The 230,088-nt window shown below is 58.6% G+C and carries 210 protein-coding genes, 1 tRNA gene and 1 pseudogene (2 of these 212 cut by a window edge); 108 read left to right on the top strand and 104 right to left on the bottom strand.

The window, feature by feature from the left end; genetic code table 11:
- Both mutS and fdxA read left to right on the top strand, forming a co-directional pair.
- A protein-coding gene (gene mutS / locus FHL07_RS04865; RefSeq protein ID WP_095003014.1) for a DNA mismatch repair protein MutS crosses the window boundary here: on the top strand, positions 1-2,200 show its 3' portion. 380 nt of this gene lie to the left of the window's left edge; 2,200 of the gene's 2,580 nt are visible here — the last part of the coding sequence; its start codon lies beyond the left edge, outside the window; its stop codon occupies positions 2,198-2,200.
- Between the two features lie 129 nt (positions 2,201-2,329).
- Positions 2,330-2,653 (top strand): ferredoxin FdxA, encoded by a 324-nt coding sequence (gene fdxA, locus FHL07_RS04860; protein ID WP_016779762.1) that lies wholly within the window; start codon positions 2,330-2,332, stop codon positions 2,651-2,653.
- Positions 2,654-2,788: 135 nt separating this feature from the next.
- On the opposite strand, the gene FHL07_RS04855 is transcribed toward fdxA, so the two are convergent.
- From FHL07_RS04855 to FHL07_RS04845, 3 genes are all read right to left on the bottom strand, one after another.
- Complete coding sequence (locus FHL07_RS04855; protein WP_095019809.1) at positions 2,789-3,418, bottom strand: CoA transferase subunit B; 630 nt, start codon at positions 3,416-3,418, stop codon at positions 2,789-2,791.
- Between the two features lie 2 nt (positions 3,419-3,420).
- Complete coding sequence (locus FHL07_RS04850) at positions 3,421-4,119, bottom strand: CoA transferase subunit A (RefSeq protein ID WP_095020417.1); 699 nt, start codon at positions 4,117-4,119, stop codon at positions 3,421-3,423.
- 393 nt (positions 4,120-4,512) lie between these two features.
- Positions 4,513-5,169 carry a TetR family transcriptional regulator gene (locus FHL07_RS04845; RefSeq protein ID WP_095003031.1) on the bottom strand — a complete coding sequence of 219 codons (657 nt, stop codon included), beginning with the start codon at positions 5,167-5,169 and terminating at the stop codon, positions 4,513-4,515.
- 265 nt (positions 5,170-5,434) lie between these two features.
- On the opposite strand from FHL07_RS04845, the gene FHL07_RS04840 reads away from it, so the two are divergent.
- From FHL07_RS04840 to FHL07_RS04830, 3 genes are read left to right on the top strand one after another with little or no spacing between them, the layout of a single operon-like run.
- The gene (locus FHL07_RS04840; protein ID WP_095003011.1) at positions 5,435-6,586 is read left to right on the top strand and encodes an efflux RND transporter periplasmic adaptor subunit; all 1,152 of its coding nucleotides are present in this window, start codon (positions 5,435-5,437) and stop codon (positions 6,584-6,586) included.
- Between the two features lie 3 nt (positions 6,587-6,589).
- Positions 6,590-9,751, top strand: a complete 3,162-nt coding sequence (locus FHL07_RS04835; protein ID WP_095003010.1) for an efflux RND transporter permease subunit — start codon at positions 6,590-6,592, stop codon at positions 9,749-9,751.
- Entirely contained in the window at positions 9,748-11,199 is a 1,452-nt protein-coding gene (locus FHL07_RS04830) for an AdeC/AdeK/OprM family multidrug efflux complex outer membrane factor (protein ID WP_016779756.1), read from the top strand. Before FHL07_RS04835 ends, FHL07_RS04830 begins: the two co-directional genes overlap by 4 nt.
- Positions 11,200-11,281: 82 nt before the next feature.
- On the opposite strand, the gene pcaC is transcribed toward FHL07_RS04830, so the two are convergent.
- The 9 genes from pcaC to pcaR form a co-directional block, all read right to left on the bottom strand.
- Positions 11,282-11,674, bottom strand: coding sequence for a 4-carboxymuconolactone decarboxylase (pcaC, locus tag FHL07_RS04825; protein ID WP_095025909.1), 393 nt, complete (start codon positions 11,672-11,674; stop codon positions 11,282-11,284).
- A gap of 10 nt (positions 11,675-11,684) precedes the next feature.
- On the bottom strand, positions 11,685-12,476 hold the full coding sequence (gene pcaD / locus FHL07_RS04820; protein WP_095003008.1) for a 3-oxoadipate enol-lactonase: 792 nt from the start codon (positions 12,474-12,476) through the stop codon (positions 11,685-11,687).
- A gap of 11 nt (positions 12,477-12,487) precedes the next feature.
- Positions 12,488-13,840, bottom strand: a complete 1,353-nt coding sequence (locus FHL07_RS04815; protein WP_095003007.1) for a 3-carboxy-cis,cis-muconate cycloisomerase — start codon at positions 13,838-13,840, stop codon at positions 12,488-12,490.
- 46 nt (positions 13,841-13,886) lie between these two features.
- Positions 13,887-15,179, bottom strand: coding sequence for an MFS family transporter (locus FHL07_RS04810; RefSeq protein WP_016779752.1), 1,293 nt, complete (start codon positions 15,177-15,179; stop codon positions 13,887-13,889).
- 134 nt (positions 15,180-15,313) lie between these two features.
- On the bottom strand, positions 15,314-16,519 hold the full coding sequence (pcaF, locus tag FHL07_RS04805) for a 3-oxoadipyl-CoA thiolase (RefSeq protein ID WP_178084367.1): 1,206 nt from the start codon (positions 16,517-16,519) through the stop codon (positions 15,314-15,316).
- On the bottom strand, positions 16,516-17,298 hold the full coding sequence (locus FHL07_RS04800; protein WP_169916892.1) for a CoA-transferase subunit beta: 783 nt from the start codon (positions 17,296-17,298) through the stop codon (positions 16,516-16,518). Before FHL07_RS04800 ends, pcaF begins: the two co-directional genes overlap by 4 nt.
- Positions 17,295-18,152: a CoA transferase subunit A gene (locus tag FHL07_RS04795; RefSeq protein ID WP_088379144.1), complete on the bottom strand. Its 858-nt coding sequence runs from the start codon at positions 18,150-18,152 to the stop codon at positions 17,295-17,297. The genes FHL07_RS04800 and FHL07_RS04795 overlap by 4 nt, the downstream gene beginning before the upstream one ends.
- A gap of 156 nt (positions 18,153-18,308) precedes the next feature.
- Positions 18,309-19,655, bottom strand: a complete 1,347-nt coding sequence (locus tag FHL07_RS04790; RefSeq protein ID WP_095003004.1) for an MFS transporter — start codon at positions 19,653-19,655, stop codon at positions 18,309-18,311.
- A gap of 265 nt (positions 19,656-19,920) precedes the next feature.
- Positions 19,921-20,763, bottom strand: a complete 843-nt coding sequence (gene pcaR, locus FHL07_RS04785) for a pca regulon transcriptional regulator PcaR (RefSeq protein ID WP_095003003.1) — start codon at positions 20,761-20,763, stop codon at positions 19,921-19,923.
- A 701-nt stretch (positions 20,764-21,464) separates the two neighbouring features.
- Between pcaR and FHL07_RS04780 the strand changes: the two genes are divergently transcribed.
- Positions 21,465-21,665, top strand: coding sequence for a hypothetical protein (locus FHL07_RS04780; RefSeq protein WP_095003002.1), 201 nt, complete (start codon positions 21,465-21,467; stop codon positions 21,663-21,665).
- 352 nt (positions 21,666-22,017) lie between these two features.
- On the top strand, positions 22,018-23,490 hold the full coding sequence (locus FHL07_RS04775) for an inorganic phosphate transporter (RefSeq protein WP_095003001.1): 1,473 nt from the start codon (positions 22,018-22,020) through the stop codon (positions 23,488-23,490).
- Between the two features lie 255 nt (positions 23,491-23,745).
- On the opposite strand, the gene ccoM is transcribed toward FHL07_RS04775, so the two are convergent.
- The 3 genes from ccoM to FHL07_RS04770 form a co-directional block, all read right to left on the bottom strand.
- Entirely contained in the window at positions 23,746-23,856 is a 111-nt protein-coding gene (gene ccoM, locus FHL07_RS23950) for a cytochrome c oxidase subunit CcoM (RefSeq protein ID WP_016779744.1), read from the bottom strand.
- Positions 23,857-24,003: 147 nt separating this feature from the next.
- Positions 24,004-24,165 (bottom strand): hypothetical protein, encoded by a 162-nt coding sequence (locus tag FHL07_RS23595; RefSeq protein ID WP_095003000.1) that lies wholly within the window; start codon positions 24,163-24,165, stop codon positions 24,004-24,006.
- Positions 24,166-24,244: 79 nt separating this feature from the next.
- Positions 24,245-24,559: an aspartate-semialdehyde dehydrogenase gene (locus FHL07_RS04770; protein WP_138738162.1), complete on the bottom strand. Its 315-nt coding sequence runs from the start codon at positions 24,557-24,559 to the stop codon at positions 24,245-24,247.
- Between the two features lie 172 nt (positions 24,560-24,731).
- On the opposite strand from FHL07_RS04770, the gene rapA reads away from it, so the two are divergent.
- Positions 24,732-27,578 (top strand): RNA polymerase-associated protein RapA, encoded by a 2,847-nt coding sequence (gene rapA / locus FHL07_RS04765; protein ID WP_095019444.1) that lies wholly within the window; start codon positions 24,732-24,734, stop codon positions 27,576-27,578.
- 262 nt (positions 27,579-27,840) lie between these two features.
- Complete coding sequence (locus tag FHL07_RS04760; RefSeq protein ID WP_095039332.1) at positions 27,841-29,829, top strand: putative bifunctional diguanylate cyclase/phosphodiesterase; 1,989 nt, start codon at positions 27,841-27,843, stop codon at positions 29,827-29,829.
- A 155-nt stretch (positions 29,830-29,984) separates the two neighbouring features.
- Here FHL07_RS04760 and FHL07_RS04755 read toward each other — a convergent pair whose 3' ends face one another.
- A complete protein-coding gene (locus FHL07_RS04755) occupies positions 29,985-30,290 on the bottom strand; it encodes a DUF2288 domain-containing protein (RefSeq protein WP_095020413.1) in 306 nt (101 codons plus the stop codon).
- 360 nt (positions 30,291-30,650) lie between these two features.
- Here FHL07_RS04755 and FHL07_RS04750 point away from each other — a divergent pair, with 360 nt between their 5' ends.
- From FHL07_RS04750 to FHL07_RS04710, 9 genes are all read left to right on the top strand, one after another.
- Entirely contained in the window at positions 30,651-31,778 is a 1,128-nt protein-coding gene (locus FHL07_RS04750) for a branched-chain amino acid ABC transporter substrate-binding protein (RefSeq protein WP_095002995.1), read from the top strand.
- Between the two features lie 249 nt (positions 31,779-32,027).
- Entirely contained in the window at positions 32,028-32,951 is a 924-nt protein-coding gene (livH, locus tag FHL07_RS04745) for a high-affinity branched-chain amino acid ABC transporter permease LivH (RefSeq protein ID WP_016779736.1), read from the top strand.
- Positions 32,948-34,204, top strand: a complete 1,257-nt coding sequence (locus FHL07_RS04740) for a high-affinity branched-chain amino acid ABC transporter permease LivM (protein ID WP_095002994.1) — start codon at positions 32,948-32,950, stop codon at positions 34,202-34,204. The genes livH and FHL07_RS04740 overlap by 4 nt, the downstream gene beginning before the upstream one ends.
- A complete protein-coding gene (gene livG / locus FHL07_RS04735) occupies positions 34,201-34,968 on the top strand; it encodes a high-affinity branched-chain amino acid ABC transporter ATP-binding protein LivG (RefSeq protein WP_095002993.1) in 768 nt (255 codons plus the stop codon). The genes FHL07_RS04740 and livG overlap by 4 nt, the downstream gene beginning before the upstream one ends.
- A gap of 1 nt (position 34,969) precedes the next feature.
- On the top strand, positions 34,970-35,671 hold the full coding sequence (locus FHL07_RS04730) for an ABC transporter ATP-binding protein (RefSeq protein ID WP_095002992.1): 702 nt from the start codon (positions 34,970-34,972) through the stop codon (positions 35,669-35,671).
- 294 nt (positions 35,672-35,965) lie between these two features.
- Entirely contained in the window at positions 35,966-36,268 is a 303-nt protein-coding gene (locus FHL07_RS04725) for a BufA1 family periplasmic bufferin-type metallophore (protein ID WP_095002991.1), read from the top strand.
- A gap of 22 nt (positions 36,269-36,290) precedes the next feature.
- Entirely contained in the window at positions 36,291-37,169 is an 879-nt protein-coding gene (gene bufB, locus FHL07_RS04720; protein WP_095032383.1) for an MNIO family bufferin maturase, read from the top strand.
- A complete protein-coding gene (locus FHL07_RS04715) occupies positions 37,166-37,939 on the top strand; it encodes an HvfC/BufC N-terminal domain-containing protein (RefSeq protein WP_138738161.1) in 774 nt (257 codons plus the stop codon). Before bufB ends, FHL07_RS04715 begins: the two co-directional genes overlap by 4 nt.
- Positions 37,936-38,439 carry a DoxX family protein gene (locus FHL07_RS04710; protein ID WP_095024422.1) on the top strand — a complete coding sequence of 168 codons (504 nt, stop codon included), beginning with the start codon at positions 37,936-37,938 and terminating at the stop codon, positions 38,437-38,439. The genes FHL07_RS04715 and FHL07_RS04710 overlap by 4 nt, the downstream gene beginning before the upstream one ends.
- Here the strand turns inward: FHL07_RS04710 and FHL07_RS04705 are convergent.
- Positions 38,436-39,344, bottom strand: a pseudogene (locus tag FHL07_RS04705) (LysR family transcriptional regulator). The gene FHL07_RS04710 and the pseudogene FHL07_RS04705 overlap by 4 nt on opposite strands.
- A 104-nt stretch (positions 39,345-39,448) precedes the next feature.
- Between FHL07_RS04705 and FHL07_RS04700 the strand changes: the two are divergent.
- The 5 genes from FHL07_RS04700 to FHL07_RS04675 all read left to right on the top strand — a co-directional run bounded on the left by FHL07_RS04700 (position 39,449) and on the right by FHL07_RS04675 (position 44,692).
- Positions 39,449-40,048 carry a short chain dehydrogenase gene (locus tag FHL07_RS04700; RefSeq protein ID WP_095002986.1) on the top strand — a complete coding sequence of 200 codons (600 nt, stop codon included), beginning with the start codon at positions 39,449-39,451 and terminating at the stop codon, positions 40,046-40,048.
- A gap of 60 nt (positions 40,049-40,108) precedes the next feature.
- Positions 40,109-40,780, top strand: a complete 672-nt coding sequence (locus FHL07_RS04695) for a COG3650 family protein (RefSeq protein WP_169916891.1) — start codon at positions 40,109-40,111, stop codon at positions 40,778-40,780.
- Between the two features lie 90 nt (positions 40,781-40,870).
- On the top strand, positions 40,871-42,481 hold the full coding sequence (locus FHL07_RS04690; protein WP_095020410.1) for an NAD(P)/FAD-dependent oxidoreductase: 1,611 nt from the start codon (positions 40,871-40,873) through the stop codon (positions 42,479-42,481).
- A 358-nt stretch (positions 42,482-42,839) separates the two neighbouring features.
- Positions 42,840-44,018, top strand: a complete 1,179-nt coding sequence (nhaA, locus tag FHL07_RS04680) for a Na+/H+ antiporter NhaA (RefSeq protein WP_095002983.1) — start codon at positions 42,840-42,842, stop codon at positions 44,016-44,018.
- 74 nt (positions 44,019-44,092) lie between these two features.
- Entirely contained in the window at positions 44,093-44,692 is a 600-nt protein-coding gene (locus tag FHL07_RS04675; RefSeq protein WP_095002982.1) for a hypothetical protein, read from the top strand.
- 73 nt (positions 44,693-44,765) lie between these two features.
- Here FHL07_RS04675 and FHL07_RS04670 read toward each other — a convergent pair whose 3' ends face one another.
- The 7 genes from FHL07_RS04670 to dinG all read right to left on the bottom strand — a co-directional run bounded on the left by FHL07_RS04670 (position 44,766) and on the right by dinG (position 54,658).
- A complete protein-coding gene (locus FHL07_RS04670; protein WP_095002981.1) occupies positions 44,766-45,230 on the bottom strand; it encodes a glycine zipper 2TM domain-containing protein in 465 nt (154 codons plus the stop codon).
- A 190-nt stretch (positions 45,231-45,420) separates the two neighbouring features.
- Positions 45,421-46,068, bottom strand: a complete 648-nt coding sequence (gene pdxH, locus FHL07_RS04665) for a pyridoxamine 5'-phosphate oxidase (protein ID WP_095002980.1) — start codon at positions 46,066-46,068, stop codon at positions 45,421-45,423.
- A 23-nt stretch (positions 46,069-46,091) separates the two neighbouring features.
- Positions 46,092-47,210: an OmpA family protein gene (locus tag FHL07_RS04660; protein ID WP_095002979.1), complete on the bottom strand. Its 1,119-nt coding sequence runs from the start codon at positions 47,208-47,210 to the stop codon at positions 46,092-46,094.
- Between the two features lie 110 nt (positions 47,211-47,320).
- Positions 47,321-48,466 carry a serine hydrolase domain-containing protein gene (locus FHL07_RS04655; RefSeq protein WP_095002978.1) on the bottom strand — a complete coding sequence of 382 codons (1,146 nt, stop codon included), beginning with the start codon at positions 48,464-48,466 and terminating at the stop codon, positions 47,321-47,323.
- A gap of 341 nt (positions 48,467-48,807) precedes the next feature.
- Positions 48,808-49,953, bottom strand: coding sequence for a serine hydrolase domain-containing protein (locus tag FHL07_RS04650; RefSeq protein WP_095002977.1), 1,146 nt, complete (start codon positions 49,951-49,953; stop codon positions 48,808-48,810).
- Between the two features lie 113 nt (positions 49,954-50,066).
- Complete coding sequence (locus tag FHL07_RS04645) at positions 50,067-52,418, bottom strand: beta-galactosidase (RefSeq protein ID WP_130871909.1); 2,352 nt, start codon at positions 52,416-52,418, stop codon at positions 50,067-50,069.
- 95 nt (positions 52,419-52,513) lie between these two features.
- Positions 52,514-54,658 (bottom strand): ATP-dependent DNA helicase DinG, encoded by a 2,145-nt coding sequence (gene dinG / locus FHL07_RS04640; protein ID WP_095002975.1) that lies wholly within the window; start codon positions 54,656-54,658, stop codon positions 52,514-52,516.
- Positions 54,659-54,756: 98 nt separating this feature from the next.
- On the opposite strand from dinG, the gene FHL07_RS04635 reads away from it, so the two are divergent.
- Complete coding sequence (locus FHL07_RS04635; protein ID WP_095019454.1) at positions 54,757-55,221, top strand: CopD family protein; 465 nt, start codon at positions 54,757-54,759, stop codon at positions 55,219-55,221.
- Between the two features lie 132 nt (positions 55,222-55,353).
- Here the strand turns inward: FHL07_RS04635 and FHL07_RS04630 are convergent, their stop codons facing one another.
- The 3 genes from FHL07_RS04630 to FHL07_RS04620 all read right to left on the bottom strand — a co-directional run bounded on the left by FHL07_RS04630 (position 55,354) and on the right by FHL07_RS04620 (position 57,202).
- Positions 55,354-56,112, bottom strand: a complete 759-nt coding sequence (locus FHL07_RS04630) for a collagen-like protein (RefSeq protein WP_138738160.1) — start codon at positions 56,110-56,112, stop codon at positions 55,354-55,356.
- Positions 56,105-56,383, bottom strand: a complete 279-nt coding sequence (locus tag FHL07_RS04625; RefSeq protein WP_095019456.1) for a DUF1145 domain-containing protein — start codon at positions 56,381-56,383, stop codon at positions 56,105-56,107. The genes FHL07_RS04630 and FHL07_RS04625 overlap by 8 nt, the downstream gene beginning before the upstream one ends.
- Positions 56,384-56,509: 126 nt before the next feature.
- Complete coding sequence (locus FHL07_RS04620) at positions 56,510-57,202, bottom strand: OmpA family protein (protein WP_138738159.1); 693 nt, start codon at positions 57,200-57,202, stop codon at positions 56,510-56,512.
- 157 nt (positions 57,203-57,359) lie between these two features.
- Between FHL07_RS04620 and FHL07_RS04615 the strand changes: the two genes are divergently transcribed.
- The 7 genes from FHL07_RS04615 (at position 57,360) to FHL07_RS04585 (ending at position 63,737) form a co-directional block, all read left to right on the top strand.
- Positions 57,360-57,857 carry a DUF6231 family protein gene (locus FHL07_RS04615; protein WP_095019457.1) on the top strand — a complete coding sequence of 166 codons (498 nt, stop codon included), beginning with the start codon at positions 57,360-57,362 and terminating at the stop codon, positions 57,855-57,857.
- Between the two features lie 4 nt (positions 57,858-57,861).
- Positions 57,862-58,338 carry a YchJ family protein gene (locus FHL07_RS04610; protein ID WP_095019458.1) on the top strand — a complete coding sequence of 159 codons (477 nt, stop codon included), beginning with the start codon at positions 57,862-57,864 and terminating at the stop codon, positions 58,336-58,338.
- 22 nt (positions 58,339-58,360) lie between these two features.
- On the top strand, positions 58,361-58,846 hold the full coding sequence (locus FHL07_RS04605) for an LEA type 2 family protein (protein WP_095002968.1): 486 nt from the start codon (positions 58,361-58,363) through the stop codon (positions 58,844-58,846).
- 7 nt (positions 58,847-58,853) lie between these two features.
- Positions 58,854-59,063 (top strand): SEC-C metal-binding domain-containing protein, encoded by a 210-nt coding sequence (locus FHL07_RS04600; RefSeq protein WP_086795965.1) that lies wholly within the window; start codon positions 58,854-58,856, stop codon positions 59,061-59,063.
- Positions 59,064-59,265: 202 nt separating this feature from the next.
- Positions 59,266-59,907: a glutathione binding-like protein gene (locus tag FHL07_RS04595; protein ID WP_095002967.1), complete on the top strand. Its 642-nt coding sequence runs from the start codon at positions 59,266-59,268 to the stop codon at positions 59,905-59,907.
- A gap of 80 nt (positions 59,908-59,987) precedes the next feature.
- Positions 59,988-62,450: a penicillin acylase family protein gene (locus tag FHL07_RS04590; RefSeq protein ID WP_138738158.1), complete on the top strand. Its 2,463-nt coding sequence runs from the start codon at positions 59,988-59,990 to the stop codon at positions 62,448-62,450.
- A 165-nt stretch (positions 62,451-62,615) separates the two neighbouring features.
- On the top strand, positions 62,616-63,737 hold the full coding sequence (locus FHL07_RS04585) for a succinylglutamate desuccinylase/aspartoacylase family protein (protein ID WP_095002965.1): 1,122 nt from the start codon (positions 62,616-62,618) through the stop codon (positions 63,735-63,737).
- Positions 63,738-63,749: 12 nt separating this feature from the next.
- On the opposite strand, the gene FHL07_RS04580 is transcribed toward FHL07_RS04585, so the two are convergent.
- Both FHL07_RS04580 and dcd read right to left on the bottom strand, forming a co-directional pair.
- Positions 63,750-63,956: a hypothetical protein gene (locus FHL07_RS04580; RefSeq protein ID WP_095002964.1), complete on the bottom strand. Its 207-nt coding sequence runs from the start codon at positions 63,954-63,956 to the stop codon at positions 63,750-63,752.
- A gap of 93 nt (positions 63,957-64,049) precedes the next feature.
- Positions 64,050-64,616: a dCTP deaminase gene (gene dcd / locus FHL07_RS04575; RefSeq protein ID WP_016779707.1), complete on the bottom strand. Its 567-nt coding sequence runs from the start codon at positions 64,614-64,616 to the stop codon at positions 64,050-64,052.
- A 352-nt stretch (positions 64,617-64,968) separates the two neighbouring features.
- On the opposite strand from dcd, the gene FHL07_RS04570 reads away from it, so the two are divergent.
- Positions 64,969-65,178, top strand: coding sequence for a cold-shock protein (locus FHL07_RS04570; RefSeq protein ID WP_002554837.1), 210 nt, complete (start codon positions 64,969-64,971; stop codon positions 65,176-65,178).
- Positions 65,179-65,376: 198 nt separating this feature from the next.
- On the opposite strand, the gene apbC is transcribed toward FHL07_RS04570, so the two are convergent.
- Positions 65,377-66,471, bottom strand: a complete 1,095-nt coding sequence (apbC, locus tag FHL07_RS04565) for an iron-sulfur cluster carrier protein ApbC (RefSeq protein WP_095002963.1) — start codon at positions 66,469-66,471, stop codon at positions 65,377-65,379.
- Between the two features lie 181 nt (positions 66,472-66,652).
- Between apbC and metG the strand changes: the two genes are divergently transcribed.
- From metG to FHL07_RS04545, 4 genes are all read left to right on the top strand, one after another.
- Complete coding sequence (gene metG / locus FHL07_RS04560; RefSeq protein ID WP_095019461.1) at positions 66,653-68,704, top strand: methionine--tRNA ligase; 2,052 nt, start codon at positions 66,653-66,655, stop codon at positions 68,702-68,704.
- 204 nt (positions 68,705-68,908) lie between these two features.
- Positions 68,909-69,901 carry an electron transport complex subunit RsxB gene (gene rsxB / locus FHL07_RS04555; RefSeq protein WP_138738157.1) on the top strand — a complete coding sequence of 331 codons (993 nt, stop codon included), beginning with the start codon at positions 68,909-68,911 and terminating at the stop codon, positions 69,899-69,901.
- 58 nt (positions 69,902-69,959) lie between these two features.
- Positions 69,960-70,598, top strand: coding sequence for an endonuclease III (gene nth, locus FHL07_RS04550; protein WP_095002960.1), 639 nt, complete (start codon positions 69,960-69,962; stop codon positions 70,596-70,598).
- 106 nt (positions 70,599-70,704) lie between these two features.
- Positions 70,705-70,887, top strand: coding sequence for a PA3496 family putative envelope integrity protein (locus FHL07_RS04545; protein ID WP_016779702.1), 183 nt, complete (start codon positions 70,705-70,707; stop codon positions 70,885-70,887).
- An 85-nt stretch (positions 70,888-70,972) separates the two neighbouring features.
- On the opposite strand, the gene FHL07_RS04540 is transcribed toward FHL07_RS04545, so the two are convergent.
- Positions 70,973-71,599 (bottom strand): response regulator transcription factor, encoded by a 627-nt coding sequence (locus FHL07_RS04540; protein WP_095002959.1) that lies wholly within the window; start codon positions 71,597-71,599, stop codon positions 70,973-70,975.
- A 992-nt stretch (positions 71,600-72,591) separates the two neighbouring features.
- Between FHL07_RS04540 and FHL07_RS04535 the strand changes: the two genes are divergently transcribed.
- On the top strand, positions 72,592-73,383 hold the full coding sequence (locus tag FHL07_RS04535) for a hypothetical protein (protein ID WP_138738156.1): 792 nt from the start codon (positions 72,592-72,594) through the stop codon (positions 73,381-73,383).
- Between the two features lie 57 nt (positions 73,384-73,440).
- Here the strand turns inward: FHL07_RS04535 and FHL07_RS04530 are convergent, their stop codons facing one another.
- The gene (locus FHL07_RS04530; protein WP_016779698.1) at positions 73,441-74,658 is read right to left on the bottom strand and encodes an argininosuccinate synthase; all 1,218 of its coding nucleotides are present in this window, start codon (positions 74,656-74,658) and stop codon (positions 73,441-73,443) included.
- 127 nt (positions 74,659-74,785) lie between these two features.
- A complete protein-coding gene (locus FHL07_RS04525) occupies positions 74,786-75,691 on the bottom strand; it encodes a flagellar protein MotY (protein WP_095024200.1) in 906 nt (301 codons plus the stop codon).
- A gap of 155 nt (positions 75,692-75,846) precedes the next feature.
- Here FHL07_RS04525 and pyrC point away from each other — a divergent pair, with 155 nt between their 5' ends.
- Positions 75,847-76,893, top strand: coding sequence for a dihydroorotase (gene pyrC / locus FHL07_RS04520; RefSeq protein WP_138738155.1), 1,047 nt, complete (start codon positions 75,847-75,849; stop codon positions 76,891-76,893).
- Positions 76,890-77,564, top strand: coding sequence for a ribonuclease T (gene rnt, locus FHL07_RS04515; protein WP_016779695.1), 675 nt, complete (start codon positions 76,890-76,892; stop codon positions 77,562-77,564). Before pyrC ends, rnt begins: the two co-directional genes overlap by 4 nt.
- 77 nt (positions 77,565-77,641) lie before the next feature.
- Here the strand turns inward: rnt and FHL07_RS04510 are convergent, their stop codons facing one another.
- Positions 77,642-78,244, bottom strand: a complete 603-nt coding sequence (locus tag FHL07_RS04510; RefSeq protein ID WP_095001402.1) for a peroxiredoxin — start codon at positions 78,242-78,244, stop codon at positions 77,642-77,644.
- A gap of 278 nt (positions 78,245-78,522) precedes the next feature.
- Between FHL07_RS04510 and FHL07_RS04505 the strand changes: the two genes are divergently transcribed.
- Both FHL07_RS04505 and bfr read left to right on the top strand, forming a co-directional pair.
- On the top strand, positions 78,523-78,741 hold the full coding sequence (locus FHL07_RS04505; RefSeq protein WP_016779693.1) for a bacterioferritin-associated ferredoxin: 219 nt from the start codon (positions 78,523-78,525) through the stop codon (positions 78,739-78,741).
- Between the two features lie 198 nt (positions 78,742-78,939).
- Entirely contained in the window at positions 78,940-79,410 is a 471-nt protein-coding gene (gene bfr, locus FHL07_RS04500; protein WP_016779692.1) for a bacterioferritin, read from the top strand.
- A gap of 91 nt (positions 79,411-79,501) precedes the next feature.
- On the opposite strand, the gene grxD is transcribed toward bfr, so the two are convergent.
- Entirely contained in the window at positions 79,502-79,843 is a 342-nt protein-coding gene (gene grxD, locus FHL07_RS04495) for a Grx4 family monothiol glutaredoxin (protein ID WP_016779691.1), read from the bottom strand.
- 511 nt (positions 79,844-80,354) lie between these two features.
- Between grxD and argF the strand changes: the two genes are divergently transcribed.
- Together argF and FHL07_RS04485 are read left to right on the top strand one after the other, a co-directional pair.
- Positions 80,355-81,275, top strand: coding sequence for an ornithine carbamoyltransferase (argF, locus tag FHL07_RS04490; RefSeq protein ID WP_095001403.1), 921 nt, complete (start codon positions 80,355-80,357; stop codon positions 81,273-81,275).
- Positions 81,272-82,381, top strand: coding sequence for an ABC transporter ATP-binding protein (locus FHL07_RS04485; protein ID WP_095001404.1), 1,110 nt, complete (start codon positions 81,272-81,274; stop codon positions 82,379-82,381). The genes argF and FHL07_RS04485 overlap by 4 nt, the downstream gene beginning before the upstream one ends.
- A 16-nt stretch (positions 82,382-82,397) precedes the next feature.
- Here FHL07_RS04485 and ybaK read toward each other — a convergent pair whose 3' ends face one another.
- Entirely contained in the window at positions 82,398-82,868 is a 471-nt protein-coding gene (gene ybaK / locus FHL07_RS04480; RefSeq protein WP_095001405.1) for a Cys-tRNA(Pro) deacylase, read from the bottom strand.
- Positions 82,869-83,238: 370 nt separating this feature from the next.
- Here ybaK and FHL07_RS04475 point away from each other — a divergent pair, with 370 nt between their 5' ends.
- The 14 genes from FHL07_RS04475 (at position 83,239) to FHL07_RS04405 (ending at position 97,635) form a co-directional block, all read left to right on the top strand.
- A complete protein-coding gene (locus tag FHL07_RS04475; RefSeq protein ID WP_095001406.1) occupies positions 83,239-84,090 on the top strand; it encodes an MIP/aquaporin family protein in 852 nt (283 codons plus the stop codon).
- An 89-nt stretch (positions 84,091-84,179) separates the two neighbouring features.
- Complete coding sequence (gene glpK, locus FHL07_RS04470) at positions 84,180-85,685, top strand: glycerol kinase GlpK (protein ID WP_095001407.1); 1,506 nt, start codon at positions 84,180-84,182, stop codon at positions 85,683-85,685.
- Between the two features lie 124 nt (positions 85,686-85,809).
- Complete coding sequence (locus FHL07_RS04465) at positions 85,810-86,565, top strand: DeoR family transcriptional regulator (RefSeq protein WP_019823558.1); 756 nt, start codon at positions 85,810-85,812, stop codon at positions 86,563-86,565.
- 286 nt (positions 86,566-86,851) lie between these two features.
- On the top strand, positions 86,852-88,390 hold the full coding sequence (gene glpD / locus FHL07_RS04460) for a glycerol-3-phosphate dehydrogenase (RefSeq protein WP_095001408.1): 1,539 nt from the start codon (positions 86,852-86,854) through the stop codon (positions 88,388-88,390).
- Positions 88,391-88,719: 329 nt separating this feature from the next.
- Entirely contained in the window at positions 88,720-89,649 is a 930-nt protein-coding gene (locus FHL07_RS04455; RefSeq protein WP_095001409.1) for a glutamate/aspartate ABC transporter substrate-binding protein, read from the top strand.
- A 202-nt stretch (positions 89,650-89,851) separates the two neighbouring features.
- On the top strand, positions 89,852-90,598 hold the full coding sequence (locus FHL07_RS04450; protein WP_016779683.1) for an amino acid ABC transporter permease: 747 nt from the start codon (positions 89,852-89,854) through the stop codon (positions 90,596-90,598).
- Positions 90,598-91,272, top strand: a complete 675-nt coding sequence (locus tag FHL07_RS04445; RefSeq protein WP_019823564.1) for an amino acid ABC transporter permease — start codon at positions 90,598-90,600, stop codon at positions 91,270-91,272. Before FHL07_RS04450 ends, FHL07_RS04445 begins: the two co-directional genes overlap by 1 nt.
- On the top strand, positions 91,269-92,003 hold the full coding sequence (locus FHL07_RS04440) for an amino acid ABC transporter ATP-binding protein (protein WP_016779681.1): 735 nt from the start codon (positions 91,269-91,271) through the stop codon (positions 92,001-92,003). Before FHL07_RS04445 ends, FHL07_RS04440 begins: the two co-directional genes overlap by 4 nt.
- A gap of 168 nt (positions 92,004-92,171) precedes the next feature.
- Entirely contained in the window at positions 92,172-94,076 is a 1,905-nt protein-coding gene (locus tag FHL07_RS04430) for a sensor histidine kinase (protein ID WP_095001410.1), read from the top strand.
- Positions 94,073-95,398, top strand: coding sequence for a sigma-54-dependent transcriptional regulator (locus FHL07_RS04425; RefSeq protein ID WP_095001411.1), 1,326 nt, complete (start codon positions 94,073-94,075; stop codon positions 95,396-95,398). The genes FHL07_RS04430 and FHL07_RS04425 overlap by 4 nt, the downstream gene beginning before the upstream one ends.
- An 8-nt stretch (positions 95,399-95,406) precedes the next feature.
- Positions 95,407-95,733, top strand: a complete 327-nt coding sequence (locus tag FHL07_RS04420; RefSeq protein ID WP_169844883.1) for a GlpM family protein — start codon at positions 95,407-95,409, stop codon at positions 95,731-95,733.
- Between the two features lie 179 nt (positions 95,734-95,912).
- The gene (locus tag FHL07_RS04415) at positions 95,913-96,839 is read left to right on the top strand and encodes an arginase (protein WP_138738154.1); all 927 of its coding nucleotides are present in this window, start codon (positions 95,913-95,915) and stop codon (positions 96,837-96,839) included.
- Positions 96,830-97,204, top strand: a complete 375-nt coding sequence (locus FHL07_RS04410) for an EamA family transporter (RefSeq protein WP_095001413.1) — start codon at positions 96,830-96,832, stop codon at positions 97,202-97,204. Before FHL07_RS04415 ends, FHL07_RS04410 begins: the two co-directional genes overlap by 10 nt.
- Positions 97,205-97,215: 11 nt before the next feature.
- Positions 97,216-97,635: a transporter gene (locus FHL07_RS04405; RefSeq protein ID WP_095001414.1), complete on the top strand. Its 420-nt coding sequence runs from the start codon at positions 97,216-97,218 to the stop codon at positions 97,633-97,635.
- 62 nt (positions 97,636-97,697) lie between these two features.
- On the opposite strand, the gene FHL07_RS04400 is transcribed toward FHL07_RS04405, so the two are convergent.
- Complete coding sequence (locus tag FHL07_RS04400; RefSeq protein WP_138738153.1) at positions 97,698-98,462, bottom strand: MipA/OmpV family protein; 765 nt, start codon at positions 98,460-98,462, stop codon at positions 97,698-97,700.
- A gap of 228 nt (positions 98,463-98,690) precedes the next feature.
- On the opposite strand from FHL07_RS04400, the gene FHL07_RS04395 reads away from it, so the two are divergent.
- The 6 genes from FHL07_RS04395 to FHL07_RS04370 are packed head-to-tail and all read left to right on the top strand — an operon-like array spanning position 98,691 to position 105,924.
- Positions 98,691-99,386, top strand: coding sequence for an MtnX-like HAD-IB family phosphatase (locus FHL07_RS04395; RefSeq protein ID WP_095031948.1), 696 nt, complete (start codon positions 98,691-98,693; stop codon positions 99,384-99,386).
- Positions 99,379-100,773, top strand: coding sequence for an aspartate aminotransferase family protein (locus FHL07_RS04390; protein ID WP_095001417.1), 1,395 nt, complete (start codon positions 99,379-99,381; stop codon positions 100,771-100,773). Before FHL07_RS04395 ends, FHL07_RS04390 begins: the two co-directional genes overlap by 8 nt.
- Positions 100,770-101,636 carry an alpha/beta hydrolase gene (locus FHL07_RS04385; protein ID WP_095001418.1) on the top strand — a complete coding sequence of 289 codons (867 nt, stop codon included), beginning with the start codon at positions 100,770-100,772 and terminating at the stop codon, positions 101,634-101,636. The genes FHL07_RS04390 and FHL07_RS04385 overlap by 4 nt, the downstream gene beginning before the upstream one ends.
- A 15-nt stretch (positions 101,637-101,651) precedes the next feature.
- The gene (locus FHL07_RS04380) at positions 101,652-102,776 is read left to right on the top strand and encodes a GNAT family N-acetyltransferase (RefSeq protein ID WP_095019470.1); all 1,125 of its coding nucleotides are present in this window, start codon (positions 101,652-101,654) and stop codon (positions 102,774-102,776) included.
- The gene (locus tag FHL07_RS04375) at positions 102,776-104,536 is read left to right on the top strand and encodes a sensor histidine kinase (protein ID WP_138738152.1); all 1,761 of its coding nucleotides are present in this window, start codon (positions 102,776-102,778) and stop codon (positions 104,534-104,536) included. The genes FHL07_RS04380 and FHL07_RS04375 overlap by 1 nt, the downstream gene beginning before the upstream one ends.
- Positions 104,533-105,924 carry a sigma-54-dependent transcriptional regulator gene (locus FHL07_RS04370; protein WP_138738151.1) on the top strand — a complete coding sequence of 464 codons (1,392 nt, stop codon included), beginning with the start codon at positions 104,533-104,535 and terminating at the stop codon, positions 105,922-105,924. Before FHL07_RS04375 ends, FHL07_RS04370 begins: the two co-directional genes overlap by 4 nt.
- 42 nt (positions 105,925-105,966) lie before the next feature.
- Here the strand turns inward: FHL07_RS04370 and metE are convergent, their stop codons facing one another.
- Positions 105,967-108,279 carry a 5-methyltetrahydropteroyltriglutamate--homocysteine S-methyltransferase gene (gene metE, locus FHL07_RS04365; RefSeq protein WP_138738150.1) on the bottom strand — a complete coding sequence of 771 codons (2,313 nt, stop codon included), beginning with the start codon at positions 108,277-108,279 and terminating at the stop codon, positions 105,967-105,969.
- 107 nt (positions 108,280-108,386) lie between these two features.
- Here metE and metR point away from each other — a divergent pair, with 107 nt between their 5' ends.
- Entirely contained in the window at positions 108,387-109,304 is a 918-nt protein-coding gene (gene metR / locus FHL07_RS04360) for a transcriptional regulator MetR (RefSeq protein WP_138738149.1), read from the top strand.
- Positions 109,305-109,356: 52 nt separating this feature from the next.
- Here the strand turns inward: metR and FHL07_RS04355 are convergent, their stop codons facing one another.
- Genes FHL07_RS04355 through FHL07_RS04345 form a run of 3 tightly spaced genes read right to left on the bottom strand, consistent with a single transcriptional unit; the run spans position 109,357 to position 110,957 of the window.
- Positions 109,357-109,869 carry a GNAT family N-acetyltransferase gene (locus FHL07_RS04355; protein ID WP_095019472.1) on the bottom strand — a complete coding sequence of 171 codons (513 nt, stop codon included), beginning with the start codon at positions 109,867-109,869 and terminating at the stop codon, positions 109,357-109,359.
- Positions 109,870-109,881: 12 nt separating this feature from the next.
- Positions 109,882-110,520 (bottom strand): LysE family translocator, encoded by a 639-nt coding sequence (locus FHL07_RS04350; RefSeq protein ID WP_095001425.1) that lies wholly within the window; start codon positions 110,518-110,520, stop codon positions 109,882-109,884.
- Complete coding sequence (locus tag FHL07_RS04345; RefSeq protein WP_095001627.1) at positions 110,520-110,957, bottom strand: NUDIX hydrolase; 438 nt, start codon at positions 110,955-110,957, stop codon at positions 110,520-110,522. The genes FHL07_RS04350 and FHL07_RS04345 overlap by 1 nt, the downstream gene beginning before the upstream one ends.
- Positions 110,958-111,264: 307 nt before the next feature.
- On the opposite strand from FHL07_RS04345, the gene FHL07_RS04340 reads away from it, so the two are divergent.
- Together FHL07_RS04340 and FHL07_RS04335 are read left to right on the top strand one after the other, a co-directional pair.
- Positions 111,265-112,884 (top strand): FMN-binding glutamate synthase family protein, encoded by a 1,620-nt coding sequence (locus tag FHL07_RS04340; protein WP_138738148.1) that lies wholly within the window; start codon positions 111,265-111,267, stop codon positions 112,882-112,884.
- A gap of 190 nt (positions 112,885-113,074) precedes the next feature.
- Entirely contained in the window at positions 113,075-114,178 is a 1,104-nt protein-coding gene (locus tag FHL07_RS04335; protein ID WP_138738147.1) for an OpgC family protein, read from the top strand.
- Positions 114,179-114,278: 100 nt separating this feature from the next.
- Here the strand turns inward: FHL07_RS04335 and FHL07_RS04330 are convergent, their stop codons facing one another.
- A complete protein-coding gene (locus tag FHL07_RS04330) occupies positions 114,279-115,685 on the bottom strand; it encodes an amino acid permease (RefSeq protein WP_095001428.1) in 1,407 nt (468 codons plus the stop codon).
- 395 nt (positions 115,686-116,080) lie between these two features.
- Here FHL07_RS04330 and FHL07_RS04325 point away from each other — a divergent pair, with 395 nt between their 5' ends.
- The 3 genes from FHL07_RS04325 to FHL07_RS04315 all read left to right on the top strand — a co-directional run bounded on the left by FHL07_RS04325 (position 116,081) and on the right by FHL07_RS04315 (position 120,662).
- Positions 116,081-119,191 carry a transglycosylase domain-containing protein gene (locus FHL07_RS04325; protein WP_138738146.1) on the top strand — a complete coding sequence of 1,037 codons (3,111 nt, stop codon included), beginning with the start codon at positions 116,081-116,083 and terminating at the stop codon, positions 119,189-119,191.
- Between the two features lie 113 nt (positions 119,192-119,304).
- A complete protein-coding gene (locus FHL07_RS04320) occupies positions 119,305-119,883 on the top strand; it encodes a PadR family transcriptional regulator (protein WP_138738145.1) in 579 nt (192 codons plus the stop codon).
- Positions 119,880-120,662, top strand: a complete 783-nt coding sequence (locus FHL07_RS04315; protein WP_095020387.1) for a siderophore-interacting protein — start codon at positions 119,880-119,882, stop codon at positions 120,660-120,662. The genes FHL07_RS04320 and FHL07_RS04315 overlap by 4 nt, the downstream gene beginning before the upstream one ends.
- 156 nt (positions 120,663-120,818) lie before the next feature.
- Here FHL07_RS04315 and FHL07_RS04310 read toward each other — a convergent pair whose 3' ends face one another.
- Positions 120,819-121,460 carry a Pr6Pr family membrane protein gene (locus tag FHL07_RS04310; RefSeq protein ID WP_095018356.1) on the bottom strand — a complete coding sequence of 214 codons (642 nt, stop codon included), beginning with the start codon at positions 121,458-121,460 and terminating at the stop codon, positions 120,819-120,821.
- Positions 121,461-121,467: 7 nt separating this feature from the next.
- On the bottom strand, positions 121,468-121,698 hold the full coding sequence (locus FHL07_RS04305; RefSeq protein ID WP_095001433.1) for a VF530 family protein: 231 nt from the start codon (positions 121,696-121,698) through the stop codon (positions 121,468-121,470).
- Positions 121,699-121,916: 218 nt separating this feature from the next.
- Between FHL07_RS04305 and FHL07_RS04300 the strand changes: the two genes are divergently transcribed.
- From FHL07_RS04300 to FHL07_RS04290, 3 genes are all read left to right on the top strand, one after another.
- The gene (locus FHL07_RS04300) at positions 121,917-123,953 is read left to right on the top strand and encodes a TonB-dependent receptor (RefSeq protein WP_138738144.1); all 2,037 of its coding nucleotides are present in this window, start codon (positions 121,917-121,919) and stop codon (positions 123,951-123,953) included.
- Between the two features lie 285 nt (positions 123,954-124,238).
- Positions 124,239-125,603 (top strand): carbohydrate porin, encoded by a 1,365-nt coding sequence (locus tag FHL07_RS04295; protein ID WP_095001628.1) that lies wholly within the window; start codon positions 124,239-124,241, stop codon positions 125,601-125,603.
- Positions 125,604-125,734: 131 nt separating this feature from the next.
- A complete protein-coding gene (locus FHL07_RS04290) occupies positions 125,735-128,152 on the top strand; it encodes a glucose/quinate/shikimate family membrane-bound PQQ-dependent dehydrogenase (protein WP_095001435.1) in 2,418 nt (805 codons plus the stop codon).
- 65 nt (positions 128,153-128,217) lie between these two features.
- Here FHL07_RS04290 and FHL07_RS04285 read toward each other — a convergent pair whose 3' ends face one another.
- Entirely contained in the window at positions 128,218-130,560 is a 2,343-nt protein-coding gene (locus FHL07_RS04285; RefSeq protein ID WP_095031954.1) for a putative bifunctional diguanylate cyclase/phosphodiesterase, read from the bottom strand.
- 460 nt (positions 130,561-131,020) lie between these two features.
- Between FHL07_RS04285 and lon the strand changes: the two genes are divergently transcribed.
- The 6 genes from lon (at position 131,021) to cmoB (ending at position 137,041) form a co-directional block, all read left to right on the top strand.
- The gene (gene lon, locus FHL07_RS04280) at positions 131,021-133,450 is read left to right on the top strand and encodes an endopeptidase La (protein ID WP_138738143.1); all 2,430 of its coding nucleotides are present in this window, start codon (positions 131,021-131,023) and stop codon (positions 133,448-133,450) included.
- 210 nt (positions 133,451-133,660) lie between these two features.
- Positions 133,661-134,155: a hypothetical protein gene (locus tag FHL07_RS04275; protein ID WP_095001438.1), complete on the top strand. Its 495-nt coding sequence runs from the start codon at positions 133,661-133,663 to the stop codon at positions 134,153-134,155.
- Between the two features lie 75 nt (positions 134,156-134,230).
- Positions 134,231-134,623, top strand: coding sequence for a protease inhibitor I42 family protein (locus FHL07_RS04270; protein ID WP_088379088.1), 393 nt, complete (start codon positions 134,231-134,233; stop codon positions 134,621-134,623).
- 1 nt (position 134,624) lies between these two features.
- Complete coding sequence (locus FHL07_RS04265) at positions 134,625-135,260, top strand: lysoplasmalogenase (RefSeq protein WP_138738142.1); 636 nt, start codon at positions 134,625-134,627, stop codon at positions 135,258-135,260.
- Between the two features lie 84 nt (positions 135,261-135,344).
- Positions 135,345-136,088 carry a carboxy-S-adenosyl-L-methionine synthase CmoA gene (gene cmoA / locus FHL07_RS04260; protein ID WP_095001440.1) on the top strand — a complete coding sequence of 248 codons (744 nt, stop codon included), beginning with the start codon at positions 135,345-135,347 and terminating at the stop codon, positions 136,086-136,088.
- Complete coding sequence (gene cmoB, locus FHL07_RS04255) at positions 136,085-137,041, top strand: tRNA 5-methoxyuridine(34)/uridine 5-oxyacetic acid(34) synthase CmoB (protein WP_138738141.1); 957 nt, start codon at positions 136,085-136,087, stop codon at positions 137,039-137,041. Before cmoA ends, cmoB begins: the two co-directional genes overlap by 4 nt.
- Before the next feature lie 30 nt (positions 137,042-137,071).
- Here the strand turns inward: cmoB and tadA are convergent, their stop codons facing one another.
- The 7 genes from tadA to treP form a co-directional block, all read right to left on the bottom strand.
- A complete protein-coding gene (gene tadA, locus FHL07_RS04250; RefSeq protein WP_130871891.1) occupies positions 137,072-137,560 on the bottom strand; it encodes a tRNA adenosine(34) deaminase TadA in 489 nt (162 codons plus the stop codon).
- On the bottom strand, positions 137,560-138,936 hold the full coding sequence (locus FHL07_RS04245; protein WP_095001443.1) for a multicopper oxidase family protein: 1,377 nt from the start codon (positions 138,934-138,936) through the stop codon (positions 137,560-137,562). Before FHL07_RS04245 ends, tadA begins: the two co-directional genes overlap by 1 nt.
- 233 nt (positions 138,937-139,169) lie before the next feature.
- Positions 139,170-139,445, bottom strand: a complete 276-nt coding sequence (locus FHL07_RS04235; protein WP_095001444.1) for a PTS transporter subunit EIIB — start codon at positions 139,443-139,445, stop codon at positions 139,170-139,172.
- Between the two features lie 2 nt (positions 139,446-139,447).
- Positions 139,448-141,973, bottom strand: coding sequence for a phosphoenolpyruvate--protein phosphotransferase (gene ptsP / locus FHL07_RS04230; RefSeq protein WP_138738140.1), 2,526 nt, complete (start codon positions 141,971-141,973; stop codon positions 139,448-139,450).
- A 59-nt stretch (positions 141,974-142,032) separates the two neighbouring features.
- Positions 142,033-143,256: a maltoporin gene (locus FHL07_RS04225; protein ID WP_138738139.1), complete on the bottom strand. Its 1,224-nt coding sequence runs from the start codon at positions 143,254-143,256 to the stop codon at positions 142,033-142,035.
- A gap of 38 nt (positions 143,257-143,294) precedes the next feature.
- On the bottom strand, positions 143,295-144,938 hold the full coding sequence (gene treC / locus FHL07_RS04220; RefSeq protein WP_095031958.1) for an alpha,alpha-phosphotrehalase: 1,644 nt from the start codon (positions 144,936-144,938) through the stop codon (positions 143,295-143,297).
- A gap of 130 nt (positions 144,939-145,068) precedes the next feature.
- Complete coding sequence (gene treP, locus FHL07_RS04215; RefSeq protein WP_095001447.1) at positions 145,069-146,511, bottom strand: PTS system trehalose-specific EIIBC component; 1,443 nt, start codon at positions 146,509-146,511, stop codon at positions 145,069-145,071.
- A gap of 195 nt (positions 146,512-146,706) precedes the next feature.
- On the opposite strand from treP, the gene treR reads away from it, so the two are divergent.
- Positions 146,707-147,411, top strand: a complete 705-nt coding sequence (treR, locus tag FHL07_RS04210; protein WP_095001448.1) for a trehalose operon repressor — start codon at positions 146,707-146,709, stop codon at positions 147,409-147,411.
- Positions 147,412-147,454: 43 nt separating this feature from the next.
- Here treR and FHL07_RS04205 read toward each other — a convergent pair whose 3' ends face one another.
- Both FHL07_RS04205 and FHL07_RS04200 read right to left on the bottom strand, forming a co-directional pair.
- Complete coding sequence (locus FHL07_RS04205; protein ID WP_095001449.1) at positions 147,455-148,111, bottom strand: trypsin-like peptidase domain-containing protein; 657 nt, start codon at positions 148,109-148,111, stop codon at positions 147,455-147,457.
- A 301-nt stretch (positions 148,112-148,412) separates the two neighbouring features.
- The gene (locus tag FHL07_RS04200) at positions 148,413-148,970 is read right to left on the bottom strand and encodes a hypothetical protein (RefSeq protein WP_095018344.1); all 558 of its coding nucleotides are present in this window, start codon (positions 148,968-148,970) and stop codon (positions 148,413-148,415) included.
- 116 nt (positions 148,971-149,086) lie between these two features.
- Between FHL07_RS04200 and FHL07_RS04195 the strand changes: the two genes are divergently transcribed.
- Genes FHL07_RS04195 through FHL07_RS04185 form a run of 3 tightly spaced genes read left to right on the top strand, consistent with a single transcriptional unit; the run spans position 149,087 to position 150,318 of the window.
- Complete coding sequence (locus FHL07_RS04195; RefSeq protein WP_095018343.1) at positions 149,087-149,398, top strand: hypothetical protein; 312 nt, start codon at positions 149,087-149,089, stop codon at positions 149,396-149,398.
- Positions 149,399-149,423: 25 nt separating this feature from the next.
- Positions 149,424-149,750 carry a hypothetical protein gene (locus FHL07_RS04190; RefSeq protein WP_095001452.1) on the top strand — a complete coding sequence of 109 codons (327 nt, stop codon included), beginning with the start codon at positions 149,424-149,426 and terminating at the stop codon, positions 149,748-149,750.
- 25 nt (positions 149,751-149,775) lie between these two features.
- On the top strand, positions 149,776-150,318 hold the full coding sequence (locus tag FHL07_RS04185; RefSeq protein WP_138738138.1) for a hypothetical protein: 543 nt from the start codon (positions 149,776-149,778) through the stop codon (positions 150,316-150,318).
- A gap of 507 nt (positions 150,319-150,825) precedes the next feature.
- On the opposite strand, the gene FHL07_RS04175 is transcribed toward FHL07_RS04185, so the two are convergent.
- Together FHL07_RS04175 and lldD are read right to left on the bottom strand one after the other, a co-directional pair.
- Complete coding sequence (locus tag FHL07_RS04175; RefSeq protein WP_003443292.1) at positions 150,826-151,854, bottom strand: FUSC family protein; 1,029 nt, start codon at positions 151,852-151,854, stop codon at positions 150,826-150,828.
- A gap of 13 nt (positions 151,855-151,867) precedes the next feature.
- Complete coding sequence (gene lldD / locus FHL07_RS04170) at positions 151,868-153,007, bottom strand: FMN-dependent L-lactate dehydrogenase LldD (RefSeq protein WP_003443295.1); 1,140 nt, start codon at positions 153,005-153,007, stop codon at positions 151,868-151,870.
- Between the two features lie 132 nt (positions 153,008-153,139).
- Here lldD and FHL07_RS04165 point away from each other — a divergent pair, with 132 nt between their 5' ends.
- The 5 genes from FHL07_RS04165 to FHL07_RS04145 all read left to right on the top strand — a co-directional run bounded on the left by FHL07_RS04165 (position 153,140) and on the right by FHL07_RS04145 (position 159,186).
- Positions 153,140-154,015, top strand: coding sequence for a LysR family transcriptional regulator (locus FHL07_RS04165; RefSeq protein WP_010655639.1), 876 nt, complete (start codon positions 153,140-153,142; stop codon positions 154,013-154,015).
- A gap of 1,046 nt (positions 154,016-155,061) precedes the next feature.
- Positions 155,062-156,660, top strand: a complete 1,599-nt coding sequence (locus FHL07_RS04160; protein WP_138738136.1) for a VPA1262 family N-terminal domain-containing protein — start codon at positions 155,062-155,064, stop codon at positions 156,658-156,660.
- Positions 156,657-158,117 carry a hypothetical protein gene (locus FHL07_RS04155; RefSeq protein ID WP_095020377.1) on the top strand — a complete coding sequence of 487 codons (1,461 nt, stop codon included), beginning with the start codon at positions 156,657-156,659 and terminating at the stop codon, positions 158,115-158,117. The genes FHL07_RS04160 and FHL07_RS04155 overlap by 4 nt, the downstream gene beginning before the upstream one ends.
- 501 nt (positions 158,118-158,618) lie before the next feature.
- A complete protein-coding gene (locus FHL07_RS23775) occupies positions 158,619-158,930 on the top strand; it encodes a hypothetical protein (RefSeq protein ID WP_138738135.1) in 312 nt (103 codons plus the stop codon).
- Between the two features lie 49 nt (positions 158,931-158,979).
- Complete coding sequence (locus tag FHL07_RS04145; protein ID WP_010655635.1) at positions 158,980-159,186, top strand: hypothetical protein; 207 nt, start codon at positions 158,980-158,982, stop codon at positions 159,184-159,186.
- A 270-nt stretch (positions 159,187-159,456) separates the two neighbouring features.
- On the opposite strand, the gene guaA is transcribed toward FHL07_RS04145, so the two are convergent.
- From guaA to FHL07_RS04125, 4 genes are all read right to left on the bottom strand, one after another.
- Positions 159,457-161,034, bottom strand: a complete 1,578-nt coding sequence (gene guaA, locus FHL07_RS04140; RefSeq protein WP_095001455.1) for a glutamine-hydrolyzing GMP synthase — start codon at positions 161,032-161,034, stop codon at positions 159,457-159,459.
- 103 nt (positions 161,035-161,137) lie between these two features.
- A complete protein-coding gene (guaB, locus tag FHL07_RS04135; RefSeq protein WP_016779630.1) occupies positions 161,138-162,607 on the bottom strand; it encodes an IMP dehydrogenase in 1,470 nt (489 codons plus the stop codon).
- Between the two features lie 283 nt (positions 162,608-162,890).
- Entirely contained in the window at positions 162,891-163,439 is a 549-nt protein-coding gene (locus FHL07_RS04130; RefSeq protein ID WP_133144814.1) for a sugar ABC transporter ATPase, read from the bottom strand.
- Positions 163,440-163,489: 50 nt separating this feature from the next.
- A complete protein-coding gene (locus FHL07_RS04125) occupies positions 163,490-164,233 on the bottom strand; it encodes a sulfite exporter TauE/SafE family protein (RefSeq protein WP_133144813.1) in 744 nt (247 codons plus the stop codon).
- 80 nt (positions 164,234-164,313) lie between these two features.
- Between FHL07_RS04125 and xseA the strand changes: the two genes are divergently transcribed.
- From xseA to leuA, 3 genes are all read left to right on the top strand, one after another.
- The gene (xseA, locus tag FHL07_RS04120; protein ID WP_095001630.1) at positions 164,314-165,693 is read left to right on the top strand and encodes an exodeoxyribonuclease VII large subunit; all 1,380 of its coding nucleotides are present in this window, start codon (positions 164,314-164,316) and stop codon (positions 165,691-165,693) included.
- Between the two features lie 3 nt (positions 165,694-165,696).
- Positions 165,697-166,521 (top strand): peptidoglycan DD-metalloendopeptidase family protein, encoded by an 825-nt coding sequence (locus tag FHL07_RS04115; RefSeq protein WP_095018339.1) that lies wholly within the window; start codon positions 165,697-165,699, stop codon positions 166,519-166,521.
- Positions 166,522-166,866: 345 nt separating this feature from the next.
- On the top strand, positions 166,867-168,546 hold the full coding sequence (leuA, locus tag FHL07_RS04105) for a 2-isopropylmalate synthase (protein ID WP_095001460.1): 1,680 nt from the start codon (positions 166,867-166,869) through the stop codon (positions 168,544-168,546).
- Between the two features lie 211 nt (positions 168,547-168,757).
- Here the strand turns inward: leuA and FHL07_RS04100 are convergent, their stop codons facing one another.
- The 21 genes from FHL07_RS04100 to trmJ all read right to left on the bottom strand — a co-directional run bounded on the left by FHL07_RS04100 (position 168,758) and on the right by trmJ (position 187,530).
- Positions 168,758-169,549, bottom strand: coding sequence for an amidohydrolase (locus tag FHL07_RS04100; protein ID WP_095018338.1), 792 nt, complete (start codon positions 169,547-169,549; stop codon positions 168,758-168,760).
- Entirely contained in the window at positions 169,537-170,685 is a 1,149-nt protein-coding gene (locus tag FHL07_RS04095; protein ID WP_095018337.1) for a pyridoxal phosphate-dependent aminotransferase, read from the bottom strand. Before FHL07_RS04095 ends, FHL07_RS04100 begins: the two co-directional genes overlap by 13 nt.
- Before the next feature lie 123 nt (positions 170,686-170,808).
- Entirely contained in the window at positions 170,809-172,278 is a 1,470-nt protein-coding gene (der, locus tag FHL07_RS04090; RefSeq protein ID WP_016779615.1) for a ribosome biogenesis GTPase Der, read from the bottom strand.
- Positions 172,279-172,416: 138 nt separating this feature from the next.
- On the bottom strand, positions 172,417-173,568 hold the full coding sequence (bamB, locus tag FHL07_RS04085; protein WP_095018336.1) for an outer membrane protein assembly factor BamB: 1,152 nt from the start codon (positions 173,566-173,568) through the stop codon (positions 172,417-172,419).
- A complete protein-coding gene (locus FHL07_RS04080; protein ID WP_095001464.1) occupies positions 173,561-174,202 on the bottom strand; it encodes a tetratricopeptide repeat protein in 642 nt (213 codons plus the stop codon). Before FHL07_RS04080 ends, bamB begins: the two co-directional genes overlap by 8 nt.
- A 40-nt stretch (positions 174,203-174,242) precedes the next feature.
- Positions 174,243-175,532 (bottom strand): histidine--tRNA ligase, encoded by a 1,290-nt coding sequence (gene hisS, locus FHL07_RS04075; RefSeq protein ID WP_095001465.1) that lies wholly within the window; start codon positions 175,530-175,532, stop codon positions 174,243-174,245.
- Positions 175,533-175,554: 22 nt separating this feature from the next.
- Entirely contained in the window at positions 175,555-176,664 is a 1,110-nt protein-coding gene (ispG, locus tag FHL07_RS04070; protein WP_086795918.1) for a flavodoxin-dependent (E)-4-hydroxy-3-methylbut-2-enyl-diphosphate synthase, read from the bottom strand.
- Positions 176,665-176,667: 3 nt separating this feature from the next.
- Positions 176,668-177,654: a RodZ domain-containing protein gene (locus tag FHL07_RS04065; protein ID WP_138738134.1), complete on the bottom strand. Its 987-nt coding sequence runs from the start codon at positions 177,652-177,654 to the stop codon at positions 176,668-176,670.
- On the bottom strand, positions 177,654-178,412 hold the full coding sequence (gene pilW / locus FHL07_RS04060; protein ID WP_138738133.1) for a type IV pilus biogenesis/stability protein PilW: 759 nt from the start codon (positions 178,410-178,412) through the stop codon (positions 177,654-177,656). The genes FHL07_RS04065 and pilW overlap by 1 nt, the downstream gene beginning before the upstream one ends.
- A 12-nt stretch (positions 178,413-178,424) precedes the next feature.
- Positions 178,425-179,573, bottom strand: coding sequence for a 23S rRNA (adenine(2503)-C(2))-methyltransferase RlmN (gene rlmN / locus FHL07_RS04055; protein ID WP_095001468.1), 1,149 nt, complete (start codon positions 179,571-179,573; stop codon positions 178,425-178,427).
- Between the two features lie 28 nt (positions 179,574-179,601).
- A complete protein-coding gene (gene ndk, locus FHL07_RS04050) occupies positions 179,602-180,027 on the bottom strand; it encodes a nucleoside-diphosphate kinase (protein ID WP_016779608.1) in 426 nt (141 codons plus the stop codon).
- A gap of 94 nt (positions 180,028-180,121) precedes the next feature.
- Positions 180,122-180,322: a Fe-S cluster assembly protein IscX gene (gene iscX, locus FHL07_RS04045; RefSeq protein ID WP_138738132.1), complete on the bottom strand. Its 201-nt coding sequence runs from the start codon at positions 180,320-180,322 to the stop codon at positions 180,122-180,124.
- A 12-nt stretch (positions 180,323-180,334) separates the two neighbouring features.
- A complete protein-coding gene (gene fdx, locus FHL07_RS04040; protein WP_003443365.1) occupies positions 180,335-180,676 on the bottom strand; it encodes an ISC system 2Fe-2S type ferredoxin in 342 nt (113 codons plus the stop codon).
- Positions 180,677-180,679: 3 nt separating this feature from the next.
- The gene (hscA, locus tag FHL07_RS04035; protein WP_095018332.1) at positions 180,680-182,542 is read right to left on the bottom strand and encodes a Fe-S protein assembly chaperone HscA; all 1,863 of its coding nucleotides are present in this window, start codon (positions 182,540-182,542) and stop codon (positions 180,680-180,682) included.
- A gap of 50 nt (positions 182,543-182,592) precedes the next feature.
- Complete coding sequence (gene hscB, locus FHL07_RS04030; protein ID WP_095001470.1) at positions 182,593-183,114, bottom strand: co-chaperone HscB; 522 nt, start codon at positions 183,112-183,114, stop codon at positions 182,593-182,595.
- Positions 183,115-183,122: 8 nt separating this feature from the next.
- Positions 183,123-183,446, bottom strand: a complete 324-nt coding sequence (gene iscA, locus FHL07_RS04025) for an iron-sulfur cluster assembly protein IscA (protein ID WP_016779604.1) — start codon at positions 183,444-183,446, stop codon at positions 183,123-183,125.
- A 68-nt stretch (positions 183,447-183,514) separates the two neighbouring features.
- Positions 183,515-183,901: a Fe-S cluster assembly scaffold IscU gene (iscU, locus tag FHL07_RS04020; RefSeq protein ID WP_007929523.1), complete on the bottom strand. Its 387-nt coding sequence runs from the start codon at positions 183,899-183,901 to the stop codon at positions 183,515-183,517.
- 96 nt (positions 183,902-183,997) lie between these two features.
- Positions 183,998-185,212, bottom strand: coding sequence for an IscS subfamily cysteine desulfurase (locus FHL07_RS04015; protein WP_019823684.1), 1,215 nt, complete (start codon positions 185,210-185,212; stop codon positions 183,998-184,000).
- 49 nt (positions 185,213-185,261) lie between these two features.
- On the bottom strand, positions 185,262-185,753 hold the full coding sequence (gene iscR / locus FHL07_RS04010) for a Fe-S cluster assembly transcriptional regulator IscR (protein ID WP_003443378.1): 492 nt from the start codon (positions 185,751-185,753) through the stop codon (positions 185,262-185,264).
- A 227-nt stretch (positions 185,754-185,980) separates the two neighbouring features.
- Positions 185,981-186,757, bottom strand: a complete 777-nt coding sequence (cysE, locus tag FHL07_RS04005) for a serine O-acetyltransferase (protein WP_095001471.1) — start codon at positions 186,755-186,757, stop codon at positions 185,981-185,983.
- Positions 186,758-186,759: 2 nt separating this feature from the next.
- Positions 186,760-187,530, bottom strand: coding sequence for a tRNA (cytosine(32)/uridine(32)-2'-O)-methyltransferase TrmJ (gene trmJ / locus FHL07_RS04000; RefSeq protein WP_095025426.1), 771 nt, complete (start codon positions 187,528-187,530; stop codon positions 186,760-186,762).
- Between the two features lie 144 nt (positions 187,531-187,674).
- On the opposite strand from trmJ, the gene suhB reads away from it, so the two are divergent.
- Positions 187,675-188,490: a type III secretion system regulator SuhB gene (gene suhB, locus FHL07_RS03995; protein WP_016779599.1), complete on the top strand. Its 816-nt coding sequence runs from the start codon at positions 187,675-187,677 to the stop codon at positions 188,488-188,490.
- 159 nt (positions 188,491-188,649) lie between these two features.
- On the opposite strand, the gene FHL07_RS03990 is transcribed toward suhB, so the two are convergent.
- From FHL07_RS03990 to queA, 6 genes are all read right to left on the bottom strand, one after another.
- Positions 188,650-189,177, bottom strand: coding sequence for a glycine zipper 2TM domain-containing protein (locus tag FHL07_RS03990; RefSeq protein ID WP_095001472.1), 528 nt, complete (start codon positions 189,175-189,177; stop codon positions 188,650-188,652).
- 121 nt (positions 189,178-189,298) lie between these two features.
- Positions 189,299-190,213, bottom strand: a complete 915-nt coding sequence (gene secF, locus FHL07_RS03985) for a protein translocase subunit SecF (RefSeq protein ID WP_095001473.1) — start codon at positions 190,211-190,213, stop codon at positions 189,299-189,301.
- A 9-nt stretch (positions 190,214-190,222) separates the two neighbouring features.
- On the bottom strand, positions 190,223-192,091 hold the full coding sequence (secD, locus tag FHL07_RS03980) for a protein translocase subunit SecD (protein ID WP_095001474.1): 1,869 nt from the start codon (positions 192,089-192,091) through the stop codon (positions 190,223-190,225).
- Between the two features lie 66 nt (positions 192,092-192,157).
- Entirely contained in the window at positions 192,158-192,493 is a 336-nt protein-coding gene (yajC, locus tag FHL07_RS03975; protein ID WP_095001475.1) for a preprotein translocase subunit YajC, read from the bottom strand.
- Between the two features lie 42 nt (positions 192,494-192,535).
- Positions 192,536-193,651 (bottom strand): tRNA guanosine(34) transglycosylase Tgt, encoded by a 1,116-nt coding sequence (tgt, locus tag FHL07_RS03970; RefSeq protein WP_083369874.1) that lies wholly within the window; start codon positions 193,649-193,651, stop codon positions 192,536-192,538.
- 11 nt (positions 193,652-193,662) lie between these two features.
- On the bottom strand, positions 193,663-194,724 hold the full coding sequence (queA, locus tag FHL07_RS03965) for a tRNA preQ1(34) S-adenosylmethionine ribosyltransferase-isomerase QueA (protein ID WP_138738131.1): 1,062 nt from the start codon (positions 194,722-194,724) through the stop codon (positions 193,663-193,665).
- Between the two features lie 106 nt (positions 194,725-194,830).
- Between queA and FHL07_RS03960 the strand changes: the two genes are divergently transcribed.
- Positions 194,831-194,915, top strand: a tRNA-Leu gene (locus FHL07_RS03960).
- 147 nt (positions 194,916-195,062) lie between these two features.
- On the opposite strand, the gene FHL07_RS03955 is transcribed toward FHL07_RS03960, so the two are convergent.
- Entirely contained in the window at positions 195,063-195,434 is a 372-nt protein-coding gene (locus FHL07_RS03955; protein WP_095001477.1) for a hypothetical protein, read from the bottom strand.
- A gap of 145 nt (positions 195,435-195,579) precedes the next feature.
- On the opposite strand from FHL07_RS03955, the gene FHL07_RS03950 reads away from it, so the two are divergent.
- Complete coding sequence (locus FHL07_RS03950; protein ID WP_095001478.1) at positions 195,580-195,909, top strand: hypothetical protein; 330 nt, start codon at positions 195,580-195,582, stop codon at positions 195,907-195,909.
- Here FHL07_RS03950 and FHL07_RS03945 read toward each other — a convergent pair whose 3' ends face one another.
- The 3 genes from FHL07_RS03945 to FHL07_RS03935 form a co-directional block, all read right to left on the bottom strand.
- On the bottom strand, positions 195,910-196,293 hold the full coding sequence (locus FHL07_RS03945) for a c-type cytochrome (protein ID WP_095020368.1): 384 nt from the start codon (positions 196,291-196,293) through the stop codon (positions 195,910-195,912).
- Positions 196,294-196,384: 91 nt separating this feature from the next.
- Positions 196,385-196,945 (bottom strand): DUF924 family protein, encoded by a 561-nt coding sequence (locus tag FHL07_RS03940; protein WP_130871879.1) that lies wholly within the window; start codon positions 196,943-196,945, stop codon positions 196,385-196,387.
- Between the two features lie 29 nt (positions 196,946-196,974).
- Positions 196,975-197,592: a LysE family translocator gene (locus tag FHL07_RS03935; protein WP_016779589.1), complete on the bottom strand. Its 618-nt coding sequence runs from the start codon at positions 197,590-197,592 to the stop codon at positions 196,975-196,977.
- 171 nt (positions 197,593-197,763) lie between these two features.
- On the opposite strand from FHL07_RS03935, the gene FHL07_RS03930 reads away from it, so the two are divergent.
- Positions 197,764-198,216: an Lrp/AsnC family transcriptional regulator gene (locus tag FHL07_RS03930; RefSeq protein WP_095018326.1), complete on the top strand. Its 453-nt coding sequence runs from the start codon at positions 197,764-197,766 to the stop codon at positions 198,214-198,216.
- A gap of 122 nt (positions 198,217-198,338) precedes the next feature.
- Here FHL07_RS03930 and FHL07_RS03925 read toward each other — a convergent pair whose 3' ends face one another.
- A complete protein-coding gene (locus FHL07_RS03925; protein WP_138738130.1) occupies positions 198,339-199,256 on the bottom strand; it encodes a LysR family transcriptional regulator in 918 nt (305 codons plus the stop codon).
- Positions 199,257-199,373: 117 nt separating this feature from the next.
- Between FHL07_RS03925 and FHL07_RS03920 the strand changes: the two genes are divergently transcribed.
- Positions 199,374-200,261 carry an SDR family oxidoreductase gene (locus FHL07_RS03920; protein ID WP_095001482.1) on the top strand — a complete coding sequence of 296 codons (888 nt, stop codon included), beginning with the start codon at positions 199,374-199,376 and terminating at the stop codon, positions 200,259-200,261.
- Between the two features lie 87 nt (positions 200,262-200,348).
- Here FHL07_RS03920 and uxuA read toward each other — a convergent pair whose 3' ends face one another.
- The 6 genes from uxuA to FHL07_RS03890 form a co-directional block, all read right to left on the bottom strand.
- Entirely contained in the window at positions 200,349-201,524 is a 1,176-nt protein-coding gene (uxuA, locus tag FHL07_RS03915; protein WP_138738129.1) for a mannonate dehydratase, read from the bottom strand.
- A gap of 17 nt (positions 201,525-201,541) precedes the next feature.
- Positions 201,542-202,993, bottom strand: coding sequence for a mannitol dehydrogenase family protein (locus FHL07_RS03910; RefSeq protein WP_133144806.1), 1,452 nt, complete (start codon positions 202,991-202,993; stop codon positions 201,542-201,544).
- A gap of 11 nt (positions 202,994-203,004) precedes the next feature.
- On the bottom strand, positions 203,005-204,297 hold the full coding sequence (locus FHL07_RS03905) for an MFS transporter (RefSeq protein WP_138738128.1): 1,293 nt from the start codon (positions 204,295-204,297) through the stop codon (positions 203,005-203,007).
- Positions 204,298-204,434: 137 nt separating this feature from the next.
- Positions 204,435-205,463, bottom strand: a complete 1,029-nt coding sequence (locus FHL07_RS03900; protein WP_095018323.1) for a Zn-dependent oxidoreductase — start codon at positions 205,461-205,463, stop codon at positions 204,435-204,437.
- Between the two features lie 76 nt (positions 205,464-205,539).
- Positions 205,540-206,751, bottom strand: coding sequence for a D-mannonate dehydratase ManD (gene manD, locus FHL07_RS03895; protein ID WP_095001487.1), 1,212 nt, complete (start codon positions 206,749-206,751; stop codon positions 205,540-205,542).
- A gap of 4 nt (positions 206,752-206,755) precedes the next feature.
- Positions 206,756-207,757, bottom strand: coding sequence for a sugar kinase (locus tag FHL07_RS03890; protein WP_095001488.1), 1,002 nt, complete (start codon positions 207,755-207,757; stop codon positions 206,756-206,758).
- Positions 207,758-207,968: 211 nt separating this feature from the next.
- Here FHL07_RS03890 and kdgR point away from each other — a divergent pair, with 211 nt between their 5' ends.
- Both kdgR and FHL07_RS03880 read left to right on the top strand, forming a co-directional pair.
- Positions 207,969-208,754 (top strand): DNA-binding transcriptional regulator KdgR, encoded by a 786-nt coding sequence (gene kdgR / locus FHL07_RS03885; RefSeq protein WP_095018322.1) that lies wholly within the window; start codon positions 207,969-207,971, stop codon positions 208,752-208,754.
- Positions 208,755-208,906: 152 nt separating this feature from the next.
- Complete coding sequence (locus tag FHL07_RS03880; protein ID WP_095001495.1) at positions 208,907-209,749, top strand: hypothetical protein; 843 nt, start codon at positions 208,907-208,909, stop codon at positions 209,747-209,749.
- On the opposite strand, the gene FHL07_RS03875 is transcribed toward FHL07_RS03880, so the two are convergent.
- Together FHL07_RS03875 and FHL07_RS03870 are read right to left on the bottom strand one after the other, a co-directional pair.
- Positions 209,685-210,443 carry an SDR family oxidoreductase gene (locus tag FHL07_RS03875; protein ID WP_095020360.1) on the bottom strand — a complete coding sequence of 253 codons (759 nt, stop codon included), beginning with the start codon at positions 210,441-210,443 and terminating at the stop codon, positions 209,685-209,687. The genes FHL07_RS03880 and FHL07_RS03875 overlap by 65 nt on opposite strands.
- Positions 210,444-210,463: 20 nt before the next feature.
- The gene (locus FHL07_RS03870; RefSeq protein WP_138738127.1) at positions 210,464-211,201 is read right to left on the bottom strand and encodes a sulfite exporter TauE/SafE family protein; all 738 of its coding nucleotides are present in this window, start codon (positions 211,199-211,201) and stop codon (positions 210,464-210,466) included.
- Positions 211,202-211,392: 191 nt separating this feature from the next.
- Between FHL07_RS03870 and FHL07_RS03865 the strand changes: the two genes are divergently transcribed.
- Positions 211,393-212,703 (top strand): aminotransferase class III-fold pyridoxal phosphate-dependent enzyme, encoded by a 1,311-nt coding sequence (locus FHL07_RS03865; RefSeq protein WP_130871875.1) that lies wholly within the window; start codon positions 211,393-211,395, stop codon positions 212,701-212,703.
- Positions 212,704-212,801: 98 nt separating this feature from the next.
- On the opposite strand, the gene pdxR (FHL07_RS03860) is transcribed toward FHL07_RS03865, so the two are convergent.
- Positions 212,802-214,319, bottom strand: a complete 1,518-nt coding sequence (gene pdxR, locus FHL07_RS03860) for a MocR-like pyridoxine biosynthesis transcription factor PdxR (RefSeq protein WP_138738126.1) — start codon at positions 214,317-214,319, stop codon at positions 212,802-212,804.
- Between the two features lie 184 nt (positions 214,320-214,503).
- On the opposite strand from pdxR (FHL07_RS03860), the gene tauA reads away from it, so the two are divergent.
- From tauA to FHL07_RS03845, 3 genes are read left to right on the top strand one after another with little or no spacing between them, the layout of a single operon-like run.
- Positions 214,504-215,502 carry a taurine ABC transporter substrate-binding protein gene (gene tauA, locus FHL07_RS03855; protein ID WP_095001500.1) on the top strand — a complete coding sequence of 333 codons (999 nt, stop codon included), beginning with the start codon at positions 214,504-214,506 and terminating at the stop codon, positions 215,500-215,502.
- Between the two features lie 43 nt (positions 215,503-215,545).
- A complete protein-coding gene (locus FHL07_RS03850) occupies positions 215,546-216,382 on the top strand; it encodes a taurine ABC transporter ATP-binding protein (RefSeq protein ID WP_095001501.1) in 837 nt (278 codons plus the stop codon).
- Positions 216,382-217,251, top strand: a complete 870-nt coding sequence (locus FHL07_RS03845; protein ID WP_095020356.1) for an ABC transporter permease subunit — start codon at positions 216,382-216,384, stop codon at positions 217,249-217,251. Before FHL07_RS03850 ends, FHL07_RS03845 begins: the two co-directional genes overlap by 1 nt.
- A gap of 84 nt (positions 217,252-217,335) precedes the next feature.
- Here FHL07_RS03845 and FHL07_RS03840 read toward each other — a convergent pair whose 3' ends face one another.
- The gene (locus FHL07_RS03840; protein WP_095001503.1) at positions 217,336-218,031 is read right to left on the bottom strand and encodes a CerR family C-terminal domain-containing protein; all 696 of its coding nucleotides are present in this window, start codon (positions 218,029-218,031) and stop codon (positions 217,336-217,338) included.
- Positions 218,032-218,138: 107 nt separating this feature from the next.
- On the opposite strand from FHL07_RS03840, the gene FHL07_RS03835 reads away from it, so the two are divergent.
- The 7 genes from FHL07_RS03835 to FHL07_RS03805 all read left to right on the top strand — a co-directional run bounded on the left by FHL07_RS03835 (position 218,139) and on the right by FHL07_RS03805 (position 228,232).
- Entirely contained in the window at positions 218,139-219,221 is a 1,083-nt protein-coding gene (locus tag FHL07_RS03835; protein ID WP_095018314.1) for an HlyD family secretion protein, read from the top strand.
- Complete coding sequence (locus tag FHL07_RS03830) at positions 219,214-220,803, top strand: MDR family MFS transporter (protein WP_095001505.1); 1,590 nt, start codon at positions 219,214-219,216, stop codon at positions 220,801-220,803. The genes FHL07_RS03835 and FHL07_RS03830 overlap by 8 nt, the downstream gene beginning before the upstream one ends.
- 2 nt (positions 220,804-220,805) lie before the next feature.
- Entirely contained in the window at positions 220,806-222,200 is a 1,395-nt protein-coding gene (locus FHL07_RS03825) for an efflux transporter outer membrane subunit (protein WP_095025439.1), read from the top strand.
- 14 nt (positions 222,201-222,214) lie between these two features.
- Positions 222,215-223,726, top strand: a complete 1,512-nt coding sequence (gene pdxR / locus FHL07_RS03820) for a MocR-like pyridoxine biosynthesis transcription factor PdxR (protein ID WP_095020354.1) — start codon at positions 222,215-222,217, stop codon at positions 223,724-223,726.
- A 282-nt stretch (positions 223,727-224,008) separates the two neighbouring features.
- Positions 224,009-225,307, top strand: coding sequence for a carbohydrate porin (locus FHL07_RS03815; protein WP_138738125.1), 1,299 nt, complete (start codon positions 224,009-224,011; stop codon positions 225,305-225,307).
- An 80-nt stretch (positions 225,308-225,387) separates the two neighbouring features.
- A complete protein-coding gene (locus FHL07_RS03810) occupies positions 225,388-226,848 on the top strand; it encodes an amidase (RefSeq protein ID WP_138738124.1) in 1,461 nt (486 codons plus the stop codon).
- Between the two features lie 40 nt (positions 226,849-226,888).
- Entirely contained in the window at positions 226,889-228,232 is a 1,344-nt protein-coding gene (locus FHL07_RS03805; RefSeq protein ID WP_095025469.1) for a spinster family MFS transporter, read from the top strand.
- A 129-nt stretch (positions 228,233-228,361) separates the two neighbouring features.
- On the opposite strand, the gene FHL07_RS03800 is transcribed toward FHL07_RS03805, so the two are convergent.
- Positions 228,362-229,567, bottom strand: a complete 1,206-nt coding sequence (locus FHL07_RS03800) for an efflux RND transporter periplasmic adaptor subunit (protein ID WP_238705501.1) — start codon at positions 229,565-229,567, stop codon at positions 228,362-228,364.
- 46 nt (positions 229,568-229,613) lie between these two features.
- A protein-coding gene (locus FHL07_RS03795; RefSeq protein ID WP_095025470.1) for a TolC family protein crosses the window boundary here: on the bottom strand, positions 229,614-230,088 show its final stretch. 944 nt of this gene lie beyond the right edge of the window; the window shows 475 of its 1,419 coding nt (coding positions 945-1,419); the start codon falls outside the window, past its right edge; the stop codon is at positions 229,614-229,616.

The following is a 230,088-nucleotide window of genomic DNA, read 5'->3' as shown; positions in this document are numbered from 1 at the left end:
TGAGCGCCGCGACAACCTGATTGCCGCGGTGCTGGGCGATGAGCGTCTGTTTGGCCTCGCCGTGCTGGATATCACCAGTGGCAACTTCTCGGTGCTGGAGATCAAGGGCTGGGAAAACCTGCTGGCAGAGCTTGAGCGCATCAACCCGGTTGAGCTGATGATCCCGGATGACTGGCCACAAGGCCTGCCAGCGGAAAAACGTCGTGGCGTTCGTCGCCGTGCGCCGTGGGACTTTGAGCGTGACTCGGCCCTGAAAAGCCTGTGCCAGCAGTTCTCAACCCAGGATCTAAAAGGCTTTGGCTGCGAAAACCTGACCCTGGCCATCGGCGCTGCAGGCTGCCTGCTCAGCTATGCCAAGGAAACCCAGCGCACGGCCCTGCCCCACTTGCGCAGCCTGCGCCATGAGCGCCTGGACGACACCGTGGTGCTCGATGGTGCCAGCCGCCGCAACCTGGAGCTGGACACCAACCTGGCCGGCGGTCGCGACAATACCCTGCAATCGGTGGTCGACCGTTGCCAGACCTCGATGGGCAGCCGCTTGCTGACCCGCTGGTTGAACCGTCCGTTGCGCGATTTGAGCGTGCTGCTGGCGCGCCAGTCTTCAATTACCTGCCTGCTCGATGGCTATCGCTTTGAAAAGCTGCAGCCACAGCTCAAGGAAATCGGTGACCTGGAGCGGATCCTGGCCCGTATCGGCCTGCGCAACGCGCGCCCCCGCGACCTGGCCCGCCTGCGTGATGCCTTGAACGCGCTGCCGGAACTGCAAGACGCCATGCTCGGCCTCGAAGCGCCGCACTTGCAGCAACTGGCCACGATCACCAGCACCTACCCCGAACTGGGCGCACTGCTGGAAAAAGCCATCAATGACAACCCACCCGCGGTGATCCGCGATGGCGGCGTGCTTAAAACCGGCTATGACGCCGAGCTGGACGAGTTGCAGGCACTGAGCGAAAACGCCGGCCAGTTCCTGATTGACCTGGAAGCCCGGGAAAAAGCCCGCACCGGCCTGTCTAACCTCAAGGTCGGTTACAACCGGGTCCACGGCTACTTTATCGAGCTGCCAAGCAAACAGGCCGAACAGGCTCCGGCCGATTACATCCGCCGCCAGACGCTCAAAGGCGCCGAACGTTTTATTACCCCGGAGCTGAAAGCCTTCGAAGACAAGGCCCTGTCGGCCAAGAGCCGTGCCCTGGCTCGTGAGAAAATGCTCTATGAGGCATTGCTCGAAGAGATGATCGGCCACCTCGCACCGCTGCAGGACACCGCCGCCGCCCTGGCCGAGCTGGATGTGCTGAGCAACCTGGCCGAGCGTGCGCTGAACCTGGACCTGAACTGCCCGCGCTTTGTTGAAGAGCCGTGCATGCGCATCAGCCAGGGTCGCCACCCGGTGGTCGAGCAAGTGCTGACTACGCCGTTTGTGGCCAACGACCTGGGGCTGGATGACAACACCCGCATGCTGGTGATTACCGGTCCTAACATGGGCGGTAAATCGACTTATATGCGCCAGACTGCATTGATCGTATTGCTGGCCCATATCGGCAGTTTTGTGCCAGCAGCCAGTTGCGAGCTGTCGCTGGTTGACCGGATTTTTACCCGGATCGGTTCCAGTGATGACCTGGCAGGTGGCCGTTCGACCTTTATGGTCGAGATGAGCGAAACCGCCAATATTTTGCACAACGCCACCGAACGCAGCCTGGTGCTGATGGACGAAGTGGGTCGTGGCACCAGTACCTTTGACGGCCTGTCCCTGGCCTGGGCTGCAGCAGAACGTCTGGCCCAGTTGCGCGCCTACACCTTGTTTGCCACGCACTACTTCGAACTGACGGTACTGCCCGAAAGTGAACCGCTGGTCGCCAACGTGCATTTGAGCGCAACCGAGCACAATGAACGTATCGTGTTCCTGCACCATGTTCTGCCGGGCCCGGCCAGCCAGAGTTATGGCCTGGCCGTGGCGCAACTGGCGGGGGTACCGAGTGAAGTCATCAGCCGTGCCCGCGAGCATTTGAGCCGCCTGGAGACCACCAGCCTGCCCCATGAAGTGCCACTTGCGAAGCCTGGCAAAAAGCCTGCGCCACAACAAAGCGACCTGTTTGCCAGCCTGCCGCACCCGGTGCTGGATGACCTTTCCAGGGCCGATCTGGACAACATGACGCCACGTAAAGCGCTCGATTTGCTCTACACATTAAAGACACGCCTTTAAAAGCTGCTAGAATCGCGCGCGGTTCGGGATGCTACTGACCTTTTAGCCTGGTCTTTAGATATCACTCCCGAACCCGGCGAACCCGTTCTGGAAGGGCTTCGCTGCCGCCGCCTGAGGAGAGAATTAGAAATGACCTTCGTCGTCACCGACAACTGCATCAAGTGCAAGTACACCGACTGCGTAGAAGTCTGTCCGGTGGACTGCTTTTACGAAGGCCCGAACTTCCTGGTGATTCACCCGGATGAGTGCATTGACTGCGCGCTTTGTGAGCCTGAATGCCCTGCACAGGCGATCTTCTCTGAAGATGAAGTGCCTGCCGGCATGGAGAATTTCATTCAGTTGAACGTCGAGCTGGCTGAAATCTGGCCAAATATCACTGAACGCAAAGACCCTCTGCCGGACGCGGCCGAGTGGGATGGCAAACCAGGCAAGATCGTCGACCTGGAACGCTGATTCACGTTTAAGCAAAAAGCCCCTTTTGGGGCTTTTTGCGTATTTGACCCGGCGAAAACACTTTAAAACTAGAAGGCAGCCGTCTGCGTAGCAGCAGCCTCGTTCCTACGGCACTTGCTACCAGAGGCTTGGCTCCTAACCGTTGATTGCGCAGCCCGTGGCCTCTTGAAGCTGCTCGCGGGTGACTCCCGGCGCCAGTTCCACCAGCTTGAGTCCTTGCCCGGTCACATCCAGCACGGCCAGGTCGGTGATAATCCGGTCGACCACGGCCACGCCCGTCAGCGGCAGATCACACTGTTTAAGCAGTTTATGGGTGCCGCCCTTGGCCGTGTGCTCCATCAGCACGACAACGCGCTTGACCCCGGCTACCAGATCCATCGCCCCGCCCATGCCCTTGACCATCTTGCCGGGGATCATCCAGTTGGCCAGGTCGCCCTTCTCGGACACCTGCATCGCCCCCAGAATCGACAAGTTGATATGACCGCCACGAATCATCGCGAACGAATCGGCACTGTTGAAGAAGCTGCTCCCCGGCAAAGTCGTGATGGTTTGCTTGCCGGCGTTGATCAGGTCGGCATCGACCTCATCGTCAGTCGGAAACGGACCAATGCCCAGCAGGCCATTTTCGCTTTGCAACCACACATCCATACCTTCAGGAATGTAGTTCGCCACCAGGGTGGGCAAACCGATACCCAGGTTGACGTAGAAACCGTCCTGCAGTTCTTGGGCGGCACGATGCGCCATTTCTTCACGAGTCCAGGCCATGGTCAGGCGCTCCGCACAGTGCGATGTTCAATACGTTTTTCCGGCGCAGCGTTGAGCACCAGCCGTTGTACGTAAATCCCGGGCAAATGCACCTGATCGGGCTCGATCTCGCCAACCTCGACAATCTCTTCCACTTCCACCACACACACCTTGGCCGCCATGGCCGCCAAAGGGTTGAAGTTGCGTGCCGTTTTATTGAATAGCAGGTTGCCAGAGGTATCGGCCTTCCAGGCCTTGACCAGGGCTACATCGGCGCGCAGTGAACGCTCCATGACATACCACTCGCCATCGAACTCCCGGGTTTCCTTGCCTTCAGCTACCAGCGTGCCGTAGCCAGTCTTGGTAAAGAACGCCGGGATACCCGCCCCGCCCGCCCGCAGCTTTTCCGCAAGGGTACCTTGCGGGGTGAACTCAAGCTCCAGCTCGCCCGCCAGGTACTGGCGCTCGAACTCTTTGTTCTCGCCAACATAGGAAGAAATCATTTTGCGAATCTGGCGCGTTTCCAGCAGTTGCCCCAGACCAAATCCGTCAACCCCGGCGTTATTGCTGATCACCGTCAGCTCGCGCTTGCCGGTATCGCGCAAAGCCGCGATCAGCGCTTCGGGGATACCGCACAAGCCAAAACCGCCTACAGCCAGGGTCATGCCGTCTTCGACCAGGCCTTGCAAAGCGGATTCAGCACTCGAGTAAATCTTGTTCACTTGTTATTCCTCGAATTGTCCACGACACACCACACCGTCGCAGTCTGTTTGCTTCAGTCGGGAGAGGAAAACAGCCTGGCAGTTGCCCGCTCCCCCGTTGCTGGCAGCTCTGGCCTGAGGCCAAAGCGTTGCTCAAGTGTAGGGGAAGCCAAGGCAGGAAGGGTTGATTGGAAAAAATAACCGAGAAAGATGCCGCCGTTCAGTAATCCTTAATCCGCAATCGCTTAGGATTAATTACATCTGGCTGTGGGACGTTTAACTAAACGATAACAATTTAGCTACAAAATACTTAGCTCGCTAACTTTAAACCCGCGGGCCAGACGTATATAAATGCCATCTGCCATCAAATGGCCCAAAGGGCAAAATCTTCACTCGCCTTATTGCTTGAGCCTACTAGACTCCCTCTCGGATATTGCCGGAGTTTCTTAAAGCTGGGCTTGTGCGCAGCATGTCCAGCCCCGTATCGACCCAGGATTGCGCGTGTGTGTACAGGTCAAAGCTGTCGGGAACCAGCAGCCATTGTCCGAGTATTCCGTCGATATAGGCATGCAGGCAGATGGCAGCACGGCGAACATCCAGATTTTCAGGGAGCTGTTGACGATGAATGGCATTGCTCAGGGCCAGCTCGATCCTGCTGTTGCAATCGAGCATCGCCATCTGGCGTTGAGCCCGTAAATCACACATTTCGTCAGTGAATTCGCACTTATGGAACAAAATTTCATTGATACGCCGAGTTTTTGGGTCAATGGCAACCTGGCGAAACAAGTGAATCAGCAATTGGCGCATGCAGCCAAGCGGGTCGACTTCGTTCTCGCTTTCGCTTGCCCTGGCCATTTCATCCAGAGGCTCATTCAAGCTGTCGAGCATGGCTTGAACCAACTCGGCCTTGTTGCTGAAGTGCCAGTAAATGGCACCACGGGTGACACCCGCCAGTGTGGCGATATCAGCCAGCGTCGTGCGGGCAACCCCGCGCTCATAGAAGGCCTGTTCGGCCGCTTCGAGGATTTTGCTCCGGGTCTCAAGAGCTTCTTCTTTGGTACGACGCACCATGGCAATAAAAACCTCAATCAGAAGGATCCGGGCCTCTACGGTCACTTGCCCGGACCAACATCGGGTGGCGCTTGTTATGCCTTATCCCGGTCTACTACACGCATGAAAAATGGCGCTGTAAGGCTTGGCGAGACAGCGTCCCACTATTTACAAACAGACACGAATGTAAGTATATTACTTAGCAAGCTATTTATCCACCCGGAACAGCTTTCTTTACCCTTCCACTATTCTTGTGCGCTTTCGCGTGCCTGACCCGAGGATCTTCATGCAATTCAAGCCAGCTGTTACCGCTCTGGTTGCTGCCATCGCCCTTGCTTCGCTGCTCAGCGGATGCAAAAAGGAAGAGGCAGCACCTGCCCCGCAAATCCCTCAGGTCGGCGTTGTCACGCTGAAAACCCAGCCATTTACCTTGACCACCGATCTGCCTGGCCGCACCGCGTCATATCGTTCGGCAGAAGTACGCCCGCAGGTAAACGGCATCATCCTCAAGCGCTTCTTTAAAGAAGGCAGTGACGTCAAGATCGGCCAGCAGCTCTATCAAATCGATCCGGCGATCTATGAAAGCGCCGTACTCAGCGCCCGCGCCACCCTGCAATCGGCAAAATCACTGGCTCAGCGCTACAAGCAACTGGTCGCCGAGCAAGCCGTAAGCCGTCAGGAATACGACAACGCCGAAGCCGCCCGCCTGGAAGCAGAAGCCGCGCTGAACACCGCCCAGGTTAACCTGCGCTACACCAAGGTGCTGGCGCCGCTGACCGGCCGCATCGGTCGCTCGCTGTACACCGAAGGTGCACTGGTCACCAGTGGCCAGGCCAATGCATTGGCCGTGATCACCCAACTGGACCCGATCTATGTTGACGTGACCCAGTCCTCGGTAGAAATGCTCGAACTGCGCCGTGACCTGGCCAGTGGCCGTTTGAAGAAGGCCGGTGAAAACGCCGCCAAGGTCAAGCTGACCCTGCCTGACGGCAGCGAGTACGGCCAGGAAGGTCGCCTTGAGTTCGCCGAAGTCTCGGTTGATGAAACCACCGGTTCCGTCACCCTGCGCGCCGTATTCCCTAACCCTGACGAAACCCTGTTGCCGGGCATGTTTGTCCACGCGCAGCTGGAAGCAGGCATCGACAGCAATGCCATCCTCGCACCGCAAATCGGCGTGACCCACAACCTCAAGGGCCAACCGACTGCAATGATCGTCGGGCCGGACAACAAGGTTGAGCTGCGTGTACTGCAAGCTTCGCGCACCGTTGGCAGCAACTGGCTGGTTGAGAAAGGCCTGAACCCTGGCGACCGTCTGATTACTGATGGCCTGCAATTCATCAAGCCTGGCATTGAAGTCAAGATCATGGACAAGCCACAAGGCGAAACCCCGGCATCTGCCCCGGCAACAGAAAAAGCTGCAGGCAGTAAAGGGGAATAAACCATGTCGAAATTTTTTATCGACCGTCCGATTTTCGCCTGGGTTATAGCCCTGGTGATCATGCTGGTCGGGGCTCTATCGATCCTGAAGTTGCCGATCAACCAGTACCCGAGCATTGCACCACCGGCCATTTCGATCTCCGTGACCTACCCGGGCGCTTCGGCGCAAACCGTTCAGGACACCGTGGTTCAGGTGATCGAGCAACAGCTCAACGGTATCGACCACCTGCGCTATGTGTCATCGGAAAGTAACTCCGACGGCAGCATGAGCATCACCGCCACATTCGAGCAAGGCACTGACCCCGACACCGCACAGGTCCAGGTACAGAACAAGCTCAACCTGGCGACCCCCCTGCTACCGCAAGAGGTACAGCAGCAAGGTATCCGTGTAACCAAGGCAGTGAAAAACTTCCTGATGGTTATTGGTGTGGTGTCTGAAAACGGCAGCATGAACAAGGACGACCTGTCCAACTACATCGTTTCCAACATGCAGGACCCGATCTCCCGTACCGAAGGTGTGGGCGACTTCCAGGTGTTCGGCGCCCAGTACGCCATGCGTATCTGGCTCGACCCTGTAAAGCTGAACAAATACAACCTGACTCCGGTGGACGTTAAATCGGCCATCAGCGCACAGAACGTTCAGGTGTCCTCCGGGCAACTGGGCGGCCTGCCTGCCGTCAAGGGTCAGGAGCTGAACGCGACCATCATCGGCAAAACCCGTCTGCAAACGGCTGAAGAGTTCAAAAAGATCCTGCTCAAGGTCAACACCGACGGCTCCCAGGTACGCCTGAGCGATGTCGCAGATGTTGCCCTGGGTGGTGAGAACTACAGCGTCAGCGCACAATTCAACGGCAAACCGGCATCGGGTATCGCGATCAAGCTGGCCCCGGGCTCCAACGCTCTGGACACGGCAAAGGCATTGCGTGAAACCATCAACGGCCTGGAACCCTTCTTCCCGGAAGGTATGAAAGTCGTTTACCCGTACGACACCACGCCTGTGGTTTCGGCATCGATCGAAGGTGTGGTGCACACCCTGGTCGAAGCGGTTGTACTGGTGTTCCTGGTGATGTTCCTGTTCCTGCAAAACTTCCGCGCCACCATCATCACCACGATGACAGTACCGGTTGTACTGCTGGGTACCTTCGGGATCCTGGCCGCTGCAGGCTTCAGCATCAACACCCTGACCATGTTCGGTATGGTACTGGCCATCGGCTTGCTGGTGGACGATGCGATCGTGGTGGTTGAAAACGTTGAGCGGGTCATGTCCGAAGAAGGACTGCCGCCCAAGGAAGCCACCAAGAAATCCATGGAGCAGATCCAGGGTGCCCTGGTAGGTATTGCGCTGGTGTTGTCGGCGGTATTGCTGCCGATGGCCTTCTTCAGCGGCTCCACGGGTGTGATCTATCGCCAGTTCTCGATCACTATCGTGTCGGCGATGGGCCTGTCGGTACTGGTTGCACTGATCTTCACCCCGGCGCTGTGCGCCACCATGCTCAAGCCGATCCAGAAGGGTGATCACGGCGAGAACAAGCGCGGTTTCTTCGGCTGGTTCAACCGGACCTTCGACAATGGCGTGAAACGCTATGAAAAAGGTGTCGGCAGCATTCTGCGGCACAAGGCTCCGTACCTGCTGGCTTATGTGCTGATTGTGGTTGGCATGGTGTTCCTGTTTACCCGTATCCCTACCTCCTTCCTCCCGGAAGAAGACCAGGGCGTACTGTTTGCACAGGTTCAAACACCGGCAGGCACCACTGCAGAGCGCACCCAGCAAGTGATCGACCGGATGCGCGAATACCTGCTGGCCGATGAGTCGGACGCTGTGTCTTCGGTGTTTACCGTAAACGGCTTCAACTTCGCCGGCCGTGGCCAGAGCTCCGGCCTGGCGTTCATCATGCTCAAGCCGTGGGGCGAGCGCGATTCCGACAACAGTGTATTTGCACTGGCTGCACGGGCGCAGAAAGTGTTCTCCAGCTACCGCGATGCAATGGTGTTCGCTTTTGCCCCGCCTGCTGTAATGGAACTGGGTAACGCCACCGGTTTCGACGTGTACCTGCAAGACCGCTCCGGCATTGGCCACGAGAAACTGATGGCTGCACGCAATCAGTTCCTGGGGATGGCGGCTCAAAGCAAGATCCTGGCGGGCGTACGTCCGAACGGTCTGAACGATGAACCGCAATACAAGCTGCTGATCGACGATGAGGCCGCTCGCGCCCTGGGCCTGAGCATTTCGGACATCAACAACACCCTGTCCATTGGTCTGGGTGCCAGTTATGTCAACGACTTCATCGACCACGGTCGAGTCAAAAAGGTATTCCTGCAAGGCGAAGCTGACTCGCGGATGAACCCCGAAGACCTGAAAAAATGGTACGTGCGTAACGATCAGGGAACCATGGTGCCGTTCTCGGCCTTCGCCAAGGGCGAGTGGATCTACGGCCCACCCAAGCTGTCGCGTTACAACGGCGTAGAAGCGATGGAAATTCTCGGCGCTCCGGCTCCGGGCTATACCAGCGGTCAAGCCATGGCTGAGGTCGAAGCCCTGGCCAAGAAACTGCCAGCGGGTGTCGGTATTTCCTGGACGGGGCTGTCTTACGAGGAACGTCTGTCAGGTTCGCAAGCGCCTGCCCTGTACGCTATTTCCTTGCTGATGGTATTCCTGTGCCTTGCAGCACTGTACGAAAGCTGGTCGATTCCAATTGCGGTGATGCTGGTCGTACCCCTGGGGATCATCGGTGCGCTTATGGCCACCAGCCTGCGCGGGTTGTCCAACGACGTGTACTTCCAGGTGGGCTTGCTAACGACCATCGGTCTGGCCTCGAAAAACGCCATTCTGATCGTCGAGTTTGCCAAGGAACTGCATGAGCAGGGACGAAGCCTGGTGGATGCCGCGATCGAGGCGTGCCGCATGCGTCTGCGTCCGATCATCATGACCTCCCTGGCCTTCGTACTGGGTGTGGTTCCACTGGCCATCTCCACGGGCGCAGGCTCGGGCAGCCAGCACGCTATTGGTACCGGTGTTATCGGTGGCATGATCACCGCCACCGTACTGGCCGTGTTCTGGGTACCGCTGTTCTTTGTGGCCGTATCGTCCATTGGCGGCGGCAAGAATAAAGACACGGAAAAGAAAGTGGATCTGACTAAAACTCCAAACCAAGAGGCTGGCCAATGAGCAAGTCGCTTCTCGCAGTAGCTGTTGCAGCGTTTACGCTCGGCGGCTGCTCGCTGATCCCCGACTACCAGCGCCCTGAAGCGCCGGTAGCGGCGCAATACCCGCAAGGCCCGGCCTACTCGCCAACCGAGGCGGCCAGCAAGGCCGCTGCGGAACAGGGCTGGCGTCAGTTTTTCCATGACCCGGCGCTGCAGCAGCTGATCCAGACGGCTCTGGTCAACAACCGCGACCTGCGCGTCGCGGCGTTGAACATCGACGCCTATGCCGCGCAGTACCGCATCCAGCGCGCCGATCTGTTCCCGGCGGTTTCGGCCTCTGGCAGCGGTAGCCGTCAACGTACTCCGGCCAACATGTCGCAAACCGGCGAGTCGAGCATCACCAGCTCTTATTCGGCCACCCTTGGGGTCAGTGCATACGAGCTGGACCTGTTCGGCCGGGTTCGCAGCCTGAGCGATCAGGCGTTGCAGAACTACTTTGCAACCGAAGAAGCCCGACGCAGCACCCAGATCAGTCTGGTGGCCAGCGTCGCCAATGCCTACCTGACCTGGCAGGCTGACAAAGAGCTGCTCAAGCTCACCGAAGACACCCTCAAGGCGTTCGATGAGAGCTACAAGCTCACTTTGCGCAGCAATGAAGTCGGTGTGGCCTCGGCCCTTGAAGTCAGCCAGTCACGCACCTCGGTGGAAAACGCCAAGGTGCAGCTGGCCCGCTACACCCGTCAGGTGGCGCAAGATCAGAACAGCCTCGCGCTGTTGCTGGGCAGCACCATCCCGGACAACCTGCCGGCAGCCCAACCGCTGGCAGCCGACCTGTTGAGCGAAGTACCGGCTGGCTTGCCATCGGACTTGCTGCAACGTCGTCCGGACATCCTTGAAGCCGAGCACAAGTTGCTGGCCGCCAACGCCAACATCGGCGCGGCGCGGGCAGCGTTTTTCCCGAGCATCAGCCTCACGGCCAATGCCGGGACCTTGAGCCCTGACCTGTCGGGGCTGTTCAAGGGCGGCTCGGGCACCTGGTTGTTCTCACCGCAAATCAACTTGCCGATCTTTAACGCAGGGGCTTTGCGCGCCAGCCTGGACTACGCAAAAATCCAGAAAGAGATCACCGTTTCCCAGTACGAGAAAACAATCCAGACCGCCTTCCAGGAAGTTTCTGACGGTCTGGCAGCGCGTCAAACCTACAACCAGCAGTTGCAGGCGCAAACCGACTTCGTCAACGCCAACCAGGATTACTACCGTTTGGCCGAGCGTCGTTATCGGATTGGCATCGACAGCAACCTGACCTTCCTCGATGCCCAGCGCTCGTTGTTCAGCGCGCAGCAATCGTTGATCACCGACCGTCTTTCGCAGCTGACCAGTGAAGTCACGCTGTACAAGGCGCTGGGTGGCGGCTGGTACGAACAGACCGGGCAAAACCGCCCTGTTTCGGATCAGCCACCCAAGGCTTGATGCGTATCGGTTAAACAACAAACCCGCCTTATGGCGGGTTTGTTGTTTCAGGCTAGGGATGCAGATTGATCTGTAGCCGCTGTTACTCCCGCGACTCAACCCCCAACTCATCCCACACTGATTCAGCCAGGTGAAACGTCGCATTGGCCGCCGGGATACCACAGTAAATGGCACTCTGCATGATCACTTCCTTGATCTCGGCCCGGGTCACGCCATTGTTGGCCGCAGCGCGCAGATGCAGTTTCAGCTCTTCATTGCGGTTCATGCCGATCAGCATCGCGATGGTAATCAGGCTACGGGTATGGCGCGCCAACCCCGGACGAGTCCAGATATCACCCCAGGCGTGGCGGGTGATCATTTCCTGAAACTCGCTGTTGAACTCGGTCAGGGCATTGAGGCTGCGATCCACATGGGCATCACCCAGCACTGCGCGGCGTACTTGCATGCCCTCGTTGTAACGTTGTTTCTCGTCCACAAAAAGCTCCTTAGCTTGCCTGCAAAAATTGCAGCACGCGCTGGCTGAAAGCATCGCCCGCCTGCACGTTGGACAGGTGCGCGGCGTAAAACTCGGCGTACTGCGCGCCACGCACATGTTCCTGAATGAAGTGGCTGCCCGCAGGCGGCGTGACGGCATCTTCAGTGCCCGCGATCACCAGCATGGGCACTTCGATTGCACCCAACTGATCGCGAAAATCTGCATCACGCACAGCAGCACAATTGGCGGCATAGCCCTGGGGCGAAGTGGCCGCCAGCATATCGGTGATGCGCTTGGCCTGCCCGGGATTGGCCTGGGCGAAGTCCGCGGTAAACCAGCGGGCAATGGAGGCATCACGCAACCCCGCCATCGCCGCAGCACCCTCACGCAAAACCATCTCGATGCGCGGATTCCAGACCGCAGGCTCGCCAATTTTGGCAGCCGTGTTGCACACCACCAGCTTGTGCAGCCGCGAACCGGCATGGATCCCCAGCCACTGGCCAATCAGTCCACCCATCGACAACCCGCAAAAGTGCGCGCGCTCGATATGCAGCGCATCCAGCAGCGCCAAAACATCTCCGCCCAGTTGTTCAATGCTATACGGTCCTTCGGTCACCAACGACTGGCCATGACCCCGGGTGTCGTAGCGCAATACCTGGAAGTGCTCGGCGAACGCCGCAATCTGCGTGTCCCACATCCCCAGATCAGTGCCCAGGGAATTGGACAGCACCAGCACCGGTGCACCTTGCGGGCCGTCCAGGCGGTAGTTGAGTTCACCTTCAGCGAGTTGTACACGTCCCACGAGTTTCTCCTTTAGAGGACCAACGCAAAATGTTCAGCCCGCGCACGCTCGACCCACGTCGTCGCCTGACCAAGGTAATGGGCCGGATCGAGCAGGCGATCCAGTTCCTGCGCGCTGAGGTGCGCGGTGATTTGCGGCTCTTCGCCCAGCACCCCACGTAAATGGCGCTTTTCGGCCACGGCCCGCTTGCAACACTGCTCCAGCAGATGATGCGCGGTTTCGCGCCCTACCCGCTGCGCCAGCACAATGCTTACTGCTTCAGCCAGCACCAGCCCGTGGGTCAGATCGAGGTTGCGCGCCATGCGCTCACTGTCCACTTCCAGCCCACGGGCAATATTCAACGCCTGTACCAGCGCGCCGGACACCACGCAACAAATCTCGGGGAGGGTTTCCCATTCGGCATGCCATAAACCCAGGCTGCGCTCGTGCTCCTGAGGCATGGCGCTGAACAAAATGCTCAGCAGGCCCGGCACCCGCGTTGCGGCACCGATCAATACCGCAGACCCAACCGGGTTGCGCTTGTGCGGCATGGTCGACGAGCCGCCCTTGCCCGGTGCCGACGGCTCGAACACTTCCGCCGCCTCGGTCTGCATCAGCAGGCTGATATCCCGACCGATTTTGCCCAGGCCACCGGCGATCAGGCCCAGAACTGCGGCAAATTCCACCAGACGATCACGCTGGGTATGCCAGGGTTGCTCAGGCAGACTCAGGCCCAGTTCATCAGCCAACGCCTGTGCCACCGGCATGGCCTGATCGCCAAGGGCTGCCAGGGTGCCGGAAGCACCGCCAAACTGCAGGCACAGTAAACGCGGTTTGAGCTCGTGCAGACGCTGGCGGCTACGGGTCACGGCCCCCAGCCAGCTGGCGATTTTCATGCCCAAGGTCACCGGAGTAGCCTGCTGCAGCCAGGTGCGCCCGGCCAAAGGCGTCGTGGCATAGCGCTGGGCCTGCGCGGCGAGCACATCCGCCAGCTGCGTCATGTCACGCTCGATCAAATCCAGAGCGGCGCGCAATTGCAGGACCAGACCGCTGTCCATCACGTCCTGGCTGGTGGCACCCAAATGCACATAACGTTCCGCTTCGGGCGCGCTGCTGGCAATCTGTTTGCCCAGGGCCTTGACCAGCGGGATCGCCGAATTGCCGGCACTGGCGATCGCCAGGCCCAGCGCTTCAAAATCGTAGAGTTGTGCGCGACAGGCCGCGGTAATCGGTGCAAGCGCAGAGTGAGGAATCACCCCGACCCGGGCTTGTGCCCGGGCCAGCGCCGCTTCGACGTCGAGCATGGCCTGTACCCGGCCATGATCGCAAAACACTTGCTTCATGGCCTCGGCGGTAAAGTACGCATCGAACAGCTGATCACTCATAAACCTTCCTTAGAAAGCGCGCGCCACAGCCGGGCGCGCGGGCACATCACAAATCGTGGTGCAGGTACTTGGGCTGCTTGGGCAAACGGAAGCTGAACAGGAACGCGATGGCCATCATCACCGTCACATACCAGTAGAAGCTGTTTTCCATGCCCATGGACTTGAGGCCCAGTGCCACGTATTCCGCAGAACCACCAAAGATGGCGTTAGCCACGGCATAGGCCAGGCCAACACCCAGCGCCCGTACCTGCGGCGGGAACATCTCGGCTTTGACCAGGCCGCTGATCGAGGTGTAGAAGCTGACAATCGCCAGCGCCAGGGTAATCAGGACAAAGGCCAGGAAGGGACTGCTGATGGTTTTCAGGGTCAACAGGATCGGCACCGTACACAGCGTACCCAGCGCGCCAAACCAGAGCATGTTGTTACGCCGGCCGATCTTGTCCGCCAGCATGCCGAACAGCGGCTGCATGCACATATAAAGGAACAGCGCCCCGGTCATGATGTAACTGGCGGTCTTGGCGTGCATACCGGCGGTGTTGACCAGGTATTTCTGCATGTAGGTGGTAAAGGTGTAGAAAATCAGCGAGCCGCCTGCGGTGTAGCCCAGCACGGTAATAAATGCCGCTTTGTGGTCGCGGAACAACGCTCTCACGCTACCTGCATCCTTGTCCTGGCGGGTTTCGGCGCTGGTGGTTTCTTTCAGGGTGCGACGCAGCAACAACGAAATCAGCGCCGCAATGGCACCGATCACAAAGGGGATGCGCCAGCCCCAGGCCCGCAGTTCGTCTTCTGACAGAAACTGCTGAAGAATCACCACCACCAGCACCGCCAGCAGTTGCCCGCCGATCAGCGTTACATACTGGAAGGAAGCAAAGAAGCCGCGCTGGCCCTTGAGTGCCACTTCACTCATATAGGTCGCAGTGGTGCCGTATTCACCCCCTACCGACAGGCCCTGGAACAGCCGTGCCATCAGCAACAAGGCCGGGGCCCAGGCGCCGATCGAGGCATAGGTCGGCAAGAAGGCAATAACCAGTGAGCCGGCGCACATCATCAGCACCGAGATCATCATGGAATTCTTTCGCCCGTGCTTGTCAGCCACCCGGCCAAACAGCCAGCCACCTATGGGGCGCATCAAAAAACCCGCCGCAAACACACCGGCCGTGTTCAGCAACTGCACCGTAGGGTCATCGGAGGGGAAGAAAGCGGGAGCGAAGTAGATCGCACAGAAGGCGTAAACGTAAAAGTCGAACCATTCGACCAGGTTGCCGGAGGATGCACCGACAATCGCAAAAATCCTTTTTTTGCGCTCCTCTCCTGTGTAGTGAGTTGCTGTTGTCATCTTTATTTACTCATCAGGTTTTAGTTGCAATCAGACACACATTGCAACATCTCGCGCCATCACCGCAATACGCCGAACGACTGAGGCCGTGGGAGCGAGCGGGCTCGCTCCCACAGAGGCAGTATTGAGCGCTATCAGACCCGTTCAATAGCCAATGCCAGACCCTGCCCAACGCCCACGCACATGGTCGCCAGGCCTTTCTTGCCACCGGTTTTTTCCAGCTGATGCAAGGCGGTCATGACGATGCGAGCACCGCTCATGCCCAGGGGGTGACCCAGGGCAATTGCCCCGCCATTGGGGTTTACCTGCGGCGCATCGTCAGCCAGGCCCAGCTCGCGTAAAACGGCCAGGCCCTGGCTGGCGAAGGCTTCGTTGAGTTCGATCACGTCAAAATCACTCACCGCCAACCCCAGGCGCTCCACCAGCTTACGCACCGCCGGTACCGGGCCAATGCCCATTACACGGGGCGCAACACCGGCGCTGGCCATGCCCAGAACCCGACCGCGAGCGGTCAGGCCATGGCGTTTGACCGCCTCGGCCGATGCCAGGATCATCGCCGCGGCGCCATCGTTGACCCCCGAAGCATTGCCCGCAGTGACGGTCTTGTCCGGGCCGTTGACCGGCTTGAGTTTGCCCAGGGTTTCCAGGCTGGTATCGGCACGCGGATGCTCGTCGTGCTCAACCACCGTCTCACCTTTTTTATGGGCAATACGCACCGGCACGATTTCTTCGGCAAAGTAGCCTGCGGCCTGGGCAGCAGCAGTCCGTTGCTGGCTGCGCAGGGCGAAAGCGTCCTGATCGGCACGGGAAATCTTGTACTCGTCGGCCACGTTGTCTGCGGTTTGCGGCATCGGGTCCACACCGTACCGAGCTTTCATCAGCGGGTTGATAAAGCGCCAGCCAATGGTGGTGTCCTCAAGTTTCATGTTGCGCGAGAACGCGGCATTGGCCTTGCCCATCACAAACGGCGCCCGCGACATGGACTCGACGCCACCGGCAATCGCCAGCTCCATCTCGCCGCTGGCAATGGCGCGGAACGCCGTGCCAATGGCATCCATACCCGAGGCACACAGGCGGTTGAGGGTCACGCCGGGAATGGTGTCCGACAGCCCGGCCAGCAACGCGGCCATGCGCGCCACGTTGCGGTTGTCTTCACCGGCCTGGTTGGCGCAGCCGAAAAATACTTCGTCGACTTCGTTCCAGTTCACATTCGGGTTGCGTTCGATCAGCGCCTTGATCGGCGCTGCCGCCAGATCATCGGCGCGCATGCCTGCCAGGCCACCGCCAAAACGGCCGATAGGGGTACGAATCGCGTCACAGATAAAGACTTCGCGCATCATGCTTCTCCCGGAGCCTGACCGTGGGCCAGTGCGGTGCGCGCTTCCAGGTCACGCAAGGCGCTGAGTTCGACGTCGGTCGGGGCCGCTGTTTGCGCCACATTATCGGCAAAGCGAATGGCCCAGCCGGTGGCAGCAATGACTTGCTCGCGGGTCACGCCCGGATGCAGGGCAGTGACTACAAATTCGTTGGTCTGTTCTTCAGGTTCCATGGTGCACAGATCGGTAATGATGCCCACCGGCCCGGCACCCGGGAGGCCCAGACGCTTGCGCGAGTCGCCGCCTTCACCGTGGCCCACCGAGGTGATGAAGTCCAGTTTGTCGACAAAAGAGCGGGCCGACTGCTTGAGGATGATCAGCACGCTTTTCGCCGAACCGGCGATTTCCGGCGCGCCACCGGCACCTGGCAGGCGCACTTTTGGTTGGTGGTAGTCACCGACCACTGTGGTATTGATATTGCCGAAACGATCGACCTGGGCTGCGCCCAAAAAGCCGACATCGACCCGACCGCCCTGCAGCCAGTAACGGAAGATTTCACTGGTGGAAACTACGGTGTCAGCCGTTTCGGCCAGTTCACCGTCACCAATCGACAGCGGCAACACATCAGGCTTGGCACCAATCGGGCCGGACTCGTAGATCAGCACCACATCCGGAGACGAGGTCAGACGCGCCAGGTTAGCCGCCTTGGAAGGCAAGCCAATGCCGACAAAACACACCGAACCGTTTTTCAAACGGCGGGCCGCCGCAACGGTCATCATTTCATTGGTGGTGTAGGTCATTATTTAGCCTCCGAAGCGCGGGCCAGCTTGGCCTGGAACTCACTGAAATTCGCAGTGCCGTGGATGTATTCATTGATCCAGGCAGTAAAGGTCTCACGGTCGCGGGCAATCGGGTCCCACGCCTGATAGAAACGGTTATCGCGCTCGGTATAACCATGAGCGTAGGAAGGGTGCGCCCCACCCGGCACATGACACACTGCGCTCAAGGCCCAGGTTGGCAGGACGCAGGCATTCATTGGCGCTTGCAGGTCGTCGACGATTTCTTCAACGGTGACAATGCAGCGCTTGGCCGCCAGGGCCGCTTCTTTCTGCACCCCCAGGATGCCCCACAGCAGCACGTTGCCCTTGCGGTCGGCCTTTTGCGCGTGAATCACCGTGACATCCGGGCGCACCGCCGGTACTGCGGCCAGTACTTCGCCAGTAAACGGGCAAGTGACGGTCTTGATCAGCGGATTGACCTTGGGTAAATCAGACCCTGCGTATGCACGCAGCACCGCAAATGGCAGGCCCGAGGCACCCGCAACGTAGGCATTGGCCAGGTCGGCGTGGCTGTGCTCTTCGATTTCCAGCGGCTGTGGCCACTGTTTCTCGACGGCATCGCGCAAACGGTGCAGGGAACCAACGCCAGGGTTGCCACCCCAGGAAAAGATCAACTTTCGTGCACAACCGGCACCGATCAACTGGTCGTACACCAGATCAGGCGTCATCCGCACCAGAGTCAGGTCTTTCTTGCCCTGACGGATGATTTCATGACCCGCTGCAGTCGGGATCAGGTGGGTGAAACCTTCAAGGGCAACGGTGTCACCATCGCTCACAAATTGTTTCACCGCGTCGTGTAACGAAATGATGTCTGCCATCTGGGGTAGCTCCCGTTTTTTGTAGGCCACTGCGGTTGAAGAAGGTGCGCCAGGGCGACACCGGATGCTCAGCAGATTAAGCCGCGGCTTTGGCCCAAACAATCCGATAATCGACTATGTGTTCGCTAATCGAACACATAGTTAGCAGGCTGCCTATCAGGTTGCATCAGCGTGGCTGACCATGCCTTTGATAAGCACTGCCGTGGTTGCCAGGGCAGCCGGAATCACCAGCGCGGTCAGCACCTGCTCGAAGTTCCAGCCCAGACCCAGCAGGGTCGCGCCCATCCACGCCCCCAGAATGGCGCCGAAGCGGCCGATGCCGAGCATCCATGACACACCGGTGGCCCGCCCCTGGGTCGGATAAAAACGTGCGGCCAGCGACGGCATCGCCGATTGCGCACCGTTGACGCACATACCGGCCACCAGCACCAGAGTTGCCAGCACGGTGATATTGCCCAGGCTCTGACCAACCGCGTAGGCAAACACCCCGGCCAGCAGGTAGAAAATGCCGATCACTTTGTGCGGGTTGAACCGGTCCATCGCCCAACCCACCCCCACTGCACTCAACACCCCGCCGAACTGGAACAGAGCGCCAATAAATGCCGCCTGCTCCATGCTGGCGCCGCTGTCACGCATCAGCGTCGGCAGCCAGCTGGTCAACAGATAAACGATCACCAGGCCCATAAAGTAGGTGAGCCACAGCAACAGGGTGCCGGTGCTGTAAGTGCCGGAAAAGATCACTGCAAAGACGTTGCGCGCCTTGACGGTATTCTGCTCCGGCACGCTGAAGCTTGACGCCTGGGCCACCTGGGCAGGGTCGATCGGGGCAAGGGTCTTGCGAATACGCTCAACACTGCGGTTGCGCACCACCAGGTAGCGCGCCGACTCCGGTAACCAGAACAGCAATACCACGGCAAGAATCAGCGGCAGCACGCCGCCAATCAACAACAGGCTGTGCCAGCCATACATCGGGATCAACTTGGCAGAGACAAACCCGCCGCCCGCCATGCCGAGGTTAAAGCCGCAAAACATGCTGGTTACCAGCAAAGACTTGTGGCGTTCGGGGGTGTATTCCGAAAGCAAGGTAGTGGCATTAGGCATGCCGGCCCCCAGGCCAAGCCCGGTTAAAAAGCGCAGTACCAGCAGTTGGTCAACGTTGCTGGCGTAGGCCGAGGCCAGACTGAAGCCACCAAACACCAGCACCGCCGACACCAGCACCACCTTGCGGCCAAAGCGGTCCGCCAAGGGGCCAGAGCCCAGGGCACCAAACACCATGCCGATCAGCGCGGCGCTCATCACGGGACCGAGGCTGGCGCGGTCAATCCCCCAGTCCTGGGACAGGGCAGGCGCAATAAAGCCCATGGCCGCTGTGTCCAGGCCATCGAGGAAGACAATCAGAAAACACAGGATCACCACGCGCCACTGGTAGCGCGACAGGGGTTGGGCGTTGATAAAGGACTGCACATCGAGACAGTTGCCGACAGAAGACTGGGGTGAATTCATTATTTTTATACCGGTCAAAAACCAGGGCGAACGAAAACCGGCCAGGGGCCAGCGGCTCACATTAATAGTTATCGGGGGATCAGAAGGGCAGCGGGCGACTGCGCAGTGGCAGCGTCAGGGGGAGTGTCATGGCGTTTGGCCTCTTCTCATTATTATTTAGCCTGCCCGGCAAGGCAGCGCTGAGCCGACATTAATCAGCCCACTGCCGCCATGCAATTCGATAAACGCTTAACTGTGCGTTTATCGAACGCTTAGTTTTCACCCATCAACTAAACAACTGGGTGCTCAGCTCGCGGCTGGCGTTGAGCATGATCGGCAAAAAGCGCTGCTCCAGCTCCGTGCGTGTGACCCTTCCTGCGTGGGTGCTGACATTCAGGGCGGCAAGCACTTGCCCGGAAGCGTCGTAGACCGGCACGGCAATCGAACGCAGGCCTTGCTCCAGTTCCTGGTCGACCACACACCAGCCCTGCTCACGCACCAGTTGCAAACACTCCAGCAGTGCTTCGCGGGTGTGCAGGGTACGACTGGTCTTGGCCTGGAACTCACCGTGGGCTAGGTATTCGTGCAGGGTCACGTCGTCCAGCGCCGCCAACAGAATGCGCCCCATCGAAGTGCAGTAGGCGGGCAGGCGGCCGCCAACCGACAGATCAACCGAAATCAGCCGCTGCGTAGTAGCCGAACGGGCGATGTAGAGGATGTCATCGCCTTCGAGCGTCGCCATGTTGCACGCCTCGTGCAATTGCTCGCTCATGCGGTCCAGATAAGGTTGAGCCGACACGGCCAGCGGCGTGGACGACAGATAGGCATGGCCCAGCGTCAACACTTTGGGCAACAGGGAGTAGGTACGCCCGTCAGTGGTCGCATAGCCCAGCTTGATCAGGGTGTACAAACAACGGCGCACCGCCGCCCGGGGAATTTCCGTGCGGTGGCTGATCTGCGCGATGGTCAGATGCCGCTTGCGTTCCTGAAACGCCTGCACCACCGCCAGGCCACGGGCCAACGACGACATGAAGTCAGGATCACCGGTAAACGCCTGAATACGCTTGGCCGGCGACGCCACAATCGGTGGCGCGATACTGGCAACGGCATTGTGCAGTCGATCATTCATTCCCAACCCCCAGCTTCAGCTATTTATAGTTATGACATGCCGGGCGATTATCGAACCGCTAGTCGATAATCGCAATCAGTGCTGCAGCGAGGTAATGTTCACATGATTTTGTACGATCTTGAATCATTTTAGTTGGATGACATTTTTTTAACCTGGGCTTTATTACAATCAGGCGCATCCGCTCAATGATAGAAAACGTCTGATTAATATGTATTCAGGTCAAGTTCAGCTCTGGCCTTAAACAACTTGATGGCCAACTACCCGGCAGCGAATCAAATAGAGTCACGCGTGCAAAGCGCAGGCTAATTCACAAATATTCATAACACATGTCACGACAGGAAGTTGACGCGCAGGAAGTTATTCAGCGATAGTAGAGGCACTTCTCAGCTATTGAGAACGCGCAAGTTATTGAGAGTACAAGGTCAAGCCCGTACAGCCGATTGGATCCAACCAGAGCGTTGCGTTCGATTGCTACGCGCAGCTTGCCGGCAATTGCATCGTGTGTAGTTTCACCCGGGGGTGAACACTTGAGACGGCGACGCTCATGTTTCTGTAAATGACGTGGCCGAGTGCATAGCGTGGTGTATGTAAGCATGACGTTATTTATAGGCCTTTGTCTTATTGCCTGTCATTCGTCATATGAATCAACCTCCCTGCACGGTGATTCACCAGGTTCAAACTCAACTCAATTAGGTAAGACAGTGACAAAAGACGAACTGCGCGCAGAACTTGAGCGACAGGAACAACGATTCAAGGATCTTTACGGTGGTGAAGTGACCACCTACGCGGCCAAACCCGAGCCCGGACGCAAACCCTGGCGCAAACGGGCCAGCCTGCTCGACCAGGCGTTCACTCAAGAAATCCAGAAGATCGAAAAAGAGCTCAAGGCCGAAGAGCCCTGACCCGCACCTGAAAACGTACCAGAACAGCCCCTGCTGCCTCTTGCGTGCTCGCCATTTGCATGAGCGGGTATGGCTGTTTGCTATATCAGAACCTGAACCAGCAGCGTCGGCCCCTCTGATTTAAGAAATTTCATCTATCCAAATCAGACCTGCGCCACAGCGTGCGCATGCCCCTGGAAAAGCCCTATAGCCTTTGGTATCAGTGGCTTGAAGGGAATTGCCTACGCCTGCTCGCGATGGATTCTTACAGGTTTTTTCATTTATAGATGTTACCAACGGGCAGCTAGTGCATTGATTAGCGGGGTTTTCTGGCATAATCCGCCCCCCTTTATGACCGTGTCAGAAAACCTTCATGATCGATCTATTAAGCGGATTGGACGCCTGGGTTCTTATCAGCCTCTTCTTCGCCCTAGCCTTTGTTCTCGCGTTTGAGTTCATCAACGGCTTTCATGACACCGCAAACGCGGTAGCGACTGTCATCTACACCAAAGCCATGCCGCCTCACCTGGCGGTGTTCTTTTCCGGTGTGTTCAATTTCCTCGGCGTGTTGCTGGGCGGGGTTGGCGTGGCCTATGCCATCGTCCACCTGCTGCCGGTTGAGCTGCTGGTCAACGTAAACACCGGACATGGCCTGGCCATGGTGTTCTCGTTGCTCGCTGCGGCCATCACCTGGAACCTTGGCACCTGGTATTTCGGCATTCCTGCCTCAAGCTCACACACCCTGATCGGTTCGATCCTCGGTGTCGGCCTGGCCAACGCCCTGATCAGCGGCATCCCGGTGAGTGACGGGGTTAACTGGCAGAAGGCTATCGATATTGGTGCCTCGCTGGTGTTCTCGCCAATCGCCGGTTTCGTGGTAGCGGGCCTGGTACTGGTCGGCCTGAAGTGGTGGCGTCCGGGGTCCAAGATGCACAAGACCCCTGAGCAGCGCCGCAAGCTGGATGACAAGAAGCACCCGCCGTTCTGGAACCGACTGGTGCTGGTGATTTCGGCCATGGCAGTCAGTTTCGTGCACGGCTCCAACGATGGCCAGAAAGGCATCGGCCTGATCATGCTGGTATTGATCGGCATCGTGCCAAGCGCTTTCGTTCTGGATCTGAACAGCACCACCTATCAGATCGAACGCACCCGCGACGCCACCTTGCACCTGAGCCAGTTCTACGAGCGCAACAACGCTTCGCTGACCGAATTCCTGGCCCTGGGCAAAAGCGTCAAGGGCGACCTGCCGGATCAGTTCAGCTGCAATCCGCAGCAGACCGAACCGACCATCGCAGCCCTGTTGAGCTCGCTCAAAGGTGTAGCGGACTACCACTCGATCCCGGCTGAAAAGCGTATCGAGATCCGCCGCTACCTGCTTTGCCTGGATGACACCGCGAAGAAAGTCAGCAAATTGCCAGTGCTTGATTCCCGCGAAAAAGCGGACCTCGAGAAACTGCGCAAAGACCTGACCGCCACCACCGAATACGCACCGTTCTGGGTGATCCTGGCTGTAGCCCTGGCCCTGGGCCTGGGCACCATGGTTGGCTGGAAGCGTGTGGTTAAAACCATCGGCGAGAAGATCGGCAAGCAGGGCATGACCTATGCTCAGGGCATGGCCGCTCAAATCACCACGGCTTTCGCCATCGGCATGGCCAATATCTTCTCCCTCCCGGTATCGACGACGCACATTCTGTCGTCGGGCGTGGCAGGTACCATGGTCGCCAACAAAAGCGGCCTGCAGGGCGGTACGATCAAAACCATCCTGATGGCCTGGGTGCTGACCTTGCCGGCTACCATTGCACTGTCTGCAACGCTGTTCTGGCTGGCTTCCAAAGTCCTCGCCTGATAGCGCGCCGCACAAAAAAGGTACGACCCGCACGGGTCGTACCTTTTTTTATGCCCGGTCATTATGCAGACCCTGTGGGAGCGGGCTTGCCCGCGATGGCATCGACTCAGTTTGCCTGACAGACCGCGTTGCCTGCATCGCGAGCAAGTCCGCTCCCACCGCATTCGGGCAAGTCCCATTTATTACAGGCAAAAAAATAGGCGACCGAAGTCGCCCAAAATGCCTTGCGTGCTCATGCCATGGAAAGACCCGGCGCTATTTGCGCTTCTGCGAGTCTTTCCAGATAAAAATGCCCAGACCGGCGAAAAACAAAACCATGAGGCCGACAGTAAGTACTCCGGCGATAACCACATTATCGAGAAACATGACGGCCTCCTGCGCTCTGTTTGTGTGTCTGTTGAAGCTAGATTAACCAGACATGCAGGCGCACAACTTGACCGGGATCAATAGTGACCCACGGCCAGCCGGCAGTTGAGGGGGTTAGTTGACGCAGATCATCGAAAACGCGGCAGTTCAGCGCTTTTTCGGTTTTTTCTTCGGCTTTTTCGCCGTTTTAGCCAACGGCATTGCCTGTTCGAACGCCTTGCGCACCTCGTTCAGGCGCTTTTCATTGAGGTCATGTACCCGTTTGGCGCGCTCGGCGCCCAGGTCAACCAGCTTGGTGTCTTGGCTCATAAGCAAATCAGACCACTGTCAGTATGTTTCAGTACGCCAATAATGCGATGCACATTCGGCCCTGACCAGAAAAAACCACCTAGACCTTGATATCAATCCACACACCCTGGCGCTGCATGCCATCGGCCAAGGGTTCAACCGGCACCTCGTCAACCACCTGCGGGAGCGTACTCCCCTGCTCCCGGGATTCGCGGCGGCGCTGTTCCTGCTGACGCCGTTGCTCCTCACGCAACAATAAAGTGGCCTGGTCGGCATCGCTGTGCTTGAGGTCAATGGCACTTTCGCTGGAGCTGGCCTGGGCCGGCACCACAGGCGGAATGTCCGGGCGCGGGCGAACCGGATCCTGTCCGGAGGTAACCGGTACTGCGCCAAGGGGCAAAATGGACGGCAGCATGGTGATTGTTCTCCTGTCTTCTGGCTATTTGCGCGAACCGGCAATCGTGAACCATTGGTCGATAACCGGGCTGACACCCTGGCAAACCGGACAGCTTTTTTTGAGAGTCCTTTGGACTGAGGCCCTTGATCCGTTAATATACTCGGCTTTTTCAAAGCGGGAGTCAGGCAGCATGGCGCAGCAGTATCAACCGGGGCAACGCTGGATTAGTGACAGCGAAGCAGAGCTAGGTTTGGGCACCGTTCTGGCACAGGACGGTCGCTTGCTGACCGTGCTCTATCCGGCCACTGGCGAAACCCGCCAATATTCGCTGCGCAACGCACCGCTCACGCGCGTACGGTTCTCGCCGGGTGACACCATCATCCACTTCGAAGGCTGGAAGATGACCGTGCGCGAAGTTGAGGACGTTGACGGCCTGATGGTCTACCACGGCCTCAACGAGCGAAACGAAGCCGTCACCCTGCCAGAGACCCAACTGTCGAACTTTATCCAGTTCCGTCTGGCCAGTGACCGTCTGTTTGCCGGGCAAATCGACCCGCTGTCCTGGTTCTCCCTGCGCTACCACACCCTCGAACACACCAGCCGCCAGCTGCAATCGCCGCTGTGGGGCCTGGGTGGCGTACGTGCGCAACCTATTGCGCACCAACTGCATATCGCCCGCGAAGTCGCTGACCGCATCGCCCCCCGGGTTTTGCTGGCCGACGAAGTGGGCCTGGGCAAAACCATCGAAGCCGGTCTGGTGATCCACCGCCAGCTGCTCAGTGGCCGCGCCAACCGTGTATTGATCGTAGTCCCGGAAAACCTGCAGCACCAATGGCTGGTCGAGATGCGTCGACGCTTCAATCTTGAAGTGGCGTTGTTCGACGAAGAGCGCTTTATCGAAAGCGACGCCAGCAACCCGTTCGAAGACTGCCAGCTGGCCCTGGTTGCCCTGGAATGGCTGGTGGACGATCCCAAGGCCCAGGCAGCGCTGTTTGATGCCGACTGGGACCTGCTGGTAGTCGACGAAGCTCACCACCTGGTGTGGCACGAAGACAACGTCAGCCCCGAGTACGGCCTGGTTGAACAACTCGCCGGCGTGATCCCGGGCGTGCTGCTGCTCACTGCAACCCCGGAACAACTGGGCCAGGACAGCCACTTTGCGCGCTTGCGCCTGCTGGACCCGAACCGCTTCCACGACCTGGCCGCCTTCCGCGCCGAAAGCGAAAACTACCGCCCGGTGGCTCAGGCCGTACAGGAACTGCTGGATAAAGGCAGCCTGTCCCCTGAAGCCCATAAAACCATCCACGGTTTCCTCGGCGCCGAAGGCGATACCCTGCTGGCCGCCGTCAATGCTGGCGATGCCGAGGCCAGCGCCCGCCTGGTGCGCGAACTGCTTGACCGCCACGGCACCGGCCGCGTGCTGTTCCGTAATACCCGCGCCGCGATCCAGGGCTTCCCGGAGCGCAAACTGCATGCCTACCCGCTGCCGTGCCCGGCCGAATACCTTGAGCTGCCGTTGGGCGAACACGCCGAGCTGTACCCTGAAGTCAGCTTCCAGGCCCAGCCGGACGCCAGCGATGAAGAGCGTTGGTGGAACTTCGACCCGCGGGTCGAATGGCTGATCGACACCCTGAAAATGCTCAAGCGCACCAAGGTGCTGGTGATCTGCGCCCACGCCGAAACCGCGATGGATCTGGAAGACGCCCTGCGCGTGCGTTCCGGTATTCCTGCAACGGTCTTCCACGAAGGCATGAACATTCTTGAGCGTGACCGCGCTGCGGCCTACTTCGCTGACGAAGAGTTCGGCGCTCAGGTGTTGATCTGTTCCGAAATCGGCAGTGAAGGCCGTAACTTCCAGTTTGCCCACCACCTGGTGCTGTTCGACCTGCCATCCCACCCGGATTTGCTGGAGCAACGAATTGGCCGTCTGGACCGGATCGGCCAGAAGCACGTGATCGAGCTGCACGTACCGTACCTTGAGACCAGCCCGCAACAGCGCCTGTTCCAGTGGTACCACGAAGCGCTGAACGCGTTCCTCAACACCTGCCCGACCGGTAACGCCCTGCAACACCAGTTCGGTCCTCGTTTGCTGCCATTGCTGGAAGCTGCGGACGACCAAGAGTGGCAAGCACTGATCGACGAAGCCCGGGTTGAACGTGAGCGTCTGGAGCAAGAGCTGCACACCGGCCGCGACCGTTTGCTGGAGCTTAACTCCGGTGGTTCGGGTGAAGGTGAAGCACTGGTTGAGGCGATCCTTGAGCAAGACGATCAGTTCACCCTGCCGATCTACATGGAAACCCTGTTCAACGCCTTTGGCATCGACAGCGAAGACCACTCGGAAAACGCGCTGATCCTCAAGCCCAGCGAAAAAATGCTCGACGCCAGCTTCCCCCTGGGTGACGACGAAGGCGTGACCATCACCTACGATCGCGAGCAGGCCCTGTCGCGCGAAGACATGCAGTTCATCACCTGGGAGCACCCGATGGTGCAAGGCGGCATGGACCTGGTGCTGTCGGGTTCGATGGGCAACACCGCCGTCGCACTGATCAAGAACAAGGCCCTCAAGCCCGGTACCGTACTGCTCGAGCTGATTTACGTCAGTGAAGTGGTTGCTCCGCGCTCCCTGCAACTGGGCCGCTACCTGCCGCCGGCCGCCCTGCGCTGCCTGCTTGATGCAAATGGCAACGACCTGTCGTCGCGCGTGGCCTTTGACACCTTGAACGAACAGCTGGAAAGCGTTCCCCGCGCCAGCGCCAACAAGTTCGTTCAGGCCCAGCGCGACCAACTGACGCCTAAAATCAACGCAGGCGAAGCCAAAATCGCGCCACGTCATGCGGAACGCGTGGCCGAAGCCCAGCGCCGTCTGGCAGCCGACACGGAAGAAGAACTGGCCCGCCTGACTGCCCTGCAGGCTGTCAACCCGAGCGTGCGCGAGAGCGAACTGATTGCCCTGCGCAAGCAGCGCGAACAAAGCCTGGCCATGCTTGAAAAAGCCGCCCTGCGCCTTGAAGCCATTCGGGTTCTGGTAGCGGGTTAAAACCCATGAGCTGTGGGAGCGAGCTTGCTCGCGATAGGATCAATGAGGTGAAACTGAATCACCGCGTTAATCCTATCGCGAGCAAGCCCGCTCCCACATTTCTGACAGTCCCGATCTAACGTAACTAACTATAAACCCCCGCCCTAATAACAAAATGATAACCATCATTTTGCCATCACCCCTGTCACAGCCAATCCAGCTTCTATACTCGATCTCAAGCTAGCACCCAACGACTAGCGCATCTGGATCGCCGAGGCGTGCAATGGAAAGTCCGGGGTTGCAACTTTTGGCCGAATCCGCAGAAAACGGGCAACTGCTGTTGATCGGCGGCTATAACCCCTATCTGCTGTTTCTCGCTTGGCTCGTTGCCTGTACTGCCTGCGTGGCCACGCTGAATCTGCTCGACCGCGCAGCCAATGCCGAAAAAACTGCGGCAAGAACCATTTGGCGATGGATAGCTGTCGCTTGCCTGACCATCGGCATCTGGGCGATGCACAGCATCTGCATCCTGGCCTTTGACTCCCCGCTCGAAGCTCGCTACGGCGTTGTTATCGCGCTTGGCTCATTGCTGATTGCCCTGATTATTGTGCAAACCCTCGACAACACTACAGCCTGGCGCCCAAACAGCCGCCTGCTCCATCAGTTATTCAAATATGCCCTGTGCATGCTTGCTGCTGGCGGCCTGCTCAGCACTCACTTGCTCATTGGCAATACACTGGCTGGCAATTCGGATGCAGGCAGCAATAACTGGCAGCCGGCCCTTGTGCTGGCCGTGATCACCCTGTTGCTGATTGGCAGTTGCATCAGCGCCACGATTGTCGACAAGAAACTGCAACTCAAGGAGCACGACCTGCGCCGCGTCAATGCCCTGCTCAGCCAGCTCGACCAGGCGCGCGCATCCTTGCAGCAAGTGGCCCACTACGACCCGCTGACCAATCTGATCAACCGTCGCGGCTTCAATCAGCTGTTTGCTGAAAAACTCATCGACTGCGCCACCAGGAACACCAGGCTTGCGGTAATGTTTCTCGACATTGACCACTTCAAACGCATCAACGACAGCCTGGGTCACGATGCCGGGGACGAATTGCTCAAGACAATCGCCACCCGCATCAAGCTCGCTACCCGCAGCCACGATGACGTTGTTGCACGCTTTGGCGGAGACGAGTTCTGCATCCTGTTCAGCCTGAGCCAGCGCGATGAAGCCCAAGGCATGGCCCAGCGCATCATGCTCAAGCTCAAAGAGCCCATTGAGCTGTCAGGTCGCCAAATGGTCATGACCACCAGCATTGGCATCAGTGTGTACCCGGATGATGGCACCACCAGTGCCGAACTGCTCAAGCATGCCGACCTGGCGCTCTACCAGTCCAAGGGCAGCGGGCGTAACAACCTCAATTTTTTCAGCCCGAGCCTGAAAACCCGAGCCTCGCTGGAGCTGCAAATCGAAGAGGAACTGCGCAACGCGCTTAACGAGGACAAGGGGCTGTCCCTGCATTACCAGCCCATCTTCGACCTCAAGAGTGGCCGGGTCGCCAAACTGGAGGCGCTGATACGCTGGCAGCATCCCGAACACGGGCTGCTCGGCCCTGATCGTTTTATCAGCATCGCCGAGGCCAACGGGCTGATCGCCAGGCTCGACCATTGGGTGTTGCGCAAAGCCTGTCATGATCTCGCCGCCCTCTCCCGCCTGGGCTGGCAGCACCTGGGCATAGCCGTTAACTGTTCGGCGCTGAATCTGGTACGGGTTGAGTTGGCCGACGAAATCGAAAACGCCCTGCGCACATCAGGCGTTGCTGCACACCGGCTGGAGCTGGAAGTCACAGAAAACGCCCTGATGTGCAACCTGAGCAGCACCTCGCAACTGTTACGACAGATCCGTGCGCTGGGTGTATCCCTGTCCATTGACGATTTCGGTACCGGGTATTCGTCCCTGGCCTACCTAAAGCGTCTGCCGCTTAACACCCTGAAAATTGATCGCACTTTTATTCAAGACATCCCGGCCTCCAGCCAGGACATGGAGATCGTTCAGGCCATTATCCTCATGGCCCATACCCTGCACCTGCAAGTAGTCACCGAGGGGGTTGAAACCATCCAACAGTTCGAATTTCTCAACCAGTTCGGCTGCGACTTTATCCAGGGCTATCTGCTCAGCCGGCCTGTGCCCTTTGAGGCGCTGCCAGAGATTCTTCAACAACTCGACAAGCGCCCTGTGCCCGCTCCCGATCACGCCACCTTCGTACTTACCAACCAATAGCGGTACAGCCAGATCCCAGGCACAAAAAAACGCCACAGTGGCGACTGTGGCGTTTCTCTACGGCATATTGCCACTACGTGAAGACGGGTTACTGAGCTACACACTCCGAGCTCTTCACAGCGGTGCAAATAAATGCGCCGGCTTGGTGCGCAGGTTTAATTTTGCGCCCTTTCCTGGACCATCACCCAAGGTGAAACCACCACTGCCCATAGCTGAGGGTCGCGCTCAAGAACGTCTAGCGCCTGCGCCTCAGTCATCCTGCCAAGCACCCCGGATGCCATCCAGGCCGCGACTTTCTCTGCATCATCCTGAGTCACGGCCTGCGCCGCCTCGATCAAGTCCAGAGCGGGTTCGACCCACAGCAAATCCCCTTTGGCGAAGAAGGGTTGCAACGCTTTCCATTCAATTGTTGAGGTCTCGCCAAGCAGCTTGGCATAGAGGGTGCTAGGTTCTTGATTCATGGGTTTCACCGGGGAAAAAAATCGGCGTCATGATAACCCCGCATACCCGGTAGAAAAACCCGGCTTTACAGGTAATAAAACGTGGCAAGAGCTGAGGGCCAAGGTCAAACCGGTTGATATGGCAACATTCAGATAACTATCAACCGATGAATCCGCCGCCATTTTGTCTTTTTCTTACGTTTAAGCGACATTCTCTGTTTTTTCCCTCGCCAGCACGCTATTCAAGCGCTGAAGCGGCGCTCTACACTGTACCGGTACAGTTGCAAGGGGAATTGACCGGGAATTTCGCTACAAGAAGACCCGGTCCGGCTGCCTTGGCTTCCAGGACTATAAAAATTACAACAGAAGAGTGGAGCACCAATAAAGATGGCTACGAAGCAGATTACTAAACTGTTTGCCGCTATGGTTTTGGCCGGGTTCGCCAGCCATTCATTTGCCGCAGACACCATCAAGATCGGTATTGCCGGCCCTAAAACCGGGCCTCTGACTCAGTACGGCGACATGCAGTTTGCTGGCGCAAAAATGGCCATCGAACAAATCAACGCCAAGGGCGGCGTTGATGGCAAAAAGCTAGAAGCGGTTGACTACGATGACGCCTGCGACCCGAAACAAGCGGTTGCCGTTGCCAACAAAGTGGTCAATGACGGTATCAAGTACGTAGTCGGTCACCTGTGCTCCAGCTCCACCCAGCCTGCTTCGGACATTTACGAAGACGAAGGCATCATCATGATTACCCCGGCCGCCACCGGCCCGGAAATCACCGCTCGTGGCTACAAGATGATCTTCCGCACCATCGGTCTGGACAGCGCCCAGGGCCCTGCCGCCGGTAACTACATCGCGGATCACGTCAAGCCCAAGGTCGTTGCGGTATTGCACGACAAACAACAATACGGTGAAGGCATCGCCAGCGCCGTTAAAAAGACCCTCGAAGACAAAGGCATCAAGGTTGCTGTCTTTGAAGGGGTCAACGCCGGTGAAAAAGACTATTCCTCGGTCATCGCCAAGCTCAAGCAAGCCAACGTCGACTTCGTCTACTACGGCGGCTACCACCCTGAGTTGGGTCTGATCCTGCGCCAGGCCAAAGAAAAAGGCCTGAACGCCAAGTTCATGGGCCCTGAAGGTGTGGGCAACGAGTCCATCTCGCAAATCGCCCAGGGCGCTTCCGAAGGCCTGCTGGTCACCCTGCCAAAAGCGTTCGACGCCGATCCGGAAAACAAGGCACTGGTTGATGCTTTCGCTGCCAAGAAGCAGGACCCAACCGGCCCATTCGTGTTCCCGGCCTACGCCGCAGTTGAAGTGATTGCCGGCGGTATCGAGCAGGCGAAAAGCGAAGACCCGGCCAAAGTCGCTGAAGCCATCCACAAAGGTACGTTCAAAACGCCTACCGGTAACCTGAAGTTTGACGCCAAGGGTGACGTGGAAGACTTCAAGTTCGTGGTCTACGAATGGCACTTCGGCAAGCCAAAAACTGAAGTAAGCCCTCAGTAAGGGTCGGTTCCTGACCTGAAAACCAAGCCCACTGCTCAAGCGGTGGGTTTTGTTTTACAGGCCCGCGGTTCATGGAAATGGGGCCGCGCTTTCGTGATCCGAAAGCCTGCCCACCTGAAAATCTTTAAAACCGTCACCAGCGGTTCGCTGGCAGAAGACCTGTGCTCCAAGTGGGTGAAAACCCATACGGCCCGGGCCGGAAAATGACTCCACCAGTGAAATGCGTCTCAGGTTTTTAGGAGCTTTGTAATGCCTGACATCTATCACTTCTTCCAAATGCTGGTTAACGGCCTCAACGTTGGCAGCACCTATGCCCTGATCGCCATCGGCTATACGATGGTTTACGGCATTATTGGAATGATCAACTTCGCCCATGGCGAGGTGTACATGATTGGTTCCTATATTGCGTTTATCGCCATCGCCGGCCTGACCATGATGGGTCTGGACAGCGTACCGCTACTGCTGACTGCCGCGTTTATCGCCAGCATCGTGGTCACCAGCGCCTACGGCTACAGCATTGAACGGGTTGCCTACCGTCCATTGCGTGGCAGTAACCGCCTGATCCCGCTGATTTCGGCCATCGGCATGTCGATCTTCCTGCAAAACACCGTGCTACTGGCACAAGACTCCAAAGACAAATCGATCCCCAACCTGATCCCCGGCGGCTTCACCTTTGGCCCTGGAGGTGCCAGCGAAGTTATTGTCTCCTACATGCAGATCGTGGTTTTCGTTGTCACTTTCCTCGCCATGCTCGGTCTGACCCTGTTTATCTCACGCTCCCGCATGGGTCGTGCCTGCCGCGCCTGCGCCGAAGACATGAAGATGGCCAACCTGTTGGGTATCAACACCAACAACGTTATTGCGCTGACCTTCGTGATCGGTGCTGCCCTGGCCGCTGTTGCTGCGGTGCTGATCAGCGTGCAATACGGCGTGATCAACCCCAACGCGGGTTTCCTGGTAGGTCTCAAAGCCTTTACCGCAGCGGTACTGGGTGGCATTGGCAGCATTCCTGGCGCGATGCTCGGTGGCCTGGTGCTGGGTGTGGCTGAAGCCTTCGGTGCCGATATTTTCGGCGACCAGTACAAAGACGTTGTGGCTTTTGGCTTGCTGGTACTGGTGCTGCTGTTCCGTCCGACCGGCATTCTGGGGCGTCCGGAGATTGAAAAAGTATGACTAGGAATCTTAAGTCGGCGCTCTTCAGCGCCCTGTTGGTCTGGGCCGTCGCCTACCCGGTACTCGGCCTGAAACTGACTATCGTCGGGATCAACATCGAAGTTCACAACACCAGCACCTTTACCCTGAGCGTGATCGCGATCTGCTCCTTGCTGATGTTTGTGCGCGTGTTGTTCAACCAGCAACTGACCACAGCCTGGAGAAACTCCCCCAGCCTGCCGAAAGTGCCCACCAAGGCCACCAACTTCCTGACCCTGCCCAGCACTCAACGCTGGATCATTCTCGGTCTGGTCGTTGTGGCATTGATCTGGCCGTTCTACGGTTCTCGTGGTGCAGTGGATATCGCCACACTGATCCTGATCTATGTGATGCTCGGCCTGGGCCTGAACATCGTGGTAGGCCTGGCTGGCCTGCTTGACCTCGGTTATGTCGGCTTTTATGCCGTAGGCGCCTATACCTATGCCCTGCTCGCGCATTACTTCGGGCTGAGCTTCTGGATCTGCCTGCCTTTGGCCGGATTGATGGCGGCTACCTTTGGCTTCCTGCTGGGTTTCCCGGTGTTGCGCTTGCGCGGTGACTATCTGGCCATCGTGACGCTGGGCTTCGGTGAAATCATCCGCCTGTTCCTGCGTAACCTGACGGACATCACCGGCGGGCCAAACGGTATCAGCAACATCCCGAAACCAACGTTGTTCGGCCTGAGCTTCGACAGAACCGCCGCCGAGGGCATGCAAACCTTTCACGAGTACTTCGGCATCGCCTACAACTCGATCAACAAGGTAATTTTCCTCTACCTGATCGCGCTGGTGCTGGTACTGCTGGTGTTGTTCGTCATTAACCGCCTGCTGCGCATGCCGATCGGCCGCGCTTGGGAAGCTCTGCGTGAAGACGAAATCGCCTGCCGTGCACTGGGCCTGAATCCGACCGTGATCAAGCTGTCGGCCTTCACACTGGGCGCTACCTTTGCGGGTTTTGCTGGCAGTTTCTTTGCCGCACGTCAGGGCCTGGTAACGCCTGAATCGTTCACCTTCCTTGAGTCGGCGATCATCCTGGCCATCGTGGTACTGGGCGGCATGGGCTCGCAACTGGGTGTCATCCTGGCCGCCGTGGTCATGATCCTGCTGCCCGAAATGATGCGTGAATTCAGCGAATACCGCATGTTGCTGTTCGGAGCCCTGATGGTGCTGATGATGATCTGGCGTCCACAAGGTCTGCTGCCTATGCAACGTCCTCACCTGGAGCTGCGAAAATGAGCCGCGAGTTACTGAAAGTCAGCGGCCTGAGCATGCGCTTTGGCGGCCTGTTGGCGGTAAACGGCGTAGCCTTGACCGTCAAGGAAAAACAGGTGGTGTCGATGATCGGCCCTAACGGTGCCGGCAAGACCACCGTATTCAACTGCCTGACCGGTTTTTACAAACCGTCTGCGGGCAGCATCGTCCTCGATGGCGAGTCGATCGAAGGCCTGCCGGGTCATGAGATCGCGCGCAAAGGCGTGGTCCGCACTTTCCAGAACGTGCGCCTGTTCAAGGACATGACCGCGGTTGAGAACCTGCTGATTGCCCAGCATCGCCACCTCAACACCAACTTCCTGTCGGGCCTGTTCAAGACCCCGTCATTTCGCAAAAGCGAACGTGATGCCATGGACTACGCCGCGTACTGGCTCGACAAGGTCAACCTGACCGAGTTCGCCAACCGCCCGGCGGGCACCCTGGCCTACGGGCAGCAGCGACGCCTGGAAATCGCCCGTTGCATGATGACGCGCCCGCGCATCCTGATGCTCGACGAACCGGCTGCAGGCCTGAACCCCAAGGAAACCGAAGACCTCAAGGCGCTGATCAGCGTATTGCGCAATGAGCACAACGCCACCGTGCTGTTGATCGAGCACGACATGAAACTGGTCATGAGCATTTCCGACCATATCGTGGTGATCAACCAAGGCACGCCTTTGGCTGACGGGACGCCGGAACAGATCCGTGACAACCCTGAAGTGATCAAAGCCTATTTGGGGGAAGCGTAAAATGCTGCAATTCGAAAACGTTTCGACCTTTTACGGCAAGATCCAGGCCCTGCACAGCGTCAATGTAGAGGTGCGCCAGGGTGAGATTGTGACCCTGATCGGCGCCAACGGTGCCGGCAAGTCGACCCTGATGATGACCCTGTGCGGCTCGCCTCAGGCTCATAGCGGCAGCATTCGCTACCTGGGTGAAGAACTGGTGGGGTTGAGCTCGGCCCAGATCATGCGCAAAAGCATCGCCGTTGTACCTGAAGGGCGTCGGGTATTTGCTCGTTTGACCGTGGAAGAAAACCTGGCCATGGGCGGGTTCTTTACCGAAAAACGGGAATACGAGGAGCAAATGGACAAGGTTCTGCACCTGTTCCCGCGCTTGAAGGAACGCTTTACCCAACGCGGTGGCACCATGTCCGGTGGCGAACAGCAAATGCTTGCCATTGGCCGTGCGTTGATGAGCAAACCCAAGCTGTTGTTGCTTGATGAGCCATCACTGGGGTTGGCACCGATCATCATTCAGCAGATTTTCGATATCATCGAACAGCTGCGCAATGAGGGTGTAACGGTGTTTCTGGTGGAGCAGAACGCCAACCAGGCACTGAAAATTGCTGACCGTGCCTATGTGCTGGAAAACGGCCGGGTGGTGATGCAAGGCACTGGCGAGCAATTGCTCAACGATCCGAAAGTGCGTGACGCCTACCTGGGCGGCTAAACCTGCCTGCGACACACAACGGCCCTTCGGGGCCGTTTCTTGTTAAACGACGCATAAGCTGTCGAAACTCTGTTGTATATCTAGCCCTATTGTGGGAGCGAGCCTGCTCGCGAAGGTCGTTCGCGAGCAGGCTCGTTCCCACAGGTTTACGTTTTTCCTGTAGCCGCTGACGAGGAGCAAAGGCTGCGATCGGCTACATAAAAATAATTCAGATCAGTTGTAACAACGCCCCCCCTTGCCTCTCTAGTTGGGTAACCCGGCAGCAATCGCTACCGGAATTTCTGGAGAGTCACCATGAAAAACCAAACCACCCGCACCTTGTCTGCCGCAGCCCTGGCTCTTGCTCTGGGGTCGGCTCTGAGTATTGCCGCCCTGCCCGCTCAGGCTGCCGACGACATGGAGAAGTGCTTCGGGGTTGCCATGAAAGGGCATAACGATTGCGCCGCCGGCGCTGGCACTACCTGTGCTGGCTCCGCCAAAACCGATCATCAGGCCAATGCCTGGAAACTCGTCCCAAAAGGGACCTGCGAAAAAACCGCCAGCAACACCTCACCAACCGGCTTTGGCCAACTGGCTGCCTACAAAGGCAAGTCCTGATCCGCGCCGCCGAGTGTTGATAATGCACAGCCCGCTTGCTTCGCTTATCGCGCCTCGTGCGCCCCGGCTCCCGCCTCGTGCGGGGCTGGGGCTCAAGGCCGAGCACTTTGTGGATGTACTTGCGAGCCGCCCAGACATCGGGTTCTTTGAAGTGCATGCCGAGAACTTCATGGTAGCTGGCGGCCCTTTCCACCATTACCTGGGCTTGATCCGCGAACATTACCCGCTGTCAATTCATGGCGTTGGCCTGTCGATTGGCGGCGAAAGCCCGCTCAATACCGAACACTTGCGCCGCCTGAGCCTATTGCTCGAGCGTTACCAGCCGCAGATGTTTTCCGAACATCTGGCATGGTCCTCCCACGGGCCATTATTCCTCAATGATCTGCTGCCTTTGCGCTATGACACCGCCACGCTGCACCGGGTATGCGCGCACATGGACCAGGCACAGGATGTGTTGAAGCGCCAGATACTGCTGGAAAACCCCGCTACCTATATCGAGTTCGACGAGGCCCAATTCGACGAAGCCGGTTTTATTCAGGAAGTCATAAGCCGTACCGGCTGTGGCCTTTTGCTGGATGTAAACAATGTGTATGTGTCATGCATCAACCACGCCCGCGATCCTGTTGCCTATCTCGATGCCTTGCCCCTTCAGGCCGTAGGTGAAGTTCATCTGGCGGGTTTTGCTGAAGAAGCAGACAGCCTGGGTCAACGCTTGCTGATCGATAACCACGGCGCTCCTGTCGATCAAGCGGTATGGGCGCTGTACCAGCAAGTACTGGACCGAATTGGCCCGATGGCCACCCTGATCGAACGCGACAATCATCTGCCCCCTCTCACCGAACTGCTTCAGGAAGCCCGCTTGGCTGACCGCTACCTGTTCAGCGCACAGGTGCAGCCATGAAACTACAAGAAACATTCAGTGCAGCATTGCTCAATCCACACACGCCCGCCCCCACAGGCATTGCCTGCTACAACGGCGACATTGACCGCCGTTTCGCGGTATATCGCAACAATGTGCAAAGCGGACTGATCAACGCGCTGGCCACCAGCTATCCCGTTGTTGCGCAATTGGTGGGCGAGGCCTTTTTTCAGGCCATGGCGCAGATATTTATTCAAAAACACCCACCCGACAGCCCGGTCATGAGCGCCTATGGCAGCCAGTTCGCCGGTTTTATCAATGCCTTTGCACCCGCCAGAAGCGTGCCCTACCTGGCGGACGTGGCTCGCCTTGAGCGTTTGTGTGTGCAGGCCTTTCACGCCGCAGACGTGTGCGCCGTAAACCCCGGGCTGCTGGCTCAGGCGCTCAACAGCCCCGAGGGGCTGCCCCATTTACACCTGCAACTGCACCCCGGTGTCACATCGCTGCATTCACCCTACGCCATAGCGTCCTTGTGGGCGGCGCACCAACGCCAGGGACAGATACAGGGACTGGACCCGCGCCAACCACAAAGCGTCCTGGTAATACGCAATGAATTGCGCGTGGAGGTATTCACGGTCAGCTCAGGGTGCGCAGTATTTGTGCACTTGCTCAAAGCGGGGAATGCCCTGGGGTTGGCCGCGGCCCATGCCCTGGAAGCCGACCCAGACTTTAACCTGGGCCAGGCCCTGGCGCTGTTGATTAGCAATAACACCATCACCGGCTTACAACGCGCCCTCGAGGCCTCGCCATGAATACTCAAACAATAAGCCCCGGCCTGCTACAGCGCTGGATCGGAGGCGCAATCGGGCTGTTGCGCTGCATACCCGACACACTGATCGCCTTTGTCGCACGCTTTTCCATTGCGGCGGTGTTCTGGAAATCAGGCCAGACCAAGGTTGAAGGTTTGGCAATCGATCTGGTTGAAGGCACCTTTCAACTCGGTATGCCGCATCTGTCTGACTCTGCGCTGTACTTGTTCAGTACGGAATACAAAGTCCCGCTACTCTCCCCCGAGGTGGCTGCTCACGCTGCCGCCTTCAGCGAGCATGTTTTCCCGGTGCTGATCCTGCTGGGCTTGGCCACCCGGTTCTCGGCGCTGGCACTGCTGGCCATGAGCATGACCATCCAGCTGTTCGTATACCCTGATGCCTACCCGACTCACGGCACCTGGATCGCGGTCTTGTTGTACTTGATGGCCAAGGGCCCGGGTGCGCTGTCGATTGATCATCTGATTGCACAGCGTTTTCGTTAAAGCAGGTCAATGGCCTCACCATTACTCTGGAACCAGCCCACCAGGAAATTCGCCAATACCTGAGTACGCCTGGGCAAACCGCCTTGATAAGGGTGAACCAGATACATGGGGTTGCTGCGCGTTTGATAGTCACGCAACAAGCCGCGCAGGCGCCCATCAGCCAACTCGCAGCCAAGCATGTACGAGGGCAAGCGGGCGATGCCGGCACCGATCACGGCCGCTTATTTCAGCAGACTGTAGTGATTGCTGGCAAACGACCCCGAGACCCGCACTCGTTGCAGTTCATGCTGGCGGTGGTAGTGCCACTCCTCGCGACCGCTGTAGTGGCTGTTAAGCAGACAGCGGTGCTCGACCAGTTCTTGCGGCGTAACCGGCTCGCCGTATTGCTCAAGATAGGCAGGGCTGGCGCAGGTGATCTCGTGCCAGTTAAGCACCTGCTTGGCCACCAGCCGTTCATGGCTGGCAACCTGCGAGCGTATCGCCAGATCAAACCCTTCCCGCACCATATCGCGATAGCTGTTGTTGAGCTCCAGCTCGATCTGCACCTGCGGGTATTCGCGGGAAAACTCCAGCAACAGCGAATCAAAGAAGGTCTCGCCCAGGGATACGGGCACGGTCATGCGTACCGGGCCTGCAACATCATCCTTTAGCCGGGCAAGTGCCTGACGTGCCCGCTCCACTTGCACCACCAGCGCCTGGGCTTGTGGCAGTAGCGCCGCGCCAGCCGCCGTAAGGCTCAAGCGCCGGGTGGTGCGATGCAGCAACACCACCGAAAACTGCGCCTCAAGCTGGCTGATACGCTTGGACAGCTGCCCCTTGCTGCAGCCCAGTTGCTGGGCGGCCAAGGTAAAACTGCCAGCGTCGATCAAGACCGCGAACGCAGCCAGATCATCCATTTCACTCATGGATTGTTTCCATATGAAAACCAAAGGTTGCCTATTAGTGCGCTTATCCCACTTAAAAAGCACCACTAGACTGAGCACTCACGTCATCCACAAAGGCACACAACATGAAAATCCTCTTGATCGGCGCTCACGGCACCATCGGTTCAGCCATTCGCCGCGAGTTGTCACCGCGCCATGAGATCGTAGAAATTGGTCGAAAAAGCGGGGATTATCAGGTCGATATCAGCGACAGTGAATCAATCCGCCAACTCTTCGCGCAAACCGGGCGCTTCGATGCGCTGATCTGTGCCGCCGGTAACGTCACGTTCGCCGCACTGGCTGACATGAGCGAAAGCGACTTCGCCCTCGGTTTGCAGGACAAGTTGATGGGCCAGGTCAATCTGCTGCTGATTGGCCGCGAGTTTGCCAACGATGGGGCCTCGTTCACCTTCACCAGCGGCGTTATCAACCGCGAGCCGATCCGTACCGGCAGTTCGGCGGCGCTGGTCAACGCGGCACTTGACGGTTTTGTAAAAGCAGCCGCCATTGAGTTGCCACGGGGCCTGCGGGTCAACTCGGTGAGCCCTACGGTCCTGGAAGAAGCGATGGACAAATACGCCCCGTACTTTCGCGGCTTCAAGCCTGTATCGGGCGCCGATGTGGCCCTGGCTTACGCCAAAAGCGTGGAAGGCTTGCAAACCGGGCAGACATTCACCGTAGGTTGAATCACTTGTGATGCATCGCTAGGCTGAGTAACGTGGCGACAACCTTCAGGAGTGCCCATGATGCGTTTTGCCCGTTCCTTAGCTTTGTTCGCCTTGCTGCCCGTGTTTGCCGGTTGCCAGATGTTCAGCAGCACACCTGCCGACACCACCGCAGGTCAAACCCGCCTGCAGGGCGAGCTGGTATCGGCCAATGGTCAATTGGTGTTTCAACCCTGCGTCGGCCAACAGCGCTATGTAGTTCGTGACAGCGCCGACACCACGCTGGTGCAGGACGCGACCTACATGCCCAATAAACCGGGCAAGTTGTTCGCCGATATCCGCGGCCGTTTTAGCGCCAGCACAACAGCCGGTACAGACGGTGAAGTCGAGCTGCAGCAACTCTACCGCCTGGAGCGCAGCAACAGCGCCTGCCAGGATCCCAACTTCAAGCAGGTGACCGTGCACGCCAACGGCAATGGCCCGGCCTGGGAAGTGCAAGCCGGGGGCAAGGGCATGGTGCTCAAGCGCGAAGGCCAGCCCGACCTGGCGCTGCCCTACGTTGAAGAACAGGTCGGCGATGGCCGCTTCTCCCTGTCCACCGAGGCCAACAATCAGCGCATCGAGCTGTGGGTGGCCCCACAACGCTGCACCGACAGTGCCAATGGCAGCGTGCAACATCTGAGCGCCGAGCTACGGATCAACGGTCAAGTCCAGCGCGGCTGCGGCTATTTTGGTGGCGCCCGTAACGACTAACCGATAACTGTTGCCGCATATTGCCCCGAAGCAGCTTACAATTAGCGGTTCTGCCAGGGTTTACCTGGCCCCCGATACTGGACACTGTCAATGTTACGAATCACCGAACTCAAGCTGCCGATCGACCATCCCGAAGAAGACCTGCGCCCTGCCATCCTGCAGCGCCTGGGCATCGAAAGTGATGACCTGGTCGATTTCACCTTGTTCAAGCGCAGCTACGATGCGCGTAAAAAATCGTCCGAACTGTGCTTCATCTACACCATCGATGTGAGTGTGCGCGATGAAGCGCCGCTGCTGCTCAAGTTCGCCGACGATCGTAACGTCAATCCAGCGCCGGACGTCAGTTACAAGGTCGTCGGCCAGGCACCCCAGGACTTGACCGAGCGTCCGATTGTGGTCGGCTTCGGCCCCTGCGGTATTTTCGCCGGGCTGCTGCTGGCACAAATGGGTTTCAAGCCGATCATTCTTGAACGTGGTACCGAAGTGCGCCAGCGCACCAAGGACACCTGGGGCCTGTGGCGTAAAAACGTACTCAACCCCGAGTCCAATGTGCAGTTTGGCGAAGGCGGTGCCGGTACGTTCTCGGACGGCAAGCTCTACAGCCAGATCAAGGACCCGAAACACCACGGCCGCAAGGTGCTGCACGAGTTCGTCAAGGCCGGCGCGCCGGACGAGATCCTCTATGTCAGCAAGCCGCATATCGGTACGTTCCGCCTGACCGGTGTGGTCGAAAATATGCGCCAGCAGATCATCGCGCTGGGCGGCGAAGTGCGTTTTCAACAACGCGTGACTGATGTGCTGATCGACAACGGTCAACTGACCGGTGTGATCCTGGCAGATGGCGAGCAACTGAATGCTCGCCACGTGATCATGGCGCTGGGCCATAGCGCCCGGGACACCTTCCGCATGCTCCACGATCGTGGCGTGTATATGGAAGCCAAGCCGTTCTCGGTAGGTTTCCGTATCGAGCACCCGCAGTCGCTGATCGACAGTGCGCGCCTGGGCAAGTATGCCGGCCACCCGAAGCTGGGCGCTGCCGATTACAAACTGGTGCACCACGCCAAAAACGGTCGCTCGGTGTACAGCTTCTGCATGTGCCCGGGTGGCACCGTGGTTGCGGCAACCAGCGAACCGGGCCGTGTTGTGACCAACGGCATGAGCCAGTATTCGCGTAACGAACGCAATGCCAACTCGGGCATCGTGGTCGGCATTACGCCTGAAGACTACCCGGGTGGTCCGTTGGCCGGCATCGAGCTGCAAGAACGTCTCGAATCCCACGCCTATGTGCTGGGCGGCAGCAACTACGAAGCTCCGGCGCAACTGGTGGGTGACTTTATTGCGGGCAAACCGTCCACGGCCCTGGGCAGCGTCGAGCCATCCTATAAGCCGGGTGTGTCTTTGGGTGACTTGGCCCTGGCCCTGCCGGACTTCGCCATTGAAGCCATCCGTGAAGCACTGCCGGCGTTCGAGAAGCAGATCAAGGGCTTCTCGATGCATGATGCCATTCTCACCGGCATCGAAACCCGTACCTCGTCGCCGCTGCGCATGACCCGTGATGCGTCGATGCAGAGCCTTAACGTCAAGGGCTTGTTCCCGGCAGGCGAAGGCGCTGGCTACGCTGGCGGGATTCTGTCGGCAGGTGTCGACGGTATCCGTATTGCCGAAGCTGTAGCGCGCGACATTCTGGGTATCGAAGCCTAGGTTTTGACTCGGTAGGGGCTGCAGCCCTGACATGTAGGAGCGGGCTTGCTCGCGATGCATTCACCACGGTTTGCCAGGCAGACCGTAGCGCCTGTATCGCGAGCAAGCCCGCTCCCACACAGCCACCGCCTTCTCCTTCTTCAGGCGGGATCCTTGCTGAAAAACCAGCAAAGCTGGTCTATTTCCTACAGCCTTCACAGGCACAAATCAGACTCAATTTGACACACAACTGCTAGGCTCTTGAGCGGTGTGTGAGCACGCCGTTGCTTATAACAAAAAAGAATATAGTTTTTGTTTTAACCACTAACCCCACAGGTTAGGGTGTCGCACCTTATTACCTAATTGATGGAGAGCGACCTTGCCTCTGCGTAGCACTTTCACTCGGTTCTTTCAGTTGGAAGCTGCCAGCGGTCTGCTGTTGATTGCCGCGGCCGCTCTGGCTCTGATCGTCAATAACTCACCGCTTTCCCATTACTACACGGCCTTCCTGGACGTGCCGGTAGCGGTGCAAATCGGCGCCCTGCAAATTGCCAAACCGTCGCTGCTGTGGATCAACGATGGCCTGATGGCCTTGTTTTTTCTGCTGATCGGCCTTGAGGTCAAACGCGAACTGCTTGAAGGCCAGCTGTCCAAACCCTCACAGGTGGTGCTGCCCGGCGCGGCGGCAATCGGCGGCATGGTGGTACCGGCGCTGATCTACTGGTTCATCAACAAGGATTACCCGGACGCTCTCGGCGGCTGGGCCATCCCCATGGCCACCGACATCGCCTTCGCCCTCGGCGTGCTGGCCCTGCTCGGCAAGCGTGTACCGGTGTCGCTGAAGCTGTTCCTGATGACCCTGGCGATCATCGATGACCTGGGGGCAATCATCGTGATTGCGGTGTTCTACTCCAGCGAGTTGTCGGGTGTGTCCCTGCTGCTGGCGGCGGCATGCCTGATCGCGCTGATTGCCATGAACCGCATGGGAGTGATCAAGGTCGCACCTTATATGATCGTCGGCCTGATCCTCTGGGTGTGCGTACTCAAAAGCGGTGTGCATGCCACATTGGCAGGTGTAACGCTGGCATTCTGTATTCCGCTGCGCACCAAGAACTCAGAAACTTCACCGCTGATGAGCATCGAGCATGCCCTGCATCCCTGGGTGGCTTACGCGATTCTGCCGTTGTTTGCCTTCGCCAATGCGGGTGTATCACTGGCGGGTGTCAGCCTGCACAGTTTTGTCAGCCATGTGCCTATGGGCATTGCCGCAGGCTTGCTGATTGGCAAAACCCTTGGCGTGTTCGGCCTGACCTGGATCGCCATCAAGACCGGCATGGCCGCGCTGCCGGCAGGCGCCAACTGGGGCCAGGTGTTTGGCGTGGCCATCCTGTGCGGCATCGGCTTCACCATGAGTCTGTTTGTGGGCTCACTGGCGTTCGTTGCAGGCAGCGATTATGTAGGCATGGACCGTATGGGCATCCTTACCGGCTCGATCCTCGCAGCACTGATCGGCTATGGTGTTACGCTGTTCTTTAGCCGTAAACAGCCGGTGGCGTAACCCTGATGTTGCTCACTCAGGCGGGCTCTCACAGAGACACAGCCCGCCTGAGTGAACAACCAAAAGAGAGAAACGTGGTCGATAAAATGCAGATTGTGCAATACGCCGGCATCACCGTGATGTTCCCGGCAGCGCTGGTGATTGCTGCCTGGTTATGGCTGGGCGCATCCAGAAAAATCGCTTTGCTGTGGTTGGGCGTGCTGGTGACTGCCTACCTGGTGGTGGGCGTCAGCAAGATCCTGTTCAAGGGCTGGGGCGTTGGCCTGCATGACCTGGGCATTGCCGTATTCAGCGGCCACGCCATGAATGCTTGCCTGGTCTTCACCGTGTTGCTCAACCTGCTGTGCCAACAGCTTGATCAGCGCTTGCGCTGGCCTGCACTCGGGGTCGGGTTGCTGGCGACCTGGTGGTTCGCCATCAACTACGTCGCCCTCACCATCCACCCTTTGCCGGAAGCTATCGCCGGAGCGCTGATAGGCTCGGTCGCCGCCTGCGTATTTGTGTTCAGCCTCAGGCAGTACAACGTCAGTCACGTCCCTCGACCTGCCCTGACACTGGGGCTGGCGGTGGTGATGGCCTTCAGCTGTATGCCCAAGTACACGGCAGAACGCTTGCTGGACCATATCGCCATAACGCTTTCTGGGGCCGAGCAGGCATTCAAGCACTCGTCCTGAGCTACTTTACAGCCATAAAAAACCCCGGCCAGTTCGCACTGGCCGGGGTTTTGTTTTTACGCTGTCGCCCGTTTTACTGGGTAACGCGGCTGGTACCGTCAACGGTCATGATGCGCACGCGCTCACCGGTACGGAATACCTGGTTAGGCTCAACCTGCTGAACGTAAGCACGGGTGCTGCCGTCGTCTTCACGCACGGTGATTTCCACACCCTGGGTCTTGGTCAGGCCCGACTCGGCTGCCGAGCCCAGCAAACCACCGGCCACGGCGCCGATCACTGCGGTGACGATGCTGCCACGACCGCCACCGATGGCGCTGCCGCCTACACCACCCACGATAGCGCCAGTCGCAGCGCCGATCGGGGTCTTGGTGCCTTCAATTTGCACAGGACGCAGGGCAACGATGGTGCCCATACGAACGGTCTGTACACGTCGGGCTTCGTCGCGCGAGTAGGTGTCGCCGGTCAAGCTCGATGTGCAGCCGCCCAACAAAACAGTCATGGTAGAGAATGCTGCAACCAACAGAACGGACTTACGCATGGGATCAACTCCAAAATAACAGGGATTCATTAAACTCCGCAGCCGGTAACCTGTCACGGCACAGGGCGGATAAAAGGGCTTTATTCAGCGTCTGTACAGTAACAATAGCGCTGTTTGCCCACACAAGACTTCGCAAAGAGTAGCGCGAAATAGCCGGTTTGCATTGCGCGCCTTGCTGTAGAGGGTGCCTTCAGGGTGCCAGGCGCTCACGCACCCAGTCTGCCCCCTCACGCCGATAGTTGAGGCGATCGTGCAGGCGACTCGGGCGCCCCTGCCAGAACTCGATGCGCTCGGGCAGCAAGCGATAACCGCCCCAGTGCTCGGGGCAATGGGGCTGGCTGTCACTGAAGCGCGCCTCGGTGGCTTTGAGCAGCTCGACCAGTTCATCGCGATCAGCAATCACCTGGCTTTGCGGCGAGGCCCAGGCCCCGATCCGGCTGCCCAGGGGGCGAACCTGATAGTAGGCATCGGACTCTTGCGCAGTGACCTTGACCACCTGACCCTCGATGCGTACCTGACGCTCAAGGGTTGGCCAGAAAAAGGTCATGGCCGCGAACGGGCGCTCGGCCAACTGCTGGCCCTTGGCACTGGTGTAGTTGGTGAAAAAGGTAAAACCCTGTTCATCCAGCCCCTTGAGCAACAACACCCGACAATGCGGCCGCCCGCGGGCGTCCACCGTGGCCAGGGTCATGGCATTGGCCTCGACCGGTGGCTGCTCGGTTTTCACCGCATCGCCGAACCACTGATGAAACAGCGCGAAAGGCTCGGCCGGGGCCTGAGCCTCGGCCAGCCCGTCACGGGTGTAGTCACGTCGCATATCCGCCAGTGCTTGAGTCATGCCCCCATCCTTCCTTGAATCAGTCAGTTCTTGGCCTGATCGTTGGCGGCAACTTTCTTGTCCGCAACAGCTTTGGCTTTAGCGACAACCGGCTTTTTTGCTGGCGCTGGCTTGGCCGCTTTTTTGGCCGGTGCAGCCTTTTTGGCTACGACGCCTTTCTTGGCCGGTGCTGCATTCTTTTTGGCCACAGAAGGAGCAACAGCTGGCTGAACCGCAACCAGCTCGGCCGGGGTGAGGACTGGCTGGCTGTATTTGCTGACCAGGGCAACCATGGTGGCTTGCGGGGTCATCAGGATTTCAACCCGACGGTTCAGGGCGCGACCTTCGTTGCTGTCGTTGGCTGCGCGAGGCATCACCGAACCCATGCCACGCAAGGTCAGGCGGTTACCTTGCAAACCGCTCATACGGAAGATCGCTGCCACCGATTTGGCACGGTCCAGGCTCAGACGGGTATTGGCCGCCATTGCGCCCGAAGAGTCGGCATGCCCCAGCACCAGCACGGCGGTTTTTGGGTCGCCTTCAACCACTTTGGCCACTCGGGTAAACGGGCCAAGCATGGACGGCATCAGCAAGTCCGGGCGGGTGGCCTTGAACGAACTGTCAGCTGAAGCCACGATAATCAGCAGATTCTCGCGACGCTCCAGTTGCAGGTTGGTGTCCTTGATTGCAGTACGCAGACGAGGCTCATATTCGTCCAGCCAGGCCTGGGTAATTTTCGGATCCGGCATCGGGATCACGCCAACCGGCGAAGTTTTGGCGTCTTTGGCATCGCTATCAAACGGCCACCACCAGTTTTTCGAAGAGGCTGCTGCAGAGGCAGGCGCGGCGGTGACGGCTACTTTTTTGTCCTTTTCAACCGGGGTGTCTTTTTTCGCCGAGTCAGAGCCAAAAGGCCACCAGCTGGAACCGCTGTCTTTGGCTGCGACCGCTGGGGCGGTGGCAGTTTTGGTTACCGGTGGCGTTGTTTTGCTGTCTGCTGGCTTGGCCGCAACAGTTGCAGTTTTATCCGCAGGAGTCGACGCCTGGTCGGACGAGCCCAACTGCCACCATTTGTGGCCACCTTCGGCGTCATTCTGTGGAGTTTGTGCGCAACCGGTAATAGCCAGGCAAAGAGCCAGAGCGAGGGTCTTATTAGATGACATTGAATATCCACACAATGAATTAAGAATTAAAGAGGCACTAAGCCCACTATAAAAAACGTATTGAAAACAGAAAAGCTACCGAGTTCCGACCTGTGGCCTACAAATCCTGCTTACAGGCACTCAGCCAGTACTCTAACCAGTTTTTGCGCCCTGGGATCCATCAATATATTGGGCCCTAGGGTATTGGTCACAAATCCAAAGGCCACCTCGCGATCCGGGTCGGCAAAGCCGGTCGATCCCCCAGCCCCGGGATGACCGAAAGCTTTTGGCCCAAGGCCAAACGTCGCGTTGGGTACGGTTGGCTGATCCAGCATGCACCCCAGCCCAAAACGGGTTTGCGTGCGCAAGGTTTTATCCTCGCCGACGCTGTGCTCGCGGGTCAGTTGCTCCAGCATTTCGGCTTCAAGCAGGCTGCCGTCCAGCAAACCGCTATAAAAACCGGCCAGGCTACGGGCATTACCATGCCCATTGGCCGCTGGCTGCTCCATTCGGCGCCATTCGGGTTTGTTGGTACTTGTCATAATAGACGGTGGATTGGTGAATGCCCGCGTACTCATGGATGAAGGCTCATTCATCATGGCCTTCAACAGGCGCTGCGCAGCCGCATCCCCCATATTGCCCTTGCTGCGGGCAACATGAGCCACCCGGTAAAACTCTTCGTCACCCAGCCCGACATGGAAGTCCAGCCCCAGCGGCCTGGCCGTCCGCGCCATGATTGACTGGCCCGCACTGCGGCCATCGGCGCGGCGAATCAGCTCGCCCACCAGCCAGCCATAGGTGATCGCGGCATAGCCGTGCCCTTCGCCCGGCGTCCACCAGGGGGTTTCGGCGGCCAGTGCATCGACCATGGTTTGCCATTCATACAGCGCCTCGGCCGGCATCAATTCGCGCAAGGCCGGCAAACCCGCGCGATGGCTCAGGAGCTGACGCAACGTGATGGACTCTTTGCCGGCAGCAGCGAACTCGGGCCAATAGCGGGCCACTGGCACATCCAGCTCCAGCTTGCCCTCTTCGACCAGTTGCAACGCCGTGACAGCGGTAAAAGGTTTAGTGCACGAAAACAGATTGGCAATGGTGTCTGTGTGCCACGGCTGCTCGCCGTCCTTGTCAGCGGTACCGGCCCACAGGTCGAGAACGGTTTCGCCACCGATCTGGATGCACAACGCCGCGCCGCGCTCTTGCGGATCATTGAAAAGATCGGCAAACGCCTCGCGTACTGCTTCGAAGTTAAGGTCGTGAAAACCCTGAATCTGCACCCGGACCTCCTGGATCAAGCATGGCTCTACAAGGCGTGCATTGTTCCAGCACCAGTAAGATTTTGAAACAGAGCAAAGCGCTCTGAGCACACAATTTTTGTGCGCTGTTGAGTCGGCGGGCAAAGTATCAGCAAGGGCGTGTTTTTTTTGTGAAAAAAGGCAAAACACCCATGGCAAAAATCTCGTCGCAGCTGACTCGCGGAGCGAGGCTGCGTCCGGCGGCGCAGCCGTCGTAAAACCTGACTTGCGGGTATAACTGACATACCGCAGGGTCTGATTTCGCGACGGCTTTGCCGCCGAACGCAGCCTCGTTCCTTCGGCAGCTGCTACTTAGGGTGTGTCTACAGCGCGGCGTAGACCAAAGGCGCAAGCTTCTGCACCCGCGGGTCCATCAGCACATGGCTGCCCATGGTGGTGGTGACAAAGCCGAAGCTCACCTCCCGCTCAGGGTCGGCAAAGGAGATTGGCCCGCCCAGCCCCACATGCCCGAATGCCTTTGGCCCCATCCGATGGGAGGCTCCCGGGTCCGCCGGCTGCTCCATCATGCAACCCAGGCCATAACGCATGGGCCGCAGCAGCGTGCGGTCCATATCGTTACTGTGCTCGCGGGTGAACTCTGCGAGCAGCTCAGGCCCCACCAGGCGCCCGCCCAGCAGCGCACTGTAAAACCCGGCCAGGCCATGGGCGGTACCGTGGGCATTTACGCCGGGATGGCGATAGGCCCACCAGCGCGGGTCAGCCGTTTGCCGTGATCCCATGGCGGGATTGGTAAATGCAAGGGTCGCGACATGCTCAGGCTCACTGACCATCACGGCACGCAAGTCCTGGGCGTAGTTATCACCCGTTCGCCCTTCAGCGCGCTCGAAAAAGGCAATGCGGTGAAAGTGCTCGGCATCAACGCCCATATGAACTTCAAGATCGTTGGGCTCGCAGATTCGCTCGTGGATAAAGGTACAGGGGTCGCGACCATCGGCCCGTCGAACCAGCTCGCCAAGGATCCAGCCATAGGTGGTGGCGCCATAACCGACACTGGTTCCCGGTTCCCACCACAAGGGTTCTGCCGCGACGACTTCGGCCATTGCATCCCAGTCGTACATAATGGGCGTGCGGCTGGGCAAACGCAGCGCCGGGATACCTGAGGTATGGCACAACACCTGGCGCAAGGTGATGCGCTCCTTGCCGCCCTGGGAAAACTCCGGCCAATAGTGGGCAACCGTCTGATCCAGCTCGAGCTTGCCCTCTTCCACCAGCATCAGTGCCGCGATGGCGGTGAAGGGTTTGATACAACAATAGGTGTTGACCAATGTGTCGTGGTTCCAGGGCTGCTCGCCCTCCAGATCCGCCACACCCGCCCATAAGTCGACAACGGTTTCGCCGCCCACCTGCACACAAACACCGGCTCCTCGCTCCTGAGGATCATCGAAGATCGCCTCAAAGGCTTCCTGAACGGCTTCGAACCCACTTGCACACTTCCCTTTCGCTTCCATTTCGAAGTCTCCATTCAGTTGGAATGCAAGACCTTAGTTTTAAAGTGGGAATTGAAAAGGAAGAAACCCCTACTGGGCGACGAGATACATCGCCGCCCATCGGGCAGGAAAAATCAGTGCCCCTTGCCCGAGTGCCCACCGGCATGCCCCGCGCCAGAGCGTCCGCCGCTGCCATCATCGGTTGCATGCACAGGCGCCTTGACGGCTTTTTCGGCTTCAGCCTGGGCCTTGGCGGCCTCCTGGCCCAACTGGCCAAGGGCCTGCAGGTTGGCCTTGCGCACGCTGTCGACAAAACCGGTAAACGGCAAATCGGTGATACCGATCATGCCAAAGTGGCCGTTTTCGCCGTCGAGCAAGCGGCCTGTCACCGGCTGGTCCAGGTACTGGAACCAGTGCACGCCAACAATCGACGGTTCTGCCACCGCCTGTTTGAGGAACTTGCTGTAAGCCGGGCCACGGGCTTCTTCGTTGGCCACTTCAGTGACGCCGCCCCAGAACGGGCCACGGTCACGGGAGCCGAAGTTGAACTCGGTGATCATTACCGGCTTGTCCAGTTCGCGCAGTTTGCCGAAGTCATAGCCGTCTTGCGGTTGCAGGGTGTAGAAGTTGAAGCTCAGTACATCGCAGTATTTGGCACAGGACGCCACGGCCTCTGGCGTACTGACGGCAAACCGTCCGCCGAGCAGCAAGTGGTTTGGAGCATGCCATTTGAGCGAGTCGGAAATGGTCTTGAAGTAGGTGTCAGCAAAGACTTTCTGGAAATACTGATAATCCGCCTCGATTTGCGGGTGCTCGGCGTTGGGCAAAGGCCCTTCAAAACCCGGGTCCTCCATCAGCTCCCAGGCCGGAATTTCAATACCCCAGGCCTTGGAAAGACCCTGCTGGTTGCGGTATTTGTCACGCAGCTGCTTGAGGAAGGCCCGCTTGGCGGGTACATCCGTGGTCATGCGCAAAGTGCCCAGGGCCAATGCATAACGGGATTTCGGGTCATTACCCGGACCGGCCCAGGCCAGTTCGTTGTCGGCAAAGTAACCGATCAACCAGGGATCATCGCGATGATCGCGAGCGGCAATGGCCACGGCGCGCTCGGTGGCCATGGCAAAGCGCGGGTCAAACGGGTCGGGCATGCCGCCCCACCAGTCGGTGCCGGTACTGATGCTGGTGTAGTCCCCCACAATCGACAGCGGCAGGGTGTAGGGCACGCGATCGTTGAGGCCCAGTTCGGGGTCGCTCCAGTTGCCGATGGTGTTGAAGCCCCAGGCTTGCAGGCGATCCAGGGTGCGGGCCTGCCAACGCTTGGCATCGAAGGCTGGAGGTGCACAAGGGCTCACCGGTGCGCTATCCGGTTCAGTTTTAGCCGTTACGCAGGGTTCACCGTAGATGCGCTGCAGGTTGGCGGCATAAAAGTTGTACCAGCGCCCGGCGTCAAAGCCCCTGCCCTGGGTCGAGGCGTTGCCGCTGTTGTTGTTCGCCTTGCCGTAAAAACTGGCCAGAGGAGTGCCATCATGGGGCAAATCGGTAAACATCCACTCACGGCCGGCAACATAGGTCTGGCTGTCGTTGGCCGTTACGGCATTTAGGCCCAGCGAGTAAAACGGGTGACCTTCAGGGGTGATCAGGTTCCAGCGGCCATTGCGCTTTTCTGTGCGGAAAAACCCGGTCGCCTCAAACCCCGCGCCCTTCAGCCAGCCGCCGTACTTGTCCTGATCGGCACGCCCGGCCAGCCAGCCTTTGAGTTGCTGCTGTTCTTTTGCGGCGGCGGCCTTGAGCTGTTCGTCATTGGCAACACGCTCCGGCCATTTGGCGCGGGTCGACTGGCCGTAGCCGTCGACGATCGCGCCGTACACGGCCTTGATTACGCCTGTGCCGTCCTGCACGCCGAAGCGCTCCAGCAGAATGCTCTGCGCGACGTTCGGTTGCGCAATCGACAGACTTACCGACACCACCTGGCTCAGATCGATTTCACCCTGGCTACTGGCCAGCAGAATGCGCTGGCCATCCAGCGTCATCGGCATCGGTGGGCCGGCGCGCATGCCCTGGCTGTGTGGAGAATTGGCTTTTAGCGGCAACAACAGGGTTTGCGCCGGGCCGGCAGGCAGGTCGACACGGCTGGTCAGGGTTTTGCCGTTGCTGCTTTGCACGGTCACGTCCAGCGTAAGTGCCCAGTTCATGGCGTTCTGGATGCGCAGGGTCATCATCCCCGACTGCGACCAGTCCCATACCCCGGTTTGCGGAGTCAAACGCAGGCTGGGCGCGACGGCCGGGTTGAAGGTGACGCGGCGCAGCACTTCGCCTTCGGCTGTTTGCTCCGCATTGTATTGCGGCAAGATCGCATCCGTAGTCGCCACTTGCACCACATCGGCAGGGCGAACGAAATTGAACAGGGTTTGTTGGCCAGCAGGCGCCGCCAACAGCGGAGTCGTGACCAGCAACGCAAAAACAGCAGACAGCGAACGGCGAATCATATGGATCTGGTTCTCCCAAACGGCCGAAAAACGGCCTGTGAGGTGGTGAAAGTCAAAGCATAGACAGCAAAGTCGACGATAACGCCGACCCGCGCTTAAGAAATTTCGCGCCTGAACGGCGGCAGTGCATTCAGAATCGCCTTGCCATAGCGCTGGGTGACCAGGCGCCGGTCCAGCAAGGTGATGGTGCCGCGATCCTGTTCGGTACGCAGCAAACGCCCGCAAGCCTGAACCAGCTTGAGCGAGGCATCAGGCACGGATATCTCCATGAAGGGGTTGCCACCCCGGGCCTCGATCCACTCGGCCAGGGCCGCTTCGACCGGATCATCGGGAACCGAAAACGGTATTTTGGCGATCACCACGTGCTCGCAGTAGGCACCAGGCAAATCCACGCCTTCGGCAAAACTGGCCAGGCCAAACAACACACTGGAGTCCCCGCCATCGACCCGCGCCTTGTGCTTGTTGAGGGTTTCCTGTTTGGACAGGTTACCCTGGATAAACACTTGCTTGCGCCAGTCGCGCTCCAGGCCGTCGAATACGTCCTGCATCTGCTTGCGTGATGAAAACAGCACCAGCGTGCCCCGCGAGCCTTCGACCAGCGCGGGCAAGTCACGAATGATCGCCGCCGTATGAGCCGTAGCGTCACGGGGGTCGGCTTTGAGGTCAGGCACTCGCAACACACCGGCATCAGCATGATGGAAAGGGCTGGGCACCACCGCTGTCACGGCTGTTTTGGGCAGACCGGCACGCATGCGGAAACGGTCGAAGGTGCCCAGTGCTGTCAGGGTGGCGGAGGTCACGAGTACCCCATAGGCCACGTTCCACAGGTTGCGACGCAGCATCTCGGCGGCCAGGATGGGGCTGGCGTTGACCTCGATATCAAACAGCGAACCGCTTTCCGCCAGGGTCAGCCAGCGCGCCATGGGCGGGTTGTCTTCAGGGTCCTCGACGGTGAACGCGGTCCATAGCTCCCAGTTACCCTGAGCCCGGGACAGCAGGCTGCCAAACAGCGGGTACCATTCCTCGGCCTGGTTGCTGGTGATGCCGATATTGACCTCGCCATCCATGCCGTCCTTGAGAATCTCGGTCAGGCGGGTGAACAAGTCGGTCAGACGCGAGAATCCTTTTTTCAACTCGATGCCCATTTCACGCATGTGATCGGGAATCAGGCCGCCAATAAAGCGATGGCGCGGACGCTCGCGACCCTCGGGCTCTTCGCCGACTTTAAAGTCGGCGATCTGCTCGCAGGCAGTGAACATGAACTGTTGCTGGGCCTTGATTTCTTTGGCCAGCTCCGGCACTTGCTCCAGCAAACGCCCCAGGTCGCCGGGCAACGGGTGTTGGGCCAACAGTTTGGTAAGGTTCTTGGCGGTTTGCTCCAGCCAGTCGGCGGTGGAGCGCAAACGGGTGTAGTGGGCAAAATGGCCAATGGCCTTGTCCGGCAGGTGATGGCCTTCGTCAAACACATAGACCGTGTCACGGGGGTCAGGCAATACCGCGCCACCCCCCAACGCGAGGTCGGCGAGCACCATGTCGTGGTTGGTGACGATCACGTCCACCTTGCTCATGCCTTCCCGGGCCTTGTAGAAAGCGCACTGGCCGAAGTTGGGGCAATGACGGTTGGTGCACTGGCTGTGATCGGTGGTCAGGCGCGCCCAGTCCTGGTCTTCAAGGGCCTGGGGCCAGCTGTCGCGGTCGCCGTCCCACTTATTGCCGGCCAGCTTTTCGATCATGCTGGTGAACAGCTTCTGGCTGGCCTCATCGACTTCGATCTTGAAGCCTTCTTCCTCGAACAGCTGCGCCGTCGCGGTTTGCGCGTGGCCCTCTTGCAGCAGCATGTCGAGCTTGGACAGGCACATATAGCGGCCACGGCCCTTGGCCAGGGCAAAGCTGAAGTTCAGCCCGCTGTTGCGCATCAGGTCCGGGAGGTCCTTGTAGACGATCTGCTCCTGCAGGGCGACCGTTGCCGTGGCAACCACCAGGCGCTTGCCCGCGGCCTTGGCCACAGGAATGGCGGCCAGGCAGTAAGCCACGGTTTTGCCGGTACCGGTGCCCGCTTCTACGGCGACCACAGCCGGGTCGCCACTGCGGTGGTTTTCTTCGTCGGTGTCGATATCGCCCAGCACCTTGGCCACTTCAGCGATCATCAGACGCTGACCGTAACGCGGCTTGAGGCTCTTGGATTCGAGAAAACGCGAGTAAGCGCCCTGGATCTGAGTTTTGAGTTCGGTACTAATCATGGTTCTTCGGGCGCAAGAAACGCTGGATAAATTTTCAGTGGTTCGAATGACCGCTATCATACCCCGCTAATTCATCCCGCGCCGAACGGAGTACCCCAATGACCGCCTTTGCCCTCGCCTACAGCCTGCATGTACTGGCCGCCCTGATCTGGGTGGGCGGCATGTTTTTCGCCTGGATGATCCTGCGCCCGGCGGCTGTCACGGCCCTTGAAGGCCCGGTACGGTTAAAGCTGTGGGTAGAAGTGTTCCAACGTTTTTTTGTATGGGTGTGGATCGCAGTGGTGATTTTGCCGATAAGCGGTGTAGGTCTTCTGCAAATGCGCTTCAACGGTTTTGAAACGGCGCCGCGCTATGTGCAGATCATGATGGGCTTGTACATCGTGATGGTGGCGTTGTTTATCCGCATTCAATCGCTGCAGTTGCCTGAGTTGCGCAAGGCTGTCGAAGCCCAGGCTTGGGCTGACGGGGCAGCGGTAATGGGAAAAATTCGCCGGCTGGTGGGGTGCAATCTGATTGTGGGGCTGGTGTTGGTGGCAATTGCGGCGGCTCGGCCGACTTTTTGAAACTGAAATATCTCCTTTAGCCGCTGAGGAGCGAAGCGAGGCTGCGATGGGCTGCGCAGCGGCCCCGGCCTTTTGAAGGTCCTCCGGACCTTTTCGCAGCCTCGCTGCGCTCATTAGCGGCTACACAAGTTCCTACAACTGCTGGATAGTCACAGCACCTGCCGTACCCGCTTCCCCCGGCTGCCCGGCCAGGCCCGGCTTGCCGGACTTGCCGCCATCGGTGCGATACACCACACAGCCCTTGGCTTTGCCGCCTGCGCCAGCCCGTCCGGCCTCGCCGGGCTTGCCGCCCGTACCGCCGTCAACCCGCACACGGACTTGTTCGGCCGGGTAGTCACGCGGCAGCTCAACCCGCACCTGCCCGCCGGCCGCACCCGGTTGCCCGTTACCTCCATTGTCGCCATTGGCTCCGGAGCCCGCCGCGCCCCAAGTACAGCCTGGCTCTTCGCCATTACCGCCATCAAGCCCGGCAAAACCCGGCGCTCCCGTACCGCCACGGGCATCAATGGACAGTTGCGGCGCTTGCAGTGACTCAATTCGCAGGCTCAGGTCCCGGGCTGGCCGCGCAGGCTTTTCAAAAGTACCGGTGGCGCCACGGGCATTGATCTGGCTGCCCTCGCCCAGTTCGGCACGCGCCACCCGCAGCGCGATGCCGTGCTCGGCAGGAACGATAGTGATGCGTGCTTCACGACCCAGCTGCAGTTGGTCGATATCGACCTGGGTGATCCCCGCTGGAATCAATAACGTCCCGTAGTCAGCAACATCAAGCTTTTCCAGGCGCAATACACTGACGTTAGCGGGCAGGCGCATCATCGAGTTGGCCTCGACCGAGACGACCTCGGCCTGAGCAAAAGGGCTGCACAAGGCAGCCAAGAAACATAACTTACGCATGGCTGGAATCTCGTTCGCGGGAGGCAGGAAGGGTATGTGCGTGAAAAATTCCAAACACAAGAATCAACAGGCGATCACGCCAGGGATGGCGGCGGCCTTGCAGGCGACCTTTGAACAAGAGCACCTCAAGCCCATGGGTCAGCACCAACAGGCTGCCAACAAGGTTGATCAGCACATCGAACGGGTAGACCAAGGGCTGGTACAGATTACTCAGCACCAAGGCCCAAACTATCAGTGTCAATGCTTTACCCAGCCCCCAAAGCACCCTCATACATCCGCCTTTAGCATGTTCTTTGGCGCACATTAACGGCTTGTACAAGCAGGACGCCATAGACCGTCATAAAAAGATTCGCCGCAACTTCGACTGGCCCGGGCAAAACCGCGGCGATACCAAGGGTTAACGAATGATCAGAATCTCGGTACGTCTGTTTTGGGCGCGGCCCTCAGGGGTCTGATTGCTGGCCACAGGGTTCGACTCACCGGCTCCCTCCACGGAAACAAACTGACTGCGCGGTACACCGCTGTCGATCAAGTACTCAACCACCAACTGCGCCCGTGCCTTGGACAGTTTCAGGTTGTAGGCCTCATTGCCCACACTGTCGGTATACCCTGTGACCTTCAACTGGGCGTTGGCGGCGTCTTTTTTCAGGCGCGCGGCTATGATATTGAGCTTTTCCTTGTCCGCCGCAGTCAACCGGGCAGAGTTGAATTCGAAATTCACATCACGTACTACAATAGCCTCTTGCTTGACGACCACCACTTCTTCAACCACCACCACGGCCACAATCGGGCAGCCCGCAGCATCGACTTTCACGCCTTGGGGCGTATCAGGGCACTTGTCGCGACTGTCCGGAACACCGTCGCCATCCGCATCGCCGTCACCGTGTACCCAACAGTAAGCCGCGGCCATGCCCGCACCGAATACGGCACCACCCCCCGCCCAGGCCGAGCTTTTTATTGCACCCAAGGCCGCCCCGCCCACACCGCCGACTGCAGCACAGGTGGGCCAGTCAGTTTTTTGCAACCCGGCACAGCCCGTTAATACGCCGGTGAGAACAACCAGAGGTACTGCTGTTCTTATGATGCTCATAAAAGGGTCTCTCCTGAGGGTCGGCGTTTGGCCGATGCAAGGCAAAGTAAAGACTGCGCTCAGGGTATGCGCCAGCAAAGTGACAGTAGCGGCAACAGCCCACTAGGCCGCGCGGCTTGCGCAGGCTAGTCTTGGACGCTCTAAGTGAGGACCTTCGATGACGCCCGGTATTTCTACACGTACACCCCAGCAAGCGCTGGCGGCCTTGCTGGATCGTTATGCGCCACAACGCCTGCTCGTGGTCGGGGCCAGCAGTTTCCCGGCACTGGCCGCCTTCGAGGCTGCGCACCCCGGCGCGCAGGTGGCCCGAGCAGCGCCTGGCCCGTTGCCCGAAGACCTGGCAGCGCAACGCTTTGACCTGGCACTGGTGATCGACTGCCTGGAGCACCTGCCCAAAAACAGCGGGCTGCAATTGCTGGGCGGCATTCGCAACCTCAATGCCAGTCGCATTGCCGTGCTGGCGGATCTCACAGCCTGCAATTGGAAAGAAACCGACTTTTACGCCCTTGCTTTACAAAGCAATGAGAGGTTTCAGCGTGACGAGCAAGTCCTGACGCTCTTTACTTACGACTTGCGCGAATACAAACAAGTACCCGACTGGCTAAACGCCAGGTTTTGGGCAAACCCGGAAAACTTTGGCAAGTATTGGTGGTAACCCGATGAGCACATCCATTTGCCCCTGCGGCAGCGGCAACCTGCTGGAAGCCTGCTGCGGGCACTATCATGACGGCCACCCGGCCCCGAGCGCCGAAACCCTGATGCGCTCACGCTACAGCGCCTATGTATTGGGGCTTGTCGACTACCTGGTCAGCACCACCCTGCCTGTGCAGCAAGCCGGGCTGGATCGCCAGTCCATTGCCGACTGGAGCGCGCAGAGTACCTGGCTGGGCTTGACCGTTGAAAGCAGCGAAGTGTTCGGCGGCCAACCGGAACACGCCTTTGTGACCTTTACTGCACGCTGGCACGACGCCAATGGTGAGCACAGCCACCGCGAGCGCTCATCCTTTGTGCAAAGCGCCGGGCACTGGTACTTCATCGACCCCACCGTACCGCTCAAGGTCGGGCGCAACGACGCTTGCCCATGCGCCAGCGGGCTGAAGTTCAAAAAATGCTGTGCCGGTTTTTTCGGTCAATAGGCTGGACTCTGAGGGTTAAACAATGGACGTGCGGGCCCGAACAATAAAAACAATCGCCCTGGCCATGCTGCTGATGGTATCGGGATGCACCTCCTGGTTCGACTCAGGCGACAAGGACCCGGACGTGCATCTGGAAAAAGTCGAACTGGTGCAGGCCAAGCTGCTGGAGCAGCGCTTCAGGCTGCATTTTCGGGTCGACAACCCCAATGACTCGACACTGACCGTACGCGGCCTGAGCTATGCCGTGTATCTGGGCACCATCAAGCTGACCGAAGGTGAGAACGAACACTGGTTCAGCGTGCAACCCAACAGCAGCGCCATGTACGTGATACCGGTGCGTACCAACCTCTGGCCGCAGGTGCGCCCGCTGGTCAATTTGCTTGAAACACCCGACCAGCCCATCCCCTACCGACTCGAGGGCACACTGCAAACCGGGCTGTTCTACGGTTACGACGTGCACCTGACGCGCAAAGGCGAGATAATCCCCGGCGATTTTATTCCAGAGTGATTGAGCAATGACCCAACAACCCCACGTTCATGGCCCCGACTGCAACCACGATCATGATCATGGCCACACCCATGACCACGATCACGGTCATGTACATGGCCCGCATTGCGGCCATGCACCTCAAGAGCCTGTGCGCAACGAGCTGAAAGACGTTGGCCGCAACGATCCCTGCCCGTGCGGCAGCAGCAAGAAATTCAAGAAGTGCCACGGCGCCTGATCCCTCGGGACGCTTTGCAAACGCCGCACAGGATCCAGTGTCCTGTGCGGCGTTTGTGTTTTTGCTTTATGAAAAAGTGCGTCACAAACCATGACCTGCTTTCATCCGACGCGCTTTTGGGGGTAAAACTGACAGCCCACAGTCGATGACCGCCTCTGATGGTCGTCAGGTGCTGGGTGAACATTCCCTTCTGGAGCCCTTCATGATCGATCTTTATTACTGGACCACTCCCAACGGCCACAAAGTCTCATTGTTTCTTGAAGAAGCTGGCCTGCCCTACAAGGTTCATCCGATCAATATCGGCAAGAATGAACAGTTTGCTCCGGACTTTTTGAAGATAGCCCCGAATAACCGCATCCCGGCCATTGTTGATCAGGCACCGGCCGACGGTGGCGAGCCACTGTCCTTGTTCGAGTCCGGCGCGATCCTGCTGTACCTCGCGGAAAAAACCGGGCAATTTTTACCAAAGGACCTGCGCGGCCGGCAAATGGCCCTGCAATGGCTGTTCTGGCAAATGGGTGGCCTGGGGCCAATGGCCGGGCAAAATCATCACTTCAACCGCTTCGCACCGGAAAAAATCCCGTATGCGATCAAACGCTACACCGAAGAGACGGCCCGTTTGTATCGCGTATTGAACAAACAGCTGGAAGGCCGCGAGTTTGTTGCGGGTGACGAATACAGCATCGCCGACATGGCGATTTACCCGTGGATCGTGCCCCATGAATGGCAGGGGCAGAACCTGGATGATTTCCCGGCCCTGAAGGCCTGGTTCCAGCGAGTCAAGGCGCGCCCGGCTACAGAACGTGCCTACGCACTGGTGGATAAAATCAACCCGCCGAAGTAGTGCATATAGCGCTTGCACGGTGTCATCGGCCTCACTAACGTAGCGGCTTTCGATGACACCACCCCCGCAGGAGCTTTGCCATGGCCTCGCCAGCCTTTACTTCTTTACTACCCCGGTTCGGCGTTGCCGCGGCAATGGTCAGCCTGCTGGGCCTGGCCGGTTGCCAGATAAACAACCATGCCACTGAAAGCCTGGTGCCAGCCTCTGGCGTGCAACCGCTCAAGGGCCTTGCACAGAACGTGTCGGTACGCCGCAACATCCAGGGCATGCCGCTGATCGAAAGCAGCAGCTTCCATGACGCCCTGTTCACCCTGGGTTATGTGCATGCCGGTGACCGAATCAGCCAGATGGTGCGTTTGCGCTTGCTGGCCCAAGGCCGCTTGGCCGAGCTCAACGGCGTTGATGCACTGGAAAGCGACCGGTTGATGCGCACCGTCAATCTGAAAAAGAACGCTGACGAGCTTTATAAAAGCGCCTCACCGCGACTTAAAAAGTTTTTCGAAGTCTACGCTCGCGGAGTCAACGCCTACCTGTTCCGCTACCGCGACAAATTGCCGGCCGATCTGGCGCAGGCCAGCTACAAGGTCGAGTACTGGAAACCCGAGGACTCGGCGCTGATTTTCAGCCTGTTGAACTTCGGCATGTCGGTCAACCTGCAAGAAGAACTCAACGCCCTGGCCCTTACGCAAAAAGTCGGCACCGACAAACTGCCCTGGCTGATGCCAACCTATCCCAACGAAGCCCTGCCCAGCAGCGAAGCCGACAAGCTCAAGGGCCTGGCCCTGGGCAGCCAGTTGCAAGGCTTGAGCGGCGTGTCCCAGGCCCTTGAACAGGTGAAGCAACTGAGCCTGCCAGGTGTCACGGCATCCAGCGACTGGGCCATTGGCCCGCAGCGCAGCCGCAGTGGCAAGAGCCTGCTGGCCAACGATATCCATCAACCCATAGGCGTGCCTTCGGCCTGGAACTACGTGCAGATTCGCGCCCCCAAATACCAGGCTGCCGGGGCAACCATTGCGGGCTTGCCGACCCTGTTCGCCGGGTTCAACGGCAAGGTGGCATGGGGTATGAGCATGGCCATGGGCGACAACCAGGATGTGTTCCTGGAGAAGCTCAAACGCCAGGGCAGCAGCCTGTACTACATGGCGAACGGCAAGTGGCTACCGGCGACGGTGCGCAACGAAACCTTTTTCGTCAAAGGTCAGCGTCCGATTCGCGAAGTAATTTACGAAACCCGCCACGGGCCTTTGCTCAACAGCACCCTGGGCAGCCCCAATGCCCTGAACAGTAGCCTGGGCCTTGCCCTGCAAACCCCGGACTTGCAGGGCGACAAAACCCTCGACGCATTTTTTGACCTGTCCCGTACCCAGAACAGCGAAAAAGCCTCGGATGCCAGCCGTGAAATCCGCGCTGTGGCGCTGAACCTGCTGTATGCCGACGCCAACCATATCGGCTGGCAAGTGACCGGGCTCTACCCCAACCGCCGTGAAGGGCTTGGCCTGTTCCCGTCGCCGGGCTGGGATGGCCGCTACGATTGGGAAGGTTACGCCGACCCGATGCTGCACCCCTACGACCAGGACCCGACCCAGGGCTGGCTGGGTACCGCCAACCAGCGTACGGCCGCCTATGGCTACGGCATGCAACTGTCCAACTCGTGGCTGTCACCTGAGCGCAGCGAACGCCTTGCGCAACTGGCAGGCAGTGGCAAACAGGACGCCCGCAGCATGATAGCCATGCAGTACGACCAGACCACGCTGTTCGCAGCCAAGCTGAAAACCATGTTCAGCGCCCCCGGCATGGCACAGCCTCTGAAACAGGCGATCGCGGCATTGCCCGCGCCAGAACAGGCCAAAGCCCGAGAAGCTCTTGGCCGGCTGATGGCATTTGACGGCAAGCTCGGCGCCAACTCGGCCGATGCGGCAGTGTACGAACTGTTTTTGCAGGAAAGCACCCGGCAGATCTTCCTGGATGAACTGGGCCCCGAGAACAGCGCCAGCTGGCAGGCATTTGTGGCCAACAGCAACCTGTCTTACCCGGCGGTAGCCGATCACTTGCTGGGCCGCGAAGACAGTCCTTTCTGGGACGATAGCCGCACCACGCAAAAAGAAGACAAACCGGCCATTCTGGCCCGCAGCCTGGCCGGGGCGATCAGCATCGGTGACAGCCTGATGGGCAACGATCACAAAGCATGGCAGTGGGGCAAGCTGCATCAGTACGTATGGCGCAATGCCAACGGCCAGACTGTTCGCGCCCCCGTTATGGCAGGCGGCGATCATACGACCCTCAATACGGCGGCCTACCACCTCGCGGGCGCAAACTTCGAGGTGACGCAGATACCGGCCATGCGCATGATCATCGACTTCGGCCAGGTCGAACCGATGATGGCGCAAAACAGCACCGGGCAATCGAGTAACCCGGCCAGCCCGCACTACACCGACGGTATCGATCCGTGGCTCAAAGGGCAGTACATCAGCTTCCCGATGCAGCCGCAGAACTTCGACAAGACCTACGGCAAGACCCGTCTGACCCTGGTTCCGGGCAAGTAACCGAGAGCCACAGCCTGCCCTCTCATGCACAAAGCCGGGAGAGGGCATATGCTGAGTAAAAGGTGCAATTTTTCATTTGTATGTCGCCCATAATATGCTTCGATTGGGGCGACTGGCACAGCGCTACTGTCTGGCCATCTGAACTTGGCTCACAAGGACGTCTCCATGCAGCGACATCAAATTCATCCTTTGCTGGCACCTGTCCCGGGCACTGAACGGCTTATTCACAGTTTTCATTACGGGCCTGCCCAGCCCCGAGGCAAGATCTATATCCAGGCCTCACTGCACGCGGATGAATTGCCCGGGATGCTGGTCGCCTGGCACCTCAAGCAGCGCCTTGCAGAGCTTGAGGTGGCGGGACGGTTGCTCTTTGAGATAGTCGTGGTACCAGTGGCCAACCCGGCTGGCCTTGAGCAGGTCTTGATGGATATCCCGCTGGGGCGTTACGAGCTGCAAAGCGGGCAGAACTTCAATCGTAACTTCCTGGACCTGAGCACGCAGATTGGTGATGAGCTTGAAGGCCAGCTCAGCGATGATCCCGCACAGAACCTGCAATTAATCCGCCGTCGCTTGCGCGAACTGCTGTCAGCGCAAGTGCCGACAACGCAGTTGCACTCCCAGCGCCTGACCCTGCAAACGCTGGCCTGCGATGCCGATATGGTGCTGGACCTGCACTGCGACTATGAGGCCGTACCCCACCTGTACACCACGCCTGAAGCCTGGCCGCAGGTCGAACCGCTGGCGCGCCACCTCGGCGCTCAAGCCAGCCTGCTGGCAACGGACTCCGGCGGGTTGTCGTTCGATGAGTGCTTCACCCTGCTGTGGTGGCAACTACAGCAGCGTTTCGGTCATTGCTATGCGATTCCCCAGGGCAGCTTTTCCGTAACCCTGGAATTACGCGGCCTGGCAGATGTGAACCACAGCCATGCAGGGCACGACTGCCAGGCGCTGATTGATTATCTGATCGATTTTGGCGCGATTGACGGAGAATCCGTGCCTTTGCCACCCCTTCTCTACCCCGCCACCCCTTTGGCCGGCGTAGAGCCCGTGGCAACACCTGCAGGCGGGCTGCTGGTGTTCAATGCCAGGCCGGGGGAGTATCTGTGCGCTGGCCAGTTGATTGCCGAGATCATTGACCCCATCAGCGACAAGCTCACACCGGTTTACTGCGCCAGCGCAGGTTTGCTGTATGCCCGCTCTCAGCGGCGAATGGCCACCGCAGGCATGGTGATTGCCCACGTGGCAGGCCGCGAAGCCTATCGTAGCGGTTATCTGCTATCGCCTTGAGCCACTACCGGATCAGGCAACCGGCGCAGGCGGAGGCTCGTCAGGCAGCGTTGGCACGCCCGGTTCGGGCTCGATCGGTTGCGGGCTGTCCGGGTCAGGCTGGCCGGGGATGCCACCTGCATGCAGCTGTGGAAAGGCCAGCAGAGACCAGGCCAGCAGCCCGACCTGATTGGGCTCGAGGTTTGCCAGTTGGGCGCGGATACTCGGATCAATCTTCATAAGGCACTCCTGAGCGATGATCCGGCTCGCTGGATGCGTAACCGGAAATACACTCAATAGAGTGCATTTGCGCTCAAGAATTCCCTCTGTTCGTCAGGTGCGAGGCAAGGTCACGCCGCGCTGGCCCTGATACTTGCCGCCACGGTCCTTGTACGACACTTCACACTCTTCGTCAGATTCGAAGAACAGCATTTGTGCCACGCCTTCATTGGCGTAGATCTTGGCCGGCAATGTCGTGGTGTTGGAAAACTCCAGGGTCACATGACCTTCCCACTCGGGCTCAAGTGGCGTCACGTTAACGATGATGCCGCAACGCGCGTAGGTACTTTTACCCAGGCAGATGGTCAGCACATTGCGCGGAATACGGAAGTACTCAACGGTGCGTGCCAGGGCGAAGGAGTTGGGCGGGATGATGCAAACGTCGCTGGTGACATCGACAAAGCTGCCCGCGTCGAAATTTTTTGGATCAACGGTCGCCGAGTTGATATTGGTGAAGACCTTGAACTCGTTTGCGCAACGAACGTCATAGCCGTAGCTCGAAACGCCGTAGGAGATCAGACGGTTCTCGCCTTCTTCACGCACCTGACGCTCGACGAAAGGTTCGATCATGCCGTGCTCTTGCGCCATGCGGCGAATCCACTTGTCTGGTTTGATGCTCATGGCGGGTGTCCTGAATAGCGAGGTAGAAAATTCTGTTGGGCATCTTACCGCCCCCCAAGGCCCTGTTCAAAAATCTGGGGAAAAAATATCGAAATTAGCTTGAGATCCCCTGAATACAGGGTGTGAGGGCAACCGTCAGTCACGTTTTTGGATAATCCTTCGCAAAGACCCTTTGCACGTTCGGAAAAAAGCGTTAAGGTGGCGCCACTGTGTTGCTTGTGTCACTGAGAATCTCTACACGATATGTTGAATTTCGATCCAACCATCTCCAAGAATTTTTCCTGCTCTTTGCACTCAGTCTCGGCCAGGGCTTTTCCTGCGTCGCAGTTATCTTTGTTCAAGGAGTTACACCATGTCTAATCGCCAAACTGGTACCGTTAAGTGGTTCAACGATGAAAAAGGCTTCGGCTTCATCACTCCACAATCCGGTGACGACCTGTTTGTTCACTTCAAAGCTATCCAATCCGACGGCTTCAAAAGCCTGAAAGAAGGCCAACAGGTTTCTTTCATCGCTACTCGCGGTCAGAAAGGCATGCAAGCTGAGGAAGTTCAAGTTATCTAACTTGTACTGATCCAGTAAAAAACCCCGCCCTTAAAAGCGGGGTTTTTTTATGCCCGTAATAAACCCAGGCACGATTTTGTAGTCGCTTACGAGGCACGAGGCGGCGATGGGCTGCATAGCGGCCCCAATTTCTGAAGGCCCTGGGGGCCTTATCGCAGCCTCGTACCTCGTCAGCGACTACAGGTATTGCATCGCAATTCAGTCGTCAGTGGTCGTAATGGTCGGCATAGCCTGCGAAGCCGCTTCATGCAGGACAATACGCGCACCCACCTGTCGGGCCAGCTCCTGATAGATCAAGGCAACCGGGCTGTTGGGGTCAGCCACCGCTGTTGGCTTGCCATTGTCGGCCTGCTCGCGGATTTCCATCGACAGCGGCAGCGAGGCCAGCACCTCAACGCCATATTGCGTTGCCAGCTTCTCCCCCCCACCCTCACCGAACAGATGCTCTGCGTGACCACAGTTCGAGCAAATGTGTACCGCCATGTTCTCCACGACACCCAGCACCGGAATGTTGACCTTGCGGAACATCTCGACACCCTTGCGTGCATCCAGCAAAGCCAGATCCTGCGGCGTGGTCACAATCACCGACCCGGTCACCGGGACTTTCTGTGCCAGGGTCAGCTGGATATCGCCGGTACCCGGTGGCATATCAATGACCAGGTAATCAAGGTCATTCCAGGCCGTTTGTGTCACCAGCTGCAGCAACGCACCCGACACCATCGGACCGCGCCACACCATCGGCGTGTTGTCGTCAGTCAAAAAGGCCATCGACATGACTTCAACGCCATGGGCTTCGATGGGCACGAACCACTTCTGATCACGAATCTTCGGCCGCGTACCTTCAGCGATGCCAAACATCACGCCCTGGCTCGGACCATAAATATCCGCGTCCAGAATCCCCACCCGCGCACCTTCACGGGCCAGCGCCAGTGCCAGGTTGGCTGCGGTGGTGGACTTGCCGACACCGCCCTTGCCGGAAGCCACGGCCACAATGTTCTTCACATTGGCCAGGCCCGGGATTTGCGCCTGCGCCTTGTGCGCCGCAATCACGCAGTTGATCTCGACCTTGGCCGAGGTCACGCCATCCATGTTTTCGATGGCGGTTTGCAGGATCTGCGCCCAGCCACCCTTGAACAGACCGGCGGCATAACCCAGTTCAAGCTGAACACTGACGCGCTCACCCTGAACCTCTATGTTGCGGATGCATCCGGCACTGACCGGATCCTGATTCAGATAAGGGTCGGTGTATTGGCGAAGGACGGCCTCCACCGCTGCGCGATTAACTGCGCTCATGGGCAACTCCCGTAAAGACTGAGTAAAACAGGCCGCTATCGTACCTGTAATAAACCACCGGCAGCAGGCTTTTGAACCGCACAAAAACAGCACAAACGATCAGATACGCCAGCACGGGGTGAAATATATTGCCCGGCGCTTTATAGTGGCCGACCACCGTCTCATCAAGTAGCCGAGCCCCATGTCCGAGCCACGCAATATCTTAGTCACCAGCGCCCTGCCCTATGCCAATGGTTCAATTCACCTTGGCCATATGCTTGAGTACATCCAGACTGATATGTGGGTGCGCTTCCAGAAACTTCGCGGCAATCAGTGCACTTATGTCTGCGCAGACGATGCCCACGGCTCGGCCATCATGTTGCGCGCCGAGAAAGAAGGCATCACCCCCGAGCAACTGATCGCCAACGTCCAGGCTGAACACAGCGCCGACTTTGCCGAGTTCCTCGTCGATTTCGACAACTTCCACTCGACCCACGCCGAAGAAAACCGTGAGCTGTCGAGTGCGATCTACATCAAGCTGCGCGAAGCCGGGCATATCGCTACCCGCTCGATCACCCAGTACTTCGACCCGGAAAAGAAAATGTTCCTGGCCGACCGCTTCATCAAGGGCACCTGCCCTAAATGCGGCACTGACGATCAGTACGGCGACAACTGCGAAAAATGCGGCGCCACCTACGCGCCAACCGATCTGAAGAATCCCAAGTCCGCCATCTCCGGCGCCACTCCGGTGCTCAAGGATTCCGAGCACTTCTTCTTCAAGCTGCCCGACTTCGATGCCATGCTCAAAAGCTGGACCCGCAGCGGCGCCCTGCAGGATGCTGTAGCCAACAAGATCGCCGAATGGCTGGATACCGGCCTGCAACAGTGGGATATCTCCCGCGATGCGCCGTACTTCGGCTTCGAGATCCCGGACGCGCCAGGCAAGTACTTCTATGTATGGCTGGACGCACCAATCGGCTACATGGCCAGTTTCAAGAACCTCTGCGCCCGCCGTCCGGATCTGGACTTCGACGCGTACTGGGCCAAGGACTCCACCGCCGAGCTGTACCATTTTATCGGCAAGGACATCGTTAACTTCCACGCCCTGTTCTGGCCAGCCATGCTCGAAGGCGCAGGCTATCGCAAGCCTACTGCCATCAACGTTCACGGTTACCTGACCGTCAACGGCCAGAAGATGTCCAAATCCCGCGGCACCTTTATCAAGGCCCGCACCTACCTGGACCACCTGGCACCGGAATACCTGCGCTACTACTACGCCTCCAAGCTGGGTCGCGGGGTTGATGACCTGGACCTGAACCTGGAAGACTTCGTACAGAAGGTCAACTCGGACCTTGTCGGCAAAGTGGTCAATATCGCCAGTCGTTGTGCAGGCTTTATTCACAAGGGTAACGCCGGTGTGATGGTCGAGGGCAATGCTGCTCCCGAACTGACCGAAGCGTTCCTGGCCGCCGCACCCAGCATTGCCGAGGCCTATGAAGCCCGTGACTTCGCCCGTGCCATGCGTGAAATCATGGCGTTGGCCGACCGTGCCAACGCCTGGATCGCTGACAAGGCTCCTTGGGCAATGGCCAAAGTTGAAGGCAAGCAAGCTGAAGTTCAGGCGGTCTGCGCACTGGGCATCAACCTCTTCCGCCAGCTGATCATCTTCCTCAAGCCGGTCCTGCCAGTTTTGGCTGCCGATGCAGAGGCATTCCTGAATGTCGACCCCCTGACCTGGAACGATCACCAGGTGTTGCTGGCCAACCACCAATTGAACGCATTCAAGCCATTGCTGACCCGTATCGACCCGGTCAAGGTCCAGGCCATGACCGATGCTTCGAAAGAAGACCTGGTCGCCAGCCAGACCGACACCGGCAGCGCTGCACCACAGGGCAACGGCGAACTGGTCAAGGAGCCGCTGGCCGCAGAAATCGAGTTCGATACCTTCGCTGCCGTGGACTTGCGCGTCGCGCTGATTCTCAAGGCCGAAGCGGTTGAAGGTGCCGACAAGCTGCTGCGCCTGACCCTGGATATTGGCGACGAGCAACGCAACGTGTTTTCGGGAATCAAGAGCGCCTACCCGAACCCGGCCGAGCTTGAAGGTCGTCTGACCATGATGATCGCCAACCTGAAGCCACGCAAAATGCGCTTTGGCATATCTGAAGGCATGGTGATGGCTGCCGGCCCTGGCGGTGAAGAAATTTACCTGCTCAGCCCGGACAGCGGCGCCAAGCCAGGTCAGCGCATCAAGTAACACTGCCCCTTTGCACCGTCTGGTGGCCTGCAGGCCACCAGACGCTGTTCATCAGTAGCCGCCCCTCCCGTCATGCCGGATAATCAGCCGTCTTTACCGAGCTGAACGATCTTGCACCCACGCTTGACCGTCACGCCCCTATTTATCTCTGCGCATGTTGAGCGTCGCCCAGATGCGACCCGCTGTAGCTGGACTGATCACACCATGAGCCTGATTCAACGTATTGATGCTTTACTGCCGCAAACTCAATGCGGGAAATGCGGCCATCCTGGCTGCAAACCCTATGCGCAAGGTATTGCTCAAGGCGAGGCAATCAACAAGTGCCCGCCTGGCGGTGCCGAAACCATTGCTGCACTGGCCAGCTTGCTCAGGGTTCCCGTACTGCAACTGGATACCGATCGCGGCCAGGCCCCACCGCAAGTGGCCTATATTCGCGAAGCCGAATGCATCGGCTGCACCAAATGCATTCAGGCCTGCCCGATCGATGCCATTCTTGGCGCCGCCAAACTGATGCACAGCGTGATTATCGATGAATGCACCGGTTGCGATCTCTGCGTTGCGCCATGCCCGGTGGACTGCATCGAAATGCACCCGCTGCCTGCCAATGTCATCCCGATTGTCGGCGGCCTCGCTCAGAATGAAGAGCAGTTCAACGCCCGTAACCAGAAACGCGAGCATGCCCGCAAGCGTTTCGAGTCGCGCGACGAACGCCTGCGCCACGAAGAGCTGCACAGGCAAGCTGAACGCCTTGCCCGTGCCCAGCGCCCGCCTGCAGCAACCCTCAGCGGCACGCAAACGGATTTACCCGGGGCAGCATCAGGCAGCCTCAATGACGCCGCACTTAAAAAAGCCAAGGTCACTCTGGCCATGGCCCGCGCGCAATTGAACAAATCGTTGAAGGCCTTCGGGCATCCGCCAACCGCACAGCAGCAATCTCAGCTGGTTATTCTGCAACAGCAGTTTGAATCCGCGCAGCAGGCACTGGCTCAACTGGAGTCAATGCCCCTGGCCGCCACACCCGCACCGATAGCCAATACTGCCAAACTCAAACGGGCAAAAATCCAGCTGGCCATGCGCCGCGCCGAACTTAAAAAAGCCATGGGCCAAGAGGTGTCCGGCACCGAGCTGACACTTTTGGCTGACGCTGTCACTCAGGCAGAATCCGCACTCAATGCGCTGGATCCGGGCAAGACTTGAAAAAACCATATAAGCGCCCCACCGTTTATCGGACTGCTCTTCAGGAACGTTTTTAACCATGAACGCCGTAAAGCGCCTTGAAATATTTCGCCGGTTTCACGAAGACAACCCTGAACCTAAAACCGAACTGGCCTATTCATCGCCTTTTGAACTGCTTATCGCCGTGATCCTGTCTGCACAGGCCACTGACGTCAGCGTTAACAAGGCAATGGCCAAACTGTTTCCGGTCGCCAACACACCAGAAGCCATCTACGCTCTGGGAGTGGAAGGACTGTCGCACTACATCAAGACCATTGGCCTGTATAACAGCAAGGCCAAGAACGTGATCGAAACCTGCCGTTTATTGATTGAGCGCCATGGCAGCCAGGTCCCACAGACCCGAGAAGAGCTTGAAGCACTGCCCGGGGTAGGTCGTAAAACGGCAAACGTTGTGCTCAATACAGCTTTCCGGCAACTGACAATGGCTGTAGACACCCATATTTTCAGGGTCAGCAACCGAACCGGTATTGCCCCTGGCAAAAACGTGGTGGAGGTCGAAAAAAACCTCATGAAGTACGTACCAAAACCCTACCTGCTGGACGCCCATCACTGGCTTATCCTGCACGGGCGCTACGTGTGCCAGGCGCGCAAGCCTCGGTGCGGCAGTTGTCGCATAGAAGACCTGTGCGATTTCAAGGAAAAAACCTCTGATGATTGAGTGATAGGCGTTCTATGGGCTGATCGATTGAGAAAATCTTTTTTACCCAACGAGCGATTATCGCTATAAGGGGCGCCATTAGCTGTCTTAGCCTGGAGTGAATTGAATGAGCACTGGCAAAGAAGAACTGGAAGTAGAGGAAGATTTCGCAGTCGTCGATTCGGACGAAGTCGTAGAGCCTGTTGTCGAGGTCGCTAAAACCAATCTGGCCAAACGCCGCACCATTGACGCACTGCTGGAAGAAAAACGGCTCAGAAAAGAGCTGGAAGATTATGGATACGACCTGTAATCCCGGAGATACGGCATCAAAAGCCTCCTGTTGTGGAGGCTTTTGCTCAGGGGGCTTGGGGTATTACATCTTCAAGCCCCTCTCTTCACACCAGGCCATTGCGCTGTGCCAGCTCAATCAAATCTACAAGTGAACGGGCATTAAGCTTCAATAAAAGGCGCGTTTTGTAGGTGCTCACCGTTTTATTGCTCAAAAACATGCCATCCGCAATTTCCTTGTTACTCTTTCCACGTGCCAACTGCTGCAACACCATCATTTCTCGCCCAGAAAGGCGATTGACCATATCTGCCTCACTGGCATTCCCCAAGCTTGAACGTACTGAGTGCAAGGCTTGATTCGGGAAATAACTGTAGCCAGACAGTACGGCCTTGATTGCACTCAACAGTTCAGTCAAGTCCTGCTGCTTGCATACATAACCGGCTGCACCGGCTTGCATGCAACGCATGGAAAAGTGACCCGGGGCTTGTGAAGTCAACACCAGCACCTTGATAGGCACTGCCGGTGTGGACAACCGCGCTATAACTTCAAGCCCGTCAAGCCTAGGTATTCCAATATCCAGAATTACGATATCAGGCGCATATTCACGCGTAAGCTGCAAAGCATCCACACCATTATCCGTCTCTGCAATAACCTCGTAGCCATGTCGTTCCATGAGCATACGCACAGCAAGACGAATTACAGGATGATCATCCACGATCAGCACTTTATTCATGGGCCATTCCAATTTATCGCTGTTCGAATTTTCAGAACCAGCACCATAGCCTAGTCGCAACAAACTGGGCATAGCACCCCCTCAAGCATCAACAACCAAAGACATTTCCTACAAATATTGGAGATCAACCCTACAGATATCGCCCATTGAAACGCCCCCCACACACTTTCGTCACAAGCTGCCAGACATGGGAAGACCGAAACTCAAGAAAGCGCCGAGAATTAAAATAAAAACCCAACATAGAACTGCAACACTTTCACACAGATAACGAAATCGTACCCACTTAAGACACATTCAAAAAACCAGATATAAAACACATTCAAAAATCTGACCAAACAGCCTGACAACTCAACTACATACCCCACCCCCATGGCCTGCCGCCCAAATAAAATGCCCCACCCCCATTAAAAACCACAAAAAACACAGTGACAAATCTCAATGTTCATTCAAATTAAATCTACTATTTTTCCAAGGGAAAATATTACAATTTCATGCTTACAGAATCGGACTACAAATCATTAGGAAAACACCTAAAGCATTAAATCACGCTAAAATAACGGCAAGACGTTCGCCCAGGCAAACCCAACCAAGATAAAAATAAATATTCGATAGATACGTTCATCCACCTACAACTCCCTCTCAGACTTATCATTCAAATCAGTCACTGACTAAAAACCTTACACCCTTTACAAAAAACACTTAACGCCCTTTAACAAGGTCCGATCTGATAACGACAGCCCCCCTACAAAAACAAACCTCTTATTCAAGAAATCGATAAATTCCGCCAGCCAGGCGCGACACAATCTCATGCAATTGATTTGCGCCTTAAAAAAAACACGACTAATTTTAAAAAGCGCTAGCAACTCCCTGAAGAAAGCGCTGAACCAACCACCCGACTAACATTGGCCCTGCACAGATACCCCAAGCTGGCCATACACCTCCAAGAAGCGCCTTCTTCCTTATCATTCCGACTTTTACCAAAAGGCACTTTCATGATAAAAAACACCATAAAAATCAACCACCCACTTACCGTTATCGCTGTTTTTTCAATGCTGACGGAAGCGTCCGCTGCAGTCTCTCTCCCTTATATCGACAGTGAGCATCAAAAAATATACGTATGGTTCCTGATTGTTTTCCCATCACTTTTGATCACGTTGTTTTTCCTGACCTTAAACTTCAATAACAAAACACTTTATACCCCCGCTGACTTATCCAAAGCCGAGAACACTCCGGAAGGGTTCTCTCAGCCGACTGGCCCTTGCCTGAAGCAAGGCAATTCATTTGCAAGCACAAGTACATACGCACAACTATCTATCCCCCCCTGCCCATCAGGCTCCCCGTACAGCTTATACAGACCCCATAACATCTTCCTTCATGGCCAAAGAGTCCATCACGTAGACCCTCCCCCGTTTCCACCCCCCGAAAGAGCGCACGCAACATTCTTTGCCAAGAGTCATGCATGGAGAGAGGGCTCAGAGTTAAAAACACTTTATCTTATGGACCTGAACTACCTGCACTTGCTCTCCCCTCATAAAGGCACTGCCGAAGAGGTATTACATATCTATTACAAAGCAACCCGCAAATATAAAAACACGCCCCCCAGACATGCTGTACTGCTACTGCTTACCAACCAGCACTCCAGTATTCCTCAGGAAACTCTTCGACGGGCCATCGACAACTTCAAACATACGTCATCCATCAACCATACAACCATTATCAGCTACAACACCGACGCACACAGATTCACCCTGCTTAACTCACCCCGCCCCCAAACAAATACCTGAATTGCAGGCAAAAAAAAGCCCCAGCCAATTGGCTGGGGCTTTACCAGGCGAGCTGTATTAGAACAACTTGCGCCCTTTATTTGCAGCAATACGCATGCGCAATGCATTCAACTTGATGAAGCCGGCAGCATCGGCCTGATTGTAAGCACCGCCATCCTCTTCAAAGGTTGCGATGTTGGCATCAAACAACGACTCGTCAGACTTGCGACCGGTAACAATCACGTTGCCTTTGTACAGCTTGAGGCGAACAACACCGTTAACGTGAACCTGCGAAGCATCAATCATCTGTTGCAGCATGATGCGCTCAGGGCTCCACCAGTAGCCGGTGTAGATCAGGCTGGCGTACTTTGGCATCAACTCGTCTTTCAAGTGAGCGACTTCACGATCCAGAGTAATCGACTCAATGGCGCGGTGAGCACGCAACATGATGGTGCCGCCCGGGGTTTCATAGCAACCACGGGACTTCATGCCAACATAACGGTTTTCGACGATATCCAGACGGCCGATACCGTGTTCGCCACCAATGCGGTTCAACGTTGCCAGAACAGTCGCAGGTGTCATCTCAACACCGTCCAGCGCAACGATGTCGCCATTACGGTAGGTCAGTTCCAGGTACTGCGGCTTGTCAGGAGCGTTCTCCGGAGAGACGGTCCACTTCCACATGTCTTCTTCGTGCTCAGTCCAGGTATCTTCGAGCACACCACCTTCGTAGGAGATATGCAGCAAGTTGGCATCCATCGAGTACGGGGATTTTTTCTTGCCGTGACGCTCGATCGGGATTGCATGCTTTTCAGCGTAATCCATCAGCTTTTCACGGGAGAGCAAGTCCCACTCACGCCAAGGAGCAATAACCTTCACCCCTGGCTTCAAGGCATAGGCACCCAGTTCAAAGCGAACCTGGTCATTACCTTTACCCGTTGCACCGTGGGAAATGGCATCGGCGCCCGTTTCATTGGCGATTTCAATCAGGCGTTTGGCAATCAGCGGACGAGCAATGGAAGTACCCAGCAGGTACTCGCCTTCGTAAACGGTGTTGGCGCGGAACATCGGGAAAACGAAGTCACGAACAAACTCTTCGCGCAGGTCATCAATGTAGATTTCCTTGACGCCCATGGCTTGCGCCTTGGCACGTGCAGGTTCGACCTCTTCACCCTGACCCAGGTCAGCGGTAAAGGTTACGACTTCACAGTTATAAGTATCCTGCAGCCACTTCAGGATCACCGAAGTGTCCAGGCCGCCCGAATAAGCCAGAACGACCTTGTTTACGTCCGCCATGCCATCACTCCACGGGTTGTTCGAAAAGCCGAACAGTCTACCGCCCACAGCCATGAATTTACAGAGGCGCGACAGCTTAAGACGACAAAGCGACAGTTTATATCAAAGACGCGACGAGACCGCTGCTTCAGGAAATAGCCGCTGGATTGCTGGGACCTACAGATGGCGCAGCTTTTTCAGGCACAGGGAGCCGTTCCAGGCGGACGCTTACCCGGCGATTTTTCGCCCGGTTTACCCGACTGGTATTCGCCGCCAAGGGGTATTGCTCACCATGAAATCGCACCGTGATCTGCGACTCCTGCAGGCCGTTCTGCTTGAAATACTCCATTACCGCCAATGCCCGGCGGCGCGACAGCTCACGATTGGTCAAGCGATTGCCCTGATTATCGGAATAACCGTCGAGGATGACGTGATTGACTGTAGGGTCTGCCTTCAAGTATTCGACCATGACTTGCAAGTTGACCCGGGCCACCGCGTCCAGTTCGGTCCCCCCGCCAGGGAAACCGATCTGGCTTTGTCTGACCTGCTCAAAGTTTTTCGGTAAAAGCTTTGCGGTACAGGCCTCGTAGTCGCCGTAAGCCTGGCGAAACCTGACAGGGAGCAGGCGTACTTCCGAGACATTGCCCTCACGAGAATAATGCCTTATCAAGGGGCTGCGCCCCTCAATCAAGCCTCGAAACAAGTTGGCGGCCTGCGCCTGGGAACTGTTGAAAAGCACCTGCCCACGGCCAATACGCACCGAGCCCAGGTCAATATCACCACGGCCCGGTTGCCAGGGCGCAGCGGCGGCCAACAGCTTGGCAGAGCCCTCGCCCAACATTGAGTTGTAGGCATTAAGACGAAATACAGCCTGTTCTCCTGCACGCCTTACAAAAGCACCCGAACCAAAATCGGTAATCGGCTGAATCAGACGGCATTCGAATTTGTCACCTTCCACTTTCCACTCGATATTCTCCAGCCGCGTCTGAAAAGTCAGAGCCATGGCTGGCAGGCTGGCAAACATACTGAGCAGGATGAAATAACGCTGGCGCACGGGAGGCTCCACAGGCTTGTACAGCAAAAAAACAGGCCACAGATTTACGGCATGCTCATCAGATATCGGTCAGCAATCACAAAACTTGATAGCGAGTGCCTGCCAGAGTCTTTTCCGGTAGCATTCACCTCAGTTCGACCCGCCTGGAATCCCCAATGTCTGACCGCCTGACCCTGCTGCGTCCCGACGACTGGCATATACATCTTCGCGATGGTGCTGTGTTGCCTCACACTGTCGCGGATGTAGCGCGCACTTTTGGCCGCGCCATCATCATGCCCAACCTGGTACCCCCGGTGCGCAATGCCGCCGAGGCCGACGCCTATCGCCAGCGCATCCTGGCTGCACGCCCCGCTGGCAGCCGCTTCGAGCCGCTGATGGTGCTGTACCTCACCGATCGTACCCAGCCAGAAGACATTCGCACGGCCATGGCCAGCGGATTCGTCCATGCAGCCAAGCTGTATCCGGCCGGGGCAACGACCAACTCCGACTCCGGTGTAACCAGTATCGACGCGATCTTCCCGGTTCTGGAAGTCATGGCCGAAGTCGGCATGCCTTTGCTGATCCACGGTGAAGTCACCCGAGCCGGCGTAGACGTGTTTGACCGCGAAAAGATCTTCATCGACGAGCATATGCGCCGCGTCGTAGATCGTTTCCCGACGCTGAAAGTCGTGTTTGAGCACATCACCACCGCCGACGCGGTGCAGTTCGTCAACGAGGCTTCGGCCAACGTCGGCGCAACCATTACCGCTCATCACCTGCTGTACAACCGCAATCACATGCTGGTTGGCGGCATTCGCCCGCACTTTTATTGCCTGCCGATCCTCAAGCGCAACACCCATCAGGAAGCCCTGCTGGATGCGGCCACCAGCGGCAGCGAGAAGTTTTTCCTGGGCACTGACTCGGCACCTCACGCCCAGCACGCCAAGGAAGCGGCGTGCGGTTGCGCCGGGTGTTATACCGCCTATGCGGCCATCGAGATGTACGCCGAAGCGTTCGAACAGCGCAATGCGCTCGACAAGCTGGAAGCCTTTGCCAGCCTTAACGGCCCGCGCTTCTACGGCTTGCCCGCCAGCAACGAACAGATCACCCTGGTTCGCCAGGAGTGGACCGCCCCAACCAGCCTGCCTTTCGGCGAGCTGACCGTAATTCCGCTGCGCGCCGGTGAAACACTGCGCTGGCGCCTGCTGGAGGAACAGCTGTGAGTGACGACCATTATGATGACGAACACGAAGGCGGCCATGGCGGCGGTCCACGCCACCCGATGGCAGAGCGCTTTCGCGGTTATCTGCCGGTCGTAATCGATGTTGAAACCGGCGGTTTCAACAGTGCTACTGATGCATTGCTGGAAATTGCTGCCGTAACGATCGGCATGGACGAAAGAGGCTTTGTGTTCCCCGAACACACCTATTTCCACCGTGTCGAGCCGTTTGAAGGCGCCAATATCGAAGCCGCTGCACTGGAATTCACCGGTATCAAGCTCGATCACCCACTGCGCATGGCCGTCAGTGAAGAGACAGCCCTGACCGATATCTTCCGCGGTGTGCGCAAGGCCCTGAAGGCCAATGGCTGCAAACGCGCCATTCTGGTGGGGCATAACAGCAGCTTCGACCTGGGCTTCCTCAACGCCGCTGTCGCGCGCCTGGACATGAAGCGCAACCCTTTCCACCCGTTCTCGAGCTTTGACACCGCGACCCTTGCTGGCCTGGCCTATGGCCAGACCGTCCTGGCAAAAGCCTGCCAGGCCGCCGACATCGACTTTGATGGGCGTGAAGCACACTCGGCCCGTTACGACACCGAGAAAACCGCCGAGTTGTTCTGTGGCATCGTAAACAGCTGGAAACAAATGGGCGGCTGGAAAGACTTCAACGACTGATCCTGTCGTAAAGGCTTACAGCGCACCATAAAAAAACCGGACACTGGGTCCGGTTTTTTTATGCCTGAAACTGACGATTACAGCTGGTCAGCATTTTCAGTCAGGTAAGCCGCAACACCTGCAGTCGAAGCGGTCATGCCCTTGTCGCCTTTTTTCCAGTTGGCCGGGCAAACTTCGCCGTGCTCTTCGTGGAATTGCAGGGCGTCAACCAGACGCAGCAGCTCGTCCATGTTGCGGCCCAGTGGCAGGTCGTTGACGATCTGCGAGCGCACAACGCCTTTGTCGTCGATCAGGAACGCGCCGCGCAGAGCCACGCCGCCTTCGGTTTCAACGTCGTAGGCCTTGCAGATGGCGTGATTGATGTCGGCAGCCATGGTGTATTTCACCTGGCCGATGCCGCCATTGTTCACTGGCGTGTTGCGCCATGCGTTGTGGGTGAAATGGGAGTCAATGGACACCGCAACCACTTCAACATTGCGCGCCTGGAACTCAGGAATACGGTGATCCAGTGCGATCAGCTCGGACGGGCATACGAAAGTGAAGTCCAGTGGGTAGAAGAACACCAGGCCATATTTGCCTTTGATGGCGGAGGACAGCGTGAAGCTGTCAACGATTTCGCCAGTGCCAAGTACGGCGGCGACGGTGAAGTCAGGGGCTTGTTTGCCTACGAGTACGCTCATTGGATATCTCCTGGTGTGCAGCGTGAAAAACAGAACCTGATTGGGCAGCCGTTGAAAACGACGCCAGGCAATCAGCTCCCGGGTAAAAAGACCGGTCATCATACACCGCTCGTCGGAACTGGCAGGCACCCTTTTTCACCCGCCCGAAAGCGCTCAAAAGAACCGTTCGTCAGCACAGTGCCTGAGACCCTCAATTGAGACTCAAGGTACTTTGACAATCATTCTCGTTAACATTAAGATCCTTGGCATTGAATCCCAACCAGCGATGGTTCTTATTTATGTACGTTTGCCTTTGCACTGGCGTCACCGATGGAAAAATCCGCGACGCAATCTACGACGGTTGCTGCAGTTACCGTGAAGTGCGTGAAGCGACAGGTGTTGCCAGCCAATGTGGCAAATGTGCCTGTCTGGCCAAGCAAGTGGTTCGTGAAACCCTTTCCTCGCTGCAAGCCAGCCAGGCTGTCATGAGTTTCCCGGCAGAATTTTCAGTCGCCTGATTAACCAATTCCAAAGAACCGGACATAGCGTCCGGTTTTTTTATGCCCAGAATTCAAGTGCTTAGGCCCAAGACGCGGAACACAAACATTCTTATTCCGATTAATTTTCATTTATTATTCAAATACTTAGGTTTGACAGTCTGCAAGGTGCGGATCAAACTCTGCCCTATATACAGTTAATTAAGGCAGGCCCCAGCCATGAAAGGCGACATTTCGGTTATTCAGCACCTCAACAAAATTCTCGGCAACGAACTGGTCGCAATCAACCAATACTTCCTGCATGCACGCATGTATCAGGATTGGGGCCTGGAGAAGTTGGGCGCGCATGAGTACCACGAGTCCATCGACGAGATGAAACACGCGGACAAACTGATTAAACGCATCCTGTTCCTGGAAGGCCTGCCAAACGTACAGGACTTGGGCAAGCTGCATATCGGCGAGCACACCAAGGAAATGCTGGAGTGTGACCTGCGCATCGAGAAGACTGGCCACGCCGACCTCAAGGCCGCCATTGCCCATTGTGAAGTAGTTGGTGACTTTGGCAGCCGGGAAATGCTCGAAGATATTCTTGAGTCGGAAGAAGAACATATCGACTGGCTGGAAACTCAGTTGGGCCTGATCGACAAAGTGGGTATTGAGAATTACCTGCAATCGCAAATGGGTGAGTAACTAACACCCATTAAAAAGCCCCGCCTTGTTTATCACAGAGGCGGGGCTTTTTTATGCGTGCGACAAAACAACTGTCACGACGCGACTGATATCACGCTTCAGTCTTGTTTGCTGCGGCTTTCTCGACAGCTTCTTTGATCAAAGCCTGCAAAGAACCATCAGCGGCCATTTCAGCCATGATGTCGCTACCGCCAACCAGCTCGCCACCTACCCACAATTGCGGGAAAGTTGGCCAGTTGGCGTACTTTGGCAGATTGGCACGAATTTCAGGATTCTGGAGGATGTCCACGTAAGCGAACTTCTCGCCACACCCCATGACTGCCTGAGCAGCTTTAGCCGAAAAGCCGCACTGCGGGGCATTCGGGGAGCCTTTCATGTAGAGCAGAATGGTGTTGTTGGCAATCTGGTCTTTAATAGTTTCGATGATATCCATGGAGCACCTCGGCTGAACTTTCCGACGCAGATGTCGGCACGGTGGCGCATTGTAACGGAAAGCCGAGCGCGACGCTCGGTCTCCCCGACAGACAATAGTATGCCCCTGCTCCCTCCACAAAGCTTGTTGTCCCTGCCGAGAAACGATGGCTGCGAGCAGTTAAACCCCGCCTCATGACAGGAATGCTGACAACGCCATCGCAGCCGTCGCTCCTCGCCAGCGATGACAAATACGACGACCTCGCCCCCCCTCGCAATTGCCAAGCTACGCCACGGCAGTGTACAAATGGGCAGCTGAGGTGAGGCAAACCGCCTGATGTGGCTCATGCAGCGCAAGACCCGCTCAAACCTCTATACATATGACCCTTATTGGCAAGACGCGACATTTCCTTATAAGATCGCGCCTTCCCCTATTTCGTCGCCCCGTGCGGCTTTCGCCGCAGGTCTCGCCCGTTTTTCCGAAAACCCCGGCCTTGAGCATCTGCGATCGTTGCAAAAAAAGGTAGTTAATGATGAGCGCAAGGCACTTTCTCTCCCTGATGGATTGCACTCCCGAAGAGCTAGTCAGCGTGATTCGCCGCGGCATCGAGCTTAAGGACCTGCGCCAGCGCAGCGTTCTGTTCGAACCCTTGAAAGGTCGCGTACTGGGCATGATTTTCGAAAAATCATCGACCCGCACCCGCCTGTCATTTGAAGCTGGCATGATCCAGCTCGGTGGCCAGGCCATTTTTCTGTCACCACGAGATACCCAACTGGGTCGTGGCGAACCGATAGGCGACTGCGCCATCGTCATGTCACGCATGCTTGACGCCGTCATGATCCGCACCTTCGCCCACAGCACCCTGACCGAGTTTGCGGCCAATTCCCGCGTACCGGTTATCAATGGCCTGTCGGACGACCTGCACCCATGCCAGCTGCTGGCTGACATGCAGACCTTCCTTGAGCATCGCGGATCGATCAAGGGCAAGACCGTGGCCTGGATTGGTGACGGCAACAACATGTGCAACAGCTATATAGAAGCGGCTATCCAGTTTGACTTCCACCTGCGTGTTGCTTGCCCGCAAGGCTATGAACCAAACCCCGAGTTCGTGGCGCTGGCAGGCGAACGCGTTACCATCGTTCGCGACCCGCGTGATGCCGTGATTGGCGCCCATCTGGTGAGCACCGACGTATGGACATCAATGGGTCAGGAAGACGAAACGGCCAAGCGCCTCGAACTGTTTGCCCCGTATCAGGTCAACCGTGCCCTGCTCGACCTGGCGGCCGATGACGTGCTGTTCATGCACTGCCTGCCTGCTCATCGCGGCGAAGAGATCAGCGTCGATCTGCTGGACGACCCTCGCTCCGTGGCCTGGGATCAGGCCGAAAACCGCCTGCATGCGCAAAAAGCGCTGCTCGAATTCCTTGTCCAACCGGCGTACCAATCCGCATGAGTCAGCCGCTATTGCTAAACCTTCGTGATCTGGCCTGTGGGTATCAGGGCCAGAGCGTGGTGCAAAACCTCAACCTGCATCTCAATGCCGGTGATATCGGCTGCTTGCTGGGCTCTTCGGGGTGCGGCAAAACCACGACATTGCGTGCTATTGCCGGGTTCGAACCGGTACACCAGGGTGAAATCAGGCTGGCAGGCGAAGTGATCTCCAGCGCCGGCTTCACCTTGGCACCCGAGAAACGTCGTATTGGTATGGTGTTTCAGGACTACGCCCTGTTCCCGCACCTGAGCGTGGCCGACAACATTGCCTTCGGCATTCGCAAGCACCCGAACAAAGACCGTGTGACCGAAGAGCTGCTTGAGCTGGTCAACCTTAAAAACCTGGGCAAACGCTTTGCGCACGAGTTATCAGGTGGTCAGCAGCAACGCGTTGCCCTGGCCCGCGCCCTGGCACCCGAGCCGCAACTGCTGTTGCTGGATGAGCCATTCTCCAACCTGGATGGCGAGCTGCGCCGCAAGCTCAGCCACGAAGTGCGCGATATCCTGAAAGCCCGTGGTACAAGTGCGATTTTGGTGACACACGATCAGGAAGAAGCCTTCGCTGTCAGCGATCATGTTGGCGTGTTCAAGGAAGGCCGCCTTGAACAGTGGGACACCCCTTACAACCTCTACCACGAACCTCAGACGCCCTTTGTGGCGAGCTTTATCGGTCAGGGCTACTTTATTCGCGGCCAGTTGCTGACACCTGAATCGGTACAAACCGAGCTGGGTGTCTTGCGTGGCAACCGTGCGTATACCTGGCCAACGGGCGGTGCAGTGGATGTATTGCTGCGCCCGGACGATATCGTCTACGCACCGGACAGCGATTTGAAGGCGCGGATCATCGGCAAGACATTCCTCGGCGCATCGACCCTTTATCGCCTGCAACTGCCGACAGGCAGCCAGCTGGAGTCGATCTTCCCGAGTCATGCCGACCACTTGCCTGGCGCTGAAGTGGGCATTCGCGTTGCCGCCGAACACCTGGTGATGTTTCAAACCAGCGGCAGCATAGCGGCGCAAATCCCGCAATCCGAATCAGGTGTAAGGCGTTTCAGCACAGCGCACTAAAAACCTGTGGCAGCGCTTACGCCCTGCCTACTTCTGCGAACTTCGCTTGCGTGTGCTCTGCCAGCACCGCAGGCGCCAGTTCCACCTCCAGCCCGCGTCGTCCGGCGCTGACAAAAATAGTCGAAAAACCCTCGGCACTTTTATCAATAAAAGTACGCAGGCGCTTCTTTTGCCCCAACGGGCTGATCCCGCCAAGCAGATAACCTGTGGAGCGTTGAGCCGCCGCCGGGTCCGCCATTTCGACTTTTTTCACCCCCGCTGCCTGAGCCAGCGCTTTCAAATCAAGACTTCCGACGACCGGTACGACGGCAACCAGCAACTCGCCCTTTTCACTGCTGGCCAACAGCGTCTTGAACACTTGCGCAGGCTCCAGGCCAAGCTTTTCTGCGGCCTCCAGGCCGTAGGATGCCGCCTTGGGGTCGTGTTCATAGCTGTGTACCCGATGTTCGGCGCGAACTTTTTTCAGCAGGTCCAGTGCAGGCGTCATGACAGCTCCAGTTTTGCAGAGGAGAAAGAAATACGATGGCCGATTTTAGGCTATTACCCCGTAAAAAGGCGCTGAAACCGAGGTTACAGACCCAGCATGTAGCGAAAAAGTTACCTTTACCCCTCTCAATTCGTAGTCTTTGTTTACATAAAAACCAATACCAAAGCACTCATCTGAAGTCAGAATGTGAATACCCGTTCACTTTCGACCTTTGACAGCAGTGTTTCTTGTCTATATTTTTTCGAATCTGAATATACTCACACGACTCAGCCTGACAGCGTAAAACACAAATACGCAGTTCCCGGTCCAGGCTCAGGCGCACTGCCACCCTGATTGACGACGTCAAAAAAAAACAATAACGAGGTTTTACATGTCGACTGCATCGCAGCACCCCACACTTTCAGGCCAGTGCCTGGCCGAGTTTCTCGGCACCGCACTTTTGATATTCTTCGGTACCGGCTGTGTTGCGGCTCTCAAGGTCGCGGGCGCAAGTTTTGGCCTATGGGAAATCAGCATCATCTGGGGCATTGGCGTCAGCATGGCGATTTATCTGACGGCCGGCGTTTCCGGCGCACACCTGAACCCGGCGGTCAGCATTGCGCTGTGCCTGTTCACCGATTTTGAAAAACGTAAACTGCCTTTCTATATCCTCGCCCAGATCGCAGGGGCCTTTTGCGCAGCGGCGTTGGTTTACACGCTCTACAGCAACCTGTTCTTCGATTACGAACAAGCCCACCAGATGGTACGTGGCAGCCAGGCCAGCCTGGAATTGGCCTCGGTATTCTCGACCTACCCGCACCCTTCGCTGACAACGCTGCAGGCCTTCCTCGTCGAGCTTGTGATAACCGCTATCCTTATGGGCGTAATCATGGCCCTGACCGACGACAAAAACGGCTTGCCCCGTGGCCCATTGGCCCCCCTGCTGATCGGCTTGCTGATCGCCGTCATTGGCAGCTCGATGGGCCCATTGACCGGTTTTGCGATGAACCCTGCGCGTGATTTCGGGCCCAAGCTGATGACTTTCTTCGCTGGCTGGGGGGACGTCTCGTTCACCGGCGGGCGCGATATCCCGTATTTCCTGATTCCCATTTTTGCACCCATCGTAGGTGCCTGTCTGGGCGCTGCCATTTATCGCGGGATGATTGCCCGGCACTTGCCTGACATTGCCCCGGCAGATGCGGTTACCCAAGCCGCTGCGCCTGCAAAGACCCAGGCATCCTGATACCGACTGATGAAACGGGGCGCACGAGACCTACTGCCCGTTACCTGTCTCGCGCCCGCAACCTCCCTCATTCTGCAAGGCACTAACAAATGACCGACACTCAGAATAAGAACTACATCATTGCGCTGGACCAAGGCACCACCAGTTCGCGAGCGATCATCTTCGATCGTGACGCCAACGTGGTGTGCACAGCACAACGTGAGTTCCAACAGCATTACCCGCAACCGGGCTGGGTCGAACACGACCCGATGGAGATTTTTGCCACCCAGAGCGCCGTGATGGTTGAGGCCCTGGCCCAGGCCGGCCTGCATCATGACCAGGTTGCCGCCATCGGCATTACCAACCAGCGCGAAACCACGGTGGTCTGGGACAAAGAAAGCGGCCGCCCGATCTACAACGCCATCGTCTGGCAATGCCGTCGCAGCACCGAGATCTGCGAGCAGCTCAAACGCGACGGTCACGAGCAATACATCAGCGATACCACCGGCCTGGTGACCGACCCGTACTTCTCCGGCACCAAACTGAAGTGGATCCTCGACAACGTCGAAGGCAGCCGCGAACGGGCGCGCAAAGGCGAACTGCTGTTTGGCACCATCGACAGCTGGCTGATCTGGAAATTTACCGGCGGCAAAACCCACGTTACCGATTACACCAACGCCTCGCGCACCATGCTCTTTAACATCCACACTCTGGAGTGGGATGCCAAGATGCTGGAGGTGCTGGATATCCCGCGCGAAATGTTGCCTGAAGTGAAGTCGTCTTCAGAAATCTACGGCCGCACCAAAAGCGGTATCGCCATCGGCGGCATTGCCGGCGACCAACAGGCCGCGCTGTTTGGCCAGATGTGCGTCGAGCCCGGCCAGGCCAAGAACACCTACGGCACCGGCTGCTTCCTGCTGATGAACACCGGCGCCAACGCCGTGAAGTCGACCCACGGCATGCTGACCACCATCGCCTGCGGCCCCCGCGGCGAAGTGGCCTACGCCCTGGAAGGCGCCGTGTTCAACGGTGGTTCCACCGTGCAATGGCTGCGTGACGAACTGAAGATCATCAACGACGCCCACGACACCGAATACTTCGCCAATAAAGTCAAAGACAGCAATGGCGTGTATCTGGTGCCTGCCTTCACCGGCCTCGGTGCCCCCTACTGGGACCCGTATGCCCGTGGCGCACTGTTCGGCCTTACTCGCGGTGTACGCGTAGACCACATCATTCGTGCTGCGCTGGAGTCGATTGCCTACCAGACACGGGACGTACTGGACGCTATGCAACAGGACTCCGGCGAACGCCTCAAAGCCCTGCGTGTAGACGGTGGTGCCGTAGCCAACAACTTCCTGATGCAGTTTCAGGCAGACATCCTCGGCACCCAGGTTGAACGCCCGCAAATGCGTGAAACCACGGCCTTGGGCGCTGCCTACCTGGCGGGTCTGGCTTGCGGCTTCTGGGGCAGCCTGGATGAACTGCGCGGCAAGGCGGTGATCGAGCGCGAGTTCGAACCTGCACTGGACGAAAGCTGCAAAGAGAAGCTCTATGCCGGCTGGAAAAAAGCCGTAAGCCGTACCCGCGACTGGGAACCTCACGAAGAAAGCAACTAAGTACGGGCAATTACATCTGCGGGCGCCTATGGCGCCCGCAGTTGCTTGAGGCACCTGCGAGTAGCAGACGACGCTTTCCTGCGGCATCATGGGTGAATTTGCTTCGCCGCCCAAAGGAAACTCCATGAATCTGCCTCCACGCCAACAGCAGATCCTCGAACTCGTACGCGAGCGCGGTTATGTCAGCATCGAGGAAATGGCTCAGTTGTTCGTCGTCACGCCGCAGACCATTCGCCGTGACATCAACCAGTTGGCAGAAGCCGACCTGTTGCGCCGCTACCACGGTGGCGCCGCCTATGACTCCAGTGTAGAGAACACCGCCTACGCCATGCGGGCCGACCAGATGCGCGATGAAAAGCGCCGCATTGGCGAAGCCATTGCCGCCCAGATTCCCGATCACGCCTCGATTTTCATCAATATCGGCACCACCACCGAGTCGATTGCCCGGGCGCTGCTCAACCACAATCACCTGAAAATCATCACCAACAACCTGCATGTTGCGTCGATCCTGAGCGCAAAAGACGACTTCGAAGTACTGATCGCCGGCGGCAATGTGCGCCGCGATGGTGGCATCGTCGGTCAGGCCAGCGTCGACTTTATCAACCAGTTCAAGTTCGACTTCGCCTTGGTTGGTATCAGCGGTATCGATTCTGACGGCAGCTTGCTGGACTTTGACTATCAGGAAGTACGCGTATCCCAGGCGATTATCGCCAATGCCCGACAAACTATCCTGGCAGCGGACTCCAGCAAGTTCGGCCGCAATGCAATGGTCCGCTTGGGCCCGATCACCTTGATCGATTGCCTGGTCACCGACCAGCCGCCCGTGCCGGAGCTGGCGCAACTGCTGGCCCAGAACAAAATTCGTCTGGAAGTGGTGTAACCGCACTCAGATAGTGATGCGGGTTCAGATGCTGTGGGGCGGGCTTGCTCGCGATGGCATCACCGCAACCTGACAGGTGAGCCGCAGCGCCTGCATTGCGAGCAATGCCTGCTCCCGCAGAATCATTGCCCTACACTAAAATGTTCGAAATTCTTCCTTTCGACGCCCTTCGATGAGTTTTTTCAATCGAAGGGTGCTGGCTGCGCGCGCCTTTATCCGCTAATATTTTCGCAAATGAACATTAATGTTCGAATTCAAATATGCGTAAAGAACGCGAGGCCAACCCATGCCCCTGACCACCTTGCCTGCCACTCCCCTCGCTGAGGTTTACGACGTCGCCGTTATTGGTGGTGGAATCAATGGTGTCGGGATTGCGGCAGATGCAGCCGGGCGCGGCCTCTCGGTGTTCCTTTGCGAAAAGGACGATCTGGCCAGCCACACGTCCTCTGCCAGCAGCAAGCTGATCCACGGTGGCCTGCGCTACCTCGAACATTACGAGTTCCGCCTGGTGCGCGAAGCGCTGGCCGAACGCGAAGTGCTGCTGGCCAAAGCCCCGCATATCGTTAAACCGATGCGTTTCGTATTGCCGCACCGACCGCACCTGCGCCCGGCGTGGATGATCCGTGCCGGCCTGTTCCTGTATGACCATTTGGGCAAGCGTGAAAAGCTGGCTGGTTCAACCAGCCTCAAGTTCGGTGCCAACAGCCCCCTTAAAGCAGAAATCACCAAAGGTTTTGAATACTCCGATTGCTGGGTCGATGACGCGCGCCTGGTAGTGCTCAACGCCATGGCCGCGCGGGAAAAAGGCGCCCATGTTCACACCCAGACCCGTTGCGTCGGCGCGCGCCGTAACAAGGGTTTGTGGGAGTTGAACCTGGAACGTGCAGATGGCAGCCTGTTTTCGATCCGCAGCAAGGCCCTGGTCAATGCCGCCGGCCCCTGGGTCGCCAAATTCATCAAGGACGACCTCAAGCTGGACTCGCCTTACGGCATCCGCCTGATCCAGGGTAGCCACCTGATTGTGCCCAAGCTGTATGACGCGCCAAATGCCTTCATCCTGCAGAACGAAGACCAGCGGATTGTGTTCACCATTCCGTACATGGACCAGTTCACCATCATCGGCACCACTGACCGCGAATACACCGGCGATCCGGCCAAGGTCAGCATTACCGAAGAAGAAACCGACTACCTGCTTAATGTGGTCAACGCCCACTTCAAGCAGCAAGTGAGCCGCAGCGACATTCTGCGCACCTACTCCGGCGTGCGCCCGCTGTGCAATGACGAGTCCGACAACCCTTCGGCCGTGACCCGCGACTACACCCTGGCATTGTCTGGCGCAGCGGGCGAAGCCCCGCTTCTATCGGTATTTGGCGGCAAACTGACCACCTATCGCAAGCTGGCCGAATCGGCCATGGCACAGCTGACACCCTACTTCACCCAGATCAAGCCGAGCTGGACCGCCAGCGCGACATTACCCGGCGGCGAAGGCATGACCACGCCAAAAGCCCTGAGCGAGGCCCTGGTCAGCAAATACAGCTGGCTGGATGCCGCAATTGCCAAGCGCTGGGCAATCACCTATGGCAACCGCTCCTGGAGCTTGCTCGAAGGTGCACAAGGCCTGAGCGACATGGGCGAGCATATCGGCAGCGGCCTTTACAGCCGTGAGGTTGATTACCTGTGCAACCAGGAATGGGCACTGGAGGCACAGGACATCCTGTGGCGCCGCACCAAGCTTGGGTTGTTCACCACGGCCGAGGAACAGGCCCACCTGAGCCAGTACATGACCACCCTTGGCCTGAAACACCGCAAGGTTCAGGCCGCTTAATTCGCGTTTAGATGGCCCGTGGGAGCGAGTCCGCTTGCACGGGCCTTCGCTCCTCCCCCCCCGCACTGCCTGCCTTTCATTCGGTTTTCCGAACGCACTCTCCCCCAATGATTCGGCTTTCCGGGCATCTGCATGCCACCGAAGTCCCGACATAAAACTTTAATTCGTTATAAATCAGCAGGTTAGACTTTAATGCCAGGGCTGGCACGACTCATGCTCTACACTCTAAGCCGAATGCTTAAACAGAGCGTTTAGCCTGTTGAGACGTTCTGAGTAAAAAAGGGCCTGCAAACGGGCTCAATAAAAAAAACAATGTCGAGGAAACATCGATGCGCATCGTTCCGCAACTTTTGGGCGCAGCAATTGCTGCAGCTCTGATTAGCACTCCAGTTTTTGCAGCCGAATTGACCGGCACACTGAAGAAAATCAAAGAATCCGGCACCATCACCCTTGGGCATCGTGACTCCTCCATTCCGTTCTCCTACATCGCGGACGCTTCCGGCAAACCGGTTGGCTACTCCCATGATGTGCAACTGGCTATCGTTGAAGGGCTGAAAAAACAGCTCGACATGCCGGACCTGAAGGTCAAGTACAACCTCGTTACCTCCCAGACCCGTATCCCGCTGGTGCAGAACGGCACCGTTGACGTTGAGTGTGGTTCCACCACCAACAACGTTGAACGCCAACAGCAAGTCGACTTCTCGGTCGGCATCTTCGAAATCGGTACGCGCCTGCTGTCCAAAAAGGACTCGCCTTACAAGGACTTCGCTGACCTGAAAGGCAAAAACGTCGTGACCACTGCTGGTACCACCTCCGAGCGCATCCTCAAGGCGATGAACGCCGACAAGCAGATGGGCATGAACGTGATCTCGGCAAAAGACCACGGCGAAGCCTTCAACATGCTGGAGTCGGGCCGTGCTGTTGCTTTCATGATGGACGACGCCCTGCTGGCCGGTGAAATGGCCAAAGCCAAGAAGCCTACAGACTGGGCCGTGACCGGCACTCCACAGTCTTACGAAATCTACGGCTGCATGCTGCGTAAAGGCGATCCGGAATTCAAAAAGGCCGTGGATGACGCCATCGTTGCCTACTACAAGTCGGGCAAGATCAACGACACCTACAAAACCTGGTTCGAGTCGCCGATTCCACCAAAAGGCCTGAACCTGATGTTCCCGATGAGCGATGAGCTCAAAGCGTTGATTGCCACCCCTACCGACAAGGCAGCAGACGACAAACCGGCTGAAGAAAAGAAATCCTGATTTCAGCCGGCTGAAACCCCCGGGCGCAAGCCATTGCGCCCGGGGGTGTCGACCACCTTTGGACTAAGCTTCTTATTGCATTAGAGAGCACTCGACCCGCCGGTTATCGAGCGGGCTAAGTGTGCCCGGCGACCCTGCCGGGTGAGAACGGATTCCCTGAAGCAAGTGCTTGTTTATAGACCCATCTGAGGGGAGACCCTGCATGAATTACAATTGGGACTGGAGCGTGTTCTTCAAGTCCACCGGCGTAGGCAGCGAGACATATCTCGACTGGTTTATTTCCGGCCTGGGCTGGACCATCGCTATCGCTGTTGTCGCCTGGATTGTCGCGCTGATCCTGGGTTCGCTGCTGGGCGTGATGCGCACCCTGCCGAACCGCTTTATCGCGGGCATTGCCACGGTATACGTAGAAATCTTCCGTAACGTTCCGCTGCTGGTGCAGCTGTTTATCTGGTACTTCCTGGTGCCCGATCTACTGCCGCCCAACCTGCAGGAATGGTACAAGCAGGACCTCAACCCGACCACTTCGGCTTATCTGAGCGTTGTCGTGTGTCTGGGCCTGTTTACCGCCGCACGTGTTTGCGAACAGGTACGTACCGGTATCGAAGCCCTGCCACGGGGCCAGGAAGCAGCGGCCCGCGCCATGGGTTTCAGCATGGCGCAGATCTACTGGAACGTGCTGCTGCCACAGGCCTACCGAATCATCATTCCACCGCTCACCTCCGAATTCCTCAACGTGTTCAAGAACTCGTCCGTGGCCTCGCTGATCGGTTTGATGGAACTGCTGGCACAAACCAAACAGACGGCCGAGTTTTCCGCCAACCTGTTTGAAGCCTTCACCCTGGCCACGTTGATCTACTTCACCCTGAACATGAGCCTGATGCTGTTGATGCGCCTGATCGAGAAAAAAGTAGCCGTACCCGGTCTCATGTCTCTGGGGGGCAAATAATGGACTTCTTCGATTTCAGCGGGATTGTCCCCGCCCTGCCGGGCCTGTGGAACGGCATGATCATGACCCTCAAGCTGATGGTCATGGGCGTTGTCGGTGGTGTGGCCCTGGGCACCGTGCTGGCCCTGATGCGTTTATCGTCAAGCAAGTGGATGGCCAACCTGGCCGGCGCTTACGTGAACTATTTCCGCTCCATCCCGCTACTGCTGGTGATTACCTGGTTCTACCTGGCGGTGCCGTTCGTGCTGCGCTGGATCACCGGCAAGGACACCCCGATCGGGGCGTTCGAGTCGTGCCTGGTAGCCTTCGTCATGTTCGAAGCAGCCTACTTCTGCGAAATCGTGCGAGCAGGCGTGCAGGCCATCCCCAAGGGGCAAATGGGTGCAGCCAAGGCCCTGGGCATGAGCTACGGCCAGGCCATGCGCCTGATCATCCTGCCCCAGGCCTTTCGTAAAATGACCCCGCTGCTGCTGCAACAGAGCATTATCCTGTTCCAGGACACCTCTCTGGTCTACACGGTTGGCCTGGTGGATTTCCTCAATGCCTCGCGTTCCAGTGGCGACATCATCGGCCGCTCCAATGAGTTCCTGATCTTCGCCGGTCTGGTGTATTTCATCATCAGCTTTTCCGCCTCGCTGCTGGTCAAGCGTCTGCAAAAAAGGTTTGCCGTATGATCTCGATCAAGAACATCAACAAGTGGTACGGGGACTTCCAGGTACTGACCGATTGCAGTACTGAAGTCAAAAAAGGCGAAGTGGTCGTTGTCTGTGGCCCGTCGGGCTCGGGCAAGTCGACCCTGATCAAGTGCGTCAACGCCCTTGAACCGTTCCAGAAAGGCGACATCGTGGTTGACGGCACCTCCATTGCCGACCCGAAGACCAACCTGCCGAAGCTGCGTTCGCGGGTTGGCATGGTGTTCCAGCACTTCGAACTGTTCCCGCACATGACCATCACCGAAAACCTGACCATTGCCCAGGTCAAGGTATTGGGCCGCAGCAAGGCTGAAGCCACCAAAAAAGGCCTTGAGCTTCTGGAACGCGTAGGCCTGTCGGCCCATGCCCACAAGCACCCCGGCCAGCTTTCCGGCGGGCAACAACAACGTGTGGCGATTGCCCGCGCCCTGGCCATGGACCCGATCGTCATGCTGTTTGATGAACCGACCTCGGCCCTTGACCCGGAAATGGTCAACGAAGTGCTCGACGTCATGGTGCAGTTGGCCAACGAAGGCATGACCATGATGTGCGTGACCCACGAAATGGGTTTTGCCCGCAAGGTCGCCAATCGGGTGATCTTTATGGATCAGGGCAAAATCGTCGAAGACTGTGAGAAAGAAGAGTTTTTCGGTGATGTATCGGCCCGCTCCGAGCGTGCCCAGCACTTCCTCGCCAAGATCCTGCAGCACTAAACACCCGTTCAGCTCCCACCGGCTTGGGTGGGAGCGGGCTTGCTCGCGATGGCAGCGATCCTGGTTAACTGATGAACCGCGCCGCTCCCATCGCGAGCAATCCCGCTCCCACAGTGGATCTACGTGAACGGTCAACCACTGCACAGTGGTTGACCCAAGGCATCTGTGATGAAATGCGACCCCACTCTTTATCGCGGTGCTCCGCCCTCACTTGCCGTGAAACCTCGCCTGCTCCGTCATTTCCTGCTGCCTCTACTGATCATCCTGTTGACGATCGGCCTGGGCTACGCGGGCTATCGCATCAGTGAACACTTCGGTATTCGTACCCTGAGCGAAACCGGCGAACGCCAACTGGAACTGCATGCCCGTACCGTCGAAAGTGAGCTGGGTAAATACACTTACCTGCCCAGCCTGCTGGAGCTGGAGTCCAGCGTTTCGCGATTGCTCGCCGATCCCTCCGTGCAGAACCGGGTCACCGTCAACCAATACCTCGAAGGCCTGAACCGCCGCAGCCGCAGCCGGGCCATCTATGTGCTCGACACCACCGGCCGCGTGATGGCTACCAGCAACTGGCGGGATACCGACAGTTATCTGGGCGAGGACCTGTCATTTCGCGCCTATTTTCAGGATGCCGTACGCGGCCAGCCCGGACGCTTCTACGGCATTGGCAGTACCTCGGGTGAACCCGGCTACTACCTCGCCCACGGCCTGGAAGAGCAGGGCAAGATCATTGGCGTGGCCGTGATCAAAGTCCGCCTCGAAGCCCTTGAGGAGCGCTGGCAACGCGCCCGCCTCGAAGCCTACGTCAGCGACGAGAACGGCATTATCATCCTGTCCAGCGACCCTACCCGGCGGCTCAAGTCAATCCACCCGCTCAGTGCCGACACCAAGGAGCGCCTGGCCCGCAGCCTGCAGTACTACTGGTGGCCGCTTAACGAGCTGGAACCGCTGGAGCGGGAAAACCTCGCCGAAGGCGTAGAAAAAGTCACCTTCGCCAGCAGTAACGATGTGGTGACCGACCACCAGGAAGTCAGCTACCTGGCGCAAACCCGCAGGCTTAACGACACCCCCTGGGACATCACCCTGCTCACGCCATTGCAAGACCTGCGCCGTGAAGCGGCGAACCAGGGAATGCTGGTGGCGGTGGCATTTGCCTTGCTGGCCTTTTTGCTGATTGCCTGGAATGAGCGACGCAAAGTGATAGCCACCCGACTGGCTGCACGGGAAGCCCTGCAAGAGGCCAACAACCAGCTGGAGCGCAAGATCACCGAGCGCACCACCCACCTGCGGGCCAGCAACGAACGGCTCAAAGGCCAGATACGCGAGCGGCGCCAGGCCGAAGACACCCTGCGCCGCGCCCAGGATGAACTGGTACAAGCGGGCAAGCTGGCGGCCATCGGGCAGATGTCCACCAGCATCGCCCATGAACTGAACCAGCCGCTGGCGGCCTTGCGCACGCTGTCGGGCAATACCGTGCGCTTTCTTGAACGCGGTGATCTCAAGGTCGCCGCGGACAACCTCGGCACCATCAACAATCTGGTCGACCGAATGGGCCGCATCACCGCTAACCTGCGCTCCTTCGCCCGCCGCGGTGACGATCATGGCCAGGCCTGCCTGGGCAAGGCCGTTGACGCCGCCCTGCAACTGCTCGCCAGCCGCATGGAAGAATCAGGGGTGCAACTGCATCGAGACTTCACGGAGGTGGCGCTCAAGATTGATCAAACCCGACTTGAGCAAATTCTGGTCAACCTGATCGGCAATGCCCTGGACGCCATGCAAGGTCAGGCGACACAACCGCAACTGTGGCTGACGGGCGAGCCCAACGACGCCAAATACCGTCTGTGCGTGCGCGATAACGGTCCCGGGATCGAGCCAGAAGCACGCAAACATCTCTTTGAACCCTTCTTCACCACCAAACCCGGCGAACAGGGTCTAGGCCTTGGCCTGACCCTGTCGGCCAGCCTGGCCGCTGCTGCCGGCGGCAGCCTCAGTGTCGAGTTCCCGGTCACCGGTGGTGTCGCATTTGTCCTTCTTTTGCCGCTGGTACAACCTGCTAAGGCCGACACGCCATGAATAACGACCTGACGGTCCTGATTGTTGAAGACGATCCCCATGTTCTGCTCGGCTGCCAGCAGGCGCTGGCGCTCGAAGATATTCGCAGCGAAGGCGTCAGCAGTGCCGAACAGGCGCTGGCGCTGGTAGGCGACAACTTCCCGGGTATCGTCATCAGTGATATCCGCCTGCCCGGAATGGATGGTCTTGAACTGCTCAAGCACCTCAAGGCCCGCGACCGCACCCTGCCGGTGGTATTGATTACCGGGCATGGCGATATTTCCATGGCCGTGGGCGCCATGCGTGACGGTGCCTATGACTTCATGGAGAAACCCTTCTCCCCCGAACGCCTGGTTGATGTGGCCCGTCGTGCGCTGGAGCAGCGCAGCCTGGCGCGGGAAGTCTGGTCGCTGCGCCGCCAGCTTGCCGAGCGTGATTCACTTGAAGGACGCATCATCGGCCGCTCGCCGGCCATGCAGCAGTTGCGCGAACTGATAGCCAACGTCGCCGATACTTCAGCCAACGTGCTGATTGAAGGTGAAACCGGTACCGGCAAGGAGCTGGTCGCCCGCTGCCTGCACGACTTCAGCCGCCGCCAGCCCCAGCAGTTTGTCGCCCTCAACTGCGGTGGTCTGCCGGAAAACCTGTTTGAAAGCGAAATTTTCGGCCACGAAGCCAACGCCTTTACCGGGGCAGGCAAACGCCGCATCGGCAAAATCGAACACGCCCATGGCGGCACGCTGTTTCTCGACGAAGTGGAAAGCATGCCGCTGAACCTGCAGATCAAACTGCTGCGGGTTTTGCAGGAGCGCACTCTGGAGCGCCTGGGCTCCAACCAGAGCATCGATGTGGACTGCCGGGTTATCGCGGCGACCAAATCCGACCTCGACCAACTGAGCAAGGCCAGCCAGTTTCGCAGCGACCTGTACTACCGCCTGAACGTGGTCACACTTGAGCTGCCTCCTTTGCGCGAACGCCGCGAAGACATCCTGCAACTGTTTGAATACTTTCTGCAGCAATCATCATTGCGTTTCGACCGTGCGGCCCCGGAGCTGGATAACCAGACCCTGTCCAGCCTGATGAGTCATGACTGGCCGGGCAATGTGCGGGAACTGCGCAACGTGGCCGAACGTTTTGCCCTGGGCCTGCCGGCGTTCAAAAAGCCGGGGAGCAATGCAGCGCAGGGGCTGGGGTTTTCCGAGGCGGTGGAAGCGTTCGAACGCAACCTGCTCAACGATGCCCTGCAACGCAGCGGCGGCAACCTGACCCAGGCCAGCCAGGAACTGGGCATGGCCAAGACCACCCTCTTCGATAAAGTCAAAAAATACGGGCTCGCGCACTGATGGATCTGATTCTCAAAGCTGCACTGGGCGCTGGAGTGGTGATCATTCTGGCCATGCTGGCCAAAACCAAAAACTACTACATCGCAGGGCTTGTGCCGCTGTTTCCAACCTTTGCCCTGATCGCCCACTACATCGTCGGCAAAGGCCGCTCGGTGGACGACCTGAAAACCACCATTGTGTTCGGCATGTGGTCGATCATTCCTTACTTCGTGTACCTCGCTGCCCTGTACGTGCTGGTCGATCGCATGCGCCTTGAAGCCTCGCTGGCGCTGGCCGCCGTAGCCTGGCTGATGGCCGCGACCGTGCTGGTCAGCGTTTGGGTACGCCTGCACTGAAACGATGGGAGCGGGCTTGCTCGCAATACACATGACGCGGTTTGCCAGATAAACAGCAGTGACAACCTCGCTGGCAACCCCGGCCCCCACTGGCCAAGTCGTTTGGCCCGCCCCTTGCATTTACCCCATAAAGCCCGCCCTGCCTGGATCGGCGGCGATGACATGGGGTAAATCACACTTTGAATATTCTCGATCTTGATCACAGCCTGACCTCACAAGCACCGATTAAGCAACGTCTGACCGACGGTCGTGCCACACGCATGGACTTGCTGGAACTGGGGCCGCAACTGCGTCTGTGGTCCACCGAACGCAATTACCGGCGCTTCGCTGAACGCCTGCAACAACGGCCGAAACGCTCCACGCAGCGGCCAGAAATCTTTTTTATAGGCTCCGGCGACTATCACCACCTGACCCCGGCCTTGCTCGCGGACTTGCCCGAACCGATCACCCTGATCCACTTCGACAACCATCCTGACTGGGTACGCTTTGCCCCCCGCCGCCATTGCGGTTCGTGGGTCAACCGCGCCTTGAAGCTGCCGAACATCAAACGCATAGTCACCCTCGGCCCCTGCAGTGACGACCTGCAAAACCCGCAGTTCAAGGGCGCAAATCTCGGAGCCCTGTGCCGTGGCGATTTGCAACTATTCCCCTGGCAGCATGCCCCCACCAAGGTCTGGGGCCGAATCGGCGACGGCGCAGGGCACGAGCAGCACGAGAACCTGTTGCACTGGCGCAACCTCGCCGACCAGGACTGGCCGGCCTTTCTCCAGGAGCTGATCCTCAGCCTGCCCACCGAAGCGATCTGGATTACCGTGGACAAAGACGTGCTTGCCAGCGAAGACGCCGCCACCAACTGGGATCAGGGCGGTATGCGCCTGACCCACTTGCTTCACGCCCTTCGTGCCCTGGCCACCAGCAAGCGGGTATTGGGTATTGATGTTTGCGGTGAGTTTGCCAAGGCTGCGCACCGCAATGTGCTCAAACGCTGGGAGGCCCGATCGGACCAGCCAGCACCTGAGCGCTGGAGTGAAAGCGATCTGCTGCGCAACTCAACCACCAATGAAGCACTGATCCATTTATTCGAGGAGCTGTTCCCATGTCCTTGATCGTAATTGCGCTGGTGGCGTTTTCCATTGTGCTCGATGTTATCGGCCAGCTGTGTTTCAAAATCGGCCTGGATCGCTTGCCGGAACTGGAGGGTGGTTTTCGCCTGAATGCCTTCTGGGGTCAGGTATTTAGTGCACCGATGCTGTGGGCTGGGGTCGGCGCTTACGTGATTGAGTTCTTCGTCTGGCTGGAGGCCCTGTCCAGGGCACCCTTGAGCTTGCTATTCCCGGCCGCTGCGCTGGCGTATTGCGGTGTGGTATTCGCCGGCAAGGTGTTCCTGGGCGAACACGTCAGCCGTCGGCGCTGGATGGGCACCCTGGTTATTACCCTTGGAGTGATGCTGGTCTGCATCACCGCAGCTTGAGGAGTTGAGCAATGGCAAACACTGACGGGTTAAAAGCCCCGGATAACGGCTGGCTGCACGGGCGTTTGGGCACGATTGTGCTGTGGGCCTTGTTGATTGCTCTCGAGAGCGCAGGGCAAATAGCCACCAAAATCGGTGGCGATCAATTGGGACAGATGGACTTCACCCTGCAGTGGCTCCAGGCCGTGCTGCTCAACCCGGGAGTATGGGTGGCCATTGCCTGTTATTTCGGCGCGTTTTTTGTCTGGATGCTGATATTGCGCCGCAGCAGCCTGTCGCTGGCGTTTCCCTTGAGTTCACTGGTATTTGTCGGGGTGCTGATGGGCTCCTGGCTGGGCCTTGGCGAGCAAATCAGCGCACTGCACTGGGCAGGCGTGGCGGTGATTGTCGGCGGGATTGCGCTGCTGGCCGATGGTGAACCGGAACATTGAGTCACTGCCTGCTTTCCCTTAGCCCAACCCTCTCTTTCCGGGAGAGGGTTGAGAGGGCCGCTTCAGAATTTGTAACTTACCGCCGTCTGCACCGCGCCCTGATTCACATTGCCCTGCTCGCGTACGATGCTGCTGTCCGCCGCCGCCCTCAGCAGGCGTGTCCAGCTGGCACTGGTCACCAGCGACCAGTTCGCGGTCAGCGGAAACTCGAAATTCTGGGTCAAGGTAACATTCTGGAGGCCGCCACTGGCCTTGTACGCGGAAATCCCTGACGCCTGCGCCTCGCTGTCACTTACGCCAAAAAAGGTCGACATCTGCCGACCATCAGCAAAGTGCACCGCCAACTGGCTGCTGCCGATAATCCCCTGCCCCAGCGGGTAACCCAACTCGCCCCCGACCTGACCCAGCACCCCGCCTTGACCGCCTGCACCACCCACCGCCTGCCCGAGCTGTGCGTAGACACGCCAGAAGTCAGCCGGGCTGTACTGCACAAAGCCGCCGAACATGGCCATGTCTGAAATATCGCGCAGGCCCCGCAGCGAACCATTGGCATTGCGTCCCGACACATAGTTGAGCACGGGCCCTGCGCTCCAGCCGTCGGCCTTGAAAGCACTCCAGGTCAGGCCGTCATCGGTATTGAGGCTGACATCGCCCCAGTCCACATCAAAATACGGCAATGGCACTGTCTGGTAGCGGCTGGCGCTTGGATCATACGGCTGATAGCCAATCCCCATGCCCACTTCCCCACTGGGGCCGTCTGCGGCATGGGCAGCCGCGCTGACGCCCAACAAAGTGAGCAGCAAAAAAGCACAGACCGGAGTTTTCATCACGAGGGTTCCATAGAGGTTCTATGCGCGCATCAATCCCTTTTTAGCGCGGCCTGCGCAAGCACTCATGTTGTTTGTAGCAAGCTACAAAAATTGTAGCTTCAAGCCCGACTGCCACCCAAAAACTCGCGCAGAGCCCCAGCCCACGGGGCTTTCAATAGTTGGCACAGTCAATGCTATGTCCTCTGGCAAGCGCAAAAAGCGCGCCTTTTCGACAGGACAATGCAGATGATGCAATGGCATATCGTGTGTGATTTCGACGGGACCATTACCCGTACCGACGTCATCGACAACATTCTTCAACGTTTCGCCGACCCCAGCTGGGAAGCGATCGAAGACCAATGGTTGCAGGGTGACATCGGTTCGCGTGAATGCCTGAGCCGCCAGCTGTCGCTGGTCAAAGCCACGCCTGCCGAGCTGCTGGCCTATTTCGACAGCGTTGAGATTGACCCTGACTTCCCCGACTTCGTCGACCACGTCATCGGTCTTGGCGCCTCCATCGAGGTCGTCAGTGACGGCATCGAACAAGCCATCGCCCGCATTCTGGCCCGTAACTACGTAAGCCTGTTGCCGATCCTGGCCAACCGCCTGCGTCAGGTCGACCAGAACAGCTGGCGCATCGACTTCCCTTATTCCAGCGACGCCTGCCGTGCCGCCTCGGGCAACTGCAAGTGCAAATCCGCCCCCGACGGCAAACGCGTGCTGGTGATTGGCGATGGCCGCTCCGACATGTGCGTGGCCTCTGGCGCCGATTTCGTCTTTGCCAGGGACAGCCTGGCCGACCACTGCGAGCGCAACGGTATCCCGTACGCACGATTTGACTCCTTTGCCGAACTCCCGGCCCTGCTCGCCAAACTGCCGAGCCATGCCGCCAACGCGCCCCACTATTCTCGTGAACAGCAGGAACTCTTCAATCATGTCTGATATTCGAATCGCTACCCCTGAAGACCAGATTCTTCTGGAAAAAGAAGCCAAGTACTGCTCGTACGGCGACACCGTTCACTACATCGAACCACCGCGCATTTTTAGCCGCTGCGAAGGCTCCTACGTGTGGGACACCGAAGACCAGGCCTACCTCGACCTGCAAATGTGGTACTCGGCAGTCAACTTCGGTTATTCCAACCCGCGCCTGAACAACGCCCTCAAGCAACAGATCGACACCCTGCCGCAGATCGCCAGCCAGTATCTGCACAAGGGCAAGATCGAGCTGTCGGAGCGCATTGCAGTCGACGCTAAAAACAAGTTCGGCCTCGACGGTCGTGTGCACTTCAACGTCGGCGGCTCGCAATCCATCGAAGACTCGCTGAAGGTGGTGCGTAACGCCAGCAACGGCAAAAGCCTGATGTTCGCCTTCGAGGGCGGTTACCACGGCCGCACCCTGGGCGCCTCATCGATCACCTCGAGCTACCGCTACCGTCGCCGTTACGGCCACTTTGGCGAACGCGCCAACTTCATCCCGTTCCCGTACCACTTCCGCGGGCCAAAAGGCATGACCAAGGAAGAGTACGGCAGCCACTGCGTGCAACAGTTCGCCCGTCTTTTCGAGACCGAATACAACGGCGTGTGGGACCCGAAAGTCGGCCAGAGCGAATACGCCGCGTTCTACGTCGAGCCGATCCAGGGCACCGGCGGCTATGTAATCCCGCCGATGAACTTCTACAGCGAGCTCAAGCACGTACTGGATCAGCACGGCATTCTCATGGTGGTTGACGAAATCCAGATGGGCTTTTGGCGCACTGGCAAGCTGTGGTCGATCGAACACTTCGACGTCAAACCCGACGTCATCGTGTTCGGCAAGGCACTGACCAACGGCCTCAACCCGCTGGGCGGCATCTGGGCCCGTGAAGAGCTGATCAACCCCAAGGTATTCCCGCCGGGCTCGACCCACTCCACCTTCGCCTCCAACCCGCTGGGTACTGCGGTGGGCCTGGAAATGTTCAAGATGACCAGCGAAGTCGACTATGGCGCGATGGTCATGGCCAAGGGCAAGTACTTCCTCGACGGCCTGCAAGATCTGCAAAAACGCTACCCGATCATCGGTGACGTCGACGGCCTGGGCCTGGCCCTGCGCTGCGAAATCTGCGGCCCGGACGGTTTTACCCCGGACAAGGCCACTCTCGACTTCATGGTTGAGGAAGGCATGAAGGGGGATATCGAAATCGACGGCAAACGTCTGGGTCTGATTCTCGACGTGGGCGGCTACTACAAGAACGTTATCACCCTGGCGCCGTCGCTGGAAATCAGCTACGCCGAAATCGACCTGGGCATCGCCCTGCTCGATCGCCTGCTGGCTCGAGCCATGAAACGGTGAACGGGGCAGAGATCGATCTGGGCGAAGGCAACACCGGTTTCGTTCTCGGCACGGGTGAGGTCGGGGTCTTGTTGATCCACGGCCTTACCGGCACCCCGACGGAGTTGCGTCGGGTTGCCCAGGGGCTGGCAAAAGACGGGACGTGCACGGTGTACGTCCCCACCCTGGCCGGGCACTGCGGTGACAACAGCGACCTGCAGGCCACCGGCTGGCTGGACTGGTATGAAGGCGTGCGCAAGACCTTTGCCGGGATCCGCCAGCGCCACCAGCAGGTGTTCGTCGGCGGGCTGTCGATGGGTGCGGTAATGTCGATGTACCTGGCCTCCGAACACCCGGGCCAGGTCGCCGGGCTGTTGATGTACTCCACGACCTTGCGCTATGACGGCTGGAGCATCAACAAGCTGGCCTTTATGACCCCGCTGCTGATGAAGATCCCCTTTGGTGTGCACCTGTGCAGCTTTGAGGAAAAGCCGCCCTACGGTATTAAAAACCAGCGCCTGAGGGCCATTGTCGAGCGCCAGATGAAAGCCGGCGAGAGCAGCAATGCCGGGTTGTTGACGATGGAAGGGATCACCGTGCGTGAACTGCACCGGATGAATGCCGTGGTGAAAAAACGCATGCCTTCGATCACCACCAAAGCCCTGGTGCTGCACTCCATTGAAGACGATATCACCAGCCGCTGGAACGCCGATTACGTCGAACGCCATCTGGGCGGGCCGGTGACCAAGGTGCTGCTCGACAACTGCTATCACATGATCACCGTCGACCTGCAATACCGCCGCGTGATCGAACTGAGTGACGCCTTTATCAAGAAAAACAGCCGCACGGCACCGGTCCCTGTCGAGTACCTCAAGCAGGCCTGAGCCCAAGGACGCCCCATGATTACAGCCCAAGTCTTTTCATCCATTCAGGCAATCGACCGTGAAGCCTGGAATGACTGTTTTCCAGATGCCCTGGAGGATTGGGATTACATTATGGCCGTCGAAAAAGCCGGGATTGAAGGCTTTGCATGGCGTTACCTGACGCTGTTCGAAGGTTCCACCCTGATTGCCGCAGCGACTGCGTTCACCACGTGCTATCGCCTCGACACCACGGTCCAGGGCATCGGCAAACGCTTTACCGAAAAACTCAATCGCGCACTCCCGGGGTTGGTGCAGCTAAAGCTTTACGCCATCGGCTCACCGGTGACCGAACAATGCAGTGCGGGAACGGCCAGTCATGTACAGGCGGCGCAGCGCCCTGCCCTGCTCGCCCGGTTGCTGACCCTGGCCCAGACCGATGCAGCCCGCCTGGGTATCGGCCTGATTGCCGTCAAGGACGTCCCCAGCCATGACGCTGACTGGGCGCACAGTTGCAAGGCGGCGGACTTTCAGGCCATGCCCGGCTTGCCCAGCGCGACGCTGCCCGTGCCCTTTGGGTCAGTGGACGGCTACCTTGGCTCGCTGGGCAAGTCCACCCGCAAAGACATGCGCCGCAAACTGCGTACGCCTGGCCCACGGGTGGAATGGCGCAACGCAATTGACGACGTCTTGCCTGAAATCATGCGCCTGTACGAGGCCAGCCTGGCGCGCAGTGATCTGCAACTGGAGCGCTTACCAGCGACCTATTTCACCGGTATCCTCCAACAACTCGGCGACCGGGCAGTGTGCGTTTTGTACTGGCTCGACGATCAACTGGTGGCGTTCAATCTGGTGTTGATTGACGAACACCGTCTGATCGACAAGTTTTTTGGTCACGACCTTGAGCTCACCCGTGACTACAATCTGTACTTCAGGAGTTGGCTGGTGAATGTCGATTACTGCATACGTCACAATATTGCCCTGTACGAATGCGGTCAGGCCGGCTACGCGAGCAAGATTCGTCTGGGCTGCACCTTTCAAAGCAATACGCTGTTTTTCCGGCATCGCAACTGGCTGATCAATAACGCACTCAAACTGGTCAAACTGTTCATTCGCCCTGACCGCCACGACCCGGCACTGGCGGCTGCGATAAGCGAGTACTAATGCCCACCACGCCCAAAACACCGCGCCAGCCACAACCCTTCAAAGTGTCGCGCTGGACCGTACAGCGCAAACTGGTGCTGGCGTTCTGGCTGGTCAGCGTGATCCCGACCATGATTGCTGCCGAACTGGCAGCGACCACCCTGTCGCAGATTTTCGACAGTAACGTACGGGTCTGGCTGCAGGAGTCGACCAAAATCGTCAAGGACGAGATCAGCGAAATCCTCGCGGACAACGCCCGCGCCGCCAAGCTGCTTCTCCAACACGCCCACCCGCCGTCCTCCAGCAAGGCCATCCGCCATGACCGGCTGACTGCCGATATCGCCGAAGCCATGGGCATAGACGTGGTCGCGCTGATCCGTGACAGCGACCACAAAGTGATTTTCAGTACCGCCAGCGACACCATTGTCGACCAGATCAGCCTGAGCCCCAACGCTGTACTGCAAACTATCAATGTCGGCGGTGTGCCAACCGGCACCGTAGTCTCGACCTTTGCCACCAGCCAGGATGGAGTGAACTATCAGCTGCTGGTGGCTACCTATATGGACAGCAGCTTTCTGACCAGCGTGGCCGACGTGCACTCCCTCGACTTGCGTTTGTACCTGTCCAATACGGCAGGCTTTGCCGAGATATTCTCCAGCCAGCGTTTCGAAGACCGCCAGCTGATGGTGCCCGGCGCCATCGAACAAACCCTGCGGGAAACCCGTCAGCCCAGCGAACAATTCACCAGCCGCTACAGCGGCTTGTACTGGCCCATCCTCAACGACACCGGTGAGCTGCAAGGGGTGATCTACAGTGGCCTGCTGCGCCATAGCAGCCTGGTGGGGCTGGTCAACCAGAGCAACCTGTTCGCGTTGATCTTCCTGGTCGGCTCGGTACTGTCGCTGACCGTCGGCTGGCTGGTTTCCGAACGCCTTACCCGGCCGTTGCGCGACCTCTCCGAAGGGGTACGCGCCGTCACTGCCGGGGACTACAACCAACGCGTGGCGGTGTCGGGCAACGACGAACTGGCCGAGCTGAGCAGCACCTTCAACCATATGACCGCACGACTGGGCGAGCTGCATCATCTCGAAGCCCAATTGCGTCGCCGCGATCGCCTGCATGCCCTGGGCGAGGTGGCCATGGGCCTGGCCCACGAAATTCGCAATCCGCTGGGCATTATCAAAACCGCGACCCAACTGTTGCACCGCCGGGCCGATCTGGGGGAAACCGACAAGCGCCATCTGGAGTACGTGGTCAGCGAAGTGACCCGCATCAATGACCTGATCACCGAGTTTCTCGAATTCGCCAAGCCCAGCGCCCCCGTGCGTGCGCCGCAGCTGGCGCGGCCTCTGGTCGAAGACATTCTGGGTTTCTGCAAACCGGAGCTGGAAAGCCACACTATTGATGCCCACATCGACGATCAGGCGCCCGGTGCGACCCTGTACGCCGATGCCGGACAACTCAAACAGGCGTGCCTGAACCTGATCATCAACGCCATCGACGCCATGCCTGAGGGCGGATGCCTGACCGTACGTATTTCCCGCGAAGAGGACTACACAGTAATAGGCATTGCTGATACCGGAGAAGGAATCGCACCCGATATGCTTGAGCGTATTTTCACGCCCTTTGTGACGACCAAAGCCTCAGGCTCGGGGCTGGGCCTGGCCAAAGTGTTCTCCATCATGGACAGCCACGACGGACGCATCGAATGCATCAGCGAGAAAGACGTCGGAGCCACCTTCAACCTGTACATTCCGGCCCACGGAGGGGATGAAACATGAGTCATAACGTGCTGGTGGTCGACGATGAGCCCAAACTCTGCGACTTGCTCAGCTCGGCACTGAGCCAGAACCGGATTCAGGTCTTCACTGCCAGCAACGGCCTGCAGGCACTTGAAGTTCTGGAGCAGGAAGATATCGACCTGGTGATCAGCGACTGGCGCATGCCCGGCATGGACGGCCCGCAGTTACTGGCCGAGATCAAACAGCGTTACCCGAACCTGCCAGTGATTGTAATGACTGCCTACAGCACGGTAAAAAACGCCGTACAGTCCATACGTAACGGCGCCTACGATTACATCGCCAAGCCCTTTGATATCGACGAGCTGGATATTACGGTCAGCAAAGCCCTGCAGTTTCGCGACATTTTGCGCGACAACGCGCGCATGCGCGCCGAGCTGGACGAGCACCAGCACATCGACAGCCTGATTGGCGACAGCCCAAGCTTTCGCCGGGTGCTGCAGGCCATCGACTCGGTACGCGAGAGCAACGCCACTATCCTGCTGACTGGCGAAAGCGGTACCGGCAAAGAGATGGTCGCCCGCGCCATCCACAAACACGGCAGCCGCGCCGACAAACCCTTTGTCGCGGTCAACTGTGCGGCGATTCCTGAGGGGCTGCTTGAAAGCGAGATGTTCGGCCACCGCAAAGGCGCGTTTACCGGCGCCGTAGCAGACAGGGTCGGGCGCTTTATGCAGGCCGACAAGGGCACCCTGTTTCTCGATGAAGTGGGCGATATGCCCCTGGCCTTGCAGGCAAAAATCCTGCGGGCGCTGCAAGAACGGGTGATCGAGCCAGTGGGGGATCCGCGAGAGCGCAAGGTGGATGTGCGGGTCATCGCCGCGACCAACAAAAACCTGCTGCAAGCCGTAGCCGACAAGGAGTTTCGCGAAGACTTGTATTACCGCCTGAACGTCTTCCCGATTCCGCTGCCCGCGTTGCGCGAACGCGTTGAAGACATCGCCTCGCTGGCGCGGCACTTTGCCCATAACCTGGGTGCTACCGCAGGCAAACGCATCACCGGTTTCAGCCCCAGCGCCTTGCAGGCGATGGCCCAGTACAGTTGGCCGGGCAATATTCGCGAACTGCAAAACTGCGTGGAGCGCGCCACCATTGTGGCCAATAGCAGCACTATCCAGGACAGTGACCTGCCGCCCTACCTGTTCAGTGCCCAACCCGGCCAGAGCAGTGCCTTGTTTGCCCCCGGACCAAGCGTGCCCCCCGACCTGGAAGCCGCCTTGGCCGAAGTCGAAAAAGCCTACATTCTAAGTGCCCTGCAACAGGCCAATGGCGTACAGGCTGCGGCGGCGCAGTTAATCGGCATATCCGAGCGCAGTTTCTGGTACCGCCTGAAAAAGCTGGATATTCATGTCGATAAAATTGTCAGGTAACACCTCAAAGCCCCTCACCCGGAGGGAGAGGGGCTATTGATCTCAAGCGGCTTGCAAGCGTAGTTGCCGTGCTGCCGCGACCATGTTGATCAGTGCCGCTTCAGTCTCGGCCCAGGCCCGGGTTTTAAGGCCGCAGTCGGGGTTGACCCATAGCCGCTCAGCGGGAATACGCTGCGCTGCCTTGCTCAGTAACTTGATCATCTCGGCCGTTTCCGGCACCCGTGGCGAGTGGATGTCATACACACCCGGGCCGATGTCGTTCGGATAGTCGAACGCTTCAAATGCATCAAGCAGTTCCATGTCCGAGCGCGAGGTTTCGATGGTAATCACGTCCGCGTCCATCGCGGCAATCGACTTGATCACATCATTGAACTCGCTGTAGCACATATGGGTGTGGATCTGGGTTTCATCCCCCACACCCGAGGCACATAGACGGAAGGCTTCCACCGCCCAGTCCAGGTATTCCTGCCACTGTGCACGGCGCAACGGCAAACCTTCACGGAACGCGGCTTCGTCGATCTGCACGATTTTGATCCCTGCCTGTTCCAGATCCACCACTTCATCGCGGATCGCCAGAGCCAGTTGTTGCGCCTGTACTTTGCGCGATACGTCTTCGCGGGGGAAGGACCACATCAGCATGGTCACCGGGCCTGTCAGCATGCCTTTCATCACCTTGTCGGTCAGGCCCTGAGCGTATTTGATCCACTCAACGGTCATGGCCTGCGGGCGGCTCAGGTCGCCGAAGATGATGGCCGGTTTTACGCAACGTGAACCGTAGCTCTGTACCCAGCCGTATTGGGTGAACACATAGCCGTCCAGTTGCTCGGCGAAATACTCGACCATGTCATTGCGCTCGGCCTCGCCGTGTACCAGTACGTCCAGACCCAAACGTTCCTGGACCAGTACAGCGTTGCGGATTTCGCTGTGCATCGCGTCGGTGTATTCGCTGGTCGACAACTTGCCTTGTTTGTAAGACTGACGCGCCAGACGAATCGAAGCAGTCTGCGGGAACGAGCCGATGGTGGTGGTCGGGAATGCCGGCAGATTCAAGCGGGCACGCTGCACTTCGATCCGTGCAGCAAAGGGTGACTGGCGCTGGCTGTCGGCGTCGGTGATCGCTGCAATACGGGCTTGTACGGCGGCCTTGTGAATACGTGGCGAGCTGGCCCGGCTTTGTTGTACGGCGCGACTTTGGGCCAGGGCTTCTTGTACCTTGGGGTCTTGCGGGATATTCAGCGCATCACGCAGCACTGCAATTTCAGCGCACTTTTGCTTGGCGAAGGCCAACCAGCTTTTCAGTTCGGCATCCAGTTTGGTTTCGCGGTCCAGATCCACCGGGCTGTGCAACAGCGAGCAGGAACCGGCCACCCACAGGTTATCGCCAAAACGCTCTTCGGCTTCCTGCAGTTGCGCCAGGGCGTTTTCCAGATCGCAGCGCCACACGTTGCGGCCATTGACCAGGCCCAGGGACAACACTTTGTAAGTCGGCAGACGGTCCAGAATGGCATGCAACTGGTCGGGAGCACGCACCAGATCCACGTGCAGGCCATCCACCGGCAGGCCAACCGCCAGGCCGAGATTGTCTTCCAGGCCGCTGAAGTAGGTGGCAACCAGCTTCTTGAGTGGCGAGTATTGAAGAATGTGATACGCGCGTTCAAAGGCGTTTTTCCATTCCTGTGGCAGGTCGAGCGACAGAATCGGCTCGTCGATCTGTACCCATTCCACGCCCTGCTCAGCCAGGCGGGACAGGATTTGAGCGTAAACCGGCAGCAGGTTTTCCAGCAGGTCGAGCTTGTTGAATTCGTTGCCTTTGGCCTTGCCCAGCCACAAGTAGGTCAACGGGCCAATGATCACGGGTTTGACCTTATGGCCCAGCACCTGTGCTTCTGCCGTTTCTTCAAACAGCTCGTTCCAGCTCAGATCAAAGCGCTGGTCCTGACTGAATTCCGGTACCAGATAGTGGTAGTTGGTATCGAACCATTTGGTCAGTTCCTGGGCATACTGGCCTTTGCCGTGCTCAGCACCGCAGCAGCTCTGACTGGCACCGCGAGCCATGCCAAACAGGGTATCCAGGGTTGGCTGGCGCTGCTCGTCCAGGGTGCTGGAAAAACGCGGGGGGATCACGCCGAACGTCAATGAGTGGGTCAGCACCTGGTCGTACCAGGCAAAGTCACCGACCGGCAACAAATCGATGCCTGCGTCTTTTTGCAACTGCCAGTGGGTGGCACGCAATTGGCGGCCAACGTCTTTCAGCGCGGCCTGGTCAATATCACCCTTCCAGTAGGCTTCGAGTGCTTTTTTCAGCTCGCGGTCTGCGCCGATGCGGGGGAAACCAAGATTGTGTGCCAGGGCCATAACAACATTCCTTCGTGTAAGTAATGGCACTATTATCGACACCCGCTACAACATGAGACAAACTCAACGTTTTCGTGTTGATCATCAAAGTTACTCATGGAGCCACTGTGCTGGAAATTCGTCACCTCAAAACCCTGCACGCGTTGCGCGAGTCAGACAGTCTGGTCGAAGCAGCCGAACGCCTGCACCTGACCCAGTCCGCTTTATCCCACCAGTTCAAAGAGCTTGAAGAGCGCATGGGCATGCCCCTCTTTGTGCGCAAAACCAAACCGGTTCGCTTCACCAGCGGCGGCTTGCGCCTGCTGCAACTGGCCGATGCCATGCTGCCCCTGCTGCGCGGTACCGAGCGCGATATCGCACGTCTGGTTGGCGGAACGGCCGGTCGTCTGCATATGGCGATTGAGTGCCACAGCTGCTTCCAGTGGTTGATGCCGACCATTGACCAGTTCCGCGATGCCTGGCCCGAGGTCGAGCTGGATCTGGCATCCGGTTTTGCCTTCGCACCCTTGCCGGCACTGGCCCGGGGCGATCTGGATCTGGTGGTCACGTCCGACCCGCAGGAAATCGCCGGGCTGACCTATGTGCCGCTATTTACCTATGAAGCCATGCTAGCAGTGGCCAATCAGCATCCATTGGCCAGCAAGCCATTTATCGTGCCTGAGGATTTGAGCAGCGAAATTCTGATCACTTACCCGGTGGAGCGCGATCGCCTCGACATCTTTACCCGCTTCCTGGAGCCGGCCGATGTAGAACCTGCGCAGGTTCGCACCTCGGAGCTGACAGTGATGATGATGCAGCTGGTAGCCAGCGGCCGGGGAGTCTGCGGGATGCCGCACTGGGCGCTGCATGAATACAGCTCACGGGGTTATGTGAAGGCCAAACGCCTGGGCGAGAAAGGCCTGTTTGCGACACTCTACGCCGCGATTCGCGCCGACATGCTGGATGCACCTTATATGCGCGACTTTTTGCTGACAGCCAAGGACACGTCATTTTCGACGCTGGATGGCGTGAGTGCGGTTCGCTGACAACGGCAAGGCAGTTTGGGAGCGGGCTTGCCCGCTCCCACCCAGAGCCCGGTCAGCTCTCTTCTATATTGACCAACCGGCGCATATGCACCCGGTCGTAATAGGCCTCCCCCACCCGAATTGCGCAGTCTTCCAGCCCAGACTGTGCAAAACCGCAGCGCTGGTACAACGCCAGTGCAGCATCGCTGTTAGCGCTGACCGTCAGTTCGATCACCTTGGTTTCGGGCTCTTGCTCAGCCAGTGAAACCACCGCCTGCACCAGATGCTCCCCCAGCCCTTGCCCACGAAAAGCCTGCGACACATACAAACCAAACAACGTGGTCTTGTGCCGGGCATCTTCCCAGGGTTCGAATGCCAGGCCGACAATGCCCACCAGTCGGGAATCGACAAATGCACCGAACAGGGCGCTCAGTTCATCGTCCAGTTTTGCTTCCCACCAGCTCAGCGGTAACTTCTCACGTTGGGTTATGGAGGATACAAAAGCCTCGGGGTGCTGCGCATAAGCCTCAAGCATCAGTTGGCGATAAGCCTTGGCGTTTGCGGGTTCAAGCAGTTCTATAGCCATTACGGGTCCAGGTCATACGGTTTTACGTTGTTCCAGCATCAGCCTCACCGCCAGTGCGGCCAGCACACCGCCCATCACATAGCGCTGCACGGCCAGCCATAGCGGGTTGCGTACAAACCACACGGCAATACCGCTGGCAAACAGCGCGATCAGCAGGTTAACCGTGAAGCTGACGCTGATTTGAGTCAGGCCCAATACAATACTCTGAGTGAACATCGAACCGTGTTCCGGGTTGATGAATTGCGGGAAAACCGACAAATAGAACACCGCCACCTTGGGGTTGAGTACGCTGGTCATAAAGCCCATCGTCAGTAGCTTCGGCATGGCATCCGGCGCCAGGTCCCGGGCTTCGAACGGTGAGCTGGCACCCGGGCGTACAGCTTGCCAGGCCATCCACAGCAGATACAGGGCGCCCGCCCACTTGAGTGCCTCATAGGCCATCGGTACAGCCATAAATACCGCCGTCAAACCCGCAGCGGCGGCAAACATGTGCACGAAAAAACCCGCCACCACCCCGAGCAACGATGTGACGCCTGCCTTGCGCCCCTGGCAGATGGAGCGCGAGATCAGGTAGATCATGTTCGGCCCTGGCGTCAGCACCAACAGCAGGCAGGCCGCAGCAAAAATCAGCAATTCATGGGCTGGAATCATCAGGCCGTCCGGGACTGCAAGGCATTGCGATAAAACGGCAGGACCAGATCCCGGGTCAACGGCGCCAGTACCAGGCCGCCATCGCCCTCGGGGTCGATCCACTGCACTTCTTCAATTTCTGCCGCTGCCACCACGGGCTGACTGATATGCACCAGGAACAGCTCGGCCTGTACCTCAAAACCCGGTTCGTTGACCGCAGGGGCAGCGAAATGGCCCAGCCAGGTCGCGCTGGCCGGGTCGATCACCAAAGCCAGCTCCTCTTCCAGCTCACGGGCCAGGGCGTCGACCGGCTGCTCACCGGCATCGATCTTGCCGCCGGGTTGCATAAAGGCCTGGGTGCCGCGCTTGCGCACCAGCAGGGTCCGCCCATCGAGGCCAATCACTACGGCAGCGGCAATACGAATGATTCTGGAGGTTGCGGGTTCAAATGAGGTCACGGAATTCGGCCAACAAAACAGTAAGGTCAAGAAGGATTGCACGACCCAACGCCCCTGAAAATACACAGATGTCACTTTTACCCGAGCCTTCTGTATGAAGTGCCCGACTTTGGTCGGGATGCTGCCACAGATGAAATCCCGTTCAATGAATAATCTGACAGGGAGTTGGCATTTGCTTGATAGATGACCAACACTCCCCCCAGCAAACCTCCGACTCAAAGAGAGGGTTCTATTGTCCTTTTTCTGTTCTTGACCACGCCAGGCATCGCCGCCCGGCGGAACAGACCAGCCTGAAACAGGAAACCGTATGAGCCTGTCACTGTTAAGCCGTTATGCGTTTTTTGCATTCTGCGTCATCTTCACCCTCGCCAGCCTGCCCTTTATGCACCATGAGTGGCTGTGGCCCTTCACGGCCGTGACACTGGCCTTGAGCCTGCTGGGGATTTTCGATTTGCTGCAAAGCCCCCACGCCGTGCGTCGCAACTACCCGATCCTGGGCAATATTCGCTATCTGGTGGAAGCCATCCGCCCAGAGATTCGCCAATACCTGCTGGAATCTGACAGCGATGCGCTGCCCTTCTCACGGGCGCAACGTTCGCTGGTGTACTCACGAGCCAAGAATGAGAGTGCCGACAAGCCTTTCGGCACTCTGGTTGACGTTTACCAGCCCGGTTTTGAATTTATCGGCCACTCCATGCGCCCGGCCCCGTTGACCGACCCCAGCAGCTTTCGCATCGTGGTGGGCGGCCCGCAATGCAGCCAGCCGTACTCGGCATCGATCTTCAACATATCGGCCATGAGCTTTGGCTCGCTGAGCGCCAACGCCATCCGCGCCCTCAATCAAGGTGCCAAGCTCGGTAACTTTGCCCACGACACGGGCGAAGGCAGTATCAGCTCCTATCACCGTGAGCATGGTGGTGACCTGACCTGGGAACTGGGCAGTGGCTACTTCGGTTGCCGCACTTCGGACGGGCGTTTCGACCCTGAGCGTTTTGCCGCCCAGGCTCGCACGCCACAAGTGCGGATGATTGAAATCAAAATGAGCCAGGGCGCCAAACCAGGCCATGGCGGTATCCTGCCCAAGCATAAAGTGACCGCGGAAATCGCCGAAACCCGCGGTGTGCCCATGGGTGAAGACTGCATCTCGCCTTCGCGCCACAGCGCCTTTTCAACGCCTATCGAGCTGATGCAATTTATCGCGCAGTTGCGTGAGCTGTCCGGCGGCAAGCCCGTGGGCTTCAAGTTTTGCCTGGGTCACCCGTGGGAGTTTATGGGCATTGCCAAGGCCATGCTGGAAACCGGTATCCTGCCGGACTTTATCGTGATTGATGGCAAGGAAGGCGGCACCGGCGCGGCGCCCGTAGAATTCACCGACCATATTGGCGCACCGCTGCGCGAAGGCTTGTTGTTCGTCCACAACACCCTGGTGGGCCTGAACCTGCGTGACAAGATCAAGCTCGGCGCCAGCGGCAAGATTGTCAGCGCATTCGATATTGCCAGCGTGCTGGCCATCGGTGCCGACTGGGCCAACTCGGCGCGAGGCTTCATGTTTGCCATTGGCTGCATTCAGTCGCAAAGTTGCCATACCAACAAATGCCCCACCGGCGTGGCCACCCAGGACACCTTGCGCCAGCGAGCGCTTGTAGTGCCGGACAAGGCCCAACGGGTTGTGCAGTTCCACCAGAACACCCTCAAGGCCCTGGCCGAAATGCTGGCTGCGGCTGGTCTGGAGCATCCGGCGCAGCTCAAGGCCAAGCACCTGGTACGACGCATGTCCGCCACCGAAATCAAACTGTTCTCACAGTTGCATGTGTTCCTCAAGCCCGGCGAACTGCTCACCGGCGAGGTCAATAGCGAGTTCTATTCGCGCATGTGGCAAATGGCCCGTTCGGACAGCTTTGAGGCCAACGAAATAGCGGCGGCCTGACGGTCCACCAGCAGGCCGCGCTGAAATAAGGCGCTGGCGGGTGTGTTCGCGCAGTAGCTCGAGACATTCAGTAATATCCAACCTTTGCATTTAACCCGTAATACCATCACCCTGCGCGCCGCCGATACGCGGCGCGCAACCTCCGCTGCGCCCGTCGGTCTTAATTAAACCCTTTGTTTGAGTACTCGCCGTGACGCTGAACGGACGCGACCACCGCATCGATTTTTTTCGCGGGCTGGCGCTGATTTTTATTTTTTGGGACCACATCCCGCACAACCCGCTGGCCGAATTTACGGTGCGCAATTTCGGCTTCAGCGATGCTGCGGAGATTTTTGTGTTCCTGGCCGGTTATGCCGCCGTGCTGGCCTACGGCAAAATCGCTCAACGTGACGGTTTGTTGGTCGCCAGCGTGAAGATCCTGCGCCGCGCCTGGGTGCTGTATGTGGTGCATATCTTCCTGCTGGCGGTGCTGATGGGCATCGTGTTTTTTGCCAACAACCATGTCGAAACCCGTGACCTGGTGCAGGAAATGGGCCTGCAGTACTTCCTGAGCAATCCGCAACAGGCCCTCACCGACGAACTGCTGCTGCGCTTCAAACCCAACCTGATGGACCCGCTGCCGCTGTATATCGTGCTGTTGCTGGGTTTGCCGCTGGTGCTGCCGATGCTGCTGCGCAAGGCAGGCTATGTGGTTGCCGCGTCCCTGGCCCTGTACTTGCTGGCGCCGGTGTGGAACCTCGCGGCTCAGGAAGGCGGCGTGTGGTTTTTCAACCCTATGGCCTGGCAGTTTCTGTTTATTCTGGGCGGTGCAGCGGCGATCCACGGGCAGCAACCCAAGGCTGCGCAAAACCGTCCCCTGTCGCGTCAACCGGTGTTTGTGGGAGCAGTACTCTATCTGCTGGTGACCGGCCTGCTGGCACTGTCATGGCGATGGCCGCAGTTTCACGATGCGCTCATGCCGCTCTGGCTGGGCGAGTACCTGTACCCGATCAGCAAGACCAACCTTTCACCGGTACGCCTGCTGCATTTTCTGGCCCTGGCTTATGTGGCGGCCAAAGTGGTGCCCCACGGCAACTGGCTGAATAACCGGGTGGCCCGCCAGGCATGCCGCATGGGCCGCTATTCGCTGGAAGTGTTCTGTCTGGGAGTGATCCTGGCGCCGTTGGCTGACATGCTCAATGCGCTGGGCGGTGACGGGTTTGTCGTAAAGGTATTCAGCGCCCTGATGGGCGTGGGGATCATGGCCGTGCTGGCGGCCTGGCTGGACTGGAACAAGCGTCTGAACCGCAAGTAGCGAAAGCTGTTGTGGGAGCGGGCTTGCTCGCGATGGAAACGCCGCGGTTGGTCTGACCAACCGAGGTGCTTTTATCGCGAGCAAGCCCGCTTCTCCATTGTCAGTGGGTCTGCGTGCGCTGCGTAGGCTGCAGCTTGAACACATAGAACAGCACGGTCAGCAGGATCAGGAAGGCTGGGCCTACAAACAGTGCGATTCGGGTTTCTTCGAAGTAGGCCATCAACCCGACCACCATAAACAAGAACCCCAATGCCGCGTAAGAGCTGTACGGGTACAACCACATACGGTACTTCAGGGCTGCCGCTTCCTGCGGGCTCAGACTCTTGCGAAAGCGCAGTTGCGCCAGCAGGATCATCAACCAGGTCCAGATTGCGCCAAAGGTGGCAATGGCCGTCACCCAGACAAACACCTTCTCCGGCGCCATATAGTTGAGCACAACCCCCAGCAGCAGCACGGCAATCGACAGCAGCAACGCCTGACGCGGCACACCGTTTTTCGCAGTGGTGGCGAAGTTGGCCGGGGCCTGGCCGTTTTGCGCCAGGCTGTAGAGCATGCGACCGGTGCTGAAAATGCCGCCGTTGCACGACGACAATGCCGCGGTAATCACCACAAAGTTGATAATGCCTGCTGCCGTCTTGATGCCCAGACGTTCAAAGGTCATTACAAACGGGCTGCCCGAGGTGCCGATTTCGTTCCATGGGTAGATGGACAGAATCACGAACAGTGCGCCGACGTAGAACAGCAGAATGCGCCAGAACACCGAGCCAATCGCACTCGGAATGGTCTTTTGCGGGTTCTTGGCTTCGCCGGCAGTCAGGCCGATCATCTCTACGCCCAGGTAGGCGAACATCACCATCTGCAAGGACATCAATACGCCCTGGATCCCGTTGGGCAAAAAACCACCGTGAGCCCAGAGGTTGGAAATACCCAGAGCGACTCCGTTATTGCCGAAGCCGAACGCGATAATGCCGATACCGCCGAAGACCATCGCAATGATGGTGACGATCTTGATCAGGGCAAACCAGAACTCGAACTCGCCAAACGCCTTGACCGCGATCAGGTTGATCGAGCCCATGCTGATCAGCGCCGCCAGGGCCCAGATCCAGCGTGGTACATCGGGGAACCAGATGCCCATGTACACCGCCACGGCGGTGATTTCCGCGACACAGGTCACCAGCCACAGGAACCAGTAGTTCCAGCCGGTCAGAAACCCGGCCAACGGGCCGAGGTAGTCCTGCGCGTAGCGGCTGAACGAACCGGCTACCGGGTTGTGCACGGCCATTTCGCCCAGTGCGCGCATGATCACCAAAATGGCCAGGCCGCCGATGATGTAGGACAGCATGATGGCCGGGCCGGCCATTTCGATTGCTTTGGCCGAGCCCAGGAACAGGCCTACGCCGATACAGGCACCAAGCGCCATCAGGCGAATGTGGCGCTCGCCCAGTTCGCGTTTGAGTGGACCGCCCTGCACGCTATCTGCGTGGGGCTGGTGGTTGCCGACTGGCATAAAAGTACAACCTCGTATTGTTATTGGGTATCCATCAACAGAGCGTTCGAAAAGACGGGCGGGTTACCTGTCTTGCCCCCCTGACCGGCCTGGACCTTGTAGGTCGGTAGGTCAAAAGAGAAATGCCCTGCTGAGATCGGCGGCGAGTATTGCACAGCGTTGGTGCACAGTCATGCCCCTACCTAGGACCTATTTACCTGCCGCAAAGGCTCTATTCCTGCACTTACATGGGTAAGCCACGTTGTGGATGCATCCCGACCCTGGATTTATGAGAGCCATTCAGCAGACCGTGCCTATAGAAACACCAGATAAGCCTCACAAATTTTTCACCTGAATCTGCCAGCGTCTACGCTTCTATCAAGCGCAACCAATATGCGTACCTGGATCTGTCGACTATGGGCGTACTGTGGAACTCCAACTCCAGCAAGACCAGGGTGTCATCAGCTGTAACGGACGATGCCGCACCTGCGCCACAACCTCCTGAGCCCAGGCGTTATGGATGGTTTGTGCTCGGGCTTGGGATGCTGGCCGTCCTGGTTGTGCTGTGGTTTGTGATGGCCCAGGAGGTGCGCAGTTCCAAGTTGCAAGCCCGCGAGTTCAGCCGTTTTGCTGCGTCGCTCAGCTATTCGATGCACGAAGGGCCCAGCAACGCGATGCTTTATCCCGGCGCAGGCCCTTTCGATAAACGCTTGGGTTACAGCGCACTGGGCGACTTTCTGGCACGCCTTCAAAAACGTGATTACGTCATTACTCAACAAAGCCGCTTTTCACCAGCGCTCTTGAGCTATAGCGAGAAAGGGTTTTTCGTACCCTATTCAGAAAAAATTCAGACCGGACTCTCGATCACCGACTGCGCTGGCAGTTCGCTTTATCAGTACAAGTACCCGCAGCAGTTGTATCCCAGCTTTGCAAGCATCCCCCCGCTGGTGGTTCACAGTTTGCTGTTTATCGAAAACCGCAACCTGCTCAACCCTGATGAACCCCAGGCCAACCCTGCCGTGGACTGGCCGCGCTTTGCCATGGCGGCCTACTCCCAGGCTGCAAAACTGCTGCACTTGCCGGGGCAATCGGCGGGCGGCAGTACCCTGGCGACGCAACTGGAAAAGTATCGGCACTCTCCCGATGGGCTGACGCTCTCAGGCGGCGAAAAATTGCGCCAGATGGTTTCTGCCAGCGTGCGTGCCTATCAGAACGGCCCGCAAACCCTGCCAGCCCGGCAAAAGGTGGTGCGTGATTACCTCAACAGCGTGCCACTGTCGGCGGTGCCTGGCCACGGCGAGGTTCACGGCATGGCCGAAGGGTTGCGGGTGTGGTACGGCGCCGATTTCAATCAGATCAACCAGCAACTGAGCAGTACCGCCACTGACCCAAAAAGCCTCGCATCAAGAGGCCTGGCCCTGCGTGAAGTGCTGTCGCTGATGATCGCCCAACGTCGGCCCTCACACTACCTGGCCAAGGGCCGTGATGAGCTCGCGCAACTGACCGACAGCCATATCCGCCTGCTGGCGCAGAACAATGTGATCGACCCGGCGCTGACCGCCGCCGCGCTGGCCAGCCGCGTGACTTATCGCGACTGGGCGCAGGCGCCAACCCTGCAACCGAATGAAACCAACAAGGGCATCAGCGTAGCCCGCAGCCGCCTTTCGGTGCTGCTCAAACGCCCGCTGTATGACCTCGACCGCCTGGACCTGTCTGCCACCAGCACCTTGCAGGGCGACTTGCAGGGCCAGGTCAGTGACTACCTGCGCCAGCTGGCAAACCCGGCATTTGCCGGCAAAATAGGCCTGCTCGGCCCCTACCTGCTAACGCCCACCAGTACCGCGCAAGTGCGCTACAGCTTTACCCTGTTTGAACTTACGCCGGACGGCGCTCGCGCCCGGGTGCAGACCGACAGCACCGACCAGCCCTTCGATATAAATGAAGGCAGCAAACTGGAACTGGGCTCCACCGCCAAACTGCGGGTGTTGACCACCTATCTGCAGATCATTGCCGAGCTGCATGACCGTTACGGCGGCCAGCCTGGCACGACGCTGAAAAAAATCCCCATCACCCACCAGGATCCGCTGACCCGCTGGGCACTGGCGTACCTGATCGAAAATCCTGGTGCACAACTGACACCCATGCTGGATGCCGCACTCAACCGTCAGTACTCGGCCAACCCCGGCGAAGGCTTTTTTACCGGTGGCGGTATGCATCACTTCCACAACTTTCGCAGCCAGGACAACAACCGCATCGCGACGCTGCGCGATTCGATCCGTGAGTCGATCAACCTCCCCTTTGTGCGCCTGATGCGCGACGTGGTGCGCTACACCAGCTATCAGTCGCCGAGCAATAACGCGGACCTGCTCAGTGACGACAGCAACCCGATGCGCCAGGAATACCTCAGTCGTTTCGCCGACCGCGAAGGCACCACCTTCATGCTTAAGTTCTGGAAAAAATACCGCGGGAAAGACTCAAAGGCCCGCCTTGATACCTTCTTGGACAGCATGCACCCCACCGCCATTCGCATGTCGGCAGTGCATCGTTACCTGTTCCCCCATGCCGATCAGGCTACCTTCAACCGCTTCGTGCGCTCGCATCTGACTAACGACAAGATCACCGACGAGCGTCTGGACAAGTTGTACCAAGGCTATGGCCCCGGCGCTTACAACCTGCCTGACCAAGGCTATATCGCCAAAGTCCATCCGCTGGATCTGTGGTTACTGGGGTATTTGCTCAATAACCCGCAGGCCACCTTCCAGCAAGCTGTCGACGCCAGCGAACATGAGCGTCAGGAAGTTTACAGCTGGCTGTTTAAAAGCAGGCACAAGAGCGCCCGCGACAGCCGCATCCGCACCATGCTGGAGATCGAAGCCTTCCTTGATATCCATCAGCGCTGGCAAAAAGTCGGCTACCCCTTCGACCACCTGGTGCCGTCTCTCGCCACCGCACTGGGCAGTTCGGGGGATCGCCCGGCGGCACTTTCCGAGCTGATGGGCATTATCCTTAACGATGGCGTACGTTTGCCGGTATTACGCATTGATACCCTGCATTTCGCCGCAGATACTCCCTATGAAACCCGCCTGGTCAACGACCCTGACGCAGGCGTAAGGGTCATGCCCAGCGAAGTGGCCACGGCACTGCGCGAAGCCCTGTCGCAAGTGGTGGATGCCGGTACGGCGCGACGGGTATCGGGCAGTTTCAAGCTCGACGACGGCACACCCCTGGCCATGGGCGGCAAGACCGGCACCGGCGACAACCGCATCGAAAGCATGGGTGCTGGCGGACGTATCCTTAGCTCCAAGTCGATCAATCGCACGGCGACCTTCGTGTTTTATATCGGCGAGCATCACTTCGGCACCTTGACTGCGTTTGTTCCCGGACGCTCGGCCGAGGCTTTCAAATTCACCTCGGCACTGCCGGTGCAAGTGCTCAAGGGCATGGCACCGATCCTTACGCCGTATCTGCAACCAGGCACCAACACCTTGTGCCTGGCACCTGCGCTAGTACACACCGCAGCGAAATAGCCAAGCTGTGGGAGCGCTCCCATTGAGAATCATTACCGTTCGTCGACTGGGTTTTTACATTCCTTAAGATATATCTTAAGTTATGTCTAACTTAATGAGAGAGCGAAAAGACAATGAGAGACCATCATCCCCATCACCGCGAACATAGCGCGGGTCAAGACGGCTTCGAGAAACGCCCCGGTCGCGAACGCGGTGGCCGCGGCCCCCGGGTTTTTGCCCCGGGCGATCTGAAATTATTGCTGTTGGCGCTGATCGCCGAGCAGCCCTGCCACGGCTACGACCTGATCCGCCAGATCGAAGGTTTATTCGACGGTGCCTACAGCCCCAGCCCTGGCGTGATCTACCCCACGCTGACCTTCCTTGAAGAGAGCGAGCTGATTCAGGGCGACGCCGAAGGCGGAAAAAAACGCTATACCGTGACCGATGCCGGTCGCCAGTACCTGACCGATCAGGCGGTAGCACTCGATGGCGTGCGGATGCGCATCGACGTCAGCAAGCGCTCACTGCGCGGCCATGATCGCCCGGCCGAGATTCACGAGGCGGTGCACAACCTGCGCCATGCCCTGCAAATGCACCACGGTCGCTGGAGCCCGGCAGAAATCCTGCGGGTACGCGACTTGCTCAACAACACCGCCAAAGCCATCGTCGATGGCCCTGTATCTGCCCAGCCTGCGCAGGAGAACGCTGAATGAATGCTGCCACACCCCAGACCATTCACCGGGTCATGCATGAAATCAAACGTCGTAAACTCGAAGTGCTGCGCGTGGTCGACCTGACCCCGCGCATGCGCCGAATTACCGTGGGAGGCCCACAGCTGACGGGGTTTGTCAGCCTGGGCAGCGATGACCATGTAAAGCTGTTTTTTCCGCAGACCGCCGAAGAACAGGCAGCGCTGGAAACCCTGGAACTGAGCGCCGGGCAAAAAGGTGGAATGCCGCCGATGCGCGACTACACCCCACGCCGTTTTGACTTGAACACCTTTGAGCTGGACATCGATTTTGTCCTGCACGGTGACGGCCCGGCAGCCACTTGGGCCGCCCAGGCCACGCCCGGGCAGTATCTGCATATCGGCGGGCCGCGCGGTTCGATGGTAGTACCGGACATCTTTGACAGCTACCTGCTGATCGGTGACGAAACCGCGCTGCCGGCCATTGCCCGGCGCCTTGAAGAGCTGCCTGCCAACCGCCGTGCCCTGGTGGTGATCGAGGTCGAAAACGCGCTTGAAGAACAACCCCTGCACAGCGCCGCAGCGGTTGACGTGATCTGGGTACACCGTGATGTACTGGGCGAGGACCTGCTTAAAACCGTCGAAGCATTGAGCATCCCCGAAGGTGCGCTGTACACCTGGGTGGCCACCGAAAGCGCGCTGTCGCGCAAAGTGCGCCGAGTGCTGCTGGACACCCACGGCCTGAACGAAGAATTCGTCAAGGCTGTGGGCTACTGGCGCCTGGATGGCAGTACCGAAGAGTAATTGCTCCTACACCCCGTAGCAGCTGCCGAAGGAACGTGGCTGGGTTCGGCGACGTAGTCGTCGCAATATCAGACACCACGCTGAGCCAGTTAACCCCGGTTCTCAGTGTATACGACTGCTTCGCAGCCGAACGCAGCCTCGTTCCTTCAGCAGTTGCTACAAGTACTTGCGCCCCCTGAGACGATCCACCGCCACCACCCCCAATGCCACCGCCACAAACCCCGCCAGAATTCCGCCAGCATTGATAAACGTCTGCCAATAGCCCAGTTTTTCGACATCGACAAACGGATACGGGTACACACCCAGCAGGTGCCCACGCAACAGGATGTAGGCGAAATACAGCAGCGGATACAGCATCCAGAGTCCGATATGGCTCACGCGCAACAACCCCTTGGGCACGTAAAACCACCAGTACAGCGTAAACAGCACCGGCATCACGTCATGCAATATTTCATTGGCTAGCCATTGCAGACCTTCAGGCTGCCAGAGTTGGCGCAGCAACAGACTATACGCCGCTCCCACCACGATAATGCTGACAGCAATGCCGCTGCTAACCCACGGTTGCAAGAAAAACGCCCTGGCTTTTGACGGGGGGGTATCGGCTGCACAGGTCAGTACGCTGGCGGCCAGGGTGTTGGTCAAAATGGTGAAAAAACTGAAATAGCTCACCAGCCCACCCACCACACTCGCACCGCTCTGCCAGCGGGCGAACAGTACCAGCTCAAGCTGAATCGCCAGGCCGCTCCAGCCCAGGATCGCCAGCAGCAGGCAGAGCCTGTGCCTGGACAACGCACTCATGTGCCGATCAAAGCTCGCGCTTGGTACGGGCGTATTTCACATAGAGCTTTTCGACCTTTTCCCGCGCCCAAGGGGTTTTGCGCAGGAACGTCAAACTCGACTTGATACTCGGGTCGCTCTTGAAGCAGCGAATATCAATGCGCTCGGCCAGCCCCTGCCACTGGTAATGCGCCACCAGCGCAGTGAGGATCTGTTCCAGCGTCACGCCGTGCAATGGGTTGTTGTTGGGTTCAGTCATGCCGGGCCTTTAAAGCAAAAGAGAGAAAGCCGCGCACCTTAGCCGAGCACCTGCTCAGGGGGAAGTGCATTCGCCAAGCAACCAGTCTAGCCGTGTCCCGGGGCAGAAATGAAAGTTCCGCTTTGACAGATTAAAGTGATGTTATATTGTAACTATACCTATCCAGTCAAAGAGCGCTCAGCGCCGCTTTCTTTCGTCACCCTGCCAAGGAACTTGTAATGTCCTCCCCTGCACTCCCGCGTCACTTGCGTCGCCTTCGTCTAACGCCGCTCGCCACCGCACTGCTGCTCGCCTCCCCGGCCTACGCCCTCGATCTGCCCCAGCAAGTCATTACCGGCAACCCCTTGGGCAACACCCAGCTGGCCTCACCCACAACGGTACTGGAAGGCGATGACCTGACCCTTAATCAGCAAGGCAGCCTGGGCGAAACCCTCAGCAAACAACCCGGCGTGTCTTCGTCCTACTTCGGCCCGGGCGCTAGCCGACCGATCATTCGCGGCCTGGATGGCGACCGTATTCGCATCTTGCGCAACGGCGTCGGCGCTCTGGATGCCTCATCGCTGTCTTATGACCACGCGGTACCGCTGGACCCGGTCAACGTCGAACGAATCGAAATTGTTCGCGGCCCTGCCGCCCTGTTGTACGGCGGCAACGCCATCGGCGGCGTGGTCAACACCTTCGACAACCGTATCCCCACTACCGCCATCGACGGCATTCACGGGGCAGGCGAACTGCGCTACGGCGGTGCCGACACCACCCGCAGCAGCGCGGGCAAGCTGGAAGCCGGTGATGGCACCTTCGCCCTGCATCTGGATGCCAACGCCCGCGAGTTCAACGACCTGAAAATCCCCGGCTATGCCCGCAGCCGTCATGCCCCCGAAAGCGAAGACGGTGACGAGAAAAAAGGCCGTCTGGGTAACAGCAATGGCCGGCAGGACGGCGGTGCCGTGGGCGGTTCCTACACCTGGGAAGATGGTTACGCAGGCTTGTCGTACAGCACTTACGACGCCAACTACGGCTCACCGGCCGAGCAGGACGTACGCATCCGCATGAAGCAGGATCACTACGCCTTTGCCTCCGAAATCCGCAACCTGCAAGGCCCGTTCAGCTCGCTGAAAATAGATGCCGGCTACACCGATTACGAGCACCGCGAAATCGAGGGCGGCGAAGTCGGCACCACGTTCAAGAACAAGGGCTACGAAGCCCGCGTTGAAGCCCGCCATGTACCGATCGGCCCGGTTGAGGGTGTCATTGGCGCACAGGTCAATCGCAACGAATTTTCGGCCCTTGGTGAAGAAGCTTTCGTACCGCAAACCGACACCAACAGCGGCGCCCTGTTTGTGCTTGAAGAACTGCAGGCCACCGAGCGCCTCAAACTGAGCCTCGGCGGGCGCCTTGAGCGCACCGTGGTCGACCCGGACGCCAAGGGCAATGAGCGCTTTGCCGCGGCGGACCGTTCAAGGAGCTTCACGGCGGGCAGCCTGTCTTCAGGCGCCGTGTTCACCCTCACCCCGATCTGGTCGCTGGCGGCCACCCTGGGCTACACCGAACGCGCACCAACATTCTACGAGCTGTACGCCAATGGCGCCCACGTCGCTACCGGCACCTATGAAGTAGGTAACGCCAATCTGTCGAAGGAAAAAGCCGTATCCAGCGACCTGGCCCTGCGCTTCGACAATGGCACCCACAATGGCAGCATCGGGGTGTTCTACAGCCACTTCTCCAATTACATCGGTCTGCTGGGTACAGGTCGTACACTGAACGACGAAGGCGAGCCAGACGCCGACGGCATTCCGGAATACACCTATTCCGGGGTTAGGGCGCGTTTCACCGGCTTTGAGGCCAAGGATCACTGGAAGCTCGGAGAAAGTGCCTATGGCAAGTTTGCACTGGAACTGTCGGGCGACTACACCCGCGCCACCAACCTCGACACCGGCGAAGCCTTGCCGCGGATTGCCCCGCTGCGCCTGAGCAGCGGCTTGCTGTGGGAAATGGACCGCTGGCAAGCGCGGGTTGACGTCGAACATGCCAGCAATCAGGGCCGTGTGCCGGCCAACGAATCGGGCACTGATGGCTACACCACTCTGGGCGCCAGTGCCGGTTATCACTTCGATGTGGGCAGCAGCCAGTGGCTGGCGTTTGTCAAAGGCGACAACCTGACCAACCAGACCGTGCGTTATGCCAGTTCTATTTTACGTGACATCGCCCCCGCACCGGGGCGCGGTATCGAGGTAGGCCTGCGCACCACGTTCTAAGCTGCACAGCAGTAAATACGCGGCCTCCAATCAAGTCGGGGCGCGACAAAAGAGCCCTGGGACGAACCGTCGCAGCACACTGTTACTGAATCAGAAATGATCCATGTCACTTAAAGTGCTGTTTCTAAACGTTTCGGGGCTTTATCATTTCCGCATAAAGGGCTGAAACGATTCATTCCGCCCTTAACTCTGAAGTGCCAGCCCTGCCCTCAAAGACAGCGCTACCCACTGCCACAGCCATACCTATAAAGACTCGCATCTCGACCTATGTCCACATTCCTGAATATGCGCAAACACAGCGCGCTGCTTCCTGTTGCCGGGCAAAAAGCTCTGGCTTTGATCGGCGGCATTACCGCTCTGGGCCTGGCTACTTGCGTGCAGGCGGCCCCCGCCTTTGACGCTGACTCCAAGTGGATGCTCGGCGATTGGGGTGGTACCCGTAGCGAACTGGAAAAGCAGGGTTACTCCTTTTCCCTCGACTATGTAGGCGAAGTCGGCTCCAACCTGCACGGCGGCTATGACCATGACCGCACGGCGCGCTACAGCGACCAGTTCGGCCTGGGCACGCACCTGGACCTGCAAAAGATCCTGGGCTGGGACGACGCTGAATTTCAGCTGACCATCACCCATCGCAGCGGCAACAACATCAGCAATGACCGCATCAACGATCCACGGGTGGGCGGTTTCACTTCGGCCCAGGAAGTCTGGGGCCGTGGCCAGACCACGCGCCTGACGCAAATGTGGTACCAGCAGAAATTCTTTGACCAGAAGCTCGACATCAAAGTCGGCCGCTTTGGTCAGGGCGAAGATTTCAACTCGTTCCCTTGCGATTTCCAGAACCTGGCGTTCTGCGGTTCACAGGTGGGCAACTGGGCCGGCAGCATCTGGTACAACTGGCCCGTCAGCCAGTGGGCCCTGCGGGTCAAGTATCACCTGACCCCCGAGTTGTACGCACAGGTCGGTGCCTATGAGCAAAACCCGTCCAACCTGGATCGCGGCAACGGCTTCAAGCTCAGCGGCAGCGGCACCCAGGGCGCAGTACTGCCGATCGAACTGGTGTGGACGCCAAAAATTAATGGCCTGCCAGGGGAATACCGCGCGGGTTACTACTACAGTAATGCCAAGGCAACAGATGCTTACAAAGATGCCAACGGCCAGCCAGCAGCCTTGACCGGTGAAGCGTATCGCAGCAGTTCAAGCAAACACGGGATGTGGCTGGGCGTGCAACAACAGCTCACTACCCGCGCCAGCGACCAGTCGAGGGGCTTGAGTGTGTTTGCCAATGCCACCATGCACGACAAGAAAACCAATGCCGTGGACAACTACGTCCAGGCTGGCGTCGTCTACAAAGGCGTGTTCGATGCCCGTCCCAAGGACGATATCGGCTTTGCCATGGCGCGCGTTCACGTCAACCCGGCTTATCGCAAGAACGCCCAGGCCACTAACCAGGCCCGCGCCATCTACGATTTCGACAACCCGGACTACCTGCCTCCCCAGGACACTGAATACAGCGCCGAGCTGTACTACGGCATCCACGTCACCAACTGGCTGACCGTTCGACCGAACCTGCAGTACATCCGCCACCCGGGCGGCGTCAGCCAGCTGGATGACGCACTGATTGGCGGTCTGAAAATTCAAAGTGCGTTCTGACAAACGGACTGCAACAACAACCTTGAAGGTTGTGATCGAACACCTATTTAGCTGATTCACTCCCGCGTCGGTTCGTCCCTTAAAGACCCCACCCTCGCGGGAACACCTCAAACGCAACGGAGAACCACACTATGAGCACTGAAGGTGCTTTCAGTCGAAGCCGCCTGCTACCGAGCCTTCTCGGTATCTTGCTGCTGCTAATGGGCCTGGCCATGTTGGCCGGGGGTATCAAACTGGTCACGCTGGGCGGGTCGTGGTACTACCTGCTGGCCGGGATCGGTTTTGGCTTGTCGGGCGCACTGCTGATTGCCGGGCGCCGCGCAGCACTGACCCTGTACGCACTGGTACTGTTCGCCAGCACCGTATGGGCACTGATGGAAGTCGGTCTGGACTGGTGGCAACTGGTGCCACGCCTGGCCATGTGGTTCGCCATCGGTATCGTCCTGCTGCTGCCATGGTTCCGTCGCCCTGTCCTGCGCGGTCAGTCGGCACCGGTTGCCACCGGCGCACTGAGCGTTGCCGTAGTGCTGGCCGGTCTGGCTGCACTGGCCAGCCAGTTCACCAGCCCGGGTGAAATCAAAGGCCAACTGGACCGTGATGCCGTACCTGGCATGAGCAACGCTGCACCGGCCATGCCCGATGGTGACTGGCAGTCCTACGGTCGTACCGCCTTTGGTGACCGTTACTCGCCGCTGAAAGAAATCACCCCGCAAAATGCCCACAAGCTGGTACCAGCCTGGACATTCCGCACCGGTGACATCCCTGGTGAAGGCGATCCCGGCGAAACAACCGCCGAGAACACCCCACTGAAAGTCAACGGCATGCTGTATGTGTGTACCCCGCACAGCCAGGTCATAGCCCTTGACCCGGATACCGGTAAGGAAATCTGGCGTTACGATCCGAAGATCAGCACTCAGAACGCTGAAAACTTCAAAGGCTGGGCACACATGACCTGCCGCGGCGTGACTTATCACGACGAAAACGCCTACGCCAAAGTCAGCACTGAACAAAGCGCTGCCGAGCCTGCTGCTGCTACATCCAGCAACTCGTGCCCGCGCCGCCTGTTCCTGCCGACTGCCGACACCCGTCTGATCGCCCTGAACGCCGACACCGGTAAAGTGTGCGAAGACTTCGGCACCAATGGCGCGGTAGACCTGCGTCACAACATCGGTACCTTTGCTCCGGGTGGTTACTACTCCACCTCGCCACCTGCCGTGACCAAAGATCTGGTCGTGATTGGCGGCCACGTGACCGACAACATTTCCAACGACGAGCCATCGGGCGTGATCCGTGCGTACGACGTACGTACCGGCAAGCTGGTATGGAACTGGGACAGCGGCAACCCGGAGAAAACCACTCCGATTGCTGAAGGCGAAACCTACACCCGTAACTCGCCAAACATGTGGTCGATGTTCGCTGTCGACGAAGACCTCGGCATGCTGTACCTGCCGATGGGTAACCAGACGCCTGACCAATATGGTGGCGACCGTACCGAAGATTCCGAGCGTTATGCCGCTGGCATCACCGCCCTGGACATCAACACCGGTAAAGTCCGCTGGTACCGTCCGCTTACTCACCATGACCTGTGGGACATGGACGTAGGTGGTCAACCAACCCTGATGGACCTGAAAACCGCCGATGGCGTGAAACCGGCCCTGCTGGCTTCCACCAAACAAGGCAGCATCTACGTGATGGACCGTCGCACTGGCGAAGCCATTGTGCCGATCACCGAGGTTCCGGCCCCGGGCGGCGCTGTTGAAGGTGACCACACTGCACCGACACAGCCACGTTCTGACCTGAACATGATTCCTCCGGTCTTGACCGAACGCGACATGTGGGGCGTAACCCCATTCGACCAGATGCTGTGCCGGATCAACTTCAAGTCCCTGCGCTATGACGGCATGTACACCCCGCCATCGCTGCAAGGCTCGATCGTGTATCCAGGCAACTTCGGCGTGTTTGACTGGGGTGGCATTTCGGTTGACCCGGTTCGCCAGATTGCCTTCCTGAACCCGAGCTACATGGCGTTCACCTCCAAGCTGGTTCCGCAGGCCGACGTGGCTGCAATGGGCCCGCGCAAAGGCGAAACCTCCGGCGTTCAACCGAACAAAGGCGCACCTTACGGCGTGATCCTGGAGCCACTGTTGTCGCCACTGGGCCTGCCTTGCCAGGCACCGGCGTGGGGTTATGTTGCTGCAGTCGACCTGACCAACAACGAAGTGATCTGGAAACACAAAAACGGCACCGTGCGTGACAGCTCGCCGGTACCGATCCCGTTGTCCATGGGTGTTCCAAGCCTGGGCGGGACCTTCACCACCGCAGGTGGTGTGGCCTTCCTGAGCGGTACCCTTGACCAGTACCTGCGTGCTTACGACGTAAGCAACGGTAAAGTACTGTGGGAAGGTCGCCTGCCTGCTGGCGGCCAGACCACCCCGATGACCTACACCGGCAAGGACGGCACTCAATATGTGCTGGTCATGGCGGGCGGTCACGGCGGCCTGGGCACCAAAAAAGGTGACTATGTAATGGCGTTCAAACTGGCTGAGTAAGATTTACAGCTGGTATTGAAAAAGGCGGCTATCGAGAGATAGCCGCCTTTTTTGTGAGCCCGGTTTTAAACCGTTGCCCGCAATTTCCACACCCAGGCCTCGAACGCCACGGCATCCATTGGCCGACTGATCAGATAGCCCTGGGCCGTATCACAGTGCCAGCGCTCGAGCAGTTCAAGGGTATGCTGATACTCCACGCCTTCAGCCACCACCTTGAGCCCCAGGTTGTGGCTCATTTCGATGGTCGAACGCACGATCACCGCGTCCTCGCTGGTTTCGTCCAGGTTGCGGATAAACGATTGATCGATTTTCAGCTCTTGCACCGGCAAGCGCTTGAGATGCGCCAGCGACGAGTAACCGGTGCCAAAGTCATCCACCGACAAGCTTATCCCGCCATCACGCAACTTTTCCAGCACGTTGAGCGAGTGTTCGGGGTCGCGCATGGCCGTGCTTTCGGTGATTTCGAATATCAGTTGCTCAGCCGACAACTGATAACGCTTGAGCAGGCGCTCGACGGTCATCAACAGATTTTCACCGTGCAAATCCTCCGCCGAGATATTCAGCGACAGCTGCATATGCAGGCCCTTGCGGTTCCACGCGGACAACTGACGGATGCCTTCCTCGATGACCCAGCCCGTCAGCAGGAACATGCTGCCCGTGCGCTCAGCCAGTGGAATAAATTCCGCCGGCGAGACCATGCCCAGTTCCGGGTGTTGCCAGCGCAACAGCGCTTCAGCCTGGCGCACATGGCCACTGCGGATATCCATTTTGGGCTGATAATACAGCTGCAACTGGCCATCGCTGGCGGCACTGCGCAAGTCCCGGATCAGCTGGATTTGCCGTTGGTGGGCGAGGTCACGGTCCTGCTGATACACCTGCAAATAACCCGGCAAGGCGGCGGCATCCCGGCATGCAATCGCAGCACGGCTGATCAGTTCTTCAGCGCTCTGCCCATTGAGCGGGTAGATCGCAATGCCCATGCAGACTTCCAGCAACACCTCGTGCCCATCAATGCTCAGCGGACGCTTGAGCAATGCGTACAACCTGTCCGCCAGCGCAACACCCACATCGACCTGGGTGCTTTCAAGCAGTAACAAGAACTCGTTGCCGGTGATGCGTGCCGCCGTATCGCGTTCACGCAGAGCGTCGAGCATCACGCGGGCGGACTCACGCATGATCCGCTCCCCACCCTCGGGGCCGAAGCTCTCATTGATCACACGATAATTTTCGATCCCCAGGTAAATCAACACCACGCCGCGCCTTGCGCTGATGGCACTGCCCAGGCGTTCCATGGCCAGGGCGCGGTTGGGCAAACCGGTAAGCGGGTCGTGCAGGGCGTTATGTGCCAGTTGCTGCTCGCGCACGGCAATCCCGCTTTGCATGGCATTGATCGCCTTGGCCAGAAACCCCAGTTCGTCCCTGCGTGTAAGCTCCACCGGCGTTTCGTAGTTGCCCCGGCCAATGCGCTGCGCAGCCTCCGCCAACAGGCTGACCGGCCGCGAAACCGCCCGCGCCAGCCACAAGGCGCCGAGCAATGAAGCCAGCAAAGCCCCCAGGGATATCCACAGAAACTTGCGATCCAGCGAGTCGAATGCCTGCATCGTCTGATCCAGCGGGCTTTGCAGCACCGCCATGACTTGGCCGTTGCCCGGGTCACCGGAGTTGGCGAGTTGCAGCATCTGGCCAAGAAAGCGCCGGCCGTGGAATTCGCTGAAATGGATTGTCGAGCCCGGCGTATGCTCCTGCACGAATTCAATAATGCTGGCGCTCATGAAGTCCGGCTGCGTGCTGCTCAGTATTCCGCTTTCGCCTGGCTTGACCGTCATAAACGACACTTCAAGGTTGCTCAGGGAGCTCAATTCATGGGCAAACACGTCGTCCATCGGCATCCCCGAGACCACGCGCACCACAGGCAAAGGGCCCAGCACCACCCCTTGCACCAGCATGTACGGGCGCCCTGCCAGGATGCCGATGACCATGGTCTGGGTGTTGCGACGGGCCAGCCGCAGAGCCTTGGCATAAGGAAATGCCTGCCCCGCTGGCAGGCCCTTGAGGGTGCTGGTGATGATATTGCCGTCCAGATCCAGCACAAACAGCTCACTGCCATGCAGGCTCGCCTCGAACTCCTGCAGGGCGTGCTCTATCAGCGAGGGGCTGCCTTTGATCGTCGCCTCACGGAAATCCGAGTCATTGGTCAGCCAGTTGAGGCCGTACTGGATACGCCGCCAGCGCAGATCCATAAAGCGCTCGAACACCCGGGTTCCGGTCTTGAGCTGCTCTTGCGCCTGATCGCTGGCCACGGTAATGGTCACGGCTTTAACGGCGAAGTACACCGCACCGATCACCAACAGCAGGAGCAAGGCAAGAAACAGGCTGATACGCGCCTGAAAACTGTTGCGCAACTTCATGCTGCGCCCTCAATCCATTGAGTGAATGCCAATGGCCACATAAGCGCTCCCGCGACTTCCTTGAAAAAGCCATACCGGTGGCCTTCCAATCCATCTTTGTTGTTATGGATCCAACTGCTGCAGACAGAAGATCACCCATTAATTTCGGGCCGTCTACTGTCAAGTTGTTGGCGACAAAGGCCTAGCGCACGGGGGTTTGACGGATTATTTCTTCAATCGACGTGCAAGCAGTTGTTCTGCCGCCGAGGAAGGCGTGAGGCTGGGTTTGATTGCGAAGCGACCATGAAATACGGGCACGAGAATGACCTGATCGTCGGTCAAGCTCCCACAGTTGAATATTCCCTGTACCCGCCTATCCGTCTACGGGGTTTCTTCTCCTTACACATGAAAATCTGTTCACCATTGAAACCACTGGCACCGCGCCCCATCTAACATCCATACCCAATTGCGCAGGTGCCCCATGAGCGACCAGCAAGAGTTTCCGGACAACACCACTGAGTACACCGATGTAGAACACACTGAATCCGAACACCATCCACATTCTGGAGGGACTGAATTGGCATTGCCGGAGCAGAATCTGCCGGACAAGGTTTACATCATTCCGATTCACAATCGGCCGTTCTTCCCGGCACAAGTGCTGCCGGTCATCGTCAATGAAGAACCCTGGGCCGAGACCCTGGAACTGGTCAGCAAATCCCCCCATCACTCCCTGGCGCTGTTTTTTGTCGACACGCCCCCTGATGACCCTCGCCACTTCGACACCAAAAGCCTGCCGGAATACGGCACCCTGGTGAAGGTGCATCACGCCAGCCGCGAAAACGGCAAGTTGCAGTTTGTGGCCCAGGGCCTGAGCCGCGTGCGTATCAGCATGTGGCTCAAGCATCACCGTCCGCCGTATCTGGTTGAGGTCGAGTACCCGCAGCAGCCCAAGGAGCCCACCGACGAGGTGAAGGCCTACGGCATGGCGCTGATCAATGCGATCAAGGAGCTGCTGCCGCTCAACCCGCTGTACAGCGAAGAGCTGAAAAACTACCTCAATCGTTTTAGCCCGAATGATCCGTCGCCGCTGACCGATTTCGCAGCGGCCCTGACGTCTGCCACCGGCAACGAGCTGCAACAGGTGCTCGATTGCGTGCCGATGCTCAAACGCATGGAAAAAGTGCTGCCCATGCTGCGCAAGGAGGTCGAGGTAGCGCGGCTGCAAAAAGAGATTTCAGCCGAAGTTAACCTTAAGATCGGCGAACATCAGCGCGAATTCTTCCTCAAGGAACAGCTCAAGGTCATCCAGCAGGAGCTTGGGCTGACCAAGGATGATCGCAGCGCCGATATCGAACAGTTCAAGCAGCGCCTTGAAGGCAAGACCCTGCCGGCCCAGGCGCAAAAGCGCATTGATGACGAGATCAACAAACTGTCGATCCTGGAAACCGGGTCGCCGGAATACGCCGTGACCCGTAACTACCTGGACTGGGCGTCGTCGGTGCCCTGGGGCGTGCTGGGTGAAGACAAGCTCGACCTCAAGCACGCCCGCAAGGTGATCGACGCCCATCATGCCGGCCTTGATGACATCAAGGATCGCATCCTCGAATTCCTCGCCGTCGGGGCCTACAAAGGCTCGGTCAGCGGTTCGATCGTACTGCTGGTCGGCCCGCCGGGCGTGGGCAAAACCAGTATCGGCAAGTCGATCGCCGAGTCCCTGGGCCGCCCGTTCTACCGTTTCAGCGTCGGCGGCATGCGCGACGAGGCCGAGATCAAGGGCCATCGCCGCACCTACATTGGCGCCCAGCCGGGCAAACTGGTGCAGGCACTGAAAGATGTTGAAGTAATGAACCCGGTGATCATGCTCGACGAAATCGACAAGATGGGCCAGAGCTTCCAGGGCGACCCCGCTTCGGCCTTGCTGGAAACCCTCGACCCGGAACAGAACGTCGACTTCCTCGACCATTACCTCGACCTGCGCCTTGATCTGTCCAAAGTGCTATTTGTATGTACCGCCAACACCCTGGACTCGATCCCCGGCCCGTTGCTCGATCGTATGGAAGTGATTCGCCTCTCGGGTTACATCACGGAAGAAAAAGTCGCGATCGCCAAGCGTCATCTGTGGCCAAAACAGCTCGAAAAAGCAGGCGTGGCCAAAGACAAACTGAGCATCAGCGACAGCGCCCTGCGCGCGGTGATTGACGGTTATGCCCGCGAAGCCGGGGTGCGCCAGCTGGAAAAACAACTGGGCAAACTGGTACGCAAGGCCGTGGTCAAGCTGCTGGCAGACCCCAAAGCCGTGATCAAGATCGGCCCCAAAGACCTTGAAGCTTCACTGGGCATGCCGGTGTTCCGTAACGAACAGGTCATCAGCGGTACCGGGGTGATTACCGGCCTGGCCTGGACCAGCATGGGCGGAGCGACGCTGCCGATCGAGGCAACACGTATTCACACCCTCAATCGCGGCTTCAAGCTGACCGGGCAACTGGGTGAAGTGATGAAAGAGTCGGCTGAAATCGCCTACAGCTACATCAGCTCAAACCTGAAGCAATTTGGCGGCGATCCGAAGTTCTTCGATGAAGCTTTTGTCCACCTGCATGTGCCTGAAGGGGCCACGCCCAAAGATGGCCCCAGCGCAGGCGTGACCATGGCCAGCGCCCTGCTGTCGCTGGCTCGCAATCAGCCGCCGAAAAAAGGCATCGCCATGACCGGCGAATTGACCCTGACCGGGCATGTGTTGCCGATTGGCGGCGTGCGCGAAAAAGTAATTGCGGCGCGCAGGCAAAAAATCAACGAACTGATTCTGCCCGAACCGAACCGCGGGCATTTCGAAGAGCTGCCCGATTATCTGAAGGAAGGCATCACCGTACACTTTGCCAAGCGCTTTACCGATGTGGCCAAGGTGCTGTTTTAAAACTGTTTGTAGGCCCTGACTTGCCTGCGATTGCCTCACTGCGGCTAATCAGGCAAGTCGGGCTTAAAGCAACACAGTTCGAATATTGGATCCAAAATTCCACGCAAGTCGCGTACTAGACACGTCTACTGTCATTTATGACAGTAGACGTTTGTTCATTTCCCATCCTTAATAGAGCCAATTCCCACAAAAATAATGCAGGAAAAGAATATGGCACTTCATCATCCTGTATATGAGAACCCGGATGTCCTGAGGCTCAAGGAGTCAGGACAAAAAATCTTCAACCCCAGAACCCGGGGAGAACTCAAGGCCGAACTGCTGGATCGTCCCGCGTTTACCGCGCAGGAAATGACCTTTGCCAGCAGCCAGAAAAAAATCGTCATTACCGGTGAGTTCGATGACTTTGGCTCAACCGCTTATCGCGCGGTTGCGTTCACCCTGGATATCAATATCCAGTCGGGTATCTACCGGTTCCAAAAAGACGAACACGGCCCCATCCTGTCCATGTCCTACATCGAGTGCGTTGAAATCGATGGCCGCCAGGTGTATCACTTGAATCAGGCCGATGTCGGCACCCTGCACCTGAGCGTGGTCGAAAGTTGCTACAGCGCCCGGCTGTTCACCATGGAAGGCCTGGACCACAACAGCAACAGCATGGAGATGTGCGGCGAATTCAGCATCAGCCCGCCCCACGCCTCTTTCTGATCGGCAGGCGACGAATGGCGCAGCTCCCTTCATGGGTTATGCTGCGCCCTTGTGTTTGCCTGACCGGAGCCTTCAATGCCCCCTGTACGCCTTATCCCCCTGCTTGGCCTCAGCCTGCTGACGGCCTGTGCCCAACAGCCTGCACACAACGTTACGCTCGAAGATCAAAGCGACTGCCCCCAGCAACTGCATGTGGGCCAGCAACTGATCCTGTCGTTGCCGAGCAACCCCACCACCGGCTACCGCTGGGCTATCCAGGACTCCGCAGGCGGCGTGCTGCGCAGCCTCGGCCCGGAGGTCTACACCAGCAGCGATAATGGCCAGTTGCTGGGCAGCGGTGGTCAATCGACATGGCGCTTTCAGGTATTTGCCCCTGGCAGCGGGCGCCTGCGCCTGACCTCTCAGCAACCGTGGGAACCCGAAGCCGAACCCGCGCAGGTGTTCGACTGCCCGATTACGGTGAACTGATATGGCGTGGCTGATCCTTGCGATCATGGGTGCTGTCACCTACCTCTATGGCGTCAGCACGCACGCCATGGTGCTGTGCCTGCTGACCAAGCCCGTACCGGTACTGGCATTGCTCGGCTGGCTGTACAGCGGGCCTGTCAGCCCCTATCGACACTGGATCAGCATAGGCCTGGGGTTTTCTCTGCTGGGCGACATTCTGCTGGCCTGGCCACAGGACCTGTTTGTATTTGGCCTTGGGGCGTTTTTGTTTGCCCACCTGGCCTATCTCAAGGCCTACCTGGTGGACTGCCGCCGCGCAGCCGTGCCGGCCTTGATCCTGGCACTGCTTGCCGGTGGCAGCTTGTTGAGTGTCATGGCCAGCCAGGGTCTGGGCGATTTGCTGGTGCCCGTGGGCGTCTACGCCCTGGCCATCAGCGCCATGCTCTGGCGCGCCCTCGCCCGCCTCGGCAGCGGCGTACCGAAACACTCGGCCTGGCTGGCAGCCGCCGGGGCGCTGGCGTTTGTGGTCTCGGACAGCCTGATCGGCATCGATCGCTTTGTGCAACCGTTCAGCGCCGCGCCCTATCTGATCATCCTCAGTTACTGGCTGGGCCAGTGGGGCATTGCCGCCTCGGTGTTTTCCCAGGGCAAACGCTGAACGCTTTATCAGACAGACCGCGCATCCCGGCGCCAACTTGGCTAAAATGCCGCCCCTTTTGAAAATTCCACCGCCGGAACCGCCGTGAGCAAAGAACCCGACCGTATTTTCGCCCAGCCCCTGACCCAGGTGCCGGACTTCGCCTTCAACGAAGACGTTGTGCGGGTGTTCCCGGACATGATCAAACGCTCGGTGCCCGGCTACCCGACCATTGTCGAGAACCTTGGCGTGCTCGCCGCCCAGTTCGCCCGGCCCGACAGCGTACTGTACGACCTGGGTTGCTCACTGGGCGCCGTCACCCAGGCCCTGCGCCGCCATGTGCGCACTGAAGGCTGCAAGGTGATTGCGGTGGACAATTCGGCGGCGATGGTCGAGCGCTGCCGCGAGTACCTCAATGGGCAGAACTCGATGTTTCAGGAGCTGCTGCCGGTTGAAGTCATCGAAGGCGACATCCTGGCCCTGGCGTTCGAGCCGGCCTCGGTGGTGGCGCTGAACTTCACCCTGCAATTCATCGCCCCCCAGGAGCGCCTAGCACTGTTGGGCCGTATCCGTCAGTCGCTGCTGCCGGGTGGCGCCCTGATCCTCTCGGAAAAGCTGCGTTTCAGCGACCCCGAAGAGCATGGGCTGCTGACTGATCTGCATGTGGCGTTCAAGCGCGCCAACGGCTACAGCGATCTGGAGATCGCACAAAAGCGCAGCGCCATCGAAAACGTCATGAAGCCCGACAGCCTCGAAGAACACCGCGAACGCCTGCTGGCGGCCGGGTTCTCGAAAGTCGTGCCGTGGTTCCAGTGTCTTAACTTTGCCTCGTTGATTGCCTTGCCATGATTGATCTGTCCCCACTTGCCCGGCGTCTGGCCGGCACTCCATTGGCTGAATGGGCCAACACCCTGCAAGCCCAGCTCGACGTCAAGATGGAGAAAGGCCACGGCGACCTGGAGCGCTGGCAAAGCGCGCTGGATGCCTTGCCCGACGTCAAGCCGAGCGAAATCGACCTGTTGAACGGCCTGACCCTGGACACCGACTGCGACGACGCCACCCGTGCACAGATGAGCGAAGCCCTGATGGGCCTGTCACCGTGGCGCAAAGGCCCGTTCGACATGTTTGGCGTTCACGTCGATACCGAGTGGCACTCGGACTGGAAATGGTCGCGGGTCGCGCCGCATGTCGACCTCAAGGGCAAGCGCATCCTCGATGTGGGCTGCGGCAACGGCTACTACATGTGGCGCATGCTCGGCGCAGGCGCCCACAGCGTAATCGGCGTCGACCCCAACTGGCTGTTCTTCTGCCAGTTCCAGGCCGTGCAACGCTTTTTGCAGCAGGAAGCGGCGTGGCACCTGCCGTTTCCTTTCGAAGACCTGCCGCCGAACCTGGAAGGTTTCGACACTGTATTTTCCATGGGTGTGTTCTACCACCGCCGTTCGCCCATCGAACACCTGCTGGCCCTGAAAGACTGCCTGGTCAAAGGCGGCGAACTGGTGCTGGAAACCCTGGTGATAGAAGGTGACGTGAACCAGGTGCTAGTGCCGGAAGACCGCTACGCGCAGATGCGCAACGTGTGGTTTCTGCCCTCGATCCCGGCGCTGGAGCGCTGGTTGCGCCGTGCCGGTTTCAGCGATGTGCGCTGCGTCGACGTGAGCGTCACCACCGTTGAAGAACAACGTGCCACCGAGTGGATGAAGTACCAGTCGTTGAGCGACTACCTGGACCCGAACGACCACAGCAAAACCATCGAAGGCCTGCCGGCGCCAATGCGGGCGGTGATTGTGGCCAGGAAGTAACACACGCCCTTCACCCCTGTGGGAGCGGGCTCAGCGAGCCCTTCTGGCCTTGAAGAACTCGCTGAGGATCGCCCCGCACTCTTCAGCCAATACCCCGCCTTCATACAGCACCCGGTGATTCAAAAAGCCCTGGGAGAAAAACTGCCCCTGGCTTTGCACAATCCCGGCCTTGGGCTCCAGCGCGCCATACACCACCCGTGCCACCCGGGCGTGCACGATCAGCCCCGCACACATGCTGCATGGCTCCAGCGTCACGTACAGCGTGCTGCCCGGGAGCCGGTAGTTGCTGACAGCCGTCGCTGCATCACGGATCGCCATCATTTCGGCATGAGCACTGGGGTCGCTGCCGCTGATCGGGCAATTAAAGCCACGGCCGATGACTTCACCGTCCTGCACCAGCACCGCACCCACCGGCACTTCACCCAGCGCTGCGCCTTGAGCGGCCAGCGCCAGCGCTTCGCGCATAAAGTCTTGATCGCGGCTGCGGTCGATAATCAGGGGTTGACGCCCTTGTCGCATCAGGAAACCTCAATAGCGGCCATCAGGCCGGTTTCCATGTGATCAATCACATGGCAGTGGAACATCCACACGCCAGGATTATCCGCCACCAGCGCCACGCGGGCACGTTCGTTTTTGCCCAGCAGATAGGTGTCAGTAAAATACGGAATGATTTTTTTGCGATTGGAGGCCAGCACCTTGAAACTCATGCCATGCAAATGGATGGGGTGCTGGTACTGGGTCATATTCTTCAATTCAAAGATATAGCTCTGACCCAGCTTGAGTTTGGCAATCGGTCGGTCAGCGCAGGTCTTGTCCTTGATATCCCAGGCCACACCGTTGATCTGCCAAAGGCTCGGAGGCTGATCCGGGCCCAGGTTCTCGGACATCGAACCGACCCACTCAAAGTTGAAGTTGATCTTCTCGGCATTGGCCACGTCGGGCTCGGCAATCGGGTTGGCGGGCAACGCCGGTGGCCACTCGCCCGGTGCATCGGTGCTGGCAACCGAACGCAAAGTGCCCAGCCGTACCGGGCCGTCACGCAACGACAGTTCCTCACCGGCGGGCGGGGCCTTGATTGCCAGGCAAATACGCATGCCCGGGCCCAGCCAGTAATCCTTGCCCAACGGCCTTGGCTCGATGGGGTTGCCATCCAGCGCGTAGATCATCGCTTCCACGCCGGGGATATTCAGGCGATAGGTCAGGGTGTTGTCGAGGTTGAGAATACGCACACGGGTGATCTGCCCTGCAGGCAGGTCGATGGTCGGCACATGGCTGCCATTGATGGTCGACAGGCGCCCCGCCGTACCGCCACGGGCCGCTTCGCGGGTGATGCTGAACGGCAGGAAGCCGCCCTCTTCATCGACGTGCCAGTTCTTGATGCTCAGGGTGCGCTCGTGCTTGAAGCCGGTAGGCTCGCGCTCTTCGACGATCAGCGGGCCGACCAGGCCACGACCCAGCTCTTCGCTGCTGTTGACGTGGGGGTGATACCAGTAGCTGCCGGCATCGGGCACGCGGAACTTGTAGTCGAAGTATTCTCCGGGCAATACCGGTAGTTGCGAGACGTAGGGGACGCCGTCCATTTCCAGGGGCAGGCGGATACCGTGCCAGTGGATGGTGGTTGCGACTGGCAGATGGTTGATAAAGCGCACCCGCAGCCACTCACCCTGACGCACGCGCAGCTCGGTACCTGGAGCCGATGGACCGAACGCCCAGGCCTGGGTGATATGGCCGGGCACCAGCTCGACGTCCAGTGGCGCGCTGATCAGTTCGTAATCGTGGCCGGCGTTCTCGGCAGCCACCTTGCCCAGCCAGTAACGCGAAGCGCCTCCTGCGCCAACACCCACCACTACCAGGCCGGCCAGACCACCGAGTATTTGTCGACGGGTAAAGGACATGGATTCAACTACCTCTCGTATCCGGCGCGGGCGTTGGGCCCGCAAAAGGCGAATACGATACACCTGCAATTGCGAAACAGTAAGGGCGGGGTGGCGAAGGGTCACAGCTGGCAGGCAAACACAGCCTGTGGGAGCGGGCTTGCTCGTGATTGGATCGCTGCGGTGTTGCAGGTACACCACAGTGCTGTCATCGCGAGCAAGCCCGCACCCACCTAAGGGCCGCAGGACTGGGTTTACAACCCCACCACCAGATGCACCACCCCACCCGGCAGGCTCAGGATCCCAGGCACACCCGCCACACGCAGGGCTTGCGGATCCAGGCGGGTGATATCGGCCAGCTCCACACGGATCCGGGTCAAGGCCACCCGCTGCTCGGTCTTGATATTGCCGCTCCCGCCCAGCGCAGCCAGCACCGTTTTATCCAGTGTCGACACCGGTTTAGCGGGCTCATCCACCACCAGATCGGGTGTCAGGGCCTTCCAGAATGCTTTAAGCGCTTTATCGAACATGTTCAGGACTCCAACTCGGTCATGGGTTGCACCAATGGCTGCAATGCAGCCCGCACCTGCCCGGCACTCTCCAGGCCCAGCACACGCTGCGCCAGGGCCTGGCACGCGACGAAATCCAGCTCTCGAACCCGCGCCTTGATACTCGGGATCAACGGCACGCTCACTGACAACTCATCGACACCCAGCCCCAGCAGCAATGGTACCGCCAGCGTCTCGGAGGCCAGTGCGCCGCACACCCCGACCCATTTGCCGTGGGCATGGGCGGCCTTGACAGTGGTGGCGATCAGGCGCAGCACCGCCGGGTGCAAGCTGTCGGCCTGGCTGGCCAGACGCGGATGGTCCCGGTCCATCGCCAGGGTGTATTGGGTCAGGTCATTGGTACCAATGGAGAAAAAATCCACCTCGGGGGCAAACAGATCCGCCATCAACGCTGCTGCCGGCACTTCGATCATGATGCCCAGTTTTGGCAGGGTCTTGATCCCCAGCGCCAGCGCCTGCTCCTCGAGCAACTGGCGGGCCATGCGCAACTCGGACAGCTGCGTGACCATCGGCAACATAATGTGCAGACGGGTCAGGTCGGCACTGGCCAGAATCGCGCTGAACTGCTCACGCAACAGGTGTGGACGCTCAAGGCACAAGCGGATTCCGCGCATGCCCAAAAATGGATTGGCCTCGTGGGCCATCGGTACATAGGCCAGTGGTTTGTCGCCGCCCACATCCAGCGTGCGCACCACCAGATTGTGCCCGGTACCCACGACACCGGCGATGGCGCTGTAAGTGGCAACCTGCTCGGCATGGCTGGGGGGGCTGCTGCGTTCCAGATAAAGGAACTCGGAGCGCAGTAAGCCGACCCCTTCTGCCCCCAGGCTCACCGCTTGCTCTGCCTCGGCCAGGGACGCGATATTGGCGCTGACTTCGATACGTACCCCGTCACGGGTACTGGCTGGCTGTGCCGCCTGCTGCAAATCCTGCTGCTGACGCTGGTGCTGAAGGGCACGCTGGAGGGTGAGCTGGCGGATCCGCTGCGGATCCGGCTCCAGGTGCAGCTGCCCCTGATCCGCATCGAGCAACACCTCGGTTCCGTTAGCCAGCCCCAGCACCTGCGGCGACATACCGCAAAGTGCCGGCAAGCCCAGCGCCCGGGCCAGAATCGCCACATGACTGCTGGCACCGCCACCGACCGTGGCAAAGCCTGCAACCTTGCGGGTATCCAGGGTTGCGATCTGCGACGGGGTCAGTTGCTCGGCAATCAGGATGGCCAGATCCGGCAACTCCGGTGCGCAGTCCTGAACCCCGAGTATCAGTTTGAGTACGCGCTGGCCGACATCGTCCAGATCCAGCGCGCGCTCGGCCAGCAAGCGATTGCCCAGGCCTTTGAACAGGGTCGCGGTTTCGTGTGTAGCACTCTGCCAGGCGAATGCTGCGCTCTTGCCCTGCTCGATCAGCCCGAAAGCCTGCTCCAGCAAACCGGGGTCTTCCAGCAGCTCCTGGTGAGCGTTGAAAATCTCGGCCTGAGCCTTGCCCTGTGTGTTGTCGCACAGCGTTTGCAGCTGCGCGGAGGCTCCTGCCAGGGCCTGTTGCAACTGCTCGCGCTCGTGGCGCTGGTCGGTTGCCAGTTCGCTGATCTGCAACACGCTTTCTGTCAGTTGCACAACATGACCGAAGGCCGAACCCGGTGACGCACAGACCCCGCGCAATTCGTTGCTGGCCACAGGCTCCGGCACTGCTACTGGCTGCGCTTCGGGCGCCACAGCCACGACCGATTCGCCGCAACCCTCAGCCAGCAGTTCACTCAGCACCTTGAGCGCTTGCTCGGCATCTGAGCCGCAGGCACTGAGGTAAACGCTGTCGCCGCAAACCGTCTGCAGGGCCATGATCGCTACCAGCGACTTGGCATTGGCGCTCTCACCCTGTTTGTGCAAATGAAGGGTTGCCGCAAAGCCTTTCGCCGCCTGGGCGAGCACCGCTGCAGGACGGGCGTGCAAGCCGTTGGGGTTGGGCAGACGCTGCGGCTGGGAACGCTGGGTATCGCCGGCTTGCACCTCGGCCACTGTCTCGGCCTGCCCCAGTTGCAGACGCAACAGCGGCTGGCCCGTTTCGACCAGAACGCCACCTGGTGACGGGGCCACAAAAGGTTCGCCGCTGACCACCAGCATCAGCGTCAACAGGCTGCGGGCATGCAGGGCGATGTAGTCTGCATCGAACTCGATTAGCGCCTGCCCCGCGGTTACCTGCTGGCCCTCCTCGACCAGCGCCGTAAAGCCCTTGCCGCCCAGGTTGACGGTATCCAGACCAATATGCAGCAACACCTGCACGCCATTGGCATGGGTGATGCTGATGGCGTGGCCGGTGTGTTGCAAGTTACTGATCACCCCGGCCAGCGGCGCACAAAGCACCTGCGACGTCGGATCGATACACAGGCCGTCGCCTATCAGGCGACTGGCAAACACCGGGTCGGGCACGTTATCCAGCGCCATCAGCACACCGGACAGCGGTGCCAGCAATTCCACTTGTTGGGATGTGACCATAACTTCACCTGCAGTTGATTCGGTTAAATGCCGATGGAGCGCGAGCCCCGACAGCTCGCTTACTTCCACCAGTACTCGACTTGCAAACCTGCGTTGGAACCGTGACGGGCCGAACCGAATGCACCGCTGTCGGAGAGCGCCGAGCCTGCATCAAACTCATTGGCGGCGCGCTGTGCCGCAGCGTTCCAGCTGGCATAGGTGTAATACAAACGCACTTCCGGGCGCGTCCAGAAACCTGGGCCCTTGGGTGACCAGGTGGGCGCGAAAGTGAACTTGCTCAACTTGCGCGTACCGTCCGCGGCCTTGACCTGATCGTGCCCCAGCCCGGTGACCAGCTTGAACTGCTCACTGATCGCGTAAGTCGGGCGCACGCCCAAAGACAGCCACTCCTGATTGCCGCCGTCGGGGCGAAAATCCTTCTGGTACACCGCCTCCACCTGCCCGCCGAAACGCGGCGTCAGTTGCCAGTCGAAAAACTCGACGATGCGATAACGCTTGCTGCTGTTATCCAGGCGAAAGTCGCCGGTATAGCCCAGGCCGGTGCCCGAGCCTTCGCCGTACTGCACGGCAAACTTGTTCTTGCCCCCCAGAAACTCGCTCTGCACATGCTGCGCGGTAATGGCCCAGCCACTGTGGGCGTCAGTGCGCTCGGGCTTGTCCAGATAACTGAGGCCCAACTCCAGCTCACCGCCGGGGTTGGTGTTGAAACCGGCCACGTTGAAGTCGTGGCGAGTCACATAGTTTTCCTGGTACAGGTTGTCTTTGCGCGACAGGGCGTAGCTGTATTTCAAGCCACCGATCAGTACATCCTCGATACCGGCACCGGTGGCGCTCTGGTTCCAGTAGTAGAAGTCGGAAATATGGATGTCGTTACGCTTGTAGTAACGGCGCCCGGCCCACAGTGAGCCGCCGTTGAGACCCGGCAGGTTCGACCACTGCGCGTACAGTTGCGGCAGACGCGCCGAACCGTTGTCGCCCTGGAAAGTCAGCTGGCGGTCGTACTGGTTGTACAGCGAGGCCATGCCATCGACGCTCAGTACCGAGCCATCGTCAAAGCTGTACACGTCCTGGCGCAGTTCCAGCTCGGCGTATTGTTCGCACTCGTTGCCCAGCCGGTACTTGGCCTCGGCACCGGGCAGCTTGAAGCAGGATTGCTTGCCGCCATTGAGCGAGTTGCCCACGCCACTGCGCAAATACCCGGCGAACTCCAGGGCGCTGGCCGACAACGGTGCCAGCAGGCACAGGCTGGCGATACAGATGCTGTAGTTGAGTGAAGATTTCATGGAACGACCTTTTTTATTGTTATGGGTAAAACCGGTAATCACTGCAGATGCAGGGCAAATGACTCATACGGACGCAGTGAAATCCGACTGCTGCGCACCGGGCAGTCGTCGTAGTTGCTGATCAGCAGCCGCTGGCTCAACCCCGCGTCAACCACACCTTCAGGCAGTTCGATATCGCAGGGTGTGCCATAGAAGTTGTTGATCACCAGCAGACTCTCGCCATCGCCCTGACGCACATAGACCCATACCTGCTTATGCTCGGGCAACAACAGACGGTATACACCGTGTTGCAGCAAGGGCTCTGCGCGGCGCAAGGCAATCAATTCGCGGTAGTGATGCAGCACCGAAGCCGGGTCATTGCGCTGGTCTTCAACGTTGATAAACGCCGCGTTGGCGGGGATGCCAATCCACGGTTCGACACTGCTGAAACCGGCATTGGCCTGATGATCCCATTGCATTGGCGTGCGGCCGTTGTCCCGTGACTTTTGCTTGATCGCAGCCATGCATTCGTCGTGAGGCACCCCGGCTTCGCGCTTGAGGCGATAGATATTCAGGGTTTCGACATCGCGATACTGCTCGATATGCTCGAACCCGGGGTTGGTCATGCCGATTTCTTCACCCTGATACACATAGGGTGTGCCTTGCAAAAAATGCAGCGCCGTGGCGAGCATTTTGGCCGAGACCACGCGGTGTTCACCGTCATCGCCAAAACGCGAAACCACACGTGGCTGGTCATGGTTACACCAGAACAGCGCGTTCCAGCCGCCACCGGCCTGCATACCAACCTGCCACTCCGAAAGAATGCCCTTGAGCTGCAGGAAATCGAAATCAGCCCGCACCCACTTCTGCATGTTCGGGTAATCGACTTTCAGGTGATGAAAATTGAAGGTCATCGACAGCTCCTGGCTGTCAGGGCGCGAGTAGCGGATGCAGTGCTCAAGGCTGGTGGACGACATCTCGCCGACGCTGACCAGATCGTGGCCGGCAAACACTTCGCGGTGCATCTCCTGCAGGTACTCATGCACGTTGGGGCCATCGGTATAGAAACGGCGGCCGTCGCTGTCGTCCTGGGGGAAATGCGCCGGTTTCGAGATCAGGTTGATCACATCCAGGCGAAAGCCACCCACGCCCTTGTCCCGCCAGAAGCACATCAGCTTGTAGACCTCGGCGCGTACCTTGGGGTTGTCCCAATTGAGGTCGGCCTGAGTGTGGTCAAACAGGTGCAGATAGTACTGGCCGGTTTGCGCCTCGTATTCCCAGGCCGAGCCGCCGAATTTGGACTCCCAGTTGTTTGGCTGGTCGCGCCAGATATAGAAGTCGCGATACGGGTTGTCGAGGCTGCTGCGCGCCTGCTGGAACCACTCGTGTTCGATGGACGTGTGATTGACCACGATATCAAGCATCAGCTTGAGGCCACGGGCACCGGCTTCGCGGATCAGCAGTTCGCAATCGGCCATGCTGCCGTAACTCGGGTCTATGGCGTAGTAATCGCTGATGTCATAGCCGTTGTCGCGCTGGGGCGAGCGCAGGAACGGCGTCAGCCACAGGTAATCGACGCCCAGCCACTGCAGGTAATCGAGCTTGTCGACCACCCCCCGCAAGTCACCGGTCGCGTTGCCCGCGTGGCTGCAAAAGCTTTTTGGGTAGATCTGATAGATCACTGAACGCTGCCAGTCTTGCATGGGGTGTTCCTTGCTTGGACGTTGTAGCCGCTGGTGCAGGCTGCGATAAGGGCCGCTGGACCGTCTATCAAGACGGGCAGCTTCGCAGCCCATCGCAGCCTTCGGCAGCGGCTACAGGAAAGTGGATGTGCTACGCGACGCGATAACCCGGACGAATGATTTTCAGGCTCAGGCCGCAGGTCAGGACAAACGGCACGACAATGGCCATCAACATGCCGATGACAAACATCGGGATGTACTGCGGAATGATCGAAATAAAGCCGGGCAAGCCGCCAACACCGATGGCCGAAGCCAGCACCTTGTTCAGCGACAGGAAAATGCTGCCCAGCGCCGAGCCGATCAGCGCCGCATAGAACGGGAACTTGTAGCGCAGGTTGATCCCGAACATCGCCGGTTCCGTGATGCCAAAGTACGCCGAGACTGCAGAGGTAGAGGCCATGCTGCGCTCACGCACATTGCGGCTCATGTAGAACACCCCGAGCGCGGCGCTGCCCTGGGCCAGGTTGGACATGACGATCATCGGCCAGATAAAGGTGCCGCCGTGGTTGGCAATCAATTGCAGGTCCACGGCGAGAAACATATGGTGCATGCCGGTAATCACCAGCGGTGCATACAGCAGGCCGAAAATCATTCCGCCGAGCACCGGGGCCACGTCGAACAACAGCACTACGCCTTCGGTAATGAGGATGCCGAGGTGACGGGTCACCGGGCCAATGATCGCCAGCGCCAGCACCCCGGTGATGACGATGGTGGTAATGGGTACCACCAGCAATTGAATGGCATTGGGCACTCGCGCCCGTAGCCATTTCTCTATCACGCTCATCACATAGGCGGCCATCAGGATCGGCAGGATCTGCCCCTGGTAGCCCACTTTCTCGATCTGGAACAGGCCCAGGATGTTGAAGTACGGCAGGCTCTGGCCCTCCAGCCCGGCCACGGCCTTGCCGTAGTTCCAGGCATTGAGCAGGTCGGGGTGAACCAGCATCAGGCCCAGCACAATGCCGAGGATTTCACTGCCGCCAAAACGCTTGGCCGCCGACCAGCCCACCAGCGCGGGCAGGAATACAAAAGAGGTATTGGCCATGAGGTTGATCAGGCTCCACACCCCGTCCAGTTGCGGATAAGCGTCGAGCAGGGTTTTGCCGTCGATAAACATGCCCTTGGCGCCGAGCAGGTTGTTAACCCCCATCAGCAAGCCGGCAATGATCAGGGCGGGCAGGATGGGCATAAACACATCGGAGAACACACGCACCAGACGCTGCATGGCGTTGGCCTTGTCGGCGCCCTGCTGCTTCACGTCGGCGATAGTGGCGGCTGCCAGGCCGGTCTGCTCACGCAGGGCGGCATAGACCTTCTCGACTTCACCGGGGCCGATCACCACCTGGTACAGGCCGCCCGTGAAGAAGGAGCCTTTGACCAGATCGATCTGGTTGAGGGTGGTGCTGTCGACCAGGCTTGGGTCCTTGAGGGCCAGGCGCAAGCGTGTGACGCAATGCGCGGCCTGCTCAACGTTGGCGGCACCACCGAGGCTGTGCAGCAGCTCGCGGGCGATCTGGGAATAGTCGTGGCTCATGCGTGGTCTCGCTTGAATTTTTATTATGGAGCGTCGCTGTGGCAGCACGCCGTAGCAAAAAAATACTCGTCTGTACGAGTTAAAGCAACAACTGGTACAGACGAGTTAGTGATTTTTCTGCCGCGTACTTGCGCTGCCTTCCCTCCAACCCTTAAGGTTCCGGGCCCCGAGCCCAACCGGCATAGAGCCCTCGCCATGACCAAATACAATCAGATCTACACGGATCTGCTTGCCAGTATCACCACTGAACGCCTGGCCCGCGGCGCGCGCCTGCCGTCCGAAACCGAGTTGATGGCCAGCTATGGGGCCAGCCGCGGAACCGTGCGCAAGGCGATTGAACAACTGCAGGAGCGTGGATTTGCCCAGAAGATCCACGGCAAGGGCACTTTTGTATTGTCATCCAGCCCGATCGAGTTCCAGCTGGGCGGTATCGTCAGCTTTCAAGAGACCTACCCGCGCCTGGGCGGTAACGTCAGTACCGAGGTGGTGGAGTTCACCCGGTTCCCGCTCGAAGGCGCACTGTGCGAGAAGTTCGATGTTGCAGCGGGCAGCCTGATAACCCGCATCAAACGCGTGCGCCATATTGATGGCAAGCGGGTGATTCTGGACATCAACCATTTTGTCAGCGACCTGATTCCGGGGCTGGATCAGGCCATTGCCGAGCACTCGATCTATGCCTATATCGAGCAGACCCTGAATCTGCAGATCAGCTATGCCCAGCGCACCATCGAAGCGGTGCCGCGCAGCAAGGACGACCAGCAGCACCTGGACCTGGAAGGTCAGAGCCATGTGATCGTGGTGAGCAACCAGACGTTTCTACAGGATGGGCGCCAGTTCGAGTACACCGAGTCGCGGCATACGCTGGACAAGTTCTACTTTTCGGATGTGGCGCGGCGCTGACATCAAAAAAAGCACCCTCACCTTCCGGGGTGAGGGTGCTTTTTTACTTGGCCGCAAACTTCGACCCACGCCCCCCATCAAGCTGCGCCTGCAACATCCCCCATTCGCGGGCAACAATCGAATACGGGATAAAAATGCTCACTCTCTGCGCGCTCTTCAGCTCAGGCAACGTAATAGCACTGTTCAGGCTGGTCGAATAAAAACCGGCATTGATCCCCACCACGCAACCGTCACTGGCGATCACCGGCCCACCCGACATGCCCTTGACCAGCGGGGCATCATGAATGGCATACAGGTCACCGCTGTGATCTTCGGTATTGCTGAAGGGGGTTTTATACACTTTGCCCTTACCCGTCGTGGTCACAAGGTAAGGGCTCACGCCCACGGCCGTGATGCTCTCTCCCACCTGCGGCGCTCGCCATGCCGGGAAGTGGCCATTGGCTTTATGCTTGATAAAGACCAGATCGCAGCGTGTGCTGCAACGGTATGCAACGTTGGGGATAAACGGGGTATGCCCAGTGGTGACGGCGTAGTCCTCATTCCATTGCACGGCCGAGGCCATGTACATATACGGCATGGGAAAGCCTGAAAAGACGGGAAAGTAAGCTTCATTGACCGGCCCCGACAAGTCGGGCTTCACGAATCCGTTGCATCCTGCAGTGACAACTCCTATTAACAAGAAGGCCATGATCTTGATCATGATAAATCACCGACTTATAGGGAGGATGCGACTGGCTTTGATTGTCAGTATTTTGACTACAGCAAAAACAGCACGCCTAACCAATTGTTTTGGTTGAGGCATGTATTATTTATGGATGAGGTTTTAATAACGCGTATGAATCAATCGAACTAAGCTCAATTGCCATTTCGAGCAATTGCCACGTTCAAATAATTGGCGTCGGAAGTTTGATGATTCAGAACGCCGACCACAAAAAAAGCGATCAACAGTAAAGGTTGATCGCTTTTTATATCAAGCCGGGCTCAAGGCCTTTCATGCACTATCAGTCTGCGGCGCCATCATTTTTTTGAGCGCCAACGGTCTTGCGCTCACCGGTTGGAGAAACTTCATACACGTTCATCACCCAAGTGTCAGCGATCACGGTTTCAACCACGTAATTCTTCTTGGCTTGCGGGGTGAATTGCTGCGCAACAGGCTGCTCTTTGTCGAACGGCGTAGGCATTGGAATACCGTTGAAGGTGAACTGCTTGGCCTTGACCGTCCCTTCCACGTGCACCACTTTGTCTGCATCGACCAGCTTGCTGATGCTGTCAGTGCCACCGCCAATTCGCTTCAGATAGGCCGGTATGCGCTTGAAGTAAGCAGTGTCATAAACACGATCACCCGCGTCATCCATTCGACCGTCGGAATACCCGTACATGTAACTGACAGGGTGATCACCCTCCCCGCCGATGGTACGGAAGGTCAAGCTGGCTTGATGGTCATTCATGACCAGTGGCACGACCGGCGTTGAAGTGAGATCACCCGCCTTACGGCTACTGCAACCGGTCATCACAAGGGCGAGTGTGATTGCTAACGGAACTGCCAGATAAGTTTTCATTCGATCCTTGAACAGTCTGAGTGAAGGACAGTATGGAACCATTTGTTGAATGAAAGTTCCCTATACGATGTTGGCGCATCACACTCTACCCGCGTCAAAACCCAAGGAAGAACGCCATGTTCACGAGGAGCCTGTTGCTGAGTTTTTGCGCTGTGTTACTGGTTGGCTGCACGGGAAGGGGCTTTCAACCACCACCCGGGGACTACACACAGTGGTACAAAAAGGGGGTCACCCAATCAGGCGTCGACAACGCCATGCGTGCTTGCGGGTATACCAATCTTGATGGCGTGGGAGACACCTCGCCGATCGATGTTGTGCTGACGCGGTTCTACTGCATGAAGGACGCCGGGTTCAAGCGCAGGGATAAACTCGATCTGTGCAAGCAAGGCCGTATTGGCGAATCACCCGTATGCGAAGGCCGCCGGTAAACCATTACCAAAAGGAAAACAGGGAATGAACGATCTACGCAACGGACTGTACGGCACCGTACTGGTGTTGGCGGCAGCAGCATTGGGTGGTTGCGCCTCCTCGGCCGCCATCACCGGCGAGCCTGGGGTAAACATGGGCGACAGCTATCAGAGTGTGCTCGCGGTGGTCAGCCGCAACAATACCGTGACCAAACAGGTAGATGGTCAAGGCTTCCGGGCCGAGGGTTACTCAGCGATGTTCAAGGACTGTCGCGTCAAATACTTCCTGTTCCAGGACGCCGATGGTTTGCAGCGCGTGACCTATGAACCTGCGCCGCATCTGTCAGTCAGCCAGAACTGCCGCCAGCCTTAACCTGCCCCTGCGAGTCGATTGCCTGATGAGACTGTTCACTGTAATCCCCGCCGTTCTGCTAGCGCTCAGCGGCTGCGGCCAGGTGGCAAACGTGCGTTCGCTGTCCACCGGCTACATACCCCCGCAGAGCGGCGAGACTGCCCGTATTCGCCTGCTCACCGACGGCCTGGTGCGCGCCGTGCCGGGGCGTGACTGCCTCGACTGGAATGTGCCCGGCGCGGGGGTGATGGCGTCGGCGAAATCCGGCTTCCCCGACCATAACGGTGAAAACCTCGGCATTGCCGGGCCGATCTATTCGTTGGCAGGTTCGGTCTCGTCAGAGCTGGTAGTGCCGGCGAACAAGCCGATCGCGCTCCATTACCTGGGGCGCCTGCAATATGCCCGGCAGTGTGCCAGGACCATGACCTTCGTACCTCGGCCCGGGGTGGATTACCAGGTGCAGGCATCGATGTCGGCAGACTGTTCATTCCTGCTGGATGAGCTTTCAGCTGACGGCATGCAATGGGTCGCTGTCGAACCGAAGCCTGATGGCAAGGTGTCGATGTGTCACGCGATGGATAACTTCTAGCCGAAATCAGCGCGGGTCCATTACCAAGCCACCTAAACACGGCGCCTGGCGATGCACAAAGCTGCCAGAATTTGCCAGACCCAAAAAGCCAAAAGCCCGCAATTAAGCGGGCTTCAGGGTGTTCTTGCTCACGGGTGCCGGACTATGCCGGCCTACCGATTATTCTCACTCTATTATCAACAAGCGCAATAAAACCTTTAAAAGCAGATAACTATCAAACAAAACAAAAGGCATACCATGAAAAGAACCATTCCCGAACGACGCTCTAGATGCTCAGCCCTCCCGCCTCTCATCGCATGACAAGCACCTGTAGAGGGGGTATAGCGCTCTTTGATAGGGCGCACGTGACTACGGCACGATCAGGGCCTACAAACATCCGAGTCAAACCATGAGGAAGAACGCCATGTTCACGCTGAGCCTATTACTGAGTTTTTGCGCGGTGTTACTGGTTGGCTGCACGGGAAGGGGCTTTCAAACCGGCGGTCTAGGAAACACTCCCCTAGTCCTCTACGGCTCAGCCGTTTGCCAGCGAGGAAAAATCACAAGCGAAGCGATGATCGCTAAAAGTGCACCACCGGTGCTGTAGAGCATTCGTAGAAATACCAAATCCAGCTCCGATCCTCCTGACTGGCCAACCTGCGCGACCAGTATGAAATGTGGAGTGAGGAACATCAAATAGCTGATGTGGCTCACAGAGCGCCCTGCCAGGGTGCCAATAGAAACAGGCAGTATCAGTGCAGCCAACAAAAACGGATCATGGATTGCGTAACCAAGAACGGCAGCAATGGCTCCCCCTAAGAAGGTGCCGCCGACTCGCTCCAGAGACATCCTCAACGTTGAATGCATGTAGGGCTGCATGATCAGAAACACCGTAAGGGTCATCCAGTATCCGTAATGCAACGACCACAATTGAACCAACCAAACTGACAGTGCTCCCGACAGCGCAACGCGAAGCCCATGCAGAAAGAAGTTAGATTTCGGTGTGAAATTTGTTCTGAGTGCCGACCATAAAACTGGCCGCTTTGCAGCATCAGGCTGGTCGTACTGACACCATTGGAACAGCAATGCGGAGCCTGTAGCCCATAGGCTGCCATATAGAAAGTAACGTGCATAAGCAAATCCCTGGGCAAAGTCCTTTGCCGGGAATGCAGTGGATACCGCAAATGCCGTCGCTGTCAGCAAAGCGGGAATGCTAATGCGCGCGCCGCAAACCTGGGCGTAAGCGCCAGCAAACGCAAAGAGGGCCGACAGTGCTATAGCCAGTTGCGGCCATACCATCGTCCAAGCACCTAGCCCTGACGCCACGGCGCCGGTGATGCCGAAAACCAGGCCGAAGATACAACCCTTTGGGGACTTATCGCTCGGAATCGACAGATAGCTCCAGAATGCGGCAATCGCTGACCAACAGAACAAGGGGTTGTGTAAGCGAGCCGCTAGGAGCGCCGGCACAGTACAGACAACACCACCACACACTACGTAGCCAATCGGTACATTGCGTACCGCTTCCAACATCTTAACGGTCAGTGATTGCGACATGATCGAACCTTCATTACTCAACTGGAACCAATGCGGTTCGATCGATCTTGTCAATCGAGGTAACACCAGTGAGCGTCATTGCCACGCGCATTTCTTGCGAGAAGATATCCAGCATATTCTCTACCCCGTGCTGTCCGTCGGCGGCCAGAGCGTAAACCGTCGAGCGCCCCAGCAGGCATGCCTTGGCGCCTAAGGCGAGCATGCGCACAACATCCAGCCCGGAACGAATGCCAGAGTCCACCAGCACCGTCAGGTCATCACCCACTACTTCGGCGATGGGAGGCAAAGCCCTAGCGGTGGACAGCACACCGTCCAATTGGCGACCGCCGTGGTTGGAGACCACGATGCCATCAGCGCCGAAACTTACTGCGTCCTTGGCGTCCTGTGGATCAAGGATGCCCTTGATAATCATCGGGCCCTTCCAAAACTCGCGGATCCATTCCAGGTCCTTCCAGCTGATAGAGGGGTCGAAGTTATTGCCTAACCAGCCAACATAATCTTCCAGGGTGGTGGCTTTGCCCAGGTACTTGGAGATGTTGCCCAAATCATGCGGACGACCGAGGATACCGACATTAAACGCCCAATCCGGCCTAGTGGTGGCTTGCAGGATGCGCCGTGAAGCTGCGAGTGGCCCAGACATGCCCGAGTGGGCATCACGGTAACGAGCGCCTGGCGTCGGCATGTCTACGGTGAACACCAGCGTGGTAACGCCGGCTGCTTGAGCACGCTCTAGGGCATTACGCATAAATCCGCGATCCTTGAGCACATAGAGTTGAAACCAGATCGATTGCGAACTCTGGGAACTAACCTCTTCAATCGAGCAGACCGATACTGTGGACAGGCAAAAGGGAATGCCTTTCGTGGCCGCAGCCTTGGCCGCTTGTACTTCACCACGACGGGCATACATACCGGTCAGTCCGACGGGGCTGAGGATGATCGGCAGACTCTGTTCCTTTCCAAAGAGCGTCGTCTTGAGACTCAAACTGTCAACATTTCTCAAGATGCGTTGACGCAAGCTGATGCTGGCGAGGTCAGCGCTATTGGCACGCATTGTGTGTTCGGCATAGGCGCCGCCGTCGATGTAGTCGAACAGAAATCGCGGCAATTTGCGTCTCGCGGCTTCGCGATAGTCGGATGCCGATGAAATAATCATTATCTACAACTCCTAGGTCTCTAGAAAATTTCAGCGACGTAGGACGTTGCTGAGTGAATTTCACGATAAGGGATTGTTGAGTATGATAAAAACAACTTTTTCTACTCGAATTGAGTCGCTATTGGAATACACATGAATCTCAGAACGCTGCGGGTGTTTGTAGAAGTGGTGCGCCAGGGAGGTTTCTCCCAAGCTGCGGAGGTTGTGTCTTTGACTCAGTCCTCAGTCAGCAAGGCAGTCAGGACGCTCGAGGATGAGCTAGGTACGCCACTGCTGAACCGTATCGGCCATAAAAGCGAGTTGACGGCCGCAGGTGAGATTGCCTATCGGCGCGCACTGGTATTACTCGCAGAGCGGAACGATCTGATCGCAGAGATCAATGAACTGCGCGACCTGAAGGGCGGTACGCTGCGGATCGGCTTGCCGCCTGTAGGCTCCGGGGTATTGTTCGCTGAGATGTTTGCTACTTATCGCAGCCGCTATCCGATGGTGAATATAGAACTGATAGAGCACGGTAGTAAGAAACTGTGTGAGTGCCTGGAGGCCGGAGAGGTGGACTTGGCAGCACTACTGATTCCGATCGATGAAACTTTCGCTTATCAGGAAGTGCGCAACGAGCCTTTAGTGGTTGTGCTGCCTAGCGCCCATTCGCTTTCGCGACGCAAGCGAATGAACTTCAGTGATCTGGCGGATTCGCCATTCATCCTCTTTGATGAGGGGTTTGCGCTTAACGCATTAATTATGGCCGCTTGTGATCGAAGAGGGATTGTGCCCCGGGTGACGGCCCGCAGCGGGCAGATTGATTTCATCGCCGACCTGGTAGCTGCAGGTTTAGGGGTGGCATTTTTACCGCGAATGCTTGCGCAAAAACATAAACATGCGGGCATCGCTCTAGTACCTCTTGAAGAGCCACACACGGATTGGAATATTGCACTCGCTTGGCGTGCCGGTGCGCATTTGCCTCCGGCTGCAATGGCTTGGTTAGATCTGGCCAAAGAGCTGAGATAGTGCAATGGCTTTTGCTCGGATATCCAAGCGCTGGTAGTCAATAAAAACACCGGCCTACCTGGTGAAGGGGTCGGGTGGTTTTTAGTTAAGGAAGAAGAGTTCGCTACTCTGCCCCGCCATCAGAAGCAGGTAATTGTCAAAGCCGAACTCAATCACGTTTTTACGTTTCCACAATGGGACAAGGTCCTAAAAACTTTAGACCTTGAACTGACCGAAACCGATTTCTCGCACGCTCTTGAGTTGGCTTGTCAAATCGCCGGAGGAGGTGAAAGCGAGCACCATAAGAAATTAAAGGATTTCGTAGCACACAACCCCCTCTCAATCTCTTCGGTCCCCGATATCACTAGAGGCCTGTTCCAGTGCGTAAAATACCGGACTGTGATGGAGGCAGTACTACTTGCGCATTCGCAGATAAAGGATGTCCGCGCACTACTAGTATTGGAGTCTAAATTTCCTGCTTCCCGACTGCCATTAAAAACCTTCTTGGTGTTGAAGTCATTGACCTTGTCACCCGCGAATAACCCGCGATAAACCATGACAGCTTATCGCATGACGAGTGCCTTTAAGATGGAGTTAGAAAACAGCGCCAACTTACGAGGCATATATGACTACGCTGCGATCAAACTCCGCAGATAAGCGCTCATGAATTTAGCAACCAGGTACTCACACCGGTTTAGGCTAACCAAAATCAAGCCAACGCTGGGCACAGCTCACAACAATGGGAATACTCGCCTCACTACAGACTTGCAAAAATAAGGCCCGCAATTCGCGGGCCCTATATACATCAGAAAACGACTAAGTTCGCATATACCAACTTCAGGCTAACTCCCACTCTATTATCAGCAATAAATAAATATCCTTATAAATCAGTCGTTAACTACCATGCTTCTGATCCATGCCACGAGTAATACCATGTTAAGAAAACCTGATTTCATAGATCTGTCTTGAGCACGTAACTCAGCCAAACGCCTGCACAGCATCAAGCGAGGCGCTTGGCACTCGAATTGGAACATAATGAGAGTTTTTGAGCCCAGGCAGATACCCTCATGGACCGATACGAGCCACCCGAGCCTCGCTCTCCGTTGCCGGAGCTCACCCAGCTTCTCACGCCCGGCACGCTCGGGTTTTATACCCATGTCGAATGTACAGAGCTGTACGCCAGTCGACCCGATCATGACGGTATTATCAATATCTTCACGCTATTGATTGCCGAGGAACAATCTGATCTCGAGCCAGCGGCTGCCTGCTTCTTGACGCCGAAACCTATTCGAATCAAATCGCTCAATGGCTGGAGCTTTGGCCTCCGCCGTTACACGGTGGCGATCGGCACGCTCATCCCGGCTCTCACGGCTTTGGAGGCCGGGGAAGGATGGAAACTTTCAGGCGATGAACTCGAAATCGGCGAGCTTTTACCGATGCCCGCACAGTTTGTGCCGCCGGACAATGGCGCGCCGGTTCCATGGAACAAACTCCTCAAAAACAACTTCTGGACCGGCTCGCACCTATTTGAATGGACCGATCATAAGAAAGAACCCCTGACGCCGCTCTTCGCAGATCCTCGCCGGTTGCAAGAGCTATCGGCAGAGATCGAGAAGTATATCCCGCTCCAATTGGCCACAATGTCAGACCGGCTCGGCAACTTGGCGGTCCAGCTTCCGATCACTGTGCTGATGGCGAAATTCGAAAAGCTTCAAGATGGCGATTTTCAAGTCGAACATGCCTGGCATCCTAAGGCCTCCCCGCGTCCCTTGATGGCAGTCTGCGAATTGGAACACGACGACATCATCACTGGCTTTGCTTCAGCAAGACTAAAAGAAAGGATCACCCCTCTCCCGATGCGTGCTGGCCGTGGGCTGCATCGGGGCTTCATCTGGGACGAACAGAGCAGCACGCTCCTCGTCGCCTCCGGCGCAGGCTCTTTTATCTCTACCATTTCATTCAACATGCGTTCACCCGATCCGGAGCCACGCACCTTTTCGGTCAAAAAACCGGATGGCAGTTGGGACTCTCGACGCGTCGGTATGACTGCCTTTTCAAATCACAGTATCGTCGGCGACCCGCAGCCGGACGACAACGGGGGATGGACAGCGAAGCGGATGTACGCAGAGCAAGCCAATCGGCTCGCCGCCGAGCGCCGCTTTGTTCAATACCGTCCGACACGTGGTGATAAAAACGCAGGCCGCCTAAAGGCATTGGATGACCTTCGCGCGCTAATCATTGCCTACGGCGAAAAAGGCGCGTGGCTGTGGGACCCATATCTTTCAGCCAACGAGATACTTGAAACGCTGTTTTACTGCCCCTATCAAGGCGTGGACCTTCGCGGTCTGACGACGTCCAAAGCCGGCCCTAGCGACAAAATCCGCCAAACACTTGATGAATGTCAAAGCAACTGGCGGGGCCTGAAACTCGAACTTCGAGTACAGAAGGGCGCGGCGGGCTGGGACTTCCACGATAGGTTCCTGATCTTTCCATCCGGCCCAGATGGGGCAATGGCTTGGTCGCTCGGCACCTCGGTAAACTCCGTGGGCACGGCGCATCACATCCTGCAGAAGGTCGACAATGCTCAGCTTGTGGTGGATGCCTTCACCGACCTTTGGGAGCTACTCGGCGGACAGGATCATCTAATTTGGAGGAGGCCGTCATGAACGCTGCGGATGTTCTTCTCTCGGCTATGGCGGAAGCTACGCGACCTGGGGCGGTCGAAGTCCCCAACTCTCTTCTTGCGGCAATCGAAGCGCAATCCGATCCGTTTCATGCAATTTCTGATTGGGATGCCTGCAACGAGTTATTTGACGCGATCCGATCTCAATTTTCCTTCGTCGAGTTGGTCCGACGCGGCAAGCCTCCGAGCGGTGAGGACTTCGACAAACTCACCGGCCTGCTTCGGTGGATCATCCAAGAAGGCGCCGATTGGAACGTAAGCGCTGATCCGAGCCGTACCCGGCTGGTCGCCCTCTTCGTCGTCGGACAGTTCACAACGATGGAGGCGAATTTCTGGAGCACCGTGCCAGATGACTTCAGGCCCAACGATGGACTACTCGCTTCGCTCGAGAGAGTCATTGAGGGCCTGACGATGAGCTTCACAACTAAGGGCTTAGCGCCTCCAATCTGGGAGTTGGAAGCGGTCGAAAAGTTTGAAAAAGCTGATGCCAAAAGCGATTGGATCGGAATCGCACAAGGCTGGCGACTGATCGAGGATGGATTTTTTCCGAGCATTGCCATTGCGCAGACTGCCCAATGTCTCGACAGATTTGCACCAGAACGCTTGGTGCAGGCCATCTCGGGTCTGCGGCAGACCGCACCGGTCATGAGCGTCGTGCTATCGCTCCCCCCCAATGCAGCACTACGCCTCGGCTCTAGATCGACCAACCCTCATGTCCAGTTCGCAACGACTTACATATCTGTGTCGCTTAGGTCTAACCGCGAGCCGCTCAGTGAAGATTCCAAGAAGTCTCTGGTCCAAATCTTGGAAAATGTCTCGAAAGATAAGCCGCGCTGGGCTGCCTGGATGCACGTGTTCAACTTATTTCCTTCGCGATTTCCAGAATTACAGACGCCTCTCGGTTGCGCTCTTGCTGATGCGAACGATACTGCCCTTCAAGCCTACGTTGATGCGATTAGCCTGCACTGGTCTGGTCAACAGACCCGATTTTCAGTCGCAGAATGTCTCCGGGCCTTCCGGGACAGGGCCATAGCCAAGAAGCGCAAAGCTTTGTGGAATTTTGCTTTTCAGCGTTGGATGTGCTGGGGGTACGGTCTGAACGGGACTGCTGACAGCCTCATTAAGATCTCTCGGTGTGAGTTGGATTACGCTTTAGTAGGTTATGCCGTCGAATGCCTCGACGGTGACCAGAGGCAGCACATGATTGCCTCACTCATTGAGAAGCTTCAGACCGTGGAAAACAACTGGCACCCCGGGATCACGGACTGTCTCTCTGAGTGGAACGCAGTGCTATCGGAAATGCAGCCCCTTTTCTTGGCAATCAGTATCGAGGGCACAGACGCTGACTGGATCGATGAAAAGCCCACAATGCGACTACCATTCGATCCAGACAAGGAAGCCTATGTGATCCTCAAGTACGGCAGACCTCAAATCGACTAAGCAGCTGTATCCTCAAAAAATCAAAAGCCCACTATCACGCGGGCTTTTGGATATTAGCTACAAGGGGTCACTCCCACTCGAACATAAACAATCTTAAAAAACCAATATAAATCATAGTTTTATTTTGATCATCTCTGCTGATACCACGAAAACACCATAGACGAAAACCTGTTTTCACGAGCACTGCATCATTCATGCGATGTAGTGATCGGCTGGGGAATTGACCCGTCTGCCAATACCGCACTTATCCCATATTGACTCAAGATCCAATGCTTGAAAGTACTCGCAGACCAGGAGTCACGGTCAGTGAAATGCTGGTAAATGGACCAATGCTTCATAAGCTGAAACACGCTCGTCTATGGGAATGACTTGACGTACTGGACGGCAATCAAACAGTGCATAACCGCTATGAGGGTGGCGGGACCGCTTGCAAGCCCTTCAAGAGCAACTCACCCTACGGCGTCTCACACTTATCCGAGTCAACCCATAAGGAAGAACGCAATGTTCACGAGGAGCCTATTGCTGAGTTTTTGCGCTGTGTTACTGGTTGGCTGCACGGGAAGGGGATTTCAACCGCCGGCTCCTGATTACACAAAATGGTACAAGGAGGGCGTATCGCAGACCGGGATCATTGCTGCGATGCGTGCGTGCGGATATACCAATGTTGATGGCGCGGGAGACAGGTCGCCAATCGATGTGAGGTTACTGAACTTCTATTGCATGAAAGACACAGGCTACAAACGCAAAGATAACTTGGACATGTGCAAGCTCGGTCGTATTGGCGAATCGCCGGTGTGCGACGGCCGCCGTTAATCCATCACCAAAAGGACACAGGGAATGAACAATCTACGCAACGGACTGTATGGCACAGCATTGGTGTTGGCTGCAGTGTGCCAAGACCATGACCTTTGTGCCTCGGCCTGGCGTGGACTACATGGTGCAGGCCACCATGTCGGCGGACTGTTCGTTCCAGCTGGATGAATTGGAGGCGGGCGGCAAGCAGTGGGCGATGGTCCAACCGCAGCCAGCAGGGAAGGTGTCGATGTGCAACGCGATTGATAACTTCTAGCCGGAAATCTGCGCGGGTTGAATGCTGCGCGTAAAGTTCTTCAAAACACACGCCAACACCATAGGGGGAGATGGGCAAACAGTTATTGCTGACATCTGCGCTGCTAAGCGCTCTCGATACCATGCCGGCATTCCTTGTCCGGGACATGGTATCGATGTAGCTCTCTCACATACGTACGATGGGCGCCATTAAAAACGCCATTGATGACGTAGTAAAGATCACTATCAATTCTTATTTTTTACAATAAAATCAGATAGTTGAAAACAAACCTCACTCCCACTCAATCGTTGCCGGCGGCTTGCTCGACACGTCATAAGTTACGCGGGAGATGCCTTCGATTTCGTTGATGATCCGGCCGCTGACGGTTTCCAGCAGTTCGTAAGGCAGATGAGCCCAACGCGCGGTCATGAAGTCGATGGTTTCTACGGCACGCAGGGCAACTACCCAGGCGTAACGACGGCCATCGCCTACAACACCAACCGATTTAACCGGCTGGAACACTACAAATGCCTGGCTCACTTTGTGGTACCAGTCAGCCTTGCGCAGCTCTTCGATAAAGATGTGGTCAGCACGACGCAGGATGTCGGCGTATTCCTTTTTCACTTCACCCAGGATGCGCACGCCCAGACCCGGGCCCGGGAACGGGTGACGGTAGACCATGTCGTACGGCAGGCCCAGTTCCAGACCCAGACGACGGACTTCGTCCTTGAACAGCTCACGCAGCGGTTCAACCAGCTTGAGGTTCATTTCGTCCGGCAGGCCGCCCACGTTGTGGTGCGACTTGATGACGTGAGCCTTGCCGCTCTTGGCGCCAGCCGACTCGATCACGTCCGGGTAGATGGTGCCCTGGGCCAGGTACTTGATGTTTTCCAGCTTGCAGGATTCGGCATCGAACACGTCGATAAAGGTACGGCCGATGATCTTGCGCTTTTTCTCCGGGTCGCTTTCGCCAGCCAGGTTGTTCAGGAACTGGTCGGCAGCGTTGGCGCGGATCACCTTGACGCCCATGTTCTCGGCGAACATGGCCATCACTTGCTCACCTTCGTGCAGGCGCAGCAGGCCGTTGTCCACGAATACGCAGGTCAACTGGTCGCCGATGGCCTTGTGCAGCAAAGCTGCTACTACCGAGGAGTCAACGCCGCCGGACAAGCCCAGCAATACGTTGTCGGTACCAACCTGGGCACGGATGTTGGCAATCGCGTCTTCGGCGATTTTCGACGGCGTCCACAGGGCTTCGCAGCCGCAGATGTCGAGGATAAAGCGCGACAGGATGCGGCCACCCTGTTTGGTGTGGGTCACTTCCGGATGGAACTGCACGCCGTAGTAGCCGCGCTCGTCGCTGAACATGCCGGCAATCGGGCAGCTTGGAGTGCTGGCCAGAATGTGGAAGTCGGACGGCATTTTGGTGACCTTGTCACCGTGGCTCATCCACACGTCCAGACCGAACAGGCCGTCGGCATCGATATGGTCTTCGATGCCGTCCAGCAGGCGGCTTTTGCCAACCACGTCGACGCGGGCATAACCGAACTCGCGCAGCTCGGAACCTTCAACCTTGCCGCCCAGTTGCTCGGCCATGGTCTGCATGCCGTAGCAGATACCGAAAACCGGTACGCCCAGGTCAAATACAGCTTGTGGGGCGCGCGGGCTGCCGGCTTCGTGTACCGACTCCGGGCCACCGGCCAGGATGATGCCTTTAGGGGCGAATTCGCGGATCGCTGCGTCGTCCATGTCGAACGGGTGCAGTTCGCAGTAAACGCCGATTTCGCGCACGCGGCGGGCGATCAGCTGGGTGTACTGGGAACCGAAGTCCAGGATCAGGATGCGGTGAGCGTGAATGTCGAGGGCCATGACAAAATCTCGATTAATTTCAGAAACGACACGGGGCTGAATCAAACAGCCCCGGTGACTTAATTCGTATCGCACCCGGGTGTGAACCCGGGTGCGACCACTATCAACCTACGCGATAGTTGGGTGCTTCCTTGGTGATCTGCACGTCGTGGACGTGGGATTCAGCCATGCCAGCGCCGGTGATACGCACGAACTCGGGCTTGGTACGCATTTGTTCGATGTCGGCACAGCCGGTGTAACCCATCGAAGAACGCAGACCGCCCATCAGTTGGTGAATAATCGCCGTCAGCGAGCCTTTGTACGCCACGCGACCTTCAATACCTTCCGGCACCAGCTTCTCGGCACCCGCGGAGGAGTCCTGGAAGTAACGGTCAGAGGAGCCCTGGGATTGCGACATCGCACCCAGCGAACCCATGCCGCGGTAAGCCTTGTACGAACGGCCCTGGTACAGCTCGATTTCGCCCGGTGCTTCTTCAGTACCGGCAAACATCGAACCCATCATCACGCAGGAAGCACCGGCAACGATGGCCTTGGACAGGTCACCCGAAAAACGGATGCCGCCGTCGGCGATCAGAGGTACGCCAGTGCCTTCAAGGGCAGCGGCCACATTGGCAATCGCGCTGATTTGCGGAACGCCAACACCGGCAACGATACGGGTGGTGCAGATCGAGCCCGGGCCGATACCGACTTTAACTGCGTCAGCGCCGGCTTCAGCCAGGGCCAGGGCAGCAGCGCCAGTGGCGATGTTGCCGCCAATGACCTGAACTTCAGGGAAGTTCTGCTTGACCCAGCGAACGCGGTCGATCACGCCTTTGGAGTGACCATGAGCGGTGTCGACTACCACCACGTCAACGCCGGCAGCCACGAGGGCGGCCACGCGATCAGCGGTGTCCTTGCCGGTACCGACCGCAGCGCCTACGCGCAGACGACCCTGGTCGTCCTTGCTGGCCAACGGGTAAGCCTTGGCTTTTTCGATGTCGTTAACGGTCATCATGCCCTTGAGGGCAAAGTTGTCGTCGACGATCAGCACGCGCTCGATACGGTGCTTGTGCAACAGCTCGCGGGCTTCTTCCTTGTCGGCGCCTTCCTTGACCGTAACCAGACGCTCTTTAGGCGTCATCACGTCACGAACGGTAGCTTCCAGACGGTTTTCAAAGCGTACGTCACGGGATGTCACGATGCCGACCAGGTCGCCATTGTGCAGTACCGGAACGCCGGAGATATTGTGCTGGCGGGTCAGCTCAAGCAGCTCACGTACCGTGGCATCAGCCTCGATAGTGATCGGCTCTTTAACCACGCCGGCTTCGAAACGCTTGACCTTGCGAACTTCGTGAGCTTGCTGCTCGATGGTCATGTTCTTGTGGATGATACCGATACCGCCTTCCTGAGCCATGGCGATTGCCAGACGGGCTTCAGTTACGGTGTCCATTGCAGCGGAAACCAGCGGAATATTCAGTTCAATGCCACGGGTCAAACGAGTCTTTAAATTGACTTCGTTCGGGAGAACCTCGGAATAACCGGGGACGAGAAGGATGTCATCGAATGTGAGTGCTTCTTGGCTGATACGCAGCATCGCTGGGGCTCCCGAGCGGGAAAATGGAAGCGCGCCATTGTACTCAAAACCCCTGGATCTCTCAACGGAAACCTTTAGAGAGTTTTGCGCTAAGGGCCAATGATTAGCTGACTTTGAAGGCAGAAATTGAACCGTAGCAGCTGCCGAAGGCTGCGTCCGGCGGTGTAGCCGTCGTAAATCCATAGCACGCGTTTTTTCAGCTGAACCGCGTGCCCCGGACTTACGATCGCTTCGCAATCGAACGCAGCCTCGTTCCTTCGGCAGCTGCTACGGAATTTTCACCTCAGAGTTCGACTTTCACCCACGCCACCGGCTGGTCGAGCCAGTCGGCGAACTCGTCGAGAAAGCTTTGCTTGAATCCAGCCTCGGCCCAGTTATTGAAAATAAACCCAAGGTTGGAAAACGCACACGGCTGTAAAAACAGAAAACCGTTGATGTCGTCTTCGTGGGCGCACAGCGGACAGATGAAGTTGTCGGTACGCCCCGGCATCCAGTCTTCGAGGCTTTCAAACAGTGCCTCGCCCACTTCCTTGCGGCACTCGGCGCAACCGGCTTCTTCAAGAAAACCTTTGGCCGGTGTGTAGATGCAGCGCTTGGTGATGATCTCCAGGCCATTGACCGGCTGCCCGAAAGGCAGCGCCTCGGGGTACAGCACCACTTCACGGGCACCGGGGGCGATGGCGTAGGCCATGCCATTGCCAGTACGGCCGCAGGTGGTGAGCTCTTCTTCGATGATGTTCTTGCGCACCAGCCAGCGCACGATGGCCAGGGCACGCGGCTCATGCACCGGCAAGGTGGAGATTTTTGGAACGATGATGCTTTGCGAGTTCATGGGGTACGGCACATATGGATAAGAGCGACTACAGGGTTCAGCCACGCAGTTTAACTCAGGTAACGCGCAATCAGCGCAATGCCGCTGGCCAGCACCAGCCACGTTACCAGCCGCACAAACGCCTCGCGGGACAATTTGCGCGTCAGCCGGCGGCCAACCCACAGTCCCATTGCCATCGCCGGCAACAGGCAGGCGCCAAGCAACAACAGCTCGCCATCGGCATACACACCGGCAAGCACGAACAACGTAAGACGCACCACGGTGCTGCAACTGATCAACGCACTCTGGGTGGCGCGGGCAGCGTCTTTGGGCAAGCGGGCATTCAGATAAAGCGCATACAAAAAACCGCCACTGCCAAACAGCGCACCAAACAACCCGCCGGTGATACCCGTGGGGATGGCCCAACCGGCAGCGAGCCGTGCCGGCTTCACCTTCACCGCCAAACTGTACAAGGCGTAAGCGGTGATAAAAACCCCCATCAACAGCAACAACAGGTCGGATTTAAGGTTCAGCAAAAACACCACGCCCACCACACAGCCGATCGCCATGCACGGCAGCAAGCGCAGCAACTCGGATCGCACCACATCCCGGCGCGACGGCAGCCAGTTACCAAAGGCCGCCACAAAATCCAGCAGCACCAGCAGCGGGATGATTTTCGACAGCGGCAGGCACAGAATCAGGATCGGCCCGGCCACCAGCGCCGTGCCGAACCCGGCCACACCAAAGACGATATAGGCCAGGGCAATGGCCAGCTCCAGCAGCACCCACTCACCACCACTAAACGGCAAATCCATTGCTCTGCTTCCTTGTTTTTAGTGCGCAGACTTCTATCAGACAGGTGCAGTGATAACAATCCGCCCTTATGATGACCCGCATGATTAAAGACCCCTTTGCAAGACTCAATCTCGACCGGGAAGTCCTGACCGTCAGCCAGCTCAATGGCCGGGCGCGGGTGCTGCTCGAAGACGTGTTCAGCAATATCTGGGTAGAAGGCGAAATCTCCAACCTCGCCCGCCCGGCCTCTGGCCACGTATATTTCACCCTCAAGGACAGCGGCGCCCAGGTGCGTTGTGCGCTGTTTCGCAATAACGCTGCGCGGGTTCGTCAGGCGCTCAAGGATGGCCTGGCGGTCAAGGTGCGCGGCAAGGTCTCGCTGTTTGAAGGCCGTGGCGATTACCAGTTGATCCTCGACACTGTAGAACCCGCCGGCGACGGCGCACTGCGCCTGGCCTTCGATGCACTCAAGGAAAAGCTCGGCGCCGAAGGCCTGTTCAGCCCCGAACGCAAGGTCGCCCTGCCCGCTCACCCGCAGCGCATCGGTATTGTCAGCTCGCCCACCGGCGCGGTGATTCGCGACATCATCAGCGTGTTCCGCCGCCGTGCGCCACAAGTCGAACTGACCCTGATCCCCACCGCCGTTCAAGGCCGCGAAGCCACGGCGCAAATCGTCCGTGCCCTCAAGCTGGCCGATGCACGGGGCTTTGACGCACTGATCCTGGCCCGCGGCGGCGGCTCGCTGGAAGACCTGTGGTGTTTCAACGAAGAAGCCGTGGCTCGCGCCATCGATGCCTGCGTCACCCCTGTCGTCAGTGCCGTGGGTCACGAAACCGATGTCTCGATCGCCGACTTCGTGGCAGACGTGCGCGCGCCCACGCCTTCGGCCGCGGCCGAGCTGCTGGCACCGGACTCAAGCGACCTGCAACGGCGCATCGACAGCCTGCATCGGCGCCTGGTGATGCGCATTCGTGATCGCCTGATGCGCGACCGCTTGCGCCTCGACGGCCTGGCGCGACGCCTGCGTCACCCCGGCGAACGTCTGCGTCAGCAAGCCCAACGCCTGGATGACCTGGACATGCGCATGCGCCGGGCTTTCGAGCGCAGCCTGAATACTCGCCGCGAACGCCTGATCCGCCTCGAAACCCGTCTGGCCGCACAACATCCGGGGCGTCAGCTGGCCATGTTGCGCCAGCGTCTGGACAGCCTGGCCGAGCGCTTGCCCCGGGCCATGCGCGAAGGCCTCAAGGCGCGCCGCATGCAGCTGCAAAACCAGATGCAAACCCTGCATGTGGTCAGCCCGCTGGCGACCCTGGGCCGTGGCTACAGCATCCTGCTCGATGAAAAGGGCAATGCCGTTCGCCGGGCCGCGCAAACGCAAAACGGTCAGCGCTTGACTGCCAGGCTGGGCGAAGGCGAACTGCAAGTGCGCGTTGAGGACAATCACCTCACGCCTGTCACCCTTTCTTTACTGGATTAACCAATGCCACGTTTTTTCTCTGCCGTGCTGTTGCTGTGCCTGACTTTCAATGCTCAGGCGGCTGACAGCTATATCACCCGCCTGCTGAACAAACCGGTGCCCGGAGGGGTGGCCGTGATTGAACTGGGCAGCGGCGCCCAGGCGCCCAAGGCCAGCTATGACGGCAAGCCGGTCATGGTGATCAAGGAACAGGACACCTGGCGGGCGATTGTCGGCATCCCGTTGACGGTCAAACCCGGTAGCCAGCAGATCACCTCCGGCGGGCGCAACCTGAGCTTTGCGGTGGGCAGCAAAAAATACCCCGAGCAACACATCACCTTGAAAAACAAGCGTCAGGTCAATCCCGACCCGGCCGATATCAAGCGCATCGACAACGAGCTGGCGATCCAGATCAAGGCCTACCGCACCTTCAGCCCCAACACACCCAGCAACCTGTTGCTGGACAAACCGGTCAATGGCCCGCTGTCGAGCAAGTTCGGCGTGCGCCGCTTCTTCAATGGCGAAGAGCGCAACCCTCACGCCGGCCTCGACTTCGCCGTACCTGCTGGCACGCCGATCAAGACCCCGGCAGCGGGCAAGGTAATCCTGATCGGCAATTACTTCTTCAATGGCAACACGGTGTTTGTCGACCACGGCCAGGGCTTTATCAGCATGTTCTGCCATATGTCGAAAATCGACACCCGCGTGGGCCAGCAACTGGCCCGTGGCGATGTGGTGGGCAAGGTTGGCGCGACAGGTCGGGCCACGGGCCCGCACATGCACTGGAACGTCAGCCTCAATGATGCGCGGGTTGATCCGGCGATTTTCATTGGTGCCTTCACTCCCTGAGAAGCGCTCAAAAAGGGAAAATGCCTCGTGGCACGCGAGGCAAGCCCTCCCTTTAAATCACGCAATATCGAGCAAGACATTTATAAATACGCGCTATAAAAACGCGCATCTATCGTCTTATTGAGCATTTATCTCAATATTTTTTATAGGCTTGCCATCTTTCCCGCCAATGGTTAGGGTTGAGCCTATGAACACACCTCACGTCCTCATTCTGCTTCGCCAACATCGCAGCCTTTGCCTCGTCAGTGCACGACTGCAAAGCTAGTTGCGGTGCCTCGCCTTCTGCTTTGTTTTTTTCCGGCTCGCCGCGTCTGAATCGCAGGCCTGCATATTAAGGATAGCCTGATGACCATGCTCAAGAACCCATCTTCCAAGTACCGCGCCTTCCCGGTCATTGATTTGCCCGACCGAACGTGGCCGTCAAAAACCATCACCCAGGCGCCGATCTGGTGCAGTTCCGATTTGCGCGACGGTAACCAGTCGCTGATCGAGCCGATGGATGCGGTAAAGAAGCTGCGATTCTGGAAAACCCTGGTCAGCGTAGGCGTTAAAGAAATCGAGGCATCGTTCCCGGCGGCATCGCAAACCGACTTTGACTTTGTCCGCACCCTGATCGAAGACGGCCATATACCGGACGACACCACTATCCAGGTGCTGACCCAGGGCCGCGAAGACTTGATCGCCCGCACCTTCGAATCGCTGCGCGGCGCGAAAAAGGCTATCGTCCACCTGTACAACGCCACTTGCCCTGCTTTCCGCCGCATCGTGTTCAACCAGGACAAGGACGGCATCAAGGAAATCGCGGTCAGCGCGGCGAAGCTGTTCGTCAAATACGCCGCTCAGCAGCCCGAAACCCACTGGACTTTCGAATACTCGCCAGAGACCTTCAGCGCCACCGAACTGGAGTTCGCCAAGGAAGTGTGTGACGCGGTAATCGAAGTGTGGAACCCGACGCCTGAGCACAAGATGATCCTCAACTTGCCTGCCACCGTTGAGTGCGCGACGCCGAATATCTACGCCGACCAGATCGAATGGTTCGGCCGCAATATCAATCGCCGTGACAGCGTGCTGATCAGCCTGCACACCCACAACGACCGTGGCACCGGTGTAGCCGCCACCGAGCTGGGCCTGATGGCTGGCGCCGATCGTGTTGAAGGCTGCCTGTTCGGTAACGGCGAACGGACCGGTAACGTCGACCTGGTGACCGTGGCCCTGAACATGTACACCCAGGGCCTGGATCCGCAGTTGGACTTCTCCGATATCGATGGCGTGCGCAAAGTTGTCGAAGAGTGCAACCAGATCCCGGTTCACCCGCGTCACCCGTATGTGGGCGACCTGGTGCACACCGCGTTCTCCGGTTCGCACCAGGACGCCATTCGCAAAGGCTTCGCCCAGCAGAAACCGGACGCCCTGTGGGAAGTGCCGTACTTGCCGATCGACCCGGCGGATATCGGTCGCAGCTACGAAGCCGTGATTCGGGTTAACAGCCAGTCGGGCAAAGGCGGGATCGCTTACCTGCTGGAACAGGAATATGGCATCAGCCTGCCACGTCGGATGCAGATCGAATTCAGCCAGGTGGTGCAGCGCGAAACTGACCGTCTGGGCCTGGAAATGACTGCTCAGCAGATTCACAGCTTGCTGCGCACCGAGTACTTGCAGGCCAACACTCCTTACGCGCTGGTCAGCCATCGCTTGCAGGAAGAGAACGGTCACAGTGCGGTCGAAGTCGAAGTCTCGGCCAAAGGCGACGGCGAAACCAATCTGCGCTGGAGCGGCAAAGGCAACGGCGCGCTGGAAGCACTGGTAGCCGGCCTGCCGGTCAATGCCGAAATAATGGACTACAACGAGCATGCGATTGGTGCTGGCACCAACGCCAAGGCTGCGGCTTATATAGAGTTGCGGGTCAATGGCGGCCGAGCCGTGCATGGCGTGGGCATTGATGAAAACATCACCACGGCAAGCTTCAAGGCATTGTTCAGCGCTCTGAACCGTTCCCTGAGCGAAGCCGAGGCGAAAGCCGCGTAAACGTTGGCCTGAAACGCAAAAGCCCCCAAGGTGAGAACCCTGGGGGCTTTTTATTGCATCATGACCGGCAATCACCAGCCCCTGTGGAAGCGGGCTTGCTCGCGATTCAGGCGGCGCGATTTGGCAGGCAGACCGCGGTGATGCCATCGCGGGCAAGCCACGCTCCCACAGGTTTACGTCGTACACACAATCTGATAACTGCTTCTACAAATCAGCGTAGATCAAAACTGTCCGCATCCAGGTTGGCCGGGAAGCGCTCGCGGTAAGCGCCCAATTCGCCCGCATTCAGGCTCATGGTAAACACCCCGTCCGCCTCCCCGGCACTGAGCAGCGACTCGCCCTGAAAATCGAGGATATGACTGTCCCCGGTATACACCAGACCTTTGCCGTCCGTGCCCACCCGATTCACCGCCGCGACATAACACAGGTTTTCGATGGCCCGCGCCGGCAGCAAACGGTTCCAGTGCAACCGCCGCGCACCCGGCCAGTTGGCGGTGTACAGCAACAGGTCGGTATCATGGGGGTCGCAGCTCCACACCGGGAAGCGCAGGTCATAGCAAATCAGCGGGCGAACACGCCAGCCCTTGACCTCAAACTGGACCTGACGCTCACCCGGAGTGAAATGCTCATGCTCACCGGCCATTCGGAACAGGTGGCGTTTGTCGTAATGCAGCACTTCGCCATCCGGACGCGCCCACAACAGGCGGTTGCGGTGGCTGCCATCCGCCGCGAGCACAATCACGCTGCCCGTCACCACGGCATTGAGCCTTTGTGCCTGCTTGCGCAGCCACTCGGTGGTCGGGCCGCTTTCGGGCTCAGCAAGGGTACTGGACTCCATGCTGAAGCCGGTGGTGAACATCTCAGGCAAGACCACCAGGTCAGCGCCAACAGCCTGCTCGAGCAGCTCGTCGAAATGATCGAAGTTGGCCTGACGGTCATGCCAGGCCAGCGTGGTTTGCACCAGCGCTACGTTTAAATCGGGTAATCCCTTTAGATCACGCATAGTTTCTCTGCTGCTTCACGCAGCGTCTCCTCGCGTTTGGCAAAACACAGTCGAACCAGCCGTTGCCCTGCGGGCGGGGCCTGGTAGAACACCGACACCGGAATGGTGGCTACACCATGCTCACGGGTCAGCCACACCGCCATGTCGACATCATTGAGGTCCGGACGAATTCGGGAGTAATCCACCAACTGGAAATACGTCCCTGCCACCGGTTTGAAAGTAAAACGCGATGGGTTCAGCAAATCACAAAACAGGTCTCGCTTGGCCTGATAAAACCCGGGCAACTCTTCAACGTGCTCGGGGTGGGCACTCATAAAGTCAGCCAATGCATATTGCAGGGGAGTGACCCCGCAAAAACTGACGTACTGGTGAACCTTGCGCAATTCGGCGGTCAGAGCCGGCGGTGCCACGACATAACCGGTTTTCCAGCCCGTAACGTGATACGTCTTGCCGAAAGAGCTGACCACGAATGCACGATCGTACAGTTCAGGATGGGACAAAACACTGACATGGGGCACGCCATCGAACACCAGGTGTTCGTACACCTCATCGCTGATGAGGTAGATATCCCGATCAGCAATCAGGCGGGCCAACTGGTCAAGCTCGGCACGGCTGATCAAGGCACCACTGGGGTTGTGCGGGCTGTTGAGAATGATCATGCGCGTGCGCGGGCTCAGCGCATCTTCAAGCTTTTGCCAGTCTATCGAAAAGTCATCCAGCCCCAACTGCACATGCACACAACGGCCACCCGCCAGTTCGACCGAAGGCTCGTAGCTGTCGTAGCACGGATCAAACACAATGACTTCATCGCCAGCATGAATCACGGCCTGAATGGCGCAGAAAATAGCCTGGGTAGCGCCGGGGGTGATGGTCACTTCAGTGTCAGCATCCACCTGTGCGCCATAGCTACGGGCGATCTTGGCCGCCACTTGCTGACGCAACGCAGGCAGGCCGGTCATTGGGGAGTACTGGTTATGGCCACTGGCAATGTGCTGGCCAACTGCATCACGCAACGCCTGCGGGCCATCGAAGTCAGGGAACCCCTGAGACAGGTTGAGTGCGCCGGTTTCTGCCGCGAGCTGCGACATGCGCGTGAAGATGGTGGTGCCGACGTTCGGCAACTTGCTGGTGATCATGGCCGTTCCCTGTTGAGTTCCCGGCACTGACTGCGGCACAGGACCCACCGAGGATAGCCCAAACGCCTGACACGAAAAAGGGTCCTTTCGGACCCTTTCTCATTACGCTTTGAGCTTGCGCGGTTAGCGCTTGTCTTTGCGATTTTTCTCGGCTTTCTTGTGGTGCGACATCATGCGACGTTTCTTGTTGACCTGACGGTCGGTCAGCGAGTTCTTGTTGCCTTCGTACGGGTTCTCGCCACCTTTGAACTCGATGCGGATCGGCGTACCGACCAGCTTCAAGACGCGACGGTAGGTGTTTTCGAGATAACGGACGTAAGACTTCGGCACCTTCTCAACCTGGTTACCGTGAATCACGATAATCGGCGGGTTGGCACCACCCAAGTGGGCATAACGCAGCTTGATCCGGCGGCTGTTGACCATCGGTGGCGCGTGCTCGCTAACCGCATCTTCCAGAATCTGGGTCAGGCGGTTGGTCGGCCAGCGGGTAACCGCCGACTTGAAGGAGTTTTGCACCGACTGGTACAGGTTGCCCACGCCAGTGCCGTGCAGCGCCGAGATAAAGTGGATATCGGCGAAGTCGACGAAGAACAGGCGACGGGTCAACTCGACCTTGACGAACTCGCGCTCGCTAGGGGTCATGCCGTCCCACTTGTTGATCGCGATAACCAGAGCCCGACCGGCCTCCAGGGCAAAGCCCAACAGGTTGAGGTCGTGGTCAACCACGCCTTCACGGGCGTCCATCACAAAGATCACCACGTTGGCGTCTTTGATCGCTTGCAGGGTTTTGACCACGGAGAATTTTTCAACTTCTTCGTGGATCTTGCCGCGCTTGCGCACACCGGCGGTGTCGATCAGCGTGTACTTCTCGTCGTTACGCTCGAACGGGATGTAGATACTGTCGCGAGTGGTACCCGGTTGGTCATAGACGATTACCCGGTCTTCACCAAGCATGCGGTTGACCAGGGTCGATTTACCGACGTTCGGGCGACCGATGATTGCGATCTTGATGCCGTCTTTTTCGCTAGGGCCCGGAATGCGCTTGGCTTCCTCACCTTCGAGAACAACTTCTTCTTCGCCGTCTTCCGGCTCTTCTTCGTCACGCGGGAAGTTGCTCAGGGCAATTTCCAGCATCTGCGTGATACCACGGCCATGGGCACCGGCGATCGGGATTGCATCGCCCATACCCAGCGGCGCGAACTCGGCGCGAGCCATGTCCGGGTCGATGTTGTCGACCTTGTTGGCCACCACGTAGGAGCGCTTGTTACGTTTGCGAAGGTGTTCGCCGATCATCTGGTCAGCGGCAGTGAAACCCGCCTTTGCATCTACCAGGAACAGAACGACGTCAGCTTCTTCGATGGCCAGCAGCGACTGCTCGGCCATTTTTTCGTCCATACCGTGCTCGTCACCGGAGATACCGCCGGTGTCGACCAGAATGTAGGAACGCCCTTGCCACTTGGCCTCACCGTATTGGCGATCACGGGTCAGACCGGACAAGTCGCCGACGATGGCGTCACGAGTCCTGGTCAGGCGGTTGAACAAGGTGGACTTGCCGACGTTTGGTCGGCCCACCAGGGCGATTACGGGAACCATGCGGCTCTCCACTTCGTTATTTCAGAAAATACAAAAGCCGCTGCAAGGCAGCGGCCAGAGTTCGGAACAGCACAAATGTGCCGCAAACCTTGCCAGAGCAAGGCTGCCCGAGGCCCTAGAGCCTCAAGCATAGACGCCTTAGCGAATGGTCAGGGCTTCCAGTTTGCCGCTGTTACCAAACACGTAAATCATGTCACCGACCACCAGCGGACGTGCCCGAAGGCCATCACTGTCAACGCGGGTACGGCCCACGAAACGACCATCGACCTGGCTGAGCAGGTGCAGATAGCCTTCCATGTCACCGACTGCCACATAGCTGGAGAAGACCTCTGGAGCCGACAATTGGCGGCGTGCCAGAGCATCATTGCTCCACAGCGAGGTGGTCGAACGCTCGTCAACGCCTTCTACAGTGCCCGACGCCAGGCTGACGTAGACGCTGCCGAAACCTTGGGCGACACCTGCATAGCTGGAAGCATCACGCTGCCAGAGCACGCGACCCGATTCCATGTCCAGTGCCGCCATGCGGCCCTGGTAGCTGGCGACGTACAGTGTACCGCCAGACAACAGCAGGCCACCGTCGATATCGACAATGCGTTCAAGCTCGGAGCGACCCTGCGGGATGGCAACACGTTGCTCCCACACAGGCACGCCGTTGCGCGTATCCAGGGCGACCACTTTACCGGTCGACAAACCGCCGATGGCCAGGTGATTGGTCACCAGTGGCGCCCCCGTACCACGCAGGGTCAGCACGCCCGGCGTGCTGTCATACGTCCAGCGCTGATTGCCGGTGTCAGCATCCAGACCGATCAGACGATCGTCCTGAGTCTGTACCACCACCACATCACCGTTGGTCGCAGGAGGTGCAAGCACTTCGCTGTTAACGCGAGAGCGCCATTTTTCTTCGCCTGTGCTGGAATCCAGGGCAATCACGTCACCTTGTAAGGTGCCAAGCATGACCAGGCCATAGCCCAGGCCAACTGCGCCGGAAACAGGCAGATCGAGGTCTTTTTTCCACTCAACGTCGCCGTTCATGCGGTCCAGAGACATCACCACGCCCGTTACGTCAGCAGCGTAGATATTATTGCCTTCAACAGCCGGAACCAGCATGTTGTAGGTTTTGCCCTGACCGTCACCGATCGAGCGGCTCCACTGCTTTTGCAGCACGACTTCTTCTTTGAAGTCGGTCAGCTCCGCCGGTGGCAATTCTTTTTTGCTGTTGCTGCTGCAACCCGCGGCCAAAACGACCAGAGCCAGCAATGCTGCATGTTTCCATCGCATCACGTCACGCATCCCCTTTGGCCAGGTCATCGAGCTTGATTTGCAAGCCGCCTACTGCTGCTTCATCCGACAATCCGGCCTTGGCCTTCTCGTAGGCTGCACGCGCATCGTCAGTACGGCCCTGCTGCACCAGCAGGTCGCCCTTGAGTTCTTCACGGCTGGCCAGGAATGCCTTGTCCGAGTCGCCTTCCAGCAGCTTCAGGGCATCGTCAACCTTGCCCTGTGCGGCCAGTACCTGAGCCAGACGCTGACGCGCCACTTCGCCCAGAGTGGCATTGGCCGGCTTGTCGACAATGACTTTCAGCTCGGTAGCCGCGTCATCAAGCTTGCCGTTGTCCACCGCCACCTTGGCCACAAACAGGCCGCCAAATTGCGAATAGGCAGTGCCTGCGTATTCACTTTTCAGCTTGTTGGCCAGATCCGCCACGCGGGCCACATCCGGCTTGCCGTCAGGGGTGAGCGTGGTTTCAAGCAATTGTTGGTAGAGAACCGACGCACCTTGCGACTGATTCGCCTGATATTTGTGCCAGAGCTGCCAGCCGGACACCACTACCAGCGCAAGCAAGCCGCCAGTCAGCAGGGGTTTGCCGTTGCGCTGCCACCAGTCTTTCAACTCGCCCAGCTGATCATCTTCGTTACTCGACACCCCAACACTCCTTATTCGCTAAATCGGCTGTTTTGCAGCTTCAACCCTGCACGATGCAGGTGGCCAAGTGCTCGGCTAGAGCATCCCAGGCAATCGTTTGTTGTTCGCCCTGGCCACGCAGGGGTTTTACACCTACCACTTGCTGGGCCAATTCGTCGTCACCCAGGATCAGCGCAAACAGTGCACCGCTCTTGTCAGCCTTTTTGAACTGGCTTTTGAAGCTGCCCGCACCGGCATTGATCTGCAGGCGCAGGTTTGGCAGTTGATCACGAACGCGTTCGCTCAAAGCCAGGGCTGCCAGTTCGGCGGCTTCGCCGAAAGCACACAGGTAAACATCGACCTGACGTGCGATTTCTTCGGGGATCTGCTCAAGGGTTTCGAGCAGCAGGATCAGGCGCTCGATGCCCATGGCAAAACCGACACCGGCAGTAGGCTTGCCGCCCATCTGCTCGACCAGGCCATCATAACGACCGCCCGCACACACGGTGCCCTGGGCGCCCAGTTTGTCGGTTACCCATTCAAATACGGTCTTGCTGTAGTAGTCCAGGCCACGAACCAGCTTCGGGTTTATCGTGTACGGGATGCCGGCGGCATCGAGGCGAGCCTTGAGGCCCTCGAAATGCACGCGGGACTCTTCGTCCAGGTAGTCCACCAGTTTCGGTGCATCCACCAGAACCGCCTGGGTATCGGCGTTCTTGGTGTCGAGCACACGCAGCGGGTTGGACTTGAGGCGACGTTGGCTGTCTTCGTCAAGTTCGCTCAGACGCGAGGACAAATACTCGACCAGGGCCGCACGATAGCGCGCACGGGCTTCGCTGGTGCCCAGGCTGTTGAGTTCGAGCTTGACCGCATCGCGGATACCCAGCTCGCCCCACAGGCGCCAGGTCAGCACGATCAGTTCGGCATCGATGTCCGGACCATCGAGGTTGAACACCTCGACGCCAATCTGGTGGAACTGGCGATAACGGCCTTTTTGCGGGCGCTCGTGACGGAACATCGGGCCGATGTACCAGAGTTTTTGCACCTGGCCACCGCCGGTGATGCCGTGCTCAAGCACCGCACGCACGCACGCCGCAGTCCCCTCAGGACGCAGCGTCAGCGAATCGCCGTTGCGGTCCTCGAAGGTGTACATCTCTTTTTCGACGATATCGGTCACTTCACCGATCGAGCGTTTGAACAGCTCGGTGAATTCGACGATTGGCATGCGGATCTGCTTGTAACCGTAGTTATCCAGCAAACGCGAAACCTTGCTCTCGAAGTAGCGCCACAGAGGCGTCTGCTCCGGCAGGATGTCGTTCATGCCACGAATGGCTTGCAAAGACTTGCTCACAATAAATCCTTTATTCGTCTGGTTAGCCGCGCGCGATAACGGCTGCGTCAGCTTCGACCTTTTCGGCCGCCTTCTGCCGGATCAGTCTTTCGAGCTCATCCACCAGATTGTCATTCGTCAGTTTCTGCGACGGCTTGCCGTCGATGTAAATCAGGTTGGGTGTACCACCGGTGAGCCCCACATGGGCTTCCTTGGCTTCGCCAGGGCCATTGACCACACAACCGATCACGGCAACATCCAGCGGCACCAGCAGGTCTTCGAGGCGAACTTCAAGTTCGTTCATGGTTTTCACCACGTCGAAGTTCTGCCGCGAGCAGCTCGGGCACGCGATAAAGTTGATGCCGCGCGAGCGCAGGTGCAAGGACTTGAGGATGTCGTAACCGACTTTTACTTCCTCAACCGGGTCTGCTGCCAGGGAGATGCGGATGGTATCGCCAATTCCTTCGGCGAGCAGCATACCTAGGCCCACGGCAGATTTCACTGTGCCTGAACGCAAACCACCGGCTTCGGTAATGCCCAGATGCAGCGGCTGGACGATTTCCTTGGCCAGCAGACGGTAGGCTTCAACCGCCATAAACACGTCGGAGGCCTTTACGCTGACCTTGAAGTCCTTGAAATTCAGGCGCTCAAGGTGTTCAACGTGGCGCAGTGCCGATTCGACCAGGGCGGCTGGCGTCGGTTCGCCGTATTTTTTTTGCAGGTCTTTTTCCAGGGAACCGGCGTTGACGCCGATTCGGATCGGAATACCGCGATCGCGGGCTGCATCAACCACCGCCCGCACACGGTCTTCGCGACCGATGTTGCCCGGGTTGATGCGCAGGCAGTCCACACCCAACTCTGCAACGCGCAGGGCGATGCGGTAATCGAAGTGAATGTCGGCGACCAATGGCACCTTGACCAGTTGCTTGATCCGGCCAAAAGCCTCGGCTGCGTCCATATCCGGCACGGAAACCCGCACGATATCGACACCCGCGGCTTCCAGGCGGTTGATTTGCGCAACGGTTGCAGCGACGTCATTGGTGTCACTGTTGGTCATGCTCTGCACAGCAATAGGGGCATCGCCACCTACAGGTACATTACCGACCCAGATTTTGCGCGATTCGCGACGTTTGATTGGTGATTCGCCGTGCATGACTTATTGACCCAACTTCAGACGAGCAGTCTCGCCACTGGTGAAAGGAGCGACATCCACAGGCTGGCCGTTATAGCTGACCTGGGCACCGCGGGCATAGCCCAGGCGCAAGCTCAGGGGTGGCTTGCCGCTCACTTCTAGATTTTCGCCCTTGCGCTTCAAGCCACCAAACAGCACTTTGCCCGTGCCGTCGGTCACTTGAGTCCAGCAATCAGCGGTGTATTGCACGCTCACTTTGCCAGCACCGGCAACCGGGGCGGCAGTGTCGGGCGCAGGCGCGGTGGACGTAACAGGTGCCACTACTGGCGCAACTGGCGCAACAGCAGCAGGTACTGGCTGTACCGGAACGGCAACGGGTGCCTGGGGCTCGGCAGCGGGAGCACCCGGCAGTGCCAGTGCCGTGGTCGCGCCCTGCTCCGGCGCCGATTCGGTCGCCAGAGGTGTTTCGCCTTCGGCCTTGGCCTCGGCTACTGCCTGATCTTCAGGTTCGTCCAGCGGGTGGATGCGGGTTGTGCCGTCAGCCCCTTCGACTTCGACGTGTTCCGGAGCAAGACCAATCAGGTCCTTGGCGCGCATGGACGTCTGGTCTTGCCACCAGATAAAACCGCCTCCGACCACGGCAATCAACAGCAACAGGCTGACGATACGCAAAATGGTATGCGACACGCGCACCGGCTCTTCTATGCGACCCAGGCTGTGCACGTTGCTGCCGTTGGCATCAGTGCCGGTGTACAGGTCAAATTCACGCACAAGGGCGGCCTGGTCCATACCCAGCAATTTGGCATAGGCCCGGATATAGCCCCGGGCAAAGGTATGCCCAGGCAGTTTGTCGAACGCGCCCGTTTCAAGGTTGCTCAGGGAGCTGGCCGTGAGGTTGAGTTTCAAGGCGACTTCAGCCAGCGTCCAGCCATTGTTTTCACGGGCCTGACGCAGAGTCTCACCGGGATTGACACGAGTCGCTGCTAGAACTTCGGGTTGCGCCGCTTTCATCATTGCTCCGACAGGTATTGCTGATATTCCGGCGTGCCGGGATAGAGTCGTTTTAGTTGCTGGCCATGGTTGGCAGTTGGGGTGCGGTCATCGAAAACACTCGCCAGTCGCGCACCGAGCAATAGACTACGTGCATTTTGCCCGCTAAGCAGGCTAAAACGATCGTAAAAGTCACGCGCCGTTACATATTGTTTGTCCTGATAAGCCATCTCGGCCATTTCAAGCAACGCACGGGGTTGTCGAGGGTTCAGGCGCAGTGCTTTTTCAAGCTGCTGGCGCCCCGCTTCAGGTTGCCCCAACTCAAGTGACGTTATACCCAGATTTTCGTAGATGCGGGAGCGTTCCGGATAAAGGTTGTCTGCTGCCGCCTTTTGAAACTGCACGCTGGCCTCCTGATAGCGCTGACGCTCAAACAGGAAACTGCCGTAATTATTGAGGATCCGGGCATCAGCAGGCCGACCGTTCAACGCGCTACGGAATGCCTGCTCGGCCAGGGCAAACTCCATTTCGGCCTGAAACACCAAGGCCAGTGCGGCGTTGGTGTCCGGGTCGGTCTTGTCGAGTTCAAGGGCCTTGCGCAAAGGGACTTTGGCCTGTTCGGTCATCCCTTGCTGCAAATAGCCCAGACCCAGCTGAACATAAGCCTGACGCGCCTCGTTACGCCCTTTGTCGCCAGCCATCGGGCTTGAATCGCCCGATGACACGCAGCCAGCCAAAAAGCTGAGCAAAACGACCGGGAGCGCAGCGCGCAGGATCATGGATGTCCTCTCTCAGGGCGCAGAGGCAGCGTTTTGCGCTGTATCGGCGTCAGCACTCAGCTCACGCGCCGCGATCAGGCGCGAACTGCGGCGGGTACGGTCATTGACCTGACCTACCAGCTGCCCGCACGCCGCATCGATGTCTTCACCACGGGTGGTGCGCACGGTCACGTTGTAGCCAGCCTGCTGCAACAGCTCCTGGAAACGGCGAATGGCATTGTTGCTCGGGCGCTCATAGCCAGAATGCGGGAACGGATTGAACGGGATCAGGTTGATCTTGCACGGTGTGTCTTTAAGCAGCTCGATCATTTCGCGGGCGTGATCGACATGGTCGTTCACATCCTTGAGCAAGGTGTACTCAACGGTCAGCACGCGCTTTTCGCCCAGGGTCGCCATATAGCGACGGCAGGAATCAAGCAGCATGGCCAGCGGGTACTTCTTGTTGATCGGCACCAATTGACTACGCAGTTCGTCGTTAGGTGCGTGCAGCGACAATGCCAGCGAAACGTCAATGTGCTTGGCCAGCTCATCGATCATCGGCACCACGCCGGAGGTAGACAGGGTGACACGACGCTTGGAGATGCCGTAGCCCAGGTCATCCATCATCAGGTGCATGGCAGAAATGACATTGTCGAAGTTCAGCAGCGGCTCGCCCATGCCCATCATCACCACGTTGGTGATGGCGCGGTCGATGGTTGCCGGAACGCTGCCAAAGGATTTGTTGGCAATCCACACCTGGCCGATCACTTCGGCGGCGGTGAGGTTGCTGTTGAAGCCTTGCTTGCCGGTGGAGCAGAAACTGCAGTCCAGGGCACAGCCAGCCTGGGACGAAACGCACAGGGTGCCACGTTTGCCCGAGGGAATATAAACGGTCTCGACGCAGCTGCCGGACTCTACGCGCACCACCCACTTACGGGTGCCATCGCTGGAGATGTCCTCGCTGACGACTTCGGGTCCACGAACCTCAGCAATGGCCTTGAGCTTGTCGCGCAAGGCCTTGCTGACGTTAGTCATGGCGTCGAAATCATCGACGCCAAAGTGGTGAATCCACTTCATGACCTGACCGGCACGGAAACGCTTCTCCCCGATTGAGTCGAAGAATTTCTCCATTTCCGGTTGAGTCAAACCCAACAGGTTGGTTTTGCCAGTCGTTGCAATCATGTCTTCACCCTCACTCACAAGCCAATACTTAGCGAGTGGTTACTTCAGTAGCTGCGAAAAAGTACGAGATTTCACGAGCAGCAGCGGCTTCAGAGTCGGAACCGTGAACAGCGTTTGCGTCGATGGATTCAGCGAAATCAGCACGGATAGTGCCGGCAGCTGCTTCTTTAGGGTTGGTAGCGCCCATCAGCTCGCGGTTCAGAGCGATAGCGTTTTCGCCTTCCAGAACCTGAACAACAACAGGACCGGAGATCATGAAAGCAACCAGGTCGCCGAAGAAGCCGCGCTCGCTGTGCTCAGCGTAGAAGCCTTCAGCTTCAGCTTTGGACAGTTGCTTCAGTTTGGAAGCTACAACCTTCAGGCCAGCGTCTTCGAAACGGGTAACGATCTTGCCGATAACGTTTTTAGCAACGGCGTCAGGCTTGATGATGGAGAAAGTACGTTGAACAGCCATGGTGTAACTCCAGAAACAGTGATTTAAGCGAAAAATTAAACCCGCGAATTATACGCGGGTTCTTGGGTATTGCATAATTACGTGCGTTGCAAGCTTAGTCGGCTTCTTCGATCCACAAACCCTGAATGGCTTCGAACACCTTCTCTCCGCCGCGATCAGGGATATCGTCGAACTCCGGCAGCGCCATGACCAGATTGCGCAGCGTGACGAAATTCACCGAGAGCGGATCGACATCCGGGTGAGCTTCAGCCAGCTGGATCGCGATTTCCTGTACATCAACCCATTTAAGGCTCATGCCAATTCCTTATCAGTGCGGCGCTTCGGCAGCATGGTTGAGCGAGTATTTCGGAATCTCGACGGTGATGTCTTCAGTACCAACGCGGGCCTGACAGCTCAGGCGCGAAGTCGCTTCCAGACCCCATGCTCTATCAAGATAGTCCTCTTCCAGCTCGTCAGCTTCGTTCAACGAGTCGAAACCCTCGCGAATCACGCAATGACAAGTGGTGCAGGCACAAACACCACCGCAGGCACTTTCGATTTCAATGTGGTTGTCGTGGGCCACTTCGAGAATGGTCTTGCCGGTCTCAGCCTCTACAACCATACCGTCCGGGCAGTGCTCGGCGTGTGGCAGAAAAATGATCTGCGGCATCAGTTATTCCTCGATTTCATTCAGGTTGCGACCCGACAAAGCGGCCTTGACGGTCAAGTCCATGCGACGGGCTGCAAAGGCATCGGTCACTTGCGACAGACGCTTGGTCTGCTGCTCGATGGCGTAACCATCGGTGCCTTTCAACAATTCGGACAGTTCCTGCATCTGCAGCTCGATCACCATGCGCTCTTCGGCATCCAGCAAACGCTCGCCATCGACTTCGAGGGCTGCTTGCACGGCCTCGATCAGACGCTGGGCATCCACCTGCTGCTCGCGCAATACGCGGGCGACCTTGTCGTCGCTGGCGTACTGGAACGAATCCTTGAGCATTTTGGCGATTTCGCCGTCGGTCAGGCCGTAGGAAGGCTTGACCTGGATATTGGCTTCAACACCTGAACCCAGCTCGCGGGCCGACACACTGAGCAAACCGTCGGCATCGACCTGGAAGGTCACGCGAATTTTTGCGGCACCGGCCACCATCGGCGGGATGCCACGCAATTCAAAGCGCGCCAGGGAGCGGCAATCGCTGATCAGCTCGCGCTCACCCTGCAGCACATGAATCATCATGGCCGTCTGACCATCTTTATAGGTGGTGAAGTCCTGCGCGCGCGCCACCGGAATCGTGGTGTTGCGCGGAATAACCTTTTCCATCAAGCCACCCATGGTCTCCAGACCAAGGGACAACGGAATCACATCAAGCAGAAGCAGTTCGCCGCCATCGCGCTTGTTGCCGGCCAGGGTATCGGCCTGGATCGCAGCACCAATGGCAACCACTTGATCCGGGTCGATATCGGTCAGGGGCTCGCGACCAAACATCTGAGCCACCGCTTCACGCACACGAGGTACACGGGTCGAACCACCCACCATGACGACGGCCTGGACGTCTTCAATCTCGATATTGGCGTCGCGCACAGCACGGCGACAAGCCTTGAGGCTGCGCGCAACCATTGGCTCGATCATGGCGTCGAAGGCTTCACGGGTCAGCTCGGACTGCCAGCCACCAAAGGCAACCGTCACCGAGGACGCATCGGTCAGCGCTTCTTTTGCAGCGCAGGCAGCCTGCAGCAAGGTGCGCTGCGTGCCTGGATCAAGGTCGGCAGACAATCCGGCCTGCTCGACCATCCAGCTGGCAATCGCATGATCGAAGTCATCGCCACCCAGCGCGCTGTCGCCGCCGGTAGCCAAGACTTCAAACACACCGCCGGTCAGGCGCAGGATCGAGATATCGAACGTACCCCCACCCAGATCATAGATAGCCACCACGCCTTCAGCCGACTGGTCCAGGCCATAGGCCACGGCGGCCGCTGTCGGCTCATTGAGCAGGCGCAGCACATTCAGACCAGCCAGTTTGGCCGCGTCTTTAGTGGCCTGGCGCTGAGCGTCATCGAAATAGGCCGGGACCGTAATCACCGCCCCCACCAATTCACCACCCAGGGTCTTTTCGGCGCGCTCACGCAGCACCTTCAAGATTTCGGCAGACACTTCAACCGGGCTTTTAGGGCCTTGCACCGTGTCAATAAACGGCATGTGCGACTCACCGCCGACAAAGCGGTAAGGCAACTGCTCGCCCAACTGCTTGACGTCGGACAGACCACGTCCCATCAAGCGTTTGACCGACAGCACGGTATTGAACGGGTCGCTGGAGGCTGCCAGACGTGCCGACTCGCCTACCTCGACGCGATCAGCGTGATAGCGCACGGCAGACGGCAAAATGACATTGCCATTGGCGTCGGCCAGAGGCTCGGAAAGGCCGCTGCGTAAAGCAGCGACCAGCGAATTGGTAGTGCCCAAGTCGATCCCCACAGCCAGACGTCGCTGGTGCGGTTGAGGACTTTGGCCGGGTTCGGCGATCTGCAGTAGGGCCATCGTAATCAGGACTTATCTGTAATCAGGCGTGCCATCAGGGAAGCACGGAGTTAATCGTCGAGGCGCTCTTCTAGCTGGCGCACTTCGTAAGTTAGCTTGTCGAGGAACTGCATGCGGCGCATCAGGCGTTCAGCCTGCTCACGCTGCGCAGCATCATCCCAACACGCTGCGAAGCTGTCGTTCAGGTGTTCCTGAGCGACTTTCAGTCGACGCTTGAATGCTGCAATACCGGCCATATCGGCGCTGTCATGCAAATCTTCAAGTTCTTCGCGCCACTGCATCTGCTGCATCAGGAACTCGGGATCGTGCACCGTGACTTCCAGCGGCAACTCGCCCCCCTTCAGCGCAAGCAGGTAACGCGCACGCTTGGCAGGGCTTTTGAGCGTCTGGTAGGCCTCATTGAGGCTGGCGGACTGCTCCAGCGCCAGGCGCTGCTCGCGCTCGGAAGCATCGGCAAACCGATCCGGGTGAACACCACGCGCCAGCTCTCGATAGCGCACAGCCAGCTGATCGAGATCCAGATTGAAACCCGGTTGCAGCTCAAACAAAGCAAAATGACAAGGAGTACCCACGATCAGCCTCAGATATTGAAGCTTTCGCCGCAGCCACATTCACCGCGCACGTTAGGGTTATTGAACTTGAAGCCCTCATTGAGGCCTTCCTTGACGAAATCCAGTTCGGTGCCGTCAAGATAGGTCAGGCTTTTCGGATCAATGATCACTTTTTCGCCATGGGTTTCGAAGACCTGGTCTTCTTCACCTACTTCATCGACAAACTCCAGCACATAGGCAAGACCGGAACAGCCCGTGGTGCGAACACCCAGACGAATCCCCTCACCTTTGCCGCGCCCATCAAGGGAGCGGCGAATGTGTCGCGCAGCCGCTTCTGTCATGCTGATAGCCATCGTGACTCCTTACCTTTTGCCAGTTTCTTCACCTTGCCTGCGCCACTTGCGGGCGCAAGCAGTACGGATCAGATCAAACCTTTCTTCTGCTTGTAATCGCGAACAGCAGCCTTGATGGCGTCTTCAGCGAGTACCGAGCAGTGAATTTTTACCGGCGGCAAAGCCAGTTCTTCAGCCAGCTGAGTGTTCTTGATGGTCTCTGCTTCATCCAGAGTCTTGCCTTTCATCCACTCGGTCGCCAGGGAGCTGGAAGCGATTGCCGAACCGCAACCATAGGTCTTGAACTTGGCATCTTCAATGATGCCCTGCTCGTTGACCTTGATTTGCAGGCGCATTACGTCGCCGCACGCAGGGGCGCCGACCATGCCGGTGCCGACATCCGGGTCTTCCGCGTTCATCTTGCCGACGTTGCGCGGGTTTTCGTAGTGGTCGATGACCTTTTCGCTGTAAGCCATGGTACTAATCCTCACTCATCAGAGAGTCGCTCTTGAGACGCTGTAAAAGCTGCTGTTCGCTGCGCTTACAGCGTCTACTTACGGCGACTTAAATTGTTAGTGCGCCGCCCATTCGATTTTCGAGATGTCGATGCCGTCTTTGTACATGTCCCACAGCGGCGACAGGGCGCGCAGCTTGGTAACAGCCTCGCAAACCTTCTGCGCGGCGTAATCGATTTCTTCTTCGGTGGTGAAACGGCCGAAGGTAAAGCGGATGGAGCTGTGAGCCAGCTCGTCATTGCGGCCCAGGGCGCGCAATACGTAGGACGGCTCGAGGGAAGCAGAAGTACAGGCCGAACCGGACGACACAGCCAGATCCTTGAGCGCCATGATCAGCGACTCGCCTTCAACGTAGTTGAAGCTCAGGTTCAGGTTGTGCGGAACGCGGTGGACCATGCTGCCGTTGACGTACAGTTCTTCAAGGTGTTCAACCTGCTTGAAGAAACGGTCGCTCAACGCCTTGATACGGATGTTCTCTGCAGCCATTTCTTCTTTGGCGATCTGGAACGCTTCGCCCATGCCCACGATCTGGTGGGTGGCCAGGGTACCCGAACGCATGCCGCGCTCGTGACCGCCGCCGTGCATGGCTGCTTCAATACGCACCCGAGGCTTGCGGCTTACGTACAGTGCGCCGATGCCTTTAGGGCCGTAGGTTTTGTGCGCCGAGAACGACATCATGTCGACCTTCAGCTTGGCCAGGTCGATTTCAACCTTGCCGGTGGACTGTGCCGCATCGACATGGAACAACACGCCGCGCGAGCGAGTCAGCTCACCAATGGCAGCGATATCGTTGATGGTGCCGATTTCGTTGTTCACGTGCATGATCGAAACCAGGATGGTGTCGTCGCGCATCGCGGCTTCAACCATGGCCGGCGTTACCAGGCCATCGGTGCCCGGCTCGATATAGGTCACTTCAAAGCCTTCACGCTCAAGCTGACGCATGGTGTCGAGAACGGCCTTGTGCTCGATCTTGTCGGTGATCAGGTGCTTGCCCTTGGTGGCATAGAAGTGCGCTGCACCTTTGATTGCCAGGTTGTTGGCCTCGGTCGCACCGGAGGTCCAGACAATTTCACGGGGGTCAGCGTTAACCAGGTCAGCAACCTGACGACGCCCGTTCTCAACCGCTTCTTCAGCTTTCCAGCCGAACACGTGAGAGCGCGAAGCCGGGTTACCGAAGTTCCCGTCAACCAGCAAGCAGTCGCTCATTTTTTGAGCAACACGCGGATCAACCGGGGTAGTGGCTGAGTAATCGAGGTAAATTGGCAACTTCATGGACTATCTCCTAAATCAGGCTGGCTGGCGCACCGTCGTTTTTATGCAATCACTCGACGGCGGACGCTTCGATCTTATCCAGGTGCGGCGCCTTGCCATTACAGCGGCGCTGATCCTGACGCTGGGCTACTTCTTGTACCTCACGGCGAGTGACAAGGTCAGCCAAGCTGATACCGCTGAGAAAATCGTGTATTTGCAGGCTGAGGTCGCACCACAGGTGGTGGGTCAGGCAGGTGTCGCCGGCATGGCAGTCGCCAAGGCCCTGGCAACGCGTGGCATCGACGGACTCGTTCACGGCATCGATCACCTGAGCTACCTGGATGCCCTGCATGTCGCGTGACAGCTGATAGCCGCCACCCGGGCCACGCACACTGGAAACCAGACTGCTGCGGCGCAATTTGGCAAACAGTTGCTCAAGGTAGGAAAGCGAGATGCCTTGGCGCTCGGAAATATCGGCCAGGGACACCGGCCCGTGCTGTGCGTGCAACGCCAAATCGAGCATTGCAGTTACGGCGTAACGGCCTTTTGTAGTCAGTCTCATGGACAGGTACCACGGAATTCGGAATGGAAGCGAGTATGCTATTCCCGACTATTTAAGTCAACTATTAGACCTAGTACTTTAGTCGGGATTACCCGCAAAAGAGCGCGCGCATTGTAGCAGGGTCTGCGGCGTAATGGCACATGACACACATCTGGTGGCAGCGGGTTTGCTCGCGATGGCGCCATCGCGAGCAAGCCCGCTCCCACAGTTAATTCAGACCACGAGCCTCACACCGCCGTGCTTTCGTCCTTGCCCTTGACGCAGGCGAAGTCTTCTTCGCGCAGCTCAGGCAGCTCTTTCGCACAGTAAGGGCTGCCCAAATCCTTGAGCGCGCCACACATACCATCCAGCTTGCCATCGACCGCCTGCAGATGATCCAGCAACTGGCCAATGGCCCGCGCCACCGGATCCGGCATATCTTCACTGACACCGTATGCGTCAAAACCGATTTTCTCAGCCATTGCCTTGCGCTTGGCCTCGGTTTCATCGTCATTTTTGATAATGATGCGCCCCGGAATACCCACTACGGTCGCGCCCGGCGGCACAGCCTTGGTCACAACCGCATTGGAACCGACCTTGGCCCCCGCCCCGACAGTGAACGGCCCCAACACCTTGGCGCCCGCCCCCACCACGACACCATTTTCCAGAGTGGGGTGGCGCTTGCCCTTGTTCCAGCTCGTACCCCCCAGGGTCACACCCTGATACAGGGTCACGTCATCCCCGATTTCGGCGGTTTCACCAATCACGATACCCATCCCGTGATCAATAAAGAAACGACGCCCGACCTTGGCCCCCGGGTGAATTTCAATCCCGGTCAGCCAGCGCCCGAAGTTGGACACCAGACGAGCCAGCCACTTCCAGCCAGCCTGCCACAACAGCGCCGACAAGCGGTGAATCCAGATCGCATGCATCCCCGGGTAGCACGTCAGCACTTCAAAAGCATTACGGGCTGCAGGATCACGGTGAAACACACTTTGGATATCTTCACGCAGACGCTCGAACATCATTAATCCTTGCGCTTGAGCAGCTCGCCACGGGCTGCTTTTTGGGTTTCGGTGAGAATGCCACGCAAAATATTCATCTCGGCACGACTGACAGCACTGCGACCGTAGAGCCGACGCAGACGCGCCATGAGGTGGCGCGGCTTTTCCGGATCCATGAATTCGATAGCTACCAGGGTTTGCTCCAGATGCTCATAAAAGCGCTCCAGCTCATCCATGGTGGCCAGCTCGCCACTCTTGGTGGACGCCACCTCTTCTTTCTCGACCTTGCTCGGCTGCCCCTGGGCCGCCAGCCAGGCCATGCGGATCTCGTAACTGAGCACCTGCACGGCCGCGCCGAGGTTCAGGGAGCTGAATTCGGGATCAGAGGGGATATGCACATGGAAGTGACAACGCTGCAACTCGTCATTGGTCAGACCGGAGTCTTCACGACCGAACACCAGCGCGATTTCCGCACCCTGGACTGCCTCTGCAACCACTTTCTGCCCGCACTCGCGCGGATCCAGCAGCGGCCAGGGGATACGACGGTCGCGGGCACTGGTACCCAGCACCAGATTGCAGCCCACCAGGGCATCTTCAAGGGTCGCGACAACCTGTGCATTTTCCAGAATGTCACCGGCGCCCGAGGCGCGCGCGTCGGCCTCATGGTGCGGGAACACCCTCGGCTCAACCAGAACCAGCCGCGACAACCCCATGTTTTTCATGGCACGCGCAGCACCGCCGATGTTCCCGGGATGGCTGGTATTGACCAGAACGACACGAATATTAGGCAGCAAAGGAAGCGCTCACAGACCAGCAAAAGGGAGCAAATCTTACCTAAGCAAAACGTCATAAGCTACGAAAGCTAACGCAAACCTTCATCTACCAAAGTTTTCTGATAGAATATTCGGCTTTCTTTAACAACCTTAGGTGAAACGTCCATGCAGCCCATGCTGAATATCGCGCTGCGCGCCGCCCGCAGCGCCAGTGAATTGATTTTCCGCTCCATCGAGCGCCTGGATACCATCAAGGTTGACGAAAAAGACGCCAAGGATTACGTCTCTGAAGTCGATCGTGCTGCTGAACAGAAAATCATCGACGCCCTGCGCAAGGCTTACCCGACGCACGGCATCCTCGGTGAAGAAACCGGCATGCACCCAGGCAGCGGTGAAGGTGAAGACTACCTGTGGATCATTGACCCACTGGATGGCACCACCAACTTCCTGCGCGGCGTTCCACACTTCGCCGTCAGCATCGCCTGCAAATACCGCGGCCGCCTTGAGCACGCAGTGGTTCTTGACCCGGTTCGCCAGGAAGAATTCACCGCCAGCCGTGGCCGTGGCGCCCAACTGAACGGTCGCCGCCTGCGTGTTAGCGGTCGTACCAGCCTGGAAGGCGCCCTGCTGGGTACCGGGTTCCCGTTCCGTGACAACCAGATGGACAACCTGGACAACTACCTGGGCATGTTCCGCAGCCTGGTTGGCCAGACTGCCGGTATCCGTCGCGCAGGCGCTGCCAGCCTGGATCTGGCCTACGTGGCTGCAGGTCGTTTCGATGCATTCTGGGAGTCGGGCCTGTCCGAGTGGGACATGGCTGCAGGCGCACTGCTGATTCAAGAAGCAGGCGGCCTGGTCAGCGACTTTACCGGTAGCCACGATTTCCTTGAAAAAGGTCATATCGTTGCCGGTAACACCAAGTGCTTCAAAGCTGTCCTGACTGCAATCCAGCCTCACCTGCCAACCTCGCTGAAACGCTAAGCGAATACCGCAGACAAAAAAAGCACCCTTCGGGGTGCTTTTTTTTGGCCTTGCAATTACCCCACCCTGTGGGAGCGGGCTTGCCCGCGATAGCATCACCGCGATTTGCCTGACAGACCGAGCTGCCTGCATCGCGAGCAGGCCCGCTCCCACAAGAATTTAATTCAGGATCAGCTTGCCTTCCTTGTCCACGGCAATTTCATTGCCCGGTTCGTGATCCATACGCACCTTGCCTTCCTTGCCATTGAGCGAATAGCGCACGTCATAGCCGACGACCTTGCTGCTGATGTCATTGACCGTGTTGCAACGCGTCTGGGTCGTGGTGTAGGTATCACGCTCCTGCATGCCTTCCTGCACCTTGTTACCGGCATAACCGCCACCCACCGCACCGGCAACCGTCGCGATCTTTTTGCCGTTACCGCCGCCCACCTGATTACCCAGCAAGCCGCCGGCGACAGCACCAATCACGCTGCCGACAATCTGATGCTGATCCTTGACCGGCGCCTGACGCGTCACAGTCACATCCTTGCACACCTCACGCGGCGTTTTGATCTGCTGGTTGACCGGCACAACGGCCAGCACCTGCGCAGACTCAGGGCCTTTCACCAAGCTGTAAGTGGCAAAAGCACCACCGGCTGTAACACCGACAGCACCCAGTACAGCACCCACCAGCAATGACTTGTTCACGTGAACCTCCAGACCATCTTAAGTGGGAACAGTCCCACACCAATCCTGGAGTTGGAGCACAAAAAAAGGCGCGAGTTCAATAACTCGCGCCTTTTAGGTGACAGTCGTCGATAACTATTGGTTATGGACGATCATCGACTTCCTTCTCACTCGCCGCAGGCGGGATCAGATCCTCTGCACTGAGATTCAGCCAGATCAGCACCACGTTGGCGATGTAGATCGACGAATAAGTACCCGCCAGAACACCCACGAACAGGGCAATCGAGAAGCCCCACAGGTTGTCGCCACCGAAAATCAGCAATGCGGCAATGGCCAGCAAGGTGGAGATCGATGTCGCCATGGTGCGCAGCAAGGTTTGCGTGGTCGAGATGTTGATGTTGTCGATCAGGCTGGCCTTGCGCAGAACCCGGAAGTTCTCGCGCACCCGGTCAAATACCACAATGGTGTCGTTGAGCGAGTAACCGATGATCGCCAGCACCGCCGCCAATACCGTCAGGTCGAAGGTGATCTGGAACCACGACAGCACGCCCATGGTCACGATCACGTCGTGAACCAGGGACACGATCGCGCCGACAGCGAACTTCCACTGAAAGCGGAAGGCCAGGTAAAGCATGATGCCGCCCAGCGCCATCAGCATGCCGAGGCCGCCCTGGTCGCGCAGCTCTTCACCCACCTGCGGGCCAACGAACTCGACGCGCTTGATCACCGCCGGATTGCTGGTATCTGCCTGACCCAGCGCAGCCGCTACCTTGTTGCCCAGCAACGGATCATCGCCGGGCATACGCACCAGCAAGTCGGTCGTCGCACCAAAGCTCTGCACCACGGCATCGTGGAAGCCGGCCGAAACCAGTTCGTTACGCACCTTGGTCAGATCAGCCGGCTTCTCGTAGGTCAGCTCGATAAGCGTACCGCCGGTGAAGTCCAGGCCGTAGTTCATGCCCTTGTGGAACATGCTGAACAAGGCCAGCACGGTAAGCAGTACAGTGACGCCGAACGCTACGTTGCGAACGCCCATGAAGTTGATTGTACGTAACATGGCAGCCCCTTAAATCCACAACTTCTTGAAGTCCCGACCGCCATACACCAGGTTGACCAGTGCGCGGGTGACCATAATGGCCGTGAACATCGAGGTAAAGATACCCAGCGACATGGTCACCGCAAAGCCTTTAACCGGCCCGGTACCCATGGCGAAGAGGATCCCGCCGACCAGCAGGGTTGTCAGGTTGGAGTCAACGATGGCGGTAAAGGCACGGTTGAAACCTTCGTTGATCGCCCGCTGCGGTGTCATGCCATTGGCCAGCTCTTCACGTATACGCGAGAAGATCAGTACGTTGGCATCGACCGCCATACCCATCGTCAACACGATACCGGCAATGCCCGGCAGGGTCAGGGTTGCACCCAGCACCGACATCAGCGCCAGCAGCAAGACCATGTTGCCCGCCAGTGCCACCGTCGCGATCACACCGAAGAAACGGTAGATGGCGATGATGAAGATCGACACGAACAACATGCCCCACAGCGATGCATCGACACCCTTGGTAATGTTGTCAGCACCCAGGCTCGGGCCAATGGTGCGCTCTTCAGCGAAGTACATTGGAGCGGCCAGACCACCGGCACGCAACAGCAGTGCCAGCTCGGAAGCCTCACCCTGGCCATTCAGACCGGTAATCCGGAACTGACTGCCCAGCGGCGACTGGATGGTCGCCAGGCTGATGATCTTCTTCTCTTCTTTGAACGACTGAACCGGTACGTCCTTCTCGACACCGTCAACCACTTGCTTGGTGTAAGTCGTCACCGGCTTCTGCTCGATGAAGATTACCGCCATGCTGCGACCAACGTTGCTGCGCGTCGAACGACTCATCAGCTCGCCACCGTGACCATCAAGCTTGATGTTCACTTGTGGCCGGCCGTGCTCATCAAAGCCTGCCTGAGCATCGGTTACTTGGTCACCGGTGATGATCAGACCACGCTCGATTTGCGCGCCAGGACGGTTACCTTCACGGAACTCGAAAGTTTCGGACGTCGCTTTGGAAGCGCCCGGCTCGGCCGCCAGACGGAACTCAAGGTTGGCCGTCTTGCCCAGGATACGCTTGGCTTCGGCGGTGTCTTGCACGCCCGGCAGCTCAACCACGATGCGGTTGGCACCCTGACGCTGAACCAGAGGCTCGGCAACACCCAACTCGTTGACCCGGTTACGGACGGTTGTCAGGTTTTGCTTGATGGAATATTCACGGATTTCCGCCAGCTTGGCCGGGGTCATCGCCAGACGCAGAACCGGCTGACCGTTCAGGTCTGCAGCGGTAATGTCGAAATCATTGAAGCTTTTACGGATCAGGCTACGCGCTTGCTCACGGACAGCTTCATCAGTGAAGCCCAACTGAATGGCACCGTTGAGTTGCGGCAGGCTGCGATAACGCACTTTTTCTTTACGCAACAGGCTTTTGACATCGCTCTCGTACACTTTCATGCGTGCATCGACAGCTTTGTCCATGTCCACTTCCAGCAGGAAGTGCACACCGCCCGACAAGTCCAGACCCAGTTTCATCGGGTGAGCACCCAGACTGCGCAACCATTGTGGCGTGGTCTGTGCCAGGTTGAGCGCTACGACATAATCGTCACCCAGAGCCTTGCGTACAACATCCTTGGCTGGCAACTGGTCGTCTTTCTTGACCAGGCGCAGCAAACCACCTTTGCCGTTCTGGGCCAGGGAAGCACCCTTGACTTCAATGCCTGCATCCGTCAGCGCCTTGCTTGCGCGATCCAGATCAGCTTGAGTGACCTGCAGGGCCGTGCTCGCACCCGACACTTGAATGGCCGGATCATCAGGGTACAGATTGGGAGCGGAATAAATAAAACCGATCGCCAGCACTGCCAGGATCAGTATGTATTTCCACAGAGGGTATTTGTTCAGCATCAATCACGCCGCCCGCTTAAAACGCGGGGCGCCTTGCGCGCCCCGTCGATTGTTGAAAGTTGAAACTTAGATCGCTTTCAGCGTGCCTTTAGGCAACGTGGCTGCAACCGAGCCTTTCTGAATTTTCAGCTCGACAGTGTCAGACACTTCGATGACAACAAAAGCATCGGAAACCTTGACGATTTTGCCGGCGATGCCGCCAGTGGTCACGATTTCGTCGCCTTTTTGCAGGTTACCCAACAGGGCTTTCTGCTCTTTAGCGCGCTTGGCCTGTGGACGCCAGATCATCAGGTAGAAGATGACCAGGAAGCCGACCAGGAAGATCCATTCAAAACCGCCACCCATTGGGGCAGCAGCAGGTGCAGCAGCGTCCGCGAAAGCGGAAGAGATGAAAAAGCTCATTAAGCACTCCAGTTGCAATGTTGTTTCTTAAAGGTCCGAAACTCAGTCCAAGGGCGGCACAGGCAGCCCGCGCTTGGCATAGAAGGCGTCGACAAAGGTGGCCAATGTACCCTGTTGAATAGCCTCGCGCAAACCAGCCATGAGCACCTGATAGTGGCGCAAATTATGGATGGTATTGAGCATGCTACCCAGCATTTCGCCGCACTTGTCCAGGTGATGCAGATAAGCGCGGGAGAAGTTCTGGCAGGTGTAGCAATCGCAGGTCGGATCCAGCGGCGAATCATCATGGCGATGGAACGCGTTGCGGATCTTGATGACACCCGTGTCGATAAACAGATGCCCATTGCGGGCATTGCGGGTTGGCATCACGCAATCGAACATGTCCACACCGCGGCGCACACCCTCAACGAGATCTTCCGGCTTGCCAACCCCCATAAGGTAACGAGGTTTGTCAGCAGGCATCATCGCCGGCAGGTAATCCAGCACCTTGATCATTTCGTGCTTGGGCTCGCCTACCGACAAACCGCCGATGGCCAGGCCGTCGAAGCCGATCTTGTTCAGGCCTTCGAGCGAGCGCTCGCGCAGGTTCTGGTGCATGCCGCCCTGAACGATACCGAACAGTGCCGCCGTGTTGTCGCCATGGGCATTCTTGGAGCGCTGCGCCCAGCGCAACGACAGCTCCATGGAGACACGGGCAGTGTCTTCATCGGCCGGGTACGGGGTGCATTCGTCGAAAATCATCACCACGTCAGAGCCCAGATCGCGCTGGACCTGCATCGACTCTTCGGGGCCCATGAACACCTTGGCACCATCTACCGGCGAAGCGAAGGTCACACCTTCTTCCTTGATCTTGCGCATGGCGCCCAGGCTGAACACCTGGAAACCGCCGGAGTCGGTCAGGATCGGGCCCTGCCACTTCATGAAATCGTGCAGGTCGCCGTGTTTTTTGATGACTTCAGTGCCTGGGCGCAGCCACAGGTGGAAGGTATTGCCCAAAATCATCTGCGCGCCGATCGCTTCGATATCGCGGGGCAGCATGCCCTTGACCGTACCGTAAGTACCGACCGGCATGAACGCTGGGGTTTCAACCACACCACGGGGGAAGGTCAAACGACCGCGACGAGCCTTGCCATCAGTGGCCAGCAGCTCGAAGGACATACGACAGTTGCTCATGCTTGATCCTCTGGGGCCGGGGCTGGAGCCGTCGGCGCAGGATTGCGGGTGATGAACATTGCATCACCGTAACTAAAGAAGCGGTACCCATGCTCAACCGCAGCCTTGTAGGCCGCCATGGTTTCGGGATAACCGGCGAATGCCGAAACCAGCATCAGCAGCGTGGATTCCGGCAGATGGAAATTGGTCACCAGCGCGTCAACCACATGAAAGGGTCGACCGGGGAAGATAAAGATATCGGTATCGCCACTGAACGGCTTGAGCACGCCATCACGCGCGGCACTTTCCAGCGAACGCACGCTGGTGGTACCCACGGCGATCACCCGCCCGCCGCGCGCACGGCATGCAGCCACGGCATCGACCACATCCTGGCCCACTTCGAGCCACTCGGTGTGCATATGGTGATCTTCAAGACGCTCGACCCGCACCGGCTGGAATGTACCCGCGCCCACGTGCAAGGTCACGAATGCCGTCTCGACGCCTTTGGCGGCGATGGCCTGCATCAGCGGCTCATCAAAGTGCAGCCCTGCCGTTGGCGCCGCGACGGCACCCAGGCGCTGGGCGTAGACCGTTTGATAGCGCTCGCGGTCCGAACCTTCGTCCGGGCGGTCGATATAGGGCGGCAATGGCATATGCCCGACACGGTCCAGCAGCGGCAATACCTCTTCGGCAAAGCCCAGCTCGAACAACGCATCGTGACGCGCCAGCATCTCGGCTTCGCCACCGCCATCAATCAGGATCTTCGACCCGGGTTTTGGCGACTTGCTGGAACGCACATGGGCCAGCACGCGGTGGCTGTCGAGCACCCGCTCAACCAGAATTTCCAGCTTGCCGCCCGAGGCCTTCTGGCCAAACAGACGGGCCGGAATCACCCGGGTATTGTTAAACACCATCAAATCGCCCGGAAGCAAATGTTCAAGCAAATCAGTGAATTGACGATGTGCCAGTACGCCGCTCTCCCCGTCCAGGGTCAGCAGGCGACTGTTGCGGCGCTCCGCCAAAGGATGGCGTGCGATGAGCGAATCAGGGAGTTCGAAAGTAAAGTCAGCAACGCGCATGATAGGTTTCGTCTAGCAGGGCCGGGGAGTTTAACGGACTTGGCAAAAATAGACCAATAAGTTGTTGACCGACCTAAACCTCATCTCTATACTTCGCCGCCATTGAGCCCTGATGGCGGAATTGGTAGACGCGGCGGATTCAAAATCCGTTTTCGAAAGAAGTGGGAGTTCGATTCTCCCTCGGGGCACCAAACATAGATTCAAGGTGCCGCTCAATGCACCCTGGATACACAGAGAAACCGGCCACCGCGCCGGTTTTTTTGTGCCTGCGATTTGTCCCGCCCGGGCTGACCTGCTTGCCCTCAGCCCGTACCCCCATCACCCACAGGTTATGGCGCTCAAGATTGCGGAACGCGCTCGATATAGGATTTGAAGCACTGCCCCTTCACCTTGTTGCTGAACTTTTCTGCAGCAGCCCATTTTTTTTCTTTTGTATCTTCTATCGGGTATGCCTGGGCATCGCGCACAAACAGCACGCGCATCTTCCTGGTGATGTCTGAAGGCTCATGGTAGGCATCGTAGACATAATCTACGGGCCTGCCCTCCTGTCGACTCAACATGATTGAGGCCGCATCAAGTGCCCAGCCGTCGCAATAAGACACTTCGCCGTTACTGAACTGGATAACGCCGTCCTTCATGGTCCAGGCCCCGGCTCCGCCCGCTGCGAGCAAGCCCATTGCAGCTACCAGGGCTGACGCTGTCTTGCGCATGTTCATCTTCCTTCCCTGAAAAAACCGGAGGGTATCACCGCATCAACCTAAATGCTGAAAGCCTCTAGTGCTGCCCCTTGGCCTTTTTTTTCGTCAGCAGAAAAGCGATGATCGCCGCCCGGCATCAACGTAGAGGATCTTTTCGATGGAATTGCCACTGGAATCAGTCGCCCTTTATGCACTCAAGCTGGCGTACGAGTCCGAAGGTTCGAGCCCGATTTTGCGCGACGACCCGGCCATGAGCGACTATCAGCGCGATGTCTTTGCCTTTGACCTGCGCAAGGGCGATATGGGCGCCATCCAGGATAAAATCGAGCGCTGTGTGGCGCTGGCGCTGGACGCCCTGGGCGGCGCGCAAACGGTCATGGGCCGCGAACTGCAAAAGCTGGCCGCCGGTTTCAGCAGTGCGCAGACCCCGGAGCAAATGCACCCGGCGCTGCTGACGCTCAAGGATTACCTCAAGGACGTGCAGTAATCACTGCCCCTGGACGGACTCGATATAGGCCAGCAGATTGTCGATTTTCTCTTGATCGCTGATGCCCCAAAAGATCATCCGCGTGCCGCTCACCACTTTTTTCGGTGCTTCTATATAGGCTGCCAGTTTTTCCCGCGTCCATACAACACCTGAGTTTTTCATGGCGTCGGAATACTGGTAGCCCTCGCTGGTGCCGGCCAGCCGTCCGATCACACCATTAAGTTGCGGACCAAAACCATTGCGGGCGTTTTCGCCGATGCTGTGGCAGCCGCCACAGGTTTTGGTGAACAGCCTGCCCCCCGCTTCGGCATCCCCTGCAGCTATCGCGCCGTGACTCAACAGCGCGGCACAAAGGCTAAGGATCAACAAGGCTGGGTACTTCATCGGTCACTCCATCAGGTAAGGGTGTTCAGGCTCAGGCGGCAATTATGCCTGCCCGCCAGCGGTTACACCTTGCTGGTGGTCAAGACAGGGCTTACCCGGCAAACCCGCCTTCATCCAGAAACGTACGTTCCTCCACGCTGGTATCGCGCCCCAGCACATGATTGCGATGGGGGAAACGCCCAAAACGCTGGATGATCACGGCGTGTTCTTCAGCCCAGACGCTGGCTTGCGGCCCAAGACTGTGGTGCAGTTGCAGGGACAGCTGTTGGTCGGCACTGTCTTCGGAATGCTCGAACGGCAAATAACAGAACACTCGCAAGTCGGCCTCGAACGCCTTGTCCATACCGCCATTGATCATCTCCCGGGCATAAAAGCGCGCCAGCGAGTCGGTGGCAAACATATGTGCGGTTCCACGAAAGGCATTGCGCGGGTACTGGTCCAGCAGCAACAGCAACGCCAGGGCGCCTTCAGGTTGCGCCAGCCAGTGCTCCAACTTGCGACTGGCCGCCAGGAAATGAGCGCTGTAGAAAGTGTCGCGAAACAAGGTATCGAAGGCTTCATCCTTGGCAAACCAGTGCCTGGGGCCAGCCTGTTTCCAGAACTCGATTACCGCCTGCGGTGTTATTTGCTGATCCTTCCCGGTCGCTGCCACAGTTTATTCCTCAGGTTGTTGGCCAAGCCTCAACTGTAGGCCTGCTCCGCCAGCAGCACCACCGCAATCAGGATCATTATCGCCCCCGATACCCGGCTGACATTCTTTGCAGCACCTGGCCGGGTGCGCAACACGGCGTGGGCACTGAAACCCACCGCCAGATACACCAGCGCACAACTGACCGCATGCAGCCCGCCCAGGGCAATGATCTGTGTCGGTATCGACCAATTCGACAGCGGGTCGGTGAACTGCGGCAAAAGCGCCAGAAACAACAGCAGCACTTTGGGATTGAGGCCGCTGACACACAACCCCTTCCACGCCCAGCGCGACCATGAATCAGACGCCTGCCCCTGCCCGGACTGGGGGGTTGCGGGGTCCCTGAGCATGCACACACCCAGCCAGAGCAAATACAGCGCCCCCGCAACCGTCAGCACGCTGAGGATCATCGGATTGCGCGCCACCAGCCCGCCCACGCCTGCCGCCACAATCACCGTAGCCAGCAAATGCCCCGAGAGCATACCCGCCACCGCTGGAGTCACCAGCCGCCCGCGCATGCCCGCGGAAATCGCATAGGCCCAGTCTGCGCCGGGGGTGATGATAAACAAGAACGATACCGCCCAAAACGCGGCCAGGACGCTGAGAGTCACGGGACATTTCCTTTCTACGCTGGAACTTTGAGGATGAGAGATGGGCCACAAGCCCCCTCGCCGCCACCACCTGAAAAGGTCTCAGCGGGCAAAAGAAGAATAAGCAAATGCCGCCAGGATTATCTTTCGTTTATCCTAAGCAACAGTCATAAACGGGAAAGGTTCTTCCATATGGATCGCATTGACAGGAATATTCTTGCGCAGCTGCAAGCTGATGGCCGACTTTCCCTCACCGAACTCGCAGAACGGGTGGGTTTGAGTCTCTCACCCTGCCATCGGCGCGTACGGGCGCTGGAAGACTCGGGGGTGATCCTTGGCTATCGCGCCCTGCTGGCGCCCGGCGAACTGGGACTTAACTTTTCCGCCATGGTGTTTGTCACCCTGCGAGAAGTGACCCGTCAGGCGATTGCCGATTTTGAAGCGGCAGTGATCGAGACCTCGCAGATCGTCGACGCACAAAGGCTGTTTGGTGACCCGGACTACCTGCTGCATGTGGTCGCCGCCGACCTGCCGGCCTTCCAGCAGCTCTACGATGAGCGCCTGACCTCACTGCCCAATGTGCAACGCCTGACGTCCACGCTGGTGATGAAGCGGGTTATTCAGGACCGGATGCTGCCGTTGTGAGGCGGCATAAAAACATGTGGGTGCTGGCTTGCCTGCGATGCAGACGATGCGCTGTCACTGTAAAACCGCAGTGATCCAATCGCGAGCAAGCCCGCTCCCACAGGACGAGTGCAACCCGCCAATTAATCCGCCAACGGCATCAGCCCGACGGTCAGGGCATCGAGCAAGGCGCTGACCTTGGGCAGGGCCTTGCGGCTTTTTGGCCACACCAGGTTGATCGCCAGCCCCTCGCTCGCCAGATGCGGCAGCACCTGCACCAGTGAACCATCAGCCAGATGCTGCTTGATCAGCCAGGTGGGCAGTTGGGCGATGCCGCATCCCGCCAGCACCGTCATCACTTGCCCTTCACCATCTCCTACGATGTACCTGGCGGGCATCACCCGGCGCTCTATCTCTCCGGGGCGGCTGCCTGCGAAGTTCCAGGGGCTGACCGTGCCGTCGGCCCGCCCATAGGCCACACACTGGTGATGCTCCAGATCGCGGTCGGTCACAGGCGTGCCGTGAATGTTCAGATAAGCCGGCGCAGCACAGAACACATGCCGCTCACGCCCCAGAAAACGATGCTCAAGCGCCGCTGGCCAGATATCCGGCCCACCGACCCGCACGACAATATCCACACCCTCTTCGACCGGGTCGATAAAGCGGTCGGAGAACGAAATATGCGGCAGCAGCAGTGCGTGTTTTTGCACAAACTGCAAAATCACCGGCAACGCCTGCAAACGCCCGAAGGCCGCCGGCAAGTCAATGCGGATCCTGCCCTGCGGCTCGGCATTGTCGGCCTGCATGGCCAATTCGGCCTCCTCCAGTTCGGCCAGAACCCCGGTACAGGTCCGGTAAAAAGCCGCTCCGGCATCGGTCAATGCCAAGCGCCGCGTGGTGCGCTGGAACAAGCGCACCCCAAGCCTGCCTTCCAGCCGGGCGATGCCCTTGCTGATCGCCGACGCCGTCAGGTTCAAACGCTCGGCAGCAGCCCTGAAGCTGCCCGAGTCGGCGACACAGACAAATACATCGATACCTTTCAGGCGCTCGGAAGCAAACATGCACGGCCCTCATTAGTGAATTCAGTTCATCTTATTAGATAAAAGGCATCCTAAATACGCCAGCAGTTCCCCAGTAAGCTTTTACACCACGAACTTACTCAAGCATCAGGCGTATTTATGACTTCGCACAAACCCACCGTTTTAATCACCGGCGCCACCGGCCAGATCGGCGGCGACACCCTGCGCAACCTGCTGGCTGACAAGACCATTACCCTGGTCGCGGCCGTGCGCTCCCACGCCAAGGCCCAGCCTTTTACTGCACAGGGCATTCGCACCGTGATCATGGATTTCGACCAGGAACACACCCTGGCCCCGGCGCTGGAGGGTATCGACCGCGCCCTGCTGGTCACCGGCTACACCGTGGACATGCTGCGCCAGAGCAAGGCATTCATCGACCAGGCGAAAAAATCCGGCGTGCAGCATTTGGTGCATCTGGGCGCCTGCGGGCGGGACGACACCACCATCGGCCACTGGGCCTGGCACCAGTTTGTAGAACGTTATATCGAGTGGTCCGGTTTCTCGTTTACCCATTTGCGTCCCGAGTGCTTTATGCAAAACCTGCTCAGCTACGATGGCACCCGCGCAGTCATCAACGGAGTGATCGAGCAGTACACCGGTGATACGCGGTTCAGCTGGGTTGACGGCGAAGATGTGGCCCGGGTGGCCGCACAAGCTTTGTTGCACCCGCAAAAGCATGCAGGTCAGACCTATCGACTGGGCTACGACGTACAGTCCTATGGCGATATCGCCGCGATCATGACCCGCCTGCTGGGCCAGCCATTTCGTTATGACGCACAGTCACCGGACGTATTTGTGCAGAACATGCGCGCGGCAGGTGCAGAAATGGCTTATATGACCTGCGTACAGGACAACTTCACGCGCATGGCCGCCGGGCAAATTCCCGGGGTTGAAGAAACCTTCGACAATTTCAGCCAGATCACCGGGCGCCAGCCGGTGCGCTGGGAAGACTTCGTGCAAAAGCACCGCAAGGTGTTTGCCTATTGATTCATCCCTGTCGCCGCTGCCACAGGCTGCGATGGGGCGCGCAGCCTGCGGCAGCGGCTACAGGTCAGCTGTGCAAGGCAAACGGTGTCACGCCAGTTGCTGGCGCATCGCCATTTCCACCCCGCGAATCTCGGCCAGGCCTTTGAGGCGACCGATCAGCGAATAACCCGGGTTGCTCTTGCGGTGCTGGTCATCGAGCAACTGGTGACCGTGGTCCGGGCGCAGCGGCAAGCGCGGGCCGCCCTCACGTTCACGACGCAGATCCTCGGTCACCAGCGCACCGATCACCCCGACCATGTCCACATCCCCTCCCAGGTGATGGGCTTCGTGGAAACTGCGCGGATCGGCCTCGCGGCGGGTCGAGCGCAGGAGGGTGAAATAGATGAAGGGCGCAAACTGTTTGGCCATCGCCACCAGATCATTGTCTTCACGCACGCCATAAGACCCGGTGCAGAAAGTCAGGCCATTGGCCGGACTTGGCGCGGCATCCAGCAACCATTGCGCATCTGCGGCAGTCGACAGGATACGCGGCAGGCCCAGCAACGCCCGCGGCGGATCGTCCGGGTGGATGGCCATGCGCACACCCACTTCCTCTGCGACCGGAATCACTTCACGCAAGAAATGCCCCAGGTGCTCACGCAACTTCGCCTCGTCGATCTCGGCGTAGGTGCGCAGCAAGGCGCGGAAATCTTCCAGGCTGTAGTGCTCTTCTGCGCCAGGCAGACCGGCAATCAGCGTGTTGACCAGGCTGGTATTCTGCTCGGGGGTCAGCTTTTCAAAGTAGGCCCTGGCTTGCGCGATATCCTCGGCACTGTACTCGGCCTGCGCCTCCGGGCGCTGGAGGATAAACAGGTCAAATGCGGCAAAGGCGGTCTGGTCAAAACGCAGGGCCCAGCCACCGTCATCCATCTCCCAGGCCAGGTCGGTGCGGGTCCAGTCCAGCACCGGCATAAAGTTGTAGCAGACGATATCAATGCCGCAACTCGCCAGATTGCGCACGCTTTGCTGATAGTTGGCGATGTACTCGTCACGGCGACCACAGCCGCGCTTGATGTCTTCGTGCACCGGAATGCTTTCCACCACCGACCAGGTCAGGCCAGCGTCTTCGATCATCTGCTTGCGTGCCGCAATCGCTGCCACCGGCCATACCTGGCCATTGGGGATGTCGTGCAAGGCAGTGACAATCCCGGTGGCTCCGGTCTGGCGCACATCTGCCAGTGAAATCGGATCCTGGGGGCCAAACCAGCGCCAAGTCTGTTCCATGTCTATATCCCTTCTTGTTAGTTATGTGCTGCAAAAGTTTTTAGCTGAGCCGTCATACCGGCCTGCTCAATGGCGCTGTAAGCGCGCTGCACCGCATCGCGAAAGGCCGGCCGCGCCGACAGCGCGAGCGGGAATACCTGCTCCAGATCGAGAAAGGCATCGACGCGCTGTGCCCCGTCAAGGCTGCCCGCCAGATCGGCAAACGTGGCGCTTAGCGGATCATCGACCACATGGGCTTCACGGCCCGGCAAAGGCCGGGTGCAGTAGTGAATCCAGGCTGCAACCCCCAGCGCGATACAGTCAACGTCGCGCCCCGCTTCAAGCAGTGCCTGTGCACCCTGGAGCCAGCGCTGCGGCAGTTTTTGCGAACCATCCATGGCTATCTGGCGCAACCGGTGTTGCAGGCTGTCATTGGCAAACCGCGCGCACAGGTCACGGCCATAACTCGTTACGTCGATCTGCGCCGGCATATCCAGCGTCGGTGCGGCCTCTTGGGCCATATAGCGCTGGATAAACAACAGCAAATCAGGATCGCTGATGGCCTCGAATACTGTCTCGTGGCCCGCCAGCAAACCGATATAGGCCAGCAGCGAATGGCTGCCGTTGAGCATGCGCAGCTTCATGGTCTCGAACGGCCGCACATCCGCGACCATCTGCACGCCGTCCAGCTCCCAGTCCGGGCGCCCCTGGGGGAAGTGATCCTCGATCACCCACTGGCTGAAGCTTTCACACACCACTGCCGCGGGGTCCTGGCAGCCAAGCTGCTGCAGGTCGCTGAACGCCTGCGCATCCATGGCCGGAACAATGCGGTCGACCATGCAACCGGGGAATGCCACGTGCTGCCCGATCCAAAGCGCCAGCTCACTGCCTTTAACCGCCAACCCCATGACCGCCTGACGGGTGCGCTGGCCGTTGTCCGGCATGTTGTCGCAGCACAGCACGGTAAAGGCCGGGATACCCGCCTGGAACCGGCGGCGCAGGGCCTCCAGCACAATCCCCGGTGCCGTACGTGGTGCTTGCGGGTGGGCAAGGTCGTGGATAACGCCCGGGTCTTGCAGGCGTAACTGGCCAGTGGCCGGGCTCAGGCAATAACCTTTTTCGGTAACCGTCAGGGTCACAATCCGTGTCTGCGGATCGGCCATGCGCTGCAACAGCTGCTCCAGTTCCGCGCCGCCATCACCGGCGTACAGGGCCTCACGCAATACCGTGATCTCGCGCAACGTCACCTGCTCGCGGTCACGATACTCGGCCACCGAGTAACGGCATTGCTGCTCGCGCAACTGCTCTACCAGGGTCCGGTTGGAACGCAGGTTGGCGCTGCACAAGCCCCACGGACCCTCACCGTGACGGTTGTGATGGCGTTGCAGATAGACCGCCTGGTGAGCACGATGAAACGCCCCCAGGCCCAGATGCACGATCCCGATTTCAGCTGCTGCGGCCACTGCGGGTACTGGTTGAATCACAGGCATCGACAGGCTCCTCAAGGATGGCTCAGGGCGGCAGCCGGCAAGACGCTGCCTGCTGGTGGTACGGCTTCATCGATCACCGGCAGTGGTTTGACATAGCGCGCTACACATACTGCACCGATGATGGTCAGCACACCGGCCAACAGGAAGGCGCTGGTGAACGAACCAGTGAACTGCACCAGGAAGCCGGTCAGGGTCGGACCGATAATGCCCGAGGTGTTGGCCAGAAAATGCATGAAGCCACTGACTCCGCCGACGCGGGCAGCAGGTACGGTGTCCTGGATGATTGCCCAGTAAATGGCACCGGTGAGGTACAGAAAGAACACCGCCAGGGCCACCAGAATCACGGCCGGGTACAGGGTGGTGACGAGCCCGGCAAGGCCGATGCACACGGCACAGGCCAGCAGACAGATCACCAGTACCACTTTGCGTGAAAACATCATCCGCCCGGTTTTCTTGAACACGAAGTCGGAAATGAAACCGCCCAGTGCCAAACCGAGGAAGCCCAGCAACCATGGAATGACCGTGGCGATACTCATCTCTTTAACGTTGAGGCCGTGGGCCATCGTCAGGTAGCTGGGGAACCAGGTCAGAAAGAAGAACAGTGTGTAGTTGTACGAAAAGAACGCCAGCGAGGTGAACAGCACGGTCGGCTGCTTGAGGTAGTAACGCAGCGGGTGCACCGGCTGCGCCGCCATCTCGCTCTGGCCTTCGCCTTGCGCAATCTCTTCGGCAACCTTGCCGGTGGGCTTGTCCTTGACGAATTTGTACCAGACCGCCGCCCACACCAGGCCAATCAGCATGATGATGATGAACGACACCTTCCAGCCGTAGCTGATGGCGATAAAGCCCACTACCGGTCCGGAAATCGCCCCCCCCAACGGGGTGCCGGACATGGAGGAACCCAGCGCCCGCGCCCGTTGCTTGGGGGTGTACCAGTTGTTGACCATCTTGCTGGTGGTCACGCTCAACGGGCCTTCACCCATGCCGAACAGGATGCGGATAAACACCAGCGACATAAAGCCGACGGTCAATACCGTCAGACCGCTGAACAACGACCACAGCACCATGGCCAGCAGCAGTGTGGTTTTCGCCCCGTAGCGGTCAGCAGCCCAGCCGCCGATAAAGTTGAATGCCGCATAGCCGACGAAAAAACTGCTGAAAATCATGCCCATCTCACCCGTGGTCAGACCGTAGTCTTTCTGGATGAAGGGGGCGGCCACAGACAATGCCGAGCGATCCAGGTAGTTAATAACGCCTGCCAGGAACAGCATGATGATGACTAAGGTACGACCTTGACCAAACATTGGAACCTCCCGCTTGTTTTTGTATTCGGTGAGGGTGCCCGCTGGGGGCACGTGTATCGGTTGAATCCTTGACGCCGAAAGCCGTAACGCCTGACCTGTAGCCGCCGGAAGCGCAGCGCGGCTGCGCTTCTGAACGGCTACAGGGCGCTGTTGAGTTGCACCAGCACCTTGCGGGTCTGCTCGGGGTGGTTTTCGATCAGGGCAATCGCTTCGGGCATTTCATCGAACTGGATGCGGTGGCTGATCATTTCCTGAACCTGCAACTTGCCGCTGGCAATCAGTTCAATTACCCGCGCGAACTTGCGGTTGTTGAGCCGCGATCCCACCAGGGTCAGTTCTTTCTTGATCATTTCCAGCTGCACCAGATCGGTGGGCGTGGTGCTGAAACCCAGCAGGCCGATACGGCCGGCCGGTGAGGCAATACGCACCATTTGCGGCATCAGCGCCGGGATGCAGGCAGCATCGACAATCAGTGGCACGCCTTCGCCATGGGTCAACTCGCGCATCGTCGCCTCTACATCCACTTCCTTGCCGTTGAGGGTGCGGCTGGCGCCCAGGGCGCGGGCGGTTTGCAGGCGCTCGTCAATCACGTCAGTCACGGTAATGTCGGTCAGCCCCAATGCCCGGGCCATTTGCACCAGGGTCAGGCCGATCACCCCGGCGCCGTAGATCAGCAGGCTGTCGCCGGGGTGCGGCTGCATGCGATCCAGCACGTTAAGGGCAATGGAGTACGGTTCCACCAGCGCGGCATGGCTCAGCGACATAGTGTCCGGCAGGCGATAAACATTGCTCGCAGGCACGCAGACTTGCTCACTGAAACCACCGTCACGGTGCACACCGATCACTTGCAGTTGGGTGCACACATTGGGCCGATTGATGCGGCACGGGTAGCAGGTACCGCAGCTGATCACCGGGTCGATGCACACACGGTCGCCGACCTTGATCTGCGCAACGTCAGCACCCACTTCGCTGACCACTCCGGAAAACTCATGGCCGGTAATCCGAGGGAAGCGCACAAAGGCGTTTTGCCCGTGAATGATGTGCAGGTCCGAACCGCAGATTCCGGCATAAGCGACGTCGACCCTGACTTCACTGCGAGACAGTTGCGGGACATCGACCTGGGCCAGGCCGAATTCAAAGGGAGCTCTTACTTGAAACGCTTTCATCGGGTAACTCCTGCCAGGACATGACGCCCCGTTTTTTATAGTTATTAAACAGTCGAGCAATCAGCTTTAAGCGGTATTACCAGTGCCAGAGCGTGCCATCTTCCAGGCGGTTGACCGGCAGGCTGGCGCGCTTGTAGGGGTACCTGGCAGCCAGTTCTTCGTTGATGTCGACGCCATGGCCCGGGGTTTCACCCGGGGTGAAATGGCCGTCCTCAAAGCGATAGGCATGGGGGAAGACGTCATCAGTCAGCGGGTCGTGGGGCATGTGCTCCTGAATGCCGAAGTTGGGCACCCAGGTATCGAAATGCAGCGCCGCGCCCATGGTCACCGGCGACAGGTCGGTGGCGCCATGAAAGCCGGTGCGCACCTGGTACAACGCGGCAAAGTCGGCGATCCGCCGCACATGGGTAATACCGCCCGCGTGAACCAGGGTGGCGCGGATATAGTCGATCAGTTGTTCCTGAATCAGCTCGCGGCAGTCGTGAATCGAGTTGAACACTTCACCCACCGCCAGCGGGGTTGTGGTGTGCTGGCGGATAAGTCGAAATGCCTCCTGGTTTTCTGCCGGGGTGCAGTCTTCCAGCCAGAACAGGTTGAAAGGCTCCACAGCCTTGCCCAGGCGCCCCGCTTCGATCGGTGTCAGGCGGTGGTGAACGTCATGCAGGATGTGCAGGTCATCGCCAAAGCGCTCGCGCACGGCGGCAAACAGCTTGGGTACATGATTGAGGTACTTGGCGGTGTCCCAGACATGCTCTGCTGGCAGGTCGCTGTCGGCCGGTTCATAGCGTTCGCCACTGCGCTTGGCCACGCCATAGGTGGTGGCAATGCCCGGAATGCCGCATTGCACACGCACCGCCTTGTAGCCCAGTTCCACATGACGGGCCACTTCGGCCAGGCAGCCTTCGATGTCCTTGCCCGTGGCATGCCCGTACACCATTACCCGCTCGCGGCTTTTGCCGCCGAGCAGCTGGTACAGGGGCATATTGGCTGCCTTGGCCTTGATGTCCCACAGTGCCACGTCAACGGCAGCAATGGCGGTCATGGTCACAGGGCCACGGCGCCAGTAGGCACCGCGGTAAAGGTACTGCCAGATGTCTTCGATACGTCGCGCATCACGCCCGATCAACGCGGGCAGCACGTGTTCTTCGAGGTAGGCGACAACCGCCATTTCGCGGCCGTTCAAAGTCGCATCGCCAATGCCGTAGACCCCCTCGTCAGTGACGATTTTCAGGGTAATCAGGTTGCGACCCGGACAGGTGACAATCACGCGTGCTTCAACAATTTTCATCGGTTCAGGCCTCGGCGACAGAAGAAAATACAGGCATGTTCAGGCTTGGCATGGCCGCTGCGGGAATCAGCGCGCCGGGATGCTGCACCACTTCTGCGGCCAGCGTGTGCCCCCAGCGCGCAGCCTGTTGCGGCTCACCGCCTTGCAAGCGGCAGGCAAGGTACGCAGCACTGAAAGAGTCGCCTGCCGCCGTGGTATCGACGATCTGCCGCACCTGTTCGGCGGGCACCTCGAAACGCCCGGTCGGGCACTGGATAAGGCACGAAGCCGGACCACGCTTGAGAGCCACTTCGCCCACACCAAACCGGGCATAGGCGCCAAACAGGGCTTCGGGATCGGCATAGCCGAACAACGCAGCATCGTCTTCCCAGGTGATCAGCGCCAGATCGGTCAGGCGCAGCATGTCGCTGTACGCCTTGCGTGCAGAAGACGCATCTGGCCACAGGTGTGGGCGGTAGTTGTTGTCAAAGACAATGCGCGTGCCGCTCTGGCGAGCCTGGCCCAGGGCCTGCATCAGGCGCTCGCGGCCGCCGGCGGTGAGGATCGCCAGGCTGATGCCGCTCAGGTACACATAGTCGTAGTCGGCCAGGGCGCGCAGTACGTCATCGGCTTCTGGTCCGTCGAAAACCCGTCGGGCGGCGGCTTCTCCGCGCCAGTAGGCAAAGCGGCGCTCACCCTGGTCATCGGTCTGGATGAAATACAAACCGGGCAGCGCGTCCTTGATCACTCGCACATGCTGATCGCCGACACCCTCATCACGCCAGAGCTGGCGCATGGCAACGCTGAAAGCGTCTGCGCCGATGGCGGTTACATAGTCGGCAACAATACCGTTGCCAGCCCCCAGACGTGACAGATAGACCGCTGCATTGAGCGTATCGCCGCCAAAGGTCTGGCTGAAAAGCGCTCCTGGCAGACCGCGCATCTCAATCATGCACTCGCCCACCAGAGCGACTCGTCGGGGGTGGGGCAAATCGGCCTGTGGGCAATGCCCGAGGGTTACCGTCATCACTTCGCGCCTTGTTTTTATGGGTCGCTTGGCGTCGATACAGGCACGGATCGTGTCCTTGCATCGAGCTGATTATTATTTTCGGAACGGCGTTTCATTTCATTGCTTGAGGGCGAGTTTAATCAAAATCCCCGCACCGTCAAGAAAAATGAAACAGCGTTTCGTTTCCCTACGGTATATCCTTGTTTTTTTCATTTGCGTTGGAGCCTTCATGGACAACAGCACCACCCAGAACAATGAACTGGTCTCTGCAGTCGGCCGCACCATGGCCGTGCTTGAAGCGCTGGCCGAGCACCCGGAAGAGAGTGGCGTGTCCGAAATCGCGCAAAAACTGGATATGTCAAAAAGTACGGTCTATCGCTTTTTGCAGTCGCTCAAGGCCCGTGGTTATGTGGTTCAGGATGCTGAAGACCGCTACCGCCTGAGCGTGCGGTTGTTCGAACTGGGTGCCCAGGCCCTGCCCCATCTGGATATCGTGCGCGAAGCCGAGCCGGGGATGCGCCGGATCAACGAACTGACCGGGGAAACCGTGCACCTGGGCATCCTCGACGAAGGCAGCATCGTCTACGTGCACAAGATCGACTCCAAATACAACCTGCGCATGTATTCGCGTATCGGCCGTCGGGCGCCGCTGTACTGCACCGGCATCGGAAAGGTGCTGATGGCCTGGCTGAAAGAGGATGAGTTGCTGGCACATTTGCGCGAAGAGAGCTTCGAGCGGCGTACCGCCAACACCCTCACCAGCATCGACGAATACCTGCAGGAACTGGCTGTGGTACGCCAGCAGGGTTATGGCGAAGACCATGAAGAATTTGAAGACAACATGCGTTGTTTATCAGCGCCCATCCGCGACCGTTTCGGCCATGTGATTGGCGGCATGAGCGTGTCCTTCCCATGTTTTCGCTTTCGTGAGGAACTGAAACAGGACTACGTCAAACAACTGATGGAAGCCTCGCAGCAGGTTTCAAGTCAGTTGGGCTGGCATCCGCAAGGGTAAAGTAGGGGGCTGTTGCGCTGTGTGGTAAAGCGCAGCCCCTGCGCTAACGCGAATACAACCCAACTGCAATAAACACCTTGAATGCGATAAACTGCCCGCCGTTTAAAAAACGGCAAGGACTCCACCGGTTAGCCTCTCGCACAAGGATCGTCATGTTCAAACCCTCTTTCCCCCTCGCCCTGACAGCGGTGCTGCTTGCAGGTTGCCAGTCAGCGACCATTGACCCCGATAGCCCGCCCAAGCTCACCCAAGCCCAGGAAAAGGAGCAGGCGGTACAACGCGGTGTGTATGAAAAACTGATCAGCAGTGTGCTCGCCCGTGAGGGCGACCTGGCTAATGCCCAAGGGCGCGATGGCAGTTTCAATCTGATGCTGACCCTCGATGACAAGAACCGCATCATTGGCTGCGGCACTCAACCCAACAAGAAAGTGGATGCCAGGGTTTACCCCTACAATCGCAAGCTGGCTCTGGACCTGCGGTCGATCTGCTGGACAGCGGTGTTCCCCGAGCTGCCCTCGTCACTGATCGACCCCAAGAGCAAGACGGCAAGTGTCGTGGCGCCGGTTCTGGTGTATCCATTGGTTGGGCTTTCCCCCGAGACCCGGGCACGGCGCGATGCGGCCTTGCAGGACAAGGCGCAAAACGACTTTTTGTTCAAGCAACTGCTCGCGCCGATGCCCATCGACAGCATTGGTGTCGCCACGCTGATGATGATGACTGACAGCACCGGCCAGGTGCGCGAATGTGCCGCCAGCCTTGATCCGCACGCCATGCGCCCTTCTGAGTTCAGGCAGGACGATGGGTTGCTTGCAGGACTGGTTCAGCGCTGCAAGCAACTGGACTTGAGCGCCATGCCGGGCTTTGTGCCCAACACCCAGGGCATGAGCAGCGCGTTTTATCGCGTCGAGTACACGCCCTGGAAAGCCGGGCTCAAGCCCGCTCAATCGCAAAGTTGTTCCACGACTGGCTCACAGGCATCAACTCAAGGCTGTTGATATTGATGTGCGCCGGCTGGTTGAGAATCCAGAAAATCGTTTCGGCTATGTCCGCTGGCTGAATCGCCTGGGCGCCGGCGTAGACCGAATCATATTTGGCCTTGTCCCCGGCAAAGCGCACCAGCGAAAACTCGCTCTCGCACAGGCCAGGTTCAAGGTTGGTGACGCGCACGCCGGTACCCTGCAGGTCACAGCGCAGGTTCAATGAGAACTGCCGCACAAAGGCTTTGCTCGCGCCATACACATGACTGCCAGGGTACGGCCAGTTACCGGCAATAGACCCCAGATTGACGATGCCTGCCCCGGCACCGTGAGCGATCAACCGTGGCAGCAGCAAGCGCGTGCTGTACAGCAGGCCCTTGATATTGGTGTCGACCATGATCTCCCAGTCATCCAGCGAGCACTCGGGGGCTGGCGCGGTGCCTAATGCCAGCCCGGCATTATTGATCAGCCCGCGTAACCTGCTGAATTCCGCAGGCAGATGTTCAATGGCCTGCTCCATCGCGACACGGTCACGCACGTCCACCACCAGCGGCAAGATTCTGGCTTGCGCACACAGCTCGTCAGCCAGTGCATGCAGGCGCTCGGCCCGGCGACCGGTAAGCACCAGCGACCAGCCTGCGGCAGCAAAACGACGGGCACAGGCTTCGCCAAAACCGGACGTGGCACCGGTAATAAAAACAGTCGGCATCATAGACAGCTCCTTGGGATCGATCAGGACCACGACCGGCCCAGCAGACCAACGCCTGCCAGCACCAGCAATAGCCATTGGGTAAAACGGGCGGCCTGTTCGGCCTGGATACGCGCGAACAATTGTTGCCCCAGCCACAGCCCCAGCAGCAGCGCAGGCAGCATCAGCAATGCCTGCCGGCCTGTGCCGGGGGGGATGGCCAAAGCCACCGCCAGCCCGGCCAGCGCCGCAAGATCGACGGCAAAAAAGAACATGATCAGCGTCGCTCGCAACGCCCGGGCCCGCAACCCGCAGTGGCTGAGCCACGCCACTACCAGCGGCCCGCCAATACTGAATGCGGCGATCAACGCCCCGCTGCTGCCCCCCACCAGCCAGGCACCGACGCGACCCTCGCCCATCGGCAGGCGAATACGCGCCAGACCCAGAATCGCCAGTAGCCCCACCAACAGGTAGACCCCCACTGTCAGCCCACCGCTGTCGATACCCGTCAGCAACCAGATACCGCACGGCACTCCACACGCGGCCGCCAGCAGCAGGCGTTTGAGCAGCGGGTAATGCGCCTCGCGCCAGGCACTGCGCAACAGCATCACGCTGGACCCCACTTCCAGAATCAGCACCAGCGGCACCGCCTGTTGCAGCGACCCGAGCATCGCCAGCCCGACCACGGCAATGGCCGCAAAACCAAACCCCGTGAGCCCGCGCACCACAGCCGCCACCAGTACGCACAGCGCACTCAGGGCCCAACTTGCTTCAGGGTTCATACGCTGCTCCAGGGTGCTCAATGGCGCCACTGTAGTCAGCCGCGCGCCCCGGGGCTTAGATCCAGTCGGGGCTTTCGATGGGGCCAGAACTGGCCCTATCGAAAACCCCATCTGGATCTAAGGATTGCCCCCGGCCGTGACTAGTCTGCGAGCAACTGGCCGCACCGGACCGACCCTCAGGAGTGACATGCATGGCGACGAATCTGAACCACCAATGGATGCCTTTTACCGACAACCGTGAGTTTCACCGCGCACCGCAGTTGTTCGTCCGCGCCGAGGGCGTTCGTTACTGGAATGCCGAGGGCCGCGAACTGCTCGATGGCAGCTCCGGGTTGTTTTGCAGCGCTGCCGGCCATGGCCGTACCGAGATCGCCGAGGCGGTGTGCAAGCAATTGCTGACCCTGGATTTCACCCCGCACTTTCAACGGGCTTCGCCGTTGTCTTTCGAGCTGGCGGAACGCTTGAGCGACTTGTTGCCTGCTGGCCTGAACAAACTGTTTTTCACCAACTCCGGCTCCGAGTCGGTGGACAGCGCGATGAAAATCGCCCTGGCCTATCACCGTGCCCGCGGCGAAGCCCAGCGCACCCGGTTTGTGTCCCGCGAGTGGGCTTATCACGGCGTCAACTTTGGCGGCGTGGCCCTGTCGGGGATGATGCGCAACCGCCAGGCCTTCGCCACCGGCGGCCTGCCCCACGTCAGCCATATGCGTCACACCTGGCAAGAGGACCAGCGCTTTCAGTTGGGCGAACCGCAGCAGGGCGCCGACTTGGCCAGCGACCTGGAGCGGATCATCGCCATGCATGGCGGCGACAGCATTGCTGCCTGCTTTGTGGAGCCGATTGCCGGTTCCATCGGCGTGTATGTGCCGCCTGTGGGCTACCTCAAGCGCCTGCGCGACATCTGTGACAAACATGGGATTTTGCTGGTGTTCGATGAAGTCATCACAGGTTTTGGCCGCACCGGCCAGGCGTTTGCAGCACAGAGCTTTGAGGTAAAGCCGGACCTCATCACCCTGGCCAAGGCCCTGACCAATGGGGCAATCCCGATGGGTGCCGTGGCGGTGGACGAGGCGGTTTACGACACAGTGATCAATGCCAGCAAAGGTGGCGGCCCGGAACTGTTCCACGGTTATACCTACTCCGGGCACCCGGTGGCCTGTGCGGCAGCGCTGGCTTCGCTGGATATTTACCGGGATGAGGATTTGTTTGCCAAGGGCGCGCAACTGGCGCCGTATTTTCTGGAGTGCCTGAGCGGGTTGCAAGGCCTGCCACAAGTCAGCGACTTGCGCGGTTATGGGTTGCTCAGCGGAATACAGCTGACGCCGGGGGATGCGCCGGGAGCCAAAGGTGCGCGGGTGCAGAGGGCGCTGTATGACGCCGGGCTGCATGTTAAAACGACCGGGGATGCGATCATCTTTGCCCCGGCGCTGGTGACTGGGCGGGCGGATTTGGATGCGATGTTTGAAGTGTTGAGAGAGACGTTGGGGCGGGAGATTTTGTAAGGCTAAAGCAAGTCCCTCACCCTAGCCCTCTCCCAGAGGGAGAGGGGACTAAAAGCAAAGGCAGAACTGACCGCACGCGGCTGCGAGATCACCCCCCATCAAGCGCCCTCTCCCTCTGGGAGAGGGCTGAGGTGAGGGGCTTTCAGCTCGCGCCACGCTTCACCCAGCGCCGCAATCCCCGGCTCGATCAGTTCTTCGGCAATCGCCCCGAAGCCCAGCCGAAAGCAGTTGAGCGGGCGCGGCTCGCTCAAATAATGAATATCCCCCGGCTCAATCAACACACCACGCCTGGCCACCAGCCGCTGCAACACCCAGGCATCCACATCCGGCGGGCAACTGACCCACAGCGACGAGCCCCCCGCCATGCCGCTGGCATTGAGTTGCGGCAAATGCTCGGCCATGGCCCGGCTGATCACCCGCCACTTGCGCGCCAGCCGATCGCGCAACCGCCGGGCATGGGCATCGTAATGGCCCATCGATAAAAACAGCGCCAACGTACGCTGGTTGTTCGACGGCGGATGCCGGTAGATGTAACGGCGCAGCGCCCGCAGTTCATGGATCAGCTCGGCATCCGCGGCAATAAATCCCAACCGTACCCCCGGCAGCAGGCTTTTGGTCAAGCTGCCCAGATAGATCACCCGTCCGCTGTCATCAAAACTCTTCAAAGCCGGATGGTTGCTGCCCAAAAAATTCTGTTCGTTTTCGTAATCGTCCTCAATGATCAACAAGTCATTTTCACGGGCACTGGCCATCAGCTCCAGGCGTCGGTACAGCGGCATGGTCACGCCAGTGGGCGACTGATGGCTGGGCGTGCAAAACACCATCTCGCAGTCGGCCAGTTGCTCATTGACCACCAGCCCCTGGCGATCAATGCGCAGCGGTTTCAACGCGCAGCCACTCAGGCTGAAAATATTGCGCGCGTCCACATAGCCCGGATCCTCCAGCCCCATCACCAGCCCCGGGCGGCCCAGCAGCCTGGCGAGCATATACAGCGAATTCTGCGTGCCGATGGTGATCATCACTTCCTGCGTCGACACGCTGATCCCGCGTTTGGGCAACACACGCTGGACAATCTGTTCGACCAGCAGCGGATCGTCGAGCATCACTTGATCATCGACCCAACTGCGCATATGTGCGCCGGTGCTGGCGATGCGCGAACAGTCGCGCCAGCGGGCAGCGGTTTGCTCATCCGCCTCGACCTGACCATAGATAAACGGGTAGCGATACTCACGCCAGTTGCGCGGTTTGACGATGGCCCGCAACTGCGACGAACTGCTTTGCAGGCGCGCCTCCCAGTCCGGTGCATGGTCGGGGCGCTCGAAGATTTTTTGCGTGGCGGGTTTGAGGCTGACATTGAGCTGCTGGCGCAGGTACTTCTCGTTGATAAAGAAACCGCGCCGGTCCGATGGGATCAGATAACCATCCTGCACCAACTGCTCATACACCAGCACCACAGTATTACGCGACACGTTGAGCAGCTCACATAGCTTGCGCGATGACGGCATCGGCTCACCGGGCGGCATGGCACCGTCCAGAATCGCGCTGAGCAAGCTCTCGCGCAGTTGCTCCTGTAAGCCCCGGCCAGCTTCGAAGGGTCGAAAATAACGCTCCAACATGGTTCAAGCTCCTGGCCCGGCGCCCCGTCATGGCGCACCCAATGCGCTACAACCCTTGCCACACAAGGCCTGCAACGACCTCTGGCACCACAGCTTGCAGCAACTGGATCTAAAGCAAGCGCCGAGCCAGCGCCTAAGATCGGGCTGACAAAAACACAGACATCCCCCAGCCCGGAGTCTCACCATGCTCAAGCCCCTGAACAAATGGATCCGTCGCACCGTCTTGTTGCCCCTTACCGCTCTGAGCCTGGTAGCCACTGCCCACGCTCAGACCGTGACCATCGGCGTGCAAAGCATGTTTGCGCCCTGGAAAGACGCCATCGCGCAAAAGCAGTTCGAGCAAGCCACCGGCTGGGATATCCAGTGGCGCAACTTCGACAGCGGCGGCGACGTGATGATGGCCATGGCCTCGGGCGATGTGCAGATCGGGGTCGCCGGCAGCAGCCCGATTGCCGCCGCCGTGAGCCGCGGTGTGGATGCGCAATTGTTCTGGATTCTGGACAACATTGCCGATGCCGAGGCGCTGGTGGTACGCAATGGCAGCGGTATCGTCGCGCCACAGGACCTGGCCGGCAAAACCCTCGCCGTACCCTTTGTTTCCACAACCCACTTTCACGCGTTGTTTGCCCTTGAGCAGTTCGGCCTGACCGGCAAGGTCAAGGTTATCAACCTGCAACCTTCGGATATCCCCGCAGCCTGGGAGCGCGGTGATATCGACGCGGCGTTTATCTGGGATCCGGCCCTGGGCCGTCTCAAGCAAAGCGGCCATGTGCTGTTGACCTCGGGCCAACTGACCGACTGGGGCAAGGCCACCTTCGACGGCCTGGTGGTAGATAAACAATTCGCTGCCGCCAACGGCCCCGGCATGCAGGCGTTCACCCAGGTGCTGCAAGACAGCACCGCGGGTTACGTCAAGGCGCCAAAATCCTGGACCGCCGACTCGCCGCAGGTCATCAACGTGGCCAAGCAGTCCGGGGCCAAACCTGAAGAAGTACCACCGGTGCTGGCGCTGTACCAGTTCCCGCTGGCCAGCGAACAGGCCGGCCCGACGTGGCTGGGCGGTGGCGCTGCCAAGGCACTGGCCGCCACCGCCGAGTTCTTGAAAGCTCAAAAGAAAATCCCGGCCTTGCTGCCTGACTACAGCGCGGCGATCAACCCGACGTTTGTGCAAAACGCCCAATAACCCGCTCCCACAGGGCATCAAGTTAATTGACGAGGAACACGCCATGCCCCTCAGCCTAAAAATTCATGATGTGTCGGTGCTCTACCCCGGGCAGCAAAAGGGTCAGCCGGTAAGGGCTCTGTCCGGGGTCAATCTGGACATTGCCGCCGGTGATTTTGTCGTCGCCCTGGGTGCTTCAGGGTGCGGCAAGACCACACTGCTCAACCTGATGGCCGGGTTTATCCAGCCCAGCAGCGGGGTAATTACCCTGGGCGACTATCACGGCCAGGTGCCCGAGCGCATCGACGGCGCCGAGCTGCGTGACCAGGTCACCGGCCCCGGCGCAGAACGCGGTGTGGTGTTCCAGAAACATGCGCTGCTGCCGTGGCTGAATGTGATCGACAACGTGGCCTTCGGTCTCAAGTTGCGCGGTATCCCCAAGGTCGAACGCGAAGAACGTGCCCTGCATTTTTTGCAGTTGACCGGGTTGGCGGAGTTTCGCGATCACGCCACTTATCAGCTGTCGGGCGGCATGCAGCAACGTGTCGGGATTGCCCGCGCCCTGACCAATGACCCGAAGATGCTGCTGCTCGACGAGCCCCTCGGCGCACTGGACGCCCTGACCCGCGAACGCTTGCAGGAACTGATCCTGGAGATCTGGCAGCGCACGCAAAAGATGATGTTTTTTATCACCCATGACGTCGAAGAAGCGCTGTTTATGGCCACCCGACTGATCATCATGTCGCCACGCCCGGGGCGTATCACCCACGAGTTTTCGGTGGATTTCGGCCAGCGCTTTCTCAAGTGCCGCGACGCTCGCGCCGTAAAATCCAGCCCCGATTTCATCGCCCTGCGCGAGCAGATCCTGAGCATCATCCACGGTGACGAGGAGGCAGCGTAATGAGCCTTTTGGACGAAAAACAACGCAATGCCGTGCTGCGCACCCTCCATGAACTGCGCCGCGCCGCGCCGGCAAAGCCGGGCGAGCAATATGGCGCACCGGGCAACGGCTCCAGTATGGGGCTGAGCCTGGGCACGATTTGTGTCGTGTTCGCCTTGTGGTTTTTCGCCACCAATGGCGGTTGGATCAAGCCGCTGTTTTTGCCCTCGCCCCAGGCGGTATGGGCGCAGATCGTGGATGTCAGCCGCGACGGGTTTGCCGATGCCAGCCTGTGGACACATATCGGCTGGAGTGCCCTGCGGGTGTTTGGCGCGTTTGCGCTGGCGGTGCTGACGGCAATCCCGGTGGGTATTTTGATGGGGGTCAATCGGGTGGCCCGAGGCGTGTTCGACCCACTGGTGGAGTTTTACCGCCCGCTGCCGCCGCTGGCCTATCTGCCGTTGGTGGTGATCTGGATGGGTATCGGTGAAGGCTCAAAAATCCTCCTGATCTACCTGGCGATGTTTGCCCCGCTGGCACTCAGTGCCCGGGCCGGGGTCAAGTCGGTGGCCATTGAGCAGATCCACGCGGCCTATTCGATGGGCGCCAGCCGCGGGCAAGTGCTCAGGCAGGTGATCATGCCGGCAGCCCTGCCGGAAATTCTGACCGGCATGCGCATCGCCATCGGCTTTGGCTGGACCACCCTGGTGGCTGCCGAAATGGTCGCGGCCACGGCCGGGCTGGGCTTTATGGTGCTGACGGCGTCCAAGTTCATGGCCACTGATGTGGTGATCATGGGCATTCTGGTGATCGGAGCGCTGGCCCTGCTGTTCGATCTGGGCATGCGCTGGCTGGAGCGCAAACTGGTGCCGTGGAAGGGCCGGGGGTAAATGAAAACCCGTAGCCGGCCCAGTGGGAGCGAGCCTGCTCGCGAAGGGCGTTCGCGAGCAGGCTCGCTCCCACAGTTACAGGTCTTAGCGCACCAACCCGCGCAACAGGGTCACGGTCTGCTCGCGCACAATGCCCATCAGCATGGCGTAACGCTCGGCCGTCAGTGTGTCCCAGCCCAGTGACTTCAGCGAGCTGGTGCGGGTCAGGTGAAACGGCAGTAACTGCCCGGTCAGGGTCATGGAGCGCAGGATGCATTCTTCATCACTGGCATCCGGGCCCATCAGCCGCGAAATGATTCCGCTGGTCACGCCGATAATGCGCTGGCCTATACGCTGGCTGATCATTTCTTCACCGGCGCTGGGGCCCAGCCCCGCCTGCTCCCGCGCATAGAACTTGCGCCAGCTGTTGGTACGGTTGGACACCAGCATGAATTCGGCAATCTTGCTCTGGATGGCGCAGAAGGTGTCGATCAGCTGTTCGGTGTCCGGCCGCGTGCCCAGCAGCGCCTGGGCCGCTTCGATGGTCGGCGCCAGGTAATCCCAGATCCGCTCCACCATGTACTCGGTGCAGGCGCTATACACCCCTTCCTTGTTCTTGAAGTAGTAATTGAGCGCCGGTGCATTAACCCCCGCCAATTCGGCGATATCGCGGGTCGAAGCGCCCTCGTAGCCACGCTCGCCAAACAGGTTGAGGGCCGCTTCGATAATTCGCGCACTGGTTTCATCCCCACACGTATAGCCGCCTTCGCTGGCAGGTCGGCGCCGGTGAATCGTGGTCATGGGCTTCTCCTTGATCGATGAAGACGGGAGTGTGCCTGAATTTATATCGATTGACATAATTTTACCGATCGCAATAATTGTTACAACCGATAACAATTGAGAGCACCATGACCGCACATCAGGCCCTAGACCCATCGATCAAGATCAGGCCCAAACGGCAGCCTGGTAAAACCCTGGCGCTGGGTGCTCTCGGCCTGGGCGCGCTGCTGGGTGCTGCCATATGGGGTGCACACTGGTGGAATGTGGGGCGTTTTATCGAAAGCACCAACGACGCCTACCTGCAGGCCGACAGCCTGAGCGTAGCCGCCAAGATCGCAGGCACGGTGAGCGAGGTGTATGTCAGCGACAACCAGAACGTCAGCGTCGGCCAGCCGCTGGTGCGCCTCGATGTGCGGACTTATCAGGCTGCGCGGGAAAAATCCGAAGCGGCCATTCGCGCAGCCGAGGCCGATATTGCCCGGGGCGAAGCCGAGCTTGAACAGCACGGCGCGTCCATTGCCCAGGTGCAGGCGCAGCTGGAAGGCGAAAGCGCCAACGAGCAGTACGCCGCCGCCCAGGTCAAACGCTACGCGCCCCTGGCCGAAAGTGGCGCCGAGACGCAGGAGCGCATGGCCGAGCTGCGCAACGCCCTGCGTCAGGCCAGCGCAAGGCGGGCTGCCCAGGCGGCGGCACTGAACGTTGCCCAGCGCCAATTGCACACCCAGCGCGCCGCCATTGAACAAGCCCGTGCACAACTGGCCAGCGCCCAGGCCAGCACCCGCCAAAGCAAGCTTGATGAACAGGACACCGTGGTTTACAGCTCCCTGGCCGGCCGCGTCGGCAGCCGCTCGGTGCGGGTGGGCCAATACCTGCAACCCGGAACGCGCCTGATGACCATAGTGCCCCTCGATGAGGTCTACCTGACCGCCAACTTCAAGGAAACCCAGATCGAGCGCATGCACCCCGGCCAGACCGTGGCGGTGCATATCGATGCCTGGCCGGGGATAAAATTTGAGGGTGTGGTTGAAAGCCTGTCGCCCGGTACCGGCTCACAGTTCGCCCTGCTGCCGTCCAACAACGCCACCGGCAACTTCACCAAGATCGTACAGCGGGTGCCGGTGCGCATTCGCCTGAACCCCTCTGCCGATAAAGGCATTGAGTGGATGCCGGGGCTGTCGGCCACTGTCGACGTCGACACCCATCGTGGCTAGTGCTGTTGCTGCATCCGCAGCGCTGCAACCGCCCCGGGCAAACGCCAGTACCAGCGACTGGATTGTGGTCTTTGCTGGCGCATTGGGCGCGTTGATGGCCACGCTGGACATCTCCATCACCAACGCCGCCCTGCCTCAGATTCAGGGCCAGATTGGCGCCTCTGGCACCGAAGGCACATGGATCTCGACCGGCTATCTGATGGCTGAAATTGTCATGATCCCGTTAACCGCCTGGCTGACACGGGTGTTCGGGCTGCGCAATTTCCTGATCGGCAACGCGATTCTGTTCAGTCTGTTTTCGATCCTGTGCGGCATTAGCGAAACCTTGCCGCAGATGGTCATTGGCCGGCTCGGCCAGGGCTTTGCCGGGGGGGCCATGATTCCCACGGCGCAGGTGTTGGTGGCCACCCGCTTACCGCGCCATCAAATGCCCATCGGCATGACAATGTTCGGCCTGATCGTACTGCTCGGGCCACTGCTGGGCCCGGTATTGGGCGGCACCCTGACCGAAAATTTCAGCTGGCGCTGGTGTTTCTTTCTGAACATTCCGGTGTGCGCCTTGCTGCTGGTGATGCTCAGTCAGGGTCTGAAAAAAAGCCCGAGCAACTGGCAAGCGTTTATCAAGGCCGACTGGCTGGGGATTATCGGCCTGACCGTGGGCCTTAGCGCCATGACCGTGGTACTCGAAGAAGGCAATCGCGAGCGCTGGTTCGAGTCTTCGCACATCATCGGCCTGAGCCTGCTGGCGGTGTCCGGGATCGCCTTGCTGCTGATTGCCCAGAGGCTGTCGAAGACGCCGATTGTGCGTCTGAAACTCCTGCTCAATCCGCGCTTTGCCAGCGTGATCGCGATTGTATTTGTGGTGGGCTGCGGACTGTATTGCGTGGCTTTTGTACTGCCGCAATTTCTGAGCAATATTGCCGGTTTCAATGCTCAGCAATCCGGAGCGGTGATGCTGATGTCGGGTTTGCCGGCGTTTTTGATGATGCCTGTTTTGCCACGCCTGCTTGGCCGCGTGGATACCCGCATCATGGTCATGCTTGGCCTCGGTTGCCTGGCCAGCAGTTGCCTGTTGGCCATGGGGCTGACCGCCGACAGCGTGGGCGAGAATTTCACTCGCACCCAACTGCTGCTGGGCTTGGGCCAGGTAATGGCGATGATGCCGCTCAATCAGGCCTCCATGAGCTGCGTGCCGGCCCACGAGGCGGGTGAGGCTGCGGGTATCTACAACATGGCGCGCAACCTCGGCGGCTCGGTGGGGCTGGCGCTGCTGGGGACGTTTATCGAGCGGCGCAGCAGCTTCCATGACGCCACCTTGCGCGATGCCGTAAGCGTACAGTCGGTCGAAGCTCACACTCAGCTTGCAGCGTCCGCCCAGGGCTTTTTCGCTGAGCACGGCGATCTCGCCCATGCCCAGCTCCAGGCACTGGGTCAACTGGCCGGGCAGATCCAGGTTCAGGCGCAAGTGATGACCTACAGCGAAACCTTCTACGTGCTCGGCATCGCCTTGCTTTTGTGTCTGCCCCTCGCCCTCTTTCTAAAAAAACCGCCTGCCGGTACGCCATTGAACACAGGACACTGACCATGATCGCTTGCAAACCCTTGAGCCTGTTGGGTCCGTTGTTGCTGGTGGGCTGCACCTTGGGCCCGGACTATCACGCGGCACCCGACAGCCACCTGCAAGACAGGGACTTTGCCCGTCAGGTGGCTGGCACCCAGGCGCAAACAGCACAGGTTGCCGAATGGTGGCGCGACCTCAATGACCCGGTGCTCAACCAGTTGATCGACAGTGCACTGGGCCACAGCCCCGATCTGCAAGCGGCCGCCGCGCGGTTACGCCAGGCCCGCGCCGGACTGGCGGAAAAACGCAGCAACCAGATGCCCAAAAGCTCGGCCACGGCAGCGGCGCTTTACACCGGCTCGGGTGACAGCCAGACCGACGCCACCCACCTGTACCTGAGCGGTTTCGATGCCAGCTGGGAGCTGGATATTTTCGGCGCCAGCCGCCGCGCGGTAGAAGCAGCCAGTGCCGAAGCAGATGCCGTACAGGCGGATCTGGCCGACGCCCATGTGCAACTGGCCGCTGAAGTGGGCCAGGCCTATATCGGCCTGCGCGACCAGCAACAGCGGCTGCGCATCGCCCGCCAGTCCGAACAGCTTGAGCGCCAGTTGCTGGACTTTACCGGGCAGCGCCTGGCCCAGGGAACCGCCTCGGAACTGGACCGTGAACGCATCGCCACCCAGGTCGAAACCACCCGTGCCGCGTCCATCGCCCTGGAGCTGGAAGTGATTGAATCCCTCGACGAACTGGCCTTGCTCAGCGGTCTCGAGCCCGGCGCCCTGGACACCCGTTTGGGCACCGAAGCCGCGCTGCCGGCACTGCCCGCCATGGTCAATATCGGTGACCCGGCGCAGTTGCTGCAACAGCGCCCCGACATCCGCGCTGCAGAACGCCGGCTGGCCTCCAGCACCGCGCAGATCGGAGAACACAAGGCGGCGGCATTTCCCAGGGTCAGCCTGTTCGGCTCCCTGAGTTTCAGCGCCAGCGCGCCGGGCCATCTGTTGCGCAAGGACAACCTCAGCGCCCTGGGTGTCCCCTATCTGCAGTGGAACTGGCTGGACTTTGGCCGCGTGCAGGCCCAGGTCAAACAGGCCGAAGCCGGACGCGACGAGGCCCTGGCCAGGTACCGCAGCAGCGTGCTCGGTGCCCTGCGCGATGCCGATGTGGCACTGGCCCGCTACGGTAACGAACGCCAGCGCAGGGGCACCCTGGGCCGGGTCGAAACCAGCGCCGTACGCGCATCCACCCTGACCGAACAGCGATACCGCGCCGGTACCAGTAGCGTGCTCGACTGGCTGGACGCCGAACGCACCCGCTACCGCGCCGAACAGGACCGGGTTCACAGTGACGGTCAGTTGATCAAGGACTACATAGCCCTGCAAAAGAGTCTTGGGTTAGGGTGGCGTTCCCCGACCTGATTTCCGGATAGACCATGCGCTCCAGTCAGCACGATTTGATGTGGCGCCAGTTGCTGCCCAAAGTGCGCAGGCACGATGAGCCGCTGCAGGTGCAGCTGTGCACCGCGTTTGTCACGGCCATGCTCGACGGGCGTTTGCCTGGCGGTACACGGCTGCCATCGAGCCGTGATCTGGCCATGCTGACCGGGGTTTCGCGCAATACCGCAGTACTGGTCTACGAACGCCTGGTAGCCGAGGGTTATGTCGATTCGCGGCCCCGTGACGGTTTTTTTGTATGCGGCGCCATCACTCCGACACAGACCACCCGGCCTCTGCCCGAACAGGCTGCGCAACCACCTGACTGGGCCTCGCGCATGCACCTGGCGCGCAACCCGCTGGCGTTTATGGACCGCCCGCCCACCTGGCGTGAAGTGCGCTACCCCTTTATCTACGGCCAGTTCGATCCCCGGCAATTCCCGCTCACCCAGTGGCGCCAGTGCAGCCGTCAGGCAATGGAATTGAAGGCCGTGGATCGTTGGTGGCAGGAAGGCGAGAACGTCGGCGCCAGCCAGCTGATCGATCAACTGATCCGCCGCGTGTTGCCGCGCCGCGGAATTGCCGCCACCCATGATCAAGTGTTGTTGACCCTGGGCCGCCAGCAGAGTTTTTACCTGCTCGCGCGCCTGTTTGCCCGCCCCGGCAGCGTAGTCGGGGTCGAGGAACCGGGCTTTCGCGATCCGCGCAATGCCTTTGCCCACGATGGCGCGCACATGGTCTCGCTGCCCATCGACGAACACGGATTGCAGATATCCCCGGCACTGGCAGCCTGCGACTATCTGTATTGCACACCCGGCTACCAGTGCCCGACCGGTGTGACCATGAGCCTGGGCCGGCGCCAGGCCTTGCTTGAACATGCGCAGATGCACGATCAGGTGATCTTCGAAGACGATGATGACCCCGAGACCGAATACGACGGCCGCGCCCTGCCAGCGCTCAAGGCCACCGACCCAGCGGAGCGAGTGATCTACCTCAGCAGTTTGTCAAAGTTGCTGTCCCCGGGGCTGGGCATCGGTTACATCGTTGCCCCGGCACCGGTGATCGAGCAACTGCGCCAGCTGCAACGGCTGATGATCCGCCAGATCCCGGGCAACAACCAGATCACCGCCGCGCTGTTTATTCAACAAGGCCACTACGATCGGTTGCTGCAACAGGCCCGGGAAAAACTGCAACTGCGGGCCGGGGCGATGGCCACCGCATTGCGTGAAGTGCTGCCGGATGCGGAGTTTGTTATGCCCAGCGGCGGTGCCACGCTATGGCTCAAACTGGCCGGCGAGCACGACTTGCTGAGCTTGTATTACGCAGGGTTGGCCAAGGGCGTGCTGTTTGACCCGAGCAGTGCGTTTTGCGTCGAGCCCGACACCCTGCCCCGGCCTTGCCTGCGCCTGGGCTTTGGCTCCATCGCCCAGGAGCTGATTGCCCCCGGCATTCGCGAGCTGGGACTGGTGATCAACGCCCACGCGAAACGACCTGCAGTTGTGCGCGGCTGAGCCATTTGCCCCACAACAGCGCCTGCGTTGCCCCTGTGGGAGCGGGCTTGCTCGCGATGCAGGCAACGCGCTGCATCTGGCAAACCGCAGTGATCCCATCGCGGCCAAGCCCGGCTCCCACAACCCCGGCTCCCGCACGGTAGTCGCACTACCAGCCCCTGGCCCTATCGATAGTCCCCGCTGGCCCCATTCGCTGGTCACGGATATGCAGTACTACTGCTGACCACCAAAGCACTTGGCGTCGTCCTGAAAACAAAACGTTAAGGATGGGAAACTCTCACTATGTTTTACGCAAAGTATCCGTTAGCCGTCAGCCTTGCCGCCTTCGCTTTTACCCAGCATGCGCTGGCAGCCGACACGTCCGCTGCCCCCGAATGTGCCCAGTATGAAAAGCTGCTGACCCGCGCCGAACTGGCCTTCAAGAACGTGCCCATTTGCGCGCGGATCAAGCCGGACCTGTGGGGGCTGCGCAAGGAGCTGGCCGAGCATGGCATCGGTTTTACCGCCACCTCGTATAACGGTTACACCTATGACGTATTGGGCAACAACGCGAAAAAGCAGGTGTATAACGGCCAGAACCCCAGCTACAACACGTCGCTCAACCTGTACCTGACTTACGATCTGACCCGCATCGGTTTTGCCAATGACGCGCAGCTGACACTGGCCGGCAACTGGGTGGACTCGACCTACACCCCGGCCAACCCGCGGGTCAAAACCGTCTCGGTATTTGCCATCAACCAGTCCTTTTTCAATCACCAGCTGGAACTGGAATACGGCTTCATACCCGGCGTGCGCCTGTTCTATGGCATGGCGCTGGGGGGCAGTGCCTCGACCGCCGCCCTGGGGCCAAGCAGCGTGGTGCCATTTCAGGTCGGCATGTCGGCTACCGAGCCGACCCCAACCGTCAACGTGATCGTGCGTGACCCGTCGCTGCGTTTCTACAACAGCACCGCCCTGACCCGCAGCGTCAGCCCCGAAGGCATCCAGAAGGATGTCGACCTCAACCCCAGCGGATTGCGCCTCAAGGTGCCGGATGCCCGCGCCATGCTGATCAATGAGTTCGGCTACAAGCAGGCGCCGTCGGCCAGTTCCAACGCCATGTGGCTGCGCGCAGGGGCCATGTACAACACCAGCCATTACACCGAGTTCACCACCGGTGAAAAGTCGGACAACAACTACGGCGTATACCTGGCCGAGACGGTGCAGGTGACCAAGCCCTACGGCGATGCCCGCGGCTGGTATCTGGACAGCAAACTTGATTACTCGCCTGACTCGGTCAACGCCATCAACAAGGCATTCCAGGTCAGTGCCTTCAATGTCGGCCCGTTCGCCAGCCGCCCTGCCGACATGGCCGCCGTAGGCCTGACCAAGAGCTACTACAGCAAGGATCTGCGCGACGTGACCAGGAGCTATGGCCTGGAAGCGGCGCCCTACACCCTGGCGGTAACCGCTTCCTATGCGGCCCGCCTGATCCCCGGCGTGTATTTGATCAGCGGTCTGACCTACACCAAGAACCCGGTATTCACGCCGATCCATTCCGATGCCCTGTTGCTCCAGGAATCGCTGAACTTCCTGTTTTAAAGCGCCAGCCCCCAGCCGTATTTACCCGTCACCTGGTCCTTTGCAGCGCAGGCCCAGGTGCTAATGCGAGGTCGTAGAACATGAGCGATGAACGTTATCAACTGTCCACCGGCGACTATCTGGCGCTGGACGCCACAGCCATGGCCGCTGCGGTCAAAACCGGCGAACTGACCCCCCGGATGCTGCTCAGCGCCGCCCAGGCGCGCTGCGATGCGGTAAACCCGCTGGTCAATGCGGTCAACATGCGCCACGACGAGCATGCCAACAGCGTGCTCAGGGCCCGTCACCACGCCGGCAGCGAGCTGCTGGGAGCACTGGCCGGTGTGCCGATGCTGCTCAAGGACTTGAACACTTACCTGACTGGCACCCTGACCACCAACGGCTCAAGAATGCTGGCCGACACGCCGCCGGCAACGCGCAACAGCACCATCGTGCAGCGCTACGAGGCCGCCGGGATGCTGATCTTCGGCAAGACCACCAGTCCCGAGTACGGCCTGACCACCACCACCGAATCCTCACTGTGGGGCCAGACGCGCAATCCGTGGAGTCTGGCTCACAGCGCAGGCGGCTCATCCGGCGGTGCGGCGGCAGCCGTGGCCGCAGGCATCGTGCCCGTGGCCCACGCCACCGACGGCGGCGGCTCGATTCGCATCCCGGCGTCGTATTGCGGCCTGTTTGGCCTCAAGCCCACGCGCTATCGCACCCCTCAGGGCCCGGACACCTTCGAAGGCTGGTTCGGTGCCAGTTGCGGTCATGTGGTATCACGCAGCGTGCGCGACTCGGCACTGTTGCTGGACGTCAGTCACGGTCATGAAAAAGGCAGTCCCTACTGGCTCGCGCCACAGGCCATAAGCTACAGCGAGGCAGTGCGACGCAGCCCCGGTTCGTTGCGCATCGGCGTGGTCGATCAGGCCATGACCGGCCTGGAACTGGACGCCGATATCCGCAGCGTTTTGAACACTACTGTTGATCTGCTGTTGGGCCTCGGACATCGGGTAGACCCCGTGACCCTGCCCGTCGACCCGCAGCAGGTATACGGCGCTCACGGCGCCGTGGGTGCAGCCGCACTGCTGGCCGCCGTGCGTGACCGCGAAACCGTCCTCGGCCGCCCGTTGCACGCTGACGAGCTGGAGCCCGTCAGCCGTTATCTGGTCAACAATGCCACTTCGGCCACCGCCGAAAACCTGTACCGTGCCCGACGCAGTTTCGAATTGATCGGCAGTCGCATGGAACACCTGTTCGACGACTATGACCTGCTGCTCAGTCCGGTCACCTCGCAGATCACTCCCGAACTGAAAGTGGCCAGTCTGGATCAGGATTACCCGCACTACATCCAGGGCATCATCGGCAGCATCGGCTACAGCGTACTGGCCAATGTCAGTGGCCAGCCGTCCATGTCGGTGCCGCTGGGCACCAGCAGCAGCGGCTTGCCCATCGGCATGATGTTCAGTGCAGGCTGGTGCCGCGAAGACCTGTTGTTCCAATTGGCCGGGCAACTCGAACAGGCAAGCCCCTGGGCTGATCGACGCGCACCGCTGTAAGCCACTCAACCGATGAACACTGCTCGATGGGATTGAAATGATGAATAACCAAATCTCCGGATTTCGCCGTCATTACACCTTGTTTGTGTTGTTCCTGATTTCGGCGGTCAGCCTGATCGACCGTCAGGTCATGGGCGTTGTGATTGAACCGATCAAGGCCGAATTTCACGTTTCCGATACCCAGATCGGCCTGCTTACAGGTCTGGCCTTTGCTCTGGTCTACTGCCTGTTTGCGATCCCGTTGGGGCGCTTTGCCGACCGTGGCCATCGGCGCAACCTGATCGGCTGGTGCTGTGCGTTCTGGAGCGTGATGGCCATGCTTTGCGGCTTTGCCAGTAACTTCTGGACCCTGGCCCTGGCACGCATAGGCGTGGCAGTGGGCGAGTCGGGCAGCGGCGCAGCATCGATGTCGATGATCGCCGACCTCTACCCGCCCCATCAGCGCTCCAAGGCCATCAGCGTATTTATGCTCGGAGCGCCCATCGGCGCCTTGCTGGGCATGAGCCTGGGCGCCTATATCGCGTACTACCACGGCTGGCGCGAAGCCTTTATCTGGATGGCGCTGCCTGGTATCGCTGCCGCTGTATTGCTGCGGTTTACGGCTGCCGAACCATTGCGCGGCTTATGGGAGAAAGCCCGTGAGTCGCGCCCAGCCGTGCCCCATGAAAGCGTGATGCAAGTGATGCGCGTGGCCTGGGCGTCGAAAACCTTTGTACGTATTGCCCTGGCCGGGGCGCTGCTGGCGTTTGCAAGTTATGCGTTCAGTATCTGGAGCACTGCATTTCTGGTACGCAGCCACGGGCTGACGCTCAAGGACGCAGGCATCATCATGGGCCTGGCAGCCGGGCCGGGGGCCATTATCGGCTCTCTGTCCAGCGGCTGGTTGAGCGCCTGTCTGGCCCAACGCGACAGCCGCTGGCAATTGGGCGTGCCGATCGTCGGGGCACTGCTGGCCTTGCCGATGTCGATTGCCTTCGCGCTGTACCCGGCCGGTCATCCCTGGACGCTGGGTGCGCTGCAAGTGCCCCAGGCAACGGTGTTCATGTTTGGCATGTCGGTGTTCGGCATGTGGTGGATGGCACCGAGCTACACCGCCATTGCCCAACTGGTGGCGCCTGAGCGCCGCGCAACCATGATCGCCCTCTACAACTTCGGGATCATGGCCATCGGTGCAGGTTTCGGCCCATTGGCCGTGGGTGTGCTGAGTGATCACCTGACCCCGCTAATGGGCATCAATGCCCTGCGCTGGTCGCTGGTCATCTGTTCCGGGGGGTATCTGCTGGCGAGCGGGTTGTTGATCAGCGTATTGCGGCCGTACGGGATCGCAGCCGGTCTTGCCAATGTACTGCCGGTGTTGCCGACGAACAAGCTGCAGACTGCGTAATTCTGTTGGTGGGGGCAGACTTGCTTGCGATGCCGGCGACTCGACTCATCTGGTCGACTGCGGCGGGGCCATCGCGGGCAAGCCCGGTTACCACAGATATTTAGCGCTCAAAAAGCCTGATGTAAATAGTTACCGAGGGTCTGCTTTCACACGAACAAATCCAGGGTCCAGACCGAATACCTCAACCCCTTCGACAGTCGATTGGCCGATCGTAACCTCACGCCGCACCACGGGTGCGTCTAGACGCTCGCGATACTGTATGACGTAGGCGTCCCCTTCCTTCTCAACTGCACCGTGAGGAATGACCAAGCTGTTTTCATTGCTATAGGTCACGATCGTCATGTGCGCACTCATACCTAGCCTCACCTTTTTCAGGTCACCATCCTCGGGATCATTGACGGTGATCGTGATCGGGAATCTTGCTGAGCTGCTGCTATCATCCGGCACAGCCAACTGGCTGATGGCGCTTACATAACCGTTTAAATTCGGCACCGAAAAACCCTCCCCATGGATCGCTACTGGCTGATTCAGGGAGAACTTGTTGACGTCTGACTCCAACACCTGGGTGACGACCTTAAGCCCAGATATGTTGGCCAACTTGAGTATTTGTTGGCCTTGGGCCAAAGACGCTCCTTTGTGAAGAGACCCCGGCTCGCCCCCTGACGATTGGGGTGCGCCAATGGATAGCACTACTCCCGGAAACGGGGCATGGATCGTCTTTTGCTCCAGCATCGTGTTTAGCCGCTCATGAGCAATGGATGCATTCTGGTATTCCATATCAGCTATGACTTTGCCCTCGCCCTTGCCAACAGCCAGCATGTCTTTGAGCTGTGCTTTGGCTGAGGTCACCTCAAGCAATTGTTGGTCACGTTGTTGCTTCAAGGTATCTCGCTCGTTGCGAGATACAATGCCGCTCTGATAAAGCGTCTTGACCTGGGCAAGCTCAAGGTCAAGCCTCTGCATAGCCAGCTCGGCCAGTCTTAGCGCCTGCCTGGCTTGCCTCACTCCCGAGCCCGTATCCCAAACGCGAAACGCTGCAGCAGTCTGCTGCGCTTTCAACTTGCTGGCCAAAGCGTCCCTTACTTTGACTTCCTGCAACCTGGTATCGAGGATCAACAGAGCCTGCCCCTCTTCAACATACATACCTGGACTCAAATTGTTGTCCAAGGCAAAACCTTCAAAAGGCGCCGTGAGAATGGCTGTCTCAACCGGCTCAACTTTACCCACCAGCCCGATTTCATGCTCCAGGTTCCGACTGTTAACCGCTACCCAGGAGTCAGTGCCGTGCGGGGCTTCGGGTACGATAAATACCAGTATCAAGCTCAATACCAGCACTCCCGCTGCGAGAAATTTCCAACGCCTCTTCGAAGCCTGGATTCTGTCAAAAACTCTCAAGTGAGATCTCCCAACTCTCCAACATTACGCCCAACAGCACATCCAACTGGGACCTGGCATCCAGATATGAAATTTTTGCGCTCAAGTTCGCTTCCTCAGCGGCCCGCAGGTCTGACTCAAAACTGATGATCTGAAAGTTGCTGGATCGGCCTGCGTTCAATTTGTCGTTCTCTATCGCCAGCTTGCGCCTGGACAGGTCCATCACCCGCTGGGAAATTTCAAGCTGACGCCACTGGGTATTCAGGCTACGTACTGCGTCAGTAGTCTGGCGCTGCAAATCAACCCGAGCCTCCTCCAGCAGCAATTGCTGTTGTTCCAACGCTGTCTGGGCATGGACCTTGCCCTGGCGAGTACTGAGATCATTGATGGGAATTTCCAGTTTGAGCCCCGCGTAAGTGTCCCAGGCCCTGGCAGAACCGTTGAGGCTGTGTTGATCGCGCTGCTGAGAGGCACCCGCCACC

It is taken from the genome of Pseudomonas sp. FSL W7-0098, from assembly GCF_005930585.1.
GTDB classification, from domain to species: Bacteria; Pseudomonadota; Gammaproteobacteria; order Pseudomonadales; family Pseudomonadaceae; genus Aquipseudomonas; species Aquipseudomonas bubulae.
This window is presented reverse-complemented; position numbering and strand designations above follow the sequence as displayed.

What these genes read in the sequence shown, in the direction of transcription:
- cysE (WP_095001471.1), bottom strand. Translation starts at nt 186,757, where the DNA reads ATGTTCGAGCGTCTGCGTGAAGATATCCAAAGTGTGTTTCACCGTGAT.
- FHL07_RS04715 (WP_138738161.1), top strand. Translation starts at nt 37,166, where the DNA reads ATGAAACTACAAGAAACATTCAGTGCAGCATTGCTCAATCCACACACG.
- FHL07_RS04690 (WP_095020410.1), top strand. Translation starts at nt 40,871, where the DNA reads ATGTTACGAATCACCGAACTCAAGCTGCCGATCGACCATCCCGAAGAA.
- FHL07_RS03890 (WP_095001488.1), bottom strand. Translation starts at nt 207,757, where the DNA reads ATGACGGTAACCCTCGGGCATTGCCCACAGGCCGATTTGCCCCACCCC.
- suhB (WP_016779599.1), top strand. Translation starts at nt 187,675, where the DNA reads ATGCAGCCCATGCTGAATATCGCGCTGCGCGCCGCCCGCAGCGCCAGT.
- ybaK (WP_095001405.1), bottom strand. Translation starts at nt 82,868, where the DNA reads ATGACGCCTGCACTGGACCTGCTGAAAAAAGTTCGCGCCGAACATCGG.
- cmoB (WP_138738141.1), top strand. Translation starts at nt 136,085, where the DNA reads ATGATTGATCTGTCCCCACTTGCCCGGCGTCTGGCCGGCACTCCATTG.
- FHL07_RS03925 (WP_138738130.1), bottom strand. Translation starts at nt 199,256, where the DNA reads ATGTTTGCTTCCGAGCGCCTGAAAGGTATCGATGTATTTGTCTGTGTC.
- FHL07_RS04195 (WP_095018343.1), top strand. Translation starts at nt 149,087, where the DNA reads ATGTTCACGAGGAGCCTGTTGCTGAGTTTTTGCGCTGTGTTACTGGTT.
- tauA (WP_095001500.1), top strand. Translation starts at nt 214,504, where the DNA reads ATGCTCAAGCCCCTGAACAAATGGATCCGTCGCACCGTCTTGTTGCCC.
- FHL07_RS04375 (WP_138738152.1), top strand. Translation starts at nt 102,776, where the DNA reads ATGCCCACCACGCCCAAAACACCGCGCCAGCCACAACCCTTCAAAGTG.
- FHL07_RS04285 (WP_095031954.1), bottom strand. Translation starts at nt 130,560, where the DNA reads ATGAAGTTGCGCAACAGTTTTCAGGCGCGTATCAGCCTGTTTCTTGCC.
- FHL07_RS03835 (WP_095018314.1), top strand. Translation starts at nt 218,139, where the DNA reads ATGACCGCACATCAGGCCCTAGACCCATCGATCAAGATCAGGCCCAAA.
- FHL07_RS04430 (WP_095001410.1), top strand. Translation starts at nt 92,172, where the DNA reads ATGAAATGCGACCCCACTCTTTATCGCGGTGCTCCGCCCTCACTTGCC.
- FHL07_RS04695 (WP_169916891.1), top strand. Translation starts at nt 40,109, where the DNA reads ATGCGTTTTGCCCGTTCCTTAGCTTTGTTCGCCTTGCTGCCCGTGTTT.
- FHL07_RS04405 (WP_095001414.1), top strand. Translation starts at nt 97,216, where the DNA reads ATGGCAAACACTGACGGGTTAAAAGCCCCGGATAACGGCTGGCTGCAC.
- FHL07_RS03850 (WP_095001501.1), top strand. Translation starts at nt 215,546, where the DNA reads ATGCCCCTCAGCCTAAAAATTCATGATGTGTCGGTGCTCTACCCCGGG.
- FHL07_RS03825 (WP_095025439.1), top strand. Translation starts at nt 220,806, where the DNA reads ATGATCGCTTGCAAACCCTTGAGCCTGTTGGGTCCGTTGTTGCTGGTG.
- FHL07_RS04325 (WP_138738146.1), top strand. Translation starts at nt 116,081, where the DNA reads ATGGGCGTACTGTGGAACTCCAACTCCAGCAAGACCAGGGTGTCATCA.
- FHL07_RS04200 (WP_095018344.1), bottom strand. Translation starts at nt 148,970, where the DNA reads ATGAAAACTTATCTGGCAGTTCCGTTAGCAATCACACTCGCCCTTGTG.
- secF (WP_095001473.1), bottom strand. Translation starts at nt 190,213, where the DNA reads ATGTTACGTACAATCAACTTCATGGGCGTTCGCAACGTAGCGTTCGGC.
- uxuA (WP_138738129.1), bottom strand. Translation starts at nt 201,524, where the DNA reads ATGGAACAGACTTGGCGCTGGTTTGGCCCCCAGGATCCGATTTCACTG.
- lldD (WP_003443295.1), bottom strand. Translation starts at nt 153,007, where the DNA reads ATGATTATTTCATCGGCATCCGACTATCGCGAAGCCGCGAGACGCAAA.
- FHL07_RS04630 (WP_138738160.1), bottom strand. Translation starts at nt 56,112, where the DNA reads ATGCGTAAGTTATGTTTCTTGGCTGCCTTGTGCAGCCCTTTTGCTCAG.
- FHL07_RS04485 (WP_095001404.1), top strand. Translation starts at nt 81,272, where the DNA reads ATGAGTCAGCCGCTATTGCTAAACCTTCGTGATCTGGCCTGTGGGTAT.
- FHL07_RS04600 (WP_086795965.1), top strand. Translation starts at nt 58,854, where the DNA reads ATGACCCAACAACCCCACGTTCATGGCCCCGACTGCAACCACGATCAT.
- rsxB (WP_138738157.1), top strand. Translation starts at nt 68,909, where the DNA reads ATGAGCCTGATTCAACGTATTGATGCTTTACTGCCGCAAACTCAATGC.
- rlmN (WP_095001468.1), bottom strand. Translation starts at nt 179,573, where the DNA reads ATGATTGCAACGACTGGCAAAACCAACCTGTTGGGTTTGACTCAACCG.
- FHL07_RS03840 (WP_095001503.1), bottom strand. Translation starts at nt 218,031, where the DNA reads ATGACCACGATTCACCGGCGCCGACCTGCCAGCGAAGGCGGCTATACG.
- metE (WP_138738150.1), bottom strand. Translation starts at nt 108,279, where the DNA reads ATGGCCCTGGCACACAATCTTGGTTTCCCCCGCATCGGCGCAGACCGC.
- FHL07_RS04775 (WP_095003001.1), top strand. Translation starts at nt 22,018, where the DNA reads ATGATCGATCTATTAAGCGGATTGGACGCCTGGGTTCTTATCAGCCTC.
- FHL07_RS04700 (WP_095002986.1), top strand. Translation starts at nt 39,449, where the DNA reads ATGAAAATCCTCTTGATCGGCGCTCACGGCACCATCGGTTCAGCCATT.
- tadA (WP_130871891.1), bottom strand. Translation starts at nt 137,560, where the DNA reads ATGCGACAAGGGCGTCAACCCCTGATTATCGACCGCAGCCGCGATCAA.
- FHL07_RS04160 (WP_138738136.1), top strand. Translation starts at nt 155,062, where the DNA reads ATGGACCGATACGAGCCACCCGAGCCTCGCTCTCCGTTGCCGGAGCTC.
- treR (WP_095001448.1), top strand. Translation starts at nt 146,707, where the DNA reads ATGACCAAATACAATCAGATCTACACGGATCTGCTTGCCAGTATCACC.
- FHL07_RS04845 (WP_095003031.1), bottom strand. Translation starts at nt 5,169, where the DNA reads ATGGTGCGTCGTACCAAAGAAGAAGCTCTTGAGACCCGGAGCAAAATC.
- FHL07_RS03930 (WP_095018326.1), top strand. Translation starts at nt 197,764, where the DNA reads ATGGATCGCATTGACAGGAATATTCTTGCGCAGCTGCAAGCTGATGGC.
- FHL07_RS04015 (WP_019823684.1), bottom strand. Translation starts at nt 185,212, where the DNA reads ATGAAGTTGCCAATTTACCTCGATTACTCAGCCACTACCCCGGTTGAT.
- guaB (WP_016779630.1), bottom strand. Translation starts at nt 162,607, where the DNA reads ATGCTGCGTATCAGCCAAGAAGCACTCACATTCGATGACATCCTTCTC.
- FHL07_RS04530 (WP_016779698.1), bottom strand. Translation starts at nt 74,658, where the DNA reads ATGGCGGACGTAAACAAGGTCGTTCTGGCTTATTCGGGCGGCCTGGAC.
- FHL07_RS04310 (WP_095018356.1), bottom strand. Translation starts at nt 121,460, where the DNA reads ATGAGTGCGTTGTCCAGGCACAGGCTCTGCCTGCTGCTGGCGATCCTG.
- dinG (WP_095002975.1), bottom strand. Translation starts at nt 54,658, where the DNA reads ATGATTAGTACCGAACTCAAAACTCAGATCCAGGGCGCTTACTCGCGT.
- FHL07_RS04355 (WP_095019472.1), bottom strand. Translation starts at nt 109,869, where the DNA reads ATGGCTATAGAACTGCTTGAACCCGCAAACGCCAAGGCTTATCGCCAA.
- FHL07_RS04855 (WP_095019809.1), bottom strand. Translation starts at nt 3,418, where the DNA reads ATGGCCTGGACTCGTGAAGAAATGGCGCATCGTGCCGCCCAAGAACTG.
- rapA (WP_095019444.1), top strand. Translation starts at nt 24,732, where the DNA reads ATGGCGCAGCAGTATCAACCGGGGCAACGCTGGATTAGTGACAGCGAA.
- FHL07_RS04410 (WP_095001413.1), top strand. Translation starts at nt 96,830, where the DNA reads ATGTCCTTGATCGTAATTGCGCTGGTGGCGTTTTCCATTGTGCTCGAT.
- iscU (WP_007929523.1), bottom strand. Translation starts at nt 183,901, where the DNA reads ATGGCTTACAGCGAAAAGGTCATCGACCACTACGAAAACCCGCGCAAC.
- bfr (WP_016779692.1), top strand. Translation starts at nt 78,940, where the DNA reads ATGAAAGGCGACATTTCGGTTATTCAGCACCTCAACAAAATTCTCGGC.
- pilW (WP_138738133.1), bottom strand. Translation starts at nt 178,412, where the DNA reads ATGATCCTGCGCGCTGCGCTCCCGGTCGTTTTGCTCAGCTTTTTGGCT.
- hscA (WP_095018332.1), bottom strand. Translation starts at nt 182,542, where the DNA reads ATGGCCCTACTGCAGATCGCCGAACCCGGCCAAAGTCCTCAACCGCAC.
- FHL07_RS04835 (WP_095003010.1), top strand. Translation starts at nt 6,590, where the DNA reads ATGTCGAAATTTTTTATCGACCGTCCGATTTTCGCCTGGGTTATAGCC.
- FHL07_RS04275 (WP_095001438.1), top strand. Translation starts at nt 133,661, where the DNA reads ATGGCACTTCATCATCCTGTATATGAGAACCCGGATGTCCTGAGGCTC.
- pdxR (WP_138738126.1), bottom strand. Translation starts at nt 214,319, where the DNA reads ATGTTGGAGCGTTATTTTCGACCCTTCGAAGCTGGCCGGGGCTTACAG.
- FHL07_RS03870 (WP_138738127.1), bottom strand. Translation starts at nt 211,201, where the DNA reads ATGAACCCTGAAGCAAGTTGGGCCCTGAGTGCGCTGTGCGTACTGGTG.
- FHL07_RS04830 (WP_016779756.1), top strand. Translation starts at nt 9,748, where the DNA reads ATGAGCAAGTCGCTTCTCGCAGTAGCTGTTGCAGCGTTTACGCTCGGC.
- FHL07_RS04445 (WP_019823564.1), top strand. Translation starts at nt 90,598, where the DNA reads ATGGACTTCTTCGATTTCAGCGGGATTGTCCCCGCCCTGCCGGGCCTG.
- FHL07_RS04770 (WP_138738162.1), bottom strand. Translation starts at nt 24,559, where the DNA reads ATGCTGCCGTCCATTTTGCCCCTTGGCGCAGTACCGGTTACCTCCGGA.
- manD (WP_095001487.1), bottom strand. Translation starts at nt 206,751, where the DNA reads ATGAAAATTGTTGAAGCACGCGTGATTGTCACCTGTCCGGGTCGCAAC.
- FHL07_RS03955 (WP_095001477.1), bottom strand. Translation starts at nt 195,434, where the DNA reads ATGCGCAAGACAGCGTCAGCCCTGGTAGCTGCAATGGGCTTGCTCGCA.
- dcd (WP_016779707.1), bottom strand. Translation starts at nt 64,616, where the DNA reads ATGAGCATCAAACCAGACAAGTGGATTCGCCGCATGGCGCAAGAGCAC.
- FHL07_RS03920 (WP_095001482.1), top strand. Translation starts at nt 199,374, where the DNA reads ATGACTTCGCACAAACCCACCGTTTTAATCACCGGCGCCACCGGCCAG.
- FHL07_RS04130 (WP_133144814.1), bottom strand. Translation starts at nt 163,439, where the DNA reads ATGAACTCGCAAAGCATCATCGTTCCAAAAATCTCCACCTTGCCGGTG.
- FHL07_RS04625 (WP_095019456.1), bottom strand. Translation starts at nt 56,383, where the DNA reads ATGAGGGTGCTTTGGGGGCTGGGTAAAGCATTGACACTGATAGTTTGG.
- FHL07_RS04505 (WP_016779693.1), top strand. Translation starts at nt 78,523, where the DNA reads ATGTACGTTTGCCTTTGCACTGGCGTCACCGATGGAAAAATCCGCGAC.
- kdgR (WP_095018322.1), top strand. Translation starts at nt 207,969, where the DNA reads ATGGACAACAGCACCACCCAGAACAATGAACTGGTCTCTGCAGTCGGC.
- ispG (WP_086795918.1), bottom strand. Translation starts at nt 176,664, where the DNA reads ATGCACGGCGAATCACCAATCAAACGTCGCGAATCGCGCAAAATCTGG.
- FHL07_RS23775 (WP_138738135.1), top strand. Translation starts at nt 158,619, where the DNA reads ATGTTCACGAGGAGCCTATTGCTGAGTTTTTGCGCTGTGTTACTGGTT.
- ccoM (WP_016779744.1), bottom strand. Translation starts at nt 23,856, where the DNA reads ATGTTTCTCGATAATGTGGTTATCGCCGGAGTACTTACTGTCGGCCTC.
- FHL07_RS04730 (WP_095002992.1), top strand. Translation starts at nt 34,970, where the DNA reads ATGCTGCAATTCGAAAACGTTTCGACCTTTTACGGCAAGATCCAGGCC.
- FHL07_RS04790 (WP_095003004.1), bottom strand. Translation starts at nt 19,655, where the DNA reads ATGAATTCACCCCAGTCTTCTGTCGGCAACTGTCTCGATGTGCAGTCC.
- FHL07_RS04475 (WP_095001406.1), top strand. Translation starts at nt 83,239, where the DNA reads ATGTCGACTGCATCGCAGCACCCCACACTTTCAGGCCAGTGCCTGGCC.
- FHL07_RS03845 (WP_095020356.1), top strand. Translation starts at nt 216,382, where the DNA reads ATGAGCCTTTTGGACGAAAAACAACGCAATGCCGTGCTGCGCACCCTC.
- FHL07_RS04620 (WP_138738159.1), bottom strand. Translation starts at nt 57,202, where the DNA reads ATGAGCATCATAAGAACAGCAGTACCTCTGGTTGTTCTCACCGGCGTA.
- FHL07_RS04795 (WP_088379144.1), bottom strand. Translation starts at nt 18,152, where the DNA reads ATGGCAGACATCATTTCGTTACACGACGCGGTGAAACAATTTGTGAGC.
- FHL07_RS04635 (WP_095019454.1), top strand. Translation starts at nt 54,757, where the DNA reads ATGACCGCCTTTGCCCTCGCCTACAGCCTGCATGTACTGGCCGCCCTG.
- grxD (WP_016779691.1), bottom strand. Translation starts at nt 79,843, where the DNA reads ATGGATATCATCGAAACTATTAAAGACCAGATTGCCAACAACACCATT.
- FHL07_RS04380 (WP_095019470.1), top strand. Translation starts at nt 101,652, where the DNA reads ATGATTACAGCCCAAGTCTTTTCATCCATTCAGGCAATCGACCGTGAA.
- FHL07_RS04440 (WP_016779681.1), top strand. Translation starts at nt 91,269, where the DNA reads ATGATCTCGATCAAGAACATCAACAAGTGGTACGGGGACTTCCAGGTA.
- FHL07_RS03950 (WP_095001478.1), top strand. Translation starts at nt 195,580, where the DNA reads ATGGAATTGCCACTGGAATCAGTCGCCCTTTATGCACTCAAGCTGGCG.
- bufB (WP_095032383.1), top strand. Translation starts at nt 36,291, where the DNA reads ATGCACAGCCCGCTTGCTTCGCTTATCGCGCCTCGTGCGCCCCGGCTC.
- der (WP_016779615.1), bottom strand. Translation starts at nt 172,278, where the DNA reads ATGGTTCCCGTAATCGCCCTGGTGGGCCGACCAAACGTCGGCAAGTCC.
- FHL07_RS04095 (WP_095018337.1), bottom strand. Translation starts at nt 170,685, where the DNA reads ATGATCACCAGCAAGTTGCCGAACGTCGGCACCACCATCTTCACGCGC.
- FHL07_RS04450 (WP_016779683.1), top strand. Translation starts at nt 89,852, where the DNA reads ATGAATTACAATTGGGACTGGAGCGTGTTCTTCAAGTCCACCGGCGTA.
- FHL07_RS03815 (WP_138738125.1), top strand. Translation starts at nt 224,009, where the DNA reads ATGTTTTACGCAAAGTATCCGTTAGCCGTCAGCCTTGCCGCCTTCGCT.
- FHL07_RS04115 (WP_095018339.1), top strand. Translation starts at nt 165,697, where the DNA reads ATGCCACGTTTTTTCTCTGCCGTGCTGTTGCTGTGCCTGACTTTCAAT.
- metG (WP_095019461.1), top strand. Translation starts at nt 66,653, where the DNA reads ATGTCCGAGCCACGCAATATCTTAGTCACCAGCGCCCTGCCCTATGCC.
- FHL07_RS03810 (WP_138738124.1), top strand. Translation starts at nt 225,388, where the DNA reads ATGAGCGATGAACGTTATCAACTGTCCACCGGCGACTATCTGGCGCTG.
- FHL07_RS04760 (WP_095039332.1), top strand. Translation starts at nt 27,841, where the DNA reads ATGGAAAGTCCGGGGTTGCAACTTTTGGCCGAATCCGCAGAAAACGGG.
- ndk (WP_016779608.1), bottom strand. Translation starts at nt 180,027, where the DNA reads ATGGCTGTTCAACGTACTTTCTCCATCATCAAGCCTGACGCCGTTGCT.
- guaA (WP_095001455.1), bottom strand. Translation starts at nt 161,034, where the DNA reads ATGGCCCTCGACATTCACGCTCACCGCATCCTGATCCTGGACTTCGGT.
- treC (WP_095031958.1), bottom strand. Translation starts at nt 144,938, where the DNA reads ATGCAAGACTGGCAGCGTTCAGTGATCTATCAGATCTACCCAAAAAGC.
- FHL07_RS04660 (WP_095002979.1), bottom strand. Translation starts at nt 47,210, where the DNA reads ATGTCATCTAATAAGACCCTCGCTCTGGCTCTTTGCCTGGCTATTACC.
- tgt (WP_083369874.1), bottom strand. Translation starts at nt 193,651, where the DNA reads ATGTCCTTCGAGCTGCTGGCCACTGATGGCAAGGCTCGTCGCGGTCGT.
- FHL07_RS03865 (WP_130871875.1), top strand. Translation starts at nt 211,393, where the DNA reads ATGGCGACGAATCTGAACCACCAATGGATGCCTTTTACCGACAACCGT.
- FHL07_RS04225 (WP_138738139.1), bottom strand. Translation starts at nt 143,256, where the DNA reads ATGAAATCTTCACTCAACTACAGCATCTGTATCGCCAGCCTGTGCCTG.
- FHL07_RS04535 (WP_138738156.1), top strand. Translation starts at nt 72,592, where the DNA reads ATGATAAAAAACACCATAAAAATCAACCACCCACTTACCGTTATCGCT.
- FHL07_RS04190 (WP_095001452.1), top strand. Translation starts at nt 149,424, where the DNA reads ATGAACGATCTACGCAACGGACTGTACGGCACCGTACTGGTGTTGGCG.
- pcaR (WP_095003003.1), bottom strand. Translation starts at nt 20,763, where the DNA reads ATGAATGATCGACTGCACAATGCCGTTGCCAGTATCGCGCCACCGATT.
- FHL07_RS04390 (WP_095001417.1), top strand. Translation starts at nt 99,379, where the DNA reads ATGTCTGATATTCGAATCGCTACCCCTGAAGACCAGATTCTTCTGGAA.
- leuA (WP_095001460.1), top strand. Translation starts at nt 166,867, where the DNA reads ATGACCATGCTCAAGAACCCATCTTCCAAGTACCGCGCCTTCCCGGTC.
- FHL07_RS04370 (WP_138738151.1), top strand. Translation starts at nt 104,533, where the DNA reads ATGAGTCATAACGTGCTGGTGGTCGACGATGAGCCCAAACTCTGCGAC.
- FHL07_RS04615 (WP_095019457.1), top strand. Translation starts at nt 57,360, where the DNA reads ATGACGCCCGGTATTTCTACACGTACACCCCAGCAAGCGCTGGCGGCC.
- FHL07_RS04270 (WP_088379088.1), top strand. Translation starts at nt 134,231, where the DNA reads ATGCCCCCTGTACGCCTTATCCCCCTGCTTGGCCTCAGCCTGCTGACG.
- queA (WP_138738131.1), bottom strand. Translation starts at nt 194,724, where the DNA reads ATGCGCGTTGCTGACTTTACTTTCGAACTCCCTGATTCGCTCATCGCA.
- pyrC (WP_138738155.1), top strand. Translation starts at nt 75,847, where the DNA reads ATGTCTGACCGCCTGACCCTGCTGCGTCCCGACGACTGGCATATACAT.
- iscR (WP_003443378.1), bottom strand. Translation starts at nt 185,753, where the DNA reads ATGAGACTGACTACAAAAGGCCGTTACGCCGTAACTGCAATGCTCGAT.
- FHL07_RS04570 (WP_002554837.1), top strand. Translation starts at nt 64,969, where the DNA reads ATGTCTAATCGCCAAACTGGTACCGTTAAGTGGTTCAACGATGAAAAA.
- treP (WP_095001447.1), bottom strand. Translation starts at nt 146,511, where the DNA reads ATGAGCCACGACTATTCCCAGATCGCCCGCGAGCTGCTGCACAGCCTC.
- FHL07_RS04590 (WP_138738158.1), top strand. Translation starts at nt 59,988, where the DNA reads ATGGCCTCGCCAGCCTTTACTTCTTTACTACCCCGGTTCGGCGTTGCC.
- pcaF (WP_178084367.1), bottom strand. Translation starts at nt 16,519, where the DNA reads ATGATGCGCGAAGTCTTTATCTGTGACGCGATTCGTACCCCTATCGGC.
- FHL07_RS04065 (WP_138738134.1), bottom strand. Translation starts at nt 177,654, where the DNA reads ATGAAAGCGGCGCAACCCGAAGTTCTAGCAGCGACTCGTGTCAATCCC.
- FHL07_RS04815 (WP_095003007.1), bottom strand. Translation starts at nt 13,840, where the DNA reads ATGAGTGATCAGCTGTTCGATGCGTACTTTACCGCCGAGGCCATGAAG.
- FHL07_RS04710 (WP_095024422.1), top strand. Translation starts at nt 37,936, where the DNA reads ATGAATACTCAAACAATAAGCCCCGGCCTGCTACAGCGCTGGATCGGA.
- FHL07_RS04165 (WP_010655639.1), top strand. Translation starts at nt 153,140, where the DNA reads ATGAATCTCAGAACGCTGCGGGTGTTTGTAGAAGTGGTGCGCCAGGGA.
- secD (WP_095001474.1), bottom strand. Translation starts at nt 192,091, where the DNA reads ATGCTGAACAAATACCCTCTGTGGAAATACATACTGATCCTGGCAGTG.
- FHL07_RS04610 (WP_095019458.1), top strand. Translation starts at nt 57,862, where the DNA reads ATGAGCACATCCATTTGCCCCTGCGGCAGCGGCAACCTGCTGGAAGCC.
- FHL07_RS04300 (WP_138738144.1), top strand. Translation starts at nt 121,917, where the DNA reads ATGTCCTCCCCTGCACTCCCGCGTCACTTGCGTCGCCTTCGTCTAACG.
- fdxA (WP_016779762.1), top strand. Translation starts at nt 2,330, where the DNA reads ATGACCTTCGTCGTCACCGACAACTGCATCAAGTGCAAGTACACCGAC.
- FHL07_RS04315 (WP_095020387.1), top strand. Translation starts at nt 119,880, where the DNA reads ATGAATGCTGCCACACCCCAGACCATTCACCGGGTCATGCATGAAATC.
- livG (WP_095002993.1), top strand. Translation starts at nt 34,201, where the DNA reads ATGAGCCGCGAGTTACTGAAAGTCAGCGGCCTGAGCATGCGCTTTGGC.
- FHL07_RS04290 (WP_095001435.1), top strand. Translation starts at nt 125,735, where the DNA reads ATGAGCACTGAAGGTGCTTTCAGTCGAAGCCGCCTGCTACCGAGCCTT.
- FHL07_RS03880 (WP_095001495.1), top strand. Translation starts at nt 208,907, where the DNA reads ATGTTCAAACCCTCTTTCCCCCTCGCCCTGACAGCGGTGCTGCTTGCA.
- glpK (WP_095001407.1), top strand. Translation starts at nt 84,180, where the DNA reads ATGACCGACACTCAGAATAAGAACTACATCATTGCGCTGGACCAAGGC.
- FHL07_RS03805 (WP_095025469.1), top strand. Translation starts at nt 226,889, where the DNA reads ATGAATAACCAAATCTCCGGATTTCGCCGTCATTACACCTTGTTTGTG.
- FHL07_RS04810 (WP_016779752.1), bottom strand. Translation starts at nt 15,179, where the DNA reads ATGACAACAGCAACTCACTACACAGGAGAGGAGCGCAAAAAAAGGATT.
- FHL07_RS04205 (WP_095001449.1), bottom strand. Translation starts at nt 148,111, where the DNA reads ATGATCAAGATCATGGCCTTCTTGTTAATAGGAGTTGTCACTGCAGGA.
- FHL07_RS04100 (WP_095018338.1), bottom strand. Translation starts at nt 169,549, where the DNA reads ATGCGTGATCTAAAGGGATTACCCGATTTAAACGTAGCGCTGGTGCAA.
- ptsP (WP_138738140.1), bottom strand. Translation starts at nt 141,973, where the DNA reads ATGGTCACATCCCAACAAGTGGAATTGCTGGCACCGCTGTCCGGTGTG.
- xseA (WP_095001630.1), top strand. Translation starts at nt 164,314, where the DNA reads ATGATTAAAGACCCCTTTGCAAGACTCAATCTCGACCGGGAAGTCCTG.
- FHL07_RS04295 (WP_095001628.1), top strand. Translation starts at nt 124,239, where the DNA reads ATGCGCAAACACAGCGCGCTGCTTCCTGTTGCCGGGCAAAAAGCTCTG.
- FHL07_RS03905 (WP_138738128.1), bottom strand. Translation starts at nt 204,297, where the DNA reads ATGTTTGGTCAAGGTCGTACCTTAGTCATCATCATGCTGTTCCTGGCA.
- nth (WP_095002960.1), top strand. Translation starts at nt 69,960, where the DNA reads ATGAACGCCGTAAAGCGCCTTGAAATATTTCGCCGGTTTCACGAAGAC.
- FHL07_RS04510 (WP_095001402.1), bottom strand. Translation starts at nt 78,244, where the DNA reads ATGAGCGTACTCGTAGGCAAACAAGCCCCTGACTTCACCGTCGCCGCC.
- iscX (WP_138738132.1), bottom strand. Translation starts at nt 180,322, where the DNA reads ATGAGCCTTAAATGGGTTGATGTACAGGAAATCGCGATCCAGCTGGCT.
- FHL07_RS04185 (WP_138738138.1), top strand. Translation starts at nt 149,776, where the DNA reads ATGAGACTGTTCACTGTAATCCCCGCCGTTCTGCTAGCGCTCAGCGGC.
- FHL07_RS03945 (WP_095020368.1), bottom strand. Translation starts at nt 196,293, where the DNA reads ATGAAGTACCCAGCCTTGTTGATCCTTAGCCTTTGTGCCGCGCTGTTG.
- FHL07_RS04245 (WP_095001443.1), bottom strand. Translation starts at nt 138,936, where the DNA reads ATGTCCTTTACCCGTCGACAAATACTCGGTGGTCTGGCCGGCCTGGTA.
- FHL07_RS04580 (WP_095002964.1), bottom strand. Translation starts at nt 63,956, where the DNA reads ATGAAGATTGATCCGAGTATCCGCGCCCAACTGGCAAACCTCGAGCCC.
- FHL07_RS04465 (WP_019823558.1), top strand. Translation starts at nt 85,810, where the DNA reads ATGAATCTGCCTCCACGCCAACAGCAGATCCTCGAACTCGTACGCGAG.
- FHL07_RS04605 (WP_095002968.1), top strand. Translation starts at nt 58,361, where the DNA reads ATGGACGTGCGGGCCCGAACAATAAAAACAATCGCCCTGGCCATGCTG.
- FHL07_RS04350 (WP_095001425.1), bottom strand. Translation starts at nt 110,520, where the DNA reads ATGATTCCAGCCCATGAATTGCTGATTTTTGCTGCGGCCTGCCTGCTG.
- FHL07_RS04725 (WP_095002991.1), top strand. Translation starts at nt 35,966, where the DNA reads ATGAAAAACCAAACCACCCGCACCTTGTCTGCCGCAGCCCTGGCTCTT.
- apbC (WP_095002963.1), bottom strand. Translation starts at nt 66,471, where the DNA reads ATGAGCGCAGTTAATCGCGCAGCGGTGGAGGCCGTCCTTCGCCAATAC.
- FHL07_RS04425 (WP_095001411.1), top strand. Translation starts at nt 94,073, where the DNA reads ATGAATAACGACCTGACGGTCCTGATTGTTGAAGACGATCCCCATGTT.
- FHL07_RS04125 (WP_133144813.1), bottom strand. Translation starts at nt 164,233, where the DNA reads ATGGATTTGCCGTTTAGTGGTGGTGAGTGGGTGCTGCTGGAGCTGGCC.
- FHL07_RS04670 (WP_095002981.1), bottom strand. Translation starts at nt 45,230, where the DNA reads ATGCGTAAGTCCGTTCTGTTGGTTGCAGCATTCTCTACCATGACTGTT.
- pdxH (WP_095002980.1), bottom strand. Translation starts at nt 46,068, where the DNA reads ATGACTCAAGCACTGGCGGATATGCGACGTGACTACACCCGTGACGGG.
- FHL07_RS04455 (WP_095001409.1), top strand. Translation starts at nt 88,720, where the DNA reads ATGCGCATCGTTCCGCAACTTTTGGGCGCAGCAATTGCTGCAGCTCTG.
- FHL07_RS04740 (WP_095002994.1), top strand. Translation starts at nt 32,948, where the DNA reads ATGACTAGGAATCTTAAGTCGGCGCTCTTCAGCGCCCTGTTGGTCTGG.
- FHL07_RS04650 (WP_095002977.1), bottom strand. Translation starts at nt 49,953, where the DNA reads ATGGAAGCGAAAGGGAAGTGTGCAAGTGGGTTCGAAGCCGTTCAGGAA.
- FHL07_RS23595 (WP_095003000.1), bottom strand. Translation starts at nt 24,165, where the DNA reads ATGAGCCAAGACACCAAGCTGGTTGACCTGGGCGCCGAGCGCGCCAAA.
- fdx (WP_003443365.1), bottom strand. Translation starts at nt 180,676, where the DNA reads ATGCCGCAGATCATTTTTCTGCCACACGCCGAGCACTGCCCGGACGGT.
- FHL07_RS04840 (WP_095003011.1), top strand. Translation starts at nt 5,435, where the DNA reads ATGCAATTCAAGCCAGCTGTTACCGCTCTGGTTGCTGCCATCGCCCTT.
- FHL07_RS04400 (WP_138738153.1), bottom strand. Translation starts at nt 98,462, where the DNA reads ATGAAAACTCCGGTCTGTGCTTTTTTGCTGCTCACTTTGTTGGGCGTC.
- FHL07_RS04330 (WP_095001428.1), bottom strand. Translation starts at nt 115,685, where the DNA reads ATGCCAGTCGGCAACCACCAGCCCCACGCAGATAGCGTGCAGGGCGGT.
- FHL07_RS04340 (WP_138738148.1), top strand. Translation starts at nt 111,265, where the DNA reads ATGAGCCTGTCACTGTTAAGCCGTTATGCGTTTTTTGCATTCTGCGTC.
- FHL07_RS04305 (WP_095001433.1), bottom strand. Translation starts at nt 121,698, where the DNA reads ATGACTGAACCCAACAACAACCCATTGCACGGCGTGACGCTGGAACAG.
- FHL07_RS03910 (WP_133144806.1), bottom strand. Translation starts at nt 202,993, where the DNA reads ATGCCTGTGATTCAACCAGTACCCGCAGTGGCCGCAGCAGCTGAAATC.
- argF (WP_095001403.1), top strand. Translation starts at nt 80,355, where the DNA reads ATGAGCGCAAGGCACTTTCTCTCCCTGATGGATTGCACTCCCGAAGAG.
- iscA (WP_016779604.1), bottom strand. Translation starts at nt 183,446, where the DNA reads ATGGCTATCAGCATGACAGAAGCGGCTGCGCGACACATTCGCCGCTCC.
- lon (WP_138738143.1), top strand. Translation starts at nt 131,021, where the DNA reads ATGAGCGACCAGCAAGAGTTTCCGGACAACACCACTGAGTACACCGAT.
- pdxR (WP_095020354.1), top strand. Translation starts at nt 222,215, where the DNA reads ATGCGCTCCAGTCAGCACGATTTGATGTGGCGCCAGTTGCTGCCCAAA.
- FHL07_RS04265 (WP_138738142.1), top strand. Translation starts at nt 134,625, where the DNA reads ATGGCGTGGCTGATCCTTGCGATCATGGGTGCTGTCACCTACCTCTAT.
- FHL07_RS04155 (WP_095020377.1), top strand. Translation starts at nt 156,657, where the DNA reads ATGAACGCTGCGGATGTTCTTCTCTCGGCTATGGCGGAAGCTACGCGA.
- FHL07_RS04320 (WP_138738145.1), top strand. Translation starts at nt 119,305, where the DNA reads ATGAGAGACCATCATCCCCATCACCGCGAACATAGCGCGGGTCAAGAC.
- FHL07_RS04540 (WP_095002959.1), bottom strand. Translation starts at nt 71,599, where the DNA reads ATGAATAAAGTGCTGATCGTGGATGATCATCCTGTAATTCGTCTTGCT.
- FHL07_RS04145 (WP_010655635.1), top strand. Translation starts at nt 158,980, where the DNA reads ATGGCACAGCATTGGTGTTGGCTGCAGTGTGCCAAGACCATGACCTTT.
- FHL07_RS04175 (WP_003443292.1), bottom strand. Translation starts at nt 151,854, where the DNA reads ATGTCGCAATCACTGACCGTTAAGATGTTGGAAGCGGTACGCAATGTA.
- FHL07_RS04395 (WP_095031948.1), top strand. Translation starts at nt 98,691, where the DNA reads ATGATGCAATGGCATATCGTGTGTGATTTCGACGGGACCATTACCCGT.
- bamB (WP_095018336.1), bottom strand. Translation starts at nt 173,568, where the DNA reads ATGCGTGACGTGATGCGATGGAAACATGCAGCATTGCTGGCTCTGGTC.
- livH (WP_016779736.1), top strand. Translation starts at nt 32,028, where the DNA reads ATGCCTGACATCTATCACTTCTTCCAAATGCTGGTTAACGGCCTCAAC.
- yajC (WP_095001475.1), bottom strand. Translation starts at nt 192,493, where the DNA reads ATGAGCTTTTTCATCTCTTCCGCTTTCGCGGACGCTGCTGCACCTGCT.
- FHL07_RS04645 (WP_130871909.1), bottom strand. Translation starts at nt 52,418, where the DNA reads ATGATTCGCCGTTCGCTGTCTGCTGTTTTTGCGTTGCTGGTCACGACT.
- glpD (WP_095001408.1), top strand. Translation starts at nt 86,852, where the DNA reads ATGCCCCTGACCACCTTGCCTGCCACTCCCCTCGCTGAGGTTTACGAC.
- FHL07_RS04585 (WP_095002965.1), top strand. Translation starts at nt 62,616, where the DNA reads ATGCAGCGACATCAAATTCATCCTTTGCTGGCACCTGTCCCGGGCACT.
- FHL07_RS04755 (WP_095020413.1), bottom strand. Translation starts at nt 30,290, where the DNA reads ATGAATCAAGAACCTAGCACCCTCTATGCCAAGCTGCTTGGCGAGACC.
- FHL07_RS03875 (WP_095020360.1), bottom strand. Translation starts at nt 210,443, where the DNA reads ATGATGCCGACTGTTTTTATTACCGGTGCCACGTCCGGTTTTGGCGAA.
- FHL07_RS04545 (WP_016779702.1), top strand. Translation starts at nt 70,705, where the DNA reads ATGAGCACTGGCAAAGAAGAACTGGAAGTAGAGGAAGATTTCGCAGTC.
- FHL07_RS04235 (WP_095001444.1), bottom strand. Translation starts at nt 139,445, where the DNA reads ATGTTCGATAAAGCGCTTAAAGCATTCTGGAAGGCCCTGACACCCGAT.
- FHL07_RS04595 (WP_095002967.1), top strand. Translation starts at nt 59,266, where the DNA reads ATGATCGATCTTTATTACTGGACCACTCCCAACGGCCACAAAGTCTCA.
- FHL07_RS03900 (WP_095018323.1), bottom strand. Translation starts at nt 205,463, where the DNA reads ATGAAAGCGTTTCAAGTAAGAGCTCCCTTTGAATTCGGCCTGGCCCAG.